The sequence below is a fragment of the Arthrobacter sp. THG-b23 genome, assembly GCF_059091265.1.
The window spans coordinates 1-164,506 of the sequence record NZ_JBNHGM010000008.1 but is presented as its reverse complement, the minus strand read 5'-3'; the positions used below and the strand labels follow the sequence as shown (position 1 = coordinate 164,506).

141 protein-coding genes and 5 tRNA genes are annotated in these 164,506 nt (G+C 67.3%); 78 read left to right on the top strand and 68 right to left on the bottom strand.

What is annotated here, in order from left to right:
- The 6 genes from AC5RVD_RS14310 to AC5RVD_RS14285 form a co-directional block, all read left to right on the top strand.
- Positions 1-391, top strand: a 391-nt coding sequence (locus AC5RVD_RS14310) for an HNH endonuclease (RefSeq protein WP_494127280.1), incomplete at its 5' end; no start/stop codon positions are given.
- 115 nt (positions 392-506) lie between these two features.
- Positions 507-1,184: a DedA family protein gene (locus AC5RVD_RS14305; protein WP_494111224.1), complete on the top strand. Its 678-nt coding sequence runs from the start codon at positions 507-509 to the stop codon at positions 1,182-1,184.
- 472 nt (positions 1,185-1,656) lie between these two features.
- Positions 1,657-2,046 carry a GntR family transcriptional regulator gene (locus tag AC5RVD_RS14300; RefSeq protein ID WP_494127279.1) on the top strand — a complete coding sequence of 130 codons (390 nt, stop codon included), beginning with the start codon at positions 1,657-1,659 and terminating at the stop codon, positions 2,044-2,046.
- A complete protein-coding gene (locus tag AC5RVD_RS14295) occupies positions 2,043-2,969 on the top strand; it encodes an ABC transporter ATP-binding protein (protein WP_494127278.1) in 927 nt (308 codons plus the stop codon). The genes AC5RVD_RS14300 and AC5RVD_RS14295 overlap by 4 nt, the downstream gene beginning before the upstream one ends.
- Entirely contained in the window at positions 2,966-3,655 is a 690-nt protein-coding gene (locus AC5RVD_RS14290) for a hypothetical protein (protein WP_494127277.1), read from the top strand. Before AC5RVD_RS14295 ends, AC5RVD_RS14290 begins: the two co-directional genes overlap by 4 nt.
- Before the next feature lie 111 nt (positions 3,656-3,766).
- On the top strand, positions 3,767-4,783 hold the full coding sequence (locus AC5RVD_RS14285; protein WP_494111228.1) for a 3'-5' exonuclease: 1,017 nt from the start codon (positions 3,767-3,769) through the stop codon (positions 4,781-4,783).
- A 30-nt stretch (positions 4,784-4,813) separates the two neighbouring features.
- Here the strand turns inward: AC5RVD_RS14285 and AC5RVD_RS14280 are convergent, their stop codons facing one another.
- Both AC5RVD_RS14280 and AC5RVD_RS14275 read right to left on the bottom strand, forming a co-directional pair.
- Entirely contained in the window at positions 4,814-5,740 is a 927-nt protein-coding gene (locus AC5RVD_RS14280) for an SDR family NAD(P)-dependent oxidoreductase (RefSeq protein WP_494127276.1), read from the bottom strand.
- 4 nt (positions 5,741-5,744) lie between these two features.
- Positions 5,745-6,788 carry an ADP-ribosylglycohydrolase family protein gene (locus tag AC5RVD_RS14275; protein ID WP_494127285.1) on the bottom strand — a complete coding sequence of 348 codons (1,044 nt, stop codon included), beginning with the start codon at positions 6,786-6,788 and terminating at the stop codon, positions 5,745-5,747.
- Between the two features lie 296 nt (positions 6,789-7,084).
- On the opposite strand from AC5RVD_RS14275, the gene AC5RVD_RS14270 reads away from it, so the two are divergent.
- The 4 genes from AC5RVD_RS14270 (at position 7,085) to AC5RVD_RS14255 (ending at position 13,777) form a co-directional block, all read left to right on the top strand.
- Positions 7,085-8,098 carry an MIP/aquaporin family protein gene (locus AC5RVD_RS14270; RefSeq protein WP_494127275.1) on the top strand — a complete coding sequence of 338 codons (1,014 nt, stop codon included), beginning with the start codon at positions 7,085-7,087 and terminating at the stop codon, positions 8,096-8,098.
- A gap of 90 nt (positions 8,099-8,188) precedes the next feature.
- Positions 8,189-9,349 carry an exonuclease SbcCD subunit D gene (locus AC5RVD_RS14265; protein WP_494127274.1) on the top strand — a complete coding sequence of 387 codons (1,161 nt, stop codon included), beginning with the start codon at positions 8,189-8,191 and terminating at the stop codon, positions 9,347-9,349.
- Positions 9,346-12,384 carry an AAA family ATPase gene (locus AC5RVD_RS14260; protein ID WP_494127273.1) on the top strand — a complete coding sequence of 1,013 codons (3,039 nt, stop codon included), beginning with the start codon at positions 9,346-9,348 and terminating at the stop codon, positions 12,382-12,384. The genes AC5RVD_RS14265 and AC5RVD_RS14260 overlap by 4 nt, the downstream gene beginning before the upstream one ends.
- A gap of 82 nt (positions 12,385-12,466) precedes the next feature.
- Positions 12,467-13,777, top strand: coding sequence for an MFS transporter (locus AC5RVD_RS14255; RefSeq protein WP_494127272.1), 1,311 nt, complete (start codon positions 12,467-12,469; stop codon positions 13,775-13,777).
- 41 nt (positions 13,778-13,818) lie between these two features.
- On the opposite strand, the gene AC5RVD_RS14250 is transcribed toward AC5RVD_RS14255, so the two are convergent.
- Positions 13,819-14,532: an IclR family transcriptional regulator gene (locus AC5RVD_RS14250; protein WP_494111234.1), complete on the bottom strand. Its 714-nt coding sequence runs from the start codon at positions 14,530-14,532 to the stop codon at positions 13,819-13,821.
- A gap of 469 nt (positions 14,533-15,001) precedes the next feature.
- Here AC5RVD_RS14250 and AC5RVD_RS14245 point away from each other — a divergent pair, with 469 nt between their 5' ends.
- Positions 15,002-16,384 (top strand): MFS transporter, encoded by a 1,383-nt coding sequence (locus AC5RVD_RS14245; RefSeq protein WP_494111235.1) that lies wholly within the window; start codon positions 15,002-15,004, stop codon positions 16,382-16,384.
- A gap of 109 nt (positions 16,385-16,493) precedes the next feature.
- On the opposite strand, the gene AC5RVD_RS14240 is transcribed toward AC5RVD_RS14245, so the two are convergent.
- Entirely contained in the window at positions 16,494-17,162 is a 669-nt protein-coding gene (locus AC5RVD_RS14240; RefSeq protein ID WP_494127271.1) for a phosphoribosyltransferase, read from the bottom strand.
- Between the two features lie 499 nt (positions 17,163-17,661).
- On the opposite strand from AC5RVD_RS14240, the gene AC5RVD_RS14235 reads away from it, so the two are divergent.
- Entirely contained in the window at positions 17,662-19,221 is a 1,560-nt protein-coding gene (locus AC5RVD_RS14235) for an MFS transporter (protein WP_494127284.1), read from the top strand.
- Between the two features lie 5 nt (positions 19,222-19,226).
- Here AC5RVD_RS14235 and AC5RVD_RS14230 read toward each other — a convergent pair whose 3' ends face one another.
- The 5 genes from AC5RVD_RS14230 to AC5RVD_RS14210 all read right to left on the bottom strand — a co-directional run bounded on the left by AC5RVD_RS14230 (position 19,227) and on the right by AC5RVD_RS14210 (position 25,164).
- Positions 19,227-20,075, bottom strand: coding sequence for a Rieske (2Fe-2S) protein (locus AC5RVD_RS14230; RefSeq protein WP_494127270.1), 849 nt, complete (start codon positions 20,073-20,075; stop codon positions 19,227-19,229).
- 183 nt (positions 20,076-20,258) lie between these two features.
- A complete protein-coding gene (gene hpaD, locus AC5RVD_RS14225) occupies positions 20,259-21,356 on the bottom strand; it encodes a 3,4-dihydroxyphenylacetate 2,3-dioxygenase (RefSeq protein ID WP_494127269.1) in 1,098 nt (365 codons plus the stop codon).
- A gap of 30 nt (positions 21,357-21,386) precedes the next feature.
- Entirely contained in the window at positions 21,387-22,916 is a 1,530-nt protein-coding gene (hpaE, locus tag AC5RVD_RS14220; protein WP_493979760.1) for a 5-carboxymethyl-2-hydroxymuconate semialdehyde dehydrogenase, read from the bottom strand.
- Between the two features lie 110 nt (positions 22,917-23,026).
- Positions 23,027-23,737: a GntR family transcriptional regulator gene (locus tag AC5RVD_RS14215; RefSeq protein WP_494127268.1), complete on the bottom strand. Its 711-nt coding sequence runs from the start codon at positions 23,735-23,737 to the stop codon at positions 23,027-23,029.
- Positions 23,692-25,164 carry a fumarylacetoacetate hydrolase family protein gene (locus AC5RVD_RS14210; RefSeq protein WP_494127283.1) on the bottom strand — a complete coding sequence of 491 codons (1,473 nt, stop codon included), beginning with the start codon at positions 25,162-25,164 and terminating at the stop codon, positions 23,692-23,694. Before AC5RVD_RS14210 ends, AC5RVD_RS14215 begins: the two co-directional genes overlap by 46 nt.
- Positions 25,165-25,672: 508 nt before the next feature.
- On the opposite strand from AC5RVD_RS14210, the gene AC5RVD_RS14205 reads away from it, so the two are divergent.
- A complete protein-coding gene (locus AC5RVD_RS14205; protein ID WP_494127267.1) occupies positions 25,673-27,469 on the top strand; it encodes an HNH endonuclease signature motif containing protein in 1,797 nt (598 codons plus the stop codon).
- A gap of 200 nt (positions 27,470-27,669) precedes the next feature.
- Here the strand turns inward: AC5RVD_RS14205 and AC5RVD_RS14200 are convergent, their stop codons facing one another.
- The 6 genes from AC5RVD_RS14200 to AC5RVD_RS14175 form a co-directional block, all read right to left on the bottom strand.
- The gene (locus tag AC5RVD_RS14200; RefSeq protein WP_494111241.1) at positions 27,670-28,677 is read right to left on the bottom strand and encodes a serine/threonine-protein kinase; all 1,008 of its coding nucleotides are present in this window, start codon (positions 28,675-28,677) and stop codon (positions 27,670-27,672) included.
- Between the two features lie 88 nt (positions 28,678-28,765).
- Positions 28,766-29,572 (bottom strand): alpha/beta fold hydrolase, encoded by an 807-nt coding sequence (locus AC5RVD_RS14195; RefSeq protein ID WP_494127266.1) that lies wholly within the window; start codon positions 29,570-29,572, stop codon positions 28,766-28,768.
- 2 nt (positions 29,573-29,574) lie between these two features.
- Entirely contained in the window at positions 29,575-29,907 is a 333-nt protein-coding gene (locus tag AC5RVD_RS14190) for a biotin/lipoyl-containing protein (RefSeq protein WP_494127265.1), read from the bottom strand.
- Complete coding sequence (locus AC5RVD_RS14185; RefSeq protein WP_494127282.1) at positions 29,900-30,874, bottom strand: alpha-ketoacid dehydrogenase subunit beta; 975 nt, start codon at positions 30,872-30,874, stop codon at positions 29,900-29,902. The genes AC5RVD_RS14190 and AC5RVD_RS14185 overlap by 8 nt, the downstream gene beginning before the upstream one ends.
- A 118-nt stretch (positions 30,875-30,992) precedes the next feature.
- Positions 30,993-32,039, bottom strand: a complete 1,047-nt coding sequence (locus AC5RVD_RS14180; protein WP_494127264.1) for a thiamine pyrophosphate-dependent enzyme — start codon at positions 32,037-32,039, stop codon at positions 30,993-30,995.
- 183 nt (positions 32,040-32,222) lie between these two features.
- A complete protein-coding gene (locus AC5RVD_RS14175) occupies positions 32,223-33,629 on the bottom strand; it encodes an amino acid permease (protein ID WP_494127263.1) in 1,407 nt (468 codons plus the stop codon).
- Positions 33,630-33,729: 100 nt separating this feature from the next.
- On the opposite strand from AC5RVD_RS14175, the gene AC5RVD_RS14170 reads away from it, so the two are divergent.
- Positions 33,730-34,203, top strand: coding sequence for an Lrp/AsnC family transcriptional regulator (locus AC5RVD_RS14170; protein WP_493967957.1), 474 nt, complete (start codon positions 33,730-33,732; stop codon positions 34,201-34,203).
- Here AC5RVD_RS14170 and AC5RVD_RS14165 read toward each other — a convergent pair.
- Positions 34,142-34,720 (bottom strand): hypothetical protein, encoded by a 579-nt coding sequence (locus AC5RVD_RS14165; RefSeq protein ID WP_494127262.1) that lies wholly within the window; start codon positions 34,718-34,720, stop codon positions 34,142-34,144. The genes AC5RVD_RS14170 and AC5RVD_RS14165 overlap by 62 nt on opposite strands.
- A gap of 71 nt (positions 34,721-34,791) precedes the next feature.
- The gene (locus AC5RVD_RS14160) at positions 34,792-35,580 is read right to left on the bottom strand and encodes a hypothetical protein (RefSeq protein WP_494127261.1); all 789 of its coding nucleotides are present in this window, start codon (positions 35,578-35,580) and stop codon (positions 34,792-34,794) included.
- A gap of 240 nt (positions 35,581-35,820) precedes the next feature.
- On the opposite strand from AC5RVD_RS14160, the gene AC5RVD_RS14155 reads away from it, so the two are divergent.
- The 5 genes from AC5RVD_RS14155 to AC5RVD_RS14135 all read left to right on the top strand — a co-directional run bounded on the left by AC5RVD_RS14155 (position 35,821) and on the right by AC5RVD_RS14135 (position 41,730).
- Positions 35,821-36,528: an NUDIX hydrolase gene (locus AC5RVD_RS14155; protein WP_494111247.1), complete on the top strand. Its 708-nt coding sequence runs from the start codon at positions 35,821-35,823 to the stop codon at positions 36,526-36,528.
- Positions 36,529-36,654: 126 nt separating this feature from the next.
- Positions 36,655-37,983, top strand: a complete 1,329-nt coding sequence (gene nadA / locus AC5RVD_RS14150; RefSeq protein WP_494127260.1) for a quinolinate synthase NadA — start codon at positions 36,655-36,657, stop codon at positions 37,981-37,983.
- Entirely contained in the window at positions 37,980-39,692 is a 1,713-nt protein-coding gene (locus AC5RVD_RS14145; RefSeq protein WP_494127259.1) for an L-aspartate oxidase, read from the top strand. Before nadA ends, AC5RVD_RS14145 begins: the two co-directional genes overlap by 4 nt.
- On the top strand, positions 39,689-40,591 hold the full coding sequence (nadC, locus tag AC5RVD_RS14140; RefSeq protein WP_494127258.1) for a carboxylating nicotinate-nucleotide diphosphorylase: 903 nt from the start codon (positions 39,689-39,691) through the stop codon (positions 40,589-40,591). The genes AC5RVD_RS14145 and nadC overlap by 4 nt, the downstream gene beginning before the upstream one ends.
- On the top strand, positions 40,588-41,730 hold the full coding sequence (locus AC5RVD_RS14135; RefSeq protein ID WP_494127257.1) for a cysteine desulfurase family protein: 1,143 nt from the start codon (positions 40,588-40,590) through the stop codon (positions 41,728-41,730). Before nadC ends, AC5RVD_RS14135 begins: the two co-directional genes overlap by 4 nt.
- Positions 41,731-42,726: 996 nt before the next feature.
- Here the strand turns inward: AC5RVD_RS14135 and AC5RVD_RS14130 are convergent.
- From AC5RVD_RS14130 to AC5RVD_RS14095, 8 genes are all read right to left on the bottom strand, one after another.
- The gene (locus tag AC5RVD_RS14130; RefSeq protein WP_494111253.1) at positions 42,727-43,179 is read right to left on the bottom strand and encodes a MarR family winged helix-turn-helix transcriptional regulator; all 453 of its coding nucleotides are present in this window, start codon (positions 43,177-43,179) and stop codon (positions 42,727-42,729) included.
- On the bottom strand, positions 43,172-44,281 hold the full coding sequence (locus AC5RVD_RS14125; protein WP_494127281.1) for an LLM class flavin-dependent oxidoreductase: 1,110 nt from the start codon (positions 44,279-44,281) through the stop codon (positions 43,172-43,174). Before AC5RVD_RS14125 ends, AC5RVD_RS14130 begins: the two co-directional genes overlap by 8 nt.
- Before the next feature lie 193 nt (positions 44,282-44,474).
- On the bottom strand, positions 44,475-45,641 hold the full coding sequence (gene glf, locus AC5RVD_RS14120) for a UDP-galactopyranose mutase (protein WP_494127256.1): 1,167 nt from the start codon (positions 45,639-45,641) through the stop codon (positions 44,475-44,477).
- Positions 45,642-45,942: 301 nt separating this feature from the next.
- A complete protein-coding gene (locus tag AC5RVD_RS14115) occupies positions 45,943-48,441 on the bottom strand; it encodes a family 1 glycosylhydrolase (protein ID WP_494127255.1) in 2,499 nt (832 codons plus the stop codon).
- Positions 48,442-48,643: 202 nt separating this feature from the next.
- A complete protein-coding gene (locus AC5RVD_RS14110; RefSeq protein WP_494120974.1) occupies positions 48,644-49,783 on the bottom strand; it encodes an FUSC family protein in 1,140 nt (379 codons plus the stop codon).
- Between the two features lie 32 nt (positions 49,784-49,815).
- Positions 49,816-53,118 carry an efflux RND transporter permease subunit gene (locus tag AC5RVD_RS14105; protein WP_494127254.1) on the bottom strand — a complete coding sequence of 1,101 codons (3,303 nt, stop codon included), beginning with the start codon at positions 53,116-53,118 and terminating at the stop codon, positions 49,816-49,818.
- A gap of 42 nt (positions 53,119-53,160) precedes the next feature.
- On the bottom strand, positions 53,161-54,654 hold the full coding sequence (locus AC5RVD_RS14100) for a malate:quinone oxidoreductase (protein ID WP_494127253.1): 1,494 nt from the start codon (positions 54,652-54,654) through the stop codon (positions 53,161-53,163).
- A 155-nt stretch (positions 54,655-54,809) separates the two neighbouring features.
- On the bottom strand, positions 54,810-56,489 hold the full coding sequence (locus AC5RVD_RS14095) for an ABC transporter substrate-binding protein (RefSeq protein WP_494127252.1): 1,680 nt from the start codon (positions 56,487-56,489) through the stop codon (positions 54,810-54,812).
- A gap of 127 nt (positions 56,490-56,616) precedes the next feature.
- Between AC5RVD_RS14095 and AC5RVD_RS14090 the strand changes: the two genes are divergently transcribed.
- Both AC5RVD_RS14090 and AC5RVD_RS14085 read left to right on the top strand, forming a co-directional pair.
- Entirely contained in the window at positions 56,617-58,347 is a 1,731-nt protein-coding gene (locus tag AC5RVD_RS14090) for an ABC transporter ATP-binding protein (RefSeq protein ID WP_494127251.1), read from the top strand.
- Positions 58,337-58,651 (top strand): hypothetical protein, encoded by a 315-nt coding sequence (locus tag AC5RVD_RS14085; RefSeq protein ID WP_494127250.1) that lies wholly within the window; start codon positions 58,337-58,339, stop codon positions 58,649-58,651. Before AC5RVD_RS14090 ends, AC5RVD_RS14085 begins: the two co-directional genes overlap by 11 nt.
- A 12-nt stretch (positions 58,652-58,663) precedes the next feature.
- On the opposite strand, the gene AC5RVD_RS14080 is transcribed toward AC5RVD_RS14085, so the two are convergent.
- The 5 genes from AC5RVD_RS14080 to bcp form a co-directional block, all read right to left on the bottom strand.
- Positions 58,664-59,629 carry an ABC transporter permease gene (locus AC5RVD_RS14080; RefSeq protein ID WP_494111261.1) on the bottom strand — a complete coding sequence of 322 codons (966 nt, stop codon included), beginning with the start codon at positions 59,627-59,629 and terminating at the stop codon, positions 58,664-58,666.
- Positions 59,629-60,630, bottom strand: a complete 1,002-nt coding sequence (locus tag AC5RVD_RS14075) for an ABC transporter permease (RefSeq protein WP_494111262.1) — start codon at positions 60,628-60,630, stop codon at positions 59,629-59,631. Before AC5RVD_RS14075 ends, AC5RVD_RS14080 begins: the two co-directional genes overlap by 1 nt.
- A gap of 150 nt (positions 60,631-60,780) precedes the next feature.
- Positions 60,781-62,475, bottom strand: a complete 1,695-nt coding sequence (locus tag AC5RVD_RS14070; protein ID WP_494127249.1) for an ABC transporter substrate-binding protein — start codon at positions 62,473-62,475, stop codon at positions 60,781-60,783.
- A gap of 271 nt (positions 62,476-62,746) precedes the next feature.
- Positions 62,747-62,831, bottom strand: a tRNA-Leu gene (locus AC5RVD_RS14065).
- Positions 62,832-62,918: 87 nt separating this feature from the next.
- Positions 62,919-63,392, bottom strand: a complete 474-nt coding sequence (bcp, locus tag AC5RVD_RS14060) for a thioredoxin-dependent thiol peroxidase (protein ID WP_494120966.1) — start codon at positions 63,390-63,392, stop codon at positions 62,919-62,921.
- A gap of 114 nt (positions 63,393-63,506) precedes the next feature.
- Between bcp and AC5RVD_RS14055 the strand changes: the two genes are divergently transcribed.
- On the top strand, positions 63,507-63,965 hold the full coding sequence (locus AC5RVD_RS14055; RefSeq protein ID WP_494111265.1) for a MarR family winged helix-turn-helix transcriptional regulator: 459 nt from the start codon (positions 63,507-63,509) through the stop codon (positions 63,963-63,965).
- Between the two features lie 290 nt (positions 63,966-64,255).
- On the opposite strand, the gene AC5RVD_RS14050 is transcribed toward AC5RVD_RS14055, so the two are convergent.
- The 7 genes from AC5RVD_RS14050 to AC5RVD_RS14020 form a co-directional block, all read right to left on the bottom strand.
- Positions 64,256-65,029 (bottom strand): cysteine hydrolase family protein, encoded by a 774-nt coding sequence (locus AC5RVD_RS14050; RefSeq protein WP_494120965.1) that lies wholly within the window; start codon positions 65,027-65,029, stop codon positions 64,256-64,258.
- A 10-nt stretch (positions 65,030-65,039) separates the two neighbouring features.
- Positions 65,040-65,828: a gluconate 2-dehydrogenase subunit 3 family protein gene (locus tag AC5RVD_RS14045; protein ID WP_494127248.1), complete on the bottom strand. Its 789-nt coding sequence runs from the start codon at positions 65,826-65,828 to the stop codon at positions 65,040-65,042.
- A gap of 61 nt (positions 65,829-65,889) precedes the next feature.
- Complete coding sequence (locus AC5RVD_RS14040) at positions 65,890-67,545, bottom strand: GMC family oxidoreductase (RefSeq protein ID WP_494127247.1); 1,656 nt, start codon at positions 67,543-67,545, stop codon at positions 65,890-65,892.
- Positions 67,546-67,584: 39 nt separating this feature from the next.
- Entirely contained in the window at positions 67,585-68,769 is a 1,185-nt protein-coding gene (locus AC5RVD_RS14035; protein ID WP_494111269.1) for a sugar ABC transporter substrate-binding protein, read from the bottom strand.
- Between the two features lie 64 nt (positions 68,770-68,833).
- Positions 68,834-69,871 (bottom strand): ABC transporter permease, encoded by a 1,038-nt coding sequence (locus AC5RVD_RS14030; RefSeq protein WP_494127246.1) that lies wholly within the window; start codon positions 69,869-69,871, stop codon positions 68,834-68,836.
- A 3-nt stretch (positions 69,872-69,874) separates the two neighbouring features.
- Entirely contained in the window at positions 69,875-70,966 is a 1,092-nt protein-coding gene (locus tag AC5RVD_RS14025; protein WP_494127245.1) for an ABC transporter permease, read from the bottom strand.
- Positions 70,966-72,546 carry a sugar ABC transporter ATP-binding protein gene (locus AC5RVD_RS14020; protein WP_494127244.1) on the bottom strand — a complete coding sequence of 527 codons (1,581 nt, stop codon included), beginning with the start codon at positions 72,544-72,546 and terminating at the stop codon, positions 70,966-70,968. The genes AC5RVD_RS14025 and AC5RVD_RS14020 overlap by 1 nt, the downstream gene beginning before the upstream one ends.
- Positions 72,547-72,847: 301 nt before the next feature.
- Between AC5RVD_RS14020 and xylA the strand changes: the two genes are divergently transcribed.
- Genes xylA through AC5RVD_RS14005 form a run of 3 tightly spaced genes read left to right on the top strand, consistent with a single transcriptional unit; the run spans position 72,848 to position 76,565 of the window.
- A complete protein-coding gene (xylA, locus tag AC5RVD_RS14015) occupies positions 72,848-74,035 on the top strand; it encodes a xylose isomerase (RefSeq protein ID WP_494127243.1) in 1,188 nt (395 codons plus the stop codon).
- A 50-nt stretch (positions 74,036-74,085) separates the two neighbouring features.
- A complete protein-coding gene (locus AC5RVD_RS14010) occupies positions 74,086-75,525 on the top strand; it encodes an FGGY family carbohydrate kinase (protein ID WP_494127242.1) in 1,440 nt (479 codons plus the stop codon).
- A complete protein-coding gene (locus AC5RVD_RS14005) occupies positions 75,522-76,565 on the top strand; it encodes an aldose epimerase family protein (protein ID WP_494111275.1) in 1,044 nt (347 codons plus the stop codon). Before AC5RVD_RS14010 ends, AC5RVD_RS14005 begins: the two co-directional genes overlap by 4 nt.
- A 28-nt stretch (positions 76,566-76,593) precedes the next feature.
- On the opposite strand, the gene AC5RVD_RS14000 is transcribed toward AC5RVD_RS14005, so the two are convergent.
- Complete coding sequence (locus tag AC5RVD_RS14000) at positions 76,594-77,814, bottom strand: ROK family protein (protein ID WP_494127241.1); 1,221 nt, start codon at positions 77,812-77,814, stop codon at positions 76,594-76,596.
- A gap of 130 nt (positions 77,815-77,944) precedes the next feature.
- Here AC5RVD_RS14000 and AC5RVD_RS13995 point away from each other — a divergent pair, with 130 nt between their 5' ends.
- The gene (locus AC5RVD_RS13995) at positions 77,945-79,012 is read left to right on the top strand and encodes a Gfo/Idh/MocA family protein (protein ID WP_494127240.1); all 1,068 of its coding nucleotides are present in this window, start codon (positions 77,945-77,947) and stop codon (positions 79,010-79,012) included.
- 104 nt (positions 79,013-79,116) lie between these two features.
- Here AC5RVD_RS13995 and AC5RVD_RS13990 read toward each other — a convergent pair.
- From AC5RVD_RS13990 to AC5RVD_RS13970, 5 genes are all read right to left on the bottom strand, one after another.
- Positions 79,117-79,192, bottom strand: a tRNA-Lys gene (locus AC5RVD_RS13990).
- A gap of 112 nt (positions 79,193-79,304) precedes the next feature.
- Complete coding sequence (locus AC5RVD_RS13985) at positions 79,305-80,384, bottom strand: PQQ-dependent sugar dehydrogenase (protein WP_494127239.1); 1,080 nt, start codon at positions 80,382-80,384, stop codon at positions 79,305-79,307.
- 3 nt (positions 80,385-80,387) lie between these two features.
- Positions 80,388-80,942: a hypothetical protein gene (locus AC5RVD_RS13980; RefSeq protein ID WP_494127238.1), complete on the bottom strand. Its 555-nt coding sequence runs from the start codon at positions 80,940-80,942 to the stop codon at positions 80,388-80,390.
- 204 nt (positions 80,943-81,146) lie between these two features.
- Entirely contained in the window at positions 81,147-81,587 is a 441-nt protein-coding gene (locus AC5RVD_RS13975; RefSeq protein WP_494127237.1) for a hypothetical protein, read from the bottom strand.
- A 148-nt stretch (positions 81,588-81,735) separates the two neighbouring features.
- Positions 81,736-81,891, bottom strand: coding sequence for a hypothetical protein (locus AC5RVD_RS13970; protein ID WP_493986867.1), 156 nt, complete (start codon positions 81,889-81,891; stop codon positions 81,736-81,738).
- A 72-nt stretch (positions 81,892-81,963) separates the two neighbouring features.
- On the opposite strand from AC5RVD_RS13970, the gene AC5RVD_RS13965 reads away from it, so the two are divergent.
- The 5 genes from AC5RVD_RS13965 (at position 81,964) to ilvC (ending at position 88,583) form a co-directional block, all read left to right on the top strand.
- Positions 81,964-82,881 (top strand): LysR family transcriptional regulator, encoded by a 918-nt coding sequence (locus AC5RVD_RS13965; protein WP_493986868.1) that lies wholly within the window; start codon positions 81,964-81,966, stop codon positions 82,879-82,881.
- A gap of 164 nt (positions 82,882-83,045) precedes the next feature.
- Positions 83,046-84,749, top strand: coding sequence for a dihydroxy-acid dehydratase (ilvD, locus tag AC5RVD_RS13960; RefSeq protein WP_494000034.1), 1,704 nt, complete (start codon positions 83,046-83,048; stop codon positions 84,747-84,749).
- A gap of 356 nt (positions 84,750-85,105) precedes the next feature.
- A complete protein-coding gene (locus AC5RVD_RS13955) occupies positions 85,106-87,007 on the top strand; it encodes an acetolactate synthase large subunit (RefSeq protein ID WP_494111282.1) in 1,902 nt (633 codons plus the stop codon).
- 2 nt (positions 87,008-87,009) lie between these two features.
- Positions 87,010-87,522 (top strand): acetolactate synthase small subunit, encoded by a 513-nt coding sequence (gene ilvN / locus AC5RVD_RS13950; RefSeq protein WP_493979937.1) that lies wholly within the window; start codon positions 87,010-87,012, stop codon positions 87,520-87,522.
- Between the two features lie 35 nt (positions 87,523-87,557).
- The gene (ilvC, locus tag AC5RVD_RS13945) at positions 87,558-88,583 is read left to right on the top strand and encodes a ketol-acid reductoisomerase (protein WP_493979938.1); all 1,026 of its coding nucleotides are present in this window, start codon (positions 87,558-87,560) and stop codon (positions 88,581-88,583) included.
- On the opposite strand, the gene AC5RVD_RS13940 is transcribed toward ilvC, so the two are convergent.
- Positions 88,580-88,711, bottom strand: a complete 132-nt coding sequence (locus AC5RVD_RS13940; protein WP_494111283.1) for a hypothetical protein — start codon at positions 88,709-88,711, stop codon at positions 88,580-88,582. The two genes, ilvC and AC5RVD_RS13940, sit on opposite strands and share 4 nt — an antisense overlap.
- 147 nt (positions 88,712-88,858) lie before the next feature.
- Here AC5RVD_RS13940 and serA point away from each other — a divergent pair, with 147 nt between their 5' ends.
- The 3 genes from serA (at position 88,859) to AC5RVD_RS13925 (ending at position 94,126) form a co-directional block, all read left to right on the top strand.
- Positions 88,859-90,448 (top strand): phosphoglycerate dehydrogenase, encoded by a 1,590-nt coding sequence (gene serA / locus AC5RVD_RS13935; RefSeq protein WP_494111284.1) that lies wholly within the window; start codon positions 88,859-88,861, stop codon positions 90,446-90,448.
- Between the two features lie 166 nt (positions 90,449-90,614).
- Positions 90,615-93,428 (top strand): ABC transporter permease, encoded by a 2,814-nt coding sequence (locus tag AC5RVD_RS13930; protein WP_494127236.1) that lies wholly within the window; start codon positions 90,615-90,617, stop codon positions 93,426-93,428.
- Positions 93,425-94,126 carry an ABC transporter ATP-binding protein gene (locus tag AC5RVD_RS13925; protein WP_494111286.1) on the top strand — a complete coding sequence of 234 codons (702 nt, stop codon included), beginning with the start codon at positions 93,425-93,427 and terminating at the stop codon, positions 94,124-94,126. The genes AC5RVD_RS13930 and AC5RVD_RS13925 overlap by 4 nt, the downstream gene beginning before the upstream one ends.
- 213 nt (positions 94,127-94,339) lie before the next feature.
- Here the strand turns inward: AC5RVD_RS13925 and AC5RVD_RS13920 are convergent, their stop codons facing one another.
- Complete coding sequence (locus AC5RVD_RS13920) at positions 94,340-95,287, bottom strand: type IV toxin-antitoxin system AbiEi family antitoxin domain-containing protein (protein ID WP_494127235.1); 948 nt, start codon at positions 95,285-95,287, stop codon at positions 94,340-94,342.
- A gap of 388 nt (positions 95,288-95,675) precedes the next feature.
- Between AC5RVD_RS13920 and metG the strand changes: the two genes are divergently transcribed.
- A complete protein-coding gene (metG, locus tag AC5RVD_RS13915; protein WP_494127234.1) occupies positions 95,676-97,235 on the top strand; it encodes a methionine--tRNA ligase in 1,560 nt (519 codons plus the stop codon).
- 3 nt (positions 97,236-97,238) lie between these two features.
- Here the strand turns inward: metG and AC5RVD_RS13910 are convergent, their stop codons facing one another.
- Together AC5RVD_RS13910 and AC5RVD_RS13905 are read right to left on the bottom strand one after the other, a co-directional pair.
- Positions 97,239-97,757, bottom strand: a complete 519-nt coding sequence (locus AC5RVD_RS13910; RefSeq protein WP_494111289.1) for a hypothetical protein — start codon at positions 97,755-97,757, stop codon at positions 97,239-97,241.
- A gap of 207 nt (positions 97,758-97,964) precedes the next feature.
- Complete coding sequence (locus AC5RVD_RS13905; protein WP_494111290.1) at positions 97,965-99,371, bottom strand: APC family permease; 1,407 nt, start codon at positions 99,369-99,371, stop codon at positions 97,965-97,967.
- Between the two features lie 181 nt (positions 99,372-99,552).
- Between AC5RVD_RS13905 and AC5RVD_RS13900 the strand changes: the two genes are divergently transcribed.
- Positions 99,553-99,879 carry a cupin domain-containing protein gene (locus AC5RVD_RS13900; RefSeq protein ID WP_494111291.1) on the top strand — a complete coding sequence of 109 codons (327 nt, stop codon included), beginning with the start codon at positions 99,553-99,555 and terminating at the stop codon, positions 99,877-99,879.
- A gap of 133 nt (positions 99,880-100,012) precedes the next feature.
- Here AC5RVD_RS13900 and AC5RVD_RS13895 read toward each other — a convergent pair whose 3' ends face one another.
- Entirely contained in the window at positions 100,013-102,529 is a 2,517-nt protein-coding gene (locus AC5RVD_RS13895) for an ABC transporter permease (protein WP_494127233.1), read from the bottom strand.
- A gap of 3 nt (positions 102,530-102,532) precedes the next feature.
- Entirely contained in the window at positions 102,533-103,306 is a 774-nt protein-coding gene (locus AC5RVD_RS13890) for an ABC transporter ATP-binding protein (protein WP_494127232.1), read from the bottom strand.
- Between the two features lie 181 nt (positions 103,307-103,487).
- Here AC5RVD_RS13890 and AC5RVD_RS13885 point away from each other — a divergent pair, with 181 nt between their 5' ends.
- The gene (locus AC5RVD_RS13885; protein WP_494127231.1) at positions 103,488-104,609 is read left to right on the top strand and encodes an LCP family protein; all 1,122 of its coding nucleotides are present in this window, start codon (positions 103,488-103,490) and stop codon (positions 104,607-104,609) included.
- A 98-nt stretch (positions 104,610-104,707) separates the two neighbouring features.
- Here the strand turns inward: AC5RVD_RS13885 and AC5RVD_RS13880 are convergent, their stop codons facing one another.
- The 3 genes from AC5RVD_RS13880 to AC5RVD_RS13870 all read right to left on the bottom strand — a co-directional run bounded on the left by AC5RVD_RS13880 (position 104,708) and on the right by AC5RVD_RS13870 (position 107,772).
- Positions 104,708-105,541: a DUF2382 domain-containing protein gene (locus AC5RVD_RS13880; protein ID WP_494127230.1), complete on the bottom strand. Its 834-nt coding sequence runs from the start codon at positions 105,539-105,541 to the stop codon at positions 104,708-104,710.
- Between the two features lie 266 nt (positions 105,542-105,807).
- Entirely contained in the window at positions 105,808-106,509 is a 702-nt protein-coding gene (locus tag AC5RVD_RS13875) for a response regulator (RefSeq protein WP_494127229.1), read from the bottom strand.
- 81 nt (positions 106,510-106,590) lie between these two features.
- Positions 106,591-107,772 carry a sensor histidine kinase gene (locus tag AC5RVD_RS13870; protein ID WP_494127228.1) on the bottom strand — a complete coding sequence of 394 codons (1,182 nt, stop codon included), beginning with the start codon at positions 107,770-107,772 and terminating at the stop codon, positions 106,591-106,593.
- A gap of 126 nt (positions 107,773-107,898) precedes the next feature.
- Between AC5RVD_RS13870 and AC5RVD_RS13865 the strand changes: the two genes are divergently transcribed.
- The 3 genes from AC5RVD_RS13865 (at position 107,899) to AC5RVD_RS13855 (ending at position 110,582) form a co-directional block, all read left to right on the top strand.
- A complete protein-coding gene (locus AC5RVD_RS13865) occupies positions 107,899-108,963 on the top strand; it encodes a 3-isopropylmalate dehydrogenase (RefSeq protein ID WP_494127227.1) in 1,065 nt (354 codons plus the stop codon).
- 64 nt (positions 108,964-109,027) lie between these two features.
- Complete coding sequence (locus AC5RVD_RS13860) at positions 109,028-110,131, top strand: branched-chain amino acid aminotransferase (RefSeq protein ID WP_494127226.1); 1,104 nt, start codon at positions 109,028-109,030, stop codon at positions 110,129-110,131.
- 76 nt (positions 110,132-110,207) lie between these two features.
- On the top strand, positions 110,208-110,582 hold the full coding sequence (locus AC5RVD_RS13855; protein ID WP_494127225.1) for a DUF1304 family protein: 375 nt from the start codon (positions 110,208-110,210) through the stop codon (positions 110,580-110,582).
- Between the two features lie 71 nt (positions 110,583-110,653).
- Here AC5RVD_RS13855 and AC5RVD_RS13850 read toward each other — a convergent pair whose 3' ends face one another.
- Positions 110,654-111,274, bottom strand: a complete 621-nt coding sequence (locus AC5RVD_RS13850) for a hypothetical protein (protein WP_494127224.1) — start codon at positions 111,272-111,274, stop codon at positions 110,654-110,656.
- Positions 111,275-111,338: 64 nt separating this feature from the next.
- Positions 111,339-111,737 carry a DUF7793 family protein gene (locus AC5RVD_RS13845; protein ID WP_494127223.1) on the bottom strand — a complete coding sequence of 133 codons (399 nt, stop codon included), beginning with the start codon at positions 111,735-111,737 and terminating at the stop codon, positions 111,339-111,341.
- Positions 111,738-111,951: 214 nt separating this feature from the next.
- On the opposite strand from AC5RVD_RS13845, the gene AC5RVD_RS13840 reads away from it, so the two are divergent.
- The 10 genes from AC5RVD_RS13840 (at position 111,952) to AC5RVD_RS13795 (ending at position 120,382) form a co-directional block, all read left to right on the top strand.
- The gene (locus AC5RVD_RS13840; RefSeq protein ID WP_494127222.1) at positions 111,952-112,743 is read left to right on the top strand and encodes an MBL fold metallo-hydrolase; all 792 of its coding nucleotides are present in this window, start codon (positions 111,952-111,954) and stop codon (positions 112,741-112,743) included.
- 63 nt (positions 112,744-112,806) lie between these two features.
- Positions 112,807-113,580: a fumarylacetoacetate hydrolase family protein gene (locus tag AC5RVD_RS13835; RefSeq protein WP_494111304.1), complete on the top strand. Its 774-nt coding sequence runs from the start codon at positions 112,807-112,809 to the stop codon at positions 113,578-113,580.
- A 4-nt stretch (positions 113,581-113,584) separates the two neighbouring features.
- On the top strand, positions 113,585-113,785 hold the full coding sequence (locus tag AC5RVD_RS13830; protein WP_494111305.1) for a hypothetical protein: 201 nt from the start codon (positions 113,585-113,587) through the stop codon (positions 113,783-113,785).
- 56 nt (positions 113,786-113,841) lie between these two features.
- Positions 113,842-115,341 carry a glutamate--tRNA ligase gene (gene gltX, locus AC5RVD_RS13825; RefSeq protein ID WP_494127221.1) on the top strand — a complete coding sequence of 500 codons (1,500 nt, stop codon included), beginning with the start codon at positions 113,842-113,844 and terminating at the stop codon, positions 115,339-115,341.
- Positions 115,342-115,484: 143 nt separating this feature from the next.
- Positions 115,485-115,556, top strand: a tRNA-Gln gene (locus tag AC5RVD_RS13820).
- A 63-nt stretch (positions 115,557-115,619) separates the two neighbouring features.
- Positions 115,620-115,692 (top strand) — tRNA-Glu (locus tag AC5RVD_RS13815).
- Between the two features lie 50 nt (positions 115,693-115,742).
- A tRNA-Glu gene (locus AC5RVD_RS13810) sits at positions 115,743-115,818 on the top strand.
- Between the two features lie 101 nt (positions 115,819-115,919).
- A complete protein-coding gene (locus tag AC5RVD_RS13805) occupies positions 115,920-117,710 on the top strand; it encodes a dynamin family protein (RefSeq protein ID WP_494127220.1) in 1,791 nt (596 codons plus the stop codon).
- Positions 117,707-119,317, top strand: coding sequence for a GTPase (locus AC5RVD_RS13800; protein ID WP_494127219.1), 1,611 nt, complete (start codon positions 117,707-117,709; stop codon positions 119,315-119,317). Before AC5RVD_RS13805 ends, AC5RVD_RS13800 begins: the two co-directional genes overlap by 4 nt.
- 45 nt (positions 119,318-119,362) lie before the next feature.
- A complete protein-coding gene (locus AC5RVD_RS13795) occupies positions 119,363-120,382 on the top strand; it encodes a thiamine-phosphate kinase (protein WP_494127218.1) in 1,020 nt (339 codons plus the stop codon).
- A 4-nt stretch (positions 120,383-120,386) separates the two neighbouring features.
- Here AC5RVD_RS13795 and AC5RVD_RS13790 read toward each other — a convergent pair whose 3' ends face one another.
- On the bottom strand, positions 120,387-121,106 hold the full coding sequence (locus AC5RVD_RS13790) for an IclR family transcriptional regulator (RefSeq protein WP_494108538.1): 720 nt from the start codon (positions 121,104-121,106) through the stop codon (positions 120,387-120,389).
- Positions 121,107-121,254: 148 nt separating this feature from the next.
- Between AC5RVD_RS13790 and leuC the strand changes: the two genes are divergently transcribed.
- From leuC to AC5RVD_RS13760, 6 genes are all read left to right on the top strand, one after another.
- Entirely contained in the window at positions 121,255-122,721 is a 1,467-nt protein-coding gene (gene leuC / locus AC5RVD_RS13785) for a 3-isopropylmalate dehydratase large subunit (RefSeq protein WP_494127217.1), read from the top strand.
- Positions 122,722-122,736: 15 nt separating this feature from the next.
- Positions 122,737-123,336 (top strand): 3-isopropylmalate dehydratase small subunit, encoded by a 600-nt coding sequence (gene leuD, locus AC5RVD_RS13780; RefSeq protein ID WP_494108536.1) that lies wholly within the window; start codon positions 122,737-122,739, stop codon positions 123,334-123,336.
- Between the two features lie 224 nt (positions 123,337-123,560).
- The gene (murA, locus tag AC5RVD_RS13775; RefSeq protein ID WP_494111310.1) at positions 123,561-124,877 is read left to right on the top strand and encodes a UDP-N-acetylglucosamine 1-carboxyvinyltransferase; all 1,317 of its coding nucleotides are present in this window, start codon (positions 123,561-123,563) and stop codon (positions 124,875-124,877) included.
- A 6-nt stretch (positions 124,878-124,883) separates the two neighbouring features.
- Positions 124,884-125,669, top strand: a complete 786-nt coding sequence (locus AC5RVD_RS13770; protein WP_494111311.1) for a lysophospholipid acyltransferase family protein — start codon at positions 124,884-124,886, stop codon at positions 125,667-125,669.
- Positions 125,666-126,700, top strand: a complete 1,035-nt coding sequence (locus tag AC5RVD_RS13765; protein WP_494108533.1) for an NAD(P)H-dependent glycerol-3-phosphate dehydrogenase — start codon at positions 125,666-125,668, stop codon at positions 126,698-126,700. Before AC5RVD_RS13770 ends, AC5RVD_RS13765 begins: the two co-directional genes overlap by 4 nt.
- Positions 126,701-126,711: 11 nt before the next feature.
- Positions 126,712-127,848 carry a D-alanine--D-alanine ligase family protein gene (locus AC5RVD_RS13760; RefSeq protein ID WP_494111355.1) on the top strand — a complete coding sequence of 379 codons (1,137 nt, stop codon included), beginning with the start codon at positions 126,712-126,714 and terminating at the stop codon, positions 127,846-127,848.
- Between the two features lie 9 nt (positions 127,849-127,857).
- Here the strand turns inward: AC5RVD_RS13760 and AC5RVD_RS13755 are convergent, their stop codons facing one another.
- Positions 127,858-128,337 carry a DUF3515 domain-containing protein gene (locus tag AC5RVD_RS13755; RefSeq protein WP_494111313.1) on the bottom strand — a complete coding sequence of 160 codons (480 nt, stop codon included), beginning with the start codon at positions 128,335-128,337 and terminating at the stop codon, positions 127,858-127,860.
- Between the two features lie 133 nt (positions 128,338-128,470).
- Between AC5RVD_RS13755 and AC5RVD_RS13750 the strand changes: the two genes are divergently transcribed.
- The 4 genes from AC5RVD_RS13750 to rsmD all read left to right on the top strand — a co-directional run bounded on the left by AC5RVD_RS13750 (position 128,471) and on the right by rsmD (position 133,375).
- On the top strand, positions 128,471-129,505 hold the full coding sequence (locus AC5RVD_RS13750) for an LCP family protein (protein WP_494111314.1): 1,035 nt from the start codon (positions 128,471-128,473) through the stop codon (positions 129,503-129,505).
- Between the two features lie 152 nt (positions 129,506-129,657).
- Positions 129,658-130,596, top strand: coding sequence for a DAK2 domain-containing protein (locus tag AC5RVD_RS13745; RefSeq protein WP_494111356.1), 939 nt, complete (start codon positions 129,658-129,660; stop codon positions 130,594-130,596).
- A complete protein-coding gene (locus tag AC5RVD_RS13740; RefSeq protein WP_494127216.1) occupies positions 130,586-132,781 on the top strand; it encodes an ATP-dependent DNA helicase RecG in 2,196 nt (731 codons plus the stop codon). Before AC5RVD_RS13745 ends, AC5RVD_RS13740 begins: the two co-directional genes overlap by 11 nt.
- Before the next feature lie 3 nt (positions 132,782-132,784).
- The gene (rsmD, locus tag AC5RVD_RS13735) at positions 132,785-133,375 is read left to right on the top strand and encodes a 16S rRNA (guanine(966)-N(2))-methyltransferase RsmD (protein ID WP_494111316.1); all 591 of its coding nucleotides are present in this window, start codon (positions 132,785-132,787) and stop codon (positions 133,373-133,375) included.
- Here rsmD and AC5RVD_RS13730 read toward each other — a convergent pair.
- Positions 133,358-134,128, bottom strand: coding sequence for a spermidine synthase (locus AC5RVD_RS13730; RefSeq protein ID WP_494127215.1), 771 nt, complete (start codon positions 134,126-134,128; stop codon positions 133,358-133,360). The genes rsmD and AC5RVD_RS13730 overlap by 18 nt on opposite strands.
- 3 nt (positions 134,129-134,131) lie before the next feature.
- Positions 134,132-135,373 (bottom strand): aminotransferase class I/II-fold pyridoxal phosphate-dependent enzyme, encoded by a 1,242-nt coding sequence (locus AC5RVD_RS13725; protein ID WP_494127214.1) that lies wholly within the window; start codon positions 135,371-135,373, stop codon positions 134,132-134,134.
- Between the two features lie 62 nt (positions 135,374-135,435).
- On the opposite strand from AC5RVD_RS13725, the gene coaD reads away from it, so the two are divergent.
- A complete protein-coding gene (gene coaD, locus AC5RVD_RS13720; protein ID WP_494127213.1) occupies positions 135,436-135,918 on the top strand; it encodes a pantetheine-phosphate adenylyltransferase in 483 nt (160 codons plus the stop codon).
- Between the two features lie 31 nt (positions 135,919-135,949).
- Here the strand turns inward: coaD and AC5RVD_RS13715 are convergent, their stop codons facing one another.
- On the bottom strand, positions 135,950-136,648 hold the full coding sequence (locus AC5RVD_RS13715; RefSeq protein ID WP_494127212.1) for a helix-turn-helix transcriptional regulator: 699 nt from the start codon (positions 136,646-136,648) through the stop codon (positions 135,950-135,952).
- A gap of 73 nt (positions 136,649-136,721) precedes the next feature.
- Between AC5RVD_RS13715 and AC5RVD_RS13710 the strand changes: the two genes are divergently transcribed.
- The 6 genes from AC5RVD_RS13710 to mutM all read left to right on the top strand — a co-directional run bounded on the left by AC5RVD_RS13710 (position 136,722) and on the right by mutM (position 141,174).
- The gene (locus AC5RVD_RS13710) at positions 136,722-137,462 is read left to right on the top strand and encodes an alpha/beta fold hydrolase (protein ID WP_494127211.1); all 741 of its coding nucleotides are present in this window, start codon (positions 136,722-136,724) and stop codon (positions 137,460-137,462) included.
- A 170-nt stretch (positions 137,463-137,632) separates the two neighbouring features.
- On the top strand, positions 137,633-138,565 hold the full coding sequence (galU, locus tag AC5RVD_RS13705; protein WP_494127210.1) for a UTP--glucose-1-phosphate uridylyltransferase GalU: 933 nt from the start codon (positions 137,633-137,635) through the stop codon (positions 138,563-138,565).
- A 120-nt stretch (positions 138,566-138,685) separates the two neighbouring features.
- On the top strand, positions 138,686-139,249 hold the full coding sequence (locus AC5RVD_RS13700) for a YceD family protein (protein ID WP_494111322.1): 564 nt from the start codon (positions 138,686-138,688) through the stop codon (positions 139,247-139,249).
- Between the two features lie 2 nt (positions 139,250-139,251).
- Positions 139,252-139,455: a 50S ribosomal protein L32 gene (gene rpmF / locus AC5RVD_RS13695; protein WP_127511582.1), complete on the top strand. Its 204-nt coding sequence runs from the start codon at positions 139,252-139,254 to the stop codon at positions 139,453-139,455.
- Positions 139,456-139,466: 11 nt separating this feature from the next.
- Positions 139,467-140,186, top strand: coding sequence for a ribonuclease III (gene rnc, locus AC5RVD_RS13690; RefSeq protein WP_494120915.1), 720 nt, complete (start codon positions 139,467-139,469; stop codon positions 140,184-140,186).
- Positions 140,179-141,174 carry a bifunctional DNA-formamidopyrimidine glycosylase/DNA-(apurinic or apyrimidinic site) lyase gene (gene mutM, locus AC5RVD_RS13685; protein WP_494127209.1) on the top strand — a complete coding sequence of 332 codons (996 nt, stop codon included), beginning with the start codon at positions 140,179-140,181 and terminating at the stop codon, positions 141,172-141,174. The genes rnc and mutM overlap by 8 nt, the downstream gene beginning before the upstream one ends.
- 8 nt (positions 141,175-141,182) lie before the next feature.
- On the opposite strand, the gene AC5RVD_RS13680 is transcribed toward mutM, so the two are convergent.
- The 6 genes from AC5RVD_RS13680 to AC5RVD_RS13655 form a co-directional block, all read right to left on the bottom strand.
- Complete coding sequence (locus AC5RVD_RS13680; protein WP_494127208.1) at positions 141,183-141,995, bottom strand: serine hydrolase domain-containing protein; 813 nt, start codon at positions 141,993-141,995, stop codon at positions 141,183-141,185.
- Positions 141,996-142,003: 8 nt separating this feature from the next.
- Entirely contained in the window at positions 142,004-143,017 is a 1,014-nt protein-coding gene (locus tag AC5RVD_RS13675; RefSeq protein ID WP_494127207.1) for an NAD-dependent epimerase/dehydratase family protein, read from the bottom strand.
- Entirely contained in the window at positions 143,014-145,653 is a 2,640-nt protein-coding gene (locus AC5RVD_RS13670) for an alpha/beta fold hydrolase (RefSeq protein WP_494127206.1), read from the bottom strand. The genes AC5RVD_RS13675 and AC5RVD_RS13670 overlap by 4 nt, the downstream gene beginning before the upstream one ends.
- Complete coding sequence (locus AC5RVD_RS13665) at positions 145,647-146,672, bottom strand: 3-oxoacyl-ACP synthase III (protein ID WP_494111328.1); 1,026 nt, start codon at positions 146,670-146,672, stop codon at positions 145,647-145,649. The genes AC5RVD_RS13670 and AC5RVD_RS13665 overlap by 7 nt, the downstream gene beginning before the upstream one ends.
- 198 nt (positions 146,673-146,870) lie before the next feature.
- Positions 146,871-148,358, bottom strand: a complete 1,488-nt coding sequence (locus AC5RVD_RS13660) for a hypothetical protein (protein ID WP_494111329.1) — start codon at positions 148,356-148,358, stop codon at positions 146,871-146,873.
- Entirely contained in the window at positions 148,355-149,365 is a 1,011-nt protein-coding gene (locus AC5RVD_RS13655) for a glycosyltransferase family 2 protein (RefSeq protein ID WP_494127205.1), read from the bottom strand. Before AC5RVD_RS13655 ends, AC5RVD_RS13660 begins: the two co-directional genes overlap by 4 nt.
- Positions 149,366-149,658: 293 nt before the next feature.
- Here AC5RVD_RS13655 and smc point away from each other — a divergent pair, with 293 nt between their 5' ends.
- The 6 genes from smc to AC5RVD_RS13625 all read left to right on the top strand — a co-directional run bounded on the left by smc (position 149,659) and on the right by AC5RVD_RS13625 (position 157,408).
- Complete coding sequence (gene smc / locus AC5RVD_RS13650; RefSeq protein WP_494127204.1) at positions 149,659-153,270, top strand: chromosome segregation protein SMC; 3,612 nt, start codon at positions 149,659-149,661, stop codon at positions 153,268-153,270.
- A 48-nt stretch (positions 153,271-153,318) separates the two neighbouring features.
- Positions 153,319-154,065, top strand: coding sequence for an alpha/beta fold hydrolase (locus AC5RVD_RS13645; protein ID WP_494111332.1), 747 nt, complete (start codon positions 153,319-153,321; stop codon positions 154,063-154,065).
- On the top strand, positions 154,062-154,763 hold the full coding sequence (locus AC5RVD_RS13640; RefSeq protein WP_494111333.1) for an esterase/lipase family protein: 702 nt from the start codon (positions 154,062-154,064) through the stop codon (positions 154,761-154,763). The genes AC5RVD_RS13645 and AC5RVD_RS13640 overlap by 4 nt, the downstream gene beginning before the upstream one ends.
- Before the next feature lie 200 nt (positions 154,764-154,963).
- Complete coding sequence (locus AC5RVD_RS13635) at positions 154,964-155,947, top strand: 1-phosphofructokinase family hexose kinase (RefSeq protein WP_494111334.1); 984 nt, start codon at positions 154,964-154,966, stop codon at positions 155,945-155,947.
- The gene (surE, locus tag AC5RVD_RS13630; protein ID WP_494111335.1) at positions 155,944-156,726 is read left to right on the top strand and encodes a 5'/3'-nucleotidase SurE; all 783 of its coding nucleotides are present in this window, start codon (positions 155,944-155,946) and stop codon (positions 156,724-156,726) included. Before AC5RVD_RS13635 ends, surE begins: the two co-directional genes overlap by 4 nt.
- A 175-nt stretch (positions 156,727-156,901) precedes the next feature.
- Complete coding sequence (locus tag AC5RVD_RS13625; protein WP_494127203.1) at positions 156,902-157,408, top strand: flavin reductase family protein; 507 nt, start codon at positions 156,902-156,904, stop codon at positions 157,406-157,408.
- A gap of 71 nt (positions 157,409-157,479) precedes the next feature.
- Here the strand turns inward: AC5RVD_RS13625 and AC5RVD_RS13620 are convergent, their stop codons facing one another.
- Together AC5RVD_RS13620 and AC5RVD_RS13615 are read right to left on the bottom strand one after the other, a co-directional pair.
- Complete coding sequence (locus AC5RVD_RS13620; RefSeq protein WP_494111337.1) at positions 157,480-157,947, bottom strand: GatB/YqeY domain-containing protein; 468 nt, start codon at positions 157,945-157,947, stop codon at positions 157,480-157,482.
- Positions 157,948-157,977: 30 nt separating this feature from the next.
- Positions 157,978-158,712 (bottom strand): glutamine amidotransferase, encoded by a 735-nt coding sequence (locus AC5RVD_RS13615; RefSeq protein WP_494111338.1) that lies wholly within the window; start codon positions 158,710-158,712, stop codon positions 157,978-157,980.
- 144 nt (positions 158,713-158,856) lie between these two features.
- Between AC5RVD_RS13615 and ftsY the strand changes: the two genes are divergently transcribed.
- A complete protein-coding gene (ftsY, locus tag AC5RVD_RS13610; protein ID WP_494111339.1) occupies positions 158,857-160,074 on the top strand; it encodes a signal recognition particle-docking protein FtsY in 1,218 nt (405 codons plus the stop codon).
- A gap of 79 nt (positions 160,075-160,153) precedes the next feature.
- On the opposite strand, the gene AC5RVD_RS13605 is transcribed toward ftsY, so the two are convergent.
- Positions 160,154-161,419 carry an MFS transporter gene (locus AC5RVD_RS13605; RefSeq protein ID WP_494111340.1) on the bottom strand — a complete coding sequence of 422 codons (1,266 nt, stop codon included), beginning with the start codon at positions 161,417-161,419 and terminating at the stop codon, positions 160,154-160,156.
- 178 nt (positions 161,420-161,597) lie between these two features.
- Between AC5RVD_RS13605 and AC5RVD_RS13600 the strand changes: the two genes are divergently transcribed.
- The 4 genes from AC5RVD_RS13600 to AC5RVD_RS13585 all read left to right on the top strand — a co-directional run.
- Positions 161,598-162,902 (top strand): ammonium transporter, encoded by a 1,305-nt coding sequence (locus tag AC5RVD_RS13600; RefSeq protein WP_494111341.1) that lies wholly within the window; start codon positions 161,598-161,600, stop codon positions 162,900-162,902.
- On the top strand, positions 162,899-163,237 hold the full coding sequence (locus AC5RVD_RS13595; RefSeq protein ID WP_494127202.1) for a P-II family nitrogen regulator: 339 nt from the start codon (positions 162,899-162,901) through the stop codon (positions 163,235-163,237). Before AC5RVD_RS13600 ends, AC5RVD_RS13595 begins: the two co-directional genes overlap by 4 nt.
- Before the next feature lie 287 nt (positions 163,238-163,524).
- Positions 163,525-163,956, top strand: a complete 432-nt coding sequence (locus AC5RVD_RS13590) for a DUF4383 domain-containing protein (protein WP_494093215.1) — start codon at positions 163,525-163,527, stop codon at positions 163,954-163,956.
- Between the two features lie 150 nt (positions 163,957-164,106).
- On the top strand, positions 164,107-164,506 hold a 400-nt coding region (locus AC5RVD_RS13585; RefSeq protein ID WP_494127201.1), incomplete at its 3' end, for a hypothetical protein.

Here is a 164,506-nt window from a genome sequence, read left to right as displayed (position 1 = left end):
CGCCCGCGACGCCGTTTGCGGCAGGCCCTGGTGCGACGCCCCGATCCGGCACATCGACCACATCGTGCCCTGGTCACAAGGCGGCAAAACCACCATGGCCAACGGCCACGGACTCTGCGAACAATGCAACCAGTCCAAGGAAGCCGAAGGCTGGTCCAGCCGCACCCTCGAAGGACCACACCACACGGTCGAAACCACCACCCCCACCGGACACACCTACGCCTCGACCCCGCCACCACTACCGGGCACACTTGCTGTCAGGGGCGCCTCCAGGTCCGCGCCCCTCGTTAAAGCGACTGTAGGGGAGTGGGCACGAGCGGGCACGGCGTTGTCGACGCCCCGGACTTATGTGTCGGCGCAGTTCGCCGCATCCAGCGCTGATGGCAATTGACTTATCACTGCGGATCTTGGAAGCGATCTGCCCCTTGTCGGGTGCTTGACCGTCCAGACCCGACGCCCGGTTCGGTCTTGATGGGCGCGGTAAGGCAGACTTGTACACGATGAGCATGCTGATCCCTTTCTTGATGTCCGGTCCCCGCCCTGCCCAACCCGCAGACGATTCCTCTGCCCTCACGGGGGTGGCGGAGTGGGCCGTGGCGCTGATGGAAGGCATCGGGGCGCCCGGCGCCGGCCTGGCTATCGCGCTGGAGAACCTTTTCCCGCCGCTGCCCAGTGAAGTGGTGCTCCCGCTGGCAGGCTTCACGGCCAGCCGCGGCAGTTTCAGCCTTGTCGAGGCGCTCGTTTGGACCACTCTGGGCTCGATTATCGGCGCGTGGGTGCTTTACGGGCTGGGGGCTTGGCTGGGCCGACGGCGCATGCGCGCCATCGCCGACAAGCTTCCGTTGGTCGACGTGGAAGACGTGGACAAGGTGGAAGCCTGGTTCAACCGCCACGGTTACAAGGCCGTCTTCTTTGGCCGCATGATTCCGATCTTCCGCAGCCTGATCTCCATCCCGGCCGGCATCGAGCGCATGCCCATGGGCAAGTTCCTCGGACTGACCGCAGCCGGGAGCCTGATCTGGAACAGCATCTTTGTGCTGGCCGGCTTCTATTTGGGGGAGAACTGGCACATCGTGGAGGAGTACGCCGGCATCTTCCAAAAGATCGTGATTGCCGTCGTCGTTGTTGCGGGCCTGTACTGGCTCACCACCAGGATCCGCAAGATCAGGAACCGGCGGGCGTAGCCGCAGCTGCCAAGGGCTGATCTCCCTTCCCGCAGGCCCGCTTCCGGCCCTGCGGACCCTTCCCGATCCTTCAGTTCCTCCCACGGCGCCGTGAATTCAGGCGGCCTGTCATCCCTGGCCGCGGCCACGGCTGCGCCTTCCGAGACGTGAGCTTCCCGCAAGATCTTCTTCCCGGCCGTCCCGCGCTGCCCGGAGGCCCTTGACGGGCTACTACCGTCATCGCGCTGCCCGCAGGCCCTTGGTACCACCGCTGCCATCGCGCTGCCCGCAGGCCCTTGGCATGTACCACGGCCGCCACCGCGCTGCCCGCGGGCCCTTGCCACGTGCCACGGCTGCCACCGCGTTGTCCACTGGCCCTCCCGCCCCTCTCGGGCCAGTTGACGCTTCCGCCACGCATTTGTATGGTTAGTTTCATGAGTAATGAACCACTTCACCGAACAAGCGGTGGAGTGGACCCGGGGAAGGAGTGGCCGTGATCGACGACTCAAGGCCGATCTTCCTGCAGATTGCCGAACGCATTGAGAACGACATCGTCGACGGCGTGCTGGCCGAAGAAGGCCAAGTGCCGTCCACCAATGAATTCGCCGCCTTCTACCGGATCAATCCCGCCACTGCGGCTAAAGGCGTCAACCGCCTGGTCGATGACGGGATTCTGTACAAGAAGAGGGGGATCGGCATGTTCGTAGCCGCCGGTGCCCGCTCCCGTTTAGTGGCCCGTCGCCGTGACGACTTCTACCGGGAGTATGTTCAGCCGATGGCCCGGGAGGCACGAAAACTAGGCATCAGCACCGAACAGCTGACCGCAATGCTCAACCGCACCGAGTCCACCAGCGACATGACCGAGGGAAGCGTGTCCCCATGAACTACCAGAACACACCCGCCATCGAACTGAGGCAGGTGAGCAAGTCCTACCGCGACGCAAAGGCGCTGGACAACGTCAGTCTTCGCCTGGACGGCAACCGGATCTACGGGTTGCTGGGCCGAAACGGCGCCGGCAAGACCACCCTGATGTCGGTGCTCACCGGCCAGGGCTTCCAGACCAGCGGTGAGGCGCTGGTCTTCGGGCAGCACCCGTATGAAAACGACGCCGTGCTGTCCCGGATCTGCTTTATCCGGGAATCACAGAAGTACCCGGATGATTTCACTCCCAGGCAGGCCTTCAAGTCCGCCGCACTGTTCTTCCGGCACTGGGACCAGGCCTACGCGGATCGGTTGGTCGAGGATTTCCAGCTCCCGCCCAAACGGCGGATTAAGAAACTTTCCCGCGGCCAACTCTCCGCCGTCGGCGTGATTATCGGGCTGGCGTCCCGCGCCGAGATAACATTTTTCGACGAACCGTATCTGGGGCTCGACGCCGTCGCCCGCCAGATCTTCTATGACCGGCTGGTCGAGGACTTCGCCGACCATCCGCGCACCATCATCCTTTCCTCGCACTTGATCGACGAAGTGGCGAACCTGCTGGAGCACGTCGTGCTGATCGACCGCGGCCGGATCATCATGGACGACGACGCTGAAGCGATCCGCGGGACGGCCTTTACGGTTGCCGGCAACGCGGCAGCCGTCCGCTCCTTCGCGGCCGGACGGCAAGTGTTGCATCGGGAATCTCTGGGCTCGCTGGCCTCGTGGACCATCGAAGGCAGGCTGTCCGATGCCGAACGTGCCGAGGCTGCGGAACTCGATGTCGAGTTGGCGCCGGTGTCGCTCCAGCAATTGGTGGTGCGGAAGACCACTGCTGCCACCGATGCCGCCGCCGATACCTACTCCGAACTGGAGGTCCTGAAATGAATCGAGTCATCAACGTAGCGCGCATGCAGCTGATCAATAAGTGGACCTTCCTGGGCATCCCCGCCGTGATCCTGCTGGCTTCGTTCCTGATCACCCTGGCCATCTGGGCGATGATCCCTGCCACCGGCGAGACGTTGTACTCCGGGACCGCGCAGGCGGTGATGTGGTACTTCCTGGCGCTGGGCATCCAGTCGCTGACACTGACGTTCCCGTTCTCGCAGGCGATGAGCGTGAGCCGCCGTACCTTCTACCTCGGCACCGTCGGTCTCTTCGCCGTCGTCGCCCTTGCCGTCAGCGTCCTTTACTACCTGCTGGGCCTGCTGGAAGTTGCCACCGGCGGCTGGGGCTTCAACGGCCGGCTGTATGCCCTGGACTGGATCGCCGACAGCAACCCGGTGGTGCAGATCCTGTTCTACTTCATCGTCATGGTGGCGTTGTTCATGATCGGTTTCTGGTTCGCCACCATCTACAAGCGCTGGCAGGCGACCGGGATGTTGGTCACATGGATCGTGATCGCTGTAGTCCTGATCGGCTTGCTTGGCCTGATCAGCTGGCAGGGCTGGTGGCCGGCCGTGGGCGGGTGGCTCGCGGCCCAGACACCGCTGAGCACCTCCGGCTGGACGGCGCTGTTCTGCGCGGTCCTGGCGGGCGGGTCCTACCTGACCCTCCGCCGGGCCACGCCCTGATCCAACTCGACTGGACACCAGGACAGCGGCTCCCGGCGCTCGTGCCGGGGGCCGCCGTCGGCGCGTGTTGCAGGCGCAGAACCGTCCGTGCCGTCACTTAGGGTTGAACGCGTGGCAGTTGACTTCACGGCGATCGATTTCGAGACGGCAAACGGTTTTAGGGGCTCACCATGCTCAGTGGGCTTGAGCAAGGTCCGTGACGGCCGGATCGTCGAGGAAGCGTCCTGGCTGATGCGCCCGCCGGAGGGCTTCGACCACTTCGACCGGCGCAACGTCCAGATCCACGGCATCACCGCGGGCATGGTGGCGGGAAAGCCCCGTTTCGGCGAGATCTTCGCCGACCTGGCGGCCTTTATCGGCTCCGATGTGCTGGTAGCCCACAACGCCGCCTTCGATATGGGCGTGATCCGATCCGCTCTGGAGGTCTCGGAACTCTCCGGGCCGGCCTATGACTACGCCTGCACCGTCATCCTGTCGCGGCGCAGCTATTCGCTGGTGTCCTATTCCCTGCCGTTCGTCGCCGAGGCCGCGGGCGTGCCGCTGCACAACCACCACGACGCCGTGGCGGACGCGCGGGCCTGTGCCGGCATCATGATCGACATCGCCGGCCGGAATTCGGCCGGCAGCATTCCCGACCTGCTGACCGCGATGCAGTTGCGCGCCTCGCGGCTGGAGGCCTACCTCCACGGCAGCGCAGCGGTATCCAAACCCACCAGGACGGCACTGGAGCGGCAGGCGCTGGGTGCGGCCGGGGGAGCGGCGCCGTCGTCGGCCTGGACGTACTGGCCGGACGAGGGGGACAACCCCGAGCCCAACCAGGACGCCGACGATTCCCACCCGCTGTACGGCCAGACCGTGGTCTTCACCGGCAATCTGGGCCTGTCCCGCCAGGAGGCGAAGAACCGCGCGGCAGAGCTGGGAGCACAGCCTGCCAGCAACGTCACACGGAAGACAACTGTGCTCGTCGTCGGCGACGGTTTCGTCGCCTCCGACCTCAAGAGCGGCCGGGTCACGGCCAAGGCACACAAGGTGCTGCAGCTGCACAGCAAGGGCCAGCAGATCGAGGTGCTGTCCGAAGGCGAGTTCCTGCAGATGATCGGCGGCCGCTGGCCTGCGCACAGCGCCTGACCACCTGGTCCCCGGTCCGGCGACCCGGAGTCAGAGCCGGAGGCCTACCCCGGTGAGCTCCTCGGACAGGTCGATCAGCCGGGAGGCGGCGTTGCGCTCGCGGGCGTGCCGCTGCGGCGCGACGGCGGCGGGGCGTCCGGTCAGCTGCAGCAGTCCGTCCGGCCCCCAGTAGTCGCCGTTGCGGACGTCCGCGCCGGCTGCGGCGTGCACCAGCGGCCGGGCTCCGGCATCCTTGCCTTGCGCCACCAGCCCGAAAAGCACCCGTTGCCAGCCGGCCGCCGGGCGGGAGAGCTTCAAACCCGGCCGGTCGGGCGTGAAGTACTTCCGCGCGTAACCGGGATGCGCCACCACGGAGGAGACCGGCGAGCCGACCGCGTCCAGCCGGTGCGCCAGCTCGAATCCGAAACTCATCACCGCCAGTTTGGACAAGGCATAGGACCGGTGGCTGGAGTACCGGGCCGGCACAGCCGCGCGGCGGAAGTCCGGCCGCACCCAGCGGTGGCTGATGCTGCCGACGTGCACCACGCGGCTCCGGCTGCGGCGGAGGGCGGGCATCAGCCTGGCGACGAGTGCGAAGTGGCCCAGGTGGTTGGTGCCGAACTGCAGCTCGACGCCGTCGGCGGTGAACTGCAGCTCCCGGGAACCGATCACCCCGGCGTTGGCCAGCAGGGCATCGATGCGCCCCAGCCCGTCCAGCTCCCCTGCCGCCTGCCGGACCGAGGCCAGGTTGGCAAGATCCAGCTCGTGGAAGTGCACGTCCGCGCCGGGCACCGTGCGGCGGACGGCCTCCATGGCTGCCCGGGCGCGTGCCGCATCACGGGCCGCCATGATCACCGTGGCTCCCGCCGCCGCCAGCTGTTCACTCGCGAAGTAGCCGAGGCCGGCGCTGGCACCGGTCACGATGATCGTCTTCCCGTCCTGGCGTGGCAGCGCCGGGGCCGTGCGGTCGTGGCTCACGGGCTCACGCCTGGGTTTGCGCCAGGAAGCGCTCCGCCATGCCGAGGATGACGTCGGGGGCCTCCAGCACGGCCAGCCATTCGGCGGGCAACGCCGCTTCGCCGTAATGGGCGCCCAGCAGGTTCCCGGCGAGGCTGCCGGCCGAGTCGCTGTCGCCGTCGTGATTGATGGCCGCGGCGACGGCCCTGCGGAAATGGTGCTCCGGCGTCGGGCTGTCCGCCGTGCCCAAGACTGCGTACAGGGCGATGGCCAGGGCCTCCTCGGCCACCCAGCCTTCGCCCAGCGTGGCGGTCAGCTCCGCCGGCGCCACCGGACCGCGGGCAGACAACTCGATGGCGGCGCGCAGCCGCCCGGCCAACTCGGCGGCACCCTGGTCCTGCTCGGTACGGGCCAGCATGGCCACGGCGACGCCCGGCAGGGTCGCCTGTTCATGCACCAGCAGCCGGATCAGCGTGGCGAACGCCGCCGCACTCTGGTGTGCCGTCGGATGGCCGTGGGTGAGCGCCGAGCCGTCCGTGGCCAGCCGCTGGACCGTCTGGTCGTCGACGAACGGCAGCAGCCCGAACGGAGCCGACCGCATCACCGTGCCGCAGCCTTTCGAGTCCGGGTTGACCGGGCGCGCGCGGGTTCCCATCTCGCCGGTGGCCAGGCCGGAGAGGCAGGCGGTGCCGGGGGCGCGGCGTGCGTGCAGCACTTCCTGTCCGTCGATCCAGCGCGGCTGGGGTTCCGGAGCATTGTCGGGAAAGCGGCCTTCCTGGGTGGCGTACCAGCGCAGATAAGCAAGCCAGAGGCAGGCGGCTTCGTCCGCGGAGGTACCGGCATTGGCCCATTCCAGCGCTTCAGTCAGCCCGTCGAGGGTATAGAGCGTCATTTGCGTGTCGTCGGTGAAGTGGCCGGGCTCCGGCAGCTGGGAGAAGTCCAGCAGCCCTTCGGCCCCGAAGCGCCCGGCGATCGACTCAAAGGAGTCGAATTCCACGGCGGCCCCCAGCTGGTCCCCGAGGGCGCCTCCGAGCAGGCAGCCGCGCACCCGCGACGCGAAATCCGGCACCGCCTGGGCCGTCGTCTCCGGCTGGGTCTCGGGCGGCGGCTGGACGGTGCCGGGCGCGGGCTGGACGGTGCCTGGAGGGGGCGGCGCGCTGCCGACGAAGTCCGGCGCATTAACGGAGGGGGAACCGGGGAGCTGGGCATCGTTAGTCACGACTACCAGCTTAGGCGCGGCACCGGACGTTTCGCCGGGCCTCCTTCCCGGGAGGCACTCAGCGTTTTCCCAGACCCCGGTGCCAGAGTGGAGTAGTTTTGAGTGAATCGCCGGCGGCTAGCCGGCCCGGCAGAAGGACAGTATCCATGGCAGCAGCCCACCCGGCGTCACCGGCCCCGGCCCTCCCCGCCGCCCCGCCCCGGCTCGGCGAGGGGCGCAGCTACTCCGCCCGCATCGGCGCCGAAATGGCAGGATCGTTCCTGCTCTTCTTCGGTGCCCTGGGGATCGGCATGTTCAATCCGCAGGGCGGTTTCGGCGTTCCCTTCGGCTTCGGCCTGGCGGTAATTGCCGGCATGCTTGCCTTCGGCCATGTCTCCGGGGGCCACTTCAACCCGGCCATCACGCTGGGCAGCGCGCTCGCGGGCCGCACCTCCTGGAAGTCGGTCCCGCCCTACGTCCTGGCGCAACTGGCCGGCACCTCGCTGGCCGCCGTCGTGCTCTGGGTCATCATGGGCAGCCATCCGGTCAGCGCCCAGTCGGCCGCCGTGTTCACGTCCATCTCCAACGGCTACGCCGGCGGCGACGAACTGGGCTTCTCGATGGCGGGTGTGTTCCTGGCCGAAACCGTCGCCACCGGACTGCTCGTGGCGGTCTACCTGGGCGCCACCTCGTCCCTGGACCGGCTCCGCAGCGCCCCGTACGCGGTAGGGCTTGCCTTTGGCGTGCTGACCGCTGTGATGCTCCCGATCTCCAACGCAGGGCTGAACCCGGCCCGCTCCACGGCCGCGGTGTATTTCGCGGACGGCAGCCCGCTGGGCGAACTGTGGCTGTTCTGGGCGGCCCCGCTGCTCGGTGCCGTGATCGCCGGACTGCTCTACCGCAGTGCCGAACTGGTGCCGGGGCCGCGCAAGGCAACGAACGACGGCGGTGCTCCGGCTGCGTCTTCCACCCAGACTGTGGAGGGGAAGACTGCCGTCGGCGGCGGCGCCGTTTCCGCCGGCACGGTGCCGGCCGAGTCCGCGAACGCCGGACGTGAGGTTCCCGACGCCGCGGTGGAGGACCAGCCGGACGAGCCGGCGCCAGCGGACGACCAGGGCGCCGCCGAAGCCCGCGACTTCTTTGACCGCAAGCCGAACCGCACACGCCCGGACGGCGAATAACCACGAGCCCCGCGCAACGGCACGTCCCGATTTCGGGACGTGCCGTTGCGCTTGTCCGAAACTGTCCCAGCCGCCGGATAGTTTGGAAATATGAGGTTACTGCACACGTCGGACTGGCATCTGGGCCGTTCCTTCCACGGCGTCGGGATGTTGCAGGCGCAGCACGCCTTCGTCGAGCAACTCCTGCAGACAGTCCGCGAGGAGAGCATCGACGTGGTGCTCATCGCCGGCGACGTGTACGACCGCGCGCTGCCCGGTGTGGATGTCGTCAACCTCTTTTCCGATGCCTTGTCGCGCATCCGCGCTGCCGGGGCAACCGTGATCCTGACCAGCGGCAACCACGATTCGGCCACCCGGTTGGGCTTCGGCTCCGGCATCCTGGCCCACGGCGGGGTCCATATCCGCGCCCGGCTCGACCAGCTTGCCGACCCGGTGGAACTGGACCTGGACGGGGCCACGCTTGCCGTGTACGGCATTCCCTACCTCGAGCCGCGGATGTGCGCTGAGGAACTGGGCGCGGAGGCTCCCAGCCACACCGCCGTCACGCGGGCGGCGCTGGACCGCATCCGTGCCGACCTTGAGCAGCGGAGGGCCGGCGGCACCGTGCATTCCCTGGTCATGGCGCACACCTTCGCCAGCGGCGGCATCACCTCGGACAGCGAACGCGACCTGAGCATCGGGGGAGTTGGAGCGGTGCCGCTGGATTTGTTCGACGGCCTTGACTATGTGGCGCTGGGGCACCTGCACGGGCGCCAGAAATTGAGCGAAACCGTGCGCTATTCCGGGTCTCCCCTGCCCTATTCGTTTTCCGAGGCCGGACACGAGAAGGGCGGCATCATCCTCGAATTCACCGCGGCCGGACTCACATCCGTGGAAAACGTCAGTTGGCCCTCACCGCGCAAGCTCGCCGTACTCAAGGGGACCATGCAGGACCTGCTGGAATCTGCCGACCATGCCTGGGCCGAGGAAGCCTACTGCCAGATCACGGTCACGGACGACGAGCGCCCAACGAAGGCAATGGAACGGCTGCGGGCACGCTTCCCCGACACGCTGGTGCTCAACTTCGAACCCGCCTCCGGACCGCGCCGGGACACCATGAGCTACAGCCAGCGCATCGCGAAGGCCCAGAACGACCTGGAGGTCTGCTGCGGATTCCTGGACCATGTCCGCTCCCGGCCGGCCGGCGACGCCGAACGCGCACTGCTGGCGCATGCGCTGGAGGCCGTGCAGGCAGCGGAGGCATCGGCATGAGGATCCACCGGCTTGAAATGCAGGCCTTCGGGCCTTTCGCTGCCCGGGAAACCATCGACTTCGACGAGCTGGGCGCGCAAGGGCTCTTCCTGCTCAACGGGCCGACCGGGGCCGGCAAGACCAGCATCCTGGACGCCATCTGTTTTGCGCTGTACGGGTCGGTTCCCGGCGCACGCCAACAGGGCAAGCGGCTGCGCAGTGACCACGCCGAACCCGGGACAGAGCCGGAAGTCGTGTGCGAATTCTCCGCGCGCGGCCGGCGGTTCGAAGTAACCCGCAGCCCGCAGTGGGAACGTCCCTCGTCCCGGGCCCGGTCCGGGTCGGTGACGGAGCAGGCTCGCACGCTGTTGCGTGAGAAGATCAACGGCGCCTGGGTCCAGAAAAGCGGCCGCAACGACGAGGCCGCGGCTGAACTGCTGGCCGTCCTGGGCATGAGTTTGGAGCAGTTCACCAAGGTAGTCCTGCTGCCGCAAGGCGACTTTGCGGCGTTCCTGCGCGCCGATGCCAAGGAACGCGGGCCGTTGCTGCAACGCCTGTTCGCGACCGACCGCTACGAGGCAGTCGAGCAGGTCCTGGCCGACGAAGCGGCCAAGGCCCGCTCGGACTACCAGGCAGCAGTGGCAGCATCCGAGCAACTCCTGGCGCGGGCAACAGAGGAAGCAGCCCGGCATCTGGCGGCCGAGGACATGCCGGACCAGTCAATGCCTGCCGCGGACCTGCTCGCCACGCTTGAGTCCTCGATGACGTCCGCGGTCGCCTCCGTCCGGGACTTGGCCGAGCGCGGACAAGATAAGCTGGGCCGGCTGCGGGACACCATCGCCAGTCGTGAGCGGGCGTTGGCCGACCATGCGGAATTGGCGGCGCTGGAAAAACTCGCCGCGGAGCACCGCAACGGCGCCGACGGCCACGCCGCCCTGACCGAAACACTGGCATCGCACCGATCCGCGGAACTGCTGGCGTCGCCGATCCGGCACCGGGATCAGGCTGCGCTCGCTACGGAACGCGCCGGGAAAGAATTCCTGGACCGGATCGACGCGGCCGAAGCCCATCCGCTCTACCCGTCGTTCGTTTCCCGCCGCCCCGACCCCGATGCTGCGGGACAGGCGTTGCTCGAGGAGGCGGCGGGACAGCTCTCCGCCGAGCTCGGACGAATCCGCGCCCTGCTGCCGGAGGAGCAGCGGCTGCAGGCGGCCGGTGCCGAGGTGCGGCGTTTGGAACAGCACGCGGGCCAGCTGGCGAGGGACATCGGTGCCGCGGAAAGCGCCCGGGAACGGCTGGCCGGCATCGGCCGCGGGCTGCAGGAGGAACTGGCCGAGCTGGCGGCAGCCTCCGAAGACGTCGGCCTGCTTACCGAGCGGTTGGAACAAGCCCGGCAGCTGCGTGACACCGTGGCCGAGTACGCCGCCTGCCTGGCCAAGACCGGCGAGGCCCGCCGGAACCGCGATGCGGCGCAGGCCAGGCAGCTTCAGCTCAAGGAAACCTGGTTGTCGCTGCTGGAACAGCGCCTCGATCAGGCCGCAGCGGAGCTCGCCACCAACCTCGCCGAGGGAGACCCCTGTCCGGTGTGCGGCGGAACAGAACATCCGCAACCGGCCTCGGCCGGCGGCGGAGACCTGGTCACACGCGAGCAGGAAACAGCAGCCCGGGAGGACCACGCGGCGGCCGAAGCCAAGTACTCCAAGGCCCGCGAGGCCTGCGCGGAACTGGAACAGCAACTTTCCGCCCTGGCCTCCCGCGGCGGGGCGACCGATGCCGCCGAGGCAACCGACGCGCTCGCCGCCGCCCGTGCCCGCTTGGACGAGGCCGTCGCGGTGAGGGAGCGGCGGACGAGGCTGCAGGAACGGGCGGACGCCACGACGCAGCAGCTCGACGAGAACGGCCGGCAGCTGTCGGCCCTGGCGGTGGCCAAGGCCTCTGCCGACTCCGAGCTCAAGGCCGGCAGGGAACGCGTGCGTGAACTCGAGCAGAAGCTGCGCGAGTCACGTCCCAACGGAGGCAGCCTGCACGAACACGCGGCCTCACTGTCCCGCCTCGACCAGCTCTTGGCCGATGCCCTGAATGTTTTAGGTCAGCACCGCCACTGCGGCAACGCGTTGGAGCAGGCGGAAGCCGATCTTGCCGCGGCGATCCGGCAATCCAGCTTCGCCTCGGAGGACGAGATCCGGGTGTCCCTGCTGGCGCCGGCACAACTGCAGGAACTCCAGCGGCGCCACACCGCCTACACCGAAGCAGGCCAGCGGCTGCAGGTGCTGGAGTCCTCCGAAGCCGTCGTCCGTGCCCGCACCGCGCTCGAAAAGGGCGAAACGCTGCCGGGGACCGCGGACCTGGACGCCGCACGGGAGGAAGCCACGGTGTTGGACGGCGTGGTGCAGGAGCACCACGTGCGGCACGGAGTGCTGAGAGCTTCGCTGCAACAACTTGCCAGCTACCGCCGTCGTTTCGACGAGGAACAAGTCCGCTTGGCACCGATCGCCGCACGGCACGAACTGGTGCAGTCTGTGGCGGACACGGTCAGGGGACTGGGCGAGAACGAACGCAAGATGACGCTCACCACTTACGTTTTGGCCGCGCGATTGGAGCAGATTGCGGCGGCAGCTTCGGAGCGCCTGATTGCGATGACGGACGGGCGGTACACCCTGGTCCACGACGACTCAAAGTCCGGCAACAAGAAGTCGGGCCTTGGACTACACGTCAGCGACGAATGGACGGGGCAGCGGCGCGACACCTCCACCTTGTCCGGCGGCGAATCCTTCATGGCCTCGCTCGCCCTGGCGCTCGGCCTCGCCGACGTGGTCCAGGCAGAGGCAGGCGGCGTGGACATCGAGACGCTGTTCGTCGATGAGGGGTTCGGCAGCCTGGATGAGCAGGCCTTGGAACAGGTCATGGATGCGTTGGAGGGACTCCGCGACGGGGGCCGGGTCATTGGCCTGGTCAGCCACGTCGCGGACATGAAGCAGCGCATCGGCGCCCAGCTCCAGGTCACGAAGGGGCGCCACGGCTCCTCCGTCAGCACCGTGCTCACCGGGGCCGCCTGACCGCCGGTATGATGGTTATGTTATACGGGTTGTGCGCATCGGGAGGCGGGACGGTGCGCGGTTCGAACCAACGGAAAAACCGATGACTTCTTCTGATCCCGGCGCGCCCGCACAGCAACACCTCCCCAGCGACGACACCTCCGGCCGGCGCAAGACCCGAAACCCCTTCGGCCGCTACGCGCGGCTGGCACGGATGGCCGGAACCTCCTTCCTGGCCATCGGATTCGTTGCCCGGCTGCCGCTGGCGATGCTGACGGTCGGAGCCCTGACCTTGGTCACGGTCAGCACCGGATCCTATGCCTCGGGCGGTTTCGCCGCCGGCGCCGTCGGTATCGGCTCGGCCGCCGGTGCGCCGTTGTTCGGCTATCTTGCCGACCGGGTCGGTCAACGGCCCGTGCTGCTGGTCGCGGCCGCCGCACACACCTGTGCCATCGTCGTCCTGCTGACCTCCGTCTACATCGGGGGCAGTGGGGCGGGCCCCGTGGCCGTGCTGGCGGCCTCCTTCGCCGTCGGCGCCACCTGTCCGCAGGTCGGCCCGCTGGCGCGGGTGCGGTGGATGGCGATGACCCGCAACGACAAGCCGGTACTGGATACCGCGCTGTCCTACGAGAGCACCGCCGATGAACTGACGTTCGTGCTCGGACCGGCGCTGGTCGGGCTGCTCGCGGCGCTGATTGCCCCGTGGCTGCCCTTCGTGTTGGCCGCTGCCCTGACCGTAACGATGGTTACTGCCTTCGCCGTCCACCCCACCTACCGCGCCGTCGTTCCGGTGACGCCGGGACTGGTCAAGGCGCACCCGGGAGCCGCTGCGGCGGCCTCGCCGGTGCGGATCAACTGGCCGCTGGTCGCCATCCCCGTGCTGGGCATGGTGGCCATGGGCGTGTTCTTTGGCGCAACCCAGAACGCCCTGAGTGCTTTCGGCGGCAGTTTTGGCGCGGCCGACACCGCCGGCCTGCTCTATGCGCTGCTGGGCCTGACGTCGGCCTTCGGTGCCCTGTCCGTCGCCTACTGGCCCGCACGGTGGAAACATTCGAGCCGCTGGGTCGTGTGCGCGGCGGCGATGACGGCGTTCTGCGTACTGCTGCTGCTGCCCGCCGAAGTGCTGCCGATGATTCTCGTGCTGCTGTTGGTCGGCGTGCCCGTTGGGCCCACGATGGTCACCATTTACGGCATCGGAAGCCTGGTCGCACCGGATGAGCGGCTCGGTACGGTGATGACGCTGCTCGCCAGCGGCGTCGTCCTCGGCTCTGCCATCGGTTCAGCAGTAGCCGGTGCGCTGGCCGAGAACATGGGCCACTCCGGTGCGTTCCTGGTGTCGGTTGCCGCTTCGGCCATGCTGCTGGTGCTTGGCCTGATCGCTGCCGCCGTCGTCCGGCGCCGGCAGGGCGCCTGACTGCGGCCCCGTCGTCCGGCGCCCGCAGGGCTAAGCCCGGCTCAGTGCAGCTCCGCCTCAATGGCGGCGGCGGAACGCTTCAACGCCTCCGCAATTTCCTCGTCGGGCGTATCGGTCCGGATGTAGACCACGGCGACGGCCGCCGGGAGCTGGCCCGGGACGGTGACCGGCACAGCGACCGACGAGACGCCGGGGATGACCTCGTCATGGCTGATGGCATAACCGGCGTCCTTGGCCAGCCGGGCTTCCGGACGGATCGGCTGCCCCGGAGCATGCTGCTCCCACTGGTCCCGGGTCAGGGCCGATTGGATGGCGATGCCCGGGGCTCCCGCGGCGAAGGAATGCCGGGTGCCCGGACGCTGCACCAGCGCCGTCGTATGCCGCGGCTCCACGGTCAGCAGCGTGACGCAGTCGTGCTGGTCCCAGACCGCGATAAAGGCTGTCATCATCAGGTCGTTGGCCAGGGCAGTCAGCTCCGGCAGCGCCGCCGACTGCAGGTCCCGCGAAACACCGCGGGCCAGCGCGGCCAGGCCGGGCCCCGCCTGCACCCGGCCAGCCGAATCGCGCATCAGCAGCGAATGGTCTTCGAGCGTGCGCAGGATCCGGTAGGCGACCGAACGGTGCACCCCCAACGCCTCGGACAACTCGGCGATCGTCATCGGCGACTGCGCTTCCGCCAGGATCTCCAATGCCTTGATGCCGCGCGAAAGGGTCTGCGAGTGCGCCGGGGCGGGTTTGGTGGGGGTCTGGCTCATCGGTCCATCCTCTGAAAAATTCCTGGCTAGGGGAGCTGCTGGGGGACCGAACATGCGTCCTGTGTCGGTCCTCACAGGTCCTATTGTTCTATATCAGGACAAACCGTCCAACTATAGAACGCAACACCGCCGCGTTCCCGGCCGCTGCCTTTGAGATGGGCGTCGCTCCGGCGGGTCCGCCCGCTTCCCGGCGACCAGCTGGAGGGCCGCGGCAAGGACGCCCAGCCACGCGTCCCGCTTGCTGTCCGCGAAACCGGTGGCGTCGTTCCTGCGTCGGGGGGTCTGTCCGCGAAACTGGGCGGCGTCGTTCCCGCGCCGGGCAAGCGTTGTCGGGACGCGACCCCGCATCGCGGGGGCGTTATGGAAATGATATGGCGGCCCTATGTGTGGCCTGTCACTGTCCGGTAGTATGGCTCCAGTCACATTACCGACCGTTCGGTAACCCGTTCTGTGAATACACGGAGAAAATATGTCAACGTCAGAAGAGCTGGCAGGCAATCTTAGCCCAGCAGCCCGCCGTGAAGAGCGCAAGGTGCTCGCCGGCACCTTGGTCGGGACCACCATCGAGTGGTACGACTTCTTCATCTATGCGCAAGCCGCCGGCCTGGTGCTGGCTACGTTGTACTTTGCCCCGCTGTCCCAGGAGAGCGCCGGCCTGGCGCAGATCGTCGCCTGGGCGTCGCTGGGCATTAGCTTCCTCTTCCGCCCGCTCGGCGCCATCGTCGCCGGACACCTCGGGGACCGGCTGGGGCGGAAGCTGATGCTGGTCTTTACGCTGATGCTGATGGGCGTGGCGACTGCGCTGATCGGTTTGCTGCCGACCTACGACCAGATCGGCATCGCGGCTCCGATCCTGCTCGTGGTGCTCCGCATCCTGCAGGGCTTCTCGGCCGGCGGTGAATGGGGCGGCGCTGCCCTGATGTCCGTCGAGCACGCCCCGATCAACAAGCGCGGCTTCTTCGGCGCGTACCCGCAGATCGGTGTTCCCTGCGGCATGATCCTGGCCACCGGCGTGATGTGGCTGCTCACGACCGTGATGAGCGAGGACCAGTTCCTGGCCTGGGGCTGGCGTATTCCCTTCCTGTTCTCGATCGTGCTGATCGTGGTCGGCTACATCATCCGGCGCGCCGTGGACGAGTCCCCGGTGTTCAAGGAGATGCAGGAACGCAAGAAGGAATCTGCCGCTCCGCTGCGCCTGCTGTTCCGGCACAACTGGAAGCAGGTCATCCTCACCGCGCTGATCTTCATTGCCAACAACGCCGCCGGCTATCTGCTGATCGCGTTCTTCGCCTCGTATGCCACCAAGGATGTCGAGGCCGGCGGCCTGGGCATGCACCGCCCGTCCGTGCTCCTGGCGACGACGCTGGCGGCCTTCGGCTGGCTGGCCTTCACGATGTACGGCGGCATCCTCTCGGACAAGATCGGGCGAATCCGCACGTTCCAGATCGGCTACGTCTGGGTACTGCTCTGGCAGATTCCGATGTTCATGCTGATCGACACGGCGAGCATCGTGCTGATGGGCATCGCCATGTTTGTCCTGACCATCGGGCTGGGCCTGTCGTACGGTCCCCAGTCAGCCCTGTACGCGGAAATGTTCCCGGCGAACGTGCGGTACTCCGGCGTCTCTATCGGCTACGCCATCGGCGCCATCCTCGGCGGCGCGTTCGCCCCGATGATCGCCGAGCTGCTGCTGGGCCAGACCGGAAGCACGATTCCGATCGGCATTTACATCATGGTGTTGTGCGTGATCTCGCTGGTCGCCGTTTCCATGGTCAAGGAAACCAAGGGCGCGAACCTTCGGGCGATCGACCCCGAGATCGAGCACCTTAAGCGGCACCCCGAGGCGCACTAGGTTCTGAACACACAGCAGAACCAGCTGAAGGCAGCGGGCCGCCGCCGGGTGATTGCACCCGGCGGCGGTCCGCTGTTTTACGAGCTTTTACGAGCTGCAGACGCAGCCGCTACCGGGGAAGCGCTGCCAGTACCTCGTCGTCGCTGACCTGGCCAAAGTACTGGTAGGCCTCGCCGACGGCCCTGAAGTTGCGCGGCCTGCGCAGGCAGAACACGACGTCGGCCAGTTTCTCGAGCTCGGCGCAGGCCTGCGGCGGGCCCACCGGCACCGCGACGACGATCTCGCGGGGCTCGCTTTGCCTGACGGCGTTGATCGCGGCCTTCATGGTGGCACCGGTCGCCAGTCCGTCATCGCAGAGAATGGCGGTTCGGCCGCGGACCTCTGCCGTCCTGCCATGGAGATACGCCTCCTGCCGCCGCTTCAATTCGACACGTTCCCGGTCTTGGACCTGCTGCAGGAGTTCGTCGCTGTAATTGCGGCGGCGCAGTTCTGTCAGTATCGGTTCCACCATGACGACGGCGGTGTGCCCGCCGTGGGCGGCCAAGGCACCGAAGGCAACCTCCGGCTGGCCCGGAATGCCTAATTTACGAACGATGAGCGCATCAAAGTCGGCGGCCAGTTCTTTCGCCAGCACCGCGGCCACCGGCACACCCCCGCGCGCCAGCCCCAGCACGGTGACGTCGTTGCGGCCGCGGTAGGCTGTCAGTTCGGCCGCAAGCTGTCGGGCCGCATCGGGTCGATCGGCGAAAGGGGCAGGTGCCCCGCTCAACAGTCCCACGGCTTTAGTATCCTCTTGCGTTCCCGAGGTCGCGAGGGGGAGCGAACGCCCTAGCGGTGGTGGCTGCACGCCGGGTGGCGGGGAGCGCCCGCCCGCTGCGGTGGCTAAACGTCCGGCGAGGGAGAGCGTCCGCTACGTTGGCTGGACGTCAGGTGACGGGAGAGCGCCACCTACCGTGGAGACCCTGTCGAACCGCTTAACCGGCATGGGTAGTTCTCCCCATCGCGGGCTGACGGCATGCCGGATAGGCTCTAGACAACGGTGGGGCTCGGAACGGGGGCCCGCATCGCGTCGCCTGGACTTGGGTCCGGGCGTGGAAGAGCCGGACCCGCAGGTTTCCCCCAACACCTGCCGCTCCGGCTCTTTCGTTTAACTGTCGCCGCACAGGCACTCACGGTTTGGCAGCAGCCCCGTCCCGGCGTATGAATGGTAGGTGACTCAAGCCTCCGATTCCGTTCCAGAAAACCGTCCCGCGCCCGCACCGGCCGGCCCGGACGGCGTGGAGGCTGGCTTCGTCCCGGATCCGGGCCGCTGGCGGATCCTGGCCGTGCTGCTGGTGGCCATCTTCATGTCGCTGGTGAGCGTCAGCATCGTCAACGTGGTGCTGCCGTCCATCCAGATCGGATTGGGCGCGACGGACTCGGACCTGCAGTGGGTGCTTTCCGGCTACGCGCTGACATTTGGTGTGGTGCTGGTCGCTGCCGGCCGGGCGGGGGATATCCTGGGCCGCGGCCCCCTGTTCATTGCCGGCGTCGCGATTTTCACGCTCTCCTCGGTGGCCGCCGGACTCGCTCCCGACCCCCTCAGCCTGAACATCACGCGCTTTGTGCAAGGGCTGGGGTCGGGCCTGCTGAATCCGCAGGCCGTGGGCATGATCCAGCAGTATTTCCGCGGCGCGGAACGCGGCCGTGCCTACGGGGCGCTCGGCAGCGTGATTGGCATTTCGGTGGCCATCGGACCCCTGCTGGGCGGGATGATCATTGAGTTCGCCGGGGTCCAGGACGGATGGCGCTGGACCTTCCTGGTCAACGTGCCGGTCGGGATCCTGGCAATCGTGCTCGCGCTGATGTGGTTCAAGCCGCGGCGCACTGCCGACCGCCCCGGGGCTAAAGACCGCGAAGGCGCCGCCGCCAATGATCGTCGCACCGCCGCGGCCGGAACCGCCGCGCCCGACACTGCCACGGCCAGAGCCGCCGCGCCCGGAACAACCGGGACCCGCGTAGCCAAAGCCGAGCGTGACCTCGATCCCGTCGGGGCTGTGCTGCTGGGCCTGGCCGTGCTGGCGCTGCTGCTGCCGTTCGTCGAACGCGGGACCGGTGCATGGATCTGGCTGCTGCTTCCCGGCGGCGCGGGACTGCTGGCGCTGTGGGCGTGGTGGGAGCATTCCTACCGCCACCGCGGGCGCAGCCCGATGGTCGACCTGCGGATCTTCCGCACCCGCAGCTTCTCCGCGGGCTCGCTGATCGCCGGCCTGTATTTCATGGGCGTGACGAGCGTTTGGGTGCTGGTGGCGCTCTACATCCAGCAGGGGCTGGGCGGCACCGCACTCGAGGCAGGGCTGATCGGGCTGCCTGCTGCACTGTTCGGGGCGTATTCGTCGCACTGGTCCGGCAAGCGGGTGCTGGAGCGGGGACGGCAGATGATCGTCGTCGGGATCCTCTGTGCGTTGCTGGGGCTGGCGCTGACTATCGCCGTCATCCAACTGGAAGCGGCAGGCCTGCTCAGCATCTGGTGGATGCTGCTGACATTGTCGTTCATCGGCATGGCGCAGGGCCTGATTATCACCCCCAACCAGACGCTGACCCTGGCCGACGTGTCGTTGGAGTACGCGGGCAGCGCCGGGGGAGTGCTGCAGACGTCCCAGCGCATCGGCACTGCCGTGGGCATCGCGGTGATCACCGCCGTCGCCTTTTCCGTCCAGGCCCGGTCAGGCTGGACGGAGGCGATCACCGCCGGCCTGGCTGTCACCGCGGCGTCGGTCGTTGCCACGCTCGTCATTGCCGGATCCGACGCCCGCCGGGCCTCCCGTGGGCCCAGGGCGAGGTCTCCGCGGGGCTGATCCGGTCAGCTCAGCCGGACCTCGACCTGCCCTTCGCGGACGCGTGTTTCGTAGGCAGGCTGCTCGGAGCTGGCGGGGCCCCTGACGATGCTGCCGTCCGCCAGGCGGAACTGGCTGCCGTGCCAGGGGCAGGTGATGCAGCCGTCGTCGACCTGTCCTTCTGCCAGCGGCCCGCCCATGTGGCTGCAGACGCTGTCCAGCGCCCGGACGGTGCCGTCGCTGCGATACAGGACCAGCGACACGTCTCCCGCGCGCGCCAGCTGCGGCCGGCCCTCGGCCAGCTCGTTCTCCGTCAGGACAGGGGTCCACTCGACGGGACCTTTTCGCCACGCGGTGTGATTGACATTGACGCCGCGCGCGTAGCTCAGGTGACCGCCCAGGTAGCCGCCGGACATGACCAGCCCGAAGCCGCCCAGGGCGAGCACCTTGGCGAGCCCCCGGCTGCCGCTGCGGCGGGCCAGGAAGGAAGCGGCGAAGCAAGCCAGCGCCGCCGAGTTGGAAGCGGCGTGCACGATGCCGAGCCGGCGGTCCTCGCCCTGGGTATACGACCAGTCGTTGAGCCCGGCCCATGCCGTGGGTGCGGCCGTGAGGATCCCGGCAGCGACCAGGAGGTCGGCCGCGGGCTCGGAACGGCGACCGCCCACGGTGTCGAGCAGCGTGGACATGGTCCAGGCGCCGATAGGAAAGTCGGTCATGAGCGGATGCAGCGGATGGCCCACAAAGCTGCCGCTGAGGATGTTCCTGATCGGCCGGGGACTGACCATCCTGCCCACCAGTCCGGCCACCGGCTCGGCAACCTTGTCCAGAGCCTCGGTTCGTTCTATACGTGCAACGACGGTGCGGAGAATATTCACGCCGTCCCCCCCAATCCCCTAGAACGGTCGGCAACCGGGGGCGGCCCTGTCGGCCGGGCACCGGCACCGCATTTAGGTGCCAGTGTGGCATCCCGCGGCAAGGTGGACAAGGCCACAGACGCCGATGGGCGGCTTCCGTGCGGAAGCCGCCCAGCGGCGTCGTCATGTGGTCGAGAACCAGGATTACACCTGGTTGCCGATCTTAAAGCCCTTCGACGCCTGGCCGCGGAAGGTGCCGTCCTCGTCGTCTTCCCGGGTGAAGGAGAACCCGTCGGCGCCGATGGTCACCTCCATCTCGGAGTTGTCGGTGCGCTCGATGACTTCCTGCGGGTTGCCGTCGAGGTCCAGGACCAGGGACGCCTCGGTGTACCAGGACGGGACCACCGGGTTGCCCCACCAGTCGCGGCGCTGGTTGTCGTGGACGTCCCAGGTGATGACGGGGTTGTCCGGGTCGCCGGTGTAGTAGTCCTGGGTGTAGATCTCCACGCGGTGGCCGTCCGGATCCAGGATGTACAGGTAGAACGCGTTGGACACGCCGTGGCGGCCGGGGCCGCGCTCGATCCGGTCGGACATGCGCAGGGCGCCCATCTTGTCGCAGATCTGGATGATGTTGTGCTTCTCGTGGGTGGAGAAGGCCACGTGGTGCATGCGCGGGCCGTTGCCGCCGGTCAGGGCGGTGTCGTGCACGGTGCCCTTACGGTGCATCCAGGCCGCGTAGGTCACGCCGTCGGAGTCCTTGATGTCCTCGGTGACGCGGAAGCCCAGGTCTTCCAGGTATTTGCGGCCGCGCGGCACGTCCGGGGTGACCTGGTTGAAGTGGTCCAGGCGCACCAGCTCGCCGGCGGAGTAGAGGTCGTAGCGCATGTGCAGGCGCTCTACGTGGTCCACCTCGTGGAAGAACTCGTACGGGAAGCCCAGCGGGTCCTCCACGCGGACCGAGTCGCCGATGCCCTTGACGAAGCCTTCCTTGCGGCGCTCGGTACGGCAGCCCAGCTCCTGGTAGTAGGCCTCGGCACGGTCCACGTCCTCCGGGGACCGCACGCGGTAGGCGAAAGCCGCCACCGCGGCGATCGGGCCCTTGCGCAGCACCAGGTTGTGGTGGATGAACTCTTCGAACGAGCGCAGGTAGATCGCCTCGTCGTCTTCGTGGGTCACGTGCAGGCCCAGCAGGTCGACGTAGAAGGCGCGCGACTTGGCCAGGTCGGTGACCACGATCTCCATGTAGGCGCAGCGCAGGATGTCCGGGGCCGGAACCGAGGGCTTGGGGATTTCGTTGCTCATAATTCTCTCCTTCGAGCGTAGGGGTAAGTGTCAGGCGTCCGGGATGGCGGCGGCGTCCTCGGCCTTGCCGAAGACCGGGTTGTGCACCTCGCCGAGGTTGATGTGCACGGCCTGCTGGTCGGTGTAGAAGTCGATGGAGCGGTAGCCGCCCTCGTGGCCCAGGCCGGACGCCTTCACGCCGCCGAACGGGGTGCGCAGGTCGCGGACATTGTTGGAGTTCAGCCACACCATCCCGGCCTCGACGTTCTGGGCGAAGTTGTGGGACCGCTTCAGGTCGTTGGTCCAGATGTAGGCGGCCAGTCCGTACTTGGTGTTGTTGGCCAGTTCAAGGGCCTCCTCGTCCGTGTCGAACGGGGTGATGGCCACGACCGGCCCGAAGATTTCCTCCTGGAAGATCCGGGCGTCGGGGGCCACGTCGGCGAAGACGGTCGGCTGGATGAAGTTGCCTTCCGGGAACTCCGCGGGGCGGCCGCCGCCGGCCGTCAGGCGGGCCTCCTGCTTGCCGATCTCCACGTAGGACATGACCTTGTCGAAGTGCTCCGGGTGGACCAGGGCGCCGACCTCTGTCGTTTCCTCGTGGGGGAGGCCTACCTTCACGCGCTTTGCCTGGGCGGAGTAGCGCTCAACGAACTCGTCGTAAATGCTCCGCTGGACCAAGATGCGCGAGCCCGCGGTGCAGCGCTCGCCGTTGAGGGAGAAGACTCCGAAGATCGTCGCGTCGATGGCTGCCTCCAGATCGGCATCCTCGAAGACGACGGCGGGGGACTTGCCGCCCAGCTCCATGGACAGGCCCTTCAGGTACGGAGCCGCGTTCGCGAAGATGATCTGGCCCGTGCGGGACTCGCCCGTGAAGGAGATCAGCGGGACGTCCGGGTGCTTGACCAGGGAGTCCCCGGCGAAGCCTTCCTCGCCGTAGCCGTGGACGATGTTGAAGACGCCCTCGGGCAGGCCGGCTTCTTCGAAGATTCCCGGCCACAGGGATGCGGAGAGCGGGGTGAACTCGGCCGGCTTCAGGACCACGGTGTTGCCGGTCGCCAGCGCCGGACCCAGCTTCCAGGACTCCAGCATGAACGGGGTGTTCCACGGCGTGATCAGGCCGGCAACGCCGATCGGCTTGCGGTTGACGTAGTTGGCCTGGCGGCCGGGAACCTTGAAGGCGTCGTCGTGCTGGGCGACGATGAGGTCGGCGAAGAAGCGGAAGTTCTCCGCCGCGCGCTGGGCCTGCCCCAGGGCCTGCTTGATGGGCAGCCCGGTGTCGAAGCACTCCATCTCGGCCAGTTCCTGGCCGCGGGACTCGACGATATCGGCGACCTTGTGCAGCACGCGGGAGCGCTGGCGCGGAAGCATGGTGGGCCAGGGACCGTTCTCGAAGGCGTCCTTGGCGGCGGCAACGGCCGCGGCGACGTCGGCGACCTTGCCGGAGGCAGCCTTGAGGTAGGGCTTGTTGGTGACCGGGTCTAGCACGTCGAAAGTGTCGCCGTCGATGGAGTCGACAAGCTTGCCGCCGATGTAGTGCTGCAGGTGGGTGGGCAGGTTGTCCGGGACAAAGTGCTCGGCCATGATGGTCCTTTCCATTGGGGTTGAATGGTCGGTAGTCGGTGAGGTCTGGGCTGTGTTGGGTGCTTGACCGCTGACGACGGCGGGATGCCGCCTTCCGCAGCGGGCGCGGCCTACAGGGGCGAGGGCGGCAAGCCGTCCGCAGCCAGGTAGGCGTTGAGCGTGTTGGTCCGGTGTGCCCGGGCCGCCTTCTCCACCTCGCCGGTGCTGGCACCGGCGTCGATCAAATCCAGCAGATGCTCGTGCTCCTCGACCGAGGAGCGGGCCCGGCCGGGGATATGGCTGAAGCTGGAGGCCCGCATGGCGTTGAGCCGGTTCCAGCCCCGGTGTACCAGGTCCAGGATGTGCGGGTTCGGGCAGCGTTCGTACAACCCGGCATGGAACCGGTCGTTGAGCTGGGTGAAGCGGCGCGGATCGAAGTCCTCCAGGCACCGGCGCAGCTCGGCGTTGACCGCGCGGGCCTCGGCCAGGTCCACGGCGGAGAGCAGCGGCGCGGCCAAGGCCGTTGCCGCGCCCTCGATCACGGCCAGCGTCTCCATGGTGTGAAGGTACAACTCGGCGTCGACGGCTGCCACCGTCGCCCCGATATTGCGCTCGAACGTCACCAGGCCCTCGGCCTCCAGCCGGCGGATCGCCTCGCGCACCGGGACGGTACTGCAGCCAAGCTCCGCGGCGATGGTCCCGAGGACCAACCGGTAGCCGGGCACCAGCTCGCCCTTGGCGATCCGCTCGTGCAGCAGCTCGTAGGCCTGTTCCGACTTGCTGGGGGCCAGGGTGGTCACTTCGGCTGCTCCGCGACCCAGGCCTCGTAGCGTGCGCGCCATTCGGCGTTCATCGGGAACAGGCCCTCGATCTTGTGGCCTTCCTTGACCATTTCGAAGACGAAGCTGTCCTGGCGTTCCTGTTCGACGACCTCGTCCGCGATCTCGGCGGCCAGGGCCGGCGGTATCACCAGGATGCCGTTGTCGTCGGCGACGATGATGTCCCCGGGCTGGATGGTGGTGCCGCCGCAGGCGACCGTCACGTCGGTGTCCCAGGGCACGTGCTTGCGCCCCAGCACCGCCGGGTGGGCGCCGTTGTAGAACGTCGGGATGTCCAGCGCCGCCACCTCGGAAAGGTCGCGGACACCGCCGTCGGTAATAATGGCTTCCGCACCGCGCACCTGGGAGCGCAGGGCGAGGATGTCCCCGAGGGTGCCGGAGCCCTTCTCGCCGCGGGCCTCCATGACCAGGATCTCGCCCGGGCCGAGCGCGTCGATGATGCGCTTCTGCGCGTTGTAGCCGCCGCCGTGGGACTTGAACAGGTCCTCACGGTTGGGCACATACCGCAGCGTGCGGGCGGTGCCGATGACCTTCTGGCCGGGCTTGGTGGCCAGCAGGCCGTCAACGCTGACGTTGTTCAGCCCCCGCTTCCGCAACGCGCCGGAGATGGTGGCCGTGGCGACCGAGAGCAGCTTGGCCTTGACGTCCTCGGTCAGCGCGGACTTGCCGGTGATTGCCGGGGCCAGGCCGGCCGCTTCCTCGCTGCCGAAGGCATCGATCCGGTCGGTGTCGGTGATCTTGGGAGTGTTGCCGAAGGACGCGAATTCCGCCTCGCCCTGGGTGACGGTGGTCGACAGGCGGCCGGTGCTCAGCCCGGCGGCTTCGTCGGAGACCTCGACCTCGACGACGTCGCCCGGCACGATCACGGAGGAGCCGGCCGGGGTTCCGGTGAGGATAATGTCTCCCGGGTGCAGTGTCATCAGCTGCGACAGGTCGGCGACAATGCGGGCGAAGGAGAAGATCAGGCCGGCGGTCGTGTCGTCCTGGACGACCTCCCCGTTGACCCAGGTGCGGATCCGGAGGGCGTCCGGGTTGACCGACGCGGCGGGCAGCAGGGCCGGGCCGATCGGCGTGAAGCCGTCGCCGGACTTGGAGCGGACGTTGGAGCCCTTGTCCGCGTACTTGATGTCGTAGACGCCCAGGTCGTTGCTGGCGGTCACATGGCCCACATGGTCCCAGGCCTCCTCGACGGTGACGCGGCGGGCGGGCTTGCCGATGATGAGGGCGATTTCGCCCTCGAAGGCCAGCAGCTCGGTGCCCGCGGGGCGCTCCACAGTGCCGCCCGAGAGGGCCAGCGAGGAGGAGGCCTTCATGAAGTAGGAGGGGTGAGCCGGAACCCGTCCACGCTGTTCCGCCCGGGAGTTGTAGGACAGATGTACGGCCAGCACCTTGCCGGCGTCCTCCAGGATCTGGGAATCCACCGCCTTCAGCGTGCCCGCGGACTGGGTGGCGTTGGCTTCGGACAAAGCATCCTCCTGTGAAGTACGAAATCGTATATGATCCATCATGGCCTGTGGCGGGGGCCACGTCAAGGGCGGCTGGAAGGTTTTCGACCGACTGGGCGGTGAGATGGTGGCGGCTAGCGCTGGCTGGAATGGCCGGTGGGGGGCGGCCAGTGCTGGCTGGATTGGTCGGTGAGTTGACGGCGCCTAGCGCCGGCCCGCTTGGTCGGTGAGTGGTGGCGGCTAGCGCTGGCCCGAGCGGCTGTCGCCTCATCGGCGTCCCTGGCCCTGCGGCCCCCGCTAATCCGGTTGGCCGGTTCGGGCGACTGGTTTCAGCGCCGTGTTTGTTAGGGTCAGCCCGCTTCTCCCGGCCGCTTTCGGCCTGTGCTCCGGTCTTGGCCCGTTCCCTGGGGGACGTCTCAAGAAGCCATCCACTATTCCTACACAATGGCAGCTTTTGGTGGCTGTCGAATGTGCGTACTAATAAAATTGTGGTATGGCTCTTGCACCGTTGGACCGCACCGGGGAAGTGGGAACATCCCTGACCCAGGCGTTTGCCCTGCTGCAGGATGTCGCTGACCACTTTCCCGCGGAGTCTGCATCTTTGTGCACCCGGGATCTCGCCGATACCGTAGCGGCGGTCGAGGACGTTTCGAAGCTCGTGGAGTTCCTGCAGGCCGCCGGCGCCCAGTCCGTGGAACGGGCAGACATCGCCGCCAACGGCGAACACTCCACGGCGCCCTGCCCCGGCACAGGCGCCGAGGCCGAAGCCTGTACGGGGGCGGGGGAGTGGGCGGATCCGGCGGCGGCGATCAACACCGGCGGCGGCGACGCCGTCGACCCGGACCTGTGCGGGTCAAAGCCGGCGCAGCGCCGCCGCAAGACAGAGTTCGCCAACAACGCGGAGTATCTGCGCTCAAGGTTGGGGATCGGTATTGTCGAGGCGCGGCGCAGGCTGCGGGTCGGCAAGGCGATCACCGCGCCGGCGCGCTTTGACGGGGAACCCGGTGTCCCGGTGCTGCCGGTGTTGGCGGAGGCTATGGCCGGTGGGGAGGTCAGCGGCCAGGCCGCGGCCGTGGTGGTGGATTCTCTGGACCGGGCTCGGCACGCCGGTACCCCGGAGGCGTTGCAGGCGATGGAAGCGTCGCTGGTCCGGCAGGCCGTAGAGGCCGATGCCGACACCCTGGTGATGGTCGCCAGGACGTGGGAAACGGCGGTCGACCAGGACGGTGCCGAGCCGACGGAGGAGGAACTGCGGGCCCGGCAGGGCATGTTCTACCGGGGCCGGCGGCGGGGGTTGCACCAGTTCGTCATTAACACCACCGATGCCCAGTACGAAGCCCTAGCCACCGTGATGAACAGCGCCGCGAACCCGCGGATCCGCCCCGACGCCATCGAAACCGCCGCCAACGGCGAAGGTGGCACGGCAGGACCCTCCGGCCCCGGCACCGGCAGCGCGGCAAACACCGACGCGGGCACGTCCATGGGCGGCGGTAACAGCAATGTTGCCGGGACCGGATTTACGGAGGCAGGCAGGGGCGGCGCCGGCGCCGCTGGTGCGGGCGGGACGGACAGGGCGGCCGCGGAAGGCAGCGCCGATTCGGCATCCCGTCACAGCGGTGGAGGCCCCACCAGTGAGGACCCGGTTGCCGCGGTGGACCCGGCCGTGGTGGAGGCGATGGACGGTGCCACCCGGGCGCAGAAGCTGCTCGCGGGCCTGGTCGGTGCTTGCCGGATCGCGTTGAACACCGGCAGGCTTCCGGACTCGGGCGGGCACCGGACGCAGGTGATCGTTACCACGGGGTATGACCAGCTGGCCGGGCTGCTCTCCGGCGGCGGCAGCGCGGTCTTTAACGGACCGGTCTCGGCCACCACGGTGCGCCGGATGGCCTGCGACGCGGAAATCATCCCGGCCGTTCTCGGGTCCGAGGGCGAAATCCTGGATCTGGGCAGGTCGCAACGGTTCTTCAACCGGGCCATCCGCCGGGCGCTGGTCGCCCGGGACAAGGGCTGTGCCTTCCCGGGGTGCAGCATGCCCGCGTTCTGGACCGAAGCGCACCACATCATTCCGTGGTGGGCCGGCGGCCGCACCACTGTCGATAACGGGGTGTGCCTCTGCTTGCTCCACCACGACCTGATCGAGCAAGGCAACTGGGAGATCAACGTCCTCGACGGCATCCCCTGGTTCACCCCGCCGGACTACGTCGACCCCCGCCGCAAACCGCTGCGCAACTCCTACTGGCAAACCCACGTCCCACCCCAGGCACTCCAGACCGCACCATTACTGGCTTAGGCCCTTTTCAGGGCGTCAATCATCAACCGGCGCAGATCAGACGTCACCAGCGGATGCTCGCTCTGCGGATTTCGTCGCGAAAGATCGCCGGAGCAATCAACCGGCGCAGATCGGCCGCACTCCTAGGCGTGCGGGCAGCCCCCACACCCCCCCCGGCGAACGAAGAAGCCGCCAGCGGGCAGAGTTAGCAGAACGCCGGTTCAGCCCACGCTGGGAGCGCGGTTCGGCGGCGCGGGAATGGCCACGTTTCCGGTGATGTGCCCGCCGGTACGCTCTTCGATCGCCCCGGCCGTATCCGGTCCGGTCGTACCGGTCAACAGCGCAGGTGACGACAACGCAGGGGATGACAACACGGGGGCCGTCGCTACGATCTGCTCGGGCAGCGGCGCTTCTGCCAGGTTCCGCAACCTCAAGGCCACTTCGTGGGCGGTCGGACGAGTCTGCGGGTCGCGGCGGGTCATCCAGGTCAGCAGGTCCGCCCATTCGGGATCCAGCGAATCGGGAAACTCCGGGTCCCGCAACAGGCGTGCGACCGCTGCCTCCATAGGCGTACCCGGGAAGGCCTTGCGCTGGGTGAGGCACTCGAAGAGCACCAGGGCCAAGGAGTAAACATCGCTGGCGCCGGTAACTTTCTCGCCGACGGCCTGTTCCGGGCTGAGGTAGTTCGCCGTTCCGATGGTCGCGCCTTGGGCCGTGGCCATGCTGGATTCGACCATTCGGGCGATCCCAAAGTCGGACAATTTGGGGTGGTGTCGGGTGTCGTTCGGGCTGCCGTTGGCCAGCAGGATATTGGCCGGCTTCACGTCGCGGTGAATCACACCCTGATCGTGGATGTAGTTCAATGCATCGGCGAGGTCGGCCCCGATTTGGGCTGTGTCCACGGAAGAGAGCGGACCGCTCCGCAATCTGCGCCGGAGGTCGGCCCCTTCGATCAGTTCCATCACCAGGTAACTGGTGGTGGCGCCGTCGGCCGCCGTGTGCAAACCGGCATCCAGCAAGGTCACCAAACCGGGGTGGTTCAGCGTGGCCAGCAGCAGGGTTTCGGTGTGTTGCCGCCGGTACTCGTCATCGTCCGGCGTCGTCGGTGCGAACATCTTGACCGCCACCTCGCGGCCCAAGGATTCGTCCACGGCCCGGTACACGGACGCTGCCCCGCCGGTGCCTATGAGCTCCCGTGTCCTGTAGCGCCCGCCCAGGAATACCTCCATCAAGCCTCCACGCCCCAGGATTTTAGTCTCATCGGTAATTGTACCGACCAAAAGCGCCCTTCACGGCACCGAAATAATGCGCGAACGGTCAACCAGCGAGGAATTCGATGGCGGCGGTCTTGAACGCCCGGGAGGTCACCGCATTGGCGTGCGTGCGCGCGGGCAGCCACATCAGCTCCGCCGCGTCGGAGAGCGCAGCCAGCTCCGGTGCGGTGACAGCCAGGTCATCCTTGTCGCCGGCCACCAGGAGCACCGGCATTCTCGGCACGGCCTCGGTCGGGACGAACGGTTCGGTCTTGATCGCCTCGATCATGGTCATCAGCGCGAAGATGTCGTTCGACGGCACCAGCTTGGCCATCCGCAGGAGCTCGGCGGTGTTGACGTCCTCGATGGGCGTCCCGTCCGCCAGGAAGCGCTGGGCAGCGCGCAGGTCGAAGTCCGCCAAGGGGTCGCTGCTGCCGGGTCCGCCCAGCACCATCCGCCGGACGAGTTCCGGCTGGGTGGCGCCGAACTCCCACGCCAGCCGCGCTCCCAGGGAGTAGCCGATCAGGTCAACCCCGGTGTCGGCGTCGTTCTCTTTCAGCGGACGGACCTTCGCGTCCTGGACCAGCTGCAGCAGGTCGGCGCGGATCCGGCTGGGGGCATAGGCATCCATCTCTTCCGGCGCGGCGCTTTCGCCGTGGCCGGGAAGGTCCACTGTGACCACGCGCCGGCCGGCCTGGGTCAGCGCCGTGATCCAGCCGGCGTCCTCCCAGTTGAGCTTGCTGGAGGAGGCGAAACCGTGCAGCAGGATCACCGGACGGCGGGGGCCTTCGGTCCCTTCGGCGGCCTCGTGCACCTGAACGTGCAGGCGCGGGTCGAGGCCTTCAACGGTGTGCTGCGGGTTGTTTCCCATGCTCAGTCCTCGTCGTCGAGCGCCGCGGTCAAGCGGACGCGGCGCTTAGGCGCTTCTTCCTTCGGTACTGTGCCCACAATACCGGCGGTGTCGTCGGGAACTTCGAAGACGATCAGCGGTTCGCCCACCTTGATGGTGTCGCCGGGTTCACCATGGATTTTCACCACTTTGCCCGCCTGCGGGGAGGGCAGTTCGACGGCGGACTTGGTGGTCTCCACCTCGACCAGCGGATGGTTGCGCTCGATCTGCTCGCCCTCGGCGACCAGCCATTCCAGCACGGTTGCCTCGATCAGGCCCTCACCAAAATCCGGCAGGGGGAACGTAATTTCAGCCACGGCGATACTCCAATACTCGCTGGATCCCGAACAGGATGCGGTCAATGTTGGGTACGTACTCGTCTTCCAGGTCTCCCGAAGGGTACGGTACGTCGAATCCGGTCACCCGCTCAACAGGCGCCCGCAGGGTGTCGAAGCAGCGCTCGGTAATCAGTGCGGCCACCTCCGCACCGAGACCGGAGGTCAGCGGTGCTTCATGAACGACGACGGCGCGGCGCGTCTTGGCCACGGATGCGGCCAGGCCTTCGGCGTCGATGGGCTTGAGCCAGCGCAGGTCCAGCACCTCAATCTCGATGCCGTCTTCGGCGGCGAGCTCGGCGACCTGCAGGCAGCGGGCCACCATGGCGCCCCAGGCCACCAGGGTCATGTGCTTGCCTTCGCGGACGATGCGCGAGCCTTCGGGGGAGTAGCCAGCCGGTTCGGCGCCGGTGTCCACCGGGCCCTTCTGCCAGTAGCGGGACTTCGGCTCCATGAAGATCACCGGGTCCGGCCGCGTGGCCGCGTGCTTGAGCAGGTGATAGCCCTCGTTCGGGCTGGACGGCGAAACCACCTTCAGGCCGGGCACGTGGGCGAACAGCGATTCGAGCGACTCGCCGTGGTGCTCGGGAGCGCGGATGCCGCCGAAGCTGGGCACGCGCAGGGTGATCGGCATCGGCATGGTGCCGCGGCTGCGGTAGTTCATCCGGCCCACCTGGCACACAATCTGGTTGATCGCCGGGTAGGCGAACCCGTCGAACTGCACCTCGGGGATCGGGTGGTATCCGGCCATGGCCAGGCCCACGGACATGCCCAGGATGCCGGATTCGGCCAGCGGGGTGTCGAAAACCCGTGCCTCGCCGAACTGCTTCTGCAGGCCGTCGGTGATGCGGAAGACGCCGCCGAGCTGTCCGACGTCCTCGCCCAGGACCAAGGCCTTGGGGTTGTCCTGAAGCACCTCTGCCAGCGCGCGGTTCAGCGCCTGCTGCATGGAGAGGTTTTCGACGGCGGTGACGTGGCCCGGTTCCACCACGTCCACGGATTCCTGCTGGGCGCTGGTTTCTGTGGTGTTGTCGATGGCGGCTTCAAGGTCGCTCAGGGTCTTGTGCTCAGGCATGCTCGGACTCCTCCCGCCAGGCGCGTGCCTGGGCCTTCAACGCGTGTGTGGGCTCCTGGTAGACGAAATCGAACATCTCCGTGCCGGGACGGGAGCCCAATGCCACCACTCCCTTCCGGATCTGTTCCTCTTCCGCCTTGGCGGCCTCGAGCACCTCGGCGAAGAAGTCCTCGCCGACGACGCCGTCGGCTTCCAGCCGGGCGCGCATGCGCAGCAGCGGATCCTCGCCGCCGTCGGCGCGTTCCTCGGCCAGGGTGCGGTAGCGGCCGGGGTCGTCGCTGGTGGAGTGCGGGCCCCGCCGGTACGTCATGGCTTCCACGACGGCCGGCCCATTGCCCGCGCGTGCATGGGCGAGGGCTGCGGCCGTCGCCTGGTAGACCGCGACGGCGTCGTTGCCATCCACCTGGAGGGACGGCATGCCGTAGCCGACGGCACGGGCGGCGACGGAGCCCCCGGCCACCTGGCGCTCGGTCGGCACTGAGATGGCGAACCCGTTGTTCTGGATGAAGAAGACCACCGGCGCCTTCATGACTGACGCGAAGTTCATGGCTTCGTGGACGTCGCCCTGCGAGCTGGCGCCGTCGCCGAAGTAGGTGATGGCCACGCCGAGTTCCCCGGCCGGCGTGCCGGAAAGCGTCTGGCCGTGCGCCCAGCCGACGGCGTGCAGCACGGAGCCCGCCACCACGGCTTGGATCGGGGCAAAGCGGGTGGCTTGGGGGTCGTAAAGGCCACCGTGCCAGCTGGCCTTGTGGGTGGACATGTACTCGACCATGTCCACGCCCACCGTCCGGGCCACGCCCATCTCGCGGTAGGTCGGGAAGACGAAGTCGCGGGACATGTCCAGCGCGTACCCGCTGCCTACCTGTGCGGCTTCCTGTCCGAGTTCCGGTGCGTAGCCGGGAATCAGGCCCTGGCGCTGCCAACGAATGGCAGATTCGTCCAGGTGGCGCACCGACACCATCAGCCGGTAGAGCTCCTTGAGCTCCTCGGCGGACAGGTCGGGCTGGGCGGACGGGTCCAGGGAAAGAACGCTGCTCATGCCTGCTCCTCCACGTAGTTTTGGTGCCGCCGCGGTCCCCGCGGGGGAGGAGCACGACGGCGTCAGTTGCTTACGGTGACACTAGTCACCGTACGTGGAGTGTGCAATCTGCAACGGAATGACAGAACAGTGTGCACAGTTCGCCGGGCGTATGGGCAATAGCTGCAGGCAAACTGCTTACTGCTACAGGCGAGGTGAACTTCCGGCAGGTGTTCGGCGTGCGGCGAGTTTTGCCGCCGCGGCTATCGCGGCGATCAGCGCCAGGGTCGAGAGCAGTTGGATTCCCGTTGCCGGGGAGAAGAAGCCGAGCACCAGGATCGCGCCCAGCAAGGCAAGGCCCGCATAGGTCATGGCCGGGAAGCCGCGCATCCGGAACGGCAGCTCGGTGCCGTCGCGGTCGGCCCGGCGGCGCAGCACCAGCTGGGACAGCAGGACCATCCCCCAGACCACCAGGCAGGTTGACCCCACGACGTTCAGCAACACCGGCAGGACGCGCTCAGGGAACAACAGCTCAAGTACGGCCGCCACAAAACCAAACGCCACGGAGGCCAGCACGGCCCTGACCGGAACCCGGCGGGGGCTGAGCCTCCTGAAGGAAGCGGGGGCCTCATTGCGTTCCGAGAGGGAAAAAATCATCCTGGATGCGCCGTACAGGTTGGCGTTGAGCGCCGAGAGCAGCGCAACCGCCGCGACCAGGGTGATGGCCACATCCGCGCCGGGGATCTGGGCGATCGAGAGTACCGCGGCAAAGGGTGATGCCAGTGCCTCCGAATCCCAGGGCACCGTCAGCGCGATCACGAGCACCGAGCCGAAGTAGAACACTAGGATGCGCCAGACAACGGTCCGGATGGCTTTCGCGACGCTGGCTCCCGGGTTTTCCGTTTCCGCGGCGGCAACGGCCACGATCTCGGTCCCGCCGAAGGCGAAGATCACCACCAGCAGCCCGGCGCCGATGCCGGCGATGCCGTTGGGGGCGAAGCCGTCGTCGCCGAAGATTACGCCCAACCCTGGCGACGGGACGTTGGGCAGCCAGCCGAAGAGCAAGGCGGCGCCGATGGCGAGGAAGGCCAGGATGGCAATGACCTTGAAGATGGCGAACCAGAACTCGAATTCTCCGTAGTTGCGCACCCCGAACAAATTGACCACGGTGAAGACCACCATGAACACGAGCGCGAGCAGCCAGACAGGCAGCGCGGGCCAGACCGTGGCCAGCAAGCCCGCGGCGCCCACTGCCTCGGCGGCGATCACCACTACCAGCTGCAGCCACCAGAGCCAGCCGATGGTGGCTCCGGCGGTGCGGCCCAGCGCCTTCTCGGCGTACGTCGAGAAGGCGCCGCTGCTGGGGTTGGCGGCGGCCATTTCACCCAGCGCCCACATCACGATGATCACCAACGTGCCCGCGAGCAGGTACGAAATCAACACCGCCGGGCCCGCGGCCTGAATGCCCGCCCCCGAGCCGAGGAAAAGCCCGGCGCCGATGGCGCTGCCGAGTCCCATCATGATCAGCTGGCGCTGCTTCATCCCGTGGCCCAGTCCGGCGGGCAGTGGGGCGCTCGGGTCGCGGTGGTGGGTGGCGGTAAAACGCGGCATCGACTGTCCTGTTGTTTGGCGAAACCAGCCCGTAAGCTGACAATTTGTCTAGCAGTGTCCCACAACTGGCGGCACCGAACCTGAAAGGACGCAGAGCGTCATGCAGATCGACTCTCTCGATGCCGACATCGTCACGCTGTTCACGGAGGACCCGCGGATGTCCGTTCTGGAAGCCTCGCGGGTGCTGAAAGTAGCGCGTGCCACAGTACAGGCCCGGCTGGACAAGATGCAACGCGCCGGCGTGACGGTGGGCTGGGGGCCGCGGCTTTCGCCCGAGGCGCTGGGGTATGTGGTGCGTGCCTACTGTTCGTTCGTGATCCGGCAGGAGTCCGGTCACGACGCCGTGGCTGCCGCGCTCGCCGACATTCCCGAGGTGTTGGAACTGCACACCGTTTCCGGTGAAAGCGACCTGCTGGCATGTGTCGTCGCCCGGTCGAACGCGGATCTGCAGCGGGTGCTCGATCAGGTCATGGCGACCAATACGGTGCTGCGTTCGTCGTCCGTGATTGTGCTCAACAGCCACTTCCGGGAGCGGGCCCTTCCGTTGGTCCAGGCTGCCGCCAATCCCCGCTGATCCCGGCGGGATGGGCTGTGTTGTCGTCGTAGACGTCGACGTCGGGGATCACCGCCGCCCGGCCGAGCCCGGCAGCGGTTCCGGCGATCACCGCGAAAACGGCAGGCAGCGCACCCGTGCCAGGGGCCAGCAGGGCGACAATTCCCCACGTGAGTGCGGCCAGCCCTGCGGCAAATGCCAGCACGTGGACCCACTGCCGGCGAACCGGACGCAGCAGCGTGCCCAGCAGCAGCGCGAACGGAGCGCCCAGTACGGCGGCGAGGAACAGGCCGAGCATCAGCACCAGGCCCCAGATGCTCAGGGCAGAGGAGTGCGGCGACGACAGCTCGTCGATGATGCTCAGGACCAGCGAGATAACGAACCACGCGCCGACCGCGACCAGCCAGCCCTTGATGAAGGCGTAGCGGCCCAACACGACCCGGTGGTGCGGCGGCCGGGCCTTCGGGCCATACCTGCGGCTCAGGATTTCGTTGTTGTCCGGCGGTACGAATCGCCGCCGCCGTCCCCGTGGGTGCATGGCTGAAGCCTAACCCGGGGGACGGCACCACGCGGCCACGTCGAAATGCCGCTGTGCATCCATCCGTCGTGTCAGTCGGAGGTTGTCGGCTCCGGCTTTTCCAGTCCGGCGAACGGCGCAAGGTCCCGCCGGAAGTTCTCGATGTCGCTTTCCGACAGGGCGGTTGCGCCGTAACCCAGCGTGATCGATCGAGGTGCCCACCCGTGCTCCGCGGCTTCTGCGGCTGCCTTGCCGGACGGGTCACGGGACACATCCAGCAGGGTGACCGACAGCCACTGGGAGTCTGCTTGCGCCGCTCCGCTCCACACCCAGTATCCGTCCGGATCATCGGTTCCGAAGCGCTCACGCTGTTCCCGCTGCCAGGTTTCATCGTCGCAGTGCGGCGATGACTGGTGATCGAGAACCAGCGCGTCGAAACCATGGTCTGCGAGTATCCCGTTCACGATGTCAACGATGCGCTGCCAGTCTCGAGGCGCCGGGGGAACCGAGCCGCTGATGCGGTTGGCGGAGTTGTAGGTTGAATACGCGGACTTGCCGCCGTACCCGTTTCCTTCCTGCGGATACCAGCCCGCTTCCCCGTCGCCCTGCCAGCGCAGCCCGTACTCTCTGCTGAGCGCGGATTCCACGTCGGCCAAAAGGGCTTCTGCCAGTGGTTCGGTCTGCTCTCGGGTAGGCGCAGAAAGTACTTCCTCGGCTGCAATGTGGGCGTGGCCCGGATAATCACGCCAGTCCACAGTCGATTCACGACCGCTCGTGTCGATGTAGGTGGTCGTGGGCGAGGCCGAACAACCAACGAGCAGGGCGACGACGAAAAGCCAAAGACTAATGCGCCCGGGCCGCGCCGGGGGTGCTGTCTGCATCCGAACCCTTCGAACGAAACCTGCCAATGACTTCCCACGGTAACGGGGGAATGACAGTTGCGGGACGAACACGCGGGTCATTCGAGGAGACAAGCGCGGGAGGCTTGTCCGGTGCCGCCATGATCTCGGTGCCGTCACAATTCGCCGACTTCGGGATGTGATTGGGTCAACATGACCCTAACCAGCTAGAATGAGTTCTAGTCAAAGTGACTTTTACTAATCTTCAGGGAGGAGGGCGCCATGCCGATCCACGCGGCCAACGTGTCGGAGCGCGCCCAGCAACCCCCTGAACTGGCCATCTCCACGGTCATCTTCGCCCTCCGCCCGGACCCGGAGACGGGTTCTCCCACCTTGTGGCTGCCGCTGGTCCGCCGTACCCGCCAGCCGTTCCGGGACCTGTGGGCCCTGCCCGGCGGTCCGTTGAGCCCCGCCGAATCCCTCCAGGACGCCGCGGCACGGAACCTTGAGGAGACCACCGGACTGCAGCCGAGCTACCTGGAGCAGCTGTACGCCTTCGGCGGCCTGGACCGGTCACCGGCGCAGCGGGTGGTCTCCATCGTCTACTGGGCGCTGGTGAAGCCGGACGAGGCAGCGCTGGCCCGCGAAACCGAGAACGTCCGCTGGGTGCGCGCCAATGAACTGGGCCAGCTGGCGTTCGACCACAACCAGATCGTGGACTACGCGCTGTGGCGGCTGCGCAACAAGGTCGAATACAGCTCCATCGCGTATGCCTTCCTGGGATCCACCTTCACGCTGGCCCAGGTCCGCGAAGTCTACGAGGCCGTGCTGGGCAAGCAGTTGGATCCCGCCAACTTCCGCCGCCAGCTGCGGGCGACGCCGGACATCGAACCGACCGACGAGTACCTGCAGGGCGGCCGGCACCGGCCGCCCCGGCTCTACCGCTACACCGGCACCGCCGCGCAGCTCAGGGGCAGCCCGCCCGCCTAGCCGACTCCCGCAGCCGAACCCGCGGCTACCGCTCCCGCGGCACCGCCGCCGCACGCACCACCCCAAGGCCCCGCCGCCCGCCCCGGATTTACCGACCTGACCCCCTGCCCAACAACGGAGAACACCATGTCATCGGTCAACAGCACCATCCAGCTGATCACCCGCGAGGAAGCCCTTGCCGGCTCCCGCGTGCCCGCCACCTCCACCTGCACACCCAATTTGGCGCAGGGGCCGTGGGCCTTCGACACCGCCTCGGCGAGCGGTGCCTGGGCGCCCTCCTACGGGCCCGGCGCGTCGATGGCCGACCCGGCGCCGGCCGCGACTCCGCGGCAGGGCGAAATCCCGGCAGAATACCGGCTGGCCGGCGACGAGGAGCTCGAGGAGCGGATCCTGGCCGCCAAGGCAAAGCTGGGCGACAAGCTGGTCATCCTCGGCCACTTCTACCAGCGCGACGAAGTGGTCAAGTACGCCGATTTCGTGGGCGATTCGTTCCAGCTGGCTCGGGCCGCCAAGGAAAAGCCGGAGGCGGAAGTCATCGTGTTCTGCGGCGTGCACTTCATGGCGGAAACCGCCGACATGCTCTCCGGAAAAGACCAGGCCGTGATCCTGCCAAACCTGGCCGCCGGCTGCTCCATGGCGGACATGGCGGACATCGACTCGGTGCAAGCTTGCTGGGACCAGTTGGCCGGCGTGCTCGGCACCGGTCCGGACGCGGACGGCAAGGTCCCGGTCATCCCGGTGACGTACATGAACTCGTCGGCCGCGCTCAAGGGGTTCTGCGGAGAGAACGGCGGGATCGTCTGCACGTCGTCGAACGCCGAGACCGTGCTGGAGTGGGCCTTCGAGCGCGCCCACCGGGTGCTCTTCTTCCCCGACCAGCACCTGGGCCGCAACACCGCCAAGGCCATGGGCGTGCCGCTGGAGCAGATGCCCATGTGGAATCCGCGCCAGCCACTGGGCGGCAACGACGAGGCGGCGCTGCAGGAGTCGCGCGTGATCCTCTGGCACGGCTTCTGCTCCGTGCACAAGCGCTTCACCGTGGACCAGATCGAGAAGGCACGCGCCGACTACCCGGGCGTCCGGGTGATCGTGCACCCCGAATGCCCCATGCCGGTGGTGGACGCCGCGGACGAATCCGGTTCCACCGACTACATCCGCAAGGCCGTGGCCGGCGCCACCGAGCCGACGGTCTTCGCGATCGGCACCGAGATCAACATGGTCAACCGGCTGGCCGCCGAGTACCCGCAGCACACCATCTTCTGCCTCGACCCGGTGATCTGCCCGTGCTCGACGATGTACCGGATCCACCCGGGCTATCTGGCCTGGGTGCTGGAAGCCTACGCCGGCACCGGCCAACTGCCCGGCGGCGAAGTCCTCAACCGGATCACCGTGCCCGACTCCGTGGCCGTCCCCGCCCGCGTGGCGCTGGAACGGATGTTGGCAGCCAAGCCGTGAACCGCGAACCGGCCCGGCGCGTGGCGGTGGTGGGATCCGGCATCGCCGGGCTCTCCGCCGCAGCCCTTGCCGCGGAACGTTTGGACACGGCCGTCACCCTGATCACCAAGGGCGGGCTGGCCGAGTCCAACACCTGGCACGCCCAGGGCGGGATCACCGCGGTCACCGCGCAGGGCGTCGCGGCCGGTGATTCCGTCGCGGCCCACATCGCCGACACCCTCACCGCCGGTGCCTTCATGAACGACGACGGCGCCGTCCGCCTGCTGTGCTCAGGCGCGGCGGCGGACATCGCCACCCTGGAAGAGTGGGGCGTGGCCTTCGACCGGCACGGCGGTGAATTGTCGCTCGGGTTGGAAGGGGCCCACTCGGCGCCGCGGATCCTGCATGCCGGCGGGGACCGCACCGGGGCCGGCATCGCCGAAGTGCTGATCCGCGTGGTCCGCGGCCTGGCGGAGGCGGGCCGGCTGGAGATCCTCGAGCACACGATGGTGCGGCGGCTGCTCACGGCCGGCGCGCGCGTGGCGGGTGTGGAGCTGCTGCCCCTGGGAGCAGGTGCGGTGCCCGATCACCTGGACACCGACTTCGTGATCCTCGCGACCGGCGGTGCCGGGCAGCTGTACCCGGCCACCACCAACCCCGCCGCTGCCACCGGCGACGGTGCGGCGCTGGCCTGGGAAGCCGGTGCGGTCCTGGCCGACCTGGAGTTCATCCAGTTCCACCCCACCCTGCTGGACCCGGCGGCGACCGGAGGCAGGGCCTTCATGATCTCCGAGGCGGTGCGCGGCGAAGGCGCCGTGCTGGTGGACGCGGCGGGGGAGCGGTTCATGCCGGCGCTGCATCCGGACGCCGAGCTGGCACCCCGCGACGTGGTCTCGCGCTGCATCCACAACCAGCTCCGGCTGCAGGAGGAAAACGGACTCGTGCCGCAGGTCTTCCTGGACGCCACCGGGATAGAGCGGGAAAACGGCGCCGGTTTCCTGGCCGCGAGGTTCCCGATGATCGACGCCACGGTCCGGTCCCTGGGCTTCGACTGGACGCGGGAACCGCTGCCGGTGCGGCCGGCCTCGCACTACTGGATGGGCGGCGTGCGGACCGACCACGACGGCAGGACCTCGGTGCCCGGGCTGCTGGCAGTGGGTGAGGTCGCCTGCACCGGAGTGCACGGAGCCAACCGGCTGGCCTCGAACTCGCTGCTGGAAGGCCTGGTTTTCGCCCGCCGGGCCGTGCGGGGGCTGGACGAACCCGAGAGCGTGCCGCTGTTCGGTGCGGTCCCGCTGGACGTCGGTGCCCCGCTGGACGTCGGTGCCCCGCCGGGCCGGCGGATGCCTGCCGAGGCCCGCGCCGGCCAACCCGACGCGCCGGCCGGAACCACCGCTTGCACCCGGCAACAGATCCAGGCGGTGATGGCGGCCGCCGCCGGCGTGGTCCGCGACGGCCCAACGCTGCGGGAGGCCGCCCGGCAGCTGGCGCGGTGGCATGTGCCGGTCACCGACGCCGCCTCGGCTGAGGACGCCGCACTGCTGACGGTGGCACGGCTGGTCGTGGCGGCCGCCGAGGCACGGCGGGACAGCATCGGCGCCCACTATCGCGGCGACTACCCCCAGGCCCCGGCGCACCGCCGGCACCTGGGCTTCCTGAACGCCGCCGCGGCCTCCGCTTCCGCCAACTTCTCCCCAACGTCACAGCGAGTCCTGCAGGAGCAGCCATGAACCATATCCAGCCGATCGACCGGACAGCCATGGAGCGGATCGTCGCCGGGGCGCTCGCCGAGGACGCGCCGTGGGGCGACGTCACGTCCGATGCGCTGATTCCGGCCGACGCCACGGCCACGGCGGAGTTGGCCGCCCGCGAGCCCGGCGTGCTCTCCGGCGGTCCGGTGCTGGCCGAAGTCTTCCGCCAGGTGGATCCGGGCGTGCGGGTGGAGCTGAAGACCGACGACGGCGCGGCCTTCGAGTCCGGCGAGGTGCTGGCCGTCCTGACCGGAAACGCCCGCTCCATCCTGTTGGGCGAACGGGTGGCGCTGAACCTGCTGCAGCGGCTGAGCGGCATCGCCACCCAGACCGCTGCCTTCGTCCGGGAAGTTGCCGGCACGGCGGCCCGGGTGGTGGATACCCGCAAGACCACGCCGGGCCTGCGGGCCCTGGAGCGCTATGCAGTGCGCTGCGGCGGCGGGCACAACCACCGCTATTCGCTCTCCGATGCCGTGATGGCCAAGGACAACCACCTGGCCGTGCTCACCGCCGACGGCAGCCGGGACCTGACCGAGGCGCTGCTGGAGGCGAAGGCCAGACTCCCGCACACCGTCCACTTCGAGGTGGAGGTGGACAGGGCCGAGCAGATCGAGCCGGTGCTGGCCGCCGGCGTGGACACCATCATGCTGGACAACTTCAGCGTGGACGAACTCCGCGCCGGCGTTGCCCAGGTGGCCGGCCGCGCCATCGTCGAGGCCAGCGGCAACGTGCGGTTGGACACCGTCGGCCGGATTGCCCGGACCGGGGTGGACGTCATCTCGTCCGGCGCGCTCACCCACAGCGTCCGGTCGCTGGACCTGGGCCTGGACATCCGCATTGCCGCGGGGCAGGCGGCCGAAGGGGCATCGTCGTCGTGATCTATCTGGACGCCGCGGCGACCGCCCCGGTGCGCCGCGAGGTGCTGGAGGCCATGTGGCCGGCGCTGACGCAGGACTTCGGCAACCCCTCGAGCCACCACACCGTGGGAGAGGCGGCGCTGCGGGCACTGGACTATGCCCGGGGCAAGGCCGCCGAGGTGCTGGGCTGCCGCCCGGGCGAGATCATCTTCACGTCCGGCGGGACCGAGTCCAACAACCTGGCGATCAAGGGCATCGCGCTCGCCTCCCCGCGGGGCAGGCATGTCGTCACCAGCGCCGTGGAACACCCCTCGGTGCTTGAGGCCGTCGACTATCTGGCCCGGTTCCATGGCTTCGAGGTCACCCGGGTGCCGGTGGATTCCGCGGGCATGGTCCGGGTGGAGGAACTGGAAGCGGCGCTGCGCGATGACACCACGCTGTGCACGGTGATGTATGCGAACAACGAGGTGGGCACCATCCAGCCGGTCGGCCGCATCGGCAGGCTCTGCCGGGCCGCCGGGGTCCCGTTCCATACGGATGCCGTGCAGGCGGCCGGCTGGCTGGACCTGGACGTCGCGGCGCTCGGCGCGGAGGCACTCAGCGTGTCCGGCCACAAGCTGGGCGCGCCCAAGGGCTGCGGGCTGCTGTATGTCTCCGGCCGGGTTCCGCTGGAGCCGGTGCTGCACGGCGGCGGGCAGGAGGGCGGCAGGCGGTCCGGCACGGAGAACGTTGCCGGCGCGGTCGCCGTCGCCACCGCGTTGTCGCTGGCCGACGGCGACCGGGCGGCCGACGCCGAACGGCTCACGGGCTACCGCGACTACCTCATCGACACCGTCCTGCGGGAACTGCCCGGTACCGTGCTGACCGGTCACCGCACCGAACGGCTGCCCGCCAGTGCTTCCTTCTGCTTCCCGGGAACGTCCGGCGAGGCGGTGCTGCTGGAACTCGAACGCCGGGGGGTGGTCTGCTCCAGCGGGTCGGCCTGCGCCGCCGGCTCGGACGAGCCGTCGGCGGTGCTGCTGGCCTTGGGAATCGAACCGGCCGTGGCGCAGACCGCGGTGCGGCTGACCTTCACGGCCGGCGTGAAGGAAGCAGAGATCGCCCTGGCGGCCCGCTCCGTCGTCGCCGCCGTCAAAGAGGTCCAGGCGCTGCGGCGCTGAGCCGAGCGCAGCCCGGCGCTCCGGGACACGACGCGTGGCCCTATACCGGACTGATCCGCCCGCTGGGTACGGTGGAGTCCTCACGGACCTGAGGGGAGTGCAGCATGAGCACACGAACGATGCCGGGCCGGGGTGCCGCCGCGGCACTGTGCCTGGTGCTTGTTTCCGGCTGCGGCCTGCTGCCCGTCGACGACGACGGCGCGTCGGCCGGCCCGAGTGCGTCGCCGTCTGGGGCGGCCGGCGGGGGTGTCGCCGGACAACCCGCGCCGCCGCTCGGCAAAGACCCCGTGCGGGAAGCCACCATCGACGGCTGGAAGGTCTACACCGATCCGGACCGCGTGCTCAGTTTCGAAGTTCCCGGCGATTGGGTGGTGCAGCGGCAGGTCAAGCCCACCCAGCCCTCGGACGACGGGCTGCATCTGGACATCCGGGATTCTTCCGGCAAGTTGGCCGCCGAACTGCACACCCGGCTCAAGCTGCAAAAGGCCACCTGCGACGGCGGCGTCACCGAACTGCGTGTGCTGGTCAGCGAGCCGGCGAAGGTGCCTGCCGTGGCGTCCGACAACACGGTCGACCCGATGTTCGTCTACCGTACGCTGCTGGGCTACCAGTACTTCGGGTCGATGGGGCTGACCGACAAGCCGGCAGGCGACCGCTTCCAGGCCTGCACGGTGGAAAACACCGTCAACGGTCCGGACCCGGTAGGCACCTACGCCTTCGGCACCGCCGTCCGCCACGGCACCCCGGCGCCTGGCGAGGACACCGGGCTGCTGGATGCCTACGGCCTCATCGCGGAGGCGGAGAGCTATGTCTCCACCAAGCACTTCAAGACGGTGCAGCAGGTCATCATGACCCTGCAGGTCGCCGAAGCCGCCGGCCTGAGCCCGCCTGGGCCCGTCCGGACCCGCAAGGGGCGGCGTCCGGGCCGGGGCGCGAACGGGCAGCAAAAAGCCCGGAGGTCGGCGCAGATGCGGCGGCCTCCGGGCGTTTCGGCCGTTACTTCAGGCCCGCCCGCAGTTTGTCGGTCAGCTCCTGGAGTTGCCCGAATTCCTCCTCGGACAGCAGCGGGGCGAGCATGGAATGCAGGTGCTTCACGTGCTGCCGGCCGATCTCCTTCTGCAACGCGCGGCCTTCGTCGGTCAGCGAGATCTCGATGCCCCGCTGGTCGTTGGGGGCGGTGCGCCGGAGAACCAGGCCTTTCTTCTCCAAGCGGTCAACCATCCGGCTGAGGCTCGGCTGGCTGATCAACAGCGCCTCGTTCAGCTCGTTCAGCCGGCTCCAGCCGCCCGGGCACCGGCTCAGGTTGAAGAGGACGTCGTACTCGCGCATGGCAAGCTTTTTGAACTCGGGAAGCTGCTGTAGCCGGCGCATCACCGCCACCTGGGTGCGGAACAGCGATTCCCAGGCCGCCGCCGTCGTCCTGATCTCAGGACCGCCTGAATCAGCCATGGGACACGGACTCCCCGGCAGCTTCCTTGGCGTCGCGCGCGGCCTTGCGGCTGGCGTGGGTCGGGGCGTCCGGTACATGCGCCGGCTTGCGGGCGGCGAACTCCTTCTTCAGCACCGGCAGCACTTCTTCGCCGAACAGGTCCAGCTGCTCCAGCACGGTCTTCAGCGGCAGGCCGGCGTGGTCGATCAGGAACAACTGGCGCTGGTAGTCGCCGAAGTAGTCCGCGAAGGCCAGGGTCTTCTCGATGACCTGCTCCGGGCTGCCGACGGTCAGCGGGGTCTGCGCGGTGAAGTCCTCCAGGGACGGTCCGTGGCCGTAGACGGGCGCGTTGTCGAAGTAGGGGCGGAATTCGTTGACCGCGTCCTGGGAGTTCTTGCGCATGAAGAACTGTCCGCCCAGGCCCACGATTGCCTGGTCGGCGGTGCCGTGGCCGTAGTGCTCGTACCGCTCGCGGTACAGGCCGATGAGCTGCATGTAGTGCTCCTTCGGCCAAAAGATGTTGTTGGCAAAGAAGCCGTCGCCGTAGTAGGCCGCCAGTTCCGCGATCTGCGGCGTGCGGATCGAGCCGTGCCAGACGAAGGGTGCGACGCCGTCCAGGGGCTGGGGCGTGGAGGTGTAGTTGTGCAGCGGGGTGCGGTGCTTGCCCTGCCAGTTCACGACTTCTTCGTCCCAGAGCTTGCGCAGCAGGGCGTAGTTCTCCACCGTCAGCTCCAGCGAGTCCTGGATGTTCTTGCCGAACCAGGGGTAGACCGGGGCGGTGTTGCCGCGGCCCAGCACCAGGTCCACCCGGCCGTCGGCCAGCTGCTGGAGCATGGCGAAGTCCTCGGCGATCTTCACCGGATCGTTGGTGGTGATCAGCGTGGTGGCCGTGGAGAGCGTGATCCGCTCGGTCTGCGCGGCGATGTATGCCAGCAGCGTGGTGGGGGAGCTGGAGAAGAACGGGGGGTTGTGGTGCTCGCCGATGGCGTAGACATCCATGCCGATTTCTTCGACCTTCTTCGCGATGGCCACCGACGCCTTGATCCGCTCGCGCTCCGTGGGCATGCGGTTGGTGGTCGGGTCCAAGGTAACGTCGCTGACGCTGAATACGCCGAGTTCCATAATGTACCTTTCGTCGTGCTTGTTATCCATCAGTTTACATGCATTTGCATTCACTGTTGTTAACGGCCGACACCGGGATACATTCCGGGCGGAGTTGTGGGATCGGTCACCAAGCCTATTCGGTAACCCGGCATGCCTTTCAACCCGGGATGCTCCTTGCCGGCTTTACGCGGCAAGGCGCAGAGGCACAGGTTTACATCGACGCGCGGCCGAGGAGGGGGCCGATGGAATTGTCGACCAAACCCAACGCGGACGCTATGGCCATGTGCATGTCGAGGTACTTGTAGGTGCCGAGGCGCCCCCCGAAGAACACGTTCGGTTCCTGGCCCGCGAGCCGACGGTACGTGATGAGCTTGTCCCTGTCCTCGCTGGTATTGATCGGGTAGTACGGTTCGTCATTGAGACCGGCTGTCCGGGAGTATTCGCGGACGATCACGGTGCGGTCTTTAGGGTATTGCCGTTCGGGATGGAAATGGCGGAATTCGTGGATACGGGTCCACGGAATGTCTTCATCGGCGTAGTTCATCACGGGTGTGCCCTGGAAGTCCGCGGTCGGCAGGATTTCTTGTTCGAAGTCCAGGGTGCGCCAGGACAAGGCCCCGGCGGCATATCCGAAGTAGCGGTCCAGCGGCCCAGTGTAGACCAGCGGGACACCCGTTGGGAGTTGCGCACGGACGTGGAAGAAATCGGTATTCAGGTGCAGGTCGATCCTGGGCGACCGGAGAAAGTTCGAAAGAAAGTGGCCGTAGCCCTCCCTCGGCAAGCCTTCGTAGGTGTCGGTGAAGTAGCGGTTGTCGAAGGTGTAGCGCACGGGCAGCCGGGTGATGATATCGGGGCTGAGTTCCCGCGGGTCCGTCTGCCATTGTTTGGCCGTGTAGCCACGCACCAGGGCCTCGTATAACGGACGGCCGATCAACGAGATGGCTTTCTCTTCCAAGTTGCCGGCCTCTGTAACCGGTACCTCCTGCGCCTGGTGGCGGATCAACTCCCTGGCTTGGTCCGGTGAGAGGTGGCGGCCGAAATAGGCGCAGATCGTGCCCAGGTTGATGGGCATCGGGTACACATTCCCCTTGAAGACCGTGAACACGCGGTGCTGGTAGCCGGTGAACGATGTGAACCGGTTGACATAGTTCCAGACCCGCTCATTGGACGTGTGGAACAGGTGTGCGCCGTACCGATGCACTTCGATGCCGGTCTCCGGTTCCTCCTCCGACCAGGCGTTGCCGCCGGGGTGGGAACGGCGTTCGAGTATCAGCACGCGAGCACCGTACTGACGTGCTACCGTCTCAGCCACGGTCAGTCCGAAGAGGCCTGCGCCGACGACAATGAGGTCGGGACCGTTGTCTCCGGCCGCTACCATTTCAGCGCCTCAGCCGTCATGCACGGGGCCGGGGTGCCGCAGGTTGCGCATTCTCCCTGTTCGTTCCCGGCTGGCGGATGAAGCATGAGGACGGCAGAAATCCTCGCCAGCAGCGGTGCGCGAAGGTACGGCGTGGCAGAACTAACGGCCGCCTCAGCGAGCGCCGGAACGGCAGGGCCTGTCAGGCGTCTCCTGCCCAGCGCGGCGTCCTGCAGGCCCGCTATTGCCGCGCCGACTCCTCGTTCATGGGCGCGTTCCAAATCCTCCGCCACATCGAAGCGTTTGCCCTCGGCCGCGGAGGTCATGCGGTTTCCTCGTCCGGCAATTCTCCTGCAGCGGTTCCCTGGCAGATCAAACGGTGCATCTGTCCCGCGATCGCATCCCAGCCGAGGAGTCTCTGCAACGGCCGCATCCGCCGGTCCCGTTCGGCCGAGGACTCACTCAGCGCCGTTTCGCAGGCGTCGGCGAAGCCAGCCGCGTCCACCTGGATGTGGACGAGCCCCCTGTAACCGGCAACAACATCCGGAACCGGTGTCGAAACCACGGGAAGACCGGCGGCCAAATACTCGAGCGTCTTCGTCGGGCTGATCGAGCGTGTCGCCTCGTTCATGGCGAACGGCATCAAGGCCACGTCGAATTCAGCCATGACACCTGGCAGCTCGGCGTACTCGGCCATGCCGGTGTATTCGATGTTCGGAGCCTGTGGCAGCGTGGCAGGATCTATCTTGGCGACCGGTCCCACGATCCGAAACAACCAGTCAGGGAGCATCGCGGCGAGCCCGTCCAGCAGACCAAGATCGAGCCGTTCATCGATGACACCCACGTAGCCCGCTACCTTCCGGCTGTCGGGCGCCCGCTCCTCGCGGAGAAGCCGGGAGGTCTCATAGTGTGCGGCATCCACGCCACTGGGAAAGAGATGGCAGGAATCGCCTACGAAGCGGCTGACGCTGCGGTGCAAGGAGGCGCCTCCTGCAAAGACCACATCGGACTCGGCCAGCGCCTGGCGTTGCCGGGTTTGCATGGCTTTGGGTGCATTTCGAAACGACGCCAAATCGTCCATGACGTCATAGCAGAGGACCCCGGGTTCGAGGGTGCGTGCTATCTCCAGCGCCATCGGCGTATAGATCAATACGTCGGGTGAGGCAGGCCGTGCGTGGGCCGCCAGCAAGGCGCGGAACAGAGCGCCGTATTCTTCCGCGCCGGGTGCGTCGAATCCGAGGACGGGCGGCTGTCCGCCAACTTCAGGAAGTTCAAGCCAGACCCTGGTGATGCCGTCCACGTTCTGATGCCGCAGGACCGGTTGTTCGACCTTGGCCGGCATCGGCTCCTCCAGAAACCACGTTCGGGCACCGGTCCGGGTGCGGGCGGCGGCAAACCGGGAAACAAGGTGTTGCGGGCGTTGCCAGACCCAGGTCCACCTCAGGTGGGAGAGCACGACCAAGTCAGGGTCTTCAGAGGGATTCATCCTGTGTTCCTCTTCGTCGGCGTGGTGGGCGGGCGGGATGATCGCCTCTTCAGGAGGATCGCGCCAGGGCCAGTGGCTCATCTGGGGCAGCAATCCCCGGAGCTGGCTGTCGCACGGCGGTTGAAAGCGGTACGCGGGCAGGTCGCGGCTGGAGGTGCCGGATGCCGCAGCCATCCAGGAGTCCGTGAAGCAGGTGGTGTCTGTCCTGCTTCCCCTCGAGCCGGCGCCGACGACGCCGACCGGGTCGGGACGGCGGGCGGCACGGGCGAGCATGGAATCCCAGTCGCAGGAGTCTACGAAGGGAAACCAGCAGTATCCCTCGAGCCGGATCCCGCGGGATAGCGCCAGTTCGTACTGTTCCAAGGTGTAACGCAACCAAGACGCGCGATCGGAGGCGGTTCCCCGGATGTTGGTTTCGCTCAGGAGCATCGGCAGCCCGTAGCGGGAGCCGTAGTGCTCGGCCAGTGCGGCAAAGCCCAGCGGGTGGGGCGAGGGCGCGTGCGCGCGGGACTCCTCATACCACCACTCGGAGTGGCAATAATAGTCGAGGCCCAGTACATCCACGCGCACCGGGGCCAGTTGCAGCAGATCTTCGCCGCCGTGTTTGACGATTTCCCTTAGGAAGGGGCGGTCCGCGGTCAGTTCGTGTCCGAGCACCAAATCCAGCAGGACGTGCCGCCGGTCGTTGGCGAGAGCTGCGTACTCCGCCGGTCCGCCCGCTGCCCCGTCATGGTGTTCACAGGTATCCACCCAGACATGGCGGGCTTGCGGCAGCAGCTCCGACCAGCGACGGGCCGCCTCGGCGACGGCCGGCAGGACGTTGCGCACAAGGCGCACAAAGCCGTCGACTCCACTGTCGTAGGGGGGCCACAAGGCTTCGTGGCCGCAGAGGAAAAGGGTGGCGAAGGGCTCATTGAACAACGTGTAGGACATCAACCAGGGGTAGCGCCGCGCCACGGCCTCCGCGTACTCCAGGTAAGCGGGTGCAAATCTCCGGTCCCTGAAACCGTCGTCGAGCCATTGCGGGTAGCTCGTGTGGTGCACCAGGTCGACTACGGGCTCCATGCCACGAGCCCGCAAAAACTGAAGTTGCCGGTCGGTCTCGGACCAATCGAACACGCCTTGTTCTGCTTCCACGCGGTGCCATCGAATTGGAAACCGCACGCTGCCTACGCCCGCCGCGCGCATGTGCTCCAGGTGGCCGCCCCAGTCGGCGAAGCTTCCCGTCAGTTCGGCCACGTCGCGGCCGTGTCGCGGCAGGTAAGTCGATTCAAATGCGCCAACAAAGGGAACGGCAGCAACTCGGCCAGGCGCTGATAGGCGGCGCTCGCCCAAATCTGACAAATCACTCTCCCGATCCGGAGGATTTTAGTGCCAGCTGCTCGACACGAGTAGGTACATAAAACCCGAAATCCCGGGCAAGGGGAACCCCGGGAAGTTGGTTCAACCTTTCATCACGGGCGAACGGCTGCCATCGCCGTCGGTTGACCCTCCGTGTCGGAGAGGGAGGGCCCGGGGCGAGGTACCTGCGGCCTGACTAACGGGCCTGGCCGCCCGAGGGGTCCTTTACATGCCGGCCAAGCGCGGCCAGTATGCGTTCCAGGCTGACCGCCACGGATCCTGCCGCCGTGGCGGGGGACTCTGAGGACACCGTGCCGGCGACGATTCCGGTGAGGCGGTGCTGCGCATCGCGCGCGGCCTCCAACTTCTCCGGCAGGTCCTCGGCGGTCATGCTTCTGATTGCCTCGGCCGTGGCTTCCAGTGCGTTGGCCATCGGGGCCAGCACGGGGTCGGGGAGATGCATGGTCTCGTCCCAGATCACGGCGCTGAGCACCTCGGTCATGTCCTGGGTATGGAAGGCGGCACGCTCCAACGTGCGCAGATTCCGCCAATCGGCCTCCAGGTCCCGGTGATGGAACCTGCGCCGCGGATTGGCCTTGCGGCTGCGGTCGGCGGTCTGGACGGCCTGCCGCACCTGGTTGCCCAGCCGAGTGATGCTCTCGCCGTTCGACGCCCAATCCTTGCGTTCCGGCGGCCAGTTCTCCCGGAGCGCCTCGGCCATGTCCTCCAGCTGCCGGGCGAGGTCGGATTGCAGCTGCTGCAGGCTGCGTCCCACTACGTTGAAGTTCAACGGCGGGAACAGCAGGAAGTTCACGGTGATGCCGACGACCACTCCCACCGCCATCTGCACGGCATAGCCGAGCGAGTAGTCGCCGGCATTGGAACCGCCCACCAGCAGGACGAACAGCGCGGCCATGGGAACCCACTCCCTGCCGGCCCCGAGCCGCGGCAGCCCCGCGACCAGAACCCCCAAGAACACCAGCAGGCCCACCGTCACGAAGTGCGGGCCGACCGTCAGCAGTAGGAGCATGGCCAGGCCGATGCCCAGCATCAGCCCGGCCAGTGTCTCCAAAGAGGTCTTGATGGAGTCGGCGACGGTGGAATACATGCTGATCAGGGCGCCCAGCGGGGCGTAATAGGGGTACTGGTCCACGTCGCCGGGCAGCCGCAGGGCGATGAACCACGCGATGGCGCACGCCAACGCGGTCTTGAACGCCAGCTGGACCCGGCGCCAACCGCCCATCTGCTGCCCATATTTGCGCAGCGGGGCAGGGAGCCGGTCCGTGAGCCGGTCCAGACGGCCCGGCCCGGCCGGCATGGTTTCCGGATCTGGCATGTTCGGTACCTCCAGGGTTCCGGGTACGCCGGTCAGCGTCCGGCCGGAACCAGTTCTGCCTCGAGTGTATGCCGCTCGTTCGCCCGGCGCTCGCGCCGGCCTTCGACCAGCCGGTACAGCACCGGCACCAGCACCAGCGTCAGCGCGGTGGAGGACACCAGGCCGCCGATCACCACCACGGCCAGCGGCTGCGAGATGAAACCGCCCTCGCCGGTCAGTCCCAGCGCCATCGGCGTGAGCGCAAAAACCGTGGCGAGCGCCGTCATCAGGATGGGCCGCAGCCGGCGTCTCGCGCCGTGGGTGATCGCGTCCGCCACGTTCATGCCGGGCCGGCCGTCGTGCGGGCGCCGGTACTGGTTGATCAGGTCGATCAGCACGATCGCATTCGTCACCACGATGCCCACCAGCATCAGCATGCCGATCAGCGACGGCAGCCCCAGCGGGATCCGTGTGACGACCAGCAGCCCGATGGCCCCCGTGGCCGCGAACGGAATGGAGACCAGCAGGATCAGCGGCTGCACCAGGGACTTGAACGTGGCCACCATGATCACGTAGACAATGGCGACGGCGGCCAGCAGCGCCCAGCCCAGCTGTTCAAAGGACTCGGCCTGCTGCGTGGCCGCGCCGCCCAAATCCGCCGTGACCCCGGCCGGCAGGTCGGTGCCGTCCAGGGCGGCCGCCACCTCGCCGCTGAGGGCACCCAGGTTTTCTCCCTCCGGGGTCACGGAGACCACGGCGGTGCGTTCGCCGCCGCTGGCGCTGATCGACGTCGGCACATCGGTTTCCTCCACGGTGGCCAGGCCGGTCAGCGGCACCGGCCCGGCCGCTGTGGGCACCTCGACGCCGCGCAGTTCCTCGACGCTGGCGAAATCGCTGCCTTCCCCGATCAGCACCGGGAAGTCGGTCGTGCCGATCCGCACGGTGCCGCCGGGCAGCGGGCTGATCGTGGACGCCAGGAGGCCCGCGACCTGCTCCTCGTCCAGCCCCGCAGCCACGGCCTTGGCCCGGTCCACGGACACCTGAACCACGGGCTCGGCCGCCGAGAGGTTGCTGGACACCTCCGCGGCCCCGGGTACCTCCCGCAGCAGTTCCACCAGCCGGTCGGAGGCGTCCCGCAGCTCTTCCGGCCCGCTCGCGGAGATTTCCACGTCCACGGTGCTGGACGTGCCGAAGCCGCCGCCCTGGGTGCCCAGCGTGAACGTCGCCTCGCCGGGCAGCTTGTCGACGGCGGAGCGCACCCGGTCGCGCAGCGCGGCCTGGTCGATCCCTTCCTCGGTGATGACGGTGTACTGGGCCACCGAAGCCCCCGCGGAGAGGAACGTCCCCAGGCCGCCTCCGGCGTTGCCCATGGTGACCTGGACCGCCTCTATCCCTTCCAGCCCGGCCAGCAGCTCCTCGACCGGGGCGGCTGCCTCGTCGGTGGTCGCCAGGCTGGTCCCGGCCGGCATCTGCTGGCGCAGGCTGAAGCTGTTCTGTCCGCTGTCGCCCAGCAGGTTGGTCTGCATCAGCGGCACCATGGCGCCGGTGCCGGCCAGCACCAGCAGGGCCGCCATGGTGGTGAGCACCGGGTGCCGCTGCGTGCCGGCGAGCACCGGCAGGTAGCCGCGCTGCAGCAGCGAGCGGCGTTCCTTCTCGGAGGCCGCCGCACGCACCGCGGAGGCGTCGGCGTGTTGCTGTGTCGCGGGGGATTTCACGAACCAGTAGGCCAGCACCGGCACGATGGTCAGCGACACCGCCAGTGACGCGAGCAGGGCCAGCGCGGTGGTGATGGCGAACGGCCGGAACAGCTCGCCGGCCAAATCGCCGACGAACGCGATCGGCAGGAACACCGCAACGGTCGTCAGGGTGGAAGCGGTGATGGCCCCGGCGACCTCGCGGACCGCCGCCAGGATGGCGTCGCGCTTGGGTTCGCCGTAGTTCAGGTGCCGTTTGATGTTCTCGACGACCACGATCGAGTCATCCACGACGCGCCCGATGGCGATCGTCAGCGCGCCGAGGGTCAGGATGTTCAGCGAGTAGCCGAGCGCATTCAGGCCGATGAACGTTGCCAGCAGCGACAGCGGGATGGAAATCGCCGTGATCAGCGTGGAGCGGACGGAGAGCAGGAACACCAGGATGATCAGCACCGCGAAGCCCAGCCCCAGCAGGCCCTCGGTGGTCAGGTCCTTGATGGACGTCTCGATGAACGGGGCCTGGTCAAACACCGTGGTGATTTGCGCCCGGTCGCCCAGTTCGGCCTCCAGCTCGGGCAGCATCTCCCCGATGGCGTGCGAGATGGCCACCGTATCGCCCTCCGGCGTTTTGGTGACGGCCAGGGCCAGCGTCAGCTCGCCGTTGGTCCGGGTGATCGAGGTCTGCTCGTCGTCGGCAATGTCGACGTCGGCCACCTCGCCGATGGTGGCCGGGTCGGCCGGCGCGGGGTCCTGCTGCTGGGCGGGCCGGTCCGGGGCGGGCACGGTGTCCGGCACGGGCACCAGGCCCTGGTCTGTCCCGCTGCCCGGCGGGGCCGGCTGGCCCTCGCCGGGGAACTGCCCGGGTGCCCGCCCCGCCTCCGGTGCGGACGGGACGGAAGGCTGCTCCGACGTCGTTGTTTCTGCGGGGGAGAGCGGCAGGTTTTCGATGGCCTCCAGGCTGTCCAGCGGGCTGCCGATCTGCACGGAGAGGCTCTGGCCGTCCTGCTGCACGGCGCCGGCGGGGACCAGGCCGCCGCTGTTTGCCAGGCTGTCCACGATGGCGGAAACGCCGACGCCGGCCTCCGCCATGGCGTCGTCGTCCGGCAGGATGGCGATGTGCCGGCCGGGGCCGCCGGAGACTTCGGCCCCGCGCACGCCGGGGATGTTCTGCAGCCGGGGCACGGTCAGCCGGTTCAGCTCGGTGCTCAGTTCGCTCAGCGTCAGGTCGGAGGAGACCGCCATGAAGACGATGGGGAAGTCGTCGATGCTGCCGGCCAGCGACAGCGGCGAGACGTCCTCGGGCAGCTGCTGGCGGACGTTGGAGATGGCGCGGTCCACCTGGCTGCGCGCCCGGTCCAGGTTGGTGCCGTAAACGAACGTGAGGTTGACGGTGGAGAACCCGGTACGCGAAACCGCCGAGGAGGACTCGAGGCCCTCGACGGCGGTGAGCGCGCGTTCCAGCGGTTCGCTGACCTGCTTGTCCACGACTTCCGGCGACGCGCCGGGCATGGAACTGACGACGGTGATCCGCGGGAACTCGAGCGAGGGAATGAGTTCCTGCTTCAGGGAACCCATGGTGATCACACCGAAGACGGCCACAAAGACCGTAATCAGCGCGATCAACGCACGATTCGCCAGGGACAGCGTTGCCAGCTTGTGCATGGCTTGAAGCTTAGTTCAGCGGCTTGCGGGATCGAACCGGGGTCAGGCCAGTTCGAGCACCCGGTCGGTGTCGGCGGTGATCTCGGCCAACATCGAGGGGTTCTCGTTCAGGTTGACTCCGTAGCCGGGGATCATGTCCTTCAGCTTGGGTTCCCAGCCCTTGAACTCCAGCGGGAAGCAGCGTTCCAGCAGGCTGATCATGATCGGCGCGGCGGTGGAAGCGCCGGGGGAGGCACCGAGCAGGGCCGAGATGCTGCCGTCGGCGGATGCGATGACCTCGGTGCCGAACTGCAGTGCGCCGCCCTTCTTCGGGTCCTTCTTGATCACCTGGACACGCTGGCCGGCGGTGATCAGCTCCCACTGGTCGCCGGCAACCTCCGGGTGGAAGGCCCGCAGGGCCTCGTTCTTGCCTTCGCGGGTCTTGAGCACCTCGGTGACCAGGTACTTCACCAGGCCGAAGTTGTCCTTGGCCACGGCCAGCATGGGGACCAGGTTGGTCGGGCGAACGGACAGCGGCAGGTCCAGCAGCGAGCCGGTCTTGAGGAACTTCGGCGAGAAGCCGCCGTACGGGCCGAAGAGCAGGGAGCGCTTGCCGTTGACGAAGCGGGTATCCAAGTGGGGCACCGACATGGGCGGGGCGCCCACGGAGGCCTGGCCGTAGACCTTGGCGTTGTGGGCGGCGATGACTGTCTCGTCCGTGCAGCGCAGGAACTGTCCGGACACCGGGAACCCGCCGTAGCCCTTGGACTCGGGGATGCCGGAGCGCTGCAGCAGGTGCAGGGCGCCGCCACCGGCTCCGATGAACACGAAGCGGGCGTTGACCTTGGTTTTTTCGCCGGTGGCGTTGTTCCTGATCTCCAGGGTCCAGCGGCCGTCGGTGTTGCGGGAGACGTCCAGCACGCGGTGGCCGTAGTTCAGCTCGACGCCGTTGGCGGTCAGGTAGCCGGCCAGCTTTCGGGTCAGGGAGCCGAAGTCCACATCGGTGCCGCCGGCGACGCGGGATGCGGCCACGCGCTGCTGCGGATCGCGGCCGCCCATGATCAGCGGCGCCCACTCGTTGATGGCGGCGTGGTCCTCGGAGAACTCGATCTGCTCGAACAGCGGTTCTTGCTTCAGCGCTTCATGCCGGCGCTTGAGGTAGTCCGCGTGGTCATCGCCCCAGACAAAGCTCATGTGCGGCAGCGGGTTGACGAATTCCCTGGGCGACGAGATGTGGCCCTCGCGGATCATGTGCGACCAGAACTGGCGCGAGACGTGGAACTTTTCGTTGATGCCCACGGCCTTGGCGGTGGGAACGGACCCGTCCGCCGAGGCGGGGGTGTAGTTCAGCTCGCAGAGCGCGGCGTGTCCGGTGCCCGCGTTGTTCCACGGGTCCGAAGCTTCCAGGCCCACCTCGTCGAGGTTCTCGAACAGGCTGATGCTCCAGTCCGGCTGCAGCTGCTTGATGAAGGAGCCGAGGGTGGTGCTCATGATGCCGCCGCCAATCAGCGCGACGTCGACGTTCTTGGATGATCCCGAGGGAATGTTTGCAGTCAACTTCAATCTCCCATAGCAGCTGTGCCAGCAGTTGAAAGCCTAGCGCGCTGCGCCAGCGAGACTAAAATCTGCCGTCTTCGATGTGACCCAATAGACAGACGCGGCGGCAGCGGCAGCGTTAAAATTGCCCGCCGGCCGTGGCGACCGCCGCCGCGTCAGCCCCGGCCCAGCTCGATCATGTTGTAGACCTCGTCGAGCATCGGGCTGGCCGGGTAGCTCGCCACCCGAGGCCCCATGGCCAGTGCGGAGATGGGGAACGCCAGCGGCACCGCGGGGACCGCGCGTGCCAGCTGCTCGTTGATGCTGTGGTAGGCCTGCACGCGGTCTTCGCCCTCGGGCAGGGTCTTGGCGCGGGCTATCTTGCTGCGGATCTGCGCGCTGTCGTAGCCGAACTCCATCGATTTGCTGCCGAAGAGCGGGCCCACGAAGTTGTCCGGATCGCGGTAGCTGCCGCTCATGCCGGCCAGGTGCAGGGCGTGGCCGGTGGAACCTTGGATCGTGGCCAGGTAGCCCTCGTCCCACGGGATGGGCACCGGCTTGATATTGATCCCGACGGCGGTGAGCTGGCGGCTCAGCTCCGCGTACACCTTTTCGGGGGTGGGCAGGTAGGCGCGCGTGACGCCCAGCGGATAGTAGAAGGTCAGTTCCGCGCCGTCGTACCGGGCGTCGGCCAGCAGTTCGCGCGAACGCTCCGGGTTGTACGCGTAGTAGGGGATGGTCTCATTGGTCACGCCCAGGCTGCGGGGGATGAACTGCATGGCCTCTTTGGTGCCCTGCAGGAAGAAGCTGTCGATCAGCGCCTGCCGGTCGATCGCATGGGCGATGGCCTGGCGCATGGTGATGTCGTCCAGCCCGTCGGCTGCCTGGTTCATGCCGAGGTAGACCACGGAGAACGGGTCGCGCTGCAACACCTGCATGCCGGCCCGGACCAGGTCCGCGTACGTGGCCGGGGTGACCAGGTCGTAGCCGTCGATGTCCCCGGCTTCCAGGGCGCGCAGCCGTGTCGTCGGATGCGGGAGCGCCTTGAACACCACCGTGCGCACATCGCCGGCCGCACCCCAGTATCCCTGGTAGGCGGAGAGCACCACGCGGTCCTGCTCCCAGTTGGCGAAGGTGAACGGGCCGGTCCCCACCGGGGCCAGTCCGTAGCGGGATACCTTGTTGCCGCCGCGTTCCTCCGTCAGTCGGTCCGCCGCCCCCGCCTTCAGTGCCGCCGGCGAGGAGATGGCAAAGGCCGGCATGGCCAGCGATGCGACCAGGCCGGTGAACCGGCGCGTCAGGTTCAGCTGGACCTCCAGCGGGCCCAGCACCTCGCAGCTGTGGTAGAGCGATTCGTCCTCGTCCTCGGCGAACGCGCCGAAGACCGACCGGAACGCCAGCCCGCCTTCCACCGGCCGGGCGTCCCGGGGGAGCCGGTACCAGCGTTCGAAGTTGGCGCGGACCGCTTCGGCATCGAACTCCGTGCCGTCATGGAAAGTGACCCCTGGGCGCAGCCGGAAGCGGTAGGAGCGGCCCTCGTCCAATTCGGTCCATTCGGTTGCCAGCCGCGGCGCTGGGACGCCGGTCGCCGCGTCCACCCCGATCAGGGTTTCCAGCACCTGGCGGGTCACCCGGTAGGACTCGGTATCCAGTGCCAGCGCCGGGTCAAGGGTCACCGGGGTGGCGGCAATGCCCATGGTGAAGGTGGTGTCCGCGGGCGAGGCGGTCGGCTGTTCGCTGGGCGAGACGGTGGACGGGACGGACCTGCCCGGCTCCGAAGTGCAGCCGGCGAGCAACACGGCCGCTGCCGCTGCGCCTGCCTTCAGCACGGTGCGGCGCGCGGGGGGCGGTGTCACGCTTCAGGCTCCTTGGGGGCAGGCGGGATGATCTTCAAGTCTAATCGACTCCTGTACCGGAGCCTGCGCGGCGAAATCCCGATGAGAGATAGGCCACATCCGCGCGTGTTTGGGGCAGGATGGAACCATGACCGAACATGCCGACGACGCCGCCCTGCTTGAGGTCCGGGACCTGGCCGTTGCTTTCCGCACCACGTACGGGCAAGTCTCCGCGGTGGAGGGCGCCTCGCTGCGCTTGGAACAGGGCAAGACGCTGGCGATTGTGGGCGAATCCGGTTCCGGGAAGTCCACCACGGCGATGGCCGTTATCGGACTGCTGCCGGATAACGGACGAGTGACCGCCGGGAGCATCCGCTTTGACGGCCAGGAGCTCGTGGGGCTGTCGGAGCATCGGATGCGGACCATCCGGGGCCGCCAGATCGGCCTCGTCCCGCAGGACCCGATGTCCAACCTGAATCCGGTCACCAGGATCGGCTCGCAGGTGGCGGAGACGCTGCTGGTTCACGGCATGGCGACCAGGCGGGACGTGGACCGGAAGGTCGTGGAGGTCCTGGAGGCAGCCGGGCTGCCCAACGCCAAGGAACGCGCCAAGCAGTATCCCCATGAGTTTTCCGGCGGGATGCGGCAGCGCGCCCTGATCGCCATCGGGTTGGCCTGCCAGCCGCGGCTGCTGATCGCCGACGAGCCGACGTCGGCACTGGATGTGACAGTCCAGCGCACCATCCTGGACCAGATCGAGTCGATGACCCATGAACTGGGGACGGCCGTGCTGCTCATTACCCACGACCTGGGCCTGGCGGCCGAACGGGCGTCGGAACTGGTGGTGATGCACCGCGGCAAGGTAGTGGAGACCGGGCCGGCACGGCAGTTGCTGGAGGACCCGCAGCACCCCTACACCCGGGCGCTGGTGAAGGCGGCGCCGAGCGTCGCGGCCGTGCGCCTGATGCCGGGGGCGTTCACCGGCAACTCGGCTGTGCGCGCCGAACGGGCGGAGAAGGTTTTCCAGGAACACGTCACCGAAGCTCCCGCGGCCGCCGAGGCTCAGAAGACGGACAACATCGTGGAGCTGCGCGACCTGACCAAGGTGTACAAGATCCGCGGCCAGGCCGAGGACTTTTACGCGGCGAAGAACGTGACGCTGGATATCCCGCGCGGGCACACGGTCGCCATCGTCGGCGAGTCGGGCTCCGGCAAGACCACCACCGCCCGCATGCTGCTGAAGCTGATCGAGCCGACCAGCGGCACCATGACCTTCGACGGAATGGATGTGGCGAACCTGACCAAGGCGCAGCTGCGGGACTTCCGCCAGCGGGTGCAGCCGGTGTTCCAGGATCCGTATTCGTCCCTGAACCCGATGTTCACCATCGAGCGGATCGTCGAAGAGCCGCTGTCCACCTACAAGCGCGGCAGCGCGAGGGAACGCTCGGTCCGCGTGCGCGAGCTGATGGACGAGGTCGCACTGCCGCAGAACATGCTGCGGCGCTACCCGTCCGAGCTCTCCGGCGGCCAGCGGCAGCGCGTGGCGATTGCCCGCGCCCTGGCCCTGAAGCCCGAACTGATCATCTGCGACGAGCCGGTCTCCGCGCTGGATGTGCTGGTGCAGGCGCAGATTTTGAAGCTGCTGGGGGACCTCCAGGCGGAGCTGGGCCTGAGCTACCTCTTCATCTCCCACGACCTGGCCGTAGTGCGGCTGATCTCCGACTTCGTCTGCGTGATGAAGGACGGCGAACTGGTGGAGGCAGCCAGCTCGGAGGAAGTGTTCACCAACCCGCGGCACCCCTACACGCGGCGCCTGCTGGCTTCCATCCCGGGCAACGAGCTGGACATTCAGGCGGAGGATCCCGAGATTGCGTCCTGAGGGTGCCGGGCCAGGCTCCGTCCCGGAGCCTGACGATCACCGGCCGGAAGGTTTCGGCTTCCGGACCGGTGTGCGCAGCGCCGCGGTGGCCATCGGCTTCGCCGTCTTCGTGCTGGTGATCGGCACCGTGATGCTGGCGGTCGGGGCGGTCATCGTCGTCGGTGAGGGCAGGTGGGGCGCCCTCTGGTGGCTGGCGGCGTTGGAGGTGCTGTTCATTGCCGGCTTCGCCGCCATGATGCACATGGCCCGCCAGCGGCGGCGGCACGACGGCGGGGCCCCGCCGCCGACCACCCCGGCCGGCTGAAAGCGCTTCCTGCTACTTGGCCCGGGTCTTGGGATCCAGTGCTTCCCGCAGGGATTCGCCCAGCAGCGTGAAGCCCAACGCGGTGACGGCGATGCACAGGCCGGGCAGGAACGCCAACTGCGGCGCGATGCCCAGTTCGGCCTGCGCGTAGGTGAGCATGCGGCCCCATTCGGCGGTCTGCGGGCGCCCGCCGCCCAGGCCCAGGAAGGAGAGCGCCGCGGCGTCGATGACCGCGGTGGCCAGCGTCAGGGTGGCCTGGACGATGACCGGGCCCACGCTGTTGGGCAGTTGGTGGTTCATGATGATGGTGCCCCGGCTCAGGCCCAGCGTCTGCGCTGCCAGCATGTAGTCCGCGCTGCGCTGGGAGATCATCGACGACCGCAGCAGCCGCGCGAAGATCGGCAGTTGCGCCACGCCGATGGCGATCATCACCGCATACGCTCCCTGCCCCAGGATGGCCGCGATGGACACCGCCAGCAGCAGGTTCGGCACGGAGAGCAGGATGTCGACCCCGCGCATGATCACGCTGTCGATCCAGCCGCCGAAGCCGCCGGCGAGGATGCCCAGCAGCATGCCCCCGGCCAGTCCCATGGCGGTGGAGACGACGCCGATCAACAGCGAGGCCTGTGCACCCCAGATGAGTTTGCTGAACAGGTCCCCGCCGAAACGGTCGAGCCCCAGGGGAAAGCCTTCCACCTCGCCGAAGCCCGGAATGTGAGTGGGCGTGATATAGGTGCGGCCGGGCAGGTCCTGGCCGCCGTAGGGTGCCAGCACCGGCGCCAGGACGGCGGTCAGCACGAACAGGCCCACGATGATGGCGCCGGCGATGGCCTGCGGATTCCTGCGGAGCCTGCGGAACGCGTCCTTCCAAAGGCTGGTGCCCGCGGGCCCGCTGCTGGCGGGAGCGCCGGGGGCGCCCGGTGGCTCGGGGGTGGTCCGGATGTCGCCGCCCGACTGCGGCGGAAGTGTTGTGCTCATTAGACACGCACCCTCGGGTCGATGATGCTGTAGGAAATATCCACGACCAGGTTGATCAGCGAATACAGCACGGCGATGAAGATGATGAACCCCTGCAGGACGGGGTAGTCCAAGTTGAAAATCGCGTCGCGCAGGAACCGCCCGATGCCGTTAAAGGCGAACACCGTCTCGGTCAGCACGGCCCCGGAAATCAGCAGCCCCAGCTGCAGGCCGATGGTGGTGGTGACCGGCAGCATCGCGTTGCGCAGGATGAACCGGTTGCGGATGGTCTTCTGCAGCAGCCCCTTGGCACGCGCGGTGCGCACATAGTCCGCGTTCTGCACCTCCAGGACCGAGGCCCGCGTGATGCGCACGATGATGGCCAGCGGGATGGTGCCCAGCGCGATCCCGGGCAGCACCAGGTGCAGCAGCGCATCCCAGGCGGCATCCCATTCGCGGGTGAGCAGGCCGTCGAGCACATAAAAGTCGGTGACGTGCGTGGCGTTGATCCTGGGGTTCTGCCGGCCGTCGGTAGGGAACCAAGGCAGCTGGATGGCGAACAACCACTTGAGGATGAAGGCTAGGAAGAAGACCGGGACGGTGATCCCCACGAGCGACAGCACGACGGAGGAGTGGTCGGGCCACTTGCCGTAGTACCTGGCTGCCTGATAGCCGAGCGGGATGCCGATCCCGACGGCGATGATCAGGGCAACGACCGTCAGCTCCACCGTCGCCGGGAAGCGGGTCGCGAACTCCGTCAGCACGGGCCGGCCGGTGAGGATCGAGGTGCCGAAGTCACCCTGGAGCAGCTTGCCCATGTAGACGAAGTACTGCTCGATCAGCGGCCGGTCGAAGCCGTAGAGCTCGTTGATCCGTGCCACTGCCTCGGGCGTGGCACGGTCGCCGAGCAGCGCCGTGGCCGGCCCGCCGGGCAGGCTGCGAACCCACAGGAACAGCAGCAGGGAAAGCCCGAAGAGCGTCGGGATGAGCAGCGCGATGCGCTTGATAATGACTCTGAGCACAGCGTCCTTCCGGATCCCGGTCCCGGCCTCGCGCCGGATGCGGTGGAATTTGCCTTGTCGGCAGCAGGCCGGGCGCCGCCCGCTGGTGGTTCTGGCCGTGGCGGGCCTGCCTGCCGGGGTCCGCGGTATGCGGACCCCGGCAGGACGTGGCTACTCGCTGAGCTCGATGGCGTTGAACACCTCGTCGTTCACCGGGCTGGCCGGGTAGGAGGTCACCCGTGGGGCGAAGGCGAGCGACGGCGCCGGGTGCGCCAGCGGGATCGCCGGGAGGTACTGCGCGATGTCTTCGTTGATCTCCTCGTACAGCGGCGTCGCCTCCTCGACGCTGCTGGTCTCGCGCGCCTTGGACAGCTTGTCGAACAGCTCCTTGTTATTGAAGCCGAACTCCGGCTTCTCCTGGCCGAAGAAAACCCCGACGAAGTTGTCCGTGTCGTTGTAGTCGCCAGTCCATCCGAGCAGGTGGATATCGTGGTCCGCGCTGGCCTGGATGCGGTCCAGGTAATCCGGGGACCACTTGTCCGGCTGCGCCTCAATGGTGATGCCGACCTCCTCGAGCTGGGCACTCAGGTTGGTGAACACCTGTTCCGGCGTCGGCATGTACGGCCGGGACACGCCGGTGGGGTAGTTGAACATCAGCTCCAGGCCGTCGCCGTAGCCGGCCTCTTCGAGCAGCGCCCGCGCCTTCTCCGGGGCGTACTCGTACGTGGTGACGTCGTCGTTGTAGCCGTTGACCGTGTCCGGGACGAACTGCGTGGCGACCTTGGTGCCCTCGGGCAGCGTCTGACGGACGAGCGCTTCCTTGTCGATCGCGTGGGCGATCGCCTGGCGGACCTTGAGGTCCTTCAGCGCTTCCTCCTCTTGGTTCATGCCCAGGTACAGAATGGTGAACGGATCGCGCGAAATGACGTTGAAGCCGGCGTCGGCCAGCGACTGCGTATCGGCCGGCGCCACCAGGTCGTAGCCGTCAATGTCCCCGGCCTCCAGCGCCTGCCGGCGGGCATTGGGGTCTTCGATGATCCGGAAGATGATCTGCTGGACCTGGCCCTGTTCGCCCCAGTAGCCGTCGAAGGCGGAGAGCTGCAGGGACTCGCCGACGGACCAGCTGTCGAACTTGAACGGGCCGGTGCCAACCGGGTGCCCCATGGCGTATTCGCTCAGCTCCGGAGCCTCTTCCGAACCGCCGACGTCGTCCGCGTTGAACTCATCAAGGGCGGTGGGGCTCTGCATCGCGAACGCCGGCAGCGACAGTGCTGCGACGAAACCGGCGAAGGGCTGGGCCAGATTCACCGTCACCTCGGTGTCGCTAACCACCTCGCAGGAGTCGTAGACGGCGGTTTCGGGGGAGTCCGAGTAACCGCGGAACAGCGAGCCGTAGTAGTAACTCACCGACTGGGACTGCTGGATCCCCTCGAAGTTGTACCAGCGGTCGAAGTTGAAGCAGACGGCCTCGGCGTTGAAATCGGTGTCGTCGTGGAACTTCACGCCTTCCTTGAGCTGGAAGGTGTAGGAGAGCCCGTCGTCGGACATCTCCCAGGACTCAGCCAGCAGTGGTTCAGGGTCGGGGGTCCCTTCCTTGACGCCGACCAAACCCTCGAAGATCTGGCGGCTGACGCGGAAGGACTCGCCGTCGCTGGCGAAGGCCGGATCCAGCGACTTGGGATCAGACGACGCAGCGAATACGAACGTCGAATTAACACCCTCCTCCGTCTCGCCCTGCGCACCGCCGCCGCGCTCGCTCTCGGCACAGCCGGACAGGACGAGTGCGCCGGCGGCCAGGCCGGCAACGACGGCTCCGGCGCGCCGACCGCGGCGCTGGCCTCCGGAAAAGATGTCAGTAAATGACATGGACTGCTCCTCGGGGACGTGAGGTGTGACGCCGACTTTGTGTACGGCACCCGGCAGAGGCGCGGTGACGCGTCCGCTTGATGAGAGCTTAGTCACATGTCCGATCGAAAGCATCGGTTTCAGGTTCGGTGGTTCGCCAAAACCATCACAATTTGGTGACAGCCGCCAGCGGACCCGCGCGACGACGGCGGCGGACGTGCCGTCCGCGGGCCGGGAGTGGGCCCGTGAAGCGCAAGAGCCCCGCAACGTGACGCTGCGGGGCTCCTGTCGATGGTGCGCAAGGCGGGACTTGAACCCGCACGTCCGAAGACACTGGAACCTAAATCCAGCGCGTCTACCAATTCCGCCACTCGCGCATGCGTTCCGGGCATTTTCGGAACAGCAATCAGTCTACCGGCATGGCGGCAGTCGTTTTGCGGGGGTCTTGTGCCTTTTGTGGTCGCCTAGTTGTCCAGGCCGAGGTCGCGGCGCAGCTTGGCCACGTGGCCGGTGGCCCGGACGTTGTACTGGGCCAGCGCCACCTTGCCCTCGGGATTCACCACGATCGTGGAACGGACCAGGCCCTCGTAGACCTTGCCGTAGTTCTTCTTTTCGCCCCAGGCCGCATAAGCCTCGGCCACGGCATGGTCTTCGTCGGAGAGCAACGGGAAGTTCAGCTCTTCCTTTTCCGCGAACTTCACCAGCTTCGGCAGGGGATCGGGGGAGACTCCCAGCACCGTATAGCCGGCGCCCTTCAGCGAGTCGAGACTGTCGCGGAAGTCGCAGGCCTGCTTGGTGCAGCCCGGTGTCGAAGCTGCAGGATAGAAGTAGACCACAACGTTTTGGCCACGATAATCGGCCAGCGAGACGGTGTTGCCCGCCGAGTCCTGCAGCGTGAATTCCGGCGCGATGTCGCCGGTCGACAGTCGTTCGGCCATGGGGCAGCTCCTTAGCGATCTGGGATTCCAGCACCAGCATAGCCAAGATGGCACTCGGGCCGCCCGGACTACGTACGTATACTTGAAGGCATGCCGGATTTGAAGAATTGGCCGATGCCACGGTTGCTCTCCACCGCCGCCCGGCTCGTCGAGCACGAATGGAACGACAAGCTGGCCGGCCTCGGTTTGACCCACGCCGGCGTCATTGCCCTCGAGGTGCTGGCCGCCGAGGGGGAAATGACGCAGGCGCAGCTGGCGACCCGTGTCCGCGTGCAGGCGCAGACCATGGGCAAGACCCTGGGCAGGCTGGAAGTCCATGGGCACATCATCCGCGCCCGCAGCGATGTTGACCGCCGGCGGCAAATCGTGCAGATCACCGACGAGGGCAAGCGGGCCCTCAAGCATGCTGCCGAGCTGGAGCGGCTGCTCAGCAGCGGCAGCGGCGACCAGATGGATGAGCTCAAGGAACGGCTGACGGTTATCATCCGCAGGCTGGGCAACAGCCGCTTCGGCATTGGCTCGGTCGAAACCATCGACATCGCCGAGATCGACGGCTACGAAGACGGCGACTGACCCGCTGCTTCCCGGCCGCCGCAAGTCCGGCATCCGAAACCCGTGCGCATCCCGTCACCTTGATCGGCGACGATGAGCTGCCACGACCCGATGAGCTGCCACGACCCGGCGACTTCGTCCTCGAGAGTTTCATCCCCAGCGATTTAAGTTCCTGAAGTACGACGACGTCGATGCCCGCGTTCCCGGCGCACGCGGGGAGGGAGGCGGGTCCGGCCACCCCGGCCTACCCAGGTTTTCCGGCCGTGGATGTACCGGCCACCGTTCCCGCCCCCGTAAAACCACCGGGGGTTCTAGCCGCCGGCAGTTGCCTCTGCGGTCACCGAGCTCTCCTGCGCCGTCCGCGATGAGCGTTCGACGAGGGCCGCGAACTCATCGCTGGACATCACGTCCGCGTACTGGATTTGGATGTTGCGCAGGGATTCCCAGTACTGCCCGTAGCCCTCAGGGGTTTCGTGGTCGAACTCGGGGTTGCGGCCGTGGGTGTTAACGGGAATGGCCGTGCCGGAATCGGCCACGACGATCACTTTGTATCCCCGGTCGAAACCGTCGCGTGCCGTGGTCGGTACACAGTTGGCCGTCGAAGAGCCGACGATCACGAGGTACTCGGCGCCGTCCTGCTGCAGGTACTCGTTAAAGGCCGTCCCGTAGAAGCTGCTGTTGCGGTGCTTTTGGAAGACGGGTTCGCCCTTTTGCGGTTCGAATCCGTTGCAAAGGGCGCCGTTCCACGTCCCGTGGTTGAACGGCGAATCGGGCTCTGTCCACGACGGATACTTCAGCCCCCAGATGCCGATGTCGTAACCTTCGGGGTGCATGCCCCACATGGACCAGATGACTTTGATTCCCTTTTCGCGGGCGAGTTCGATCATTCTCTTGGCCGGTTCGAGGGATTCCTGCCCGGAGGGAGCTCCGCCGACACTTTGAATGTAGTCCGCCCCGTCCGGGTCGAGGCAGAGATTCTGGATGTCGAGCGCGTGGACCACGGTCTTGCTCAGATCAATGGTCTCGGGGATGAAGCTGTTGGAACGGTCGACGTACTTGTTGAGCTTGTCTTCGTAGGCGGTCATTGTCTTCCCTTTACTTGCTGGATTCCTCTGTACGGTCCGGTGTCGAAGCCGTATCGGCTGCTTCGTTACCGGCGGGGTCTTCGGGGCCTTCTGTCACGTTGTCCTGGCCTTGCTTGAAGCCGGGAATCAGTTCCTCCCAGTCGTATTCCTGGATGAAGTACTTGGCCGTGTTGTAGGTGCCGTCCATGGTGTCGCGCAGGTTTTTTGGCCCGTCGAAACCAACCATCTTCCAACCCATCTGGTCTTTGTTTCCGCCGTAAACCGGGTCGGCGTAGAAACCTTGGCGGACGTGCAGGCACAGGGTGTCGAAGAAACTTTTGTCTTCATCGGTGTTTCCCTGAAGCCGCGAGTAGTACACCTCCATGGAGGTCAGCGATACGGGCACCGGTTTGGGAGCGCCGCTGACCTGCTCGAGCACCTGGTCCTGGACTTCTTCGGCCGCGTCCTTAAAGGACTCTGCCCGCAACTCGCGTGACCGGCGGTCGAGCTCGTGGACCCCTTCGCGGTAGAGCCGCTGCAGGTCGGCGATGCGTGCCCGGGCAGACCGTGCTTCTTGACCAGCCAGGGACAGGAAGCCGGAGCCGTCGGCTGCCGCGTAAAGGTAGTCGATGCTCGAGAGGTAACGGTCGATAAAGACGATTACCCTCGCCTCACGTGCCCCGGGATCATGGTCGGTGGGCATGACCCGCGCGGCGGCGGCTTCGATGGTTTCCCACTCGTGGTCGGTGAAGAACAGTTTTTCATCCGAGTCGGGGTCGATGTGGATCGGAACGATTTCCCAGTCGGCTTTCGAAACCATCTTGTCTTCCTTTCTACGATTTCCAACCGGCGGATTTCTTAACCGGCGGCAGGTTCAGCCGCTAGCTGCGGCCCTTGAGGTAGGTGCCGGCGATGTAGTCTGCGCAGCGCCAGGAGTGGGCCATGATCGTGAGTGTTGGGTTCACGCCCATGGCGGTGGGGAAGGCTGCGCCGTCAAGCACGAAGAGGTTGTCCACCGAGTGGGCCTGGCCCCATCCGTTCAGCACCGACTTGCCAGGGTCGGTTCCCATCCGGACAGTGCCCTGCTGGTGGCAGGCGTTGCCGGTAAATTCATCACCCAAGTAGACGGGGGTGGTTTTCGTTGCCCCGGCGGCCTGGAGGATTTCCACGTTCTTGTCGATCTGCCATTTGCTCATGGCGATGTCGTTGGCGTGGGGCTTGTTCGTGATCCGCGCTACTGGCAGCCCCCAGGCATCTTTGACGTCGGGGTCAAGGTCGACCCGGTTGGTCTCCTGGGGCATGTCCTGGAGGATGAATCCGACCTTCATCGAATAGTCGAAGTAATTTCGGTCGGCGTCCTTCATGGCCTGGCCCCAGGTCGGCCGGCCGGGCATGATCGCGTTGATGGCCTGTCCGATCTGTGTGGTGGCGATGATGCCGCCGCCGATGTGGCCCCTGCTTTCGTCGGTCTCGTAGAAGTGCGTGGAACCGCCGCTTTGGTAGTTCCCCGTCCAGCCGCGCAGCGGCTCCTCGATGTCCTTGTCGAACAGTCCGACCGCGAAGATGTATTCGTGGAAGGTGGCGTTCCTGCCGACGAGGCCGGACTCGTTAGCGAGACCCTCGGGGAACCGGTTCGATTTGGACAGCAGCATGAGCCGTGCCGACTCGATGGCGCCAAGGGCAAGGACGACCACGGCTGCGTCCTGCTCGACCTCATGGCCTTCGGGGTCAATGTAGATGACGCCGGTGGCCCGGCCGTCCTTGCCCAGTTTGACTTCCCTGACGTAGCTGTCGGCCCTCACCTCCAGGTTGCCGGTGGCAAGGGCTTGGGGGATGTACGTCGTCGCCACGCTGGACCGGGTTTGGGTGGGGTCGCCGTACTGGTTCCAGAAACTGGTCCGGTTCACCGCCGCCCTGCCCAGTGCGTTGCCTTCGGTCAGATGCGACATGGGCAGCGGGAAGGAATTGATGCCCAGCTTGTTGGAGCCTTCATAGAATTTCTTGCCGAACCTGGTCGGAGGCAACGGCCCGCTGGGGTACGGCTTGCTGCGGAAGCCTTCCCCCCGGTCTGCACCGGTTAGGCCCGAGATGCCGTAGCTCCATTCAACCTTGGTCAGGTACGGTTCCAGGTCCTCGTAGCGGTACGGCCAGTCGGCCAGGCTTGCGCCTTCCAGATCCCCGTGGAGGGAGTGGAAGATGAAGTCCGACTCCCTCGGCCTGGGCATCCAGCCGGCCATGTGGCTCGTTCCGCCGCCGACGTTGGAGGGCACGGGGGAGAAATTGAAGATCCGCGCTTCGGAGTTTTCGTCCCGGCGCACCGTCCTGGGCATCAGCTTCACGTCCGGCCACAGGTAGCTGCGGTTCTGGAACTTTAACTCGTCGCCGGAGTAGTGTTCCTCCGGGCGAAGCCACGGCCCCTTGTCGAATCCGACAACTTTGTAGCCGGCTTCACTAAGGACCTTGACGGCCGGTCCACCGCCCCCTCCCAGTCCGACGACGACCACGTCCACCGGGTCCATTTTTCGATTGCTGCTCACAGTAGAACCTCTCAGTTCGGTGGTTGTTCTCCGGAAGGCCTAGTAGCTTCCCTCGCCCTGCTGGCTTTCCTGCAGGACGGACTGGTGCCACTCAACGTTCGACTTGTCGACGACATCGGTCGGGATGCGGACGAACTGGTTGACCTCCATGCCCAGGACTTCATGCGCGAAGAGGGTTTCGATCATGCTGTGCCCCATCTCGACGCTGTTCACGTCGACGGTGGCGGTGAGTTTGCCGGCCTTGATGGAGTCCATGCCCGAAATGAGACCGTCAGCACCGATGGTGATGATGCCGTCCTGCCCGTCCCAATGCTTGAGGCCGCGTGCGTCGATTGCCTGGGAAGCGCCGAGCGCCATGTCTTCGTTTTCGCCGTAGATCGCGTTGACGTCGGGGTTTTTGGTCAGCAGGTCCTGCGCGGCCCTGAGCCCTTTGTCCCGTACGTAGCCGCCGTCGGCCTGTCCGACGATCTCGATTCCGGGGTACTCCGAGATGGCTTTCTTGAAGCCCTGCTGGCGCAGCTTGGTCCAGTCCGATCCGGAGGGACCCATGATCTGGATGACCTGGCCTTCGCCTTTGAGCTGGTCGCCGATGTACTTTCCGGCGATGTAGCCGGACTGCCAGCGGTCGTCATAGCCAATGTTCGAGACGGTGTTGAGGCCACCGGTGGGGTCCTCGGCCTGGGAAGGATTGGCCAGCTCTTCCGTGGAGTTGAACTGGTAGAAGTCGACGCCCTCTTCCTGCCCGCGGCCGTACAGTTCCTGCATCGTGGCGGCGTTGGCGGCGGAGCAGACGAAGACCGCGTCGAAGTCCCGGGCGATATACCCCTGGACGATGCCGAGGGTTTCAGTGCCTGAATGGGCGTCGTTGAGGGCGCCCTGCCGCTCCCAGGTCCACTTCACACCGAACCGGTCCTCGTATTCCTTCATCTTGTTGAAGGCCGCTTTTTCGACTTGGGTATAGAACTCGGAGAGGATCGGGGGAGCAAAGCCGACTTTGATTTCACGGCCGTCCACTATTTCGCGGATGGCGGCATCGGCGGCCGAGTCAGGGTTGACCGCGGCACCGGCGCCTCCGCCTCCGCCGCCCCCGGTGCCGGTCGGCGTCTCGACCGTGGTGCAGCCGGTCAGGATGAGGGCTGCCGTGACTGCTCCGGAGGCTAGGGCGCTGCGGGTCCGGGCGTACCGACGGCGGCCTGTCGGCCGGGTGGTGTCAGTTGTGGACATTGTCTTGCCTTTCATTTTTTGGTGGTCCCCGCAGCAACGGGGAGACCGGGGAAGCTGGTTTCCGCTACACGGGGGCGACGTCGAGTATGACGGCCCGCCGCTGCCGGACTCGGGCGTTGACGATGGCGCTGATCCGGTTGGCCAGGACAGCGATGATGAGAATCGAGCCGATGACGATTTTCTGGTAGCTGGACGGAACGCCGGCGAGGTTGATGATGTTGATGGTCGCGGCCAGCGTGATGGCGCCGAGCACGGCTCCCAAGATGCGGCCCCTGCCGCCACTGAGTGCCGCACCGCCGATGACGGCGGCGGCGATGGCCTGGATCTCGTACCCGACACCGAGGTCGGCCGGGACGTTGGTATTTCGGCCGGCCAGGATGACGCCGGCGATCGCGGCGCATAGCCCGCTGATGACGTAGGCGATGATCCGGACCCGGTCCACCCGCACGCCGGACTGTACGGCACCGGTCCGGCTGCTGCCGACAGCGAAAAGGTGTGTCCCAAGGCGGGACGATCCCAAGATCCCGCCGAGGAGCAGCGCCACGATGAGGGATATCACCATGGGCAGGGTGAGGGCCCCGGCCAGCGGGCTCAGGCCGCCGATGACATAGAACTCGGGGACCATGTAGCCGATGATGGGCACGCCCTGGGTCCAGATGTAGAGGATGCCGCCGGCGAAGCCGAGCATTGCGAGGGTGGCGATGAAGTCGGGCAGCCCGACCCGGGTGACGAGCAGGCCGTTGCCGATTCCGATCAAGGCGCCGGCAAGCAGCGCTGCGAGGATCGCGGCGAAAAGCGGCATTCCTGATTTCATGGTCTGGGCTGCTACCCCTGCGCAGAGTGCCATGGCGGCGCCGATCGAGAGATCGATGCCTCCCGCGATCAGGACGACGGTCATGCCCATGGCCAGGATCATGACCGTGATGCTGCTGTTGAGGATGTTGAACAGGTTTGACGGGGCCAGGAACACCGGCAACGTGAACGCCGCGATCAAACAAGCCAGTACCAGCATGGCGAGCACGCCGAGGGTGGGGTCCAGCAGGATCCGGTCGACGATGCGGCCGATCAGGCTGTTGTTCCGCGTAGGTGTTGAAGTGCTCATGGGTCAGTCCTGCTGTTCGGTCACGAACGGACGGGGGCGGGCGGCGGGTTTCTGTTCCTGCTGCTGGGCCGGGGCCGGGGGAGTGTCGTGGGGAGTGTCGTGCCTGGGGGGCGTGTCGCCACGGGAGCGTTTGCCCATATTGAGGGCGTATTGCTGGACGCGGCGGTCGAAGACCACCCCGGCGACGATGCAAAGGCCGGTGACGATGCTGAAGTAGACGGGGTCGACGCCGTTGAGTCGCAGGCCCTGCTGCAGGGTTGCCAGCAAAAGGCCACCGACGACGGCGGCCCAGACTGAACCGCGGCCACCGGCAAGGCTAACGCCTCCCAAAACGGCGCCGGCGATGGCGATGAATTCGTAGCCGCCGCCCAGGAAAGCCTGTACAGCGCCGAGGCGGGAGGCAATGAGGACGCCGGCGGCTCCTGCGAGCATGCCGGAGACGACGAAGGTGCCCATCCTGACGCGGAGGACGTTGACGCCGGCGACGTTCGCCGCGTCGGCGCCAATGCCGATGGCATATATGCGCCGGCCGAACACCGTTTTGGCCAGGAAAAGCTGCATGATGACCAGGAGGATTGCGGCGACCCAGAAGGCGCTCGGGATGCCCAGGAAACGGCCGTAGACGATGTCCGAAAAGCCCGGCGTCGTCACGCCTTGGAGGGGTACCTGTTCTGTCAGGACGATGAGCAGCCCGCTGGCGATGTTCAGCGTCGCCAGCGTGACGATGAAGTCGTTGATACCGAACTTCGTGATGAGCCATCCGTTGAACAGGCCGAATGCCGTGCCGGTGGCGACGCCCACGAGGACGCCCACCAGGGTCGGCGCACCGCTGAGCAATGCCCACATGGTCGTTCCGGCGCTCAGCCCTGCGACCGTGCCGACGGACAGGTCGATCCCGCCGGCCACGATGACGATTGCCACCCCGACGGTAATCAGCAAGACGGGGATGGCGTTGTTGATGTAGTCGGTGAGGCTCTCCGGTTGCAGGAAGACAGGCGACATCAGTTGGAACACGATGACCAGGACGATCAGGGCGACAGCGATCGGCACGCCGCTGGTCGAAAGTGTGCGGGATACGGCCCGTTGGAGATTCATCATTCGCTCCTGCCGGCGGATAGCGCCAGAATTCTGTTCTTCACGCCCTCGAAGTTTCCGGCGGCCAGTTCCTGCTGCAGCGAGGTCACCGAACCCACCAGCCGGCCTTTTTTCATGACCAGCACACGGTGGCTGAGTTCCAGCAGTTCGGCAATTTCCGAGGCAATGACGATGGCGGCCCCGCCGGCGGCGACGAAATCGCGGATGAGGTTGTGAACCTCCACCTTGGCCGAGACGTCGATACCCTGGGTCGGTTCGTCGAAGATCAGCAGTGAGGGCTTGGTGTTCAGGCAGCGTGCCACGATGGCCTTCTGCTGATTTCCGCCGCTCAGGTTCCGAATCTTTTCCCTGACGCTTGGGGCACGGATCGCCAAGCGCTGCCGGTAGCTTTCGGCCTGGTCCATTTCATCGCGGCTCTTGACCAGGAAACCCAGCTGCGTGACGCCGCCGAGGCTTGAGATGGAGATGTTTTCGGCAACGGAAAATTCCGGCAGAATGCCCAGCTGCTTGCGGTCTTCCGGGAGCATGGCCAGCCCGTGGCAGTATGCCGAGCTGGAATCCCGGATGCGAAGGGGTTGCCCGTTGAGGTGCAGCGTTCCGCTGCTCATCTTGTCCAAGCCCATGATGAGCCTGGCCAACTCGGTCCGCCCGGCACCGGCAAGGCCCGCTATGCCCAGGATCTCGCCCTTGCGGACCGACAGCGAAATGTCCTTCAGGACGTGGCTGCGGTGCACATTCTCCAGTCGCAGCACTTCCTCGCCGGCGTCCGCGGCCGTGTGCGGCGGCGTTCCGCTGGCCGCTCCGAATTCGCCGGCTGCGACTCCAAACATCATGCCAAGCAGCTCATCGACGTCCGTTTCGGCGATGGCGGCAGTCCCGGCGTTGGCCCCGTCGCGGAAGACGGTGGCGGTGTCCGCCAGACCGAACAGCTCCTCCAGATGGTGGGTTACCCACAGCAGTGGTACACCCCGCGCCCTGAGCTTGCGCATGTGTTCGAACAGGTGCCGCTTTTCTTCTTCCTCAAGCCCTGAGGTCGGCTCGTCCAGGATCAGCACGCGGGGGTCGAAGGCCAGTGCTTTGACGATCTCCACCACGCGCTTTTTCAACGCACCGAACTCCCCGACGGGAAGCTTCAAGTCCTCCCGGGTCAGCCCGAAGTCGGCGGCCAGCTGCTGTACCCGCTCTTCCATGCCCTTACGGTCAAGCCTGACCTTCAGGCCGAGAAAACGGGCATTCACCTCGCGGCCGAGGAAGATGTTGTCCAGTGCCGTGAGCGCCGGAACGAGCGAAAGCTCCTGATGGATGGTCGTGATGCCCGCATTGAGCGCATCACTGGGACGGCGGAAACGTACCTCTTCCCCGGCCAGCGTAACGGTGCCCGCATCCGGGGAGACCACGCCCGAGAGCACATTGATCAGCGTGGATTTGCCGGCCCCGTTGCCCCCCAGCAGGGCATGGATCTCGTCGGGGCGGATGTCCAGGCTCACCCCGCGCAGGGCGGTCACGCCTTGGTACTGCTTCACGACGCCTTCTACTTTCAGCAGCGGCGAATGATCGATCGGTTCGGTGGGATGCCCCATGGGATCGCTCCTGTTCTCCGCTGGAGGTTGAGGCGAGAGATGAAGCTCCGTCTGTGAGCAACATCATGTGAAAACTCAATATAGTAAGCAGTCGCAACAAATGCAACAGTTTTCTTTGCCGGAGTGGGAAAGGCTCGTGGCGGATGCGGCGTCTGTCCGGTCGTCGAGGCTGAGTTCGGTCCGAATCTCCTCGGGCTGGTCAGGAGCGATGGAGTTCCAGGCCGCTGAAAACCGTTGACTTTGGGTCGCGATGGAGAATATGTTGTTGCTCACTACTATTGATTCATGATGGGAGACGGCAATGAGGCAGCCTAGCCGCGAAGACAAGTTCTCCTTCGGCTTGTGGACGGTGGGATACGCGGGAGCCGACCCCTTCGGCGGCCCTACCCGGTCGCACGCAGATGTTGTTGAGGTGGTCGAACGGCTTGCCGGTCTCGGCGCCTACGGGTTGACGTTCCACGACGACGACCTCTTCGCCTTCGGCAGCAGCGAGGGGGAGCGGCAGAAGCAGATTGACCGCCTGAAGGGTGCACTCGAGGACACGGGCCTTGAGGTTCCGATGGTCACGACGAACCTCTTCAGCCCCCCCGTTTTCAAGGACGGCGGGTTCACCTCCAACGACAGGGCCGTCCGCCGGTTCGCGCTCCGGAAGGTCCTGCGAAACATTGAGCTGGCCGCGGAACTCGGCGCCCGGACTTTTGTCATGTGGGGAGGTCGCGAAGGCGCAGAGTACGACGCTGCCAAGGACGTCCGGGCAGCCCTGGAGCGGTACCGCGAGGCGCTGGACGTTTTGGGGGGCTTCGTGACCGATCGGGGGTACGACCTGCATTTCGCGATTGAACCCAAGCCCAACGAGCCCCGCGGCGACATACTGCTGCCGACGGTTGGCCATGCGCTGGCTTTCATCGAAACCCTGGAACGGTCCGAACTCTTCGGCGTCAACCCTGAGGTCGGACATGAACAAATGGCGGGCCTGAATTTCACCGCGGGCGTTGCCCAGGCGCTGTACCACGGCAAGCTGTTCCATATTGATCTCAACGGCCAGCGGGGGGTCAAGTACGACCAGGATCTGGTCTTTGGCCATGGCGACCTGCAAAACGCTTTTTCCCTGGTGGACCTGTTGGAAAACGGCGGCCCGAGCGGTGGCCCTGCTTACGACGGTCCGCGCCACTTCGACTACAAGCCGTCGCGGACCGAGGATGCCGGGGGAGTGTGGGATTCGGCTGCGGCGAACATGCGGATGTACCTGTTGCTGAAAGAACGGGCCGCCGCCTTCCGCTCGGACCCTGAGGTACAGGAAGCGATGCGCGCTTCCCGCGTCACCGAACTGGCGCAACCCACCCTTGGCGAAGGAGAGTCTTACGCCGAGCTGCTCCAGGACCGTTCCTCTTACGAGGATTTCGCCCCGGAGGGGTACTTTGACGGCAGCGGGTTCGGGTTCGTCCGGCTGCAGCAGTTGGCCATGGAGCATCTGCTTGGCACGCGCTGATCCGCGGGAATCGTTGAAGTTTAGGCTCGGCCAACGTAACGGGAGGCATCATGACGCTTGTTGCGGGTGTTGATTCTTCGACGCAAAGCTGCAAAACGGTGTTCCGGGATGCCCGCTCGGGCCGGGTCGTTTCTGCGGGACGGGCACCTCACCCGGCCGGCACGGAAGTCGACCCGGAGGCCTGGTGGAGCGCACTGCAGGCGGCGCTCGCCCAGGCGGGAGGTCTCGGCTCAGTCAGCTGCCTTTCGGTAGCAGCACAGCAGCACGGGATGGTGGCCCTCGATAAGGAGGGCCGGGTGATCCGGCCGGCTTTGCTCTGGAACGACACTCGAAGCGCGGGCGCTGCCGCTGCCCTTGTGAGGGAAGTGGGCGCCGATGAATACGTGCAAAGGACGGGATTGCTTCCGGTAGCATCGTTCACCGCCAGCAAACTGCGGTGGTTGCGTGACGCAGAACCCGGCAATGCCGCGAAGGTCGCCGCGGTCGCGCTTCCCCATGACTGGCTCACCTGGCGGCTGCGCGGGTACGGGCCAGCTGCTTCAAGCCCGCTTGGGCCAGTCCTTGAAGAACTCACAACGGACCGGTCGGATGCCAGCGGCACCGGCTACTGGGATCCGGAGGCAAACCGGTACGACCTGGATCTTTTCACTTTGGCCCTCGGACATGCTGCCATCGTTCCCAGTGTCCTCCGCCCCCATGAGCCGGCGGGCAAGACGCCCGGGGGGATCATTTTGGGTGCGGGAGCCGGAGACAATGCCGCTGCGGCGTTGGGCCTAAACGCTTCACGCGAGGAAGCCATCGTTTCGATCGGCACCAGCGGAACGGTATTCGCCTCATCCGCCGAACTGCATCGGGACAGGACGGGCTCCGTCGCCGGCTTTGCAGACGCCGCAGGCGCTTTCCTCCCGATTGCGACCACGCTCAATGCAGCACGCATCCTGACGTCCGTCGCCGAGGTGCTGGGCGTTGACAACGACGGGCTCTCGCGTCTCGCCCTGGAGGCTCCCCCTGGCGCCGGGGGAGCAGTCTTGATCCCCTGGTTCGAAGGGGAACGCACCCCAAACCTGCCCCATGCGACGGGCAGTCTTCACAGCCTGTCGCTGACCTCGATGACAAGGCCCAACCTTGCGCGGGCCGCCGTCGAGGGGATGCTGTGCAGTCTCGCCCGAGGGCTTGATGCACTGCGTCAGGCTGGCGCACGTCCCGAACGGGTCCTTCTGATCGGCGGGGGCGCACAGAACCGGGCAGTTCAATTGATTGCCGCGCAGGTCTTCGACATGCCGGTCTCGGTTCCGGCACCCGGCGAGTACGTGGCCGAAGGAGCCGCTGTGCAGGCCGCATGGGTCCTCAATGGAGTACGCCCTGACTGGCCGCCACAATTCGACGCGCAACTGCGACCCGATCCGCGGCCTCTTATCCGGGATCAGTACGGCAGCCATGCCGAACAGCAGGAGACGTGGTTCCGCGGTCACATCGAAGGCGCGGCGTGAAGAAGCAGGCAGGCGCCAGCAGGCCGGGCACGGGACTGGTCCTGGCCAATGCCCGCAGCACCCGCCTGACGCTCGATCCCTACGGAGCCAGGATCGTCGAACTGCTCCTGCCGGACAGGGGCGGCAAGCACGAAAACGTGGTGCTTGGGTTCGACGCTGTTGACGACTATCGCCGCCACGCGAACTGCTACATCGGGGCAACCATCGGTCGGACAGCGGGCCGCATCCCGGGTGGCCGGTTCTCCTCGGCAGGGGTCACCTTTCCCGTTACCGCGAACGAGGGGCGGAACCATCTTCACGGAGGACCAAGGCGAAGTTTCGACCGCGTCCTGTGGTCCCGATCGGACACCTCCCCGGAACCGGCGCAGGACGACTTCGTCAGTTTCGAATACCGCAGCCCCGAAGGCGAAGAAGGCTATCCGGGAAACCTCTCGGCGCGGGTCCGGTACTCGCTGTCTGACGCCAATGAGCTGTCGATTCTCTTCACGGCCAAGGCCGACGCGGACACCCCGGTCAATATGACCAATCACGCTTACTGGAATATGGACGGGGCCGGGGCGAGGCCCGTCATCGATCAGCAGCTGATGGTTGACGCGGATTACATCCTCGCCACGGATTGGGAACTCATTCCGACGGGTAGCCACCTGCCCGTCGCCGGCTCGGCTTTCGACTTCCGCAAGCTGAGGCGTATCGGAGCCTTCCTGCCGGAATCGGGCACCGAGCCATGGCCGGGCATCGATAATACGTTCCTGTTCAATCCCGGCAGGGACGACGCCAAGCCGGCGGCAGTACTTTACTCTCCCGAGACCGGACGCATGCTGGAGCTGTTTACCACCGAATTCTGTCTTCAGGTTTATACAGCGAACCGGCTGCCTCCGCTGGCGGGCCGAGGGGGTGCCGCGTACGGGCCCGGCAGCGGCATATGCCTTGAACCCCAGAAGATTACCGATTCCAGCCGTTTCCCCGACTTTCCCTCGGTGGTCCTTCCGGCCGGAACGGAGTACCGGCACCTCAGCCGTTACCGGTTCTCGACAACGTGAACCCGGTCAACCAGGAGTCGCGGCCGCTTCAGGCGACGAAGGCGTAGGCCGCGGGGTCGGCCAGAAGGTCGGCGAAAACCAGTTCAGCCGCGCCGACCATGAGGAGATTCGCGCCCAACTGCGGCCGGGAAATGTGAACGCTCTGGCGCGAAACCGGCAGTGATTCCCGGGAAACGAGCCGCTCCAGCCGCTCCGGATCAGCGGCGTGCAGGGAGCCCAGGAAGCCGCCCAAGATGATCAGCTCCGGATTCAGTATGTTGATTGCATTGCCCAGGGCAATGGCGAGGTACTCCTGCTGCCGGTCCACAACCGCCCGAACTTCGGCGGAAGTGGACGAAAGCAGCGCCTCCTCCAGTTCGTCCACATCCGCGGACGCCAATCCCAAGGCGGCAAGCAGAGCGTCACGGGTCACTTCGGACTCCAGGGTGCCCCGGGCGTGGGCAGTGTCAAGCCCTCCGCCGCTTCTGATCCGGGTGTGGCCCAGCTCCCCGGCATGGCCGGCGACGCCTGTCAGGGCGTGGCCTCCGCTGATGATCCCGCCGCCAATGCCGCTCGCCCCGCCATTGAGGTAGATCATGTCGCTGACCCGTCGGGCGGACCCGAAGGTCCTTTCGGCAAGGGCACCAAGGCTCGCATCGTTGGCGGCTTTCACGGGATACCCCGTGGCAGTGGCCAGCATTTCGGCAATCGGTTCATCCGTCCACTCCAGATGCGGGGCCAACCGCACGAGCCCGTCCTGTGTCCGCACCAAGCCAGGTACCGCGACGCCGATACCTGCGATTCGGTTCCCGTTGGACTTCATGCCTTCAACGATCGCCGCACTGATGTTGACTGCTTCCCGGACGCTGGGAGCCTTGTCCGTCTCGTAGCGGATCCGTTTTTGGACGACCCCGCCCAAGCTGACGGCGCCGACGGTAACCGCGTCGATCTCAGGATTGACTGCGATTGCTACGGTCGCCGGGTTTGGGCGCACGACCGCACTCGGTCGCCCGACGCCGTTGCTTGAGTCCGGGCTGGTTTCCAAGACCAGGCCGAGCTCGATCAGCTCGCCGACCAAGGCGCCGATTGTCGACCTGTTCAGCCCTGTTTTCCGCGTCAGCTCGGAGCGGGGGACGGGGCCGGCATGATGCACGAACTGAAGAACGGTGGAGAGGTTATGCCGGCGAATGCTGTCAAGGTTGTTCCCCACCCGCTGGGCCGGCAGCAACCGCCCGTGGCCGGTGCGCAGCGGCGCGTTCGATGAACTCAACCTAAACCTCCCTGGATGGCGGACAAGGAACGACTGCCTAACTTATCGTTCAACCGCAGGCTACTCCATCCCCGCGACCATCAAATGTTTATTCCTTGAACAAATTATGGCACAAGAGTAATCTTCCGGTATGTTGAACGCCGATGGCCCTCCGCGGCCCGTCCGCACCGGCTTGGTGGGCTATGGGCTGGCCGGCAAAGTTTTCCATGGGCCCTTCCTCCGCGCCCTTCCGGAGTTTTCCCTGGACGCCATCGCGACGTCCCACCCGGAACGCAAGCTGCAGGCCGCCAAGGATCATCCCGAAGCAAGAATTGTTGCAGACGCCAACGAATTGCTGGAGGGAGGCCTGGATCTGGAGTTGGTCGTGCTTGCGGGTCCTCCCCATACCCACTTGAGCCAGGGGTTGGCAGCGCTGGACGCAGGCTTGGCCGTGATCGTGGACAAGCCCTTCGTGCCAACGGTCGCCGACGGCGAGCAACTGATCGAAAGGGCGGAACGTGTCGGGAAGCCCCTGATTGTTTTCCAGAACCGGCGGTGGGACGGGGACTTCCGAACCGTGCGGAAGGTCCTGGCCGACGGGCAGCTGGGCCGGGTCTATCAGTTTGAATCGAGCTTCGAGCACTGGGCGCCCAAAGTCGTTGACCGCTGGCAGGATACAACGCCGCCGAGCCTGGCCGGCGGGATCACTTTTGATCTGGGAAGCCACCTCATAGACCAGGCGCTGGTGCTGTTCGGGGCAGTTGCCGAGATCAGCGCCGACGTGCGCACCGTCCGTGAAGGGGGCGGCAACGACGACGTCAGCCTCGTTGAGCTCTTCCACTCGAACGGCGTGCATTCGCGGCTCTGGATGAGCCGGGTGGCGGCACAAGCCGGACCCCGCTTCCGCGTGCTGGGGACTGAAAGCGCTTTTGTCAGCTACGGCCTGGACGGCCAGGAACCGGCCTTGGCAGCCGGCGCAGTCCCAACTGATCCAGGGTTCGGCGCCGCGCCCGAAAGCACGTGGGGCACCATCGGCATCAAAGGGCCAGGTTATCCCGCACCCATTGCAGTGCCGACCGAAAGGGGCGACTACCTTGGGTTTTACAGGGCTGCGGCCCAGGCTATTCGGGGAAGCGGGCCCATCCCCGTCGATCCCCGGGATGCTTTGGAGGTCGTCCGGGTGATTGAACGGGTTCATCAGCTCGGCAAGCCTGGCTAGGGGAGGCCGCGGGCGCCAAGTTCTTCTTCAGGCCCTGCTCCACCGTCCGCAGAACGAAAAACCCCGCCTGTCCAGGCTTGCGCGCTGGTCAGACGGGGTTTCGCTGGTGCACCCCCCGGGACTCGAACCCGGAACCCATTGATTAAGAGTCAATTGCTCTGCCAGTTGAGCTAGAGGTGCAGCTGTCGGTGCGGGTCCCAGCGGCGGTTTCCCGGGCGCTTTTTCCCTCGCAACGACATGTAACTCTAGCAGGACATTTCCACGAAAGTGAAATTGAAGCGGCGTTTGTCGCCTACTTCACAGAAACGGCCAGCATTCGGTCCTCGTCGGTGCCGTTGGTGAGGACCCAGAGCCGGCCGTCCGGGGCCGCGGCCACGTCACGCAGCCGGCCGTATTCTCCTTCGTAGAAGGCCTCGGGCTCTCCGGCCTCCGTGCCGTCGAGCTCTACCCGCCACAGCCGCTGGCCCCGCAGTGCAGCGATCCACGCAGTGCCGTCCACCAGGGCCATGCCGCTGGGGGAGGCCTCGGCCGTGGACGGCCAGACCACCTTGGCGTCGATGAACCGCTCGTCGCCGGGGGCTCCCGTAACGTCCGGCCAGCCGTAGTTGCCGCCGGGTTCGATCAGGTTCAGCTCGTCGTCCCGGTCGGGGCCGAACTCCGTTACCCAGAGCCTGCCGTCGGTGTCCCACGCCAGCCCCTGCACATTGCGGTGGCCGAAGCTGTAGACCGGGCTGTCGCCGAAGGGGTTGCCGGGGGCAGGCGCGCCGTCGGGCGTGACCCGCAGGATCTTGCCGCCCAGCGAGGACAGATCCTGGGAGCGGGAGGAATCGGAGGCGTCGCCGGTGGCGATGTACAGGTAGCCGTCCGGGCCGAACTTGAGCCGTCCGCCGTTGTGGATCCCGGCTTTGGGGATGCCGGTGACGATTTCCTGCGCGTCGCTGAGCCGGCCGTCGTCCCAGCGGTAGCTGAGAACCCTGTTGTCCTCCGGCGAGGTGAGGTAGACGTAGAGCCGGGCATCGGCGTCGAAATCCGGGCTGGGCTCCAGCCCCAGCAGGCCGGCCTCACCGGTGGTTTCGAGCGCAGACTCCACGGGCGCGGCGGCGACCGTTTCGCCGTCGACCACGTGTTTGATCAGGCCAGTGTCGTTCTCGGAGATGAGTGCGCTGCCGTCGGGCAGGACCGCAACGGACCACGGTTCGGCCAGGCCGGAGGCTGCCGTCTCCACGTCCGGGCTGGTTCCGGCGCCGCCGCCACCGTCCGGCCGGGCATTGCCGTCGCCGCTGCAGCCGGCCAGGACGGTGGACAGCGCCACGGCCAAGGCCAAGGGAGCAAACCGAAGCGGCAGGACGCGCCGATCCGCTTCGTCGTCCATCCGTCAGCCTCTTTTCCGGTTCGCTCCGTCTCCGTCCTCGGCCTGGACGGACGGTTCGATGACCGCCTCGCCCGCATAACCGAGCCATTCGGTCTCATCGTAAAGCGGTTTGTCCGTGACGGCCGCCTGCTCCGCTGCCGCGTCCTCGACATCGGCAGGCACCGGCTCCCCGGCCCCGGCACCTCCTGCGGTTGCCGTGCCGGTGGCGCCAGGGGACTCCGGCATTGTCTCCTCGACCACCAGGTCCTCGTCGACGGCTGGCGGCAGAGGGCCGATCGTCGGGTTAGTGCCGGCGGTGTCGGAGGGGCCGTGCGTCAGGTTCGTTGGCGCGGGAGCCGGGTTAGTGCCGGCGGTGTCGGAGGGGCCGTGCGTCAGGTTCGTTGGCGCGGGAGCCGGGTTAGTGCCGGCGGTGTCGGAGAGGCCGTGCGCCAGGTTCGTTGGCGCGGGGGCCGGGGAACGGGCCTCCGTGGAGCGGGGCTTGCGGCTGAACAGCCGGCACAGCAGGGCGGTCACGATGGTGGCTGCGACGGCGATCTTGATTCCCCATCTCCGGTCCATGGCCTTCACCTTCGGTTGATGGTTGTGGTGCATCCGGTCCCGACGTTACGTGCGGGGCCGGGCAGTGTCCATAGGCCCCGGTACCCGGATCAGGGAGGCGGAGCCGGCAGGGTTTGGGGAGATGCCCGCCGGACCCGAGGCCGGCGGACCGGGGGCCGGAAGACCGGCTCGACACGGCGCTAGGCCGGGAAGGTCAGCTCCGGGCTAGGCCCGGAAGATCAGCTCCGCCATGAAGCTGTGGAAGTCGGGCTGGTCTTCGGACTGGTCGATCGTGTGGCCCTCGGTGGGCAGCTTGCCTTCGGCCTGGACTCCGAACCGGAACGTCCTGCCGGTGCTGGTGCCCACTTCGTATTCCCCGCCGCCCAGCTGGACCGCATGGGACATGTTGGTCATGTTGATCGCGACGGGCGTGCCGCCGGGCGTCAGCGCGGAGCCGTCGAAGGGCGCGATGACCAGCTCCTGCGGCCGCCAGCGGTAACCGATCACGTAAAAGTCCCCGGTCCCGCCCTGCGCCGCGTGCGCATTGTCCTGGCGGCTGCTGGCGAAGACGAGGTTGTAGTCCCCGTAGTTGGGAATCTGGGAGTCAAAGATCGCGCTGAGCGCGTCCTTGAGTTCGTCGCTGGTGGGCATGTCGCTGGTGGGCATGGTGGCCTTCGGATGTGCGTGATTGGGCTGGGGAGCTTGAGCCTGCGGCGGCGGAAGCGGGGAACGCTGCCCGCCAGTTTAGTGAACCGGACCCACAAAAAAGCGCCTGGCCCATGTGGTGCCCGGCGCTTAGTTGAGGGGGTGGGTGTCAGACTGCGTCGACCGCTTTCACCGGCATGGCCGCATGGTCGGTCTCCCACGTGTGGCTGCGCGGCACCGGGCCGTGGTCGCGGCGGACAACGACGGCGAGGCGCGCGAGGACGGCGGCCATCCCCACTACGGTCAGGGCAACTGAGACTGTCATGCCACCATTGTCAACCGGGGCAACCGTCAAGTTCAAGCTAACGTTACTTACCTCACTATGTAGTATCGCTTTATGGACATGAGGCGGCTGCAAATACTGCGGGAACTGGGCGATCGCGGGTCCGTCGTCGCTACCGCCGCTGCGATGAAGATCACAGCCTCGGCCGTGTCGCAGCAGCTGAAGGCGCTGCAGCGGGAGGTGGGCGTCACGCTGGTGGAGAAAGCCGGCAGGGGAGTGCGCCTGACCGAGGCCGGGCTGGCCATGGCCGCGGCTGCCGCGGACGTCTCGGCGGCGATGGAGAGGGCGCAGGCCACCGTGGACGGCTACCGCAGCGGCTGGCAAAACCAAATCCGTGCGGCGTTCTTTCCCAGCGCCGCGGAAATGTTTCTGCCGGGCCTGATGTACCGGCTGCAGGACATCGAGGGGCTGCATTTCGACCCCTGCCTGGAAGACCCGTCCGTCGAGGGGTTCCTGCCGCTGGCGGCCGACTACGACCTGGTGCTGGCACACAGCCAGCAGGGCGTCGAGGCCTTCGCCCGCAGCGGCATCACCGTGCTGCCGTTGCTGGACGAGCCGCTGGATGTGGCCATGCCCGCCGGCCATCCGCTGGCAGAACTCGACGTCCTCAGGCCGGAGGATGTGGTGGACCACCCGTGGATCGGCGTCCCGCAGGGCTTTCCGTTCGAACAGGTGCTGCGCCAGATCGAAGCACGCACCGGCAGGCTGGCCAAGCGGACCACGCGCTACGCCGACCTGCGCGTCATGGAGGCCATGGTGGCCGCCGGGCACGGGCTCGCCGTGGTGCCGCGGTTCACCTCGCGGAAGGCACAGTCCACCCGCGGCTTCGTGATGCGCCCGTTGGAGGGGATTCGCGCCAGCCGGACCATCGTGGTGCTGGCCCGCAGCGACGTGGCTGAACGCAGCAGCGTGCACCGGGTGATCGGAATGCTGCAGCAGGAAGCCGCGGCGATCGCCAGCCAGCAGGGCTGAGGGCGGCAGCGCCGGGTGACCCGGGAGTGGCGCGGTTGCCGGCCCGGGTGGGCGCCGCCGTCGCGGCGCCGGGCAACCCTGGCGTGCCGCTGTTGCGGGCCCGGGTGGGCGCCGCCGTCGTAATATGGCCCTGCCATGGCGGCGCGGGTCATAGAATCGATGCCATGAGTGCGGACGCAACCCCAGACATCAAGCCCCGTAGCCGGGTAGTAACCGATGGCATCCACGCCGCTCCGGCGCGCGGCATGCTCCGAGCCGTAGGGATGGGCGACGAGGACTTCGCCAAGCCGCAGATCGGCATCGCGAGCTCTTGGAACGAAATCACCCCCTGCAACCTGTCGCTGAACCGGCTGGCCCAGGGTGCCAAGGAAGGCGTCCACGCCGGCGGCGGTTTCCCGATGCAGTTCGGCACCATCTCCGTCTCCGACGGCATTTCCATGGGCCACGAGGGCATGCACTTCTCGCTGGTCTCCCGCGAGGTCATCGCGGACTCGGTGGAAACGGTCATGATGGCCGAACGCCTGGACGGTTCCGTGCTGCTGGCCGGCTGCGACAAGTCACTGCCGGGCATGCTGATGGCCGCCGCCCGCCTGAACCTCTCCTCGGTGTTCCTCTACGCCGGCACGATCATGCCCGGCTTCGCGAAGATGGAGGACGGCTCGGAGAAGGAAGTCACCCTGATCGACGCCTTCGAGGCCGTGGGTGCCTGCGCCGCGGGCAAGATGAGCCGCAAGGACTTGGACTCGATCGAGCGCGCCATCTGCCCGGGTGAAGGCGCCTGCGGCGGCATGTATACCGCCAACACCATGGCCTCCATCGGCGAGGCCATGGGCATGTCCCTGCCGGGCTCCGCCGCGCCGCCCTCGGCGGACCGCCGGCGCGACAACTTCGCGCACAAGTCCGGCGAGGCCGTGGTGAACCTGCTGCGCAAGGGTATCCGCGCCCGCGACATCATGACCAAGAAGGCCTTCGAGAACGCGATCGCCGTGACCATGGCGTTCGGCGGCTCCACCAACGCCGTGCTGCACCTGCTGGCGATCGCCCGCGAGGCGGAGGTGGACCTGACGCTGGACGACTTCAACCGGATCGGCGACAAGGTTCCGCACCTGGCCGACATGAAGCCCTTCGGCCGCCACGTGATGTTCGACCTGGACAAAATCGGCGGCGTCCCGGTGGTCATGAAGGCGCTGCTGGATGCGGGCCTGCTGCACGGCGACTGCCTAACCGTGACCGGCAAGACCGTGGCCGAGAACCTGGCGGCCATCAACCCGCCGGACCCGGACGGCAAGATCCTGCGCGCCCTGGACAATCCGATCCACAAGACCGGCGGCGTGACCATCCTGCACGGTTCGCTGGCCCCCGAAGGCGCCGTGGTCAAGTCCGCAGGCTTCGACGCCGACGTCTTCGAGGGCACCGCCCGCGTGTTCGAACGCGAGCAGGGCGCCCTGGATGCGCTGGACAACGGCCAGATCAAGGCCGGCGACGTGGTGGTCATCCGCTACGAGGGTCCCAAGGGCGGCCCGGGCATGCGCGAGATGCTGGCCATCACGGGCGCCATCAAGGGCGCCGGGCTCGGCAAGGACGTGCTGCTGCTCACCGACGGCCGGTTCTCCGGCGGCACCACCGGCTTGTGCATCGGGCACGTGGCGCCGGAAGCGGTCGACGGCGGCCCGATCGCCTTCGTGCGCGACGGCGACCTGATCCGCGTGGACATCGCGGCCCGCAGCTTTGACCTGCTCGTCGACGAGGCCGAGCTGGAAGCCCGCAGGGTGGGCTGGGAACCGCTGGCGCCGAAGTTCACCACCGGCGTGCTGGCCAAGTACGTCAAGCTGGTGAACTCCGCGTCCACCGGCGCTTACTGCAGCTGAACCACGACGGCGGGCGCCGCCCTCCACGAGGCGCGCGCCCGCCGTCGTGCCCGCCACGGGCATCCGGGGAGTCCATCCTTTGGACTCAGATGCCCAAATAATGAGACAGCGATGTCTCAGGTTGACACTGATATCTGCGTGGCACGAGACTGAAGCCATGCAAAGCGTATCCGTGGTCGTCCTTACCAAGCGCGTGGCGTAACCGCCCGTCTGGCCGACCACGTCACGCGCGAAACCCCATCGGAGCCAACCGGCTCGACGGGGTTTTTTTATTTGCAGAAGAGAACAGGGCCGTCCTCCGCTCGCGGAGGAGGGCAAGCACATCAGAGAACGTAAAGATCCGCAAAGGAAATCCGATGACTAAGGGATCGCCAATCAGCCCCTCGCTGATGGCCAACAAGGCGCCGGCCTCGGCCGACGCTTTCAAAACCAAAGATGTAGCTGCCTCTGTCTCTTCCGTCGTGGACGGCCTCAGCCCGGTAGTCGGGCCGAACAACATCGTGCCGCCCACGGAAATGACCGGCTCACAAGCCGTTGTCCGTTCGCTGGAAGAACTGGGCGTCGATGACGTCTTCGGGTTGCCGGGCGGGGCCATCCTCCCCACCTACGACCCGCTCATGGATTCGGCCAAGATCAACCACGTCTTGGTCCGTCATGAACAGGGTGCAGGCCACGCCGCACAGGGTTATGCCATGGTCACCGGCCGCGCCGGTGTCTGCATTGTCACCTCCGGCCCGGGTGCCACCAACCTGGTCACCGCCATTGCCGACGCGCACATGGACTCGGTGCCGATGGTGGCGATCACCGGGCAGGTCTCCTCGGCCGTGATCGGCTCGGACGCGTTCCAGGAAGCGGACATCGTCGGCATCACCATGCCGGTCACCAAGCACTCCTACCTGGTCACCAAGGCGCAGGAGATTCCCCGCGTGCTGGCCGAGGCGTTCCACATCGCCACCACGGGCCGCCCCGGCCCGGTGCTGGTGGACATCACCAAGGACGCCCAGCAGTCCATGATGAGCTTCTCCTGGCCGCCGAAGATCGACATCCCCGGCTACCGCACGGTGGTGCGCGGGCACTCCAAGCAGGTCCGCGAGGCCGCCAAGCTGATCGCCGCGGCGGAGCGCCCGGCGTTCTACGTGGGCGGCGGTGTGATCAAGGCCCACGCGTCGCAGGAACTGCGCGAGCTGGCCGAGCTGGTGGGCGCCCCGGTGGCCACCACGCTGATGGCCCGCGGCGTGTTCCCGGATTCGCACCCGCAGCACGTGGGGATGCCGGGCATGCACGGCTCCGTCTCCGCGGTGACCGCGCTGCAGCAGGCCGACCTGTTGATCACGCTCGGCGCCCGCTTCGACGACCGCGTCACCGGCGTGCTGAGCACCTTCGCCCCGGGCGCCAAGGTGATCCACGCGGACATCGACCCCGCGGAGATCTCCAAGAACCGCACGGCCGACGTGCCGATCGTGGGTTCGGTCAAGGAGATCATTCCGGAACTGGCCGAGGCCTGCCGCGAGCGGTTCGCCGCCGAAGGCACCCCGGACCTCTCCGCCTGGTGGGCCATGCTGAACCGGCTGCGCGAGACCTACCCGCTGGGCTTCGCCGAGCCCGACGACGGCCTGATGGCCCCGCAGCAGGTGATCCAGCGGATCGGCGAGCTGACCGGGCCGGAAGGCGTCTACGTTGCCGGCGTGGGCCAGCACCAAATGTGGAGCGCGCAGTTCATCAAGTACGAGCGCCCGCACGCCTGGCTGAACTCCGGCGGCCTGGGCACCATGGGCTACTCGGTCCCGGCCGCCATGGGCGCCAAGGTGGGCAACCCGGACCGCGTGGTCTGGGCCATCGACGGCGACGGCTGCTTCCAGATGACCAACCAGGAACTGGCCACCTGCCGGCTGAACAACATCCCCATCAAGGTCGCGGTGATCAACAACTCCTCGCTGGGCATGGTCCGCCAGTGGCAGACACTGTTCTACGACGGCCGGTACTCCAACACCGACCTGAACACCGGCCACGACACCGTGCGCGTCCCGGACTTCGTGAAAATGGCCGACGCCTACGACTGCGTGGGCCTGCGCTGCGAACGTCCGGAGGACATTGACGCCACAATCCAGCAGGCGCTGGCGATCAACGACCGCCCCGTGGTGATCGACTTCGTGGTCAGCCCCAACGCGATGGTGTGGCCGATGGTCCCCGCCGGCGTGAGCAACGACCTCATCCAGATTGCCCGCGACATGACCCCCGAGTGGGAAGAGGAGGACTAGGAATGTCCCGCCATACCCTTTCAGTGCTGGTGGAGGACGTCCCGGGTGTGCTGACCCGCGTCGCCAGCCTCTTCGCCCGCCGGGCGTTCAACATCCATTCTCTGGCCGTCGGCCCCACGGAAGCAGACGGGTTCTCCCGCATCACCGTGGTGGTCGAGGCCGAGGGCGACCTGCTGGAGCAGGTCACCAAACAACTGAACAAGCTCATCAACGTCATCAAGATTGTCGAGCTGGTTCCCGAAACTTCCGTGCAACGCGACCACATCCTGGTCAAGGTCCGCGCGGATGCCGCAACACGGCTGCAGGTAACCCAGGCAGCAGACTTGTTCCGCGCCTCCGTGGTCGACGTGTCCACCGACTCGTTGGTCCTGGAGGCCACCGGCACCGCCGATAAGCTCGAGGCCCTGCTTGCAGTGCTGGAGCCGTTTGGCATCCGCGAAATAGTCCAATCCGGAACGCTGGCCATTGGCCGCGGCTCCCGCTCCATGAGCGACCGCGCGCTGCGTTCCGCCTGATTCCTTTCCACGCAATCCCAACAGGAGAAACTTAAGTGACTGAGCTGTATTACGACGACGACGCCGACCTTTCGATCATCCAGGGCCGCAAGGTCGCTGTCATTGGCTACGGCAGCCAGGGCCATGCCCATGCCCTGAGCCTGCGCGATTCCGGCGTCGACGTCCGCGTCGGCCTGGCCGAGGGCTCCAAGTCCCGCGCCAAGGCCGAGGCCGAGGGCCTGAAGGTCCTCTCCGTCGCCGACGCTGCCGCCGAGGCCGACGTCATCATGATCCTGACCCCGGACCAGGTCCAGGCCAAGGTCTACGCCGAGTCCATCGCCGACAAGCTCGAAGAGGGCAACGCCCTGTTCTTCGGCCACGGCTTCAACATCCGCTACGGCTTCATCCAGCCGCCGGCCAACGTCGACGTCGCCCTGGTCGCGCCGAAGGGCCCGGGCCACATCGTGCGCCGCGAGTTCGAAGCCGGCCGCGGCGTCCCGGACCTGATCGCCATCGAGCAGGACTACACCGGCAACGCCAAGGCGCTGGCGCTCTCCTACGCCAAGGGCATCGGCGGCACCCGCGCCGGCGTCATCGAGACCACCTTCACCGAAGAGACCGAGACCGACCTGTTCGGCGAGCAGGCCGTGCTCTGCGGCGGCGCCTCGCAGCTGGTGCAGTACGGTTTCGAGACCCTGACCGAGGCCGGCTACAAGCCGGAGATCGCCTACTTCGAGGTGCTGCACGAGCTCAAGCTGATCGTCGACCTGATGGTCGAAGGCGGCATCGCCAAGCAGCGCTGGTCGGTCTCCGACACCGCCGAGTTCGGTGACTACGTCTCCGGCCCGCGCGTGATCACCCCGGAGGTGAAGGAGAACATGAAGGCCGTCCTGGCGGACATCCAGAACGGCTCCTTCGCGAAGCGCTTCATGGACGACCAGGCCAACGGCGCCAAGGAGTTCCTGGAGCTGCGCCAGAAGGGTGAAGACCACCCAATCGAGGCCACCGGCCGCGAACTGCGCAAGCTGTTCTCCTGGATCAAGTCCGACGACGACTACACCGAGGGCGTCGCAGCCCGCTAGGCCAGTCCGACGGCCGGCGCCCATCGCGGGCGCCGGCCGTCCCGTTTCCCCGAGGCGCCGTCGTCGTCGTTACGTATCCCCAAGGCGCCGCCGTCGTCGTCACGTTTTCGAGGCGCCGCTGTCGTCACGTTTCCCTTGACCCGCCGTTTCACCGGGCGAAGCCGGCCGGCCGGCGCCGGTAATAACTGGGGGACAGGGCCGCAGCCGTTCTAGACTGGACCTACCCCCATCTATACGCACGGCCATCACCATGCTTGCAGCGAAGGAACACCCCTGTGGAAAAACCAGTAGTCCTCCTTGCGGAGGAACTCTCCCCAGCGACCATCGAAGCCCTCGGGCCCGACTTCGAGATCCGGCAGACCGATGGAGCCGACAGGTCCCAGCTGCTGGCCGCGATTGCCGACGTCGACGCCATCCTGGTCCGCTCCGCCACCAAGGTGGACGCCGAAGCCATTGCGGCAGCCAAGAACCTGAAGGTCATCGCGCGCGCCGGCGTGGGCCTGGACAACGTGGACATCAAGGCCGCCACGCAGGCCGGTGTCATGGTGGTGAACGCCCCCACCTCCAACATCGTTTCCGCCGCTGAACTGACCGTCGGCCACATCCTGGCGCTGGCCCGCCACATCCCCGCCGCGAACGCCTCGCTCAAGGGCGGCGAGTGGAAGCGCTCCAAGTACACCGGCACCGAGATCTACGAGAAGAAGATCGGCATCATCGGCCTTGGCCGCATCGGCGCCCTGATCGCCGCGCGCATGCAGGCGTTCGAGACCCAGATCCTCGCCTACGACCCGTACGTGACCAGCGCCCGCGCCGCGCAGCTGGGCGTGCAGCTGGTCAGCCTGGACGAGCTGCTGGAGCAGTCGGACTTCATCACCATCCACATGCCGAAGACCCCGGAGACCGTGGGCATGATCGGTGCCGCCGCGTTCGAGAAGATGAAGCCCTCCGCCTGCGTGGTCAACGTGGCCCGCGGCGGCCTGATCGATGAAGCCGCGCTCTACGACGCGCTGAAGGAAGGCAAGATCGCCGGCGCCGCGATCGACGTCTTCGTCAACGAGCCGAGCACCGACCTGCCGTTCTTCGAACTGGAGAACGTGGTGGTCACCCCGCACCTCGGCGCCTCCACCGAGGAAGCCCAGGAGAAGGCCGGCATCTCCGTGGCCAAGTCCGTGCGCCTGGCGCTGGCCGGCGAGCTCGTGCCCGACGCCGTGAACGTGGCCGGCGGCGTGATCGCCCCGGACGTCCGCCCGGGCATCCCGCTGATCGAAAAGCTTGGCCGGATCTTCACCGCGCTGACCCACGATTCGGTGACCCAGATCGACGTCGAGGTGGCCGGCGAAATCGCCGAGCTGGACGTGAAGGCGCTGGAACTGGCCGCGCTCAAGGGCGTGTTCAGGGACGTCGTCTCCGAACAGGTCTCCTACGTCAACGCGCCGGTGCTGGCCGAGCAGCGCGGCATCAATACCCGCCTGATCACCACCACGGAGTCCGAAGAGTACCGCAACGTGCTCACCATCCGCGGCGCCCTCTCGGACGGTTCGCAGATCTCCGTGGCCGGCACGCTGACCGGCCCCAAGCAGATCCAGAAGATCGTGGCCATCAACGGTTACGAGGTGGAAATGCCGATCAGCGAACACGTGATCGTGTTCCTCTACGAGGACCGTCCCGGCGTCATCGGCACCCTGGGCCGGCTGCTGGGCGAGCAGGACATCAACATCGCCGGCATGCAGGTGGCCCGCAACGACGCCAGCAAGCAGGCGCTGGCCGTGCTGACCGTGGACAGCGCCCTCCCGCAGGACCTGCTGGACCGGCTCAGCGCGGAGATCGGCGCCGTCGTGGCCCGCGAAGTCGACCTGCAGGACTGACTCGCGCTGCGCCGTAAAGCCCGCCCCGCCCTTGCCCCGTGCCCGGGGCAGGGGCGGGTTTTACGCATACACGCCGGTCGATTCCTCGACTGCGCGCACCTCGTGAGAACCTTAATGCCGGGTCAATTCGACCTCTGGCCTTTTTGCTGCCGTATGGAGTGATTCTGTGGAAATCCGGTTCAACGCTGCGTCACGCTTCATGCGCAGCCGCTCTCTCGTGGTGACGGTCGCCGTCCTGATCGCGGCAATGGTCCTTTCCATTTTCGTCCAGGGCCGCGCACAGGCATCGCTGACCCGGATCGTCGATGCCAACACCCGCGGCGTGTACGACATCCTGGTCCTGCCCGACGGCACCGCGGGCGACGAACTGCGCCAGCCGGATTTCCTCACCGGCAACGGCGGCATTGCCTCCTCGGATCTGGAGCAGGTCCGGGGGATCGACGGCGTCTCCGTCGCCGCCCCGATTTCGCTCGTGTCCAAGGTGGTCCAGGACATCGAGTTCCCGCAGCTGAAGGCCACCGATTACGTCGGCTACAACCCGAACATCGAGCAGTACCTCAAGGCCCAGGGCATCAAGGACGCCGTGCCGAAGGAAGAGTGGCCGGCACCGGATTCCGTGTTCAACGAAGAACCGACCAACTACCGGATCACCGCCAAGGCCGTCAGCTCCGACGGCCTAACGGACACCGTCCTCTTCGAAACAGCCGCCGAAGGTTCCCTGGGCCAGGCGAAGCTGGAGGAGCTGGACGTCCCCGGCGGCACCAGCCTGCGCACCGTGGCCCCCAAGGGCGAAACCGGCATCAAGTTCCCGGATCCGGCCGGTGGCAGCATGCACGGCGATTTCGACACCACCATCGCGCTGCCCATGCTCCCGCAGATCACCGAGACGGTGGTTGCCGTGGACCCGGCGGCCGAATCCGCGCTGCTCGGCGAGGCCGGCGACTTCCTGGCCCCGCTCAAGCAGGCACCGGAACCCACCGACCGCAACGCCCAGGAACTGGGCCAGCACTTCTCCTCGCAGTTCGGGATGGGCATGTTCTCCGAGGGCGGCGAAGGCGCCGCCATCGACGGGCACCCGTTTGAGTTCTGGAGCCCGTTCTTCGTCCAGTACCAGAACGCGGTGGAAGCCGGCACGCTGGACGAGGAATCCCAGGTCATCCCCATGGTGGTCCGTTCCGGCACCGACCTGGACCTGACCTACTCGGTCAAAATCGAACAACTGGACGACGCCGGCAACACCGTTTCGGAGGTCGGCACCGTCAGCAAGGAGCTGGGGGAGGGCTACCTGCCCTTCGCGTCCAGCAAGCCCTTCCAGCTGCGCTGGCCCGGCGGCGAGGACTACAGCTACCTGCTCGGCTCCGGCGGCGTCCAGATGGTCGCCGGCCTGCACCAGCCGCCGGTGTGGACCACCGACTTCATGTCCAACCCGGAGTTCACCGCCGGGGACGCCGCCAGCGACGGCAGCGCGGAGCAGACCGCCACGCCGCAGGGCTGGATCCAGGTCAACAAGCTGCCGGAGAAGACCCTCCAGTGGCAGCTGGAACCGGACCAGAGCCAGCGGGAACCGGTGGAAGAGCAGTCGTACCGCAGCACCGTGGACTCCGGCGCGGAATCCGCTACTCCGCTGCCGTTCGTCTACGGCACCTTCGATGCTTCCGCCGTGCGCGAGGCGGCTGGCGACGTGAACTACCTGCCGTTGGGTGGCTATGACCCGACGCCGGTGACCATCACCAAGGACGCCGAGGGCAACAACGTCGACGACACCGTGATGAAGCCGGGCCTCAGCGGCGCCGGCCTGTCCGTGCAGTCCGCCGGCGCCATCACCGACTTCGCCGGACTGGCCGCCGTCCGCGGCACCGGCGCCGAGGAGCCGGTCATTGACGCCGTGCGCGTCCGCGTGGATGCCGCCGGCTCCTGGGCCGACGCCGAAGACCAGATCAACACCGTTGCCGCCGCGATCGAGGAGCTCGGCCTGCAGACCCAGGTCGTGGCCGGCTCGGCCCGCGAAGACGTGTCCATCTACGTGCCGGACTACTACAAGGACGCCGCGGGCACGGTCAGCGACCTCGGCACCGTGCAGCAGTCCTGGGTCCGCCAGGGCGCCGCCGGCGAGGTCCAGGGCGCCCTGAGCGCCTCCAGTGCTGCGCTGCTCGCCCTGACCGTGGGCGGCGCGGCGCTGCTGACGGCCGCCAGCGCCGTCGCCTTCACCCGGTCCCGCCGGACCGAAGCCGTGACGCTGCGGGCCATGGGTTGGAACCGGCGGCGCATCCGCTCCTGGTTCCTGAACGAGCTGCTGGTCGGCGGCGTGGCCGTGCTGGTGGTGGCCATCGTTGCCAGTGCCATCAGCCGCAGCGCCGTGACCCTGTGGGTGTCGTTGATCGCGCTGGTGGTTTACGGTGCCGCGGCCTTCGTCTCAGCCGCAATGCTCAAGCCGCACCCGGCGAAGGACACCGAACCGTCCGGGGCAGCCGGCGTGCCGTCGGTGAAGACCCCGCTGCAGTTCGCCGCCCGGCAGCTGAGCACCAACCGGTTTAACACCGTGGCCATAGCGCTGGGCGTCGCGGTGCTCGGTGCAGCGGCCGGAGCCCTGGTGGCGGTGCTGGTGGACATCCCGCGGGCAGCCGGCAGCACGGCGCTCGGTTCGCTGGCCGCCACTCAGCTGAGCGGCCTGAACATCGCGCTGGCGCTGCTCGGCGTGGTCACGGCGCTGCTGCTGGCGCTGATGACCACCCGGTTCGAAGCGCGCCGCAAGCGCGAACAGTTTGCCATCCTCGGCGCCATGGGCTGGACGCCTACCCTGCTGCTGCAGGCCCGCCGCGGCGAGGCCGGCATCACCGCCGCCGTCGCCCTGCCGCTGGCGGTCATCGGCGCCGTCGTGACCGCCCTGTTTATTGCACCGCACACTGCGGTGTGGGCCGCTGCCGCTGGCATCGCGGCCGTGCTCCTCTGGTTTGTTTTGATGACAAGGACCCGGAAATGATTGAAGAACCCCTGACCCGCGCAGCCACCAAGGAGCGCACCGCCGACCATGCCATGCCGGTGGAGCTGCGGGGCATCACCATCAGGTACGACGGCGGCGCCGAGCCGCTCGTGATTGCCGAGGACTTCGACCTCGGCCTGGAAGCCGGCACCATGCACTGCCTGGCCGGCCGCAGCGGCTCCGGCAAGACCAGCATCCTCACCGTGGCCGCGGGGCTGCAGCAGCCCACCTCCGGCGAGGTGCTCTGGCAGGGCGATGCCCTCAGCACCATGGACGACGACGAGATCTCCGACCGGCGCCGGGCGCTGATCGGCTACGTGGACCAGGGCGGCGCCCTGATCGACGGCATGAGCGCGCTGGAGAACGTCCTGCTGCCGGCCGTGCCCGACGGCAAGGTGGAAGAGCGCACCGAGATGGCCAAGGACCTGCTGGACCTGGTCGGGCTGGGCCGCCGCATGCGCCACCGCCCCGGCCAGCTCTCCGGCGGCGAACGCCAGCGCGTGGCCATCGCCCGCGCGCTGATCCTGGGCACCAAGGTCCTGGTGGTGGACGAGCCCACCGCCAACCTGGACCGCGAACAGGCCAACAAGATCATCCACATCCTGAAGGACACCACCAAGGACGGCATCGCCGTGCTCGTGGCATCCCACGACCAGGAACTCATCAAGGCCGCGGACAGCAGCACCCGGATGAACTAGAGCGTCCCCCAATATTCCGACGGGCCCGGGCGTCCGCCGGCGGCAGGCGGGCGGCCCGGCGTCGGCCGGCAACACGCCGGCGGGCGTCCGCCCACCTAAGTTGGCGGATTCCCGAAACTGTTCTTCCGGTGCAGGGTAAATCCTTCAGTGCAGGTTCCATACCACCTGCCCTGACCGATAAACCCTGTCGCGGGCTGGGTACGCCCCAGTACTTCAAGCAGCCGGGTGCCGGCCCCATGCGGAGACGGCTCGGTTGTAGGCCCTGGCGATGCGGTTCCTCAGGGTCGCCTCGTGGTCCAGCTCTGGCCAGCGGACGCGGACAAAGCTCCAGCCGCATTCCATCAGCGCGGTTTCTCGTTTCCGTTCTTCCAACAGGACAGTGTCAGTCGGCGCCCGGCTGTACTTTATGTCGCCGTCGAACTCCAGGATCAGCATCAGCTCTGGCCATGCCAAGTCTGCACGATACCTTCCGCTGGCTGTGCCGATTTCATACTGCAAAACCGGCGGCGGGAATCCCCACTCGATAACCTTGAGCCGGAGCCTGGTTTCGCCTGCGGACTCGCTCATGCCGCTAGCGGCGGCTAACACTCGTCGGGCTTTGCGGACATTCGCGTAGCCGGTTTGTTTCTCGAGGATTGCGTCAATACCTTCACGCCTCGCGCCGCCGCGCAGTGCCGAATCTGCAATGACCGTCGCCAGCTCAAAAGGAAGAAGCTTGGCACAGTCGACGACGGTGCGCTCCTTGTTGGTCAAGCGGAGGCCGTCCAGCGCCGCCACTTCATCATCGGCAACCATCAACTTGTGCCGTACCACGCCGGCGGAATTGTCTCCGTGCCGCGTTCGCTGGGCCACGTGGATCTCATGCGTCGCGTTCCAGACATCCATGCCCCACAGACGGGCAGCCGAGACGTGCGTGTAGACCAACTCAGAGCGCGTACCAAGATGATGGGCACGGATCGTCCAGACATCGCGAGTCCACGGTTTCAGCGTCCGCCAGTACGCTGCTGACGCATAGACACCGTGCCTTACCCTCACAATGTTCCGCACCCGGAGTGCTGCCGCTATCTCGCTTTCCTCGTAGTTTGAGTAACGCAACTCTGAAAAGGTCATCAACCGGGCTGGAGGGATATCCACCAACCGGGGAGCAGAAGAAGCAGGCATGGCACCAACGTGCCGCAACTCCCGCTTGGCGTCGATCCCGGCGGCTCAGCTGTGGATAAAGCGCGACGGCGGTGCACCCGCGCCTAGCGGCGCCGCCCGTGCCAGAGGACCGGGGTGCACCCTCGCCTAGCCTTGCCGAGGCCAGACGACGGCGGTGCTCCTCGCCCGGTGCGACACCGCGGCTGTCAGCCGTCGCCCGGCGCCGCGCGGTCGGTCCCGGGGCCCAGCTGTGGATAAAGCGCGACGGCGGCGCTCCTCGCCGGGTGGGACACCGCCGCTGTCAGCCGTCGCCCGGTCTCGCCCGCCACCCAGTCCTACCGGCTCACCACCCACCACCGAGCGCGTAGTGCATTTCGACACCGCCGAACGCAGAGGGTAATTTCATAGGGTGACCGCATCCGAGCCCAAGCCCCCGTTCTACATCACCACGGCCATCACGTACCCCAACGGCGTGCCGCATATCGGCCATGCCTACGAGTACATTGCGACCGACGCGATGGCCCGTTTCAAGCGCCTGGACGGCTACGACGTGATGTTTTTGACGGGCACGGACGAGCACGGCATGAAGATCGCCCAGACGGCCGCCAAGGAGGGCATCACCCCCAAGGAATTGGTGGACCGGAACACTGCGGCCTACAAATCGGCCCACCAGGTCCTGGAGATCTCCTACGACCGGTTCATCCGCACCACCGATGCCGACCACTACGCCGCCTCCCAGGCCATCTGGAAGAAGATGGAAGAGGCCGGGGACATCTACCTGGGCAAGTACGAGGGCTGGTACTCGGTCCGCGACGAGGCCTACTACGCCGAGGACGAGACCGAGCTCCGCGAAGACGGCAAGCGCTACTCCGTCCAGACCGACACCGAACTGACCTGGACAGAGGAGGAGAGTTACTTCTTCCGGCTCTCCAACTACCAGGACAAACTGCTCAAGCTCTACGAAGAGCACCCGGATTTCGGCGCCCCGCGCAGCCGCTTCAACGAGGTCATCAGCTTCGTCAAGGGCGGCCTGGAGGACCTGTCGATCTCCCGGACCACCTTCGACTGGGGCGTGCCGGTCCCGGGCAACGAGAAGCACGTCATGTACGTCTGGGTGGACGCGCTGACCAACTACCTCACCGGCGTCGGCTACCCGGACACGGAGTCGGAGGCGTTCAAGAAGTTCTGGCCGGCCGACGTCCACGTGATCGGCAAGGACATCTCCCGCTTCCATGCCGTCTATTGGCCCGCCTTCCTGATGTCGGCCGGGCTGGAACTGCCCAAGCGCGTCATGATCCACGGCTTCCTGAACAACAACGGCGTGAAGATGTCCAAGTCGCTGGGCAACGTGGTCGCCCCCGCCGAATGGGTGGCACAGTACGGCCTGGACCAGGTGCGCTTCTTCCTGCTGCGCGAGGTCCCCTTCGGCGCCGACGGCTCCTACAACCATGACGCCGTGGTCGGCCGGATGAACGCCGATTTGGCCAACAACCTGGGCAACCTCGCCCAGCGGTCGCTATCCATGGTGGCGAAGAACTGCGAGAGCAAGGTGCCGCAGCCCGCCACGCTCGCCCCCGAGGACCACGAGCTGCTGGCCCGCACCGAGCGCCTCCTTGAGAAGTCCCGGGCGGCCTACGAGGTCCAGGACTTCCACGGGTCGCTCGAGGCCATCTGGACCGTGCTCGGCGACACCAACGCGTACTTCGCGGACCAGGCTCCCTGGGTGCTGCGCAAGACCGACGTGGAGCGGATGAACACCGTGCTCTACGTGACGCTGGAGGTGCTGCGCATCGTCTCCATTCTGGTCCAGCCAGTCATGCCCACCGCGGCGGGCAAACTGCTGGACGTGCTGGGACAGGACGACGACGGCGCCCGCGACTTCGCTGCCATCGGCACGGCTTTGGTGCCGGGCACCCCGCTGCCGGCGCCCACGCCGATCTTCCCGAAGTACGAAGAACCGGCCGGGTAACCCCTACCCGCCCGGCAGGAAGCGCCGGGCCGCAGTCGCGGCCATGATGCGCTCCACTCGCTTCTGCTGGTCCACCGCCTTGGCTTCGAGTTCTTGGAAGCGGGTGGCGTCCAGCCGGTGGTCCCTGGGCGCCAGGACGGTCAGGACCTGCCACATGCACTGCTTGCCGCGCAGGGCGGAAAGCAGCGATTCGAGTTCCAACTGGGCGCCCACCCCGCCCGAAGCGCGCGTGGGGTTGAGCGGATTCACCTTGCTGGCGATGGCGCCGGCCATTGAGCCGAGCTGCTTGAGCTTGTTGCGCCGGTAACCGAGGCTGCGGTGCAGGGCCTTCAGTTCCTTGCGCTCTGCGGACACCTCGTCACGCAGCTTCCGGAACTCGGCCTCCTCCGGTGTTCCCGCCCACGACTGGCGGACGGCATCGAACAGCTGGACGCCGGCAGCCGAACCCACCAGGTGGTAGTCCAGATAGGCGGCGAGGTTCTCTTGGTCCAGTGTCCCTGTCCGGTGTTTTTTAGCGGCCATGGCCTTCCTTCCTGCTGGCTCTCATCACACCCGCGGCCGTTCCCATCGGGCCGCCGGCGTCGTCATCCCGCGGACGGCCTCCGCCGTCGTTGTTTCACTGTCCTTACCCAGCCAGGCCCCGGGTCAATCACCTGGCTCCGCCACATCGGCCGCTTCGTCAAACGCTGGTTTGGTCAGTAGCCCGGTTCCGTCAACCGCCCAGTTCCGTCAACCGCCCAGTTCCTCCGGGCTGCGGAACCTCGTCTTCCTGCCGTATGCGCCGCGGTTCCAGAGCCACGTGAGCAGCCACAGCAACAGGCCGAGGCCGATCAGCAGGCCGGCAATCTGGTACTCGATGGGATCCTGCGCCCACGGGCCCACCAGGAAGAGGCAGGTGGCCATGCCGAGGTAGGGCAGCACGGTGGGGGTCCGGAAGTGCTTGCGGTCGACCGGTTTCCGGCGCAGGACCAGCACCGCCAGGTTCACGATCGTGAAGACACCCAGCAACAGCAGGGCAGTGGTGCCGCCCAGCGCGGCGACGGTGTCGGTCCCCATGAAGTTGGTGACCACGAAGATCAGGACGAACGCAATGAGCGTGGTGAAGATGATCGAGGCCCAGGGCGAGCGGCGGTTCGGGTGGACCTTGCCCAGGAACCGAGGCAGCACGTCCTGGCGCGCCATGCCGTAGAGCAGGCGGCTGGCCATCAGCATGTTGATCAGCGCCGTGTTGGCCACGGCGAACATGGACAGGAACGGGTAGATCACGTCCACCGGGAAGCCCGGCGCACCGACCGAAACGACTTCGAGCAGCGGCGTCGGGCTTTCCGACAGCTGCCCGATCGGCACTATGGCCACCGCGGTGATGGACACGAGCACGTACACGACCACGGTGATGCCCAGGCCGGTCAGCATGACCTTGGGGAAGGTCGTGACGGGATCCTTGGTCTCTTCGGCCATGTTCACCGAATCCTCGAAGCCCACGAAGGAGAAGAAGGCCAGCGAGGTGGCGGCGGTGATGGCCAGGAAAACGCCCTTGTCCTCCGAGGTCTCGAACACCATCACCCGGCTGAAGTCCACGTTTCCCTGGCTCATCGCCCAGAAGCCGATGAATATCACGATCAGGAGGCCGGTGAACTCCACCACCGTCAGCACCACGTTGAACTTCACCGATTCGCTGACGCCGCGGAAGTTGATGCCCGCCAGGACGGCCATGAAGATGATCGCCACCCAGGTCACGCCGGTCTGGTTCCAGTCCAGATTGAACCCGGCAATGAAGTTCTCGCCCAGGAACTTGGCGGCGGTGGAGGCGGACGTGATGCCGGAACTGAGCACGGCGAACGTCACCAAAAAGGTGAGGAAATGGACGCCGAAAGCCTTGTGCGTGTACAGCGCGGCCCCGGCGGCCTGCGGGTACTTGGTGACCAGCTCCAGATAGGAGAAGGCGGTGATGGTGGCCACCACGAACGCGAGCAGCAACGGAGCCCAGGCCGCGCCGCCCACCTCGCCGGCCACCTGCCCGGTCAGCGCGTAGACACCCGTGCCCAGGATGTCACCCACAATGAACAGCAGCAGGAGTTTTGGTCCTATCGCCCGTTTCAGCTCCGGCTGCTTTTCGGTTGCGGTGGAACCGCTCATGCCCTTTCCTCCGTCCTCACGGCGCTCTGCACTGGCCTGTCCGGCCAACGTAGCACCAGGCCCCGCCGATGTCTCCGCCGCGGTGTCCGGCGGGGGAGCGGGCCGCCGATTGTTCTTGCCTAGGCCTGCGGGCATGCGGTCGGTAGAGTGTCCGCTACCCGCCGACCGGAAGGCCGCTCCGATGACCTACAAGGCCCTGTCCCTCGCCAGCCTGCGTCCTGCCTCGGGAGCCGCCGTCTTCCATGGCAGCGCATACGGCGCCCACGCGTCCTTCTTCGTGAACTCGCGCGGTGCCGAACGCCACCGCCATCCCTACGAGGAAATCTTCGTACTGCTCGACGGCGAGATCGACTTCACGATCGACGGCCAGCCGGGCCAGGCGGGCGCGGAAACCGTGATCGTCATCCCGCCGTACGCCTGGCACGAGTTCACGGCCACCACCGCGGACGGCGTGAAGATGGTGAACATTCATCCCGTCGCCCAGATGCAGACCGAATGGGCCAAATAGGCGTCCCAGCCGGGCCCAGGCCGGGGCCGGTTAGCACCGGTTTGCGGCAGCAGGTGCCCTTTCCGCGGATGAACCGCGTCGGCGGGAGGGGCACCCGCTGACCTGCGATGAGCGTACGACGGCGGCTTCCCGGCTAGACCGTCGCCAGGCCTTCCACGGGGGAGAGGCGGGCAGCCCGGCGGGCAGGCATCACGGAGGCGAGCAGCCCGGCCACCACGGCCACGGCCAGCACCCCGAGCAGCTGCAGCCACGGGACGTCCGGCACCACGCTGGCGAACGCGCCGAGCGCCGACTGCGCCCCCAGCCAGCCGTAGACCGCGCCGAGCGCCGATCCGATCAGCGCGGCGACGCCGGCGATCAGCACGGCCTCGAGCGCCAGCATCCCGCGCAACTGCGACTTGGTCAGCCCGAGCGCGCGCAGCAGCGAAGACTCCTGCGTGCGCTCCAGCACGGAGAGCGAGAGCGTGTTGGCCACACCCACCAGCGCGATCAGCACCGCCACCGCCAACAGTCCGGTGACCACGAGCAGCAGCACGTCGATCACCTGGTTGAACGCGGCACGCTCCACGGCGGCACCGGAAACCTGATACTCGTCCACGTCGAGCCCGGCGGCCAGCTCGGTCCGCAGTTCCAGGAGCGCCCCGGCGTCCAGGTCCCGGTCCACGGATACCCACAGTTGCGGCAGCGCGGAGTAGTAGTCCGGGGAGTCGGCGGCGGGCGGCTCGGGCACGCCGATCTCGGCGGCCACGGCGGCGGAGATCAGCGGCGGCAGCGTGCGGCTGTCGGCCTCCACCACGGTCAGTTCCTTCGACCCCCGGCTGCCTGTCACGGTCAGTGTCTCCAGGCCCGAGCCCTGCGGCAACAGTACGGTGTTCCCGTCCAGCTCCAGCGAGCCGTCCTGCAGCAAGCCCATCTGCTCCGGCGCCAACTGGTACACGCCCGTGCGCTGGCCGTGCACGTCGGCAAAGCCGCCGTTCGTGACTAGGCCGGCGGCAGCGACGCCGTCGTACGCGGCCGCGGTGGCTGCGGCGGAGGGGGCCAGCGGTTCCCCGCCGAGCGTGAGGTTTCCGACCGCCAGGTCCACCGGATACTCCGCGCCCAGCTGGGCGTCGAACGCGGTCCGGGCGGTCTGCGCCCCGGTCATCATCATCGCCACCAGCGTGACGCCGATCAGCAGCGCGGTGGCCGTGGCGGAGGTCCGCCCCGGGTTGCGCACCGCGTTTACCGCGGCCAGCTTGCCCGGCACTCCCGCGGGCCTCGCCAGCGCGCCGACGGCGGTGACCAGCGGCGGCACGAACAGGGTGGCGCACAGCAGCAGTCCGATGAAGGAGAGCATGCCGCCGGGCAGGGCGATCAGCAGGTTCGCGGTCAGCGCCCCGAGGGCCAGCAGAACGGCACCGCCCACGGTGAGGGCGGCGCCGATCGCGAGCCGGACCTTGCCCTTGCGGTTGCCGGCGCGGGCCTCATCGGCCGGCCGCAGGGCGGCCAGCGGTGCCACCCGGGTTGCGGCACGGGCCGGAGCGAGGGCGGCCAGCACGGTCATGAGGATGCCCACCGCGAGGCCGACGGCGATGGCCGACGGCGGCACGGCCAGCGCGGCGAACTCGGTGTCCGGTTGCCCCTGCAGCACGGCGATGACGCCGGCCATCAGGGCCACCGCGCCCAGCGCGCCCAGCAGGGAGGCTCCGACGCCGACCAGCAGCGCCTCCGCCAGCACCGCGTTCCGGATCTGCCCGCGGTCCGCGCCAATGCAGCGCAGCAGAGCCAGCTCGTGGGTCCGCTGGGCGATGAGGACCGAGAAGGTGTTGGCTACCACCAGTGCCGAAACCAGCAGGGCCACCAGCGCGAACGCCAACAGCACGATGGTCAGCTGGTCGCTGCCGCCGGTCAGGCCGGCCACCACGGCCTTGGTCTGTTTCGCGGCCGTGTTCACGGTGGCGTCGCCGAAGCCGGCCTCCGCCAGGGCCGCGGCGACCGCGTCCTGCACCGCGTCCGCCTCGGCGCCCGGGGCCAGATCCAGCTGGATGTTGTGCAGCTGCGGTCCGGCCTCGCCGGCCAGCTGCCGCACCAGGGGGTCACCGGCGAAGAACTGCGGCTGGCCCATCATGAACGGGTCCTTGGACGGCTTGACGATCCCGGAAACAATCAGGCCGGTGCCCGCAGCGGCGATGTCCTCGGCGGCGACCATCCCGGCGGCGGGCGCCAGCTCCAGGGTGTCGCCGACTGCCAGACCCTGCTTCTCGGCAGTCCCGGCGTCAACCGCGACCTCGCCGCCAGCCGGCAGGGCGCCTTCGAGCAGCTCCAGGTTGTCGAGTCCGTCGGGGGCAGTATTCTGCGCTACGCCGTACCCCGCGTCGGCCGGGGATCCGAACGCGACTGGTGCCATCCCTTGCGCGTACACCTCCCCGGCGCCCTGGGTGGCGGCCACCGCCTCGACGGCAGCCGCATCCAGCGGCCGGTCCGGCGGGCCGGACACCACCAGGTCGGCGTTCCGGAAACCGGCGCCGATGCTGTTGCCCAGCGAGGCCTCGGTGGACGCGTTGACCATCAGCGTGGCGGTCAGGAATCCCACCGCCATCACCACGGCCAGCCCGACGGCGATGAACCGCCGTGCGTGCTGCCGTACCTGTGCTAGCGCTACCTGCAGCATGGCTCAGGCTCCCAGTTTGGCCAAGGCGGCCAGGATCGCGTCGGTGTCGGGCCGGTCGAGTTCGCCAACCAGCGCGCCGTCGTTCATCAGCACCACCCGGTCCGCGTAGGAGGCGGCCATCGGGTCGTGGGTGACCATGATGATGGACTGGCCCATCTCCTGGCAGGACCGGCGCAGCAGCGAGAGCACCTCCGCGCCCACCTTCGAGTCCAGGTTGCCGGTGGGCTCGTCTCCGAATACGACGTCGGGGCGCGTCAGGAGCGCCCGCGCCACGGCGACGCGCTGCTGTTGACCGCCGGAGAGCTCGTGCGGGCGATGCGCCAGCCGGTCCGTCAACCCGAGCGTTGAGGTGACATAGCGGAACCACTCCTGGTCCACCGAGCCGTTGGCCAGGGAGATCGGCAGCGTGATGTTCTGCTCGGCGGTCAGCGTGGGCACCAGGTTGAAGGCCTGAAACACGAAGCCCACCCGCTCGCGGCGCAGCTTGGTCAGCTGGGAGTCGTTCAGGGAGGTGATCTCGGTCCCGCCGATCCAGATGTTGCCGGAATCGGCGGTGTCCAGCCCGGCCAGGCAGTGCATCAGCGTGGACTTGCCCGAGCCCGACGGGCCCATGATCGCGGTGAACTTGCCGGCCTCGAAGCTGGCGTCCACGTCCTTGAGCGCGTGCACGCGGGTATCCCCGGTGCCGTAGGTCTTGTTCAGTCCGCGCGTCGCGGCGGCCGAGGTGGCGCCGCCCGAGGCGGCGCCGGCGGGTGATTGCTCAGTACTGGTAGTCATGCCCTTACGCTATGGAGGCCGCGCCTTCCGCGGATCGGCCGCAGGTCTGGTCTCTGCCGGCCGCCCGCTCATACCCTGGGTGGAGAGCGCAGGTTCGACGGGAAGGACGGCCTTGGCCCGGACACGGCCGTCATCCGGTGAAACCTTTGCGCAGCAGCCGCGTAAGCGGGAACATAAAGCCATGAAACTTGCCCGCCTCGCCGCGCTCCCGCTCGTATCCCTGCTCCTCCTGACCGGCTGCGCGCCGAAGGACGAGCAGGCCCGCCCGCTGCATTCGGCGACTCCCAGCCCCAGCATGGTGGAGACGGGCGACATGCCCGAAGCCCTGGCCAAACTGGCGACGGCAATCTACGAGGGCGGAGACGTCGCGGCCAACAAGATGACTGCCGGTGCGCTCGCCGACCGGGCCCCGGTCGAAGCCAAAACCACTGTCAAGGCCGCGACCGGCGAATGGAACGGACAGGACATGGCCGTCCTGACCTCGGGCGACGACGTGACCCTCGCCGTCGACAAGGACGGAACCTGGACGGCGGTGGGTGGCTGGTGGCCCTCGCTCGACGTCGACAAAACCGTCTTGGGCGGCAAGCGCCACGTCCTGATCATCGGCTCCGACGCCCAGAAGAGTAAGGGCGAGAAGGTCCGGGAAGCGCGGGCCGATGCCCTTCAGGTGGTCGGCGTGGACGGGAAGGGCGGAGGAGGCATCCTGGGCATTCCGCGTGACCTCTGGGTGGACATGCCGGGCGGCGGGCAGGCAAAGATTAACGCGGCCATGATGCGGGGCGGACCCAAGGCGCAGCAGAAGGTCGTGGCCGACGTGACCGGCCTGAAGGTGGAGGGCTACATCCTCACCGGTTTCAAGGGTTTCGAGGGTTTGGTCGACAAAATAGGCGGCCTCACCGTCAACGCCCCTATCCCGGTGCTTGACGTCAAGGCGGGGAAGAGCAAGCTCGACGGCGAGACCGCGCTTGACTATGCCCGGGAGCGGAAAACCCTGCAAAACGGCGACTTCGGCCGCTCTGCGCACCAGGGCGTCCTGCTGGTGGGATTCGCCGCCTTGGCCAAAATGAACGGCCCGGCCGGGCTGGTCGACCTGCTCTCCGCCGCGAATCCGCTGGTCGAGACCAACCTGAGCGCGGAGCAGGCGCTGACGCTGGGCGCCTGGGTCTACAAGACCGATCCGGCCAAGGTTGGGCGCGAAGTCCCCGAGCCCGGATTCGGCTACAGCGCCGACGGCCAGTACATGCTGCCCATGGATGCCAAGACCCGCAAGATCTTCGGTTCCTTCACCGACGGCAATTTGTAAGCGCGCCGTCGAACAGCCTTTTGCAACCCGCCCGGGCAAACGAAAGGCCGGGGCGGGAGTGCTCCCTGCCCCGGCCGTTCGCGTCGGCCAGCCCTGGGCTAGCGGCGACGGGTGTCGTTGTCGGTGCCGTCGCTCTCGATGTGTTCCTTACGGACCTCTTCGTCGACCCTGACCTCGTCGGTGACGGTGTCCTTTTCGAGCCGGACCCGTTCCACCGGGACGGTCTCCTTCTCCACAACCGGCCGTTCCTCGTGAAGCGTGACCTCGTGTTCCTCTTCGCTCAGATCTGGGCCCGCCATGGCGTCACCGCGGTTGGCGTCGGTGATCGGTTCGCGTTCGATGCGCACTTCCTCGCGCTGGACCGGAACGGTCGTGGTGACATTTTCGGTGGTGACGTACTTGCGCAGCCTGGCCCGGCCGGTCGCCTGCCGCTCGGTGCCGACATGCAGGCGCTCCTCGGAGCGGGTCATGGCGTCATCGGTAGTGGGCCCGGAGGTGTCCCGGCCCACCGTGCCCGGTGCGTCGCCGGTACGCGTGCCGCGGGTGTCATCGGTGTCGTACCGTCCGGTGGTGCCGGTGCCGGTGCCGGTCGTGGCGTCGGTGTAAGTCCGGCCGCCGCCCAGCTGGTAGTGCTCGTAGAGCCGGTCCTCCTCTGCGGGCTCAAGGTAGCCGTCCACGTCAACCCGCGGGGCGTCCTTGATCTGGTCCTTGGTGTAGGGAACCACGATGTCGTTACCTTCGATGCGTGCGGCTTCGAGCGGGACGAATGATTCCGAGGAGCCGAACAGGCCGGTCTTGGCCGTGACCCAGGTGGGCCGACCGCTGTCGTCATCGGCATAGATCTGCCCGATGGAGCCTATTTTGTCCCCGTCGTTCGTGACAACGTTTCCTCCGCGGTTGAGCAGACCGTCGATTTGTTCTTGGGCGAGCATGGTGTCTCCTTAGGATTCGTCCGATGTCTCTGGAGCGTCCGGGTCTTAGGCGGGTCCCGGTCTTTGGAGGGTCCGGTGCCCGTGTTGGGCATGATCCCCGCAGCCCTTAACGATTTAACCTAAGCATGCTTATTAATCCTTGGCAAGGCCCCCGGGAAGCGCGGCCACACGAGGGGCCGGAGCCCAAGCCCACAGCTCGTCGCCATGCTCATCGGCCCGCGGCGAGGGGAAATGCCAAAGCCGGAGGCGCGCCCGACGCCGAGCCCCTAAGGGGTGACCACACCGGTTTCGTAGGCGATCAGCACGGCCTGCACCCGGTCGCGGGCGTTCAGCTTGGCGAGGATGTGCCCCACGTGGGTCTTCACCGTGGCCTCCGACAGGAACAGCCCGGCGGCGATCTCCGGGTTGGACAGCCCCCGGGCGATCAGCGTGAACACCTCGCGTTCCCGGGCGGTGAGTGACGCGACGGCCTGGTGGTTGCGGCTGAGGGACGGACCGGGAGTGCGCAGCAGCGGTGCCACATGGTCCAGCAGCCGCCGGGTGGTCGACGGGGCTATGACGGCGTCCCCCCGGTAGACGGTGCGGATGGCTTCCAGCAGCTCCTCCGGCGGCGCGTCCTTGAGCAAAAATCCGCTGGCCCCGGCCTGGATGGCGGCCAACGCGTATTCGTCCAGGTCGAACGTGGTCAGCACCACCACCTTCAGCTCCGCCCGGTCCGAACCGTTCGGCTGCGCTGCGGCGGTCTCGAGCAGCCTGGTGGTCGCCTCAATCCCGTCCATGCCCGGCATCCGCACATCCATGAGTACGACGTCGGCGCGCACCTTCGCGAGCGCGCTCACCGCCTCGCGCCCATCGCCTGCCTCGGCCACCACGTCAAGGTCGGGTTGGGAGTTAATCAGCATTTTAAAGCCGCCGCGGACCAGCTTCTGGTCGTCCACCAGTGCAACGCGGATAGGGGAGTCGGTCATCGGGATCTTTCTGGGTCGGCGGTCCGGCCGGCCTGCAACGGTTTCCGCGGGAGCGCGGTCGCTCGGCGGGCGTGCGGGGGCTCAGGCTTCGGTGTAGGGGATGAAGGCGCGGACGCGGTATCCGCCGCCGGTGCGCGGGCCGGCCTCCACGGTTCCATCGTAGAGCGCCAGCCGTTCGGCCATTCCCGTCAGGCCCTGCCGGCTGCCGGCGGTGGCGGGGTCGGCGGCGGCTCCTCGGCCGTCGTCGTCAATCTGCAATCCCAGCCCGCGGGCGGTCCAGTGCAGGCGGACCTGCGCGGAGGCCTCCGGGCCGGCATGCTTGAGGACGTTGGTCAGGCCTTCCTGCACCACCCGGTAGGCAGTCAGCTCGGCGCCGCCCGGCATCGGGCGCCGCGGCCCGCCGGCCTGTTCCAGTTGCACCGTGAGCCCGGAGCGCCGGACGGTTTCCACGAGGGTTTCCACATCGGCCAACGTCGGCAGCGGCCGGGTCGACGCGACCTCATCCCCGCGCAGCACTCCCAGCAGCCGGCGCATGTCCCCAAGCGAGGTCCGGCCGGTGTCCGCAATGGTCGCCAGGGTTTCCGTGGCCACCGCCGGGTTCTGTGCGCTGGCGTACCGGGCGCCGTCGGCCTGCGTGATGATCACCGAGAGCGAGTGCGCCACAATATCGTGCATCTCGCGGGCGATGTGGCTGCGCTCGTCGGCGGCGGCCAAGTCCCGCTCCTGCTGCCGCTCCACCTCCAGCCGGCGGGCCCGGTCCTCAAGTGCCTGCACAGTAAGCCGGCGGTTCCGCACCAGGTCGCCGAAGGTCCAGCAGACCAGCACCACGGCATCGATCGCCACGAGTGCGATCAGGTAGAACGGGGCGGTGCCGGCGGTGAGCGGATCCGTGATCATGTACCGCACCACATACAGGGCACCGCCGAGCAGCGCCAGCACCAGTCCGCCCAGGCTCGCCCCGCGCGGTCCGTAGGCTGCCAGCGAGTACACCGTGGCCAGGACAAAAATGTGGGCCGGAACAGGCTCGGCCAGGAACGCGACGTTCAGCAGTGCGGCAACGGCCATGGCCACGCCCGATTGCCACGGACGGGTCCGCCGCCAGGCGAGGGGGATGATCAGCAGGGCGGAGAGGATGAACGGCGCCATGCTGCCCATGGCCACATAGGACAGCGGCAGGACGGCGAACGCCGCCAGCATCAGGATCAGGTCGACCTTGCCGGTGTTGGCGTGGAGCCAGCGGTAGATGGTGTGGTGCATGCCCATGACGGAAAACTCTATGCTGCGGGCGAGGCCGTCCGCGTCATGCCCAGGTCTGAGGTTGCCGCGCGCTTTGTTCACATTTTGGGACGGTTTGCCCAGAATGTGGAACGGTTTCCTAAACTTGAAGCCATGAGCGCAGCAGCAAAGGCATTTTCCCTGGCAGTCATTCCCGGCGACGGCATCGGGCCGGAAGTCGTGGCGGAGGCGGTGAAGGTCCTCAAGGCGGCCACTGCCGACGGCGGTGCCACCTTCGACCTGACCGAGTACCCGCTGGGCGCCGAGCACTGGCTGGCCACCGGCGAGACCCTGCCCGAGGAAACACTGCAGCGGCTCCGCATGCATGACGCGATCCTGTTCGGCGCCGTCGGAGCTGCCCCCGGCGACACCCGGATCCCGTCCGGCGTCATCGAACGGGAGATGCTGCTCAAGCTGCGCTTCTCCCTCGACCACTACGTGAACCTGCGTCCGGCCAAGCTGCTGCCCGGCGTCCCCAGCCCGCTGGCAAACCCGGGCGACGTGGACTTCGTCGTCGTCCGCGAAGGAACCGAAGGGCCCTACGTGGGCAACGGCGGCGCCCTGCGCGTGGGCACTCCGCACGAAATCGCCACCGAGGTCTCGGTCAACACCGCCCACGGCGTGGAGCGCGTGGTCCGGGATGCCTTCCGCCGTGCGTCGGCACGCCGCAAGAAACTCACCCTGGTGCACAAGCACAACGTGCTGGTCCATGCCGGGCACCTGTGGCGGCGCACCGTGGAGACGGTCGGCGCCGAGTTCCCGGACGTCGCCGTCGACTACCTGCACATCGACGCGGCCACCATCTTCATGGTCACGGACCCGGCCCGCTTTGACGTGATCGTCACCGACAACCTGTTCGGCGACATCATCACCGACCTGGCCGCCGCGATCACCGGCGGCATCGGCCTGGCGGCGTCGGGCAATATCAACATGGACCGCACCGCGCCGTCCATGTTCGAGCCGGTCCACGGCTCGGCCCCGGACATTGCCGGCCAGCAGAAGGCCGACCCCACCGCGGCCATCCTGTCCGTGGCCCTGCTGCTGGAGCACCTGGGCCTGGCGGGCGAGGCGGCCCGCGTGCAGCGGGCCGTGGAGCACGACGTCGCTGCCCGGGGGAGTGCCCCCCGCACGACTGCCCAAATCGGCGATGCCATCACCGCCGCTTTGGCAGTAGGGTAGTTAACGGTTACTAACCAAAATCATTATTTGACGCACAAGGGCGTGCCCTCACCGCGGAGGAACCATGACTGAAACCCTCGAATTCACCCAGCAGCTCTCGGACCGTCCGAAGAGTGCCGAGGAGCGCGCCGCCATTTTGGCGAACCCGGGCTTCGGCAAGCACTTCACGGACCACACGGCCGTCGTCGACTACAAGGTCGACGCCGACGGCAAGGGCAGCTGGTCGAATGCGCGGATTGAGCCGTACGGGCCCATCATGATGGATCCGGCCGCCGCGGTGCTGCACTACGGCCAGGAGATTTTCGAGGGCCTGAAGGCCTACAAGCACGACGACGGATCCGTCTGGACCTTCCGGGCCGAGGCCAACGCCGCCCGCTTGAACACGTCGGCGCGCCGGCTGGCCCTTCCGGAGCTGCCGGAGGAAACCTTCATCGAGTCCCTGCGCCAACTGGTCACCACCGACAAGGCGTGGGTTCCCTCCGGCGACGGCGAAGCGCTGTACCTGCGCCCGTTCATGATCGCCACCGAGGCGTTCTTGGGCGTGCGCCCCGCCCACGAGGTCTCCTACCGCGTGATCGCCTCGCCGGCCGGCAACTACTTCGGCGGCGAGCTCAAGCCGGTGTCCATCTGGCTCTCCGACCGCTACTCCCGCGCCGGCGAAGGCGGTACCGGCGAGGCCAAGTGCGGCGGCAACTACGCCGCGTCGCTGGCCGCGCAGCTGGAAGCCGAAGCCAACGGCTGCCAGCAGGTGCTGTTCCTGGACAAGTTCAACGACAACGCAATCGAAGAGCTCGGCGGGATGAACGTGTTCTTCGTCTTCAAGGACGGCAGCCTGGTCACTCCGGAGCTGAACGGCCACATCCTGCACGGCGTCACCCGTTCCTCGGTGATCGAGCTGGCCAAGGACCGCGGCCTGGACGTGCAGGAACGCAAGATCACCATCGATGAATGGCGCGACGGCGTGGCAGCGGGGGACATCACCGAGGCCTTCGCCTGCGGCACGGCCGCCGTGATCACACCCATTGGCGAGCTGAAGGCCGACGGCTGGAGCATCGCCTCCCCGAGCGCCGGGTCCGGCGACGTGTCCATGTCCATCCGCCAGGAGCTGCTTGGCATCCAGACCGGCGCCGTGGAGGACTCGCGGGGCTGGCTCACCCGCCTGGCCTGACCGCCCGCCTGGCCTGACCGCCCGCCTGGCCTGACCGCCGCTTCCGTTGCGGCAACGGGCGGGCCACACTGGGTCCATGACGGTGGCGGCGTACGTCCTGGCGGCGCTCTTCGGTGTGGTGTTGATTGCCGTTGGCGCGGCGGAGGCCTTCTTCTACCGCGACCAGCGCTTCCACCGATTGTTCCTCATCCGGCCCGAGGACGTGGGCGCGGTCCGGCTATGGACCATCAACGTGGGCTTTTACAACATGGTGTGGGGGCTGGGCGCCCTCGCCGGCGTCATGATCGCCGCCGGCGGCAGCCCGGTTATCGGCGAGACCATGATCGCGTTCACCTGCATCGCCCACGTGATCCTCGGTGCCGTCCTCTGGTTCTCGGAACCCCGCCTGTGGCAGAGTGCGCTGGGCCAGTCGGTCCTGCCGCTGGTGGTCCTGCTGCTGTTGTTCCTCTGAGCCAGGATGACGACGGTAGGCCACACCCTCCGGCGGGGCGCACCTTCCGGGGCGCCCCGCCGTCACCGCGGTTACCGCTTCCGGGCGGCTGCCTTGCGTTCGGCGGCCTTTCGGGCCTTCTTGGAGACCGGCTTCAGCGCCTTGCGCTCGGCCTCTTCGGCGGCAATCCGGTTCTTCCGGGCATCCACCAGATCGTTCCACAGCGCGGTGGCGAAGCTGCCGCCGTCGCGCGCGTAGACCTCGTACGGGAAGGAGGCGAAGATCGAGGACGGCGACGCCGTCCCCGGGAGTTTCTTGCCGCTCTTCAGCGCGTACGCGTCGCCGAGCGCCCAGGTCTCCGACAGGAAGCGGGCCAGGTTCTCGCGAATGAACACGTTGGCGTCCGGGGCGTCCGCCGCCTGTTCCAGCAGGGCCTGCAGCCGGGAGGACGCCAGCGCCGCTGCGGCGGCGGCGGCATCCGCACCGCCCTCGGCGGCAGCCTCAAGCTCCGCGGTGAACTCCTGGACGGCGGATTCCCAGTCGGTGGTCTCGCGGTTTTTCTGCCAGGTGGGGAACCACACGATATCCCCGTTGGCGTGGTTGTGGATGTGCTGCATCCCGCTGTTGCGCTCGGCCACCGCATGGTCGTGCTCGGCCACGTCGTATTCGGCCAGCAAGTCGGCCAGGGACGTAGTGTTCTTGGTATCCGCCATGGAGTTTTTCCTTTTCGTGCAGCTGCAATGGTTCCATCAAGGGCAACCCCACTGCCGCTCGGACTTATTCCATCTCCACGGTGGCCGTGCGTCCGGCATGCGCCGCCAGCCACGCCCGAGCCTCAGCCTCGTCGTCGAAATAGCGGGCCGGGAAGTCATCGTGGGCGAAGATGCGCACAAAGAAGCTGGCGAGCACCCGGTCCACCGCCCCGTTGCCGAGCACTGCCAAGGCGACGGCCGACGTAAAGGTATCGGCGATCATCCGCGCCTCCGGAGTCACCCAGCGCACGCCGGCCATCTTCAACAGCACCGCCACCTGCCGGTCTCCGGCCACTTCGAAGAGGTGATCGACAACGTGCTGCGCGAGCTCGGCACCGACGCTGAGGCCGCCTCGGACAGTCAGCACCAGGAGGCCATCCCCGCCCAGCTGCACGTCGTATGTTGAATCAACTTTCTCCAGCACTGATCCCCCCATCCGGCTGGGAAGATGTGTGCATCGCCCAACCCTCGTCCGGCCGCCGTTGGCCGGACTGCAGGTGCCTAGCCTAGCCAACATCGTCAAGCCACCGGTACAGGCCGCCAAATGTGAACGGATGCCTTCCTTCCGGCGGAAAGGTCGACGGCGGTGCCAGCCGCCCCGCGCCGCCGACCTGCGGCGCGGGGCGGGGAGTGCGAGGATGAATCCTGTGACCGCTGAACAGAATCCCTCCCTTGTCCGCAGCAGTGAGCTGACCCGGTACCGGCTGGCCCCCAACCCGGGTCCGATGAGTCTGGACGGAACCCAGTCCTTCGTGATCGCCGCCCCGGGGAACAGTGGAGCGGTCGTTGTCGATCCCGGGCCGCTGGACGAGACGCATCTGGCCGAGCTGGCGGCGGCGGGAGAGGTGGAACTGGTCCTGATTACCCACCACCACATCGACCACACCGAAGCGAGCGAGCGCTTCCATGAAATGACCGGCGCCCCGGTGCGTGCCCTGGACGAAGCACTCTGTCATGGCGGCAAACCGCTGCGGGACGGCGAGGTGATTCGGGCGGGTGGCGTCGAGATCCGTGTGCTCGCCACTCCGGGCCACACCGCGGATTCGGTAAGCTTCCATCTTCCCGACGACGGACCACACGGCTCGGTGCTCACCGGCGACACCATCCTGGGCCGCGGCACCACCATCATCGCCTACCCGGACGGCAGGCTCGGCCCGTACCTGGATTCGCTGGCCCGACTGGAACTCCTCGGTCCGGCGAAGGTATTGCCGGCGCACGGCGGCACGCTCCCGGATCTTTCCGCCATCTGCCGCGAGTACGCCAGCCACCGCCACCTGCGCCTGGACCAGATCCGCGCCGCCCTGGAGCACCTCGGCGCCGACGCGACCATCGATGCGGTCACGGACCATGTCTACGCCGACATCGACCGCGCCGTCCGCCTCGCCGCCGAATCCTCCGTCGCCGCTCAGCTCGACTACCTGCGCGGCTGAGTTGTGCAGGTGTGGACTTGTCCCGTTTGAAATCCACGGGCCGGAAACCAGTAGGCTAAACCCATGCGCATAGCCCGGTTTGTCCTTGAATCCGACCCCCAGTACGGCATCGTCGAAGGCGAGGAGGGGAGCGAACAGGTCACCGTCATCGCCGGTGACCCGTTCTTTAACGGCATCCAGCCCACGGGTGCCCAACACAAGCTCGAGGACGTGCGGTTGCTCGCCCCGATCATTCCGCGCAGCAAGGTGATCGGCATCGGCCGCAACTATGCAGACCACATCCAGGAAATGGGCAACGAGACGCCGGCCGCCCCGCTGATGTTCCTCAAGCCCAACACCTCGGTCATCGGCCCGAACGAACCGCTCGTCCTGCCCGAATTCTCCGACGAAGTCTCCTACGAAGCCGAGCTCTGCGTGATCATCGGCCGGATCTGCAAGGACGTCCCGGTAGAGCGCGTGGACGAGGTCATCTTCGGCTACACCTGCGGCAACGACCTGACCGCCCGGGATGCGCAGCGCACGGACAACCAGTGGGCCCGCGCCAAGGGATTCGACGGCTCCGCCCCGCTCGGCCCGTGGATCGAGACCGAACTGGACACGGAAGGCCTCGCCATCCGCGGCCGGCTCGACGGCGAACTGAAGCAGGACGGCAATACCTCGCAGATGATCTGGGGCGTCAAGGAACTGGTGTCCTACGCCTCCCAGGCCTTCACCCTGCTCCCGGGCGACGTCATCATGACCGGCACCCCCGCCGGCGTCGGCACCATCGAATCCGGCCAGCGCTACGAGGTCGAGATCGAGGGCATCGGCACGCTCTCCAACACGGCCCGCCGCTGATCCCATGCCGGCACGCCGCCGCTCCTTCGGTGTCTTTGCGCTCGGATCGCTGGCCACGTTTTCCGTAGCAGCCCGGGCCACCCACTATTGGGGCGGCCCGGATTGGCTGGCGGGGACGTTTCTGGCGGTAGGCATCCTGTTGGCGCTCTATTACCTCTACCGATACACCGCCGGATGGCGCCGGAAGAAGCCACGCAAGAAGTAGCCGGGCTTCCGGCCCGGCAAGGGGCAGTGGCTTGGCAGACTAAACTGGAGCACATCATGACTACTGCTGCTGCCATCCCCACTGTCGACGACGAAACTCCTGTCCGTGTGCGCTTCTGCCCGTCTCCCACGGGCACGCCGCACGTAGGACTGATCCGGACTGCCCTGTTCAACTGGGCCTACGCCCGGCACACCGGCGGCACCATGGTGTTCCGGATCGAGGACACGGATGCCGCCCGCGACAGCGAGGAAAGCTACCAGCAGTTGCTGGAGGCGCTGAAGTGGCTGGGCATCACGTGGGACGAGGGCGTGGAGGTCGGCGGACCGCATGAACCGTACCGCCAGTCCCAGCGCGGCGACATCTACCAGGACGTCATCACGAAGCTCAAGGAAGCCGGCCACCTCTACGAGTCCTATTCCACCCCGGAAGAAGTCGAGGCCCGGCACAAGGCCGCCGGCCGCGACGTGAAGCTGGGCTACGACAACTTCGACCGGGAGCTGACGCGGGACCAGATCGCCGCGTTCAAGGCCGAGGGACGCGAACCGGTGCTGCGGGTCCGGATGCCGGACGAGGACATCACCTTCACCGACCTGGTGCGCGGGGAGATCACCTTCAAGGCCGGCAGCGTGCCGGACTTCGCCGTCGTCCGTGCCAATGGCAAACCGCTCTACACGCTGGTCAACCCGGTGGACGACGCGCTGATGGGCATCACCCACGTTCTCCGCGGGGAGGACCTGCTGTCCTCGACTCCCCGCCAGATCGCGCTCTACCGGGCGCTGGTGGACGTCGGGGTGGCCCGATGTATGCCGCTGTTCGGCCATCTCCCGTACGTGATGGGCCAGGGAAACAAGAAGCTTTCGAAGCGGGACCCCGAGTCCAACCTGTTCCTGCACCGGGAACGCGGTTTTATCCGCGAGGGCCTGCTCAACTATCTCTCCCTGTTGGGCTGGTCGCTGTCCGCCGACGAGGACATTTTCACCATCGACCAAATGGTGGAGGCCTTCGACATCCACGACGTCCTGGCCAACCCGGCGCGCTTCGACCTGAAGAAGGCCGAGGCGATCAACGGGACCCATGTGCGCCTGCTTGAACCCGGCGACTTCAAGCTCCGGTTGATCCCCTACCTGCAGCACGCCGGCCTGGTCGGGGAGTCGTTGACGGAACGCGAGCAGATGATCCTCGCCGACGCCGCGCCGCTGATCCAGGAGCGCATCACCTTGCTGGGCGAGGCGCCCGAGATGGTGGCGTTCCTCTTCAAGAACGACAACGAGATCGATATCGCCGACGATGCGCGCAAGGGCCTGCCCGAGAACCTGACGGAAGCCTTGGACGCCGCGCTGGCCGCGCTGGAACCCCTCCAGGAGTGGACGGCAGAGAACATCCAGGCAGCCTTGCGGTCGGCCTTGGTCGAGGGCCTGGGGCTTAAGCCGCGGCTGGCCTTCGGGCCGGTGCGCACCGCCATCTCCGGCCGTCGGATTTCGCCGCCGCTTTTCGAATCCATGGTGATCCTGGGCAAGGACTCCTCCTTGGCCCGCATCAAGGCCTTCCGCGGCTGACCGCGGGCCCGAACGACGCTCGGTCCAGCGGCCGCGCGTTGCTCGTTTTGCACTTTCGAGCAGGCATCCGGTAAAGTAATTACTCGTGCTGAGGCGCTAGGGAATGGGCGAGAGCCCGTTTCCAACGGCTCCGAAAGTGCCATTGGGATATGGTGTAATTGGCAACACAACGGTTTCTGGTACCGTCATTCTAGGTTCGAGTCCTGGTATCCCAGCGCTACAGTCTCCGCCACGGCGGAGACTGGATTGTGCGGAGCGCAAACTCCAAACAAACCTACGGCCCCATCGTATAGCGGCCTAGTACGCCGCCCTCTCACGGCGGTAACGCGGGTTCGAATCCCGCTGGGGTCACGGTCCGCCAAGGACAAGGCAGTGCAGGCCTTCAACTGTGCAAGCTATGCGGCCCCATCGTATAGCGGCCTAGTACGCCGCCCTCTCACGGCGGTAACGCGGGTTCGAATCCCGCTGGGGTCACCAACAGCCGGTCCCGGACATCCCGTCCAGGACCGGCTTTTTGTATGCCCGGAGAATCGTCATGCCTACGGCCCGCCTTGGCGAGGTTGACGGCTCCTGCTGGCATGATAGGAAACGTGACGAGCAGGTTGCCCGAGGGCGAAGACAGGGGAGTGGCGGCCGCCGTCATGCTCCTGGAACAAAGCCGCGGCTCGCTTGAAGCGAGCCAATTGCCGCTGGACGTTCCCGGTGCCGCCGCAGCCCGCGGAACAATCGCGGCGGCCATTGCCCAGCTGGACGACTACATCCTGCCCCGCTACCGCACCCTGGAAGCGCCGCTGGTGGCAGTGGTGGGAGGATCCACCGGCGCCGGGAAATCAACGCTCGTAAACGCGGTGGCGGGCTTTCCGGCCACCCGTGCCGGAGCGATTCGGCCCACCACGCGCCAACCCGTCCTGCTGCACCATCCGAGCGACGCGGCATGGTTCACGGAACGGCGGATCCTGCCCGGCCTCAGCAGAATCACCGGAACACTGGCGACGGACGCTGCCGACAGGCAAGCCTACAATCCGGTTCCCGCGGGCGAGCCCGCGGGAACCTCGCTGGTGCTGCTCGCCGACGGCAGCATCCCTGCGGGCATAGCGTTGCTCGATGCACCCGATATCGATTCGATCGCCGACGAGAACCGGCGACTGGCCGGACAACTGCTGGCCGCAGCCGACTTGTGGATCTTCGTCACCACCGCCAACCGGTACGCCGACGCCGTGCCGTGGGCGCTGCTCCTGGACGCCGCGCGGCGGGACATCGAAGTGGCGGTCGTCCTGGACCGGGTACCGGAAGAAGTTGAGCGTGAGGTCCGCGCCGACCTGGCCGGCCTGCTGCAGCGGCAGGGCCTCGCAGCGGCCCGGCTGTTTGTCATCCTCGAGTCCAGGCTGGACGACCAGGGCATGCTGCCGGCCGGCGCCGTCGATCCCCTCCGGGCGTGGCTCCAGGAACTCGCCGCTGACGCGTCCGGCCGCGCCGACATTGCCCGCCGCACCCTCGGCGGGGCGGTGCGCTCATTGGCCACAACGGTCGGGGCGGTCGCCGATGCCGCGGATGACCAGCATGCCGCCGGCCGGAGACTGCGCAAGGTCGTGGAGGACGCCTACGAGGCGGCGACCACGCGGGCTCTCGCGGCTACGGAGGACGGCACCCTCCTCAGGGGCGAGGTGTTGGCGCGGTGGCAGGACTTTGTCGGCACCGGCGAATTCTTCCGGGGCATCGAGAGCGGGATAGGCCTGCTGCGGGACCGGATCGGCGCTTTCTTTTCCGGCAAGCCCGCTCCCTCCGTCGAAGTCGAGGAAGCCATCGAGTCCGGCCTGCAGGCCGTCGTCGTCGAGGCAGCGGCCGCCGGCGCCGAGGAGGCCGACACGCGCTGGCGGGCGGACCCGGCCGGACAGGGCCTGCTCGGACGGGAGGACCTGTCGACCCCCAGCGTGGGCTTTGCGGATGAGGTAGCGCGTGAAATCCGGGCGTGGCAGGCAGACCTACTGGAATTGATCCGCAGCGAGGGCGAAAGCAAGCGCTTTACCGCACGGATGCTCTCCTTCGGCGTAAACGGCCTCGGGGTGGCCCTGATGGTGGTAATTTTCGCGGCTACCGGCGGGCTGACCGGTTTGGAAATCGGCGTGGCGGGCGGAACGGCCGTCGTGGGCCAGAAGCTGCTGGAAGCGGTCTTCGGCGAGGACGCCGTGCGCCGGCTCGCGCGCAAGGCCCGCGCGGAGCTGCAGGAGCGCACGCGCAGGCTCATGCACGCCGAAGCGGAGCGCTTCCTGTCCCGAATCCCGGACGTGCCGCAGGCAAAACCCCTGCGCGGACTGGCACAGCAGCTGCAGGCCTTGGGAGCCCAGACGGACACGGGAGCGTCGGATTGAGCCGCCACCGGGGGCAGCCCGAAACGTCCCTGTTGCAGACACGGCTGGATGCCTTAAACACAGCCGCCGGGCTCGCCGCGGGCGTGCTGCCGGAAGCGGAACTCGCGCCCATCAACGAAGTCCTGGAACGGGCCAGCACCCGCCGCTCCCTGTCTGCCGAGCACACCGTGGTCGGGTTTTTTGGTGCGACGGGCAGCGGAAAATCCTCCCTCTTCAACGCCGTATCCGGGACGCACCACGCCACCGTGGCGGCACGTCGTCCCACCACGTCGGAAGCGTTGGCGGGAATTTGGGGAACCGCCGGCAGCGAACCGCTGCTGGACTGGCTACAGGTGGCCAACCGGCACGTTTTGGACGACGGGTCGTTCGCCGGGCACGGCGGCCTGATCCTGCTGGACCTGCCGGACTTTGATTCCACCGCCGTCGAGCATCGCGCCATTGTGCAAAGGTTCGTCGGCCAGGTCGACGTACTGGTCTGGGTGCTGGACCCGCAGAAGTACGCCGATGCAGCCGTGCACCATGGGTTCCTGCGGCCGTTGGCCTCCCACGATGCGGTGACGTTGGTGGTGCTGAACCAGGTGGATCGGCTGGCCGAGGGACAGCTGCAACCGGTTTTGGGTTCGCTGAGGGAGATTTTGCTGCGTGACGGTCTCGGCCGGGTGGATGTTTATCCCGTCTCCGCCACGACGGGAACCGGCCTTGAGGAGCTGACGGCAGCAATCACGGCCTTCGCCGACAATCGGCAGGCAGCAGCGGAGCGGCTGCTCGCCGACGTCAGAAAGGCAGCCCAAGCCCTGGATGTTGAACCCGAGGCGGAGCCGGCAGGCGTCAGCAAGGCAGCCAGGAGCATCCTGGCCGAGCAGCTGGCCCAGGCGTCAGGAGTGGATGCGATCAGCGACGCCGTGGGGGCCTCGTACCGGCGGCGGGCGCATGCCCGGACCGGGTGGCCGGTGGTCCGCTGGCTCGGAAAACTGCGCCGTGATCCGCTCAAGCGGCTCAACCTGGACCGCAAGGACGTCAATCCGCTGCTCAACCGCTCGTCGATGCCGGCGCCGGGCCCCGCCCAGCAGGCCCAGGCCGACAAGGCCATCCGGCAGTTCGCCGACCGCGCCGGTGAAGGCGCCGGCGCCCCATGGCGCGCGGCCATCCGGAGGGCAGCACGGTCCTCGGAGGAGACACTCCCGGACGACTTGGACCAGGCCCTGGTGGGTACGGACCTGCGCTCCGACCGTGCGTCGTGGTGGTGGCCGGTCTTTGGGCTGCTCCAGTGGCTCGCCCTCGCGGCCGCCTTGGCCGGAGCGCTCTGGCTCCTGGGCATCGCGGCCCTGGGGTACCTCCAGTTCGTGGTGCCCGAGACACCAACGGTCGAAGGATTCCCGGTGCCGACCTTGTTGCTGACCGCCGGGATCCTCGCCGGGGTGGTGCTGGCGCTGGCATCAGGCCTGATCGCACGTTCCGTTGCCCGCGCCCGCGCCTCGAAGGCACGACGGCGGCTCCGGGACGCTGTTGCGCGGGTGGCGGAAGAGCGGCTGGTACGTCCTGTCGAAGAGGCGGTGGCCCGGCACCGGGAATTCAGGCAGGCAGTGCTGAAGGCGTCCGGGGAATGACGTCCGCAGGAAGCCGCAGGGCCATCCGCCCCGACAACACACTCGATGACAAGGAGAACGCAAAGATTGGCCGCTGAACTGACTGTCAACGATCTGGACGAAGGGTCGCTTCTGGACAGGATTTTCCCCCGGCTCGGCCCCGCAGACGTCCCGGTCGGCCCAGGCGATGATGCTGCCGTTATCGACGCACCCGATGCCCGGACCGTCATCTCGATCGACACGTTGGTTCAGGATCAGGACTTCCGGCTGGAGTGGCCCTCCGGCTACCGGACGACGGGCTACGACGTCGGGTGGAAATCCGTGGCTCAGAACCTCTCGGACATCAACGCCATGGGGGCCGTGCCAACGTCCATGGTCATCAGCCTGACCCTGCCCGGTGCGACGCCGGTGGCGTGGGTCGAGAGCCTGGCCGACGGCGTGGCCGATGCCATACGCAAACTGGGTGCGGACCGGTGCTCCGTCGTCGGCGGTGATCTTGGGCGCGGCGAGGCGCTGGTGGTCACGGCTGCCGTCACCGGGGATCTCGAAGGCCGCCGCCCCGTACTGCGCGGCGGTGCGCGTCCCGGCGATGTCGTCGCCGTGGCGGGGACGCTCGGGCGGGCGGCGGCTGGATTAAGCCTGCTCGAAAGCACGCATTTCAGCGACAAGGCCCAGGCTTCCCTGCAGGCGCTGGCTGCGACCCAGTCCCGGCCCATGCCTCCGCTGAGCGCCGGCCCGGCTGCGGCAGAATCCGGCGCCACCGCCATGATGGACATCTCGGATGGCCTGCTCCGCGATGCCTCCCGGTTGGCACGCGCCAGCCGTGTCGCGGTGGACCTGGACTCAGGACAGTTGCAGCACTTTTGCGCACCGCTGGACGAGGCGGCGGCGCTGTTGGGTGTGGACCCCATGGACTGGGTCCTCGGTGGTGGCGAAGACCATGGCCTGCTCTGTACCTTCCCTGCCGCACAAGCCCTGCCGGAGGGATTCGCCGCCATCGGAGTGGTCAGCGGCAGCGGGTCGGCTCATGTGACCCTCGACGGCAGCCCCGCACAGGTCCGGGGATGGGACCACTTCAAGGGCTGAACCGCTAGTCGTTGGTCTTCTTTAGGGCTTCGGTCAGTTGCGCGGCCGCGTTGCAGACCACCTCGGCATGGAGCCGGCCGGGTTGCCGCGTGAGCCGTTCGATCGGCCCGGAGATGGACACGGCGGCAATGACCCGCCCGGACGGACCGCGGACCGGGGCGGAAACAGACGCCACGCCGGGTTCGCGTTCGCCCAGGCTCTGGCCCCAGCCGCGGCGGCGCACGCCGGCGAGGACCGTCGGGGTGAAACGCGCCCCATGGAGCCCTTCGAGCAGCCTCTCGTGGTCTTCCCACGCCAGCAGCACCTGGGCGGCGGAGCCGGCTTTCATCGAAAGCTGCGTCCCCACCGGAATGGTGTCCCGCAACCCGATCGGCCGCTCGGCCGAGGCGACGCATACCCGCGAATCGCCCTGCCGGCGGAAGACCTGGGCGCTTTCACCCGTGGCATCACGGAGGTTCATGAGCACCGGGCCGGCAGCGGCTATGAGCCGGTCTTCGCCCGCGGCCGCGGCCAACTCCACCAGCCTGCTGCCCAGGACGAACCTGCCTTGCATGTCCCGGCTGACCAGCCGGTGGTGGACCAGCGCCAGGGCGAGGCGGTGGACGGTGGGCCGGGCCAGCCCGGTGGCGGCAACCAATTGCGCCAGGGAAGTGGGCCCGGCCTCCAGGGTGTCCAGCACCATGGCCGCCTTGTCGATGACGCCGACACCGCTTGGATTGTCCATAAGCTGATACTCCCATCTCAATATGTGAGATGCAAGTCCATTGACTGGCGGGAGAGCGGCCGCACTGGAAGAGTTAAAGCACACACTTAGTGCGGGCCTCCCGGCGGGAGGATAAGCCTGCGTTGGTAATGATGGAGGAGATCTGGCCATGGCCGGTAACACTGCGGGCAAGACGCTCGCCGAAAAAGTCTGGGATGCACACGTCGTGCGCCGCGGCGAAGGTGAAGGCGCGGCGCGCCAGCCCGACCTCCTCTTTATCGACCTTCACCTGGTGCACGAGGTCACGTCGCCGCAGGCTTTCGAGGGCCTGCGCCTGGCGGGGCGCAAGCTGCGCAGGCCGGACCTGACCATCGCGACCGAGGACCACAACACCCCGACGCTGGATATCGACAAGCCCATCGCGGATCCCACCAGCCGCACCCAGATTGAAACGCTGCGCACCAACTGCCGGGAATTCGGGGTCCGCCTGCACTCGCTCGGCGACGCCGAGCAGGGGATCGTGCACGTGGTCGGTCCCCAGTTGGGACTCACCCAGCCGGGCATGACCGTGGTGTGCGGCGACTCGCATACCTCCACCCACGGCGCGTTCGGGGCGCTGGCTTTCGGCATCGGGACCTCCGAAGTAGAGCACGTCATGGCGACGCAGACGCTGTCGCTGAAGCCGTTCAAGACGATGGCCATCAACGTCGAGGGCACGCTGCGCCCCGGCGTCACCGCCAAGGACATCATCCTGGCGGTCATCGCCAAGATCGGAACCGGCGGTGGCCAGGGCTATGTGCTGGAGTACCGTGGCTCCGCCATCCGGGCACTGAGCATGGAAGCCCGGATGACCATCTGCAACATGTCCATCGAGGCGGGCGCCCGCGCCGGCATGGTGGCGCCGGACCAGACCACCTTCGACTACCTCAAGGGCCGTCCCCACGCCCCGGAGGGTGCCGACTGGGACGCCGCCGTCGAAAACTGGCAGACCCTGCGGACCGACGACGACGCCGAGTTCGACGCCGAGGTGTTCCTGGACGCCAACACGCTGGAGCCGTTCGTCACCTGGGGGACCAACCCCGGACAGGGCGTTTCCCTGTCGGAAGCCGTGCCGTCGCCCGACGACTTCGCCGACGAAAACGCCAAGGCCGCGGCGGAACGCGCGCTGGCGTACATGGGTCTCGAAGCCGGCACCCGCATGAAGGACATCCAGGTCGACACCGTCTTCCTGGGCTCCTGCACCAACAGCCGGATCGAGGACCTGCGCATCGCGGCGGACATCATCCGCGGCCGGCAGAAGGCACCGAACGTGCGCATGATGGTGGTCCCCGGATCCGCCCGCGTCCGGCTGGAAGCAGAGGCCGAAGGTCTTGACAAGGTGTTCAAGGAGTTCGGCGCCGAGTGGCGGTTCGCCGGCTGCTCCATGTGCCTGGGCATGAACCCGGACCAGTTGGCACCGGGGGAGCGCTGCGCGTCCACGTCCAACCGGAACTTCGAGGGCCGGCAGGGCAAGGGCGGACGGACGCACCTGGTATCGCCGGTCGTGGCGGCGGCCACCGCAGTCCGGGGCACGCTGAGTTCGCCGTCGGACCTGGGACCGGTCAACAACGACGCCGTATCGCGGCCTGCTGCTTAAGGAGCCTGAAGAATCATGGAGAAGTTCACCACTCATACCGGCATCGGCGTCCCGCTGCGGCAGTCCAACGTGGACACCGACCAGATCATCCCGGCGGTGTACCTCAAACGGATCACCCGCACAGGCTTCGAGGATGCCCTCTTCGCGGCGTGGCGCAAGCACGAGGACTTCATTCTCAACCAGGAGCCGTTCAACCGCGGGTCCGTCCTCGTGGCCGGCCCGGATTTCGGTACCGGTTCCTCGCGCGAACACGCTGTCTGGGCGCTGAAGGACTACGGGTTCCGTGTTGTGCTCTCCTCCCGGTTCGCCGACATCTTCCGGGGAAACTCCGGCAAGCAGGGCCTGCTGGCCGCCGAGGTCGCCCAGGATGACATCGAGCTGATCTGGAAGGAACTGGAGAACCACCCGGGCACCGAAATCACGGTGGACCTGGAGTCGAAGACCGCCATCTGCGGAACCATCACCGCCCCGTTCGAGATCGACGACTACACCCGGTGGCGGCTGCTCGAAGGTCTGGACGATATCGGGTTGACCCTGAAGCATGAGGCGGAAATCACCACCTACGAGGCCACCCGGCCATCCTGGAAGCCGAAGACCCTCCCGGCCAAAGTCTGAGGACACGCGCCCTGCCCCGAATCGGCGCCGTCGAGGGAACCGTTCCGGCTCCGTCGGCGGCGCCGATTTGCACCGGCGACTGCATCATGCAAGGCACCCGCCGGCAGGAGCGAAAGCGCCGGACTCGCACCCCGTTTATTTCAGAGTGGTCACGGATTGCCAATATGCTTAGCTGAGGCCTTGGCGCAGTTCGGCGCTAAACTAGCTTGAGGAAACAGGTATTCATGGCAAGTGTTTTGACCATTCGTGGTGGCGTTCCGTTGGCGGGGAAGGTGTCCGTCCGCGGTGCCAAGAACCTGGTTCCCAAAGCGATGGTCGCGTCCTTGCTCGGCGGTAACGCCTCGGTCCTGCGGAATGTGCCCGAAATCAGGGACGTGGAGATCGTCACCAGCCTGCTCCGCCTGCACGGCGTCGAGGTGTCCAAGGACGCGGTGACCGGTGACCTTACGCTTGACCCCACCAACGTCAAGACAGCCCACATGAAGGACATCGACGCCCACGCCGGCGATTCCCGCATTCCGATCCTCTTCTGCGGGCCCCTGATCCACGCGATCGGCGAAGCCTTCATCCCCGACCTGGGCGGCTGCCGGATCGGCGACCGGCCCATCGACTACCATCTCGACGTGCTGCGCCAGTTCGGCGCGATCGTGGACAAGCGGCCCGGCGGCATTGCCATCTCCGCACCCAGGGGATTAAAGGGCGCCAAGCTTACGCTGCCGTATCCCAGCGTGGGCGCCACCGAACAGGTTCTCCTGACCGCAACCCGCGCCGAAGGCATCACGGAACTGAGCGGCGCCGCCATCGAGCCGGAGATCATGGACCTGATCGCCGTGCTGCAGAAGATGGGCGCCATCATTTCGGTCCAGACCGACCGTGTCATCCGTATCGAGGGCGTCACCGAACTGGCCGGCTTCAACCATCGCGCGCTGCCCGACCGCAACGAAGCCGCGTCATGGGCTTCCGCGGCCCTGGTGACGCAGGGAGACATCTACGTCGAAGGGGCCCATCAGGGCGATCTCACCGCCTTCCTGAACACCTACCGCAAGATCGGCGGGGCGTTCGACATCGACGACGACGGCATCCGCTTCTACCACCCGGGCGGGAGCTTGTCCCCGCTGGTGCTCGAGACCGACGTCCACCCCGGCTTCATGACGGACTGGCAGCAGCCCCTGGTCGTTGCCCTGACGCAAGCCGAAGGCGTCTCGATCGTGCACGAGACCGTCTACGAAAACCGGTTCGGATTTACCGAGGCCTTGATTCGAATGGGCGCGAACATCCAGGTGCACCGCGAATGCCTCGGCAGCATTCCGTGCCGCTTCGGGCAGCGGAACTTCCTCCATTCCGCCGTGATCTCGGGACCCACCCAGCTTTCCGGTGCCGAAATTGACATCCCCGACCTCCGCGGCGGATTCAGCCACCTGATCGCCGCCTTGGCGGCGGCAGGAACCTCCCGCGTCACCGGCATCGAACTCATCAACCGTGGATACGAACGCTTCCAGTCAAAGCTGGAGGGCCTCGGCGCGGATTTCGACGTCGAGTAGGCGGCCATGGGAGCAGACTCCAAAGAGCGGGTGGTCATCGGTGTCCTCGCCGGCGTTGTCCGGCCGTTCCTGAACCTGGCGCTCCGGCGCAACTGGACGGGGATGGAGAATTTTCCCAAGGACCGGGGATTCATCGTCTGTCCGAACCACAACACGGAGATCGATCCGCTGGTGGTCGGCCATTACGTCTACAACCAGGGCGCCCTTCCGCATTTCCTGGCGAAGGCCTCGCTGTTCAAGATTCCCGTCGTCGGGCAGCTGTTGACGGCGGCCCGGCAGATACCGGTGGAGCGAAGCAGCTCAGGCGCAAACCGTTCCCTGGACGTCTCGCGCGAGGTGCTCGATGAAGGCGGTGCCGTGATCATCTACCCCGAGGGGACGCTGACGCGGGATCCGGATCTGTGGCCGATGCGCGGGCGCACCGGGGCGGCAAGGCTCGCGCTGCAGACCGGCGCACCCATCATTCCGGTGGCGCACTGGGGTGCCAACGAGCTGTTGCCCCGCTATGCGAAGAAGCCGAGCCTTTTCCCGCGCAAAACGGCCCGCGTCACGGCCGGACCTCCGGTGGACCTAAGCGAATTCAGCGGCTTGCCGATCACCAGGACAGTTCTCGAGGCCGCAACGAATAGGATTATGGACAGCATCACGGCGCTGCTGGCCGAAGTACGCGGCGAGGAAGCGCCTGCCGTCCGCTGGGATCCTTCTGCTCACGGTCAAAGCGCCATTGGCCGGGACTTTGGGTCCGGCGAGCCGGTGCACACAGAAGAGCTGCCGCCCGAGGAGAAGTTGTGACCGCACGCCCCGACCTGCCTGCCAACATCGCAGTTCTCGGAGCAGGAAGCTGGGGCACCACCTTTGCCAAGGTAGTCGCGGACGCCCATCCCGAGGTCGAGGTCAGGCTTTGGGCCCGGCGCGCCGAAGTGGCCGCGGAAATCAATTCCACGCACCGGAATGCGAAGTACCTGCAGGACATCGTGCTGCCGGAGAACATCGTCGCCTCGGAAGACGTAGCCAAAGTCCTCCATGGCGCGCCGCTGGTGGTACTGGCCGTTCCCGCCCAGACCCTCCGGCCGCAACTGGCTTCCTGGAAGCCGCTGCTCGATCCGGAGGCAGTGGTTGTCTCGCTCATGAAGGGACTGGAGCGGGGTACCGATGCCCGCATGAGCGAAGTCATCAAGGAGGAGCTCGGACTGTCCGACGACCACGTAGCCGTCATTTCCGGCCCCAACCTGGCGCTCGAGATTGCGCGCAAGGAGCCGACGGCCTCGGTGGTGGCCTGCACGGACGACGACACCGCGCAGTGGATTGCGCGGCTGTGCACGGCGAGCTATTTCCGCCCCTACACGAACCCGGACGTCACCGGGGTGGAGATCGGCGGCATCGTCAAGAACATCATTGCCCTCTGCGTGGGAATCTGTGACGGCAAGGGCATGGGCGACAACACCAAGGCCACGGTCATCACCCGCGGACTGGCCGAGACCACCAGGCTCACCCTTGCCCTCGGGGGCGAGGTCCAGACGATGGCCGGGCTGGCGGGGCTCGGCGACCTGGTCGCCACCTGCGCGTCGCCGCTGTCGCGCAACCATACAGCCGGACGGCTCCTGGGCGAAGGCCTGACCCTCGACCAAGTGACGGAACGAATGACCCAAACAGCCGAAGGCATCAAGTCCGGCCGCGCCGTGCTGGATCTGGCCACGAAAGTGGGCGTGGACATGCCGATCACCGAGGCAGTGGTTGCCGTCCTGGAGGGGCAGGTTTCCGTTGAGGCGCTGGCGCCACGCTTGTTGACCCGTGAACTCAAATCCGAAGGTGAACTCCAGTGAACGACGAAACCATGCCCACCGCGAACGCCCCGGCTCCGGGCCGCAAACCCCGCGTTGCCGTCCTTTTCGGCGGGCGGTCCAGCGAACATTCCGTGAGCTGCGTCACCGCGGCCGGGGTTCTCGGGGCCATCGACAAGGACAAGTACGACGTCGTTCCCATCGGGATTGCGCGCAACGGCCAGTGGGTCCAGGTCGCCGATGATCCGGCCCAGTGGTCGCTCGCCTCGGGAAAAATGCCGGAGATCAGTACGTCCGCCGAACCTGTGATGCTGGCCAGCAGGCGGGACACGCCGGAACTCATGGTCGCGCCGGCCGCGCAGGTTCCGCAGAGCCTGGGGAACGTGGACGTGGTGCTGCCGCTGCTGCATGGGCCGTTTGGTGAGGACGGAACGCTTCAGGGGCTGCTGGAAATGGCCGATGTCCGATACGTCGGCGCCGGCGTGCTGGCCTCTGCCGTCGGCATGGACAAGCACTACATGAAAGTGGTCTTCGAATCTGCCGGCCTCCACGTCGGCCCCTATCAGGTCATCACGGACCGTCAGTGGCAGCAGGACCCGGAAGCGGCGCTCGAACGCCTGGGCACGCTCCAGTTCCCGGTCTTCGTCAAGCCGGCCCGGGCAGGTTCTTCCATGGGCATCACCAGGGTCGCCGAGCCGGGCGGCCTCCGCGCCGCCGTGGAGGCTGCCCGCGAACACGATCCCAAGGTTGTTGTCGAAGCCGGCATCATCGGCCGCGAGATTGAGGTAGCGGTGCTGCAGGGCCGGGGAGTGGAACCCACCCGCACCAGCCTGCCCGGGGAAATCGCCGTCCAGCCCGGCGGGCATCAGTTTTACGATTTCGAGGCGAAATACCTGGACGGTACGGCGGCGGCGCTCAGCTGCCCGGCGGATCTGCCCGCTGACGCCACGGAGAAGGTACGCGAACTCGCCGCGCAGGCATTCGACGCGCTCGGGGGAGAGGGGCTCTCCCGGGTTGACTTCTTCTACACGCCGGACGGCGAGCTCATTATCAATGAGATCAACACCATGCCGGGGTTTACGCCCATCAGCATGTACCCGCAGATGTGGGCGAAGTCCGGGCTGCCTTACACCGAGTTGATCGACGAGCTGCTCTACCTGGCGCTCAACCGCAAGACGGGTCTCCGTTAGGGGGTCCGGCTACAGGACGTCGGAAATGCTCAGGCACTCCCGTTCCTGGGGAATTTCAGCCGCAGCCGGCGAGAGGTCCATTAACACGCTGCTCTCGGCTACGTCGTCGGGCTTGAAAATCAGTTCCGTGGCCGGCGTGCGCCCGTAGGTTGTGGCCGTCCAGTAGCCGTTCTCGCCTTCTCGCAGCACCCAGTCGACGTCGTCGACCGAGACGCATTGGTCCGTCGTAGGGCCCGGAACCTGCACCCCGCACCGCAGGATCACCTGGGAAGGGTCCCCCCAGGCGGCTGTCGCCTGGCTGCTCGTCTCACGGCGCGGGAAATCGGCGACGTACTGCGGGAGGATGACCATCATCGGCGCGCATCCCGGGTTTGCCGCGTCCGGGGCCGCGTCAACATTAACAACCGGCGAGCACGCCGTGAGGCTTCCCAGGAACCCGAGCGATAAAAGGACAGCAAAACGGCGGCGTCGGGGGAAGGCGCGGGTCATACTGCTAGCGTATCCCGGTCCTTGCGGCCCGCTGGTGCGGCAGTGACCGCAGCCACGCCCAGACGGATCCTGCAGGGGGGACACGGCCGCTGGGTTTATCCTTTTAGGTAGCCTCTCCCTAGGAAGTGACCCCTTGACTGCTGAGTACGACAATGACTACCGCCCGCGGCGGCAGCGCCGCGAGCGGAAAAAAGATCCCATTCGCACCATCTTCTTCACCCTGGTGGGCATCGTTGTTGTCGCGGCGATCGTCGGAGGTGGCTACTTGTTCAACTTGGCCAACTCCTTCAACAGCAAGTCCCAGACGATTGAATCAGCCTTTCCGGACAATCGGGCGGAGAAGGACCCGAACGATAAGACGGTCAATATTCTTCTGATGGGTTCGGATAGCCGCGCTACCGGTGCGCAGAATCTGACCGAGAGCTCCGATGGCAGCCGGTCCGACACGATGATGCTGATGCATATCCCGGAAAATCGAGAAAACGTTTACGTCATGTCGATCATGCGGGATACCTGGGTGGACATCCCGGGTCACGGCGAGCACAAGATCAACGCGGCCATGGCGTTCGGCGGTGTACCGCTCGTCGTCGAAACCATCGAAGGACTGTTCGAGACCCGCGTCGACCACGTGGCGATCATCGACTTCTCAGGGTTTAAGGAACTGACCGATGCCTTGGGCGGGGTGGAAATCAATAATCCGGCGGCCTTCTCGGCGACCGGGTCGACCGGGGAGTTCTTCCCGGCGGGCACTCAGACTCTCGACGGCGAGTCCGCCCTGTCCTTCGTGCGGGAGCGGAAAGCCTTCAGCGACGGCGACTATCAGCGCGTCCGCAACCAACAGCTCTTCGTCAAGGCTCTGATGTCCGAGTTCCTGACGGCAGAGACACTGACAAACCCTGTGCGCATCAACGAGGTAGTCGACGAATTTTCCCCGTTCGTCAGCGTTGACAGTGATTTTGACGCCATGGCCGCGGGTTCCCTGGGTGTTTCGCTTCGAGACGTGCGTTCAAGCGACGTCCAGATGTTCACCCTTCCGACTCTGGGCACCGGCACCTCGGCCGACGGCCAGTCGATCGTCCTGCCGGACGAGGCAGCCATCGCCGAGATTGCCGGTGCACTGCAGAACGACAGCCTCCGCGAATACCTGAGTACCGCGGACCTTGAGTGAGTCCACGAGGTGGCCGTCGTTCGCCGGTGAGCTGAGCCGGCTGCGGTAGGCTCAGGTAACGCCGGAGGACTGAGTACGATCGTTGGCGGGCATCGCCGGCGCATGCAGATGGGACCATTTTGCAGACCAAGATTGCTGCCAATGCCGAAGCGCTGCGCCGCTGGCTGTCCAGGGCCGAGGTCGTCCTGGGCAATCACAGCGACCGCCTGAACGCCATCAACATCTTCCCGGTGGCCGACGGCGACACGGGGACCAACCTCTATCTGACCATCCGGGCGGCCGCGAAGTCGGCCGCCGAAAACCGGACGGCGGACATCGGCGAACTCCTGGCCGGAGCCGGCCAGGCCGCGATGGAAGAAGCGCGCGGCAACTCGGGCACCTTGTTGTCCGTTTTCCTGGCGGCCCTGGCCGAACCTCTGCGGGGCACGACCCGGTTGACGGGGCCGCTGCTCGCCGCGGCCCTCCAACGTGCCGAAATCCGGTGCTGGTCGGCGTTGAGCGAGCCCGTTGAGGGAACCATGCTCTCCGTCATCGCCGCAGTCTCGCGGGCGGCGTCGGCGGTACATGCGGCAAAGAACGGCGACGACAGCAACCACGGGCTGGCGGCAACGCTGGAATCGGTCGTGGAAGAGGCCGTCGCCGCGGTCGTCAGGACCGAGACCCAGCTCGGCGCACTGGAATCGGCCCACATCGTCGATGCCGGCGCCGTCGGGTTCCTGCTCATCATGGACACACTGCGGGCCAGCGCCCTGGGCGTGGAACTGCAGCCGGAATTGCTGGACGGCCTGCACGGCTACAACGTGCAGGATCCCCACCTGCACCTGGACCACGTGGATGAAGGCGTCGAGGTGATGTGCACCGTCAACCTCAGCCCCCTGGACGCCGCAACGCTGCGCCTGAAGCTGGACGAGCTGGGCGACTCGGTCATCATGAGCGCGGTGACCGAAATCGAGGGCGGGTACCGTTGGCGCGTCCATGCCCACGTGCCGGACGGCGAAGCGGCCCTTGACGTCATCCGGGAGCTGGGTGAACCGATGAACGTCAGCATGACGGAGCTGGCCGGCCCGCCGGAGCAGTCCCATGGCGGCTGACCTGCCTGATGAGCTGAGCGTTCCGCTGGAGCGGCGGCTCGGCAAGCGCTCGGCCTCGGCACTCGAAAAGCACCTGGGCATGACGGTCACCGGGGAACTGCTCAATTACTTCCCGCGGCGATACATGAAGCGTGGGGAGCTGACCATGATCGCCGAGCTGCCGATCGACCAGGATGCAACCCTGGTGGCCCGGGTGCTCAGCACCAGTTCCCGCAAGATGCGGGCCCGCCGCGGTTCGCTGACCGAGGTTGTCGTGACCGACAATTCCTCGGACATCAGCCTCACCTTTTTCAACGGCTACCAGGCCGAACGGGAGCTGCGGCCGGGAACCATCGCCATGTTCTCCGGCAAGGTGACCTCCTACCGCGGAAACCTGACCTTGACCAACCCCGACTACCAGTTGCTTGAAGACGCCTTCGAATTCGACGCCGAGGAGGCCCTGCGCCCGGTGCCCATGTATTCGGCAACGGCAAAGCTGGGCAGCTGGCGGATCAAGGCAGCCGTTGACCTCTTGCTCGATGCCGTGGACTTCAGCCGCCTGGGCGACCCCATCCCGACTGACATCGCCGTCCGGGACGGGATGCTCTCGCTGGCCGAGGCCTACGAACAAATCCACCGGCCCCAAACGATGGAGGCCGCCAACGCGGCCCGGGACCGCTTCCGCTATCAGGAAGCGCTGGTCTTGCAGGCGGCCCTCGGGCGCAAGCGGGCCATCGCGGCGGCGGAACAGGCGACTGCGCGCCCGGGACGGAAGGGCGGTATTGCCGACAAGTTTGACGCCCGGCTGCCGTTCGACCTGACCTCGGGGCAGCGCCAGGTCGGCGCAACCATTGCGGCCGAGCTGGCCGGCGATTCACCCATGAACCGGTTGCTGCAGGGCGAGGTCGGTTCGGGGAAGACCCTGGTTGCCCTTCGGGCCATGCTGCAGGTGGTCGACTCGGGCGGGCAGGCCGTCCTGCTGGCGCCGACCGAGGTACTGGCGGGCCAGCATTTCGCATCGATCACCCGGACGCTTGGACCCCTGGCGCAGGGCGGCATGCTGGGCGGCGACCCCGACGGCACCAAGGTTGTGCTGTTGACCGGGTCGATGACCGGAACGGCCAAGCGCAGGGCCTTGCTCGATGTGGCGACCGGAGAGGCAGGCATCGTCGTCGGCACCCATGCCCTGTTGTCCGACACGGTGCAGTTCCTGGACCTTGGCCTCGTGGTAGTGGACGAACAGCACCGGTTTGGCGTGGAGCAGCGCGACCGCCTCCGGAGCCGTTCGGCCACGCCTCCGCACTTGCTGGTCATGACCGCCACCCCCATTCCCCGGACGATAGCGATGACCGTCTTCGGGGACCTGGAAACGTCAGTGCTGACCGAGCTGCCCGCGGGCCGCGCGCCGATCACCACCCACATGGTGGCTTTGCAGGAACACCCCGCCTGGGAGGGCCGGATCTGGGAACGCGCCCGCGAGGAGGTCGCCGCCGGCCGGCAGGTCTACGTTGTGTGTCCCAAGATCGGCGATGACGAGCTTGAAGAAGCCGATCCGCCGGACGAGCTGTCTGAGCAGCAGGAGCAGCAGCGGCCCATGGCGTCGGTGGCCGCTCTGGTCGAGCACCTGGGCGGGCTGCCGGTCCTGGACGGAGTCCGGATCGGCATGCTGCACGGCCGGATGGACCCGGAGCAGAAAGCTGCTGCCATGGCGGCGTTCAACGACGGCACGCTGGACATCCTGGTGTCCACCACGGTCATCGAGGTCGGCGTCGACGTGCACAACGCCACCATGATGGTGATCCTGGACGCCGACCGCTTTGGCATTTCGCAGCTCCACCAGCTCCGCGGACGGGTGGGCCGGGGCGGGCTCCCGGGTACCTGCCTGTTGGTCACGCAGCTGGAGCCGGGGCACCCCAGCCGGGAGCGGCTGCAGGCGGTCGCCGCGACCACCGACGGGTTTGAACTCTCGCAGGCAGACCTCCAGCTGCGTCGCGAAGGTGACATCCTCGGGGCGTCCCAATCCGGCGGCAAGTCGACCCTGAAGCTGCTGCGCGTGATCAAGGACGAGGCAGTTATCGCCCGTGCCCGGGAAGACGCGACGGCCATCCTGCAGCGTGATTCCACCCTCGCCCAGTATCCGGAGCTGGCGGACGCTATCGAGTTGTACCTGAATCCCGAGCGGGAGGCCTTCCTTGAACGCGGGTAACCGTTGAGCCGGATCGTCGCCGGCGTGGCCGGGGGACTGGCGCTGGCGAGCGTGCCGGGGGAGAACACGAGGCCCACGACGGACCGGGTCAAAGAGGCGCTGTTTTCCCGGCTGGAGTCCTACGACGTGGTGGCCGGCGCACGGGTGCTCGACCTTTTCGCCGGCTCCGGGGCACTGGGAGTCGAGACCGCCAGCCGCGGTGCCGCAGCTGTCGACCTGGTCGAAGCGGCCGACAAAGCCGCGGGGGTTTGCCGCCGCAATGCCGAGCTGGTCAACGGCAAGCTGGGCCGGAAGACGGTCAAAGTTCACCGGATGAAGGCGGAACGGTTCCTCGAGCACCTGCCGGCGGGACAACACTGGGACCTGGTGTTGATGGACCCGCCGTACCCCCTGGGCGAGGATGCGCTCGGCGGCATCCTCACATCCTTGTCCGGATTCCTCGCCGACGGCGCCGTCGTCGTCGTTGAACGTTCTTCGCGGTCTCCCGAACCCGGGTGGCCCGAAGGCCTCAACCGGTTCGCCGTCCGGAAGTACGGCGAGACCCAGCTCTGGTTCGCCGAGCCTGTCCTGGGTGCGTCAGCCGCCGGCGAATGAATCCAGCTCGGGGCCGGTGAGGACGGCCGCCGGGTGCGGGCCTGCCGCCAGCAGGGCGGCCGACCATTCCGGCGGCCAGGCACCTCTGCGGGCGGCGAGGACAATGTTTCCGGCCCTTCGGCTACCGAACATGCCCGCCTCGCCCAGCGCCACCACCGACCCGGCAACCGACGCCAGCTCTGTGATCTGCCGCTTGGCGAACGTCAGCGGCGGATCGTCTCCGACATTGACCAGCGCCACCCCGTCCGGCTCAAGTACCTCCAGCAACTCCTCGTAGAAGTCCGCCGTGGTCAAGTGTTCCGGGGCGTCGTCGCCGGCGAAAACATCCAGCACGACCACATCGAAGGTGCCCTCGATATCTCCGAACGCCAGCTCGTGCCGCGCATCGCCGAAGTGGACCGCGAGGTCGGTGCCGTCAGGCATGGGAAGGTGCTCGAGTACGAAGTCCAGCAGCTCCCGCTCCAGCTCGACGGCGACCTGACGGGAACCGGGCCGGGTGGCCTGCACATACCGGGCCAGCGTCAGCGCGCCGGCGCCCAAGTGGAGGCAACGCAGCGGGACCCCTGGCGGGCCCGCCAGATCCACGACGTTGGCGATCCTGCGCAGGTATTCGTAGAACACCTCGTCGGGATGCCTCAGATTGACGTGCGACTGCTCGGCGCCGCCAATGCCCAGAACGTAGGATCCCGGCACACGGTCGTCCTTGTCGATGCTGGCATGGAGGCCGCTGCCTCGCAGGTAACGTTCGGTCACGGCTCAGACCCTGTTCGGTAGGGAAGCGAGGCGTTGCGCGGCGTCCTGCAGGACCTCGGTCTTCTTGCAGAACGCGAAGCGCAGCAGCGAACGGGTCCGCTCGGCGCCGTCGGGGTGGCAGAAGACCGGCACCGGGATGGCGGCCACACCGATCTGCCCGGGCATCCGCCGGGCGAGCTCCAGCGAGTCGGTGAAGCCCAGCGGTGCCGTGTCCACGTTGACGAAGTACGTCCCCTGCGGCGTGAAGACATCGAAGCCGGCCTGTCGCAACCCCTCGCTGAGCAGGTCCCGCTTGGCCTTCAGGCCTGCGGCGATGTCGCTGTAGAACGAGTCCGGCAGCCCCAGTCCCACCGCCACCGCGTCCTGGAACGGCGCGCCTGAGCTGTACGTGAGGAATTGCTTGACCGTACGCACGGCTGCGACGAGGTCCGCCGGGCCGGAGAGCCAGCCGACCTTCCAGCCGGTGAACGAAAACGTCTTGCCTGCCGACGAGATGGTGAGTGTCCGCTCGGCGGCTCCCGGCAGGGTGGCGATGGGGATGTGCGGTACATCGAAGGTCAGGTGCTCGTAGACCTCGTCGGTGACGATCAGTGCGCCGTAGCGCTCGGCCAGCTCGACGATGCGCGCCAACGCCTCGCGGGGAAAAACTATGCCCATCGGATTGTGCGGGTTGTTCACCAGCACCATGCGGGTGCGCTCCGAAAAGGCTGCTTCGAGTGCGTCCAGGTCGGGCTGGAAATCGGGGGCGAGGAGGGGAGCCGTGGTGTGCCGGGCTCCGGTCAGCCCGATGATCGCTCCGTACGCGTCATAAAAGGGCTCGAACGTCAGGACTTCGTCGCCCGGTCCGGTCAGGGCCAGCAGCGTCGCGGCCAGCGCCTCGGTGGCTCCGGTCGTGACGATGATTTCGGTTTCCGGGTCCGGTGACAGGCCGTAGAACCGTTCCTGGTGGGCGGCAATAGCGCCGCGCAGGGTTAGTGATCCCTTGCCGGGAGCATATTGGTTTTTGCCGCCCCGGATGGCGTCGATGGCGGCGGCAGCGATTTCCGCCGGACCGTCCTCGTCGGGAAACCCCTGCCCCAGATTAATGGCGCCGGTCCGCGCGGCGAGGGTCGTCATTTCCTCGAAGATGGTGACGCCGAGGCCGCCGTCGTCGCCGAGGAGGTTCGATCCGGCCGCGGTCCGCTGCCACGGTGCCGGAACATCGGCCCGCCGTCCGTGGACGAGTTGCCTCATTGCTGTGCTCATGACTCCCAGTATTACCACCGAAGCGTGGTGCACCGCCCGCCGGATCGACTAGATTCGACTCTATGCGCCGTGCCGTCTGCCCAGGATCCTATGACCCGCTCCACAAAGGCCACGTGGAAATCATTGCCCGTGCCGCCAGCATGTACGACGAGGTCATCGTCGCCGTCTCGACCAACTACGCCAAGAAGTACCGCTTTAGTCTCGACGAGCGGCTCACCATGGCCCGCGAGACGCTGTCCTACCTCCGCGGCGTGAGCGTTGAAGCCATGGGCGAAGGCCTGCTGGCCGAATACTGCCGCAGTCATGGTGCCGGCGTCATCGTCAAGGGCCTGCGCTCGTCGCAGGACTACCACTACGAGCTGCCCATGGCGCACATGAACCGGTACCTGGCCGGCATCGAGACGGTTTTCCTCGCCGCGGAAAGCAGCTACACGCACCTTTCGTCAACCTTGATCAAGGAGATCGCCTCGCTGGGCGGGGATATCTCGGAGTTCGTGCCGAAGGCCGTGCTGGCCCGTTTCCGCGCGGGGGAGCAGGTCCGTTAGCTGTACTGACCGGAGAGGTTGATTGAGTGACTTACTCGCCCCGACCGTGCACCGGTCTGGCGTCCGCTGGGGGTTCTCCGACCTCGTGGATGGTATGGCCGCCGCAATCCGTCTTGGTTACGTTGGCTCGCTCGATGCGCGACACGGTGAACCATCGCATTGCGTTGCGCAGTCGGCACCACCCAACCAGGTACCACTGGCCGTTCGTGGAGGCGAACAGCACTGGCTCAACGTCGCGGGTGGTCGTGGTCTCGTCTCTCGATGTGTAGCGAATGCGGATCACTCGCTGCTCGGCCATCGCCTCCTCCAGTGCCGACTTGATTGCGCGCGAAGAGGAGGGAAGCGCGTTGACCCAGACGCGGTGGGCCAGCTCGTCGGCTCGTGCTCGGGTTTTGGGATCGAGGACGTCCAAGATCTTCTGGATACCTGCTGCTGCCAGATCGGCGTAGGGGGCATCGGGTGCAGCGGACACGGCTGCCATGAGCGCCACGGCCTGCGCTGGGGACAGGCTGACAGGCGGCAGGGACGCGCCTATAGCCAATCCGTAGCCACCGCCCGGACCTGGGCGAGACCATATAGGCGCACCGCTGTTCTCTAACGCATCGAGGTCTCTCTTAATGGTGCGCACGGATACCTCGAACTCTCTCGCCAACCGTTCGGCGGAAACCCCCCGCGCGCCGCTGCGACGCAACATCTCGGAGAGAGCATGGAGCCGCTCGACTCGTTTCACAGTCCAGACCCCGACAAATTCATGACATAAATAGTGACATGCCCTTGTCCGTGGTGCCTGCGAGGGTAGTGACATGACAACCACTACAAGCAGTCCGACCATCATTCTCATCGCCGGCCACTGGCTGGGCGCTTGGGCGTGGGACGAAGTTCTTGCACACCTGACAACCGACCACTCTCGTGCAATCGCGATGACACTGCCCGGTCTCGACGGGGACGATCCCGAGCGTGCGGCGAAGACTCTCGACGATCAAGCCGCAGCGGTCCTGGACGTCATCACTCAACTCGGGGTCTCCGAGGATCAGCCCGCAACTCTCGTCGCTCACAGTGGGGCGAACGCCCCCGTCAGCCTCGTCCTTGACCGACACCCTGAGCTTGTCCATCGGGTGGTGTGGGTCGACTCCGGCCCTGTGGCGACGGGAAGCGCCTTCGCCCCGGACCTCCCGGAGGGGTTGGAGGAGCTTCCGCTGCCGTCCCTCGACGTCCTCGCCCAGCAGGCGAGCCTCGAAGGCCTGAGCGCAGAGGTACTCGAGCGTTTTCGGGCCCGGGCCGTCCCTGAGCCCGGCCCCGTGCTTCGTCAGCCCGTCGAGCTCACGAACGATGCCCGCCGCAAGGTCCGGACCACCCTGGTGTGCTGCTCGATCCCGAGCGCGCACGTGCTGGAGCTGGCCCGCGCAGGCCATGCCATGTTTGCCGAAGTCGCGAACATCGAGCACCTCGACGTCATTGACCTCCCGACGGGGCATTGGCCTATGTGGAGCCGTCCCCGCGACCTCGCCGAGGCCATTCAGTCAGCGGCTTCTCAAACCAACTGAACTGCACGTACAACCTGAAAGGGTCAACCGAATCCGGCTGGCCCCTTCCATCTCAGAGGGAATTCAAGACACACCCCAACGCTGCGCCACATGTCCGGTCAGTAAGCTAGCCCGGCCGGGATGGCGTGAGCGATTACGGCGGAGCCGTTGCTTCAGCTAACGTTTGACGCATGCCTCAAGCTCAATTCGTACGAAAAGCCGTTCTGCCTGCCGCCGGATTGGGGACCAGGTTCCTGCCGGCCACGAAGGCCATGCCGAAGGAAATGCTGCCCGTCGTCGACAAGCCGGCCATCCAGTATGTCGTCGAAGAAGCGGCACGCGCCGGCCTGGACGACGTGCTGATGATCACCGGGCGCAACAAGCGTTCCTTGGAGGACCACTTCGACCGGGTCCCGTTTATCGAGCAAACCCTGGAGGACAAGGGCGACGACGACAAGCTGGCCGCGGTCCGGGAATCTTCTCAGTTGGCCGACATCCACTACCTGCGCCAAGGAGACCCCAAGGGGCTCGGCCACGCCGTTCTCTGCGCCAGGCAGCATGTGGGCAATGCGCCCTTCGCCGTCTTGCTGGGCGATGACCTGATTGACGAGCGCGACGAACTGCTCACCGAGATGATCGCGGTCCAGCAGGCGACCGGCGGTTCGGTCATCGCCCTGATGGAAGTGGATCCGGAAGCTATCAGCGCCTACGGTTGCGCCGACATCAGCCGCATCGACGGCGCGGCGCACGTGAAGGTGAACGGCCTGGTGGAGAAGCCCGCCGCCGCCGAGGCGCCGTCGAACCTGGCCGTGATCGGCCGCTACGTCCTGCATCCGGCCGTGTTCGACGTGCTGGAGCAGACCGCGCCCGGCCGCGGCGGAGAAATACAGTTGACGGACGCGCTGCAGGAGCTGGCCGGGTCCGAGGAGGACGGCGGCGGGGTTTATGCAGTGGTCTTCAAGGGTCGCCGCTACGACACCGGCGACAAGCTCAGCTACCTCAAGGCCGTGGTCTCGCTGGCGACGGAACGCGAAGACCTGGGACCCGAGTTGCGCTCCTGGATTGTCGATCTGGCATCGCAGATCCAGGCAGAGAGGCCGTTGGCGTCCGCCGAACGGAACTGACACCCCCGCATCTTCCGCCGGTTTGGGCCGGCGGGAGATCCGGGCTAAGATGATACGTCGGTCGTATGTTCTTTAGGAGTTCTCAGTACTGTGGTCTTGAACCATGATCAAAGTTCGGCCTTGACCCTTGCGGTCAAGGACCTCGGGCGCAGCCCGGGCAGCATGCGGACTCTTGAAGAACGTATCGCTGCGCCGAAGGATTTCGGGGCAGCACTCATTGGCGTTCAGGAAGGCTCCGATCTGGAGTTGGACCTGAAGCTTGAGGCCGTGCACGAGGGAATCCTGGTTTCCGGCACCGTTTCCGTGGCTGTCACGGGCGAGTGCGGGCGCTGCCTGGATCCCATCGCGTACGACCTCGACGTCAATGTGCAGGAACTCTTCTACTACGAGGATGCTGAACTCCTCGAGGAAGAAGAACAGGACGAACAGCGGCGGGTTGAGCGCGATCTGATCGATCTCGAGCCGGCGCTGCGGGACGCAGTGGTGACCGCCCTGCCGTTCCAGCCGGTGTGCCGGGAAGACTGCCAAGGCTTGTGCCCGGAATGCGGGATGCGCCTTGAAGAGGATCCGGGTCACCACCATGAGGTCGTGGATCCTCGCTGGGCAGCCCTTGCCGGGTTGGCCGGTACGGCCGCCGACGAGGCGCCCAAAAGTAAAGAGTCAGACGAGAGAGAAGAGAGTTAGCCGTGGCTGTTCCCAAGCGGAAGATGTCCCGCTCGAATACGCGCGCACGCCGGTCCCAGTGGAAGGCCACTGCGCCCAACCTGGTCAAGACCGTTGAGAACGGCCGTGTCACCTACAGCCTGCCGCACCAGGCCAAGGTTGTCACCGACTCGGCAGGCACTGCGCTGTTCCTTGAGTACAAGGGCCGCAAGGTAGCCGACGCGTAACAACGTCCGGCATGCCTTCAACTGAAGAGCTTTTGGAGCGTCTCGGCGTTGATATCGACGCCGAGACGCTCCGTCTTGCTTTAACCCACCGTTCCTACGCCTACGAGCACGGCGGGCTGCCGACCAACGAGCGCCTGGAATTCCTCGGCGACTCGATCCTGGGCTTTTCCGTGACCGACGCGCTGTACCGGGACAACCCGGACCTGCCCGAGGGCGAACTGGCCAAGCGGCGCTCCGCCGTCGTCTCCACCCGCGCGCTGGCCGGCATCGCGCGCAGCCTGGACGTCGGCCAGCATGTGCTGCTCGGCCAGGGCGAAAAGCTCACCAACGGGGCCGACAAGTCGTCCATCCTGGCCGACACGATGGAGGCCCTCTTCGGCGCCGCCTACCTGTGCCAGGGCATCGAAGCGGCACGCCAGCTGGTGATGCGCCTCGTCGGGCCGCTGCTGGCGGACGCCGACGCCCTGGGCGCTGGCACCGACTGGAAGACCAGCATCCAGGAGCTGGCCGCCGCCCGGAAGATGGGCAACGTGACCTACCAGGTGGAGGGATCGGGCCCGGACCACGCCCGGACCTTCGTGGCCACGCTGCTGATCGGCACCACCGAATACGGCCGCGGCACCGGACACTCCAAGAAGGAAGCCGAGCAGGAAGCTGCGGCCACCACATGGCGGGCGCTGCGTGCCTCGCTGCCCGTGTCGGTAACGGAGACCGCCGACTCCGATGCCTGAACTGCCTGAGGTGGAGGTTGTTCGCCGCGGGCTCGCCCAGTGGGTCCGCGGGCGGACCATCACCGGAGTGGACGTCCTCGACGAGCGTTCCATCCGGCGCCACGCCCTCGGAGCCGACGACCTGCGCGGCAACTTGGTCGGAGCCCACGTGGCCGACGTCGCCCGCCGGGGAAAATTCCTCTGGATGCCGCTGCTGGAAACCACGCCGGACACTTCGCCGCACCCAACCGCCGACGACGCCGGGCCGGACGAGCCCAAACTCGCCCTGATGGCGCACCTCGGCATGAGCGGGCAACTGTTGGTCGAGGACAGCGCGCAGCCCGACGAGAAGCACCTGAAGGTCCGGTTGACGCTCAGTCCGGCCAAAGGGCCCGATGGCCCGCCGATGCCGGCCGAGCTGCGGTTCGTGGACCAGCGGATTTTCGGCGGCATGTTCCTGGCGGACCTGATGCCCACTCCTGACGGCCACGCCGGCGGCATGTCCGAGACCGGCCTGCCGCTGATCCCGGTCGAGGCCTCGCACATCGCCCGCGACCCCCTCGACTCCGCGTTCTCCTTCGAGGCGTTCTACCAGCGCCTGCGTGCCCGCAAGACCGGCATCAAGCGCGCCATCCTGGACCAGGCCCTGGTCTCCGGCATCGGCAACATCTACGCCGATGAAGCGCTGTGGGCCGCCAAGCTGCACTACGCCCGCCCGACCGACACCTTGCGCCGCAAGGAAGCCGAGCGGCTGCTGAACGCTTGCCGGGACGTCATGACCAGGGCGCTCGACGCCGGCGGCACCAGCTTCGATTCCCTCTACGTGAACGTCAACGGCGCATCCGGGTACTTCGAACGGTCGCTGAACTCCTACGGCCGCGAGGGCGAGCCCTGCCACCGCTGCAGCGAACTGGGGCTGCCCACGAGGATCCGCCGGGACACCTTCATGAACCGGTCCTCCTACACCTGCCCGGCCTGCCAGCCCAGGCCCCGGAACGGCCGCTGGTAACCAACCGGCTACCGCAGGTCCGCCAGCACGGCATCCGTGTAGGCGGGCCACGCTTCGGCGGCCCAGGTCCCGAAGTCGCGGTCGGTGAGCGCGATGCATGCGGCGCCGGCATCCGGATCCACCCAGAGGAAGGTGCCGGACTGGCCGAAGTGGCCGAACGTCTTCGGCGAGCTCTTGCCGCCGGTCCAGTGCGGCTCCTTGTGGCCGCGGATCTCGAAGCCCAGGCCCCAGTCGTTGTTCTGCTGGCGGCCGAACCCCGGCAGCACACCCGCCAGCCCCGGGTAGGTGACCTGCGTTGCCTCCTGCACCGTGGCGGGGGCCAGCAACGACGGCCGCTGGAGCTCGGCGGCGAAGCGGGACAGGTCAGCGGACGTGGAGGTTGCCCCGGCTGCGGGGGAGCCGTCCAGGCTGGTGTCCTTCATGCCGAGGGGAATCAGCACGCCTTCGCGCAGGTAGTCGGCGAAGGCGATGCCCGTGGCGGCCTCGAGCGTCTCGCCGAGCACCTCGAAACCGGCGTTGGAGTAGAGCCGCCGGTCGCCGGGGGAGAACCTGACGGTGCGGTCGCCGAAGTCGTAGCCTGCGCTGTGGGCCAGCAGGTGGCGGACGGTGGCACCCTCGGGGCCCGCCGCCTGGTCCAGTTCCAGCGCGCCTTCTTCGACGGCCAGCAGCACCGCGTAGGCGCTGAGCAGCTTGGTCACGGACGCCAGCGGGAAGCGGCGCTCCTGGTCCCCATGGGCGGCCACAACGGCGCCGTCGGCGGCTACGACGGCGGTGGCCGCGTTGTCCACCGGCCAGGATTCGATCAGCTTCACGCTTTCCATGCTTGCTCCTACCTCGTCGTTCCGCCGTAGTGGGCTGCCAAACGGCGCAGCCCTTCCTCAATGCTGACCTCGGGCACCCAGTCCAGCACCTCGTGGGTGCGGCGCTGGTCGAACCAGTGCGCCGTGGACAGCTGCTCGGCGAGGAAGCGCGTCATGGGCGGTTCGTCGTGGACCAGACCGCGGGCGCCGGCAGCAGTCCAGGCCCGTTCGATGACCGCGCCGGCGCCGCGGGCCAGCCACCCGGGGACCGACCAGCCGGGCGCCGCCACTCCGGCGGCCCCGCAGATGCCGGCGATCAGTTCGCCGACCGGCCGGGGCTGTCCGTTGGTGACCACCAGGGCCTGCCCGTGTGCCTGGTCCATCCGTTCGAGCGCACGGACAATCGCCGCCGCGGCGTTGTCGATGTAGGTGGTGTCGATCAGGGCGGCGCCGTTGTCCAGCAGCGGCAGCCGGCCGGCCCTGGCCCGCGCAACCACACGTTCCACCAACTGGGTGTCGCCGGGGCCCCAGACAATGTGGGGGCGGACGGCGGCCACCCGGAAGCCGGGGGAGTCCTGGGCCAAGGCGAGCAGTTCGGCGGCGGCCTTGGACCGGGCGTAGTTGCCGCGGGCCCGGTCCGGGTTGGCCGTCCCCGCACCGGCGCCGGCGATTGCCTCGCCGAAATGCGCGACCGAAGGGGAGGACACGAACACGACATCGCGCACGCCGGCAGACTTCGCCGCGTCCAGCAGGGTCCGCGTGCCGTCGATGTTGGTGGCGACGAACTCGCTCCACTCGCCGGTGAAGGAAACTTTCGCCGCCAGGTGGATGACGGCGTCGACGCCTTCGACCGCCCGGGCGACGGCGCCGGCGTCTGTCAGCGAGCCGAGGACGGTCCCGAGACCTGATCCGACGCCGGCCGCGGGGCGGCGCTGGAAGGTGCGGACGCCGTGGCCCTCCACCAGCAGCAGCCGGGCCACGGCTGCGCCGAGCATCCCGCTGGCGCCCGTGACGAGGACGGTCCGGGTTTCGGCGGCGCTCACGGTTTGGTGATCCGTCCGCCGGCCAGCGCCTTGCCGGCCCAAGCCGCCAGCCTGGCGCGGTCGATCTTGGAGTTATGCCGGATGTCGGTGGGCAGCTCGGGCAGCACCAGGACGGCGGCCAGGTCCAAACCCGTGGCGCGGGCGACGGCGGTGCGTACCTCTTCGGCGAGGGCGTAGGGTGCGGTGCCCGGCGACGACGACGGCGGCACGGTCTCCAGCACCGCGACCGGCACCTGGGCCCCCGCGGGACCGACGCCGACGACGGCGGCCAACCGGACGCCGTCGTGCGTTTCCGCCGCTTGCTCGGCGGCCACCGGGGTGGCGACCCCGCTCGCCGTGGTGATGATGTGCGCCAGCCGGCCTTCGACCCACAGGTGGCCGTGGGCGTCGAGATGGCCCACATCGCCGGTGCGGTGCCAGCCGGGCACGGACGCGCTGTGCCGCTGCGTGATCCAGAGCCGGTCGTACCGGTCCTTGACGTGCGGGGCGCTGACGAGGATCTCCCCGGTGACACCGGGGTCGGAGGTGGGCAGGTCCGCCACGCTGCCGTCATGGGCCACCGGCGCGACGGCCACCGTCGCCCCCGCCACCGGGGTGCCGACGCAGACGCCGTTCCCAAAACCGGCCGCGCGGATCTCCGCCAGGCTGATGTCCGTGACCGGCAGCGCCTCGGTCATGCCGTAGGGGGTGTGCAGCTCCGCGGACGGCATCAGCGACTGCACCTTGGCCAACAGCGGCTCGGGGATCGGGGCGCCCGCCGAAAGCAGCAGCTTCACGTCGGCCAGTGCCACCCGGTGTTCGTCCGTGAGGCCGTCGGCGGTGGCGAGCACGTTGGCGAGGGCGGCCGGCGAAGCGAAGACGGCGGTGGCGCTGACTGCCGCGGCAGCATCGGCCAGGGCCGCGGCGGTGAGGGTCTTGGGCGCGGTGACGTCCATGTCCGGGGTCACCGACGTGGCCCCCAGCGCCGGGCCCAGCAGGGCGAACGGCGCGAAGCCGGCCACCAGCGAGGTGCCGGCTTCCAGCCCGTAGGTGTCCTTGAGGGTGTCTCGCATGGCGGCCAGCCGGCGGTGCGTGTAGACAACGCCCTTGGCCGGGCCGGTGGAGCCGGAGGTGAAGAGGATGGCGGCGTCGTCGTCGGGATCGGGGCCTGCATGCTTGGCGCGGCTGCCCGCCGGGGCAGCCGCGGAGGCGGCGGCTTCGAGCAGTTCGGGCACGGCGTGGGCGACCCCGTAGAGCGCGCGCTTGGCCCCGCCCATCCCGGCCACGCTGATCCGCTGTCCCGGCCAGTTGAAGAGCCGGGCGGCGGCGAAGGCACGTTCGACGCCGATGATGAACCGGGGGCCGGCGCCCTTGATCGCGCGGCTCAGGCCGGCGGGCCCCAACCCGGCGTCGGCCACCACGATGACGGCGCCGAGCTTCAGGCAGGCGTAAATCAGGCTGGTCAGTTCAATGCCGGGCGGAACCAGCAGGTTGACGCGGTCGCCTGCGCGCACGCCGATCCGGGCGAGGCCGTCGGCGAGCAGGTCCACCCGGCCGGCAAGCTCGGCCCAGGACAGCGTCCGCTTTCCTCCCGCCGCAGCGCCCAGCGGGGCCATGTCGACGACGGCGGGGGAGTTGTCGTTTCGGCGTTCGTCCAGCTCGGCGAGCATGGAGCGGAAGGGAGCCGCAGCCCGGGGCTCTTCGGCGGCCGCCGCGCGCCCGCCGCCGGCCACGGCGGCATCGAGCCAGGTGAACACGGGGGCGGCGATGTCGCGGTCCTCGGGGAGGAGGTGTCCGGCGCCCTCGAAGCGGTGCACGTCCGCCTGCGGCAGCCGGTCCATCAGGTCGCGCAGGTAGCGGTCGGAGAACACCGGGTCCCTGGGGCCCCACAGGATCAGCGCCGGAACGTCCAGGGTGCGGATGCCTTCGGCCACCCCGTTCAGCGCGTCCCAGCTGGGCGTGCGCTCGTCGGCGGGGATGTCGGCCACGAAGTTGCCCACTCCGGTGCGGCGGGCGGCGTGCCGGTACGGGGCCATGAACGCGTCCCTGACGTCCTTCGTCAGCGGAGGACGCGCCAAGGCGTGCGTGACGCGCAGGAACGCGGCCGACGTCGTCGTGCCCCACTGGTGCACCGCGGGGTGCAGCGCCAGTTTCAGCGGGGCGGGCAGCCCGAAGCCGGCGGGGTGTACGGCGGTGTTGGTCAGGACGACGCCGGCGAGCTGGTCGCGGTGGCGGGTGGCCCAGCCCAGCGAGATCACGCCGCCCCAGTCGTGTCCGACGGTGACGACGGGGCCGGTGATGCCCAGTTCGGCGGTCAGGTCGCCCAGATCGGTGATCCGGTCTTCGAGCCGGCGGAAGCTGCCGGTGCGTTCGGAGAAACCCATGTCCAGCTGGTCGACGGCGACCACGCGCCACGGCGCCGAGGCGTCGCCGGCGGCGGCCAGCAGGCTGCGCCACAGGTAGGACCAGGTGGGGTTGCCGTGCACGCACAGCAGGGTGCCGGCCGGCTCGATGCCGCGTTCGGCCAGTTGCGGCCCGTTGTCCAGAAGGTGCCAGGCGTGTGCGCTCCCGGCCGGGTCCACGGCGGCGGTGGAGCGGACGCGGACGCGGCGGGACCAGGCCGGGTCGACTCCGGGCCAGAGGGGGGCGTCTACCACGCAATCTCCATCATGGTGGTGTTCAGCCCGGAGCCCACGCCCATGCAGAGCACCCGGTCGCCGCTGCCCAGGGTCTGGGATTCCTGCGCCAGGGTCATCGGCAGCGAGGCCGGTCCCACGTTGCCCCACTTCGGGAAGGTGATCGGCACGCGTTCGCGGACCAGGTTGACGGCCTTGATGATCGCGTTGGTATAAGAGGTGGAGACCTGGTGCGTGACGTACCGGTCCATGGCGGTCCAGTTCCAGCCGTCGCGGTGGGCCTCGTGCCAGGCGTTGACCACCAGTTCCAGCCCGTTCTCCAACAGGCCCTTGGTGTCCGTAAACATGCCCGAGGGACCGCCGACGCACAGCTCGTGGTGCTCGGTGCCGGCGCGGGAGACACCGCCGAGGATCCGGTGCGAGCCGGGGTGGGCGTCAGCGGGGCCGATCACGGCCGCGGCGGCCCCCGACCCCAAGGTCAGCGTGGCGAATTCGCGCAGGTAGTCGGCGCGGGTGGAATCCGGGTGGTTCAGCCGCTCGAAGGTGTTTTCCTGGGTCGGCTGCGCGTCCTCGCCGGCGACGATCAGCGCGTACTTGATTTGCCCGGAATCGATCATGTTGGCGGCCAGCGTGATGCCGTTGACGAAGCCCAGACAGGCGTTCGCCAGGTCAAAGTTCATGGCCGACGACGGCAGGCCCAGCCCGTGGTGGATTTTCACCGCGACGGACGGCTCCAAATTCCTTCGGGTGACGGAGGTGTTGATCAGCAGGCCGATCTGGCCCGGCTCCACGCCGGCTTCGGCAAGGGCCTTGGCCCCGGCTTCGATGGCGGCGTCGTCGAATGATGAACCGGGCGACCACCAGCGGCGTTCGGTCACGCCGGCAACACGTTCCAGCAGCTTCCGGGAGAGCTTCAGGCGCTTCAGGCTGGGTGCCAGCCGGTCGTCGAAGTCGGCGGAACTGACGGCTACCGGGGCCTCCACGCTCGAGACGGCCAGCAGTGCCGTGTTGTCATGTCGAAACGTCGCGTTACCGATCAATATCCAGCCTTTATTCGTCTTCCGGGACGGTCACCTGTACGCGGAGAATCCCGCATGGGTACCCGAACTCTTAACTATGCACCCCGAAGCAGCGTTCCGCACGTGCGGAGAATGGCATGGGACTGTGGTCATTGTCTCCCCAGCTGCTCCTCCGTGTGCGGGATAGCCCTATTGACGTTACCCGGGGACCACAAGGCGTCATCCCACGGGCGGTCCGGATTCAGCTGCAGGTGCGGCGGAAACTTTGCAGAATCTGTTGTTTAAACGGCGGTCCGCCAGAAAGAGCACCCCGGCAAGTGTGCAGGCGACAGCGGGCCAATAGCTATACCGGAAATCAGAAGCCGGGACAATCGGAATGTAACCGGCAAGGTAAAGAAAAGACGACCAGCCGAGCGCCGCTATGTAGGGCCGCATATATCGTGCCTTCGGGAGTAACAAGATGATGGTTACCGCGGCGGCAAGCCAGAACCAGGCCCGGAAGAACCACGGGAACGTTTTCGCACCCAGCTCCACTACATAATCGAACAGGATGTTGTCGGCTTTGGTGGGCTCAACGTGGTACTCGGCGGGGACCGCATGGCGGCCCGCCGTGATACCCACGTACTCGCTCTTGCCGACAAACAGAAACCGTGCGTAGGTCTGCGCCCGGTAGTAGGCATACCGGACAGGGTGGGTGACGACTTCGCCCAGCCAGAGGTCCCGGACCTCCGCCTGATAAGCGATAGGTTCGAAGGATTTGCCGGTTGCCCCGCGGCCATAGCACTTCCAATAAGCATCCCAAATCGCGTCTTCAGCCTGGCATTCTTCGCGGGCCTGCAGCAGCTTGTCTTCCAACTCCTGGGGGATATCCGCATCCCTTATCTCATCGGCAGGCACGGTGAAGATGATGTCGTCCAGGAAGACCTGGGACAGCTGGCCGGTGGCCTTGGGCTGAAATGCGGCGTTGAACGCTGCACCCGCGCCCAGCAACAACACCAGGAACGTCATGGCGGCCATCGCGTATCCGCCCACAAAGCGTTTCCGGTCGGCCGTCAGCCGTCTGCGCCGCTCCGGTGACCCGTTGCGCCACGCCCGGTAGAGGAGGAAGACAAGGGGGAGGATGGCAAAGAACGCATTTTTTCGGACCATCGCTCCGTACAGCAGGAACAACAGCGACAGGGCGAGCAGCGGATATCGGAACCTTGGGAAGCGCTCGGCCAGCAGTAAGAGGACGGTGCCGCTGAAGAACGCGATCATCATAAGCACGTCCTTCCACATCACACCCAGGAACGTGATGGTGAAGGGCAGCAACGGAATCACGAGGGCGAGCGCAGACATGAGGCGGCTGCGGGTGAGATCGTGAAGGTAGATCGCCAGCAGCAGCGCGGCAACGAACGTCAAGCAGATCTGCACCAGAACCATTGAGCTGACTTCGCCGGTCAGCCTGTACAAACCTGTCCAGCTGACCGTCATGATGGCAGGGTGCCAGTCGTCCAGCGGAATCAGGCCGAGGACCTGCTTGAGCTGATGGGCAGAATCATTCGTCATGCGTCCCGGTTGGTTCGCCACCCACAGAAAAGCGGTGGCCAGAAAAGCGGCGACGCCCAAAACTGAAAGCCACCAGTAGTCCGGCGCAGTCCATGCTCTGCGCACACCGGTCGGGCTGCCGGTCCGGCTGCGGGCCGAGCGGGCGGATGAACCGCTCACTGGTTCGTCCCGTCGGGACGCACCTGTGCCGCGTCCGCCGGAACCGCATGTCCATCCTGCTGCTGCTGCGGCGGCTCCAGGCGCAGGTAGGCCAGGCGGGCTGCTTCACGCCGTCCTCGCTTCAAGCCGTCGAGGATGATGCCGATGCAACCCACCAGAACCGCCAGCCCCATCAAAGCAGCAGCCAGAATCGCCGTCGGGAACCGGGGAACCAGGCCGGTTTCGAAGAACTCGACGATCACGGGCACCCCAAACCCAAGGGAAGCCAGTGCCAGCGCCGCGGCGATGATGCCGTAAAAGAGTGCCGGCCGTTCATGGCGGACGAGCTGAAAGATGAGGGACAGGATTTTGAAGCCATCCGTGTAGGTATTGAGCTTGCTTTCGCTTCCCTCGGGCCGTTCGCGGAATCCGACCTCGACCTCGGTCTGCGGCAGGCGCAGGGACGTCAGGTGCACCGTGAATTCGGTTTCGATCTCGAATTCCTTGGACACGGCGGGGAATGACTTGACGAAGCGGCGGGAAAACACGCGATACCCCGACAACATGTCCGAAACCCGGGATCGGAAGAGCAGGCTGACAACCCGGTTGAACATCCGGTTTCCCGTCTCATGCCCCGGGCGGTACGACCCGGTTTCGGCCGCTCCGGCACGAACACCGAGCACCTGATCGTACGGGCCGTCCAGCAGGGTTTCGATCATGCGGGGCAAGTCCGCTGCCTCGTACGTGTCGTCGCCGTCGATCGTGACATAGATATCGGCATCGATATCGGCAAACGCCCGCCGGATAACGTTGCCCTTGCCCTTGCGCGTCTCGTACCGGACGACGGCGCCGGCTGCGCGCGCCAGCTCGGCGGTGCGGTCGGAACTGCTGTTGTCATAGACGTAGACCGTTATCCCCGGGACTGCGAGTCTCAGGTCCCGGACCACGGTGGCAACGGTCTGTTCTTCGTTGTGACACGGGACAATGGCGGCAATACGCTGCCCCGGAAAACCAGCTGCATCTGACACGGGCAAAAGTACTCCTAACCGGAGGTGGACTGGCCTTCAGGGTAGTTCGCGGTGGCCAATACACAAGGTTGCCACCCCCACCGTCCGGGGTCATTGATTTCGGGGCCGGGCAGCAAAACATCGCGAACGCCTCGTCCGCGCGCCGGCAATATACGTCCGGGACAGGATGACCCGGCCTCCACAGGCTGGCCTCCACACGGGCTTGTCCACCAAGACAAGCCCGTCCTGCCCGGGAATTCGCGGAGGGCACGGTAGATTGATGCAAGGAAAACGTCCGCCGCGGGAGACACAACGTGCATCTTAAATCTCTGACTGTGCGGGGCTTTAAGTCTTTTGCGTCGGCGACGACCTTCGACTTCGAGCCCGGCGTCACCGCCGTGGTCGGTCCCAACGGGTCGGGCAAGTCCAACGTGGTGGACGCCCTCGCCTGGGTGATGGGGGAGCAGGGCGCCAAAACGCTGCGCGGCGGCAAGATGGAGGACGTCATCTTTGCCGGGACGGCGGGCCGCCCGCCGCTGGGCCGCGCGCACGTGTCGCTGACCATCGACAATTCCGACGGCGCCCTGCCGATCGAATACTCCGAGGTCACCATTTCCCGCACCCTGTTCCGCACGGGCGGGTCCGAATACGCCATCAACGGCAGCAGTTGCCGGCTGCTGGACATCCAGGAACTGCTCTCCGACTCCGGGCTGGGCCGGGAGATGCACGTGATCGTCGGCCAGGGCCAGCTGGACAAGGTCCTGCACGCGACACCGGAGGACCGCCGGGGGTTCGTGGAGGAAGCAGCCGGCATCCTCAAGCACCGCCGCCGCAAGGAAAAAACGGTGCGGAAGCTGGAGTCCATGCAGGCCAACCTGCAGCGGCTGACCGACCTCACCGGCGAGATCCGCCGCCAGTTGACGCCGCTGGGAAAGCAGGCAGAGGTGGCGCGCCGGGCCCAGCAGGTCCAGTTCGAGGTCCGCGATGCCCGTGCCCGGCTGCTCGCCGACGAGCTGGTGGAGCTGAGCACCTCCCTGGCCCGGGAAGTGGCGGACGAAGCCGCGCTGAAGACCCGGCAGGCCGAGGTGGAGAAGATTCTGGAATCCGGGCGCCGGCGCCTGGCCGAGCTGGAGCGGCTGGCGGCCGAAGCCACGCCGAAGCTGAACGCCGCGCGCGACAGCTGGTACCGGCTCTCGGCCACCCGCGAACGTTTCCGTGCCCTCGCCAGCCTGGCCAATGAACGACGCCGGCTGCTCGGCTCGGCGGAGCATGAACCCGAGGGCGGGCGGGATCCGGAAATCCTGGAACAGCAGGCAGCCGAGGTCCGCGAGGAGCAGGCCGAGCTGGAATTTGAGCTGGAGGACCGCCGGGCCGCACTCGACGACGCGATCGAAGAGCGTGCCGCCGCCGAGCGCGCTGCCGAGGACGAAGAGAAGCGGCTGACCGGGATCCTGCGTGCCGCCGCCGACCGGCGCGAAGGACTGGCCAAGCTGGCCGGGCAGGTGGGCGCGGCCAGGTCCCGGGTGGAGAGCGCCGAGGCCGAGCTGGGCCGGCTCCGGGCGTCGATCGGCGAGGGAGAAGAACGACGACGCCAGGCGCAGGCCGAATTCACCGCGCTGGAGTCCCAGGTGGCCGGGGTGGAACAAGGCGAAGAGGGCCTGGACGCGGCGTACGAGGACGCCAGCGACGAACTTGCCGCCATTGAGACGGAGCTGGAGCAGTTGCGGGCCGACGAACGCGAGGCCGAACGCGAACGCGACGCCCTCGCCGCGCGCAAGGAGGCGCTGGAAGTCGGGCTTAACCGGCGGGACGGCAGCGAGACGCTGCTGGCCTCGGGCACCGAGGGCGTGCTGGCCCCGCTGGCGGACCTGATCACCGTGGAACCCGGCTACGAAGCGGCGATTGCGGCAGCCCTGGGGCCCCTGGCTGAGGCCGTCGCCGTCGCCGACCCCGACGCCGCCGTCCGGGCGCTGGAACTCATGAAGGCCGACGACGCCGGCCAGGTGGACCTCCTCATCGCCGGCGCGCCGGGGGCGGAGGGCGGAAGCGCCGGCGATCACGCGGAGCTCCCCGAAGGGGCCGTCCCCGCGGCCGGCCTGGTCCAGGCCAAGCGAGGAATCGAAGGAGCGGTGCGCACGCTGCTGCGCTCCGTCGTCGTCGTCGCAGACCTCCGGATGGCGGCAGGGGTCATCGCGATCGACCCGGCGCTGACCGCCGTCACCCGGGAAGGTGATGTTTTCACCGCCTGCTCGGCGCGCGGCGGATCCGCCGGCGGTCCCAGCCTGCTGGAGGTCCAGGCGGCCGTGGACGAGACCATGCACCGGCTCGAAGCCGCCACGGCCCGGGCGGAGCGGGCCAAGTTCGCGATCGCCGGCGCAACCTCGCGCCGCGACGAGGCCAAGCTGCGGGCGGACGCCGCCCTCGAGCAGCTGCACGACTCCGACGCCCGGCTGGCGGCCGTCGCCGAACGCCTGGGGCAGCTGGGCTCGGCACTGCGCTCGGCCACCGGGGAAAGCGAACGGCTGGCCAAGCTGGTGCAGGCCGCCGAGGCTAACATCGTCACCGAACAGCAGAAGCTGGCCGACATCACCGCGCGGCTGGCCGCCGCGCAGGCCGCCGAGGACGCCCCGGCCGACGCCGAACCGTCCACCGAACAGCGGGACGCGCTCGCCGCGGCGGCCTCCCGGGCACGCCAGGTCGAAATGGAAGCCCGGCTGGCGCTGCGATCCGGCGAGGAACAGCTGACGGCCATCGGCAACCGGGCGGCCTCGCTGGAACGGGCCGCCGCCACGGAACGGCACGCCCGGGCGCAGGCCGCCGAGCGGGCCCGCAAGCGGCGGCTCCAGGCCGCCAAGGCCGCCGCCGTCGCACAGGGTGCCCAGGAGGCGTTGGCCTGGCTGGACGTCTCGGTGGACCTCGCCGAACGGGAACGGGACGAGGCCGAAGAGGTGCGTGCGGCGTGGGAGGCGGAGCTGTCCACGGTGCGCTCGTCGACCGACGCGCTCGCCGCCGAACTGCGCGAACTGACCGACACGGTCCACCGCGACGAGCTGGCACGGGCCCAGCAGCAGCTGAAGATCGAGGCCCTGCAGACCCGCTCCATCGAAGAGCTGGGACTGACCCCCGACCATCTGATTGCCGAGTACGGGCCGGACCAGCCGGTGCCGGTCGCCACCGCGGCGTCCAACGACAAGTGGGCCGCACTGCGGGCCCCGGTAGACGAGGAAGGCAACGCCGTCGTCGAGGGTGTTCCGTTCGTGCGCGAGGAGCAGCAGAAGCGGCTCAAAAAGGCCGAACGTGACCTGGCCGCGCTGGGCAAGGTCAACCCGCTGGCGCTGGAGGAGTTCGCCGCGCTGGAGGAACGCCACCAGTTCCTGAGCACCCAACTGGAAGACCTCAAGGCCACCCGCAAGGACTTGCTGGAGATCATCAAGGAAGTCGACGAGCGGGTGGAACAGGTCTTCACCGAGGCTTACCAAGACACGGCCGTGCAGTTCGAGCGGGTGTTCGGCCGGCTCTTCCCGGGCGGCGAAGGCCGGCTGGTGCTCACCGACCCGGAGGACATGCTCACCACGGGGATCGACGTGGAAGCCAGGCCGGCCGGCAAGAAGATCAAGCGCCTGTCCCTGCTCTCCGGCGGCGAGCGCTCGCTGACCGCGGTGGCCCTGCTGGTGGCGATCTTCAAGGCCCGGCCGTCCCCGTTCTATGTGATGGACGAGGTGGAAGCGGCACTGGACGACACCAACCTGGGCCGGCTGATCACCATTTTCGAGGAGCTGCGCGAATCCAGCCAGCTGATCGTCATCACCCACCAGAAGCGCACCATGGAAGTGGCCGACGCGCTGTACGGTGTAACGATGCGCGGCGACGGCGTAACCACCGTCATCTCGCAGCGGCTGGAACATGCAAAGGCACTGGTCGACTGACGTAGGAAGGCAGGCGAATTGGCGGGAATACCGGGCGAGAGAGCCCAGATGCTGACCATCGACGGATGCGAGGTCCGCATCCGGACCGTCGGCTCCGGGCCCACGGACTTCGTGCTGGTACACGGCATCGGCGTCTCCGGACGCTACTTTGAACCCCTCGCGGCCGAACTGGCCCGGCACGGCACGGTACACCTGGTCGATCTGCCGGGCCACGGCGGAACCGCCAAACCGGAACGCGCACTCGGGCTCGTGGACTTCGCCGGGCTGGTCGAGGGGGCCATGGGCCGGTTGGGCATCGGCCCCGCGGTGCTGGTGGGCCACTCGATGGGCTGCCAGGTCGTCGTCGAGATGGCTCTGCATCACCCGGATACCGCCACCGCACTGGTGTTGCTGGCGCCCACGGCGAACCGCCGCGAGCGCACGGCCTGGCAACACGGCCTCCGGCTGTTCCAGGACGGGTTCCGGGAACCGCTGACCGTGGACATGATCGAGGTCACCGACTATGTGCGCTGCGGGCTGCGCTGGTACCTGAAGACACTGCCGGCCATGCTCGACCAAAAGCTGGAGCAGCGGATCGCCGGAGTGCAGGTGCCGGTGCGCATCGTGCGCGGCGACCGGGACCCGATCGTCCCGCTGTACTGGTGCCGCGAACTGGCCGATGCCTGCCCGGACGCCACCGTGGACAGCATCCCGGGCGAGGCGCACGTGATGATGTTCCGTTCACCCGGCCCGGTGGCCCGGCTGTGCCTGGCCACGGCCGGGTTCGACGATGCTGCCCTCATAGACCGGTCGTGAACCACCTGCTCCCGGGACTGCGGCTGGGCCGGGCCTGGCTGCTGGACTACGCCTACATCGGCTACCAGCAGGTCCGCGGGCTCTTCGACCGGACCGGCCCGGCCCGATACCGGGAGGCCGGAACCCGCCGGGCGGACCCCGTCGTCGTGCTTCCGGGCATCTACGAGTCCTGGAAGTTCATGCGCCCGCTGATCGAGCACGTCCACGGCCGCGGGCATCCGGTGCACGTGATCGAACCGCTGGGCTACAACGTGGGCAGCGTCGAGCGGATGGCCGGGCTTGTCGCCGACTACCTGCGCGGGCAGGGCCTGGACAACGTGACGATCATCGCGCACAGCAAGGGCGGGCTGATCGGCAAATATGTGATGACGGGCGCGGAGGCCGGGGCGCGGGTGAAGCGCATGGTGGCGATCGGCACGCCTTTTTCCGGTTCCCGCTACGCGTCCTTCGCGGTGACGCCGATGGTCCGGGCGTTTGCGCCGAACAACCGCGTCCTGCGGCGGCTGCTGGCCAACCTGGAGGTCAACCACCGGATCGTGTCCGTCTACAGCGCGTTCGACCCGCACATTCCCGGCGGCTGCCGGCTCGACGGCGCCATCAACATCCGGCTCGAGACCAGCGGGCACTTCAAGATCATCGCCGAGGACCGCGTCCGGGAAATCATCGACCGGGTGCTGGACGGTGCGACGCCGGAATGACCCGCCCGGTCACCGTTTCCCACGGGGTCGTGCGGACTTGCGGGCCGGGGGCGGCCATTGTCCGGCCAGCGGAGGGGCGTTAGTGTCGAAACCAAGGACCACTTCAGAGGGAAACCGGGCAGCCGCGCAGCCGTGACGGCGGCCCGGGGCAACAAAAAGGAGGCAGGCATGGCCGGACACCGGTTCGATGGAGGTTCGCGATGGGCTCAGTAGTTATTTTCGCTCCCTCGCCCGTTCTCACGGTGACCGTGGAGGACGTCGAGGGCACCGCCGATATCCACCTGCACGCCGGGGGCCAAGGCGTCTGGCAGGCGCGGATGCTGACCGCCCTCGGCGCTTCCGTCACGATGTGCGCCGCGTTCTCGGGCGAAGCCGGCGGCGTGATCCGGCATCTGATCGCCGACGAGGGCGTCAAGGTCCTCCCGGTAAAGGGCGAGGGCAGCAGCGCGGCGTACGTCCATGACCGGCGGGGCGGCGACCGGGAGGTCATCGCCGAGAGCCCCGGGGAAAAACTGACCCGCCATGAGCTCGACGAACTCTACGGCCTGACCCTGCAGGCCGGGATCGAGGCGGGCACCGCAATCCTCAGCGGCGCGGTCCGCGAAGACGCCGTACCGAACGACGTCTACCGCCGGCTTGCCGCCGACCTGCGCACCGCCGGCTGCCGGGTGATCACCGACCTCACCGGCGACCGGCTCACCGCCGCGCTCGCCGGCGGCGTAACCGTGGCCAAGATCGCCGACGACGAACTGACCGAGAGCGGGCGGGCCGCCTCGGACGAACCGGAGGCGATCATCGAGGCGATGCGCGGCCTGCACGCTGAAGGGGCCGGCACGGTGATTGTCACCCGCGCGCACCTGCCGTCCCTGATGCTGCATGAAGGCGCCCTCAGCGAGATCCGGGTCCCCGAGATGCAGAGCGTAGACACCCACGGGGCGGGGGATTCGCTGACCGCCGGGGTCGCCGCGACCCTGGCCGACGGCGGCACCATCCACGAGGCGGTGGTGCTGGGCACGGCCGCCGGCGCACTCAACGTGACCCGCCACGGCCTGGGCACCGGGGAAGAGGGGGCCATCCGGAACCTGACCAAGCTGGTGACGGTCTCGCCCTACGACGGCGGCGGGAAGGCAACAGGCCGACAAATCAGCCCGGACGAGCTGGCGCGGAAGGTGCAAGAACAATGAGCAAGCCGAAAATGGTCCTGATCACCAACGACGACGGCATCGACTCCCCGGGCCTGCACGCCCTGGCTGCGGGGGTTTTGGAGGCCGGGCTGAACGTGACGATCGCGGCCCCGGTTGCCGAGGCCAGCGGCAGCAGCGCGTCCATCACGGCCCGGGAGGACGAGGGCCGCATCCGGATCGAGCGGCGCACGCTGCAGGGCCTCGAGTCCGTCCCGGCGTTTGCCGTGCACGGCACGCCGGGTTTCATTGCCATGATTGCGCCGCACGGTGCCTTCGGGGACGCCCCGGACCTGGTGCTCTCCGGCGTGAACCGCGGCGCGAATGTGGGTCGGGTGATCCTGCACTCCGGCACGGTCGGCGCGGCGCTGACCGCAGGCGTAAACGGCGGCCGCGGGATGGCCGTGTCGCTGGACACCGGGCTGGAGCCGGCGCAGCTGAACTGGGACACCGCGGCCCGGCTGGCCACCGGGCTGCTGCCGTACCTGATGGACCAGCAGACCGGCACCGTGCTGAACCTCAACGTGCCCAATGTGGACGGCGCCCGGCTGCCCGAATACCGGTCCGCGACACTGGCCGAATTCGGCATCGTGCAAACCACGTTGGCAGAGCGCGGAGACGAGGACCTGCGGCTGGCGATCGCGGACAGCCAGGAGGAAGCCCCGCCGGAGAGCGACTTCGCGCTGCTGGCCGCCGGCTTCGCCACGGTTACCGGAATCCAGCCGGTCACCGAGAGCGAACTGCCGGAGCTTTCGGCCACCATGGCCAGGTTGCAGTGGTAGTCGGTAAAACCCCCTGAAGGGAGGCCAAGGTCCCGCGGGGACCTTGGCCTCCCTTTTGTCCGGCGCCGGGCGTCGGAGCGCCGACCGCGGCCTCAGGGGTTTCCCGGCCGGGACCTTCGGCGTGGCCGGGCGCGGCCGGCACAGCATCGGGAATGAAATACGGCATGATGTGGGCATGGCTCAGAAACACGCTACGTCCGAGGAGCTGATGAGCGGCTTCGTGCAGGGCTTCGACTATCCGATGTACATCGTCACGGCCGCAGGGGCCGGAGGCGAGCGGTCCGGCTGCCTGATCGGCTTCGCCACGCAATGCAGCCTGAAGCCGGCCCTGTTCCTGGTGTGCATCTCGCAGCAGAACCGCACCCATCCCGTCGCGCTGGAGGCCGGCGTCCTGGCGGTCCACGTACTGGAGCGCGGCCAGCGGGCGCTCGCGGAACTGTTCGGCACCACGACCGGCGACGACGTGGACAAGTTCTCGCACTGCGACTGGGTGCCCGGACCGGAGGATGTTCCGCTGCTGGCGGACGCCGCGCGCGTGCTGGTAGGACGCGTCGTGAAAAGGGTCGATCTCGGCGACCACACCGGATTCCTGCTGTCCCCGCTGGAGACGCACGGGGAGGATGCCGCCGAACTCCTCGCCTTCAGCGACGTCCAGGATCTCGACGCCGGCCATCCGGCCTAGATTCCGTCGGTGACACCGCCGGGGCGGCCCGGACGGTCGCCACGACCACGCGAGGACGGAGACCTCCTCGGTTACTGCCGGGCCAGGCGCCCGCGGACCATCTCGCTGACGGCCTTGCCGTCGAAGCGGCCGGCGACCTTCTCGGTGACCGGCTTCATCACCGCTCCCATCAGCCGCATTGACAGCTCCACACCTTCGGCTTTGAGCCCGGTGATGGTTTCATCGACGATCTCCGCGACCTCGGCCTCGGTGAGCGGCTTGGGCAGGTACGCCTCGATGACCTCGGCTTCCGCGGTTTCCGCGGCGGCCCGCTCCGGCTCCCCGGCTTCCGTGTAGATGCGCGCAGTGTCGCGGCGCTTGGCGGCTTCTTTCTGCAGCAGCGCGGTGGTCTGGGCGTCGTCCAGCTCCACCGGCGTCTTGCCGGACTTTTCCTTGGTCGCGATTTCGCCCAGTACGTTGCGGACGGTGGTCAGGGCCGTCTTGTTGCCCGCCTTCATGTGGGCGACGACGTCGGCCTGCAGCTGCTCTTTCAAACTCATGCGGTTTCCTCGTTTCGGTGGTGTGCTGTGTCAGTCGGTGGCGTAGCGGGTGACGAAGTTGCGGAGTATCCGCTGCGGAATCGTCACGGTGCGACCGCGCACCCGTTCCATGACGGCATCGGCCTGGTCCGGCGGGAAGTAGCCGGCATCGCGGTAGATCCAGATCCGGGTCAGCAGGCCGTCAACATCCAGTTCGGCGTGGAACTGCGTGGCGTAAAGGTTCTCCTGCAGCCGGAACATCTGGTTGGGGCAGTGCGCTGACCCGGCCAGGCGGACCGCGCCCGCGGGCAACACGGAGCAGGCCTCCTTGTGCCCAACGAAGGCACCGAATTGCCGGGGCAGGCCGGCGAGCAGGGGATCGGCACCGCCGTCGTCAGTCAGCACAATCTGCGCTTCACCGATCGGCTCGCCGTATTGCCGGTCCACCACGCCGCCGCCGTACCGGCCCAGCGTGCCCACGCCGTAACAGGCGCCCAGGAACGGGAAATCGTGCGCGACGACGGTGTCCAGCAGCTGCTCCAGCTCGGCTTCGACGCGCAACTGGGCGGCGGACTTGAACGCGTCGTCGTCGCTGGAGGTGTACGGGCTGCCGCCGAGGATGATTCCGCTGTAATCGTCCAGATCGATGGCCGGCATCGGTCCGGCCTCCAGCCGCACGCGCTGCAACTGGCCCGGTTCCAGGCCGCCGAAACGGGCGAAGGCCGCATACTCCTCATCGGCTGCGGTGTCTTCGGCGCGCGTGGCCAGCAGCAGGAAGGGCTTCATGCGTCGATCGTACAGTCGCTGCGGCAGGCCTTGGAACGTGGGCTGGCCGCCGGTGTCCGCCTCGGCCGCCCCGTTCCGGCTGACGCCCGCGGCCGTCGCCGCCCGACCCGTGACGCGGAACGCTCAGCGGCTAGGCTAGGAACCGTGGACGCAACCATCATCATTTACGTAGTCATCGCCATTGTCGTCATCGGATTGGTGGCAACGCTGCTGCTGCGGGGACGCAGGACCCCGCCCGGCACGTACACCACCACCCGGGACGCGAATGACCCGGCCATGCCGCCTACCGGGGGCGGTACCGGCACCCTGGAAGCGCCCCGCGGACCGACGGCCCCGGCGCCGCCCCTCGGCGCACCGACCGAGGAGGAACTGCCGCCGGCCGACGTCGAAATCCCGGAGGACGCCGCCGCGCTGGAGACCATCCCGGTCGAGACGCCGGCACCGGTGCAGGGCCGCCTGTCCCGGCTGCGCGCACGGCTGGTCAAGTCCAACAACGCGCTGGGCAAGGGCCTCCTGGCGCTGCTCGCCAGCGACAAAATCGACGACGACGTCTGGGACGAGATCGAAGAGACCCTCCTGCTGGCCGACCTGGGCACCGAGCCCACGATGGAACTCGTGGACGCGCTCAAGGACCGGGTGAAGGCGGAGGGAAGCCGCAGCCCGGAGCAGGTCAAGGCCATGTTGCGCGAGGAACTGATCAAGCTGGTGGACCCGTCCATGGACCGCTCGCTGGCCGTGATGCGCCATGCCGACCGCCCCGCGGTGATGATGGTGGTGGGCGTCAACGGCGTGGGCAAGACCACCACGGTGGGCAAGCTGGCCCGCGTGCTGGTGGCCGAGGACAAGGACGTGATCCTGGGCGCCGCGGATACCTTCCGCGCGGCCGCGGCCGAGCAGTTGGCCACCTGGGGATCGCGTGTGGGCGTGCCCACCGTGAAGTCCGACGTCGATGGCGCGGACCCGGCGTCCGTCGCCTTCGAGGCGGTGAAGGCCGGCATCGAGCAGGAAGTCGACGTGGTCATGGTCGATACCGCCGGGCGCCTGCAAAACAAGGTGGGCCTGATGGACGAACTCGGCAAGGTCAAGCGCGTGATCGAGAAGCAGGCCACCGTGGACGAGGTGCTGCTGGTGCTCGACGCGACCACCGGCCAGAACGGCCTGAACCAGGCCAAGGTGTTCGCCGACGTCGTGAACATCACCGGCATCGTGCTGACCAAGCTGGACGGCACCGCCAAGGGCGGCATCGTCGTCGCGATCCAGCGCAGCCTCGGCGTGCCGGTGAAACTGGTGGGCCTGGGCGAAGGCGCCGACGACCTGGCGCCCTTCGAGACCGAGGACTTCGTGGACGCGCTGCTGAACTAACGTCAGCGGCTCAGGTCCGCTTGGCGGTTCCCGCGGCGGCCGCGGGAACCGCCGGGAACCCAGCACCCGCTGTCCGAAGTCAGCCCCTGGCCGGCTCCTCGAGGGGTTTCACCAGCGTCTCGCGGCCGAAGAGCAGCCAGAGCAGCGCGGCGCCCAGCATGATCGCGCCGGTGGCGCCGAAGGCCCAGGCATAATTGAGCCGGTCGGCCAGCGCTCCGGCCAGGACCGGGCCGATGATCGCACCGGCGTCGGTGCCCATCTGGAAGACGGCCAGCACCTTCCCGCCGCTGCGGTCGTTGCCGATGATGTCAGCAACGGCAGCCTGCTGCGCCGGCCCGAGCAGCCCGGATCCGAAACCGGCGATGACCGAGGCAGCCACGAACACCGGGACGGACTCGGTAAACCCGATGGCCGCGATCGCCAGCCCGGCCACGGTCAGCCCGGCAATCACCAGGGGACGGCGGCCGGCTGTGTCCGAGAGACGGCCGGAGAATGTCAGCGCCAGCGCGTTGCCGACGGCGAAGACGGCCAACGCCAGCCCGGCCGTCTCCGGACCGGCACCCAGTACCGCCGCGGCAAAGAGCGGAATCAGCGCCATCCGGACCCCGAACGTGGCCCAGCCATTGGCGAAAGCGGACACAACGGCGGCGCGGTACCCCGGGTCCGAGAGCGCCTCGCGCAGATCCATCGCCGCGGGAGCCGGGGCGTCGTTGCCGGTCCGGGCTGCGGGTTTCTTGAGCATGACGGCGACGACGGCTGCCGCCACGAGCAGCGCGATGGCATAGACCACGAACGGCATGCGCAGGCCGAAGCCGGCCAGCAGGCCGCCGGCCACCGGGCCGAGGATGCCGCCCATCAGGAACGTGCCGGCGTAGAGGCTGGAAACCCGGCCGCGGCCGTCCGGCGGGGCCAGCCGCAGGATCAGCGCCATGGCCGAGACCGTAAACATGGTGGAGCCGAGGCCGCCCAAGCCGCGGAAAATCAGCAGCTGCCAGTAGTCCTGCGCCAACGCGCAGGCGCCGGTCGAAGCCGCGACGATCAGCAGGCCGGTCAGGTACACCCTCCGTTCACCCCAGCGGCCCACCAGGGCGCCGCCCGCCGGAGCGAAGACCAGCCGGGCGAGGGCAAACACGCTGACGATGATGCTGGCAGCGGCGACGCCGACGTCGAAACTTGCGGCGAACTGCGGCAGGACCGGAGCCACCAGCCCGTACCCCAGGGCGATGACGAAGGCAGCGGCAACCAGCACCTTGATGTCGCGCGGAATAGGAGTAGGCGCCGGCTTGCCAGGACGCTGGTGGCCGGACAGGCTAAACTGGCGCGCCGTGCGGCGGAAAACTGGCATGTCAACCAGCGTAGCCGTGGGCCGAAACATTGCCGAAACACGACGGTTGCACGGGTTTTACCTGCGCGGGTTTCTTGTAACCGGGCCGCAATGAAGCATCCGGTTGGCCGAAACACGCCGTCGGCAGTCTTGGTTCATCGGCGGGAAGTTGCCCGCCAACGAACGAGGGGACGTGAAAATGGATCTGTCAGCGGGTCACGTCTGGGTGATGATTTCGGCGGCCATGGTGCTGCTCATGACGCCGGGACTGGCATTTTTCTACGGCGGAATGACGCGGGCCAAATCGGCCCTGAACATGATGATGATGAGCTTCTCCGCCGTCGCCCTGGTGGCGGTGGTCTGGGTGCTGTGGGGTTACTCGATGAGCGGCGGCGAGGGCGTGGCGCAACTCTTCGGCAATCCGTTCGCCGCGTTCGGCCTGGAGGGGTTGCTCAATACCGGGGACCTGATCAGTGCCGGCTACGGTGCCACGTTCGCCATCATCACGGTGGCGCTGATCTCCGGGGCCATCGCCGATCGCGCCAAGTTCAGTGCCTGGGCGGTCTTCGTACCGGTCTGGGTCACTTTGGTTTACTGCCCGCTGGCGTTTATGGTCTGGGGCGGTGGTTTGCTTGGCGCCGAGGGGGCCATCGGTGCCTGGGCCGGAGAGGCGATCGATTTCGCCGGCGGCACGGTGGTGCACATCAACGCCGGTGTCGCCGGCCTGATCCTGGCCCTGATCCTGGGCAAGCGCAAGGGCTTCGGCAAGGACCCGGCACAGCGCCCGCACAACATCCCGTTGGTGATGATCGGTGCCGCCCTGCTGTGGTTCGGCTGGTTCGGGTTTAACGGGGGAGCGGCGGGCACGGCGGAGGAAGCCGGCCTGATCTGGGTCAACACCATGGCCGCCCCGGCAGCCGCCATCGCGGGCTGGCTGGTGACCGAGCGACTCCGCGACGGCCGTCCCACCTCCCTCGGGGCGGCTTCGGGCGTGGTCGCGGGGCTGGTGGCGATCACGCCGGCCTGCGCCAATGTTTCCCCCGTGGGGGCGCTGGGCCTGGGCCTGGTGGCGGGCGTGCTGGCCGCGCTCGCGGTCGGGCTGAAGTACCGGCTGGGCTACGACGACTCGCTGGATGTGGTGGGCGTCCACCTGGTCGCCGGCCTGGTCGGAACGCTGGCCCTGGGCTTCATCGCCCTGCCGGCCGAGGGCGCAGGCGGCGGCCTCTTCTACGGCGGCGGTGCCGCACAACTGGGGGCGCAGGCAGTGGCGGCGGCGGTGTCCATGCTGTTCTGTGGCGTGCTGACCGTGATCATCGGCTTGGCGATCCACAAAACCCTTGGCTTCCGGGTGACCGAAGAGGATGAGGTCGCCGGCGTGGACCTCGCCCAGCACGCCGAATCCGCCTATGAATTCGGCGGCCTGGGCACCGGCGGAACCTTCATCCCGCACCCGGCAACCGACCCCAGTGCCCGCAGCACGATCAAGGAAGAGGTCAGCGCATGAAACTCGTCACCGCCATCATCCGGCCGGAAAAGCTGGACGCAGTCCGCAACAGCTTGGAAAGCTACGGAGTCCAAGGGCTGACCGTTAGCCAGGCCAGCGGGTACGGGCGCCAACGCGGCCACACGGAGGTCTACCGCGGCGCCGAATACACCGTGGACCTGCTGCCCAAGGTCCGCGTCGAGGTTCTCGTGGCGGACGACCTGGCCGACGACATCGTCGACGTCCTCGTGGCCACCGCCAACACCGGACGCGCGGGCGACGGCAAGGTCTGGCTCGTGGAGGTGCAGGAAGCGGTCCGCGTCCGCACCGGCGAACGCGGCGAGGCGGCCATCTGAAACTTCGAACCCACCATGATGAACCCTTCCGGCACCGTGATCTCCCGGCGGTGCCGGAAGGGTTCTGTCCGTCCTGCTGATAACGACGGCGGCGCTCGGCTCTGTCCTCCGCTCGGCTCTGTCCTCCGCGGCGCCCTCGGCACCGGGAAAACAGCTCCGGGACTGCACAGGTCGACAGCAGGGGGTTTGGCTAGCCACAGCACCAGTACGGCACCGGGCGACATAGCCGGAGTCTTGCCGCGCCACTAGGATGGGCGCCACGGCAGGCACCATGTGGGAGGGAACCTATGCAGTCCACACCAGTCCAGAAAGCCGCACGGATCTCAGCCATTGTTCTAGCCGTCCTGGCAGTCCTTGGCTTCATCCCCGGCATAACAGCCGACTACGACCAGCTCGGTATCACAGGAAACGGGCCGGACGCCCAGCTCTTCGGGCTGTTGGCCATCTCGGTTTTACACAACGTGTTGCTGCTGCTTTTCGCGGCCTTGCTCCTGGTTTCGGCAAAGCGGGCCGGTGCTGCCAAAGTCACGTTCATGGCACTGGGGCTGTTCAACCTGTTGGCGGCCCTGTACGGCCTGATCAACGCCCGATACGGATCGGAGACGTGGGTTCCGGCGGGGGTTAGCGACAACTGGTTCCATCTAGTGCTCGGCGCAGTGCTGTTCTTCCTCGGTCTGCTCAGAGGCCCGGTGGTGATCGGAAGGCCGAGGTCCGGGTAGCACCCGCCAATGTCATGGCGAGGTGCCTAACGGCCCGGCTGGTACAGCCCGCCCTACGACTCGTCCTCCACAAGCCCACGACGGCCGGCGGCCATCCCCATACATCGAATTTTCGTTCTAGTCGGGGCCCGTGCTGCGTAGCGTTGAAGTATGGCAGCGGAACCGTTGGACGAGGCGCAGGAGCCGGAGGAATTCTCCGGCAACCCTGCCGTGCCCGACGACGGTGCCGCCGCGGTTTCGGTACCGGGCCGGCAGGGGTGGGCGGAGGATTGGCAGGAACTGGGTGCGGCGGAACTGGCCGGCCTGCTTGCGGGCACTGATCCGGCTACCTTAGACGACTGGTCGACCCTCGACTACCTCCAGGCCGTGCGCAAACACGAGGCCTGGACCCAGTCCCGCCGGTTGCGGGCCGTGCACCGCCTGGCGGTGCTCCGCCCGGCCACCGGCGCCGACGCCGGGGCACCGGACGGGATCTGCCGGCACGCCGCCCACGAGCTCGCGCCCATCCTGGCCGTGCCCCGCCAACGCGCGGCAGCGGAACTGGCCGACG

Excerpts from the sequence above, each read along its gene's own strand:
- AC5RVD_RS13740 (WP_494127216.1), top strand. The coding sequence starts at position 130,586 with ATGGCGGCTGACCTGCCTGATGAGCTGAGCGTTCCGCTGGAGCGGCGG.
- AC5RVD_RS14255 (WP_494127272.1), top strand. The coding sequence starts at position 12,467 with ATGACTTCTTCTGATCCCGGCGCGCCCGCACAGCAACACCTCCCCAGC.
- AC5RVD_RS13725 (WP_494127214.1), bottom strand. The coding sequence starts at position 135,373 with ATGAGCACAGCAATGAGGCAACTCGTCCACGGACGGCGGGCCGATGTT.
- AC5RVD_RS14290 (WP_494127277.1), top strand. The coding sequence starts at position 2,966 with ATGAATCGAGTCATCAACGTAGCGCGCATGCAGCTGATCAATAAGTGG.
- AC5RVD_RS13645 (WP_494111332.1), top strand. The coding sequence starts at position 153,319 with ATGCTGACCATCGACGGATGCGAGGTCCGCATCCGGACCGTCGGCTCC.
- xylA (WP_494127243.1), top strand. The coding sequence starts at position 72,848 with ATGAGGCAGCCTAGCCGCGAAGACAAGTTCTCCTTCGGCTTGTGGACG.
- AC5RVD_RS14270 (WP_494127275.1), top strand. The coding sequence starts at position 7,085 with ATGGCAGCAGCCCACCCGGCGTCACCGGCCCCGGCCCTCCCCGCCGCC.
- AC5RVD_RS13790 (WP_494108538.1), bottom strand. The coding sequence starts at position 121,106 with ATGGACAATCCAAGCGGTGTCGGCGTCATCGACAAGGCGGCCATGGTG.
- AC5RVD_RS14185 (WP_494127282.1), bottom strand. The coding sequence starts at position 30,874 with ATGCAGCAGGCGCTGAACCGCGCGCTGGCAGAGGTGCTTCAGGACAAC.
- AC5RVD_RS13615 (WP_494111338.1), bottom strand. The coding sequence starts at position 158,712 with ATGAAGCCCTTCCTGCTGCTGGCCACGCGCGCCGAAGACACCGCAGCC.
- AC5RVD_RS13770 (WP_494111311.1), top strand. The coding sequence starts at position 124,884 with ATGGGAGCAGACTCCAAAGAGCGGGTGGTCATCGGTGTCCTCGCCGGC.
- AC5RVD_RS14010 (WP_494127242.1), top strand. The coding sequence starts at position 74,086 with ATGACGCTTGTTGCGGGTGTTGATTCTTCGACGCAAAGCTGCAAAACG.
- AC5RVD_RS13835 (WP_494111304.1), top strand. The coding sequence starts at position 112,807 with ATGCGCATAGCCCGGTTTGTCCTTGAATCCGACCCCCAGTACGGCATC.
- AC5RVD_RS13970 (WP_493986867.1), bottom strand. The coding sequence starts at position 81,891 with ATGACAGTCTCAGTTGCCCTGACCGTAGTGGGGATGGCCGCCGTCCTC.
- AC5RVD_RS14180 (WP_494127264.1), bottom strand. The coding sequence starts at position 32,039 with ATGAGCAGCGTTCTTTCCCTGGACCCGTCCGCCCAGCCCGACCTGTCC.
- AC5RVD_RS14165 (WP_494127262.1), bottom strand. The coding sequence starts at position 34,720 with ATGCACCCACGGGGACGGCGGCGGCGATTCGTACCGCCGGACAACAAC.
- AC5RVD_RS13870 (WP_494127228.1), bottom strand. The coding sequence starts at position 107,772 with ATGGGCATGCACCACACCATCTACCGCTGGCTCCACGCCAACACCGGC.
- murA (WP_494111310.1), top strand. The coding sequence starts at position 123,561 with ATGGCAAGTGTTTTGACCATTCGTGGTGGCGTTCCGTTGGCGGGGAAG.
- AC5RVD_RS13895 (WP_494127233.1), bottom strand. The coding sequence starts at position 102,529 with ATGCTGCAGGTAGCGCTAGCACAGGTACGGCAGCACGCACGGCGGTTC.
- AC5RVD_RS13625 (WP_494127203.1), top strand. The coding sequence starts at position 156,902 with ATGGCTCAGAAACACGCTACGTCCGAGGAGCTGATGAGCGGCTTCGTG.
- AC5RVD_RS13635 (WP_494111334.1), top strand. The coding sequence starts at position 154,964 with ATGGGCTCAGTAGTTATTTTCGCTCCCTCGCCCGTTCTCACGGTGACC.
- AC5RVD_RS13880 (WP_494127230.1), bottom strand. The coding sequence starts at position 105,541 with ATGCTCGCCCAAGAACAAATCGACGGTCTGCTCAACCGCGGAGGAAAC.
- surE (WP_494111335.1), top strand. The coding sequence starts at position 155,944 with ATGAGCAAGCCGAAAATGGTCCTGATCACCAACGACGACGGCATCGAC.
- AC5RVD_RS13910 (WP_494111289.1), bottom strand. The coding sequence starts at position 97,757 with ATGGCCGCTAAAAAACACCGGACAGGGACACTGGACCAAGAGAACCTC.
- AC5RVD_RS13925 (WP_494111286.1), top strand. The coding sequence starts at position 93,425 with ATGATTGAAGAACCCCTGACCCGCGCAGCCACCAAGGAGCGCACCGCC.
- AC5RVD_RS13600 (WP_494111341.1), top strand. The coding sequence starts at position 161,598 with ATGGATCTGTCAGCGGGTCACGTCTGGGTGATGATTTCGGCGGCCATG.
- AC5RVD_RS14215 (WP_494127268.1), bottom strand. The coding sequence starts at position 23,737 with ATGGCGCGCACGCTACGAGGCCTGGGTCGCGGAGCAGCCGAAGTGACC.
- glf (WP_494127256.1), bottom strand. The coding sequence starts at position 45,641 with ATGGTAGCGGCCGGAGACAACGGTCCCGACCTCATTGTCGTCGGCGCA.
- galU (WP_494127210.1), top strand. The coding sequence starts at position 137,633 with ATGCCTCAAGCTCAATTCGTACGAAAAGCCGTTCTGCCTGCCGCCGGA.
- bcp (WP_494120966.1), bottom strand. The coding sequence starts at position 63,392 with ATGGCCGAACGACTGTCGACCGGCGACATCGCGCCGGAATTCACGCTG.
- AC5RVD_RS13900 (WP_494111291.1), top strand. The coding sequence starts at position 99,553 with ATGACCTACAAGGCCCTGTCCCTCGCCAGCCTGCGTCCTGCCTCGGGA.
- AC5RVD_RS13755 (WP_494111313.1), bottom strand. The coding sequence starts at position 128,337 with ATGACCCGCGCCTTCCCCCGACGCCGCCGTTTTGCTGTCCTTTTATCG.
- AC5RVD_RS13595 (WP_494127202.1), top strand. The coding sequence starts at position 162,899 with ATGAAACTCGTCACCGCCATCATCCGGCCGGAAAAGCTGGACGCAGTC.
- AC5RVD_RS14020 (WP_494127244.1), bottom strand. The coding sequence starts at position 72,546 with ATGGGGCATCCCACCGAACCGATCGATCATTCGCCGCTGCTGAAAGTA.
- AC5RVD_RS13855 (WP_494127225.1), top strand. The coding sequence starts at position 110,208 with ATGACGGTGGCGGCGTACGTCCTGGCGGCGCTCTTCGGTGTGGTGTTG.
- AC5RVD_RS13860 (WP_494127226.1), top strand. The coding sequence starts at position 109,028 with ATGACTGAAACCCTCGAATTCACCCAGCAGCTCTCGGACCGTCCGAAG.
- AC5RVD_RS14045 (WP_494127248.1), bottom strand. The coding sequence starts at position 65,828 with ATGGTTTCGAAAGCCGACTGGGAAATCGTTCCGATCCACATCGACCCC.
- AC5RVD_RS13980 (WP_494127238.1), bottom strand. The coding sequence starts at position 80,942 with ATGGACCGGAGATGGGGAATCAAGATCGCCGTCGCAGCCACCATCGTG.
- AC5RVD_RS13955 (WP_494111282.1), top strand. The coding sequence starts at position 85,106 with ATGACTAAGGGATCGCCAATCAGCCCCTCGCTGATGGCCAACAAGGCG.
- AC5RVD_RS14295 (WP_494127278.1), top strand. The coding sequence starts at position 2,043 with ATGAACTACCAGAACACACCCGCCATCGAACTGAGGCAGGTGAGCAAG.
- AC5RVD_RS13710 (WP_494127211.1), top strand. The coding sequence starts at position 136,722 with ATGACAACCACTACAAGCAGTCCGACCATCATTCTCATCGCCGGCCAC.
- AC5RVD_RS14055 (WP_494111265.1), top strand. The coding sequence starts at position 63,507 with ATGCCACGGTTGCTCTCCACCGCCGCCCGGCTCGTCGAGCACGAATGG.
- AC5RVD_RS14245 (WP_494111235.1), top strand. The coding sequence starts at position 15,002 with ATGTCAACGTCAGAAGAGCTGGCAGGCAATCTTAGCCCAGCAGCCCGC.
- AC5RVD_RS13890 (WP_494127232.1), bottom strand. The coding sequence starts at position 103,306 with ATGACTACCAGTACTGAGCAATCACCCGCCGGCGCCGCCTCGGGCGGC.
- AC5RVD_RS13995 (WP_494127240.1), top strand. The coding sequence starts at position 77,945 with ATGTTGAACGCCGATGGCCCTCCGCGGCCCGTCCGCACCGGCTTGGTG.
- AC5RVD_RS14105 (WP_494127254.1), bottom strand. The coding sequence starts at position 53,118 with ATGCACAAGCTGGCAACGCTGTCCCTGGCGAATCGTGCGTTGATCGCG.
- leuC (WP_494127217.1), top strand. The coding sequence starts at position 121,255 with ATGGCCGGTAACACTGCGGGCAAGACGCTCGCCGAAAAAGTCTGGGAT.
- ilvN (WP_493979937.1), top strand. The coding sequence starts at position 87,010 with ATGTCCCGCCATACCCTTTCAGTGCTGGTGGAGGACGTCCCGGGTGTG.
- AC5RVD_RS14200 (WP_494111241.1), bottom strand. The coding sequence starts at position 28,677 with ATGGAGGTATTCCTGGGCGGGCGCTACAGGACACGGGAGCTCATAGGC.
- nadC (WP_494127258.1), top strand. The coding sequence starts at position 39,689 with ATGAACCATATCCAGCCGATCGACCGGACAGCCATGGAGCGGATCGTC.
- AC5RVD_RS13605 (WP_494111340.1), bottom strand. The coding sequence starts at position 161,419 with ATGCCAGTTTTCCGCCGCACGGCGCGCCAGTTTAGCCTGTCCGGCCAC.
- AC5RVD_RS13680 (WP_494127208.1), bottom strand. The coding sequence starts at position 141,995 with ATGGAAAGCGTGAAGCTGATCGAATCCTGGCCGGTGGACAACGCGGCC.
- AC5RVD_RS14025 (WP_494127245.1), bottom strand. The coding sequence starts at position 70,966 with ATGAATCTCCAACGGGCCGTATCCCGCACACTTTCGACCAGCGGCGTG.
- hpaE (WP_493979760.1), bottom strand. The coding sequence starts at position 22,916 with ATGGCCGAGCACTTTGTCCCGGACAACCTGCCCACCCACCTGCAGCAC.
- AC5RVD_RS14305 (WP_494111224.1), top strand. The coding sequence starts at position 507 with ATGCTGATCCCTTTCTTGATGTCCGGTCCCCGCCCTGCCCAACCCGCA.
- AC5RVD_RS14260 (WP_494127273.1), top strand. The coding sequence starts at position 9,346 with ATGAGGATCCACCGGCTTGAAATGCAGGCCTTCGGGCCTTTCGCTGCC.
- hpaD (WP_494127269.1), bottom strand. The coding sequence starts at position 21,356 with ATGAGCAACGAAATCCCCAAGCCCTCGGTTCCGGCCCCGGACATCCTG.
- AC5RVD_RS14205 (WP_494127267.1), top strand. The coding sequence starts at position 25,673 with ATGGCTCTTGCACCGTTGGACCGCACCGGGGAAGTGGGAACATCCCTG.
- leuD (WP_494108536.1), top strand. The coding sequence starts at position 122,737 with ATGGAGAAGTTCACCACTCATACCGGCATCGGCGTCCCGCTGCGGCAG.
- rnc (WP_494120915.1), top strand. The coding sequence starts at position 139,467 with ATGCCTTCAACTGAAGAGCTTTTGGAGCGTCTCGGCGTTGATATCGAC.
- AC5RVD_RS13840 (WP_494127222.1), top strand. The coding sequence starts at position 111,952 with ATGAATCCTGTGACCGCTGAACAGAATCCCTCCCTTGTCCGCAGCAGT.
- AC5RVD_RS14125 (WP_494127281.1), bottom strand. The coding sequence starts at position 44,281 with ATGGAACTCGGCGTATTCAGCGTCAGCGACGTTACCTTGGACCCGACC.
- AC5RVD_RS14035 (WP_494111269.1), bottom strand. The coding sequence starts at position 68,769 with ATGTCCACAACTGACACCACCCGGCCGACAGGCCGCCGTCGGTACGCC.
- AC5RVD_RS13795 (WP_494127218.1), top strand. The coding sequence starts at position 119,363 with ATGACAAGGAGAACGCAAAGATTGGCCGCTGAACTGACTGTCAACGAT.
- AC5RVD_RS13850 (WP_494127224.1), bottom strand. The coding sequence starts at position 111,274 with ATGGCGGATACCAAGAACACTACGTCCCTGGCCGACTTGCTGGCCGAA.
- AC5RVD_RS14265 (WP_494127274.1), top strand. The coding sequence starts at position 8,189 with ATGAGGTTACTGCACACGTCGGACTGGCATCTGGGCCGTTCCTTCCAC.
- AC5RVD_RS13920 (WP_494127235.1), bottom strand. The coding sequence starts at position 95,287 with ATGCCTGCTTCTTCTGCTCCCCGGTTGGTGGATATCCCTCCAGCCCGG.
- AC5RVD_RS14080 (WP_494111261.1), bottom strand. The coding sequence starts at position 59,629 with ATGAGCACAACACTTCCGCCGCAGTCGGGCGGCGACATCCGGACCACC.
- AC5RVD_RS14175 (WP_494127263.1), bottom strand. The coding sequence starts at position 33,629 with ATGCCGCGTTTTACCGCCACCCACCACCGCGACCCGAGCGCCCCACTG.
- nadA (WP_494127260.1), top strand. The coding sequence starts at position 36,655 with ATGTCATCGGTCAACAGCACCATCCAGCTGATCACCCGCGAGGAAGCC.
- mutM (WP_494127209.1), top strand. The coding sequence starts at position 140,179 with ATGCCTGAACTGCCTGAGGTGGAGGTTGTTCGCCGCGGGCTCGCCCAG.
- AC5RVD_RS13830 (WP_494111305.1), top strand. The coding sequence starts at position 113,585 with ATGCCGGCACGCCGCCGCTCCTTCGGTGTCTTTGCGCTCGGATCGCTG.
- AC5RVD_RS14110 (WP_494120974.1), bottom strand. The coding sequence starts at position 49,783 with ATGCCAGATCCGGAAACCATGCCGGCCGGGCCGGGCCGTCTGGACCGG.
- gltX (WP_494127221.1), top strand. The coding sequence starts at position 113,842 with ATGACTACTGCTGCTGCCATCCCCACTGTCGACGACGAAACTCCTGTC.
- AC5RVD_RS13620 (WP_494111337.1), bottom strand. The coding sequence starts at position 157,947 with ATGAGTTTGAAAGAGCAGCTGCAGGCCGACGTCGTCGCCCACATGAAG.
- AC5RVD_RS14155 (WP_494111247.1), top strand. The coding sequence starts at position 35,821 with ATGCCGATCCACGCGGCCAACGTGTCGGAGCGCGCCCAGCAACCCCCT.
- AC5RVD_RS13975 (WP_494127237.1), bottom strand. The coding sequence starts at position 81,587 with ATGCCCACCAGCGACATGCCCACCAGCGACGAACTCAAGGACGCGCTC.
- AC5RVD_RS13985 (WP_494127239.1), bottom strand. The coding sequence starts at position 80,384 with ATGGACGACGAAGCGGATCGGCGCGTCCTGCCGCTTCGGTTTGCTCCC.
- AC5RVD_RS14090 (WP_494127251.1), top strand. The coding sequence starts at position 56,617 with ATGACCGAACATGCCGACGACGCCGCCCTGCTTGAGGTCCGGGACCTG.
- AC5RVD_RS13875 (WP_494127229.1), bottom strand. The coding sequence starts at position 106,509 with ATGACCGACTCCCCTATCCGCGTTGCACTGGTGGACGACCAGAAGCTG.
- coaD (WP_494127213.1), top strand. The coding sequence starts at position 135,436 with ATGCGCCGTGCCGTCTGCCCAGGATCCTATGACCCGCTCCACAAAGGC.
- AC5RVD_RS13905 (WP_494111290.1), bottom strand. The coding sequence starts at position 99,371 with ATGAGCGGTTCCACCGCAACCGAAAAGCAGCCGGAGCTGAAACGGGCG.
- AC5RVD_RS14160 (WP_494127261.1), bottom strand. The coding sequence starts at position 35,580 with ATGCAGACAGCACCCCCGGCGCGGCCCGGGCGCATTAGTCTTTGGCTT.
- ilvD (WP_494000034.1), top strand. The coding sequence starts at position 83,046 with ATGAGTGCGGACGCAACCCCAGACATCAAGCCCCGTAGCCGGGTAGTA.
- AC5RVD_RS13885 (WP_494127231.1), top strand. The coding sequence starts at position 103,488 with ATGAAACTTGCCCGCCTCGCCGCGCTCCCGCTCGTATCCCTGCTCCTC.
- AC5RVD_RS13865 (WP_494127227.1), top strand. The coding sequence starts at position 107,899 with ATGAGCGCAGCAGCAAAGGCATTTTCCCTGGCAGTCATTCCCGGCGAC.
- AC5RVD_RS14050 (WP_494120965.1), bottom strand. The coding sequence starts at position 65,029 with ATGACCGCCTACGAAGACAAGCTCAACAAGTACGTCGACCGTTCCAAC.
- AC5RVD_RS14250 (WP_494111234.1), bottom strand. The coding sequence starts at position 14,532 with ATGAGCCAGACCCCCACCAAACCCGCCCCGGCGCACTCGCAGACCCTT.
- AC5RVD_RS13590 (WP_494093215.1), top strand. The coding sequence starts at position 163,525 with ATGCAGTCCACACCAGTCCAGAAAGCCGCACGGATCTCAGCCATTGTT.
- AC5RVD_RS13805 (WP_494127220.1), top strand. The coding sequence starts at position 115,920 with ATGATAGGAAACGTGACGAGCAGGTTGCCCGAGGGCGAAGACAGGGGA.
- AC5RVD_RS14030 (WP_494127246.1), bottom strand. The coding sequence starts at position 69,871 with ATGAGCACTTCAACACCTACGCGGAACAACAGCCTGATCGGCCGCATC.
- AC5RVD_RS14130 (WP_494111253.1), bottom strand. The coding sequence starts at position 43,179 with ATGGCTGATTCAGGCGGTCCTGAGATCAGGACGACGGCGGCGGCCTGG.
- AC5RVD_RS14070 (WP_494127249.1), bottom strand. The coding sequence starts at position 62,475 with ATGTCATTTACTGACATCTTTTCCGGAGGCCAGCGCCGCGGTCGGCGC.
- AC5RVD_RS13965 (WP_493986868.1), top strand. The coding sequence starts at position 81,964 with ATGGACATGAGGCGGCTGCAAATACTGCGGGAACTGGGCGATCGCGGG.
- AC5RVD_RS13760 (WP_494111355.1), top strand. The coding sequence starts at position 126,712 with ATGCCCACCGCGAACGCCCCGGCTCCGGGCCGCAAACCCCGCGTTGCC.
- AC5RVD_RS14170 (WP_493967957.1), top strand. The coding sequence starts at position 33,730 with ATGCAGATCGACTCTCTCGATGCCGACATCGTCACGCTGTTCACGGAG.
- AC5RVD_RS14195 (WP_494127266.1), bottom strand. The coding sequence starts at position 29,572 with ATGGGAAACAACCCGCAGCACACCGTTGAAGGCCTCGACCCGCGCCTG.